Here is a 230686-nt window from a genome sequence, read left to right on the forward strand (position 1 = left end):
AGGCAGTGGCGCGTCTGGCCGTAGAGGCCTGCTACCGGCTGCCTGCGGATATGGTTGAAGCCATGCGTAAAGCCCGCGAGGCCGAGCCTTCGCCCGTGGGTCGCAACATACTGGATCAGTTACTGGAAAATGCGGACATTGCCGCTGAAGGGCAGATTCCCTTGTGTCAGGACACAGGAATCACAGTGGTTTTTGCCGAGATTGGGCAGGAAGTACACATAGTGGGCGGCGCTTTTGAAGACGCCGTCAATGAGGGGGTACGCCGGGGTTACACGGACGGCTATTTGCGCAAATCCTGTGTGTCCGAACCGTTGTTTGAGCGCAAAAACACAGGAGACAACACCCCGGCCGTCCTGCACGCCCGCATCGTACCAGGCGACGGGCTGCGCCTGCGTCTGGCTCCCAAGGGGGCGGGTTCGGAAAATAAAAGTGTACTCAAAATGCTTGTGCCCGCTGACGGCATTGAGGGGGTACGCAAGGTGGTTCTGGACGCCATTTTGGCCGCTGGCCCCAACTCATGTCCGCCGCTGGTCGTGGGCGTGGGCATTGGCGGTACTATGGAAATGGCCGCCCTGTGCGCCAAGCGAGCAGCGGCCCGCGACCTTCAGAGCCATAATGCGGATGCGCGCTATGCGGCCTTTGAGGATGAGCTGCTTGAGATGGTCAACAGAACCGGCGTCGGCCCGCAAGGACTTGGCGGCGTGACAACGGCCCTCAAGGTGCATGTGGAGTGGGCACCGACCCACATAGCCTCACTGCCGGTGGCCGTGAACATCAACTGCCACGCGGCGCGCCACGCCGAAATCGTCCTGTAGGGGGGGCCATGTCTGACCAAGTCAAAAAAATCCGCGCTCCTTTTGACGACACTACGGCCCGCTCACTGCGCGCCGGCGACAGGGTGCTTATTTCTGGCACCATTCTGGCCGCTCGCGATGCGGCCCATAAAAGGCTGGTGGAAACACTGGACAGGGGAGAGCCCTTGCCGGTGGACCTGGAAGGGGCGGTTGTCTATTACGTGGGTCCAAGTCCGGCCCGTCCTGGGTATGCCATCGGGGCGGCCGGGCCGACGACATCAGGCCGTATGGACGCCTATACGCCCCGCCTGCTCAGGCAGGGCCTCAAGGGCATGATCGGCAAGGGCTACCGCAGTCCTGACGTCATAAAGGCTATGGAAGAACTCGGCGTACCCTATCTGGCCGCCGTGGGTGGCGCGGGAGCGCTTATTGCCCGTAGCATCAAGAAGTATACGGTGCTGGCCTATGAGGACCTGGGGCCCGAGGCGGTCGCCGCAATGGAGGTGGAGGATTTTCCCGCCATTGTGGTCATCGACAGCATGGGCGGCAATTATTACGAGGCTGGCCAGGCGCCGTACCGACGGATCTGACGGGTACGTGGTGCGTCCATAGACTGTTTACGTTTCATTGCACAAGGAGTTCATATGGCTTTGAGCAGAAATTCCGCAGAGGGCAAAACCCGCCTGGACTTCTGGCAGGCCGCCACAGGTGCTTTTTTGGCGCTGTTTGTGTGCGTACACCTGCTGCTGGAGGGGACGGTGGTGCTCAGCCCCGCGCTGACCAATGGCATAGCCTGGTTTCTTGAGGCCACGTGGTTGACCCATCTGGTGGCCCCACTCATTATTCTGCTGGTTGTTTTTCATTTTTATATAGCGGCACGCAAGATGCCCTTTCGCGCGCATGAACTTGGCATCTTTGTGCGGCACAGCAAAAGCTTGAAGGATTTTGACACATGGTTGTGGCTTGTGCAGGTCTTTACGGCAATCGCCATCCTGCTCGGCGTATTTTATCACGTATACGCGATCATGACAGACCTTCCCATCAATGTGGCAGGTAGCGCCAAGCGCCTGCACAGCGGCTGGCTGGCCTTCTACGTTGTCTTTTTGCCCTGCGTCATCCTGCATACGGGCATCGGCGTGTACCGCATCGCCGTGAAGTACGGCGTCTGCGTCAAAAGCGCGAAGGACATGTGCCGCAAGTGGATTTGGATTGTCATGGGCTGTTATCTGTTGCTCGGCTCGCTGGCCTTGGCCCGCGTCTGGTTTCAGGGATAGGGGGGCGTATGCGTATTTTTGAAAGTGACGTCTTGTGCATTGGCGCTGGTCTGGCCGGTGAGCGTGTGGCGGTGGAGGCCGCACAGGCTGGCTTCAGCGTTATCTGTCTTTCCGTGGTGCCGCCCAAACGCTCGCATTCCTCTGCCGCCATGGGCGGCATGCAGGCGGCTCTGGGCAACTCGATCATGGGCGAGGGCGACTGCCCGGAAATCCATTTTAATGATACCGTGAAGGGCTCTGACTGGGGCTGCGACCAGGAGGTGGCCCGCCTGTTTGCTGAAACCGGCCCCATAGCCATGCGCGAAATGGCCTGGATGGGCGTGCCCTGGAGCCGGGTTGTGCCCGGCGAGCACACCTACTACAAGGGCGGCAAGCCTTTTCAGGCTACGGAAAAAAAGGAAAATGAAGGGCTTATCCATTCGCGCGCGTTTGGCGGCACCGCCAAGTGGCGTACCTGCTATACCTCGGACGGCACAGGCCACGCCGTGCTTTTCACCCTGGACAGCCGCCTGCTGCAACTGGGTGTGAATGTGCACGACCGCATGCAGGCCGAAGTGCTGGTGCATGATGGTCAGCGCTGCATGGGCTGCGTGGCCCGCGACCTGCGCACCGGTGAACTGGTGGGGTACTTCGCCAAGGCAACGCTTATCGCCACGGGTGGATACGGCCGTATTTACAGGGCCACCACCAATGCCATCATCTGCGACGGCGGCGGTCAGATCGCGGCCCTTGAAACGGGCGTGGTGCCTCTGGGAAATATGGAGGCCGTGCAGTTTCACCCCACGGGCACGGTGCCCACGGACATTCTGGTGACCGAAGGCTGCCGTGGCGACGGCGGCACCCTGCTGGACGTGAATGAATACCGCTTTATGCCGGATTATGAGCCGGAAAAGGCCGAACTCGCCTCGCGTGACGTGGTGTCGCGCCGCATGACCGAGCATATGCGCAAGGGCTTCGGCGTACCCAGCCCCTACGGCGAGCATCTCTGGCTGGACATCCGGCACCTGGGCGAAAAGCACATCACCACAAACCTGCGCGAAGTGTATGACATCTCGACCCATTTTCTTGGCGTGAACCCCATACATCAGCTCATTCCCGTGCGGCCCACCCATCACTACAGCATGGGCGGCGTGCGCATCAACAAGGATGGCCACGCCTACGGGCTTGAGGGGCTGTTCTCCGCCGGCGAGGCTGCCTGCTGGGATATGCACGGCTTCAACCGCCTGGGCGGCAACTCCCTGGCCGAAACCATCGTCTCCGGGCGCATTGTGGGCAAAAAGCTGGTGGAGTTCCTGCAAGGCTACGAAACCGTGTTTTCCACAGCCGAAATGAAGGCCGCCGCCATCAAGGTCAAGGATCGCGTCGCCGCGTTGCTGCGTGGCACGGGCGACGACTGCTACACGCTGCGCAACGAGATGCAGGACGTAATGATGGAACACGTCGGCATCTTCCGTAATGGCAAGGATCTGGAAGCAGGTGTGGTCAAACTGCAAAACCTGCTTGAGCGCTGCAAAAACATGCGCCTCGCCAGCGGCGACATCCCCGGCCCCAATGCGGAGCTTTCTATGGCCCTGCGGGTGCCCGGCATGCTCAAACTGGCCCTGTGCACGGCCTACGGTGCGCTTATGCGCACTGAAAGCCGGGGGGCGCACGCGCGCGAGGATCATCCGGAACGCAACGACAAGGACTGGCTTGTGCGCACCCTGGCCTACTGGAACGAGGGCGACAGCCTCCCCACGCTCCGGTATGAGCCTGCCACGCCATTCTTCATTCTGCCTCCGGGCGACCGGGGCTATGGCGGCGGCAAGATCATCCAGGGCGACATCAGGGAAGACCAGATCGTTCCCTACGACCAGAAAGGCTAAGGGAGGCAAGCTCAATGGGACGCAATCTTACGTTCGAGATATTCCGCTATAATCCACTGGATGCCAGTTCATACCCGCATATGCAGAAGTTTCAGCTTGAAGAGCATCCAAGCATGACGCTCTTTATCGCGCTGAATCTCATCCGCGAAAAGCAGGACGCCTCCTTGCAGTTTGATTTCTGCTGCCGCGCGGGCATCTGCGGCTCCTGCGGCATGGTGATCAACGGGCGGCCCGGTCTGGCATGCCATACGCAAACCTGCGACCTGCCGGACCACATAACCCTGCACCCCCTGCCGGTCTTCAAACTGCTGGGCGACCTCTCCGTGGACACGGGCACGTGGTTTCGCAATGTGGGCCAGAAGATCGAATCGTGGATACACACCAGCAAGGAGTTTGATCCGGCGGCACAGGAAGAACGCATGGACAATGAACTCGCCACCCAGATATTCGAGCTGGACAGGTGCATCGAGTGCGGCTGCTGCGTGGCGGCCTGCGGCACGGCCCGCATGCGTGAAGACTTCATCGGGGCCACGGCCATCAACCGTATGGCCCGCTTCTACATCGATCCCCGGGACAACCGCACCCCGGCCGATTACTACGACCTGATCGGCGACGACCAGGGTGTTTTCGGCTGCATGGGCCTGCTGGCCTGTGACAGCGTGTGCCCCAAGCAACTGCCCCTGCACGACCAGCTGGGCATCATGCGGCGTATGGTGAGCATGGAATCCGTGCGGGGCATCCTGCCGGAATTCCTGCGTAAAAAAATGCAGGGCTGCGGCCATTCGCATTGCAGCGGCAAGGGCTAGGGCACGTTTACCGTGAAGCTGCTCTGGCACCCGCGCGAGCGGTGTCCGCCGTGAAGGCGTAAGCACAGTCTGCGCGCTGTTACGTGCCGTAGCAGTCGTGCCGTAACCTTGGGGAATGTATCTTAAAGGTGACCCGCTCTCACTGTGCGCCAACAGGAACGAATCGGGCCTGTTGGCGCAACTACATAGAATGTCAGAATATGTTAGGAGAAATTCATGTCCCGTATAAAGAATCTGCGTGAGGATGCGCTGGCCCTGCATAAGGATTTTCAGGGCAAGATTGAAGTGCGCGTAAAGGTGCCCGTGCGTGATGCCGATGATCTCACCCTTGCGTATTCGCCCGGCGTGGCTGAGCCCTGCATGGAAATAAACCGTAATCCTGAAATGCTGGACGTGTACACCAACCACGGCAACTTTGTTTGTGTGGTGTCCAACGGTACGGCGGTGCTGGGTCTGGGCGACATAGGCCCTTGCGCCGCCATGCCTGTGATGGAGGGCAAAGGCCTGCTGTTCAAGACCTTTGGCGATGTGGATGCCTTTCCCATCTGCGTTGACACCAAGGACACAGCCAAGATCGTCGAGCTTGTGGAACTGATGGCGCCCACCTTCGGCGGCGTGAACCTTGAAGACATCAAGGCGCCGGAATGCTTTGTCATTGAGGATGCCCTCAAGAAAAACGGCGTTTTCAAGGGCCCCATCTTTCACGACGACCAGCACGGCACCGCCGTGGTGACTCTGGCCGGGCTTATCAATGCCCTCAAGGTCGTCAACAAGAAGCTGGAAGATATTACTGTGGTCACCAGCGGCGCGGGTGCGGCAGGTATTGCCATCATCAGGCTGCTCATGGCCATGGGCCTCAAGAATGTCATCATGTGCGACACGCGCGGGGCCATCTACGAAGGCCGCACCGAAGGTATGAATCCGTACAAGGAGGACATAGCCCGGCGCACCAATCCGCAGAAGGTCAAGGGCGGTCTGGCCGAGGCCATCAGGGGGGCGGACGTGTTCATCGGCGTTTCCGCACCCAACACCCTTACTGAAGACATGATCCACAGCATGGCCAAGGATCCCATAGTCTTTGCCCAGGCCAACCCCATCCCCGAAATCTGGCCCATCCAGCGCGCGCTGGACGCCGGGGCTCGGGTGGTGTCCACGGGGCGTTCAGACTGCCCCAACCAGATAAACAATGTGCTGGCTTTTCCCGGTATCTTCCGTGGCGCTCTGGACGTGGCCGCTACAGACATCAATGACGCCATGAAGATAGCCGCGTCCTACGCCATTGCCGAACTGGTCAAGCCGGAGGAACTGCGGCCCGACTATATCATACCTTCAACCCTTAATGCCGATGTGGCTCCGGCAGTGGCCGCCGCCACGGCCCGCGCCGCCATAGAAAGCGGCATTGCCCGCAACCCTGTGGACCCGGCCATTGTGGCGGAAAACCTTAAGAAAAGGCTTGCTGGTCGTAAGTAAAGTCTTTTGCCCCGGATTGTTCCGTGCAACTTCTTCAGCCGTTGCCCCTGCGGGCAGCGGCTGAAGCCGTGTTTGCCCTTCAGGGCAGATGAACTTTGAGAATATGCATTCTCAAAGTTCAAGATACGCTCGCTCCAGCGCTTAACCGCGCAAGTAAATAAGCGGTACTGTCTTCGCGGCAGCCGTTGCTTTAGCCGTTGTGACGCAGGCTTCAGCCGTTGCGATGCATGAAGCTACGGATAAAGACAGCCTGAGTAATTACACAGTTCACTCCATACAATCGCTGTCGCCATTCGTAAGGCTCGCAGACTCGCCAACGACTGCCGCGAAGCTACGGATAAAGACGGCAATGAGTTACGCAAAAATCTTACTCAAAGAGTCGCTGTCGTTATCCGTAAGCCGCTGACGCTGCAACGGCTAACGCGCCCGCAGTGCTTGCCTGAACCGTTGACGGAACCGTCTTACGGGGCAGGACAGCATCGCTACGGATGGCGACAGCGATTGTAAGGGACAAGCCGTGTCGTTACGCATGCTGTCTTCAAGCGTAGTTTGCTGCGTCACAACGCTTTAAGCCTGCGTCACAACGCTTTAAACCTGCGTCACAACGGCTAAAGCAAAGGTTGCGACTGCGTTAACGCCTTCGCGGGGGGCGTTTGCTCACGCAGCCACTGGAGTAATTTCAAAATGAAATTACTCCAGTGGCATTTCAGTTTGCAATGGGCGTGTGGCGGTGCGGCAGGCGCCGGCGCGTTGGAAGGCAATGATGCTCCTGGGGCTGTTCCGCCAGCCTGTCCACGCTCTTTATCCGCTATGCCGTCGCCAGTCTTTGGGCGACCCCGCAATCAGCTCCGGCATCTTGTCGGGGCTGATTGCGTTTTGTGGGGTGAATTCCGGGCGCTGTGGCGAAGACTGCGGGAAATTCAGCTGGCACTATTACGTTCTCTGTATAAACACTACACTCTGACAATTGCGTACTTATAAACACATAGTGAATGAATATGTTTTGTGGCGAAAAAAATCGTGTGGTCACGTTTTTAAAAATACCGATACCAAGTTGCGTCTTGAAATCCTCATCTGTAATCAAGTAAAATAAAAATTTTTATTTGACGGTGTATGTTCTGGTGAAGCGAACTGTCCACTGCCTGGGTGCTGACAGTGTTTTAGTTCTGTTATCTTAATAATTGGAGGGCATATGAGATGTAGGCGTGTGGTATTCCTGCTCGTTATACTGCTGTTGCAGACAAGTGGGGCATGGGCGCAGGAGGAGGGGGCAACAGAGGTCTTGTTGACGCCGCTTGAGATGACAGAACCAAAAAACACCATTGACCATATCACCCAGACAGATATGGAAAGAAAGACGGCCATCAATCTGTGGGAAGCCCTCAGGGGGGTGCAGGGCGTATATCTTCAGACAACCGGGGGCCGCAACGAGGGCACCATTGGCATCCGTGGATCAAACCGGTATCAGGTCGGCATGTATATTGACGATATACCCATTGCCACCGCGTATCGTAACGAGTGGGATTACAATAACACCCTGACCTATGGCCTTGAATCCATAGACGTCTCAAAGGGGTACAGTTCTCCCTTGCTTGCGAGCAACAACAACCTGGCTGGCGTGGTGAACCTGCGCACTGCCAAACCCAAAAAAGAATTTGAATTTTCCGCGAAATACCTGAATTTTTTTGACCGCAGAATGCACGATCAGGGCCGCATGGCTGCCACCAGCATAGGCACGCGACAGGAACGTTACTACCTGAAAGGCACCTTTGTGTATGACAATCAGGATTTTTTCACCCTGCCCGAAGGGTTTGACGCCGCACCCTACCAGGGAACGGGACGCCGCAAAAACTCCGACCATCAGAATCTGAGCGCCAACATCATTGGCGGCTGGACCCCCAGTGAGGATGTGGACATCATGGTCGGCTACATGCGGCAACACTTTAAAAAAGGGCAGCCTTTCGACGCCGCCGAGTATCGCCCCGGGCCGGACGGCAAGCAGGCATATCCCTTTCAGCGCTCTTGGTACTGGCCGGAATATGAAACCAGCCGCCTCTATACCAACGCCAATTTTAACCTGAGCAGGCAGGCCCACCTCAAGGCCGTGATGTACTACGACTGGCATCAGGACAAGTCTGAAAGCTACACCGACATAGCCATGACCAAAAGGGACTACCCTGATAAAAAGTACGATCAGTACACGGTCGGCGGGCAGTTGACCTTTGACTATGCCTTCAACGCGGCCAACAAGCTGGCGCTCTCTGCCGGCTACCGCATCCTTTCGCACAAAGAGTATAATGATTACGCTGTGTTTGATGATACCGGCCTGAAGCCAAACCAAAAAAAGAAAAAGGCCGACGTCGGCGAGAAGCTGGATGAGCATATTTCGGAAGGGTACTGGGACCTTGGCGCGGAATATACCCTCAAACCCATTGAGCGCCTGACGCTTGTTTTTGGCACGAGCCTCAGCACCCTGACCCCCATGACGCTTGAAAGCCGCGACCATACGACAGATGCCATGAATTCTTATAAAAAAGGGCTGGACGACACCAAGACCCTGTTCAACTACCAGGTGGGCGCGTTCTACGACCTTACCGAAAAGCATGAAATTTTTGCCACCTTTGCCAAAAAATCCCGGTTCGCCACCATGCGCGAACGGTTCCTGAGAATTGGCGACGCTCCTGCCAATCCCGATTTGAACCCCGAACACGCCTATCATTATGAGCTTGGCTACAAGGGCCTTGTCAGCGACTGGCTCAAGCTCAACACCAGCGTGTACTACAGCGACGTCAGCGACATGATCACGTCCAAGGGGGTTAAGCCGAACGTAACTTTTGAAAACCTCGGCAGGGCCACATTCTATGGCTTTGAGGCTGGGGCGGAGGCCGTTATCAGTCAGTACTTCAGCGCGGGCGCTGTGTTCAACTATATGCGCTGGAATAACTGCACCAATGATGAAAAGATTGCCCAACTGCCCGAAATAACCAGTACCCTTTATGGAGTTATCACTCCTGTGGAAGGGTTATCCATCATTCCCCAGCTCAACATCAGCAGCGGCTTTTACTGGAATACCTCCGCTGATGACGTCCCGTACAGAAAGTCTCCCAACTTTGCCACTGCGGATATCAAGGCGGTGTATGACATCAACAAGAACTTCTCGGTGGAAGCTGGCGTGAAAAACGTGTTTGACCAGGAATATGCGTACAGCGCCTATTATCCGGAACCGGGCCGGAGCTACTTTGTGGGCGTGAGCGCCAATTTCTAGGGAAACGCTGATTTATTCCGTTTGGCGGCGTTGCTTCACTTTTTTTGAAACAGTCGAGGACGGAAGAGTCCACTCCTGCTTCAAAAAAGATCGCGCCTTGCCAAACGAGATAACTGCGCGTTTCCAGGAGGCTCTTTAATCAGTGCTCCCCTAGCGCTGATTCTGATATGCTTGACTTACTGTGAAATCTGCGGCTTCAGCCGTTGCCATGCGTGTAACGGCTGAAGCGCATCCTGCGTTCATAGAGGTAGCCGTACCGTGGGGACAACGTCGACGTAACATCGGCGCAACATAGGGCGCAAAGCGCTGGTCTGGTGCTCCGCTTACCTGGAGGGCCGGGGCGACATGCCGAAAGGATGGTGACTGTGCAGATCCGATTACTTGCCTCAGGGCTGCTTGTGCTGTTTGTCATGCTTGTCATGCCGTGCCGCGTCGGCGCTGCGGCGGGCTCTTCTGCCGCGTCAGAGAGCGGAGCGGCGGTGGAGGATGCGCGCAGCGTGTATTGCGCCACCCCGCCTTCCACATTTACGCTGTACGCCTTTGCGCCGGAGCTGCTGGCTGGCTGGAATACGCCCCTTCGGGATTATGAAAAAAAATTCATCCCCGCCCGGTACCACAATCTGCCGGTTCTGGGTGGCTGGTACGGCCAGGGGTTCATCCCCGACAGGGAAATGCTGCTGGCCAGCGGCATCAAAAAAGCCTTTTACCTGTCTATGGGCCCGCACGACCGCCTGCCCATTGAACAGACCCTGACCAGCCTTGGCATGCAGGTAACCAGCGTGCCCGGCGCGAGCATGGCGGACATGTCCTCCTGTTTTCTGGCCATGGGCCGGGCTTATGGCCGTGAGGAGCGTGGGGCGGCGTTGGCTGCCTATGCAGCGCAGACGCTTGAAAAAGTGTCCCACGCCATGCGGGAGCTGCCCAGGGAAAAATGGACAAGGGTTTATGTGGCCCTTGAGGCCGATGGTCTGGCCTCCGTCTGCCGTAAGTCGCAGAGGGCAGAGGTGTTTGCCGCCGCCGGGGCCATGAGCGTGCATGACTGCCCGCCCGGAGCGGAGGAAGCCTTTTTGCGCGTGACCTTTGAGCAGTTGATGGCCTATGACCCGGAAGTCATACTGGTTTTTCATCCGGCGCTCATGCGCCGCATCCCCACAGACTCCAAATGGGCGGCCCTTTCCGCCGTGCGCCAGGGCAAGGTGTACTTTATCCCGCGCGGGCCGTTCAGCTGGCTGGAGCGTCCCGCCACCTACATGCGGCTGCTGGGCGTGCAGTGGCTTGCAAACAAACTGCATCCCGACCTCTACCCTGTGGACATCAAGGCGGAGAGCAGGCACTTTATGAAACTTTTTTTCAACCTGGAGCTTGATGATGCCCAGGTGAATGACTTTTTTGAGCCGTATGGCACATTCTAAAAAAATCCTGCTCGTACTGAGCCTGCTCCTGCTGGCGGCCATCGTGTTTGCCCTGCCCATGGGCCGTTACCCGCTGGCCCTGGGCGATCTTTGCCGCAGCCTGATGGACGCGTGGGCGGGGCGTCCCTTGAATGAAGAGCAGAGCCGGCAGCTTTTTTTGTTCTTTGACCTGCGTCTGCCGCGCATCGGTTCGGCCCTGGTGGTGGGAGCCTGTCTTTCCGCTTCGGGGACGGTGTACCAGAACATGTTTCAAAATCCCCTCGTATCGCCGGGCATACTGGGCGTGCAGCACGGGGCCGCTTTTGGCGCGGCCATTGGCATTGTGTTTTTTTCTTCCTGGCCGCTGACGCAGGCCCTTTCCTTTGCTGGCGGCGCGCTGGGCGTGGGGCTTTCGCTCTTTTTCGCGTGGCTCTATCCCAGAGCGCGGTTTTTGGCCCTTGTGGTGGGCGGCCTTGTGAGCAGTTCGTTCTTTGTGGCCCTGACCTCGCTTGTGCAGTATGTGGCCGACCCCAACCGCCAGTTGCCGGAACTTGTGTACTGGCTTATGGGCACGCTGTCCCGCGCGGAACCGCGCCATCTGGCCTGGAGCGCCCCTCTCATGCTGGCCGGGCTGGCCTATATCTGCCTCAATGGCAAGGCGGTGAACGCGCTCGCCATGGGGGACGACGAGGCCCGCGCCCTAGGCGTGCAGAGTACGGGCATGAAGCTGCGCCTCATCGGCGCGGCCACCCTGATCTGTTCGCTTACCGTGGTGCTTGCCGGGGTCGTCAACTGGGTGGGGCTGGTCATTCCGCATGTCATGCGCTTCATAAGCGGGCCGGACAACAGGGTGGGGCTGACAGCGTCAGCCCTTGGCGGGGCGCTTTTTGTGCTGCTCACAGACACGCTCATACGTTCGGTCTGGACAGTGGAACTGCCGCTGGGCATTGCCACATCACTCATCAGCATGCCGCTTTTTGCCTTCAGCCTGTGGTACGACTGGAAACGACGATGATAGAAATCCGCAATCTTACCGTCAGCTATCACAGTGCCCCTCCGGTGCTGAAAAATATTTCCCTGCACGTAGACAGGGGCGAGGTGGTCAATGTGCTTGGCCCCAACGGCTGCGGCAAAACAACGCTGCTCAGGGCGCTTCTTGGGCTTTTGCCCGCGCCGCCCGGCAGTATCCTGCTGGACGGCCGCCCTCTGGAAACAATCCCAAGGCGCAGTCTGGCCCGCAGCCTCGCCTATGTGCCGCAACAGCATGCCGGGGTTTTTGGCTTTCAGGTGCTGGATGTGGTGCTCATGGGCCGCACCGCGCGCAGCCCCTGGTTGCGGTTTTCCGCCGAAGACCGCCAACAGGCCATGGCCGCGCTGGAAAAAGTGCGCCTGACCCATCTGGCGGACAGGTCGTATCTGGAGCTTTCCGGCGGGCAACGCCAGATGGTGCTGATCGCGCGCGCTCTGGCGCAGGACTGCGGGGCGCTTGTGATGGACGAGCCCGTCACGGGCCTGGATTATGGCAATCAGTTTCATCTGCTTGACCTTATTGGCGAACTGGCCGCATCGGGTCCAGCTATTCTGCTCACCACGCACCATCCGGAACAGGCCGTCTACCTCGGCGGGCGGGCCGTGCTGTTGAAAGACGGCATACTGGTGGCGGATGGCGCTGTGGCATCGACCATTACCGAAGATCAGGTGCGCAAGCTCTATGAACTGCCGCCCAGGGCCGAAGCATGGATGCGCCTGACCGGGACCAGTGCGCCATGAGCCATTCAGATGTTGAAGAAGCCGCCCTCGGCATGCCCCAGGTTGCGCAGGCGCGCGGCAAGTCGGTAATTTTCGGCAATGTGCTGGTCTTTCTGCTTTCTTTGACGCTCCATACGGTCGCGATCGCCGCCTTGTGGTTTCTGGCTGTTCCCGCATCGGGCGCGGGGCAGGGCGGTGGCGCGGGCGGATATATCACGGTCAGCCTGCTGGGCGGACTGCCCGGCGATTCGGGCGGCGCTGGTTCCGGGGCCGTGTTGCCCGGTGACGCGAATGCCGCCGATGCCGCAGCCACCTCAGCGCTCGAATCCACATCCTCTACAGATGCCAAGGCCCATGAGCCTCCCGCCGTCACGCCTGTTCAGGAGGCTGTGCCTGCCGCTGATCACGTGACGCAGCGTGCAGAGGCCGCCCCTGCTGAGCCGTCTGTTCCTGTGCCGGACGCGGCTATCCCTGTGCGCACGGCAAAGCCCGTTCCAAAAGACAAGCCCGCCGCCTCCCAGCACACCCGTCCGCAGCCAGCCAACCAGCCCGCCACTCCCTCCGCGAAAAAGCCCTCGCGCGAGCAGGCGCGGCCAGCCAGCCATGGCCTTGGGCAGCAGGGTGAAAAAGTCTCAAGCCCCGGCCATGAAGGGGGCGGCATGGCAGCGGGTCGCGGCGGTCAGGCTGGCGGCCAGAGTGGCGGCCAGAGTGGCGGTCAGGCAGGGCAAAAGGGCGGTGAAGGCGGCGATGAAAGCGGCGCTGCCGGGCAGGGAGGTTCTGCCGGATATCTGAAGGGAAATTACGAGTACATCAAAAAACGTGTCAGGCAGTATCTGGTCTACAGTCCGCAGGCCAAACGCATGGGAATCCAGGGCATGGTGACCGTGTCGTTTACCATACAGCAGGACGGCAGGGTCAGGGATGTTGCGGTCAGTAAAAGCAGCGGTTACTCTTTGCTGGACGAATCCGCCCTTGAGGCGGTGCGCAGTGCGGCGCCCTTCGCAGCGCCGCCGGAGGCGGCGCGCGTGATCATGCCCGTGCAGTTCAGCCTGAGGTAGCGAGGTAGTTATGGTTATTGCAAGAACTCTGCTTTTTCTTTTTCTGCTTTTTTGTTCCGCCGTCCCCGTTCTGGCGGATGTAAAAATATTTGTCACCAATGATGTTCATGGCTATGTGGCCGACAATCCGGAAAAAAAGAACATCGGTTATGCCCGGCTCAAGGCATTGGCCGATGGCGCGCGGGCCGAGGGCCACACGGTGTTTATCCTGGATGCGGGAGACGCCTTCAGCGGCAGCGCCTTTGCGCAGATCGACCAGGGGCGCTCCGTGGCAAAGCTTATGGGGCAGGTGGGCTACCGCGTACTCACGCCGGGCAACCACGCCTTTGATTATACCCTGTCTGAAGGCCCTTTGTACTATGGCAATGAATTGCTGCGCCTGGTACGTGAAAACAGCCCCGGCAAGGTTGACGCCGTGGCCGAAAATCTCACGTACAAGGAGGCCGATCCTCCCGGCATGGTCACAGAGCCTGTGGTCATTTATGATGAAACAGCAAAAAATCCACAGGGTATGCGCGTCATCGTCACAGGCGTCATCACGCCATATTCCGTGAAACCCGGCTTGCGTCAGGCGCTGGCGGACTACGACTTCGACTTGAAGCCAACCCCCGCGGCCACCAAAAAAACCATTATTGACCGGCTGACGCAGTCTCTTGCGCCGTATGACAGGCCTCAGGATGTGGTCATCGTGCTGAGCCACCTTGGCTATGCCGGGCCCAAAGGCGACAAGGACGGCCGTATCACCGGGCCTGATGTGGCCGCCGTGCCCAACGTGGATTTTGTGGCAGACGGGCACAGCCACAAGGCCGTGGCCCCGAACCGCGACTACGGGGCAATGTACGGCAACGGCGGGCGCTACCTTGAGCATTTCATGGTGATCACCCTTGACGGCAAGAAGGGCGACATGGCGCTCAAGTCGTACGCTGACGTGGCGGACGTTGTGCCGGACAGGGCCATGACGGACAGCATACGGCAGATTGATGCCGCACAGGGCCTTGAGGAAGTTATTTTCACATCTCCCGACGACAGTGTTTTCAAGGACAGGCATTTACGCAAGGACAGCACGCCGCTGGGCCGCCTCATTTGCGAAAGCATGGCAAAGGCTGCCGGGGCTGCCATCGCCCTGCACACTCCTGGCGGCATACGCGCGGGTTTGCCCGGCGGGCCTGTGCATCGGCGTGACCTGCTCGATGTTCTGCCCTTTGACGACAGGCTTGTTGCCGCCGAAATGACAGGCAAGCAGATTGCCGATGTGTTCATGCGCGGTATCGGACACGGAGGACGTGGCTTGCCGCAGTTTTACGGACTTGATGTCTGGGCCTGGCGGGATGGGGACGACGCCCTGCATGTGGCCGGGCTTCGCCTCACGAGCGGGGAACCACTCCAGCCGGACAAAATGTACCGGGTGGCCCTTAACGGGTTTATGGCCAGAAATATGGAACTGCCAATAAAAAAAGATCGTGGAAACCTTGTGGATGCGTTGGAAAAACAGTTGAAAAAGGGTGTTGACGCCGAGGCCCTGAGGACGGGCAGGAATTTGTTCGTTTTTGCGGACAAGGCAGCGGCGGAGGCGGCGTTTAACTCGGGCGAGGCTCGTTAGAGCAATTTCACTTTGAAATTGCTCTGCTGACGCGAAGGCGGCAGCCGCCACAACGTGGCGTGGATTCTGGCGAAAACCACGTTTTTCGCCAGAATGATGTGTTGAAACAGGGACTGTTTCAAAAGCAAAATGCTCTAGTGGCGGTAGCCAGCGTGGGCGATATTTTGGGCGGCCACACAGTTTTATAGACCGGTAGCAAGCTTTTGGGCTATTCTTAGGCTTAGTTTGGGCCGCCTGCGCGGCGGGCGGCAGAGGGGGCCTGTTAGGGGCTGCGCCCCTCCGAGGCCCCCTCTGCACTCCCCCCGGACGACCCCCCCAGGTTTTCAATTTCCTTAATCTGGCGAGGGCTGCGCGGCTTTTGCTCCGGGAGCTTCCTCGCTTTGCTCGGTGATCTCCCTCCGCGCCGCGCAATGCCATCAAAGAATTTGGCCGCGGCCCAGTCCGGGCAGTCTGCCAACCATCCGTCGAACTGCCACCAAGATAAGATTGAGTGCTGTTCAGATTGTCGGCTGCAAATCATCCGCCAATGCCACCAAACGGGATTAGAGCAATTTCACATTGAAATTGCTCTGGCGACTGCGTAAGCAGGCGCCCGCCGCGAAGGCGTAAGCGCAGTTTATCTGCGCGGTTAAACGCCGTAGTGAGCGTGCCTTAAACTTTGAGAATGTATATTCTCAAAGTTAATCTGTTCTAGTTCTGTTCATATTGAACTGTGAGCGAGCGATTCGGTGCAATGCCGCCAATGGGATCAGCTGCTGCCTGATCGGGAGGTCAAGGCAGAATGACAACGTTGAAACGTGAAGCATTTCAACGTTGCTGTGAGCTGGTCCAGAACATGAGGGTGGCTTTTGACTGCACGCTTTCCCGCACCCGGCCGTCACGGCTCAGTTCCGTCAGTTTGCCGGTCAGACTTTTCTTTTGCCGCGGGGTGAGCGGCCCCATGCTTTCAAAATAGCGCAGATACATCTGTTCAGCCTCTTCAAGGCTGCTGTCGCTCTCCCACGCGCGGTCCATATATTCCACTTCGGGGTAGTATCCCATAAGCCAGAGAATATTGAAGGCGCAATAAAAACTGCGGCTTATGCGCTCTTTGTGCGCGTCCCAGTCTACCAGCGTTTTGAGTTGGTCACGCACCGAGTGGCGGGTATCAATCTGGCTTATTATGCAGCAGCAACCGCAGGAGGCTGCGATCATTTTTTCCAGGGCAGCCTTGTCATTGACTGCCGGAGTTCTGGAGGCAAGAACCAGTTGAAACTGGTTGCGCCAGCCCAGAGCGTCCAGATCGGCAGCGGCCCAGTCCAGCAGCTGAAAGTGCGCGTTGGCGCATCCGTCCCGCGCGGCATTTTCCCTGGCGAGTTCTATCATGGTGGGGGCAATGTCAAAGCCCTCCACGCGGCTCACCAGTGGAGCCATTTCAAGGGCGTGGCTGCCGGGGCCGCAGCCGATATCAAGTACGGACGCCGACGGATCAAGCCCCGCCTTGCGGGCGATGTGCTCCACAAGCAGACGCCGGTGTTCGCGTGAGGCATCACCCCGGATGTGTTCGTTGAACGAAGGTGCGCGTTTGTTCCAAAAGTCTGCCATGCCGGTTCGCTCCGGCTGGTAGTCTACCCAAAGATTTTCAAAAGTGCGCATGGTTAGTGGCATGATTCAGCCACCATATTCACCTTTTGACCACCGTGGCCAAAAATGGCCTCACAGTTGTCGTTCTTGAGGGCAGCGCCCATCTTTTCAGCGTCAACCACAACCAGACCCGAAAGGGAGCGCACCCCGTGCGCGAACAGCAGGGGGTTCATGGGCGTGCTGGGACCTACCATATAAACCCTGGCGTTGGCGCTCAGTTCCAGCAGCCTGGTGATGGTTTTATTGATAAAGGTAGTGCCGGTAATAAAAACAAGGTCTTGCTGTGGCAAAATATATTCCGCCGCAGTGTCCGGCAAATCCCCGGGTTGGGGCTGGCGCTCAAGGATTGAAAGTTCACAGTGCGGACGCAGCCGCGCAAGACCGGGAAAATGCCCGATAACCGTTACTTTTTTGCCCTTTGCCTCTGAAAGAAAAAAGTCAAAGGCATCCCCGTGGCGACTGTCCAGCGCCGTGCGCAGGGGACTTGTCTTTACAAGGGCCAGGGTGTTATTGGCGGCGTTAAGGGCGGCAAGGCCGATGGAGGCGGCGTTGAAGTTCCAGGACTTGATCATTTCCGCCACACGGCGCAGGGGCTGGCCCGCCATGTCATGACAGGACCGGGCAGAGTCGGACGCACCCGGAGCAGGGGGAAAATACTGCGCCATCCCTATGCCGCCGCTGTCTGTTTCTACCATGAGCCAGTGTTTGCCGCACGTGAAGGATTTGACCAGAGCCGTATCGGGCACAGAGTCAAGCAATGCATCGTACAAAAACCAGCGGTCAGTCATGGCGAACCTCAAGGGGGCGATAGTAAGCGCCATCGGCACAGGCGCGGCAGTATGTCTTGCCGTCCCGCAAGATTTCCTTGCAGTCCAGCACATCCTCGCCACAGGCGGCACAGGTGCATACGCGAACAGGCGGGCCGGGCAGTTCGCCCTCCGGCATGTCTATGTGCACTTCCTGCCACGCAAAAATGTCATCGTCGGCGTATTTTTCCCAAAAGGCTATCTGCTCGTGTTTGGGCACATCGTGGGGAGGACGGTCGGATGTGGTCACGTGTACCCTGACTGCCCGGCCGCTCTTAAGATCCAGAAAAGACATGGCGGTTTTACCATATCCGTAGACCTTGACCCGCCTGCGCCCCAGAGTCACGCCTGTGACCACATGAGCAGCATCAGCCACACATCTGTCGGTTTCCAGAAAAATAACAAGATCCCTCAGGTTGTCTTCTGGTTTCAGATCAAGCAGTCGCAAAGCCATAAGGGCCATGCGGATGCCCAAGACTTGCCCGCTGCAAATGTGACCGTGGTACTTCTCAGCCTTTTCAAGAAATGGTGTGATGTTTGTCATGGTCATACTGTAGTTGTGGTGTATGATATAGTTGCATAAACCTGTCCAGTGACACGAAGCCTGTCAGTGTGTTATTGGGGGGTAATGAATGTGTATTCAGTATTGTTATAGCATTATTTACGACGTGTCACGTCTTTGTTGCATTTTTGATGATCACGATTTTGCGGCAACCGTGACTATTGTGAATATGAAAAATGTACTCATTCCATTCTTTATTCTTAATGGAGATTGCAGGGGTATGTCGGGCTGGAGCGGATAGTCTTTGAGGCTCGTGTTGCCTGAAAAAAACTGTCTCTGGAACGCAAGATCAAGGTCAGAAGACACTTGGAGCAGAGTAATGTGGGGAATGTGCATTCTCAATATTCAAGCCACGTCCGTTACGGTGTTTAATCACGCAGATAAACTGCTTTGACGCTACCGGACGAGCGTCTGCACGCAGCGTCAGAGCATTTCAAGATTGAGACGCTCTGGTAGTATGGTAAAATACAACAGGAATTTTAGAGCATTTTCACTTTGAAATTGCTCTGGCGACTGCGTGAGCAGGCGCCCGCAGCGAAGGCGTAAGCGCAATTTATTTGCGCTGTTAAGCGCCGAAGTATGCGTGTCTTAAACTTTGAGAATGTCCATTCTCAAAGTTAATCTGGTCTAGAGGGTGGGGGCGTGGGGGAAGAGACCCTTTTGCAAAAGGGTCTCTTCCCCGCAAGGCGTTTCAGGGTATCTGCGGCGTGGCGCCATGAGGCGGCTACCGTAACCTGAAGATGAAGGGCAACTCCACCAGCGTGTTCACTGGCTGACCCTTGAGCTTGCCGGGGGCGAAGCGCATGTCTTTTGCCGCCTTGAGCGCCGCTTCCTCGAAATATCCAACCGGCGACGCACTGACGACCTCGCAGTTACAGGGCTGGCCGGAGGAGTCCACCACAAGACGCACCCTGGCGGAGCCCTGGATATTCATGCGGCGAGCCCTGGCCGGGTATTCCGGCTCAGCGCGCCGGGTAATGCTGGGGCGCTGGTCCAGCGAATCGCACTCATAGGCATTGAGCCCACCCACGGTACGCGGCTGTGGCCCTGCTGGCCCCGTTGGCCCGGTTGGAATTGCGGGGGCGGTCGGCGTTGCCGGGGCCGGGGCAGCCGGAGTAGACTGGGCAGCCGAAAGGGGCGGCTTCGCGGGCGCGACCGGCTCCCTGGGCACGGCTTTGTCGCTCTTTCTGGGGCTGATCTTTTTTGTCTCCGGCTTCGGTTGCGCGGGCTTTGCGGGCCGGGCATCCGGCGTTTGCGGCGCTGGTTCCGGCGGCGGGGGCGGCGTGGGGCTTTCCGCCGTAACTGGCACAGCTGACGAGGCAGGCGCGGGAAGCGGCGTATCGGCGGCCGGGGCAAACTCGGCAAGCGTCACGCGATACACCCTTTCCACGCTGCTCGGGGCTTCCCGTGCCAGAAACAAAAGGCCGCCCAGCAGCAGCGCGTGCATGCCCAAAGAAAAAGCCAGGGTTATGCTACGTGTGCCAAGGGGGGCCGTCTTCATGGCCGTTTGCCTTTCTTTGCGTCGGGGGCCGCATTTGTGTCCCTACCGTCGATCTGCCCATCAGCGGAGCCGTCGGGCACGGATGTGGTCACAAGCCCCACATCGCTGACGCCCGCGCCGCGTACGCGGTCCATGACCTGCATGACCGTGCCGTAGAGCACGTCCTTGTCGGCGCGCACAAAAAGTTGCCGCCCGGCATTTTTCACGCGCGTGGCCAGCACTTCGGGCAGGTCGGCCAGGCCGGTTTCATATTCGTCAAGGAACAGCGCCCCGTTGGACTTGATGGTCAGGATGCTGTGATCGTCATCCGTGGGCAAAACCTCGGATGTCTCCACCTTGGGCAGCGCCACGTCAAGCCCTTCTGTCATCATGGGAGCCGTGACCATAAAGATGATCAGCAGCACCAGCATGACGTCCACAAATGGGGTGACATTGATGTCGGCAACAAAATCGTCGTCAGCTGATGAGGCGGCCATGTCTAATGCTCCCCGGCAAAGCTGATGCCGCTGCTGTGTTCCGGCGCTTCATGTTGCAGGCGGTTAAGCAGTTGGCCAGCATAGTTGATGCATATACCTTCAATATAAACGAGTTTTGCCCTGAACACGTTGTAGCCGCACACGGCTGGTATGGCCACAAACAGGCCGACGGCCGTGGCTACGAGCGCTTCGGCAATGCCGGGGGCCACTGTTGCCAGTGAAACGCTCTTCATCTGCGCGATGGCGGTAAAGGAATGCATGATTCCCCACACAGTGCCGAACAGGCCGATGAAGGGGGCCGTATTGGCGGCTGTGGCCAGCAGCGCCAGTGAGGACTTGAGCCGCGCGACTTCCTCGGCAATGGCGAAGTGCAGGGCGCGGCGCACGTTGTCGTTAAGCAGACGTTCCGTATCGCCCGTGCGGGTAAGGCGGTTGAATTCGCGCACGGCGCGGCGGGTGATGCCGTAGAGGGGCGACTGCCTGTCGGCCTCCATCACGGGCAGGGCATGGTTCAGGCCCCCGGCATCGTCAAAGGCCACAAGTCCTTGCTGCGCGCGGCGCTGAGCGGCCCGCAGCGTCAGCCATTTACCGCCCATATAGGCCCAGCTGGCCACAGACATGAACAGCAAGAGCGCCAATACGCATTTGGATATGAGCGTGGCCTGCAACACGGCCTCAAGCATGGGGTTCATTTGGCCTCCCTGTAAAAAATGCGCGTAACTTCAGAGCCGTCTGACTAGAGCAGATTAGCTTTGAAATGCTTTACATTTCAAAGTGTTCATTGTTAGAGCATTCACACTTTTTCAAAGTGAAAATGCTCTAAAAAAGAACGTGGGGCTGACCGTCGATGGTCTGCAAACGGACTGCGATGCCATATACCCGGCTCAGGTCATGCTCGTTCAGTTCCGATGCCGGCCCCTGATATGCCGGACGCCCCTGGTGCAGCAGCATGGCGTGCTGCGCGTAGCGTAGCGCATAGCTCAGATGGTGCAGCACAATGCACACGCATATGCGGCGGCTTACACTGATGTTTGCAATTGTTTCAAGTATTTCAATCTGGTTGCGTATATCAAGGTGGTTGACGGGCTCATCCAGCAAAAGGACTGGAGCTTCCTGCGCAAGGGCGCGGGCTATAAGTGTTTTTTGCAACTCGCCGCCACTGAGGCTGGTGACGCACTGTTTTTCCAGATGAGCGAGATTCAGTTCTTCAAGGACGGCCTGCGTTTTCAGGCGGTCTTCCTTGTCGGGCCGCCAGCCCATGTGCGATCTGCGCCCCAAAAGCACCGCATCAAAAACGTTGCACGGCACGGGTTGGGCTGTCTGCGGCAGGTAGGCCACAGTTTGAGCGCGCTGGCGGCGGTTCAGGCCGGAAAGGTCGGCTCCTCCGTACAACACACGCCCGGATGTGGGGCGTTCAAGCCCGGCCACAATCCTGGCAAGGGTGCTTTTACCCGCGCCGTTGGGGCCGATGAGGGCCGTGCAGCGTCCCGGCTCAAGGCAAAAGGATATGTCGTCAAGGATGGTTTTGCCGGAGCGTGTCACAAGGGAGATGTTTTCGGCCTCAAGCATGCGCCCTGGCCCCCCTGAAAAGAATGTACAGAAAGACCGGAACCCCGGTGAAAGCGCAGACAATGCCCACCGGCAACAGGGCGGGGTATATGACGGTCTGGGCCACCAGATCGGCCGTCAGCAAAAAACACGCGCCGAACAGGGCGGAACAGCCCAGCAGAAAAAAATGTCCGGCGTGGGGAAAGAGGAGGCGCACCATGTGGGGCGCCACCAGGCCCACAAAACCGATGACCCCGTAAAAGGCGGTGGCAAAGGCCGTCATAAGAGAGGCCATGAACAGGGTCGCGCAGCGCAGTCGCAGTACCGACACGCCCAGGGCCGCCGCCTGGGCGTCGCCCCAGCGCAGGGTGTCATAGTCCAGGTTCTGCCGCAGGGAAAAGACAAGGCCCGCCAGCAGCACGAGGGCCACCAGCGCGACCTCGCGCCAACTCCCTCTGCCAAGATCGCCGAAGCTCCAGAAGACGGTGGCGGCCACCTGACTGTCCGTGGCGAAAAACTGCAAGGACATGGTGGCGGCCCCAAAAAGGGTAGACAGGGCCACCCCCGCGAGAATAAGCCCCTGCGGCCCCATGCCCCGCACCATGCTGAATGCCAGTATGAGCAGGGCCGCGCTGAGCGAGCCTGCCAGCGCGCCCATGGCCACAGTGCTCAATCCCGCCAGACCGCCTGCCACGGGCAGGATGATCATGGAAAAGCTGGCTCCAAAGGCGGCCCCCTGTGAAAGCCCGAGGGTAAAGGACGAAGCCAGAGGATTGTTAAGCACATTTTGCAGCATGGTCCCGGCGAGAGCCAGCGACGCGCCGACAGTCAGGGCGGCGCAGACCTTGGGCAGACGCAGGTGGAGGACAAAATAGCGTAACGATTCGTCCCCGGATGCGTTGAACAGGGCGGCGCAGATGTCGGCCCACGAGCGTGAAACCGCTCCAAGTTTAATGCCCGCAAGGCCCAGCAGCACGGCAACAGCCAGCAGTGCCGCCATTGAGAAGGCGCGTGCGCGGGGGCCATCCCACGGCAGGGAACAGCAGTGCCCTTTTTCGGCCGCAAAAAGCGGAGCGTGCGGGCTGCCGCGGTGGGCGTGGGGGTGCAGGGCCGCGCCGTTCTGGCCGCCGGAAGGCTCCTTACCGGGCATAGTCCAACCCCTGGGCTGTCAGTTGCAGTCTGCCCGGCCTGCCGGTGACGCGCACCATGTCTTCATACAGGGGGCGACCGTTGAAAAGAATGAATATTTCATCGGCCAGCGCTTCGGGATCAAGGCTGGAATACCTTTGGGGGTAGGCCGCCCTGGCCATGAAAAACGCGTTGATGTACAGCACCTCAGGATTGTTGAAGTAGGCGGTGTGGGGCAGCAGCAGCCAGGTGTTGCCGCTTGTCAGGGCTGTGAGGTGTTCATAATAGCCCCGCTCGCTGTCCAGCGCCTGGCGTATGAGCGGCAGACCGTTGCCGTCTATGAAAATCAGGGGCGGGTTGGCCGCCAGCAGAAATTCCCTGTTGATGAAAAAATGTCCTGACCGGCCCATGCCGTCGGCCATGTTTTTTACACCCGCCAGGGTGAAGGGCAGAAAATCGGCGGCCGTGCTTTTGATGTCCTGGTTGCCCCTGTAGGAAAGCCCGCCCACGTAGGCTTGCGCCATTGCTTCTTCAGCAGGGGCGGGCAGGCGCGTGGCCAGGGCGCGAACGCCCGTGACCAGCTCATGGGCGCGTTCTTCCCTGCCCAGAATGTTCCCGGCAAGGAGGATGGACTCAAGAAAAAGCTCGCTGTCAAAGGCGGGTTGTCCCTGGCTCAGGGCGACGACCGGCGCGCGCAGTTTGCGTTGCAGCAGGTCCGGCTCTGACGGATCAGTGGAGATGACAAAGACCACATCCGGGCTGAGCCCCACAATGCGTTCATAATTGGGCACGCGCACGGCCCCGGCCTTGCCGACCACGGGCAGGTCTTTAAAGCGCTCGCGGTTGCAGAGCACATAGGGCTTGGCAATGACGGTCTTGTCTATGTCCTCCACGCCCACGATCCTGTCCTGCGCGCCAAGGTAGGTCACAAAGGCCATGCTGCTGCCCAGGGCTATAATGCGCCTGATGGCTTGCGGCTCCGGCACTTCCACAACGCGACCCATGGCGTCGGTGACGGGGCGCGCCCCGGCAGGAGCCGCGCCCGTCAGCAGCGCCAGAGCCAGCAGAAGCAGACTCAGCGTTTTTGCCATATGATCATCTCGATGACATAGTCGGTGCGTTCCACATACTGGCCTTTTTCATCCTTGAAAGCCTCCACATGAGCTTCCACAAAGCGCGGATCCGGGTCCGCGCCGTAGTCGCGCAGGGTGGTGACGCAGGCGTCCACCAGATCGTCACGGCTTTTTGCCACTACCCACTGGCCTTTGACCGGTATGGCCGTGTACGGCACGCCCCTGTGATCAAGCCAGGCGCGCATGTCCTGGGCATTGTTAAAAATTTTTGGAACAATGCCGTAATGCTCGTGCAGGCCCTGCATGACGTTGGAAAGCATGCGGTCGGAAAAGCCCATAAAAACCACCTTGTCGGCGGCATACCGCATAAGCTTTTCCCTGCTTGCGTCGCTCTCAATGGCAGGCGTCATTGAGGCGAAAACAATGTCAAAGCGCTCATCAACAGAAAAATCATCCCAGCCGGAGCATACGGTGGTGATGTTGGCGATGTTCATTGCGGCGGCGTCTTCGCGCAGCAGGCGCAGCATCTCGTCGGACACATCCACCGCCGTGACGTGTTCGCCCATGCGCGCCAGGCGCAGGGTGTACATGCCGCTGCCGCAGCCCACATCCAGAATGCGTTTGTTGGTGAAATCCACCCCGTTTTCCGTGGCGTGCCGAAGCATCCCGGCCTCATAGGTGTGCTCGCCCTCCTCAAAGCGCGGGAAGGTACGCGAACGGGCATTCCAGAATTCACGCTGTTTTTGCTGTTTTTCGTCTACAGTTCCCATTTGATGCTGACCCCCGCGTTGATTCCCAGTGCCGGGTATCCCCAGGCTTCTTCATACTGGGTGTTGGTTATATTGTCCGCATAGGCTTCAAGAGTAAGGTGTTCATCCACCCTGTAGCTCAGGCTTGCGCCAAGGGTGGCGTAGTCGTGCAGCGTGCCTTTACGTAATTGGGCCGTGTTGACGTAGTAGTTGCGTTGGCCCACATAGGTCAGCACTGTGTCAAGGGTGAACTGTTCGTTGATTTTCCAGGTGGTTCCGAGGGTTCCCTTCCAGTCGGGGATGTATTCCAGCCTGTCCATCACGCCGTCGGGGTCGGCCGGGTCATTGGTTTTTTTGCTGTCCTGCCTGGTGACGGCGGCGTTTACCGTCACATTGTCCAGCAGGTCATAGCTGCCGCTCAGTGTGGCCCCGTATATTTCGGCGTCGATATTGTAGGCGGCCCAGGCCTGATAGCTTTGCGGGCGGTTAACGTAGACGGGTTTGTGAACGATATAGTCCTGAACGGTGTAGTAAAAGCCGGAAAGTTTGATAAACCCCTTGCCCCCGAAGCTGTATTTGTAGGCCGCGTCAATGCCGCGCGCCGTTTCGGGCTTTATGTCCTTGCCTACCAGGTAGGGTACGTTGACTGTGGCATCCCGCGACGACGCCTGTGAGTTCCAATACAGTTCCGGGATGGTGGGGGTTCTGTAATTCTGGTAGAGCGCAAGGGATGCGGACTGGTTTTCGGTGAAGTTGTAAGTGGCCATGGCCTTTGGGGAAAGTTGTGAGTTGAAAAGATGTTTGTCCTGTCCTTCAGGGCTGTAGCTGAAGCTGTCGTAGCGCAGGCCTATATCAAGACGCAGGCTGTCAGTGATGGAAAACTTGTCGGCCAGAAAGGCCCCCGTGACCGTGGCAGGTCTGCCAGCCTCAGAGGAGTCCATCTTGCCGGTCCATTTGTTGGCGCCGGCCTTGTTGTAGTTTTCATCCACATATTCAACGGTGATGGGGCCGGGAGTCAGCCTTTTGTACTCAACGCCCGTCATGAGTTCGTGGCCAAGAACGGTGACGCCCGTTTTGAACTTGAAGCCGTAGGTATTGTCCACGATGACGTTACGGTCCAGTACGAGATCGCCGTTTCTTGTTTTGGAAGGATTGAAGTCATTGGGGTTTTTCGTTTGCAACTGCATGCGGGCGTCAACGTCCGCATAGTTTTTTTCGCGGCGGCTCTCGCTGTTCTTGAAACCGGAGACTTCGAAATAGGCGGTTTCAAGAAAATCCTGCCGATAGGTGAAATCCATAAGGTGGCGGTACTTGGTCCAGTGCGCGCCGTCGCCGATAACCGTCATGGAGGGCGTGGGCGACCCGCCGGCAAAGCTTTCGCCGCTGGCAGTGGGGTAGTTGGAGTCAATGGCGGAGCTGTAACCGGGCAAATCCGGGTTGGCGTCGCTGGCGGGGTTGCCGTCGTTTCTGTTGCTGCGGATAAGCCCGCGCCTGGTCTGGCTGTAGTTGTACCCCAGGGTGAGTTCGGCCCGCCAGGGCAGGTCTATGTAGAGCTTGGGGTTGAAGTGAAAGGAGTCATAGTCGTTGTTGCGCAGGAAGGGGTCGGCGTGCTGATGGCTCAGGCCCACGCTGAAGCCGATGGCGTTGAACTTCTGGGCATAGCTGCCGCGCACGTTATGAAAATCGTAAAAGTCCTTCCAGCCGCCCATGGTGGCGTACGCACTGAAATAGGGCTGTTCTGTGGGTCTACGGGTATAGGCGTTGATGACCCCGCCCAGGGCGCTGTTGCCGTATTCAACCGAACTGCCGCCCTTGATGACCTCAATCCTTTCGATATTGTCCAGCGGGATGGTGCCAAAGTCGATATAGTTGCCGCCGGACATGCCCGTGGAACTGATGTCGCGGCCATCAAGGTTGAGCATGATTCTTTTGGACTCCATCCCCCGTATGGAAATGATGTCGCTGCTGTCTCCCATGGCGGCCTTGCGCTTGAAGGATATTTCAGGATCGCGCACCAGGTAGTCGGCCACGTTGTTGCTGCGGTTTTTTTCCACCACAATGGCGGTGGTTCTGTCCAGTTTGTCTTCTTCCATACGTCCGGTCACCTTTATGGGGTCCAGAACAAAGACATCCTGCATGAGGTTGTCGGAACCGGCTGCGATCCCCGCCCGGGGAAAGGCCACAACTGCCAGCAAGCACAGACTGAGGACAAGTTTCATGCGTACTCCGGAGCAGCGCCTGTGCTGAAGGTTGGTGTCAGTCCTGCGCATGTGATGTTTTTTTAAAAAATGCTACTGCCTGATGAAAAAAAAGGGCCGCTTTCGGCAGCCCGTCCGCTGATTTTTTAGCTACCAGCGCCGGGGATAAGTATGCTGGCAGTCCAGGCAGACCTTTTTGCCGTCCTCAAGGCGCAGCATGGGCTCCGCCACGCCCTCGCCGCAGACTTCGCAGGCCACGGTAGCAAAAATGCGGGGAGCTTCAGGGATTTCATAGTTCGGGGCTGTCGCGCTGAACAGTTTTTCAAGCGGCATGTCCAAAAGGGTTTGCTGCCATTCATCCCTGCTGGCTTGCTCACCTTTATTGACTTGCAGGCACAGGCGTAAGGACGCGCCGCTTTCGCGGTCAAAAAAGGAATAGGCGTGTTTGCCGCGCGGGCGCGCCACAAGATTGCCCTTGCCCGCCGAACAGCCGAGCAGGCTTTGAATGGCATCCACACCGCAGGCGTCGTTTTCCGTAACGCAAACAAGCTTGCCGTATGCGACCTGCCCAAGCACGGGATGGGCCATTACAGCCTCCACTGCGCGCAGGCCGATGACAAGGCCGGGGCAGAGATGCCCGTGAAAGGTTATGGCCCTGTTGAGCCTGTCTGAAGCTGATTGATCCATTTGCCCCTCCTTGCATGCAGCCTGACGCCGCATGGCTGTTTGCCTCTGCATGACAGCTTGACCACGCCTTCCCTCCCGCGCGGCAAATCCGGCCATTCCTGCTCCCGCCGCTTGGTGCTGCATGAAAGCGGCGGGCGGATTTGACCAATTCCTAGTAACACAATTTGAATTATCGTAACACCAAAAATAACATTTGGCAAGAAGCCGGGGCTTGTTTGCCACTTGTAATGTGGCTCACGCTGAGCAGCGGCAATGGCTGGAGTGGTCGGCTCCAGGCTTTCAAGCCTTAAAGACATGTACAGGAAGCTTTTTCGCCATTTCATGCGGCTTTCCAGTGTAAACCCTTTGGCCTTCGACCTCCTGACGCCGCATTCCGTGGCGGTCAGATGGGCGACCCTGGATGATTTCGGCGCTACGGATGAACAGCCCCAAAGTTTTAGAGCAGTTTACGAATGAAGAGAGTTAACTGCTCTGCAAGGATTTTCCTGAAAATCCTTGCCACGAAATGCGGGTAGGCAAGCTTTTGCTTGCCGTACGCGAGCATTTCAAAGTTAAAATGCTCTAGACACACCCGCTCTGGCCATAACAGCGCAAAGAACCGTGCCTGCGCTTTTACTGGCAGAGCCTGCTCCCGCCATACCCAGAGCAGTTTCACGACAAAACTGCTCTGGGTATGACACTGTCGCCATGCATATGCCTTGCAGTTTATTCGCCCGGAATAATCAGTGGAAAGGTCACTCTGCCCAGTGCCGCGTCTGGAAAATCGCGTGTTTCTGCGGGGGTGCGTAGAATTGTCTCATCGTGTACCAGTTTTTGTCACATGTGCAACATTGTGACCTATTGATACCAGTTGGTGGTTTTAATTTATCCCGAAATTATTGAAAAATTTTTTGGAGAAGATAATGGCATGAAGGTTGCTTAAAGGAAAAGCAACAATGTAAATTTAATGCAATTTTTATATTTTATATGGTAATATACTTATACATAATTTTTTTTGTGTTTTCTGGTAATGTGAATGATTATTTTTAATAGGTTTGTTATTTATTACAGGTAAAAAACTAATTTTTGTAGAAGTGATATAACTGTTATATATAATAAAATATTTCTTGTTGCATAATAAAATTGTCAACATGAAACCATATGGTACATCTGGAAAATTTTTGGAGGAACCGCGAAATCGCTTGGCACACCGATGCTGGCAAATGAATTTTTGCGGCGGCAGATCTGAACAGCTCTCTGCCAAACTGTGTACCTAGAACCTGCCGTTAGTTCGGCACAAACCCTATGTGGGGAATGCGGATGTTACACATCAATCGTCTATGGTGCAAAGGCTGTGGTATTTGCATTGCCTTCTGCCCCAAAAAGGCGCTCAGCCTTGACGCTGAGGGCAAGGCTGTACACGAGCCCGACAAGTGTGTGTCCTGTGGACTGTGTGAACAGTATTGCCCCGACTTGGCCATAATGCTGGAAGGCAAGCCTGGCAAGGGCAAAAAGGAGGCTGCGTCATGAGTCAGGGCAGTATTAGATTTGTTCAGGGCAACGAGGCCTGTGTTCGTGGCGCGTTATATGCCGGGGTTCGTTTTTTTGCAGGCTACCCCATCACTCCTTCTACCGAAGTTGCGGAACACCTGGCCGAAGAATTGCCTCGTGTGGGTGGAAAATTTGCGCAGATGGAGGATGAGATAGCTTCCATGTGCGCAGTCTGTGGCGCTTCTCTGGCGGGATCAAAAGCCATGACCGCCACAAGCGGTCCTGGTTTTTCCTTGAAGCAGGAAGCTCTGGGCTATGCCATTATGGCTGAAATTCCTTGTGTTGTGGTCAACGTGCAACGGGCAGGGCCTTCTACAGGGCTGGCCACCAAGGTCGCCCAGGGAGATGTGAATCAGGCTCGCTGGGGTACGCACGGTGATCATTCCATCATTGTGCTGACGGCCTCAACAATCCAGGACGTATTCCAGATCACGGTGGAAGGCTTCAACCTGGCTGAAACCTACCGTACTCCCGTTATTTTGTTGTTCGACGAAGTTGTCGGGCATATGCGTGAAAAACTGGTCATTCCTCCTGCGGGCGAACTGCCGGTTGTGGATCGTCTGCGCACGGAAGTGCAGGCCGGGGTCAACTACCACCCCTACTTGCCGCGTGAGGACGGTCGCCTGCCCATGTCCGATTTTGGCGGAGTACACCGCTACAACGTCACCGGCCTTTATCATGACATATGGGGATTCCCCACAGAAAATCCCGAACAGGTTTCCAAACTCATTCATCATCTTGTGGACAAGATTGAAAACCGCGCCCACCTGCTGGCGCGCTGGAAAGAGTTTTACCTGGAAGATGCCGAGCATGTCATTATTTCCTACGGCGCATCAGCCCGTAGTGCCCGTCACCTTGTGGAAACCCGCCGTGCCAAGGGCGATCGTATCGGCCTGTTGGAGCTGCAAACCTTGTGGCCCTTCCCGGCCCAGCTGGTGCGCGAAAAGACGGCCCATGCCCGCAATATTTTTGTTGTGGAGATGAATATGGGGCAAGTCACAACCCAGGTGAAGCAGGTGGTGCACCGCCCGGACCGCGTGTTCCTGGTGAACCGTATGGACGGCATCATGGTGACGCCCACAGACATCGGCAAGGTCATGCGTGTTATCGAAGGAAGGGGGTTCTAAGATGAACGTGCAGAATATCCGCGACCGCTTCTTCCCCCATATCTGGTGTCCCGGCTGCGGACACGGAACCATCCTTAACAATTTGCTGCGCACGGTACACGATCTGGAACTTGAGCCTTCCAACATGTGCATGGTGTCCGGTATCGGCTGCTCGGCCCGAATCTCAGGCTATGTGGATTTCCACAGCATGCACACCATGCATGGTCGTGCCCTGGCGTGCGCCACGGGCATAAAGCTGGCCCGTCCCGAACTCAATGTGGTTGTGCCCATGGGTGATGGCGATGCCATGGCCATCGGCGGCAACCACTTCATTCACGCGTGCCGCCGTAACATTGATATGGTGGCCATCATCATGAACAACCGCATCTACGGTATGACAGGCGGCCAGTTCTCTCCGCTTTCAGGAGAAGGCATCCTGGCCACAACAGCACCGTACCGCAGCATCGACCACAACTTCGACACGATGAAGCTGGCCGTGGGGGCAGGCGCTACCTTTGCGGCCCGCACGACTACCTTTCATGTGAAAGAGATTGTGTCGCTACTCAAGAAGGCATTTGCCCACAAAGGATTCTCTGTGGTCGAAATTCTTTCGCAATGTCCGACGTACTTCGGCCGCAAAAACAAGATGGGCGATGCCGTTCAGATGCTTGAATGGTACCGGGATAATACGGCCCTCCTCGGGTCCAAGAAACTTGAGGAAAACACGCATCTCATCCCCCGCGGCGTGTTCGTGGAAGAAGACCGGCCGGAGTATTGCGAAGAATACGGCAAAATTATTGAAAAGGCCCACAAGGAGTAGCGCCATGGAAAAATACCGCTTTCTCTTGTCCGGCTCCGGAGGGCAGGGCATCATTACCATGGCTATCCTGCTCGCGGAGGCCGCTGTGTTGTATGAAGGTCTGGTGGCTGTGCAGTCGCAATCCTACGGGCCTGAAGCGCGCGGCGGAGCCACACGCTCCGACGTCATCATTTCCAACAGTGAAATATACTTCCCCAAGGTAAACCAGCCCAATGTGCTGGTGGCTCTGACGGAGGAAGCTTCAAAAAAATACCTCTCCCTGATCCGTCCCGGCGGCATTTGCCTTTATGACAGCGATCTTGTGCAACCCTCGAGCAGCATTGATGCCAACCGCGTAGGTTTGCCCATGCTGCAGGCGGTCAAAGAAACCTTCAACGGCAAGGTCCAGACGTTCAATATTTGCGTGCTGGGCGCTCTGGCGACCATCACCGGTTCCATCAAGCTGGAATCGTTGGAAAAGGTTTTGGCTCACAGGTTCGCTTCCGCTTTTCATGAAAATAACAAAAAGGCCCTGCATCTTGGGGCTGAAATGGCAAAACCGTTGCAGGCATAAATGAGGCTTCGGGCCTGGGCTGTCTGTATGCTTTTCGGTTAGCGGTCAGGTGCGGCCACAAGTATGTGGCTTTTCACTGTAAACTGTAAGTCTGCCGCTTTGGCCGGCACGGCGGAAGCGGCAGGCTTACAGGAATCATCCGCATCTCTGTCCGGATATGTGGGAGCAGACGCTGGCCGTAAAGGCGTAAGCGCAATTCATTTGTGTCGTCGCGCGCCGAAACGGGCGCGTCAGGAACTTTTGAAATACGCATTCTCAGTGTTGATCTGCTCTACATCTGGAGAACAGGCAGTTCCAAAGCGGAGCTTTAATTACGTGGCAAGGTCGCCTTCACTCTGACCGGGACGCCAACGCGCCTGATTTCGTTGGCGCCGCACGAGATTTCAAACCCACTTTGAGGTTCTCAATGAATATTCATGAATACCAAGCTAAAACCCTGTTGGCCCAGTTTGGCGTGCCAGTGCCCAAGGGATTTCTGGCGGAAACTCCGGGACAGGCGCGGCAGGCCGCGAGCGATCTGCCTGGCCCTGTATGGGTGGTCAAGGCTCAGATCCATGCGGGCGGGCGTGGCAAAGGTGGCGGCGTGATTGTCTGCAAAAGCCTGGATGAAGTCGAAAGCGCAGCCCAGCGCATCATCGGCATGCAGCTTGTAACCCATCAGACCGGACCTCAGGGAAAAAAGGTTCACAAGGTCTGGGTTGAGCAGGGGACCAACATCGCGCGCGAGCTTTATCTGGCCGTGGTGCTTGACCGCAGCGCGCAATGCCTGACGGTAATGGCCTCACCTGATGGCGGCATGGACATTGAAGAGGTGGCCGCCAAAACTCCGGAGCGCATATTCACCGCCTCCCTGGACGGCGCGCATCACATCTGGCCGTACCAGGCGCGCAGGCTGCTGTTCAACTGCGGCCTGACCCCGGCTCAGGTCAACGCCGGAACATCTCTCATACAGAATCTCGTTCGGCTGGCTGCTGAAAAAGATGCCGTGCTTGTGGAAATCAATCCTCTGGCCGTCACTGGCGAAGGTGAAATCCTCGCTCTGGATGCCAAAATGGATTTTGACGAAAGCGCCCTCAAGCGTCATCCGGACATTGCCGCGCTGGACGACCCCGAGGAGTGTGATGCTCTGGAGCGCAAGGCCCGGCAACTGGGCGTCAACTATGTGCGTCTTTCTGGTTATGTGGGCACGATGGTCAATGGCGCTGGCCTTGCCATGGCGACGATGGACGCCATCAAGCAGGCCGGGGCCGAACCGGCCAACTTTCTGGATGCCGGCGGGGGAGCCAATGAAGAAATGGTGGCTTCCGGATTTGAAGTCATGCTTTCCGACCCCAATGTGTCCGGTATTCTTATCAATATATTTGGCGGTATCCTGAGATGCGACATCGTGGCTCAGGGGGTTGTGAACGCGGCCAAGAGGGTGGACCTCAAGCTGCCCCTGGTGGTGCGCCTTGAGGGAACCAATGTTGAAGAAGGACGCCGTATCCTGCGCGAGAGCGGCCTGAACTTCGAAACGGCAACTTCCATGAGCGAAGCTGCCAACAAAATCGCGGCCCTGACCCGCGCTGGAGGTCGGCATGAGCATTCTTGTTAATGCGCAATCCCGTGTACTCGTTCAGGGGCTCACGGGCCGTGAAGGCATGTTTCACACGGAGCAGATGCTGGCCTACGGAACCAAGGTTGTAGCTGGCTGCACCCCCGGCAAGGGGGGGCAAACGGTATTGGGTGTTCCGGTGTTCAATACGGTTGCGGAGGCCGTCAAACAAACCGGGGCAGACGTAAGCGTCATATTCGTTCCCTCTGGAGTGTCCGCCGATGCCATATGCGAAGCTGCCGACGCGGGCATCAATCTGGTGGTGTGCATAACCGAGCATATTCCCGTGCTGGATATGGTGCGGGTCAAGGCACGCCTGAAGGAAACCGGCACGCAGCTTGTGGGGCCAAACTGCCCCGGCATAATCACGCCCGGCGAATGCAAAATAGGCATACAGCCCGGCTACATTCATAAACCCGGCCCTGTCGGCCTCATCAGCCGTTCGGGAACCCTCACCTATGAAGCCGTGCATCAGTTGACTGCCGAAGGGGTTGGCCAAAGCACTTGTGTGGGCATCGGCGGCGATCCCGTGCCCGGTCTGTATTTCACGGATTTGTTGAAAATGTTCCGTGATGATCCCGCTACCGAAGCTGTTTGCGTTATTGGCGAAATCGGCGGCGATGGTGAAGAAAAGGCTGCGGCGTACATCAAGGAGGCCAACTATCCCAAACCGGTGTTTGGCTTCATTGCCGGGCTGACCGCGCCTGAAGGCAAGCGCATGGGGCACGCGGGGGCCATTATCAGCGGATCGAGAGGACGTGGAGAAGATAAGATTACTGCGCTTCAGGGTGCGGGAGTGACCATCATTCGAGAATTGGGGGCTCTTGGCAAGACCGTTGCCGCCAGCCTGCGTAAATAATCTGTTGGGCCGCGCGGCAGAACGTCGCGCGGCCCTTTGACCACACAGACCATGCTGGAGGTATGATGAAAACTAAGCAGCTCGTTTTTATTCTTATAGCCATCGCCGCTATGCTGGGGATCACATTTCTGACTCCGGAAATGCAGGGGCTTGACGCCAAAGGCAAGGCTGCGCTTGGGGTGGGTGTTTTCGCTATTATTGTGTGGGTAACGCAATCACTGGATGACGCCCAAAGCGGGTTTTGCATTGTCGCCTTTCTCGTGCTTCTTGGAGCTGCAAAAATCAGCCAGGCTCTTTCAGGCTACGCCAACACTGGTGTCTGGATCGTCGTTCTTGGGCTTATCATGGCGGCTGGTATGGAAAGCAGCGGCCTGTCACGCCGGATGGCGCTGAATATGGTGAAAATGGCCGGTGGATCCCCAAAAAAAATGTATTGGGCCGTTGCCCTGATCACCCTGGTCATGACCTTTTTCATTCCTTCACTGGGCGCAAAGACGTTGTTGCTCATGCCTATTATCGCTCAGATGGGGCACGCCTTCGGCGCAGAAAAAGGCAAAAGCAACATGGTCAAGGGGCTTATCTTTGTCGTAACGATCACAGGAACCATGTACTGCATTGGCATCATGACCTCGCATGCGGCCAACCCCATCACTGTCAGCCTGCTGGAAAAAGCCACCGGGCATATGGTCACATGGGGGCAATGGTTTAAAATAGGCGCACCGCCGGCCTTTGTCTGTGGTTTGTTGGCTGTGCCCATTCTTATCTGGATGTGGCCGCCGGAAATTGACGATATCAGCGCCGGCCAGGCCTACGTCAGCAAAGAACTCGAAGCACTTGGACCCATGAGTTTTATTGAAAAATATACCATGGTCGTGTTCCTTCTCACCCTCGCCTTGTGGGCAACGGATACCTTCCATCGCATCAATGCCACGCTGGTTGCCATGATGTCCGTGATGGCCATGATAGCGCCAGGGCCGCAGCAGCTCATGACGTGGAAGCAGGCGGAAAAGAAGGTCCCGTGGAATATCTTCATCGTTTATGGCGCTGGCCTTTCTATGGGGTCCGTTCTTGTCTCCTCCGGGGCGGCGGCCTGGATCGCCAATACTTTCTTTACGCCACTTGTTAATTTTGATCTGAAAATGCAAGTGGTTATTCTTATATGGATCATGGTTGTCCTGCAATGTCTGTTCACCGGAGCAGGACCAAAAACTACCGCACTGACACCAGTGGTCATAGCATATGCAGTTGCTCAGGGTATAGATCCTACTCCATTTGTTCTCTTGGTCGGCATGAATATGCTGCACCAGTACTTATTGCCAGTATCAAACTTGCCTAACATTATTGGATTGGCAACAGAAGAGATTACTCCAAAGGAACTTATAAAGACTGGTGCGGTGATGAGTATTTTTAGCGCATCATTCATGAGTATTATGGTGTATACATATTGGACCTGGATAGGAATGTTTTCCTAGAGCAGATCAACGTTGCGGGTATGCGTTCGCAAGGTTGACGGCACGCCCGCCGCTACGGCGTGCGGCAGCACAGAAAAACATCGTCCACGCCCTGACGGCGAGCGACTGCTCTCGCCGCCGCCAGGGCATATCAGGCTCCGGTATTTATTTGTGGATTACAGGCGTTGCGCGACGCTGCGGGCAGGCAACGTCGGCACGGAGGGTTTCGGAGCCCTCCGATGTTCTTGACACAATTTTACGGATGCGCGGTTTCCCGGGCAGAACTACTGCCCCATGTTCTCACCACTGGCATTTGTGACGTAATGCCATCCGTCACAATTCAAGCCATAACAATGGCGCCGTGCGTGCTGGATGCAATTCGCACGGCAATACAAAGGAGATTTCATCGTACGGGCGTGAGCCCAAAGCCCTTCCGGTGTTCGATAGGCATTCCTGTCGTGGAGGCAGGGGCTTGTTGAATCAGCAGCATATAACCAAGCTGACAAGGAGCGTTGTATGAATGAGAGAGAACGTTGGTATTCTTTTATGGAAAAGCGTCATTTGTATGCGTTGATAGGCGCCATGGGAGCATGGACCATGGATGCAATGGACGTGTTGTTGTATGTAATGTCGCTAACAACCATTATGAAAGAATTTCAAATCAGCATGGCCATGGGGGGCATGCTGGCATCTGTAACGCTTTTTTCTTCAGCGCTGGGGGGCATCGCCTTTGGCGTTCTTGCAGACAAAATCGGACGTAAGAAATCCCTGCTTATCGCCATATCAATTTATACTGTCTGTACCGGCCTGAGCGCCATGGCCCATTCTGTAGTTGAGCTTGCCATCTATCGCACCATTCTCGGACTGGGGATGGGGGGCGCCTGGGCGGCCGGGGCATTGCTTGTCAATGAAACGTGGCCTTCGGAACATCGAGGCAAGGCTTCTGGTTTCATGCAGGCGGGATGGGCTCTCGGTTATATGCTCGCCGCCGTCCTTTCCGGTCTGATCCTGTCGCAGTACAGCTGGCGCGTACTCTTCCTGGTGGGCGTGATTCCGTCTCTGGCCATCCTGATCTTTATCTTTTTCAAGTGTGAAGAGCCTGAAGTATGGCTCGAATTTCGTGAAAAGCAGCGTTTCGCGCCCAAGGGACGCGAAGTTTCAACAAGTTTTCTTGATATTTTTAAAGGCAGATTTCTCAGGTTGACCATTGTGGGTGTGTTGTTCACCTCGTTCTTGCAGCTTGCCTATTGGGGACTGTTTACCTGGCTGCCTGGTTTTCTTTCCACTCCTGTCGCCAACGGCGGGGCGGGGATGGACATAGTAAAAACTTCCGGCTGGGTCTTTGCCATGCAGATTGGCGCTCTGGCTGGCTACTCATCCTTTGGTTTCGCAGCAGATAAATGGGGACGCAAGGCTGCCTTTGTGATTTTTCTGGCTGTCGCGGCCGTGCTGGTGCCGCTTTACGGCAGTTTGCGCGATCCCTTATGGCTGTTTGTTCTCGGCCCCTGTATCGGCTTTTTCGGTTCCGGCTATTTCAGTGGTTTTGGCGTTCTGCTTTCCGAGCTGTTTCCCACCCGTTTGCGCGGGGCTGGTCTCGGTTTCGTCTACAACGGAGGCCGTGGGGTAAGCGCCCTTGCGCCGATTATTATCGGAACGCTTGCCGGAAGCTTTGGCATAGGAACATCCCTTTTTATTACGTCATTTTTTTATCTCTGTGGAATAGCTGTTATTTTTATGTTGCCTGAAACCAAAGGGCAGGAGTTGCAGGAATGATTGACGCCGCTTTTTTGCATGACGCCTGTGATATGCACCTGCATTTTGGTCCCGACCTGATGCCGCGCAAATCCACGGCGCTGGAAATCGCAACTGGGGCGGCGGCTGCGGGCATGCGCGCCGTGTTGCTCAAAAACCATAACGTGCCCACATACCTGACAGCACACTGCGCTGACGAGGCTGTTGCAGGAGTGCGCGTATTTGGCGGGCTGGCATTGAACGCAGCGGTGGGCGGCATAAACCCTATGGCTGTCAGAACAGCGTGCAAAATGGGCGCAAAGCAGATTTGGATGCCCACCTCATCCTCCGTGCAGCATTTGCGGCACTTCAAAGAAAGCCAGACATGGGCGGTGCGGGTCTTTGATGACGATGGCGCGCCTGTTCCAGGTCTTGAAGAAGTGTTGGCGCTCATTGCCGAAGCTGACGTCATCTTGGGTACAGGGCACCTTGCCCCGGATGAAATTCGTAAACTGACGGGTATGGCAAAGGCGTGCGGCGTGAAAAAAATTCTGGTGACCCATCCGGAATTTGAGTGCGTCGCTTTGTCCATTGCAGACCAGAAAAAGCTGGCTGGCATGGGGGCATGTTTTGAACGGTGTTATTACGCATCAAATTCTTCGCAGAAATTGCCTGTGCGGGTTATTGCCGAACAAATTGAAGCTGTAGGATGGGACACAACGGTTGTTTCTTCTGATATGGGACAAGCTTCGAATCCGGAACCTGTCAAGGCCTTGCTGATGTTTGTGCAAGAATTGTCACAATGCGGAATCGCTCAAGAGCATTTAACGTACATGACAAAAGAGCTTCCGGCAAAAATGCTTGGTATTTACTAAATATTACAGTCTGCATGCGCTATCTATATGACATGATATGGGAAAAATTTTTGCAGATTGTCAGAATTATAGCGCATGCAGCATTCATAATAAATGAGGCATAAATGAAAATTCATGTGCTTTACCAGGGAATTCCAGCAAAGTTTATACAGGGTTATCTGTCGTGGCCTTCCTGCGTTTACGTGGAGAGCGGTGGGATAAAAATACTGTTTGATACCGGATTTGTTACTCAGCGCAAGGAGTTGCCAGAAAAACTGCAAAACATGGCAAATGTCTCCCCTGAGGATATAGATATTCTTGTGTTAAGCCATTTGCATTATGACCATGCGTACAATTTTGATCTTTTTCCAAGGGCGCGCATTTTGGCTCACAACAATGAGATTCATTATGCCACCCACGTTGATAAGGAAGAGTTCGCCTATCAGCGTTTTTTAACTGATGCAATAATTGCTACGGGCAGGCTCGTCGGAGTGGAAGAGGGGCATGTCGTAGCGCCCGGCATAACAACGCTTTTTGTACCTGGGCACACGCCGGGCTGTATGGCTCTTCTGCTGGCCCCAAAGGACCGGCCCGCCACCGTACTTGCCGGGGATGCCGTGAAGAATATTGCTGAACTCGCCACGGGCCGTATGCCCATGGTGACTCAGGCAGAAGATGCAGCGGCATCCATACGTAAGATCAGATCCTGTGCGCAGGTGGTAATTCCCGGACATGACAGGACGCTGCATGTTTTTCCGGACCGTATCGAGGCTGTCGCCGCAAGTGAACTCACCCTGAAATACGTGCCAGGCTGTGTGCCGACAGGGCATGCGGACGAGATGGAATTGGGCATCCCGGCAGGTTGCCTGCATATCGTCTCATAGTACAACAAACTTTGCGACAAGATGAAAATTAAGGGGAGCGCGACTTTCTAGCCGCTGTATCACCATCATCAAAAAATTGGAGGATGCTATGCCCGAGGAGTATACTGCTATGCTCACTCCTGAGCATAAGAAATTTCTTTTGGACCTGTTCGGGGACGAGGTTGCTTTTGACCCGGAAGTGCTGCGGGTTTACGCCTCGGACGCCAGCCTGAAAACCGGCTCGGTACTGGCCATGGTGCGGCCTGTGAACGTTGGGCAGGTATGCGAGTTCATGCGATGGGCCGAAGCTGAGAATATTGTGGTCCATCCCCGTGGCCGGGGAACAAGTCTGTCTGGCGGGTGTGTGCCCACAGTTCCTGGTATTGTCATTTCCATGCTTGGTATGGACAGGATTCTGGACATTTCCAAGGAGGATTTTGTCGCCGTCATCGAGCCTGGCGTCAACACGGCCCTGCTCCAGACCGAATGCGAAAAGCTGGGGCTGCTTTACCCGCCGGATCCCGCCAGCGGCAAGGCCACCAGCGTGGGTGGCAATGTGGCCACCTGCGCGGGCGGCCTGCGCGCCGTGAAGTACGGCGTCACCAGGGATTACGTGATCGGCATTGAAGCCGTGGTGCCGGGGGGAAGGCTGCTCAAGTTCGGCGGGCGTTCGCACAAGGACGTTATCGGCCTTGATGTCGGCCGCCTGTTCGTGGGCAGCGAAGGAACGCTTGGCATAATCACCAAGCTCATTTTGAAGCTCATTCCCAAGCCCGAAGCCTCGGCCTCGGTGCTTGTGGGCTATCCCTCGCTGGATGCGGCCCTTGCCTCCATGAGCAAGGTGTTTGCCGCTGGCATTTTGCCCTGCGCAGTTGAATTCATGAATGAGACGGTTCTGGACATTCTGACCAAAACCGGCGAGGTGCCGTGGCCGGATACGGTCAAATCCCTGCTGCTTTTTCAGGTGGATGGAAGCAAGGATACCGTTCCCTTTGAAAACGCCCGTCTTTCTCAACAGTTGAACGATGCGCTGTGGCGTATGGAAGGCGTGGGCAAGGAAGAGGAGGATGCCATATGGGCCTACCGCCGCAGGGTATCGGCAGCATCCTACGTACTGGGGCCGGACCGCATCGGCGGCGACATGGCTGTGCCCCGCGGCTCTATCCTCAAGGCAGTGCGGCGCTTTGAAGAAATCGCGTCTTCCAATGGAAAGCGGCTCATTGCTTTTGGTCATGCCGGCGACGGCAACATTCATGCGAATCTGCACTATGACGCCTCCGACCCTGACGATGCCCGTCGTACCGAGAAAACCCATCACGAACTGGACGCGGCCGCACTGGAATTTGGCGGCAGTCTTTCCGGCGAACACGGCGCGGGATTTCTCAAGGACGTGGGCAGGCAGCTCGGCAAGGAGGAACACGCCTTGATGCTTGACGTACGGCGGATTTTTGATCCCAAGGGGATCCTTAATCCCGGCAAGGGGTATTAAGATGAAAAGAGGTTGCACCCAATGCGGCGAATGCCTGAATGTTTGTCCGGTGTATGAACTCTTCAAGCGCGAGGAATACGCGCCCAAAGCCAAACGACTGCTGATGGAACCGCTTGATGCAGAATACGGCAGCGGGGTGGAAGAGGCTCTTTCCTGGGACACCATACGGGGACTTTCCCGCCTGTGCGCGGGCTGTGGCCGCTGCCAGCGCGCCTGCGCGCGCAAGCTTTCGACCGCCGATCTTCTGGCGGACGCCCGCGCACGAAATCCCCACTGGTCGCAAGCCCTCTGGGAAGTCTGGATACGGAGGCTCGGCCCTCTCTGGCCCATGGCCGGCAAGATTGCCATGCTCGCCCCTGACGCCATCATACCCGACAGCTTGCATTCTTTGCTCGGTACCGCCCGCGCCCTGGTTGATCTGCCGCCTTGTGACCCCTGGATGCTGCTGCAACCCGAAGAGCGCGTTCAGGGAACGCGTGTGGTTCTGTTCAGTGGCTGTACGGCGAATAACGTCCGGTCACGATGGACGGAAAAAGCGGAAAAGCTGCTGCGGGCCTGGGGGTATGAGGTTCTTGACGCTTCAGGCTTCACATGCTGCGGCGGAACTCTGCATCATGCCGGACAGTACAAAGCGCAAAAGAGCGCGCGCGACCAGAATGTGGAATTCTGGCGCTCGCTTGGCAGACCACTGGTGGCCAGCTTTTGCGCCTCGTGCAAGCACAGTCTTGAGGAGTACTCCGCCACGCTGCCCGAAGATGAAGGCAAGGAATGGAAGGAAAAATGCCGGGGACTGTCCGCCTTGCTGACCAAGCCGCGAGTACGGACCACAGGGCGCGCTCCGGCGGTGGTGGCCTATCACCAACCCTGCCACTGGAATGCGGCGGACCCTGACATGCCCCTGCTCAAGCTCGGCCTGCCCGGCCTGAAGAAGGGCACGGGCCTGTGCTGCGGCATGGGGGGCATCCTGAAAATGAGCAACCCTGGCCTCTCAATGGACATGGCCCGAAAGTGTTTTGAGGGCTTCGCCCCTGAAGCGCGCGCAGTTATTACCGGATGCAGCGGCTGCGTCATGCAGCTTGCCTCCGCGGCTCCCGAAGGTACGGAAGTGCGTCACTGGCTGGATATAGCGGATGTGGAGACCGCATAAACAGGCACGGATGCTTTGAATGGCACAAACGTCGTGTGTGGCAGGCTGGAGTATGGCAAAATACGTATAATCCGCTGCTGAGAGAGTCCTGCATATCGTTTCAGCGGCCCATGAGGAGGTTCCCCGTGGCGAATAAGTTCGAGGAATACGGAAAAAAGTATGGCAATATTATTGCGCTGGTGGTGGCGCTATTGGTCTGGATTCTTCCGACGCCGGAAGGTATGAATCTTACACAGCATAAGCTTCTGACGATTTTTTCAGGAGCAGTAGTGTTATGGATCACACTGAGTGTTTCAGTTGCAACAAGCAGTTTTATTATTGTTTCATTGCTTTATTTCTGGGTGGGCAATGCTGAGGGCGCCATTAAGGACGGAGCGCTGGTGCATAATGCCGGCTTCGCCCTGTCTGGTTTTGCTTCTCCTGCCTTATGGATGCTTGTTACAGGTTTTATTATTTCCATTGCCATGACTGAAACGGGCATGGCGCGGCGTGTGGCTTTACATCTTATGCGCCTGTTCGGGAAAACGCCTGGGGGGGCCATTCTTTCTCCAATGATAGCCAACCTGCTGGTAGCCCCCCTGACCCCATCCAATACTGCGCGTACCGCAGCCATGTTGCCCATTGTTGAAGGCGTGGCGCAGGCCTATCAGGCAGAAAAGGGCAAAAGCAATTTCGCCAAGGCGCTTTTTATTTCCAACACGTTCGCCTCCAATATCACTGCTGGCGGCTTTCTTACTGGAACAATTCCCAATCCTATCGCCATTGGCATGATTATAGCCGCTGTCGGCAGCGCTTCCGCCGTGACGTCGTGGGCATTCTGGGCGCTGGCGGCCTTGCCTGCAACGCTTATTGTGCTGATTGGCAGCGCATATGTTGTACGCTGGCTGTTTCCCCCGGAAATGAAGTCCATCCCAGGCGGTCTTGATTATATCAAGCGCGAGCTGGAATCTATGGGGCCAATGAGCATCAAGGAAAAAAAGGCACTCCTTTTCTTTATCCTGGCTCTTACCCTGTGGGCCACGGATATGTGGCACCATTTCAACTCTACCATGGTGGCTTTTGCCGTGAGCACATGTATTCTCTTTCCGGGAATCGGCGTCATAACCTGGAAAGAAGCGCAAAAGCATGTGCCGTGGGAACTGTTTGTATATTTTGGCGGCGTCATAACGTTAAGCAGCGTGCTTATGAAGACCAAGGCCTTTGAGTGGCTCATAAAGGCCGGGTTAAGTTCTCTGGGTTTGACTCATGTGGAAATGCTGCCCCTGGTTATAGGCCTTATGGGCTTCACCATATTCAGTCACGTCATCTGGTCCACAACAACGGCCATGGCCGGGGTCATGATTCCCATTTACATCGGGCTTGCCCAGTCCTTTGGCTTCCCGATCGCAGGCTTTGTGCTGCCTCAGGCGATTCTTATGGGATACGCCCTGTTTTTGCCCTTCAACACCATGGGCAACATCATCATGTTCGGGGCTGGATACTATACAGTGAGCGAACAACTTAAAGCGGCTTTTGCGGTGGGGCTTTTCTCGTGGGCGGTATGGGCCATTGCGGCAGTCGTGTGGTTCCCCCTGATCGGACTTTACTAGAGCATTTTAACTTTGAAAAAGTGTAGATGCTCCAACGCTGCACCAAAGTGCAGCGCGCCACAACGTGGTGTGGATTCAGCCGCAAATCGCATTTTTCGGCTGAATGAAAACTTTGAAATGTGAAGCAGTTCAAAGTTAATCTGCTCCAGTTTGGCGAACTGCGCACAGAAGACAGGCTTGACGCATACGGCGGTCCGCCAGGAGCGGACCAACTTTGAGAATGTGCATTTTCAAAGTGTCAGGCCGCCGCATCGACGCTGCACAGTGAAGGCAGATTGCACTTTCGCCCGCACGGCGAGCGCCGGCGCACGCGGCCGCCAGAGCAGTTTTACAATTAACTTGTTAAAAAAAACAGAACTCAGTTCAGCGCGGGTATGGCAAGGCAGCATGCGCCATGCCCGCGCCGGAAAGCCATCGCTTTGAAGATGCTCGCAATAAGGAGAAAACATGACCATAACCCGTAAGCCGTTGCCGCCAATGGCACGTATACGTCAAAGTTTCATTCGGCCAAAGGTGGATGATCCCGTTGCCGAAATGGTCGCACAGATGGATTTGCTGACCCCGCGCATCAAGCCTGGAACAACAGTCGGCATTACCGTTGGAAGCAGGGGCATCCAGAATATTTGCGCGATGCTTGAAGCCGCGATTGGCGTGGTGCGCCGTTGCGGCGCGCAACCTGTGCTTCTGTCCGCCATGGGCAGCCACGGAGGTGGAACCGAAGAAGGGCAGAAAGAGGTGCTGGACAGTCTTGGCATCACTGAAGAGCGTCTTGGAGCCAAGGTCATCACGTGCTCAAGCTGCCGCAGCATCGGGCAAACACCGGATGGCCTGACAGCTCATATGCTCGATTCCGCTTTTACTGTGGATGCCATTATTCCCATCAACCGGGTGAAAACACATACGTCATTCAAGGGTTGCGTAGAGAGCGGCATGTGTAAAAAACTTGTGGTCGGCCTTGGCGGCCCCGGTGGAGCGGGGCAGTTTCACAGCCTTGGTCAGGCGCAGCTCCCACGCTTGCTTGTGGATGTCAGCCGCATTATCCTTGAAAAAATGCCGGTTATTGGCGGCGTGGCCATTGTTGAAAACGCCTATGAAGAGACAGCCCGCATTCAGGCTTTGCTCGCGGAAGATATGATAGATAAGGAAATTGAATTGCTGGTATGGTCCAAAACCCTCATGCCCGCATTGCCTGTGGACTCTCTTCACGGTCTTGTTGTGGAGGAAATGGGCAAAAATTTCAGTGGAACAGGGGTTGATACCAATATTATTGGCCGGCTTCGTATTACTGGCGAACAGGAACCGGAAACTCCACGCATCCGCTATGTTTCTGTACTGGATCTTTCCGAAGAATCGCACGGCAACGCCACCGGCATCGGCCTTGTGGACTTTACGACCCAGCGTCTGGTGGACAAGGTGAACCGTAAGGCTACATACTTGAACAATCTGACGACCACTTTTGTTACCAGGGCTTTTTTGCCAACCTGGTATGATACGGAACAGGAAGCACTGGAAACAATGATGTTCTGTCTTCGTAGCGTCCCCCTTGAGGATGTGCGCCTGGTTCGTGTTCCCAATACTCTTTACCTTACGGAATGTTATGTGACGGAAGCGGTTTTGCGTGATCTGACGGACTCGTCCCGCTTTACAGTGATTCATGAGCCGCGTCCTGTGGTTTTCGATGCGGAAGGGCGTCTTGCCGATCGTATAGGCAGGCCCTGCGACCATTAGCACCCCTTCAGTGCCAGGGGCAGAGTCAGGACGCATATGCAGCGGCCCTGCCCGAAATCAGCCGGATTGCATACCGGTGCGGTGTGTTTTATTCGCCACACCGGTATGCACACAAACAAGTTTGCTCTAAGGTGTTTTCAGGCCTGCGAGGCACGCTCGAGCTGTTTCACGTTTGAATTGCTCCGGCGGCTGCGTGACCAGGCACTCGCCGTGGAGGCACAAGCACTGTTTGCCCGCGCTGTTCAGCGTTAAGCGGGCATGTCACAACAGTTGAGAATGTATGCTCTCAAAAGTGATCCGCTCTGGTAAGGAATGTTACTTGCTCCACACTGAAAACCAGCGATATAACATCATATATTGTGGTGGAAAGGCAGGAGATTCATGAGGCCAATTGTTGTTATCGCTCCTGAAAGCGACAGTTATCAGATGGTGCAGAGGATAGCTGCAGAGCTTGGCATCCAAAAAAACATTCGCCTGCATCTGACGGGGTTAAGCCGCTCGTTGAGCGCGGCTCGTCAGGCTGAGGCGGAGGGGGCGCACGTTATTGTCGTGCGGGGATGGTCTGCAAACCAGATTGTTGAAGCGGGAATTAAAACTCCTGTGGTCTTTTTGCCTATAAGTATGCAGGATATTGTTCATGTTTTGACGCAGGCCCAGAGTAAGGCCCAATCCGACAATCCCCGTATTGGTTTTATCGTGTATCCGCAGCTTCAGACTGAGCTGGCGGCCATAAGCAGCCTGTTGCAGGTCGATCTGCGCATTTACCCCAGCGGAAGCAACCCCGAGGATATGCGGCGCACAGTTGAGCAGGCAGCCAATGATGGAGTGGACATTATTATTGGCGGCGAAACATCGCTGGGTTTTGCCGAAACTATGGGAATCCGCGGTCAATTACTTATATGTGGCGAAACATCCATCCGTCAGGCCTTGCTTGAGGCAAACCGTATCGTCTATTCGCGCGAGCTTGAGCAGACGCAGAGCCTCAAATTCAAAACGGTTGTTGAGCATTCGCGTGACGGTATCGTCTCGCTTGACGCATCGGGGCGTGTAATGCTCATCAATCCGGTCGCGCGCAGGATGCTTCGCCTCAAAAATGATATAACGCACCACTTATTCAAAAATATTGTTGATCTGCCACATATGAGCTGCTGTCTTCTTTTGGGAAAAAGCATCGTTGATGAAATGGCTGAAGTGGAAGGACGCAAGCTGTTGTTTTCGGCCATACCTATTCATATGGGATCCGTGGTGCATGGCGCTGTCATTACGTTTCAGGAGCCACGCGCCATTGCCGCCAAAGAAAGTAAAATCCGTGATGATGCCGTTCATGCTGAAATGGTCGCGCAACACGTCTTTAGTGACATTCTGGGTGATTCGCAAAGTATAAAAAATGTCATTATGCGAGCTCAAAAGTTTGCCCAGTCACATCAACCTGTACTTATTCAAGGAGAAACCGGGACAGGCAAGGAATTGTTCGCGCAGGCGATTCATAACGCAAGCCCGCGCCGGGGGGAGCCTTTTGTTGCCATCAACTGTGGAGCATTGCCGCAATCGCTGCTGGAATCAGAGCTTTTCGGTTATGAAGAAGGGGCTTTCACCGGTGCAAGCCGTAAAGGCAAACCCGGTCTTTTTGAGTTGGCGCACAAGGGCACGCTTTTTCTGGATGAGGTGGCGGAACTTGATTTACGCGCGCAAAGGCGGTTGCTGCGCGTACTTGAAACACAAAAAGTGCTGCGTATCAGCGGCACGCGCAATATCTGCATTGATGTGCGCATTATTGCGGCAACGAACGCGAACCTTTGGGACAAGGTGCAGAGAAATCTTTTTCGATCAGATCTCTTTTACAGATTGTCTGTGCTGCTTCTGACGCTTCCTGCTTTACGGGATCGTTGTGATGATGTCATGATATTGGCTCGCTATTTTCTTGAACACGCAGATGAAAACGCTCTTTCATCCAACGAGTTCACGCCGGATGCCGTTGATATGCTGCGCAATTACACTTGGCCGGGGAATGTGCGTGAGCTTCGCTATTTTATTCATAGGCTTTGCGTGACGGCGCCGCCGGTACTCAATGCCGAAACCGTCCAGGCAGAGCTGTTGCCATTTCAGAGCTCACCGGCGAAGCGGCGTCCTGTTATTTCATCACCCCCTTCTCTGGAACACCAGGGACGGCGGGATGAAAAGGAGACCATCCTCAAGGCCCTGGAATCGTGCAATGGGCACCAGGGCAACGCGGCGAAATTGTTGCAGATAAGTCGAAGTACATTTTACAGAAAAATGCGTAAGCATGGTTTTTAATGCCAGGGCGGTTTACCTTTCCCCGAGTAATCGCCTTATGTAAAAACGAGAGAACTAACAAAACTGGCATGATGTCAATATGTTATAGAATTTTCGCATTGAGAATATCCATTCCCAATGCTTTCAGGACGCCCGCTTCGGCGCGTAACCGCGCAAATAAACAGCGCTTACGCCTCTGCGGGCAGACGAATGCCGTGTTTTCAGAGGTCGTTTCCAGCATGGTTTTGCGGTCTTCAATTCCTGCCCTGTACCCGGCAAAGAGTTGGCCGCGCCCCGGAGCGATGCAGTGGAGTGGCGGAAGTTGTTTGACGGCCCCCATGTGCGAACCTTGGCCAGCAGCCGGGATTACGCCCCGCACTTTCACGACCAGACTTCCTGCACACACGGGGGGTGGTCGGCCGCGCCCAAGACGGCGCGGTGAGGCAGGCTGCCCTCCTCGCACAACAGCCGCAATATTTCCCGGCCGCGTTCAAACGCTCCGGGCACATCGGCTTGGTTCAGCCATAGCAGGCGTACGGCTTCGGCTGGCGCGCACTTGAACATTCCTTTGGGGTGCGCACAGAGGCGAACCACTGAGGCCGACGTGACAGGATCGTCCAGCGCCAGTCCGCTCAGTTTCGCATAACGCTCGCTCCGGCAGACGTGCTGCTCGTCCAGGGGCGCGCCGATCGCCGTCAGCCCGGCCACGGCCAGTACGTGGGTGCTGCATGCGGGTATGACCGGCTCGTGGTCGGCGGGAGCCTTGATGGGCAGGCGGCGCGCCCCATCGGCCTCCACCAGAATCCAGTCGAAAATCCTCATTCTATACAAATCGTGGATGAAGCCCGTGGTGAGGCCCCGGAGCTTGGCACCCTCCTCAGCCCAGGCCAGGCAAGCGGGCCGACTCTGGTTGGCGGTCTCCCTGCATTCTTCCAGAAACCGGGAGTTGTCCTCCCCAAGTATCAGGCGAACCTGATCCGGAGCGGGCGGAAATATCCGGGTCGTCGTGGTGCAGGCCACCCTGGCTCCTCCGGCTGTCAGTTCCGTGGCCAGACGGAACATGAGGGAGGTCTTGCCACCCGCGCCGACAATGGCCAGCAGGCCCGTGCCGGGCAAGTCAAGCGCGCGGGACATGACGCTGGACGAAACACCCCCGATGTCAAAGGGCATGATTCCGTGCTTCGGACATGGCCTGGGGCCGGGGCCGCGTTCCGGCACGCTCAATTGTAGGTCCTCATGATGCATTCCAGCACGGCCCCTCCGATGGCGCGGCCCTTGTCCGAAATGGTATTCAGGTATGAGGTGTCGCCCCGGGGGTCGATGTCCCCAAGCTTGAGGCCCTGGGACACATGGTCGTTTGTTCGAATCTGACCGCGCAGCAGGCCGGAGATCTCGGCCGTGACCGGTTGGCCGTCGACCCTGCCCAGAACCTGCCCCTTGTCCACCATGTCGCCGAGGGCGCAGTTCCATACCAGCTTGCCTGCCACGGGCGCGCGCAGAACCCGCTCCTTGGCGAAGCCGCCGATGGCGCCGGGGATGCCCGTGTTGGGAACCGCCGGCCCCTGGGTGATGATGCGTCCCAGGTCGTGGCCGCGATTGGTTTCGATGACGAGGTGCACGTCCTTGCTGGCCTCGAATCCCGGTCCCAGGCCGATGACCAGGGGGGCGTCCGTCAGGCGGGTGCCGAGGTTGCGTTTGGCAAGAATGGCGTCCACGAGCACATCGGGCCTGACGACCTTCAGGCTGCCCCAGGCCGGATCCACCAGCACCGGCAGTTCACCGGCTTCCCAGACCCTCTGGATCTGCGCCGCGTCTTCCACGCGCACGCCCCGCACGCCCTCGATCTGGCAGAAGCTGTCGTGGACGGCCTCGCAGAAGCTGACCGTGCGCCGGACCGCGAGGGGACGGGGCGTTTCCAGGATGACGATGTGCCGCAACCTGGCCTGGTACAGGCACCAAGCGACGGCGGAAGCCATTTCCCCGCCGCTCTTGATGGCGATGATCCGTTCGCTCAAACGCATGTGACCTCCTCAATGCTTGGCAAGCGGGGGAGAGGGCCTCTCCCCCGCGGTGTATGGCTGGTGAAAAAGGGGCGCCCTCTTCCGTTCTACCGGCCCCAAGTCAGGTATTCATGGATGGAATCGGCGGCTTTCCGGCCAGCGCCCATGGCCAGAATGACCGTGGCTGCGCCGGTTACGATATCGCCCCCGGCCCAAACCCCCTTTTTGCCGGTTTTCCCTGTCTCGGGGTTGGTCATTACATAGCCCCGTTTGTTGAGCGGCGGATCCGGCGTGGAGCGGGTCAGCAGCGGGTTGGCGCCGGAGCCTATGGCCACGATGGCCAGGTCGCACTTGACCACGAACTCCGAACCGGAAATTTCGATCGGCCGCCTGCGGCCCGACGCGTCCGGTTCGCCCAGTTCCATGCGTACGCACTCAATGCCTGTCAGCTGCCCCTTGTCGCTGCCAAGGTAGCGCACAGATTTGGCCAGTATCTCGAAATGCAGGCCTTCTTCAAAATTGCAGCATGAACATGAGGGATGTCAGGTTGCCTTGGGAGCTCGCTCTGGTCCTGAATTCCCGAAGGTGACTCAGGGAGGCGCCCAGACCCCACTTGGGGTAAAAGAAACTCACTTGCGGACCTATGGCATGTTTCTCTTCGCGGTCGTTCGTGGCGCCAGGCCCGCTGTCGTTGGCAACCTGCCAGTGGCTGTAGCCGGCCACGCCGACGTCCCAGTAGTCAAACAGGGTTTTGCCCAGGCCCCACTCGAAATGAAAGCTGTCGCCGGAGGTTCTGTTGGTGTCCTGCTGCCGGGTGTTGATCTCGTAACGGGGCAGGATGGAGGCGGACCAGGTCCTTTCCGCGTCGAGGTAGACAGTGCCGCCGGCAGTGAACATGAAGCTCCAGAACCCCTTGCCGGGGCTGGCCGGCTGGCGGTAGTCAAACTGGCCCGATGGCAAGTACACGCCCGCGCCAAGAGCCGCATCGTAGCGGGGACCGTGCCAGGCCAGAAGGAACGGCTCGACGAGGATGTCGCCCAGGCCGAATCCATTGTCGCTGAAAGAAGCCGGGCCTGCGTTTTTCATTGAAATATCGGTACTGATCAAGGGGATGCAGATGTCGGCAATAAGGTTGCCGCCGAGAATCTCGATGTTCGACGAATAGATAGCGCGGTTGACCAGGGCGTAGACGTTCACTTTGAAATCCGCGTTGACCTTATGCCCATTATTGTCCAGCATCTTGTCGGCAGAATAGAAGACATTGTAAACTCTCCAGTAAACCCCTGGAGGTGGAAGGGTTGCGGCTTTAATGCCCTCCACGCCGCTCAGGTAGTGGCTTGGGCCGGCCAGTACCGTGGACCCCGATAGCAGCAAGACCGCCGTTATAATGGCCGAGAACAGGTTTTTCATAATTCTCTCTCTTGGCTGTAACGGCGCAGGGGGAAACCCCTGCGCCGTTACCATTTAGGGATTCAAGGCGCTGAAAACACGCTCCGGAGTCATTGGCAGTTTTTTGAAGCGGTAGCCCGTGGCGTTGGCTACGGCGTTGGCGATGGCCGACGCGGGGCAGACAAGGCTGCACTCGCCAGCCCCCTTGGCCCCGAAGGGACCTGTCGGATCGCTGGACTCAACGATGATGGCGTGGATTTCAGGCATGTCCTCGGCTGTGGGCAGCATGTAATTGTGCATGCTGTACTGCTGCTGACGCCCCTTGTCGCTGTAGGTGATCTCTTCGCTCAGGGCATAGCCGATGCCCTGCGACACGCCGCCCTCAATCTGGCCTTCGACGATCATCGGGTTGATGGCCTGGCCGACGTCGTGGGCCGCGGCCAGCTTGATGATCTGCACCTGTCCGGTGCGGGTATCAACTTCTACCTCGGCGAAGCAGGCGTGCCACGGAGGGGCGTTGTCGGGCACGATGCGGCCCACGCCGATGAACTGCTTGTTGCGGACATGGGCGTGGTAGGCCAGATCCGCCATCGTCACGGAGTTGCCTTTGCGTTCCTTGATTCCCTCGAGCTGGCAGAGCCCCGAGCCCGAGCACTCGTCCAGGCTTTCAGCTATGGGAGCGACAATGCTGTTTTTGATCTCCAGGCGTTCGGGTGCGATGTTGAAGTACCCGGCCGCGTACTCCAGAATCTGCCGACGGGCGTCGGCCGCGGCGGCCTTGATGGCCGTGCCCGCCGCGTAGCAGGTGCGGCTGGCGTGGCTGCCGATGTCAAAGGGCGTGCTCAGTGTGTCGCCGTAAGTCAGGCCGACGTTGTCCATATTCATGCCCAGGGCCTCGGCCGCGATCTGCACCAGACTCGTGCTGGTGCCCGTGCCGATGTCCGGCACGCCCGAGGCCACGATGACGGACCCGTCGATCTGAACGGTCACGTAGGCGTTGTCGTAGTCCACACAGAAGGGCCAGGCGTTGCTCACATGGGTGCCCACGGCCATGCCCAGACCGCGCACCTTGGCGGAGCCCGGAGCATTCAACGTGCCGCGGCGGCTCCAGCCGATGCTCTCGGCACCCTGGCGTATGCACTCGGCCAGGGCCGTGCTGCTGCAGGGGAAGGGCAGGCACCACGGATCGCCGACCCGCATGATATTTTTCAGTCGCAGTTCCATCGGGTCCATTCCCAGCTTCTCGGCCATCATGTCCACCACCTGCTCCAGGGCCAGGTTGCCCTGGGGATTGCCGAAGCCGCGCATGGCGCCGGCACTGGTGCGGTTGGTGTAAACACTGTGTCCGAAATAGCGCTGGTGCGGGATGCGGTAGATGGCCAGGCTCGTGCCCCCGCAGACGGCGGGCATTTCCGCCCCGAACGTACAGAAGGCGCCCGTGTTGAAGATTCCCTTCATGTCCAGGGCCTGGAAGGTCCCGTCCTTCTTGGCCCCGAGTTTTACAGTGACGTGCCCGGCGTGCCGGGTGTCGGAGGCGATGAAGTCTTCCTTGCGCGTGTAGACCAGCTTGACGGGCTGCCTGGTCATCAGGGCCAGTCCCATAGCGATGGGTTCCGCCTTGCCGCTCAAGCCGATGCGCACGCCGAAGCCGCCGCCCACATAGGGGGGAGCCAGAACGCGGATCTTGCTCATGGGGATGTCGAAGATACAGGACAGAATAGCTCGGGACGGGTGCGGGGTCTGGGTGGTGGACCAGACGGTCACGTCGCCGTTGCCGTCGACCTGGGCCACGGCTGCCTGGGTCTCCATCTGAACCTGCTTCTGCACGGGCAGTTCAAAGGATTCTTCGATGACGACGTCCGACTCGGCAAGGCCCTTCTCCACATCGTTAAAGGGGATCTTCACGATTTCAGCCGGGATGTTCTTTCCTTCGGGCGTGCAGCCCTTTCCCGCGTGCAGTTCGGGCGCTTCGGGCTTCATGGCCTCAAAGGCGTCGAAGACGGCGGGCAGAAGTTCATACTCTACCTTGATCAGGGACAGGGCCTGTTCGGCAACATTTTCACTGGTAGCGGCCACGGCGGCCACCTCGTCGCCCACATGCCGGACCACTTCGTCAAAGAGGTACTGGTCAAGCACCCGTTCCAGCTTCGGGATGGTCAGGAACATGGGGGCGGCGGCGTTGAACAGGTTCCTGGGTCCGTTCTTGTGGGTCATGACCGCCTTGACGCCCGGCAGCTTTTCGGCTTCGGAGGTGTCGATATTGACGATGCGGGCGTGGGGGTGCGGGCTGCGCAGGACCTTGGCGTGGAGCATCCCCGGCAGGAAGACGTCCGAGGTGAAGAGGCCCCGGCCCGTGGTCTTGTCCACGCCGTCGCGTCTGTTGATGCTTTTTCCTACGTATTCGAAAGGACTCATTGGTCACCTCCCTTGACGGCAGCCGTCCGGAGTTTGAATGCGGCGTCCTCCACGGCTTCTTCGATTTTAATGTAGCCGGTGCAGCGACAGATGTTTCCGCCCACGGCTTCCCGGATCTGGTCCTTTGAAGGAGACTTGTTTTTGTCCAAAAGGGCCTTGCCGGACATGATCATGCCCGGCGTGCAGAAACCGCACTGCACGGCACCCTTGTCGATGAAGCTTTGTTGCAGCGGATGCAGGCCATCGAGCCCGCCCACGCCTTCGATGGTCTGAATGTCAGCGCCCTTGGCGCGCATGGCCGGGACGAGACAGGCGTTTACGGCCTTGCCATTAAAGATGACGGTGCATGCGCCGCATTCGCCTTTGCCGCAGCCGCGTTTGGTGCCCGTGAGGTGCAATTTTTCGCGCAGCACATCAAGGAGCGTCTCTGAGGGAGAGACGGCGACCTCGATGATTTCCATGTTAAGTCGAAATGAAATGATCTGGTTTGGCATGGTTTTCTCCGTTACGCCCCGCGGGCATCCTCGACTGCTGCTTGAAGTACCCGTTCGACGAAAACGGGCAGGACCCCCATCCGGTATTCTTTGGAACCGCGGATGGCGCTACTGCGGAATACGGCATGGTTGCGCGCCAATTGACCAGCTTTGGCCATGTTCTCCGCGTTCACGAGCGAACCCTTCAAGAATTCCTCGGCGTCCAGAGCGCGCTGCGGCCCCGCGCCCACAGGGGCGATGACCAGCCGGACCCAGTCGAACGTGTCGCCATCAAGGGCGACCATGGCGGAGACGGCGAGCATGGGTAGAGACAGGGCCTTGCGCTGTTCCATGCGCAGGTAGGCCGAGCCCTGATTCTTCTGCTTCACAGGGAAGTGGACGTGGGTCACGACCTGACAGCAACTGTCGATGCAGGAGAGGCACACCCCGGCGTACGTGTCTGCCAGGGGCATGGTCTGCATGCCGTCGAGGTTGGTCACTTCGACCGTGGTGTCGAGGCAGGCCAGAGCCACGGCGGCGTCGGCGGCGGGGTTGCCCGTGACGATGTTGCCGACGATGGTGGCCGTGTTGCGGATCTGCAGCGAACCAATCTTGCTGCAGGCCTGGGCCAGAGCCGGAGCGTGTTTCAGGATGTGTTCAGACTTGGCAGCCTGGGCGTGGGTGACGCTGGCGCCGATACGGATGAACCCGTTTTCTTCGGTAATGTTCTTGAGTTCGGCAATCGTGGTCAGGTCTACCAGCACATCGCAGAGGTTCTTGCTGTCCTGGTGCTCCAGAAGCAGGTCAGTACCTCCGGCGATGATGCGGGCCCGCCCCCTGTTGGTACTGAGAGCCGTGACCGCTGCGGAGACGGTCGCCGGAAAAACGTAGTTTTCAACCATAGCTGCACTCCTTGGTGTATTCGAACACGGCCGGGATGCCGATGCCGAACGTTGTTTCCTCCTGTTGGAAGAAATATGCCAAGCTGCAACGCATTGTAACATAATGAAATTAAATGACATGACAACAAAATAAAAACAGAGGCCATAACGTTTGTTATGGCCTCTGCTTCATGCCCAGGGGGCTTTGTTCCAGCTACAAAATAATTGCAGCTTGTTACATCAATGTGTTGCGATTATTCGTTTCTTAACAAGCCATGCAAAAGGTTATAATCCGCTTTTTTTCAGGCGTTTGCTAAGGGCTGGCTGCGATATGCCCAGCCACCTTGCAGCCACTGTTTGCACGCCGCCCGAGCGGCTCATGGCCTCGCGCACCAGGCTTTGCACCGCCTTCTCGATGGTCGGCAGGGTGGCGGGAAAGCCAAGCCCCTCTTCCGTGCCGCAGGCGGCCATGGTGTCGTTGTCCGGCCCGCAGGAGAAGTCTCCGCCGTCCCAGCGCCCTATGGCGTCGAAGGCGAAGGAGCGCAGTTCGCGGACATTGCCGGGAAATGGGTAATCACTCAGCCTGTCCACAAGGTAGTGGCTTGGTTTGGGAGCCTCCTTGCCGAAGCTTTCCGCCCCCTGCCTCAAAAACAGTTCAAGCAGGACCGGGATGTCTTCGGTGCGTTCGCGCAAAGGCGGAATGCGAACCATGTGCGTGCACAGGCGGTAGTAAAGATCCTTGCGAAAGCTCTTCTCGCGGGTCATGGCTTCCAGATCGCGGTTGGTGGCCACCACCACCCGCGCCTCGGACGGATGGGGAACGTCGGCGCCCAAGGGCAGGTATTCGCGTTCCTGCATGAGGCGCAGCAGTTTGACCTGGGAGGATTCTTTCAACTCGCCGATCTCGTCGAGAAACAGGACGCCGCCGGCGGCCTGCTCAACCAGGCCCTTGCGAGCCGTGACCGCGCCGGTGAAGGCTCCCTTGCGGTGGCCGAAAAGCGTGTCGCTGAAGACCATGTCGTCAAGACCCGCCACGTTGACGGCCACAAAAGGCTTCTGAGGGCAGGTCAGCTTGTGTACGGCCCGAGCGGTCAGTTCCTTGCCCGTGCCTGTCTCGCCCATTATGAGGATGGGTTCGGCGGAGGCGCAGATGGCCTCGAGGTACTGGAATATCTGGCGCATCTTGGGGCTGACCGTGGTGAAGTGGGCGAAGGCCTCAGGTTTGGACAGACGGTCCAGCACAAGGCACTGGCGCAAGGACGTGTTCTCGCGGCGCAGGCGGCTCACTTCCAGAGCCGTGCGCACCGACGCCGTCAGACGTTCCTTTTCCACTGGTTTGGCCAGATAATCCTGGGCGCCGAGCTTCATGCAGGCCACAGCCGATTCGATGGACTCCACGCCTGTGGCCACGATGACGGGCAACTCGGGCCGCGTCTCCCGCACATGGGCCAAGACCTCCTCACCGCTGACGCCCGGCATGCTCAGATCAAGGATCATGGCCCCCAGAGGCTGGCTGTCAATGATGCCCAGAGCCCTGGCCGGGTTTTCGCAACAGATGACATTGTCAATGCCATTGGAGCGCAGGCACATATCAAAACTGGTCAGGATGTCTGTCTCGTCATCGACAATCAGGACAGGAAGGGATTGCATTTTCGCACCTCTCCTTGACGGCGGATGGGGAAGGCCAGTCGAACCTGCGTTCCTTTGCCCAGGCGGGACTGGATTGTCATTTCGCCGCCGTGCTCCTGCATAATTCTATTTGAAATGGAAAGCCCCAGCCCCGTCCCTCCGCAAGCGCGTTTTGTGGTGTAGAAGGGATCAGTCACGTGAGGCAAATCTTCACTGCTGATGCCTTGCCCCTCGTCGTTCACTTCCAGCCAGATTTGCCCGCCTTCCTGATCGAAACCGGTGCGGACGCTGATTGCTTTTGATTTGTCGGGCAGGGCCTCGCAGGCATTCTGAAGAATATTGATGACGATCTGCTCGATCTTCTGAAAATTTCCCTGAAGGTGCGGGATGCCGAAACCGTGAACGATCGTCAGTCTGTTTGTGGCCTTATGCAACTGGTTGCCGAGGAGCAGCACGGCCGCCTTAAGGACGCCGTTGATGTCGATGACCTCGTTCATGACCATGGACCCTTGGCGGGCGTACTCCTTGAGATCGCTCACGATGTGCTTGATGCGTTTGGACGAGGCTATAATGCCGGAGAAAAGCTCGGGGACGCGCTCACGGGCGTAGGAGTAGCGCAGATTGCCGAGCATGAAGTCGCCATTCTCCTCCATGTATGAGTCAAGAATGGGGAGCGCGTCGTTCCACATGTGCTGCAGGAGCGGGATGTTCAGGATGATGGAGTTGTTGGGGTTGTTGACCTCGTGGGCCACGCCCGAGACCAGAATCCCCAGCGACACCATTTTGCCGGCCTGCACGAGTTGCTCGTACTCGATCTTGGCCCTGTCCTCGGCGTTCTTGTGCTCGCTGATGTCACGAAAGGCAATGAGCGTTGTGCTCGAACGCAGGCACACGCGCTTGACGTTGGCCAGAAGCACGCGTCTGTTGCCGTGCTTGTCTGTGATCTCGACTTCCAGGTTGCTGATCTCACGGGCCATCCGCAATTCACCAGGCGAGTAGAACTGGTAGCCGACAAGGTCGAAGATGGTTTTGAAGGCGGAAATCTCGTCCGCACCGTAGCCAAAAATGCTCCTCACGTTGCAACTTACGAAAACCACCTTGCCTTCGTCAGTGGCAAGAAAGATGACGTCCCAGATGCTTTCCAGGGTAATACGGTGAAATTCCTCAGATTCTTGCAGCATTTCGACCCAGCGTTTATATTGGGTCAAATTTCTGTAGTTTTTGACAATGCCGAGCACTTCTCCGGCGGCGTTGCGAAGGGCCGCGGCCTTGACCATGCAGGACTTGCGCTCGCCCGACTCGGACACGAACTCCTTTTCAAAATCCGTCTTGGACTGGCCGACCACAAGTTCCTGGATGATGCAGTGATCCCTGCATTTGTGGTGGCAAGGAAAAATATCGAAGCATTTTCTGCCTATCACGCCTTCAATGGGGCTTTCCACCAGCTTAAGAAAGGCGTGGTTGGCGCGAACGATGTTGCGATCCGAATCGAGAACGAGGATGCCGTCGCCGGAAGTGTCGAATATTTGCTCCAGTTCAAGATAGGCATGTTCGAGATTGTACTCCGTTTTTTTGCGGCGTGCGATTTCTTCGTTAAGAGAGTCGTTGTACTCCTGCAGGGTCCGTGTCCTGTCTTCAATGATTTTCTCCATCATATGCAGCAAGGCCTGCCGTTCTTTCTCCTTTTCCTTGATATCCGTGATGTCTTTGAAGGTGGCCAGTACATAACCTTTTCCGTCCACCTCGATACGGTTCAGGATGACCTGCGTATCGATGAGGATTCCATCGCGGCGAAGGTCCTTCCACTCGAACTTCTGTATGTTGCCTCTATATGCCTCGTTTATTTTCCTGCAGGCCATCTCGTATGAATTTTCACCGCCTGGCTGTACGGGGGGGGCGAAGTCGCTGGGGAAGAAACCAATGATGTGCTCCTGATCGCAACGCCAGATTTGGCAGGCCTCCCGGTTGCATTCGGACAGCTTCTCATCGAGGAGCAGCACTCCGTCCGACAAGCCCTGAAAGATGGCCTCGTACTTAACCAGCTTTTTCCTCATGGCCGCGATTTCTGACTCCCTCTCATCCAGGAGCCGGGCCATCTCTTCATGATCCGCAGACAGAGGCTCCTCGAAACATTGAATATCCACGATTCCCGCACTGCGGGATGAGAGCGAGCACATAAGCAAACCTCCCTTTTGGGAGGAACGTAACAAAATTCTGGCGCATATTCCACAGGATTCAATCCGGGCTTGATTGTACGTTGAAGCAAAGACCACGAGAGACAGGGGGGCGCAATACCGCCTCACCCCGCAGGCCCATATTCGCCGCATTCAGCGTAATGTCGCTGCCCATGCCGCCCATTGCCACGCCCGCATCGGCGGTTTGCGGAGCCGGAGCGTTCGTTCGCGCCGTAGCCAATCATGCGGACCGTGCGGCCTGAGCCTGTAATCCTTGGTGCACGCCACCTTATGCGCGAGCAGAAGTTCAGAATACAGGGTATTTACGCCCGTCAGGCATGCGAAGTCATTCACCGTCTGAGGGCAGCATTATGCGGCCCCCTGGGGGGAAGAAGAAAAAGGGGAGAAAAGGTAGCAGACTGGTAGCTGCAGCAAAAAAGACGTACCTTCATTGGGTGAAAATGGGCCAGAAAGCTCACATGGTGCAGATTTGGTGTAATTTGGTGCAAAAAAGGCATGAAAAAAGGGCTTACGGTGTACGTAAGCCCTTGTTTTCTTCTGGCTCCCCGAGACGGACTTGAACCGCCAACCTAGTGATTAACAGTCACCCGCTCTGCCGATTGAGCTATCGGGGATCGTTCAGGCAAGGAAGTGTTTACGGAAAATACGGGGTAAGGTCAAGCAAAAAATGCAAAAAATTTTGATCAGGCTGAAATCAGGCGCGTCAGTTTTTTTTCATAGCGCTCGGCTTCGCTATAAATACAGCCACAATATGGCTGGCGGTACAGCTCCATCGTCTTTGATCTGTCGATGCCTTCCTGCCAGTCTTCACGAAAATCCCTGTATACGAAGCAGGGGCCCGCGCCGTCTGAGCTGGACAGGCGTTCTCCAGTCTGTCTGATGACATCGTGGGGTTGATAGCGTGAATACAGAAGGCTGCTGCTCACAAAGGCGAAGTCAAGCTGTCTGGCGGCGGCAAAGGCTGCCTCAATGCGACTTGAACAGCAGTATGCGCAGCGTTGGGGTGCGACATCGCGGTCCGCGACGGCACGCAACCATGCGGTGATGTTCCAGCCGGCGTCATCATAAAGAATGGGAATGCCCAGCCGTTCGGCGCATTCGCCCGCAGCGTCCCTTCTGCGCAGATACTCGGAGAGCGGGTGTATGTTGGGGTTCATATACCAGGCTGTAACGGCAAACCCCTCATCCAGCAGCCGCGTGATCGGCATGACGGCGCAAGGGCCGCAACAGACGTGCAACAGCAGGCTGCGCCCATTGGACGCAGCGGCGGGGGAAGATTGCGGGCCGGAGGAGTCGGCAGCCACTGGCGTTGCGGATATGGCTGCGGCGGCCTCCGGGAAGCCGGACTTCCCGGAGGCCGAGCCTTGTCCGCCCTTTATGGACGAACGGATATTTCCAGACATTTGCTGTAGCTTTGTTCCATTTCACGCAGACTGTCGCGCTTGTGGTTGAGCAGATACAGAGCCAGTTCGGGCGAGGCGCTATAGACGCATTTTTCTTTGTTTTCAGCGCGCAGCATGCGGTGCATTTCCCGAAGGGCCTGGAGGGCCTGCCACTCGATGTTGCGGCGCTGACCCGTGCCCCCGCAGGCGGGACAGGGTTCCATAGTGATGGCCAGGGCTGATGAACCGGTGCGCTGACGCACGAGTTCAAGAAGGCCAAAGGAACTCATGCGGCCCACATCGTGGCGCGCCCGGTCATTTTTCATGATGGTGCGCAGGGTTTTTTCCACTTCAATGACGTGCTTTTTGTCGCGCATTTCAATGAAGTCGATAACCACCTGTCCGCCGATGTCGCGCAGCTTGAGGTGGCGGGCAATGGCCTCGGCGGCTTCCATATTGGTTTTATGGGCCATGGCCTCAAAGTTGCCCTTGCCGGATATTTTGCCAGAGTTGATATCAATGGCCATGAGGGCTTCGGTCTGGTCAAAGACCAGCCGTCCGCCCGAGGGCAGCAGCACTTCACGGGTATAAATCTGGTCAAGCTGGCGGCGCAGGTTGAACCGTTCCCACATGGAGGTGCGCACATCATTGTGCAGGCGCACAAGATCACTCTTGCGGGGGAAGAGCAGGTTGACGGTTTCGCGGATGCTCTGGGCCACATCCTCGTTGTCCACCCATATTTCGCCCACGTCTTCCGTCAGATAGTCACGCACAGCGCGTTCCGACAGGCCGGGCTCCTGATAGATAAGGGCAGGGGCCGTGACCTCGGTGGCTTTTTTGCGGATGTCGCGCCAGACGCGTTTCAGGTATTGCAGGTCTGTCTTGAGGGTCGTCTTGGTGGTTCCCGCACTGACCGTTCGCACGATGACGCCCAGCCCCTGACCGGGGTCAATGCCGTTCATCATTTCGCGCAGGCGGCTCCGTTCCTCATCGTCGTCCACCTTGCGCGAAACGCCGATCTGCTCCTGTCCGGGAGTGAGCACAAGAAAACGTCCGGCCAGGGAGAGCCACGTGGTCAAAAACGCGCCCTTGCTGCCCGTAGGTTCCTTCACGACCTGAACAAGCACTTCCTGTCCGGCCTTGAGCACTTTCTGGATTGGCGGAAATTTTTTGCCCTTGACCGGTTCATGATGGGTCAGCCAGTACTCGGGGTGAATTTCGTCAATCTGCAGGAAGCCGTTTTTGCCTGCGCCGTAGCTCACGAAAGCGGCCTGAAGATTGGTGTCGATGTTGTGGATGACGCCCTTGTAGATATTGCCCTTGATTTTGCGCTGATGCAGCATGTCCAGGTAATACTCAAGCAACTGGCCGTCTTCGGTCAGGGCCACCTCAACCTGCTCGCCTGGCAGAACGCTGATGAACATGCGGCGTCTGCCGGAGCTCGCTTCGGCTTTTGCCTTTCCTTTGGACGTCGGCGTTGCCGGAGCAGATTTCTGGTTGCTGGCAGCCTTGGCCGGTTCGGGGGTCTCCTTGCTCGGGCTGGCGGCAGGCGCGGCGGCGCCGGGCTGATCCGCCTCGGCAACGGGTTGGCTCTGGCCGTTCTGCGGCGCGCCATTCTTTACCTCGTCGGCAGCGACCCCATTGCTCGTCTGCATCTCGCCATTATCGCCATTCTGCTCTTTTTTGCGGTTGCGACCACGCCCCCCGCGTCGTCCACGCCTGTTTTTGCGGCGCGGCGCATCGCCGGAGCCTTCAGCGCGTCCTTCGGCATCCTGGGTGTCGGTTGCCGCCTCCAGCGCCAAGGTTTCAGAAGCAGTAATGGCAAGAGATTCGCGGCTGGCGATGGCCAGCTTTTCACCGGAAGCCAGTGCCAGCACTTCAGTGGATGCGATCGCCGCAGTGACGGAAACGGTGGCGTCCTTGACCTCGGCAGCGGGTTTGGCCGCCTGCGCGGTTTGTGCCTGGGGCTGGCCGGCTTCGGTTTTGGCCGGGGCAGGTTTGGCCTGGGCGGCATCGGCGGAGGACGGAAGATTTTTCTTTTCAGGCTGCGCGGCGGCCTTTTCGGCAGGCCTCTGGACCGACGTTTTTTTGCGGGGCGCGGCTGCGCGCGCTCTGCCGGAAGGACGGGATCCGGCCGTGGAAGCCGGTTTTGCGCCAGTTTTGGCGTCAGTTCCGGCATCGGGTGCCGCAGCCTTCTCTGGTGCAGCGTCAGCAGGCTTTCCTGCGGCGCTTGTGGCGGCATCCGGCTTGGCGGTCGTGCTTTTGCCAGCATGAGCCCGGGCCGTAGCTTTGGCTGTTCCGGTTTTTACCGCCCTGCTTTTAACAGAGCTTTTTTCGTTGGCAGACACGTCCTCAGCAGTGGCTGCCATCGTAGCGGTTTTGCCCTCTGCTTTGGCGGCGGTCACGCCGTCCTTGCCAGTATTGGAGGTTGCCTGCCTGCTTCTGGCAGTTCTGGGTTTTGCGGCGGGCTTTTTGTCACCGCGGGCAGTGGAGGGGGCGGCGGCAGCACTGGCGGCTGGCGCTTTTTCCACGCGTTTTTCTTTTTCCGCAGGCGTCCGCGCCGCGGGCGCGGCAGGCCGGGCGGTTTTTTCAGATGCGGCCTTTACCGCAGACGCAGTGCCAGATGCCGCAGGCGCGTTGTCTGACTTGCCAGCCTTGACGGCATCTGCCGTGCCGGAGCTCTTTTTGTCGGAGGCGGATTTGCCCGTCGTGTTTCTGGCGGTCTTGGGCCTGGCGGATTTTGTTGCGGAATCCGCGCTGGCGGACGAAGAGGAAGCCTTGGGAGAAGTCTTGGAAGCGGGGGAAGGAGGCGCTGTTTTTTCTGCCTTTTTAGCCGCTGTTTCAGAGACAGTGGCCGTCTTTCCGCGGGCAGAGGCGCGGGTCTTGGGTTTGGAAGGCTTCGGGCTCGGTTCGCCTGAATTTTGGGTCTCTGTCACTGGTGTTTCTTGGTCTTTGGTCATGAAAATCCTTTGGCTGCGGGGGCGGGTTCACCACCGCGAAAAATTTCAGCAGCATGCCGGAATCCCAGGAGGAATTTTCCGCAGCAGCACCGTGTGGCGCGCTTTTGCGGCAGGCATACTAGTCTGCTTGTTGGAGAGTACGTTTTTTTGAAAAATATGCAAGCGTTCCTGTGCCGTGAAGAAGATTGATGCGTGTATACCGCTGGTTGGGGTATTTTGTTGTGAAAGCGCCCTGATGACCATCCGGGCAGGCTTGCCGCAAAGGCACAGCCTGCGCCGGTGCCCGCAGAGCTTGCCTGAACTGTTTTGGAGGACCACCCGGCGGGTGAGGCAAGGCAGCGGCGCACAGTGCGGAAGACAGCGCGCAGCTTTACGCGCTGACAAGCGGTTGCGTGGAGCGCCGTAAAGCTTTTGGCAACATACACGGTCCATGCTGATATCGCAACCAGGTATCCTTACTGTTGCAGCCTGAAAAAAGCCCTTGGCCCGATCACGGCATCAGCCAGCGTGCGCAAAATCCTTCTATGAGTGGGAGGGGCGCTTTCAAGCGTCACCGCGTACACCCCCTCCCACCCTTTAAATCTTGTCCATACATGAACGCCAGACAAAAAATGACGCTAACGTGCCCGGTATGGCAAAGAATGGCCGTCCCTGCGGTTGGCCGCTCCCCTTATGACAACCATACACTATCCGGCATGCGGCTCTTCCAGGCTTTCGTGGGAATTGCTTGTCACGCGGGATTCCCTGGTGTTTTCACCCGCGAACACAAGCCAGTGGAACAGGCCCACGAGCACGCCGCCGCCAAGGATGTTGCCCAGTGTTACCGGGATGAGGTTTTTCAGTACAAAGTTTTCCCAGGTGAGCAGCGAGAGGGTGTGGACTGGGTCAGTCAGCTTGGCCGCCACTTCGGGAGGCATCATGCCGCTGCACAGTATGCCGATGGGAATCATGAACATGTTGGCGATGCTGTGTTCGAATCCGCAGGCAATGAACAGGCCCACAGGAAAAAGGCAGGCTGCCATCTTGTCGAAAAGCGAGCGGCCGGAATACCCCATCCACACGCCAAGGCAGACCATAAGGTTGCACATGACGCCCAAAAACAGGGCTTCAATAAAGGTGTGGGTCAGTTTGTATTCAGTTGTCTTGATATAATAAAGGGCAATGCCGCCGCCGTCATTCCAGGGGTGCCCGCTAAGAAGGATGAGGGCCACCAGCGCGATGGCGCCGACGAAATTTCCGGCATAAACAATGCCCCAGTTTGCGAGCATCTGCCTCCAGCTGATCTTGCTGCTTGCGCGGGGCACAAGCGTCATGGTGGTCGAGGTGAACAGGTCGCCGCCCAGCACCACGACAAGCATGAGGCCAAGGCTGAACACAAGCCCGCCTACGATCTTGCCTGCCCCTGTCACATTCGCCACAGCGCAGTAAACAAAGCCCAGCCCTATAAACAGACCCGCCATCACGGACAGCAAAAATGCCTGGCGGGGTGGCCTTGTAGCCTTGATTATCATGGTTTCCACAACCTTGCCGTACATCTGGCGAGGATTCAGCGCTTCAAAAGACGCTCCGGTCATGAACACTCTCCTTGAGGAGGAATCAGGGTGGATGGACTCTGAGCAGTGCTGCGCAGGCAGAACCTGAGACAAAAAGTCCGCCACCATAAACCAGTCATGAAAAAATATCCATAAGGACTGTTGCTACTGTATATAGAATGATGAAATGTGTTTTTTTACGCAGTTCTGGATGGTTGTTGCGCGTCTGAACGGGTTTTGCGTATAACTATATTGTAGTTGTCATGTATTGTTATATCTGTAGAAAATGTATATTTTTTTTATTTGCAATGAAATTTATTGCAAACTGTATATATTGTTTTATGTATATATTTAACATGGTTATATTGTATTATTAAATATATTCGCATGTAAGGGGTTGTTGGAAAAAATTATCTCTGAATTTCATCTGTTTACAGGAATGAATTTGTCGTGTGTTTGTGAGCAATCCGAAAAATATTTTTTGCTGTTGCAGGGCAGAGACGTGCCAAATGGTTAAATGCATATGGCTCTGTCTCACACTGTACCAATATTGCGATATTCGCTACGCAGCGGCTGAATTTGCGTATTGTCATTGCGTATTGCATACGTGCGGTTCCCGGCTGTACAGGCGAGAGCAGAGCAGCAAATCATGAAATGAAAGGAGGAGTACGCGGCAGCCACAGGTGCTTCTGTAGCGCGGAAGATTTCCATACATTCCAGTGGCAGGATGCGCATCAAGGGCAAAAGCGTCCCGCGCGTATAAGGTGGTTGCAGCAACAGCAAGGCCCCGACATCCGTCGGGGCCTTGTCAGTAAAAAATTCCAGATGCCCAGTGGCGCCACGGCCACGCGGATTACTGGTCCACCCGGATATCCAGCGAGAGTTTGTCCTTGGACAGGACATAACGGACGTTGGCCGGCTTGCCGGAAAGGTCAATGACAACTCTGGTCTTGCCGTCCATTTTACCCAGCCGCACATTGGTAACCACGGGGTTTTTGGGCACGCCCGGCGCTTTGACCTGCCACTTGCCGTCCAGATCAAGCACAAGCCTTTCAGGACTGTTGAGGGTCATGTTCTTGTAGTTGAGGGGCGCCGTACCCACGAGGCGGATGGTTGCTCCCTTGTCGCGGGCAAAAACCACAAAACGTGTGATTTCCAGTTTTTGAGGCGCGGCCTTTGCGGCCTTTTCCGTATTGCCGGAAGCGGGTTTCTCCGCAGGGGCGGCTTTTTCCGGCGTTTTGGCTTTTTCCGGAGCGGTGGATGCGCCGGGCGCAGCAGGAGCTACGGTGCTGGCCGTTTCGGGCTTGGCGGCGTCGGGTGCCTTTTCAGGCGCGGCGGAAAGATCGGGTTTGTGCTTCACCGGCTCAGGCAGCGGCGGGTGCACGGGAACGGCTTCAGCCGTGCGCGGACCTTTGTCGCCCAGGTGGGGCGCGGTGTCGACCGGGGCCGAAGCATGCCCGGACTCTACTGGCAGGGGCGGAAGATATGGTTGTGCGCCTCCGCTGGTTCTGGGGGGCTGCGCGACATCGCCGAGCGACGGCAATGCCGCCTCCGGCCCTGTCTGACGGTCGACGCCGGGATCTGCGGCCTGCTGACTCATGTTCGCCTGAGCACTGGGGGTCTGCTCCGGCTTGCGCATCTTTTCGTTGAGCATAATGAGGGCCATGCCCAGCACGCAGACTGCCAGAAGAAGACTTAAAATCACTTTATTCATGCCAAAAGGCTCCTGCCGAAACGAGGTTGTCCTGAATATGTTCAGCTGTCACCGGAGGCGGATTGTCCCCGTTTTTGCAGCATCTCTTTGCGAATATGCACCAGCATCCGAAAGTACAAAGGTTCTTCGCCATCCATATTCATGGCTGTTCGTACATGGGCTGCGGCTTCATCAAATTGTCCCAGCAAACAGAGAATGCGGGCCAGGTTGAAGTGTGCATGGTCATCGTCCGGGGCCAGATCCACCACTCTGCGGCTGAACAAAAGAGCCAGCGCGAGTTGCGAATTCTGGCGCAGACTGACGCCGAAATCTCTGAACATGTGCTTGTGCGCGGTGCAGATGTCTTCAGTTGTTTGCGCAAGCTGTTCCAGGGCGCTCAGCGCGGCCTTGCGTTCGCGCGGACGCCGGAGGCGCAGCAAGGTCTGACGAAAGGTTTCGCGCAGGCGCGTCTCTGTCATCTTGGCCTTGCGCATGGCCTCCAGATCCATAGGACGGCTCATGGGCGTCGGGCTTACGCCCGGCTGGAGCAGACGCACTGGCGTGTCCGTTGCAGTCGTCAAAAGGTCTTTTTCCACAGGTTGCAGGCGCAACTGGGGAGTCCGCGCCGGAGCGGCGGCGGTTTCTTTTTTCGACGCGGCGGGTTTACGCTTCAGACCTTCTGGCTCATCGGCGGCCACGGGGTGCAGCGACTCTGGAGAAGGCTTGCGCGCCTGCTGAGGCCGTTGCGCGCCAGGCGTTGCGGCTGAAGCGCCAGCCTGGCCCGCCGCGCCAGCGGGAGCCGCAAATGGCGTGGCGCTTTGTCGCACGCTGGCAGCAATGCTTTCAGACTCGTTGGCAAAAAGTTGCGAATCGCGTGATTGAGGCGCAGCCTGCGGGGCGGGCTTGGTTCCGCCTTGCGCGCGGCCTTTCTGGGCAGTTGATGCACCGTCAGTCGCGCCGCCTGCGGTGCCTCCAGAAGCGCCGTCCGGCGTGATGGCGCCAGGGGCGGCAGTCGCGGCCGGAGTTTTCGGGAGGGGGCTGGCTTCGCCAGACGGCTCAGAGGCTGCCGCGCCCGCCTGTCCGGTCTGCTGTGCGGAATCGGAACCGCCAGCGGACTTTTCTTTGGCTTCAAGATGTGAAAGATCCGGGGTCATGACGGGCATTGCCAGAATTTCTGGCTCTGCCCTGAAGTTTTTGGCAAATGAACTGGCGCTGATTCTTTCTGGTTCGGCTAACGGCTGGAACGCTTTGTTGAGTTCCTGCACCGCAAAGGCTCCGTCAGGAAGCTCCCAGACGAAGTAGTGGTTCTTGCGGTTATTTCCCGTCCAGTCGGTGGAAAAAGAGTACACGCCTGAAAATTTTGAGCGACGCATGGCAGAAATGTACATTATTTACGCCGAATGGCAAGAATGCCTTCCAGCCTTTACCTTGCCGGGGGTTTGCGTTACTGTGGCCGTATGCACGAAATGGCAATTGCACAAAGTCTGCTGAAGATGTCGGAAGAGGAAATCTCCCGGCAGGGTTGCACACGTATTGAGGCCGTGAACGTCAAGTACGGGGCCCTCGCTGGTATTGTGCCCGAGTCGCTTCAGTTCTGTTTTGAGACTATGATTCAGGGCACGCCTCATGAAGGCGCGCGCCTTGAACTTGAAGAACTTCCCCTGCAACTGCACTGCCCCTTCTGCGGCGCGGATTTTGGCGGCGAGGGGCAGGACGCCCTTGTGCAGCCTTGCCCGGGGTGCGGCGAGCAGTTCGGCCATGTGGTCAAGCAGGGCAGGGAACTGTACTTGAACCGTCTTGAGGCCAGTTAGAGCATTTTACCTTTGAAAAAAAGTACATGTTCCAGCGCTGCACGAGAGTGCAGCGCGCCGCAATGTGGCGTGGATGCAGCCGCAAATCGCATTTTTCGGCAGAATGACAAATTGAAATGTAAGCATTTCATAGGCAATCTGGCCTGGTCAGGTTGGCCCATTGGCATTCGTCAACGCCAGCCAGTTCGCGGCCAGCAACGGCGGCAGGCCACAACGCGGGTTTTTGTTCCGGCTGCGGGCGCTGCTTTGCTGTCGGACTTTTTTTCGTTTTTTTCTTGATAGAGCCCGTTCACGTTGAAATTGCCCGGGCGGCAGTGTGAGCAGGCGCTCGCCGAGAAGGCGCGTGCGGTCTGCCCGTGCTGGCCAACTCTGCCCTGGTGTTCCCATATCGCTCCATACTTCAGACCAAGGACTCCGCGAGGAGTCTGTTTAGGAGACAGGCATGCAAATTCCCGTGGTTCGCAATGTACTGGAAGCCAATGAAAAAATGGCGGCCCATGTGCGCAAGCGTTTGTCTGACAGTGGGATTCTGACGCTGAATCTCATCAGTTCGCCAGGGGCAGGCAAGACGACGCTGCTCGAACGCACGCTGACCGACCTGGCGGGAGAGTTTCGCATGGCCGTGGTCGAAGGCGACCTGCAAACGGATAACGACGCCCGCCGTGTGGCCGCCACAGGCGCTCAGGCTGTGCAGATCAATACGGACGGCGGCTGTCACCTCGACAGCAACATGATTCTGACCGCTCTGGACAGCCTTGATCTGACAGGCGTGGACATTCTTTTTATCGAAAACGTGGGCAACCTCGTGTGCCCGGTGGAGTTCGACTGCGGCGAAGACGCCAAGGTCGCCCTGCTGAGCGTGGCCGAGGGCGACGACAAGCCCGAAAAGTATCCCCTTCTTTTCAATCTGGCGCGCGCCCTTGTGCTCAACAAGGTTGATCTTTTGCCCTATGTGGACTTTGACATGACGCGGGCCCGCAACTTTGCCACCAAGCTGAACAAAGACCTGGATATTTTTGAAGTTTCCTGCCGCCAGGGACAGGGGCTTCAGCAGTGGTACGACTGGCTTCGCGACAAGCGTGCGGCCAAAAAGGAAGGGCGGCCTGTTTAGGGCAGGCCAGGCTCACTTTGAAATGCTTTGTGGGGGAGGGACCCTTTTGCAAAAGGGTCTCTCCCCCACGCCCCCACCCCCTAGAGCAGATTAACTTTGAAATGCTTCACATTTCAAAGTCTTCATTCAGCCGAAAATCGCATTTTCGGCTGCATCCACGCCACGTTGTGGCGCGCTGCACTTTCGTGCAGCGTTAGAGCATTTACAGGTTTTCAAAGTTAAAATGCTCTAAAACTCTTATTGTATTTTGGTATGGTACAAAATGTTTTTTGGTTTGAAGGGGGAGATTACATTTAATGACGCAGGCGCAGTAACGCGCCGGAGCGGGCGGCGCCGTAAGCGCTTAAAATGTATGCTCTCACAGGCAGTCAGCTTGAGATAAAAAACCCGGCCCGGATGTCATCCGGGCCGGGTTTTTGGGTGAGCATCTTTATTTTGAAATGCCTGGTGACCGATTGAAAGCCCGATGGCTGACGAGCGGCTGGCGGTAATCAACAGTGGGAGTAGCCGCCAGGGGGAGCCATGCGCGCTTGCTCTAAAAACTGGCCGTCCGTGGCATAACCGCGTAAAAACGCTTGGCGAAAACGCGGCGGCACGGCCGTGGCCGCCCCTTGCCGCAAAAGAGCCGGATCAGCGGCCGCCTTCGCTGGCCTGATACGCGGCCACATCCACCACAAGATTTTTTGAGCTGTGGCGCAGGGTCAGCGTAAACAGCTGCACATCGCTTTGCGGCTTGTCGGCGTCGGCCAGCTTGGGCAGCATGGACGCGGGGGCCAGCATGACTGTGGCTTCGCCCTGCCCGGCAGACATAAAGTAGTCCAGTACTTGCTGCAGAATTTCCTTGTGTCTGGCCGTATCTGTCTTGGGCATTTCAACAAAGTCCATATCCAGGCCGGGCAGTTCGGCCTGCCACGGGGCGTAGCCCTGAGCATACAGGGTTGTCAGCAGTTTGTTCAGCGTTGCGGCGTCCAGCTTGCGGCGCAGTTCCATATGTTCAAGGCGGTCGGGCCCGCTTGTGCGGACTATGCCGGGCTTGCCGTTTTCGACCTGGCCCGGCAGCAGGCGCGCCGCCCACACCATGCCCGCGAAACCAAGGCTGGTGAGCACGGCGTCATTGTCGTCGTGCGGGGGGCTTTGGTCCAGCAGGGCGCACACGTCCTTCATGCGCATGCCGGGGCGGAACTGGTCCAGAGCGCAGACCGGCCCGCTGTTTTCATCCGGCAACAGGCTGCGCATGCGGGCGCGGAACTGGAGGCTCTCGCCCTTGCCCGTGGCCACGGTCAGGGTGTCGGGCTGCGGGCCGAAGGTCAGGCTTCTTGCCTGCCCCAGGGGAACGCGGCTGAACGTCCACAGGGCCAGCCCCGTGTCAAGGCGCAACTCGACCATGCCGCCGGGGTTTTCAATTTCTTCGCTGCCGCCGGGGGGCATGTCCAGACGCATGAATTGCGTGACCTTGCCTCTTTGCAGGTGAATATTGAGCAAATCTTCGCCTGTCCCGTTGACGATGGACAGGTTTTGCGGCGTTGCCGCCATGGGGGCGGCCTTCCACAAAAAGAGCATGAGGCAGGCGAGAATCAGAGACAGATTGTACCGTGAGCTATTGCTGATGGTCATGAGCGTACTCCCAATGTCTTTGTAAGACACGGAATATATACCAGAGCGCAGGGCGTGCCCGCAAGTCGGGACGCGAGCGCGTTGCCGGCGCCCTTTACGCTTGAAGCCGCGCCTGTTATGTTACGGCAGGTTTGAAGACTCGTATGAAAAAGATAAAGAATTCATCAGACTAAAAGGAAAACTCATGCCTCCAGCGTCACGTAACTCTCCGTCAGACCAGCAAGATTCACCTAAAAGCCTGTGTCTGCGGCCTTCTTCACTGCTGGCGGCCTGTTTTCTCGTTGTGGCGGCCATAGCGCTCGCCTATGTGGGCGGCGTCATGAGCGGCAGAGCGTACTGGCGGGGGCATCCGGCGCAGGCCGGTGTAGCCGGTGGCGCGCTGAAAAAGGGTGTTGTCGTGGAACCGGCGGAAGAGGCCGCTCCCAAGCAAAAAATCCTTGCCGCCGAAGAGCTGCGTTTCGCCCGCGTGCTGCGTGGCGAAAGCCTGCCGCCAGGCATGACTGACGTGCCTCAGGCGCGCACTCCTGCCGCCGCAGCCACTCAGGCTGCCGGGCAGGCCCCGGCGGGGCAGGCGGCCGCGCAGCGTCAGCAGGCTGGCGCGCCCGCAAACACGCCCGCAGGCGCGCCCGCAAACACGCCCGCAGGCGCATCCGCATCAGCCGCACAGGCGGGGCAAGCGGCACAGCCTGTCCCGGAAAATCACCCCGTGGTGCTGAACAGCCTGCAGCCCGTGGGTAATATGTTTGATTACGTGTTTCAGGTTGGAGCCTTTAAGGATGAAGAGAGCGTTGACAGCCTGCGCCAGCGCCTTGAGGGGCGCGGACTGAGAACGCGCTTGCAGCGGTCGGGCAAGCTGCTGGTTATCTTGGTACTTTTGAGAGGGAATGAAGGCAGAGCGGCGGAAGTGGTGCATGCCTGCGAGAGCTTGAATCTTGGCAAGCCCATCTTGCGCAGCAAGACTCCGGTAAAACAATAGTTTATCCATAAAGTTCAGGGAGTTTGAGGAGGATTTCAGGATTGTTGGTAAATAGTAATAATTATTATTTACATCAGGGCCTTTTCATGCCATCGTCTGGGCAGGGCAGGCAGTAGCGCCCCTTGGCCCGCACAGACAAACCAAGGAGAAGACCACAATGCCGAACGATCAAAACAAACTCACCAACAATGCCGGTGCGCCGGTGGCCGACAACAACAGGGTTCTCACCGCCGGGCCGCGTGGTCCCATGCTTTTGCAGGATGTATGGTTTCTTGAAAAGCTGGCCCATTTCGACCGCGAGGTCATCCCGGAAAGGCGCATGCACGCCAAAGGATCGGGAGCCTACGGCACGTTTACAGTCACTCACGACATAACGCGTTTTACCAAAGCTTCGCTCTTTTCTCAGGTAGGCAAAAAAACTGATCTCTTTGTTCGCTTCTCCACCGTGGCTGGCGAACGCGGCGCGGCCGACGCCGAACGCGATATTCGCGGCTTTGCCGTCAAATTCTATACTGATGAAGGCAACTTTGACCTTGTAGGCAACAATACTCCTGTCTTTTTCCTGCGTGATCCCCTCAAATTTCCCGACCTCAACCATGTGGTGAAGCGCAATCCGCACACCAACATGCACAGCGCCCAAGATAACTGGGATTTCTGGTCTCTCCTGCCCGAAGCCCTGCATCAGGTCACCGTGGTCATGAGCGACCGCGGCATCCCCGCTTCTTACCGGCACATGCACGGCTTCAGCAGCCACACCATGAGCTTTATCAATGCCAAGAACGAGCGCTACTGGGTCAAGTTCCACTTCAAAACCCAGCAGGGCATCAAAAACCTTACCGACGCCGAAGCCCAGGAACTTATCGGACGTGACCGCGACAGCCATCAGCGCGACCTGTTCGAGCATATCGAAAAAGGCGATTTCCCGCGCTGGACGCTCTTTGTGCAGGTCATGCCCGAGCTTGACGCCGAAAAGCTGCCCTACCATCCCTTTGACCTCACCAAGGTCTGGTACCACAAGGATGTGCCCATGTACGAAGTGGGCGTGATGGAACTGAACCGCAATCCCGACAACTACTTCGCCGAAGTGGAACAGGCAGCCTTCAACCCTGCCAACATAGTGCCCGGCATAGGTTTTTCGCCGGACAAGATGCTTCAGGGGCGGCTCTTCTCCTACGGGGATGCGCAGCGCTACCGTCTGGGCGTGAACCATCATCTCATTCCGGTCAACAAGGCCCGCTGCCCCTTCCACAGCTACCACCGCGACGGCCAGATGCGGGTAGACGGCAACTATGGCGGCCACACCAATTATGAACCCAACAGTTACGGCGCGTGGCAGGAGCAGCCGAACGCGGCCGAACCGCCGCTCAAGATCAACGGCGATGCCGATCACTGGTCGTATCCCTGCGATGACGCCGATTATTACGAACAGCCCGGCAAACTCTTCCGCCTTATGACGCCCGAACAGCAGGAAGCCCTTTTCGGCAATACTGCCCGTCAGTTGGGCGATGCGCCCATGATGATCAAGCTGCGGCACATCCGTAACTGCGCCAAGGCCGACCCGGCGTATGGAGCGGGTGTTGCCCGCGCCTGCGGCATCGATCCTTCTGAAATATGATAACTGAGGGCCAAGCGCCCTCTGCCAGCCCTTCAGCTTCACAGGTTCTGTACCACGCCCCAATTCCGCCCCCGGCAGCAATGCCGGGGGCGGTGCGTTATTGCGCGGAACGCCATCTGCCATTTGCCCGCGGACCTGCGATTCTGTCAGTGCCTTTATAAAGCAGATAACTCCTGAGGTGTGTGATGCGCGGAAGACGCCGTCTCTCGCCCCCCTCTCTCATATCAGAAAATGCATTGCAATATAATGAAATACGATAAGAATTTTAGGGGGTGGGGGTGTGGGGGAGGCGACCCTTTTGCAAAAGGGTCCCTCCCCCACAAGGCATTTCAACGTGCCATTGCTCCAGAATGTCGTGGCCTTATGCCGTCGTTTACGCGCATGGCTGTGGACAAGGCGCGCGGCACTGGGTATGTTTTGTACAGGTCGCTTTACGTGGTATATGGCGGCCGGTCATAGAGCAGACTAACTTTGAAATGCTTCACATTTCAAAGTGTTCATTCAGCCGAAAATCGCATTTTTCGGCTGAATCCACGCCACGTTGTGGCGCGCTGCACTTTCGTGCAGCGTTAGAGCATTTCACTTTTTCAAAGCTAAAATGCTCTGAAGAGACGGGCAGACAGTGGCGTTTCAAGTCCGGAGGCTGCCCGCCAACTACCGCAGACGCTCTCTAAAGGCGTCTTGAAATATCGGGAGACTCATGCAAACTTCTCGCAGGGTTGTAAGTGTGGCTGCCGTGGCGGTTCTGGTGCTGGCAGCCTTTTTTTTATGGCGCTGGCTGGACGGCCGACACACAGGCAACCTCACGCTGTATGGCAATGTTGATATCCGCCAGGTGGACCTGGCCTTTCGCGTTGGCGGGCGTATAGCCGCCGTGCTGGTGGATGAGGGCGACAGCGTGGCCGAAGGGCAGGCCCTGGCCAGACTGGACGCTGACCTGCTGACCCAGCAGCGTGACGAGGCCGCTGCCCGCCTTGAAGGTGAAAAGGCTTCTCTGGCCCGCCTTGAGCGCGGTTATCGGGTTGAAGAAATTGCCCAGGCCAGGGCTGCGGTAAACGCGGCCACGGCCCTGTCTGAAAATGCCGCCATCAATCTGCGCCGCGTCGCAGCCATGCGTTCTTCCAACGCCGTTTCCCAGAAAGAGCTGGACAATGCCCGCGCCCAGTCGCGCGAAACGGCGGCAAAGCTCCGTTCTGCCCAGGATCAGCTGGATATGCTGCTTTCCGGTTATCGGGAAGAAGACGTGCTGGCGCAGCGCGCCGCCGTGGCTGGCGCGGAAGCCGCCCTGAAGCGGGTGGAAATACAACTGCACGACAGTGTGCTTGCCGCTCCGCAAAAGGGCATTGTGCTCACCCGTGCCCGCGAGGCCGGGGCCATTGTGCAGGAGGGGCAGACCGTGTACACGCTGACCCTCACCGATCCGGTCTGGCTGCGTGCCTATGTGGACGAGCCAAACCTTGGGCGCATCAAGCCGGGCATGGCTGTGCGCGTCATGGTGGATGCGGCTCCGGGCAAAAGTTTTCCCGGCAAGGTGGGGTTCATTTCTCCCACGGCGGAGTTCACGCCCAAAACCGTGGAAACCCGCGAGGTGCGCACCGCGCTGGTGTACCGCCTGCGGGTGCAGGTAGCTGACCCTGAAAACCTCATGCGTCAGGGCATGCCTGTCACCATTGTTGTTGACGAGGCCGCCGGGTCATGAGCGTGGCGACAGCGGTTCAGACCCCATCCTCTGCGGGTGAAGCGGCCGTGCAACTGCGTGATCTGGGTATGACTTTCGGTAAGGGCGCCCACCTCGTAACTGCGCTGAGCGGCGTTTCGGCCACTGTGCCCGCCGGGCGCATAACCGGGCTTGTGGGGCCGGACGCGGCGGGCAAAACCACCCTTATGCGCATCCTGGCCGGGCTCATGCGCCCAACGAGTGGCGAGGCGCTGGTTTTTGGCAAGGCCCCGGACAAACTTGTGAGCGAAAGCGCCAACAGTATTGGATATATGCCGCAACGCTTCGGCCTGTATGAAGACATCAGCGTCATGGGCAATTTGTGTTTGCACGCCAGTTTGCGCGGCCTGGAAGGGCAGGCCCGTCAGGAGCTTTTTGACCGCCTGCTTCAGTTCACGTCCCTGGCTCCCTTTACGGACAGGCTGGCCGGGCGTCTTTCTGGCGGCATGAAGCAAAAGCTTGGCATCGCCTGCGCGCTTTTGGGGTCGCCCCGCCTGTTGCTGCTGGACGAGCCGGGCGTGGGCGTGGACCCGCAGTCGCGCCGCGAACTGTGGCGGATGGTGCAGGATCTGAGCCGCGACGGCATGACCGTGATCTGGGCCACAGCCTATCTGGATGAAGCCGAACACTGCCCGCAGGTGGTTGTTCTGGACAAGGGCGGCGTTCTTTACTCCGGGGCTCCGCAGGAATTCACGGACAGGGTGCGGGACAGGGTTTTTCTGCTTAAAACGCCCGTCGGAGCCCACAGACATGAACTGGCCACCTGGAGTATGCGCCCCGGCATTGAGGACGCGCTTGTACAGGGCAGCCGTATCCGTCTTGTGCTGGCAAAGGACGCTCCCCCGGAGTTACGGCGCGAAGTTCGGGAAAAAGGCGGCGAACCCGTGTCACCGCGCTTTGAAGACGCCTATATGAGCGCTGTGGGCGGCATCAACCAGAAACCTTCGCCGTATGGCAAGCTGTATGCGATAAACGGCTCTGGTCCGTCAGGCGCGTCCGCCCCGGCCAGCGCGTCAGGCGCAGGGGCTGGCCTGTCCGATGCAGAGCCCGGCGCGGTCAGTCCGTCCGGCGCACCATCCGGCTCCGCGCCCGGCACAGGGGGGGACGCCCCGGCGGAGTCCCAGCCCTTCCCAAGCATTGAAGCCAGCAATCTTACCAAGAAATTCGGCGATTTCACCGCCGCGCACGACATCAGTTTTTCCGTGCGCCCCGGCGAGATTTTCGGTCTGCTTGGCCCCAACGGGGCGGGCAAGTCCACCACCTTTCGCATGCTTTGCGGTCTTTCGCGGCCCACTTCGGGCCAGTGCGCGGTTGACGGCATGGATCTGCTCACGGCGGGCAGCAATGCCCGCGCCCGCCTGGGCTACATGGCGCAGAAGTTTTCTTTGTACCCCGACATTCCGGTGACGGAAAACATAAAAATATTTGCGGAACTGTACGGGCTGAGCCGTAAGCGGCGCGATGAACTTCTGCCCGTACTGGCCGGAGCCCTTGAGTTGCAGGATTTTTTGCACAGCCGCACCGCCGACCTGCCCCTGGGCCAGAAGCAGCGTCTGGCCCTGTTATGCGCCACGCTGCACGAGCCGCCCGTGCTTTTCCTGGACGAGCCCACCTCCGGCGTGGACGCCCGCACCCGCCGTGACTTCTGGAAGCATATTTCGGCCATGACCACAGCCGGGGCGGCCGTTCTGGTCACCACACATTTTATGGAAGAAGCCGAATACTGCGACCGCATAGCCCTCATCTACCGTGGGGCCATGATCCACATGGGCACGCCCGACGAACTCAAGGCCTCCTGTAAAACAGTGGAAGACCCCACCCTGGAGGAAGCCTTTATCGCCAGTATTGAAGAGTATGACAGGCAGCATCCCCAGTAGGGCGTGCGCGACAATGGAAAAATAGCGCTGCCCTCAAGGCGCAGTGACGCCCTTTGTTCTTTTGGTGGAAGGCATATGAAGCAAAACCTCTGGCTCCGGCAGTTGCTTGCCCTTGTTCAAAAGGAGTTTCTGCAGATCGTGCGCGACCCGTCCTCCTATCTGGTGGCCGGGGTTCTGCCCTTGGTCTTTCTGCTGCTGTTCGGGTACGGCATCACGCTGGATGCGGGAATACTGCGCCTTGCGGTGCTCAATGAAAGCGGCGGCAGGCATTCCCTTGATCTCGCGGCGGATTTTGCGCATTCCCCCTGGTTTTCCACACGCGGCGTCAGCGGTATGGACGAGGCCGCCCGCCTCATGCGCGATTCTGAAGTGCAGGGAATTCTGGTGTTCAGGCAGGATTTCGACGCGGCGCTGGACCGCGGCGGGGTAGGGGAGCTGCAGGTGCTGGTGGACGGCTCGGAACCCAATACCGCCCAGTATATCCAGAGTTACAGCCAGGGCCTTGTGACCGGATGGCAGACCACGGCCCTGCCCGGCGGCGTGGCGGCCGAACCTCCCATAATCGTACAACCCCGCTTCTGGTTCAACCCGGCGGCCAAGAGCGTGCAGTTTCTGGTGCCCGGGGCCATTACGGTCATCATGACGCTCATCGGAACCCTGCTGACGTCCCTGGTTTTTGCCCGTGAGTGGGAGAGGGGCACCATGGAGGCCATGTTCGCCACGCCTGTAAGCCGCATGCAGCTTTTGCTGGGCAAGCTCATTCCCTATTTCTGCATGGGCATGTTCAGCATGGCCCTGTGCGCGACAGCGGCGGTGCTGCTCTTTGCCGTGCCGTTTCGCGGCTCGTTGTGGATTCTGCTGCTGTTGTCGTCGGTTTTTATGCTCAGCGCACTCGGGCAGGGGCTGCTTATTTCCGTCAGTTTGCGCGGGCAGCTTGTGGCCGCGGAGGCCGGGCTGTTTTCCGGTTTTCTGCCCGCCCTGCTGCTGTCGGGCTTTGTTTTTGACATCAACAGCATGCCTCCTGTGCTTCAGGCCATTACGCGGCTGCTGCCCGCCAGCTACTTCAACACCTGTCTGCGCACCATCTTTCTTACGGGCGACGTATGGGCGATCTTCGGCCCCAGCCTGGCCTTTATGGGACTGCTGGCCGCGGTTTTGCTGGGGCTGGTGTATAAAAATCTCGTCAAAAGGCTGGATGTGTGATGGCGCAGCGTTTCGGGGCTTCCTCCACTCCGGGCAAGGGGCTGGCCGCAAGAGGGGCGGCCCGTCTGAGCCGGTTTTTCCCCCGCCTGAACCTGCGGCGCATGGCCGTCATCGTGCGCAAGGAACTGCTGGTTCTCCTGTGCAACAAGGTTTCGCGCCTTCTTATCATCGTTCCCCCGCTTATGCAGATCGTCATCTTTGGCTGGGCGGCCACCATGGAGGTGCGCAATGTGGATGTGGCCGTGCTGAATCACGACAGCGGGCGCTGGAGCAGGGACATCATACACGCCCTCGAGGGGTCGCCCACCTTTCGCAGCGTGATGCATTTGCAGGGGGAGGGGCAGATACGCCCTGTTGTGGACCGGCAGCAGGCGCTTTTTGTGCTGGTTTTTGACGAGGAATTTTCGCGGCATATCGAAAAGGGCGAACCGGCGCAGGTCCAGGTTATTCTGGACGGACGGCGCTCCAATGCCGCGCAGATAGCGGCCTATTATTTCGAGCGCATCGTGGCCCAGACGGCGGCTGCCACGCCACGCGGGCAGGCCATGCAAAGCGCCGCCGCAGAAGTGCCCCGGCTGGACATACGCATGCGCTGCTGGTTCAATCCCAATCTGGAATTTCAGTGGTTTTTTCTGCCCAACCTGATCGGCATGTTGAGCTTCATGCTGGGACTGGTGGTCACGGGGCTTTCAGTGGCGCGCGAGCGCGAGGTGGGTACGTTTGACCAGTTGCTGGTGTCGCCCGCCATACCCACAGAAATTGCCCTGGCCAAACTGGTGCCGGGCTGTCTTGTGGGCATGGTGCACGGGACCATATTTCTGGTCATATCGGTACTGGGTTTCGGCGTGCCCTTCACAGGCTCGGTGGTGCTGCTCTATCTGGCCATGCTGGTGTTCGCGGCGGCTTCGGGCGGGGTGGGGCTTATGGTGTCCTCCCTGTCAGCCACGCAGCAGCAGGCTTTTCTGGGCGCGTTTACCGTGGGGGTACCCTGCATTCTCATTTCGGGAGGCGTGACGCCCATCATGAACATGCCGCTTTTTTTACAGCACGCCAGTCAGTTGAACCCGTTGCGGCACTTTACGGCCATCATCCAGGGCGTTTTTCTTAAAGACATAACCGTGGCCGCCGCGGCTGTCAGCCTGGGCAAGATCACCTGCATCAGCATCGTGACAGTGAGCGTGGCCGTATGGATGTTCAGGCGCAAAGCCTGAAGGATCGCGCCTTGCCATCCGCTGGCGGCTGCGTGAAAAGGCGCATGCCATAAAATGCGCGGCGCGGCGTATCCGCACGGTTTAAGCCCTGCGGGCGCGTTAGCCGTTGCAGCGTCAGCGGCTTACGGATAACGACAGCGACTCTTTGGGTAAGATTTTGCGTAACTCATTGCCGTCTTTATCCGTAGCTTCGCGGCAGTCGTTGGCGAGTCTGCGAGCCTTACGAATGGCGACAGCGATTGTATGGAGTGAACTGTGTAATTACTCAGGCTGTCTTTATCCGTAGCTTCCTGCGTCGCAACGGCTGAAGCCTGCGTCACAACGGCTAAAGCAACGGCTGCCGCAAAGACAGCATTGGTTAATTGAGCGGACAGCCTACTGATGGCTGTCGCTATCCATCCGTAAGCGGTAAAGACCCGCTAACGGCTGCCGCAAATCGCATTTTTCGGCTGAATGAACACTTTGAAATGTGAAGCATTTCAAAGGTAGTCTGCTCTAGGCCCGGCCGCGCATGGGGGCAGAGTCCTGGGAGGCGTGCTGGGTTGCCTGCGGCGTCTGCTGGTCCGCCTGCGGATCAACTTGAGGGTTGGTCAGAGGGTTCTGGCCAGAGGGGTTGGCCTGTGCTTCCTGATGCGAAGCCGCCGGGCGCGCCGTCGGATGTGGCGAGGGGTGGGGCGTAGCGGCAGGCATGCCGGTTGCGTGCCCGGCGGGTGAGGGGTGCGGCGCACGTTGCACCCTGCCCACAATGGTGGCTATCACCACAATGGAATAGACGTAGGCGATAAAGCCCACCAGCACGACCGCGTTTTTTGCGATCCAGGTATTCGGCGTGATGTCGCCGTAGCCAATGGTCAAAATGGTGATGTAGCTGAAATAGAAAAGATTGTTGATGGCGTTTTCGCCTTCGCCGAGGCCGTTGAAAGAGCCTGGGTGGGCAAATTCAATGGCCAGAAAGAGATAGAATCCGCAATAGGCGATGAGCATGAGGCCGCATATGGCCGCGTATATCATACGCGTGCTGACCATTTGCGCGCGGGCGATCTGACGAAAAACCTCCAGGGTAACGCTGCCGAAAAAGCAGATGTACAGCAACAGCACTTCGGCCAGCAGGCTGCTGGCGAAAAAGAGGTTCAATGACCGGCAGATCATCAGCAGCACGCCAAAAAGCACCACAAGCCAGATGACGCGCTTCTTGAATTCAAAAAGCACCAGGCCAGCCAGCAACTGAAAGGGCAGGTAGATGGACTGGGCCATGCCGCCATAGATATTGTCGGGAAAAAAGATGTTGAAGATAAAGACGCACAAAAGGGACGCCATCAGCAGCTCAAAACGGTAAACGTAGAGCCTTGAACGAAAAGAATTCAGTTTTTGCAGCATGGTACCCCTCACTGGAACGCGATACTACAAACATTGTCCGCGCCGGGCAAGGGGTGGCAAAACCCTTTTTATAGACATGAATGCCTGCGGGCCGTACACTGATCCATGTGAGATTTTTTGTAAAAATTTCCTTTGAAAATGTGCGGCCACAAGAGGTGAAGACGCTCACCGCGCCGCGGGCGGACGCAAATAAAGGGTGATCTGCTTTTTCAGTGCTATGCGGTCTTGCGCCGGGCGGCCTGTCCGCGCGGTCTGCGGCCCTCAAGGCCTGGGCTGAAATCGCGTTTGCACCCGTGCGTCATGCCTGCCCATGCATCCATCGGGCATTTTCATCATGAAATTACTTTGGAAAATACTGGAGAAAGCCATGCAGTCTTTTTGCCGCTTCAAAATGTTATGGGCAGTGTTCTGCCTGCTGGCCGTGACGGTTCTGCCCCCCCTGGCGGGCAGCGCCCAGGCCGTGCCTGTGACGACAAAGTACTACAGCATCGAGTTGCCTGCCGACTGGGTCGTTGTTAACGGGCCAAGCAAGGTCAAGGATGCCATTCAGGTTCTGCTTGGGCAAAAGGAGCATAAATCCTCGATACTCATTATCGTGGGACCAGCCAAAGCCGGAGAAGCTGAAACCGCCGCCAGGGCCAATGCGAAGCGGCTGGGAGGAAGCACCCCTGTACTGCGTCAGGGGCAGTGGGAGTTCACCTTTGAGCAGCAGGGCGTCAAGGGCTATGGAATCGTGCGCGAGGACAAATCCTCTGGAGTGCTGCTTATGATGCTGGCCAGCGGCGACCTGAAAATGGCAGACTTTATCTACAAGATGCGCGGCCCCTATAAGGCCCTTATGCCTTTGAAGCCGTAACAGCCATCAAGCGGATATATTTTTGCAAACAAGCCCGGAGGCACGTAAGGCCTCCGGGCTTGTTTGCGTTCTGGTCGCCGCCTTGGCATCGCTCTGCTCGATGTGCCGGGATTTTGCCTGGAATCTTTTCACCGAGACTCCTTGGCCTGCCTCCGAAAATTCGTTTCAGAACAGAAAGCGCCTTGTACTGCGCCATGATACGATAAGAGTTTCAGGGGGTGGGGGTGTGGGGGAGGAGACCCTTTTGCAAAAGGGTTTCCTCCCCCACAAAGCATTTCAACGCAACACTTACAGTCAGCGGATGAAGTTGGTGGGTTCCCAGGCTTCAACGGCGGGCGGGTTGATTCCGGCGGCCTTGCCGGCGGCGATGCATTTGATGAGCCAGGCCATGTTGTTGCCGAGCGTGCGCATGATCTGCATGCCTTCCTTATCCTGCACCACTTCCTCGGCATTATTGCCATGCACGGAGTTCCAGTACTGGGAGGAAACCACGGGCATGCGGGCAATGGTGAAGTATTTGTTCAGTCTGTCAAAGGACGCGCTGGCCCCGCCCCGGCGACAGCTGACGACAGCAGCCGCTGGTTTGAAGGCGTAGGGCGCGGACTTCATGAAAAACACGCGGTCCAGCAGGGCGCAGAGGGTGGCATTGGGGCCGGCGTAGTACACGGGGGAGCCCACGACCACTCCGTCGGCGGCGCGCAAAAGATCAATGACTTCATTGACGGGATCGTCCTTGAAAACACAGTAGCCCGTATCCTTGCATTTTCCACAGGCAATACAGCCACGTATGGCCTTGGAGCCGATCTGGATCAGCTCGCTTTCAACACCGTTTTTTTCCAGTTGCGCCGCCACGGTGGACAGCGCCGTAAAAGTACAGCCCTTGGGATGGGGGCTGCCGTTGACAAGAAGCACCTTCATGAAGAACTCCTTCTGTTCTCCGCTCAGGCGGTAGGCCCGGGCGGCAGGTTTTTTAAAAAGGTTATCAGATCCGGCGTATCGTGACTTCTGCATGCCAGATAACAACTCGTGTACCGCGCGTGGGTCAGGCTGGTCTGGTAGGCGGGGTAACGCCGTGCGGCACTGGCAAAGGGCAGGCCCAGCAGCGCGCCCACCCCGGGATGGATGGGCAGCCAGAAGTCCTCAAGCGGATGCGCATAGGCGCGGCGGACGGCTTGCGGCAGGGCGCCCAGCCCGAGCAGGCGCAACAGGCTGTCTGCCATATGGAACATCAGTGTGCGGCCCGGATGGTTGACGGTAATGAAAAGCTGTTCCTCTTGCCACAGTTCGCGCAGCAGGGGCGCGCAAACAATGGGACTTTCGGCCTGTTTTTCTTCCTCGCGGCGCAGGCTTTCTTCCGCCACGGCGGCCACGTCGCCCATCATGTCCGGCGTGGCGCGCAGGTAGACATGCAACGCTTCCTCCGGGCTCAGCCCCCGTTCGAGCAGACTTTCCAGCAGGCTGTCGCCAAAATTGATGGCGGTTTTGCTGGTCCAGAACGGCCAGTAGCCCTTGAAGAAAAGATTTGGAATTTCAATGGCCTGACAGCTTTTTGGCAGCCGGGGAAGAATCTGCTCCGTGGAGATGTCGCCCCATTTGGGGGCCAGCCTTTGATACAGAAAGAGCGCGCACTGGCTCAAATCCTGGCTGTCGATATGTTCACGCGTGTAATTGACGTAGTGGCGGATGGCAAAGCGCCGCGCAAAGGCCGGAGCATTCTGCAGCAGCGGCAGCAGGGCTTCGCCCTGGCAATTGGCGTGCAGGAGACAGAGGGCCTGTGACATGGGAGCGCTCCGCGAGGGCGATGCCGCTAGTCCGTTTCCAGATAGGTGGCGCTTTGGGCGCCTTTTTCTGAAACCGTGACGCTGTGCAGGCGCACCAGTCGGGCCTGGGGATCGTCGTGGGCGGCCAGATGCGCCTCCATGCCCTGCCAGATGTGGCGTGCCAGATTTTCGGACGAGGGATTGATGCGGTCAAAGGGCGGTGTTTCGTTGAGCAGGCGGTGGTCCAGGGCGTCAAGCACGGCCTTGAGGCCTTTTTTCAGCACCTTGAAGTCCAGCAGCATTTCCGTGCCAGCGGCAAGCTGGCTGCCCTCAACGGTAAGCTCCACGGCAAAGTTGTGGCCGTGCATGCGTTCGCATTTGCCTTCGTAGTGGCGCAGGGCATGCCCGGCGGAAAAATCATCACGCACAGTGAGACGCCAGAGTTTTTTTGACATCAGGACAGTATCCTGTAGACCACGAAGGCCGAGAGTATGACGATGATAATGGCCAGCACGATACGGACGTTCTGGTTCCACTGAAGACCCTGGCCTCCGTTATCCAGGTCCGGGTCGCCAGTGGAGGGCGGTGTGAAGATGCGTTGCAGCCATGAAAGAAAAGACATGCAATACCAATGTGTTTAAAGTTTTATCCGCATGGGACTCTGTTGGGACAATAGCAACTGCGTGAAATTTGTCAAAACAAGCTTACGGGGCATCCGGCGTGCGCAGAGCAGGGGCATGGTATGGCTTCTTACGGGGAGGGTACCACGCCACCCCGCGCGGTCGGGTATGGTGTGACCCCGCCCAGGTGGCGCGGCATGCCGCGGCGGCAGGGCATACGTGATCCGGCGTCACCCCGCGTGCACGTATTGACGGCCGCCCGCGCCCTTGACACACTGCGCGCATGAAATGGCCCATTGTCACCATCAATGCCGCGTCCGGCCCCGTACGGGCAGTTGCGCCCACCCTGCTGGCGGTGAGCCGCGCCACGGACATTCCCGCCTTCTACATGCCCTGGTTCATGAAAAGGCTTGAGGCTGGTCATGCGTGTTGGGTCAATCCCTTCAGCGGCAAGCCGCAGTATGTCTCGTTGGAGCGGGCGCGAGCCGTGGTTTTTTGGAGCAAAAATCCGCAGCCCCTCATAGCGTATCTGCCTGCCGTGGAGGCTCGCGGCCTTGCGTCCTACGTGCAATACACGCTCAACGACTATGAGGCCGAAGGGTGGGAACCGGGAGTGCCGCCGCTGGCGCGCCGGGTGGAGACATTTTGGCGTCTGGCGGAAGCGGTGGGGCCGGATCGTGTGGTGTGGCGTTTCGACCCCCTTATGCTGGCCGCCAATCCCGGCTGCCGCATGCTCTCGTGCGAGGATTTGCTGGAACGGGTGGAGAGGCTGGCGCGAGCTCTGGCGGGCTGCACCACCAAGCTTGTCTTCAGTTTTGCCGACATCGCCCCCTACCGTAAGGTTGCGGAAAATCTGCGGCGCAAGGGCATGACCTGGCGCGATTTTACGCCCGACGAAATGCGCCGTATGGCGAGGGCCATAGCGGAAATCTGCGCGCGGCACGGCATGCGGGCAGCCACCTGCGGCGAAATGGCCGATCTTTCCGCTCAGGGGGTCGAGCATAACCGCTGCACTGATCCCGAGCTCATACTTCGGCTGACTCGCCGCCATCCGGACGTGCTGGAGCTTTTCGGCATCAATGCCTGTGAGCAGATGCTGTTGCCCGGCGCGTCGGGCGTTCTCGGCGCTGCTTCGGGGACGGAGTATCCCCGTGACCCCGGCCAGCGCCCCACCTGTTTGTGCGTGCCCTGCAAGGACATCGGGCAGTACAACACCTGCCCCCACGGCTGTGTCTACTGCTACGCCAATACCTCGGAAGCGGCGGCGCGCAGGAGCTATCAGACCCACTGTGTGGACGGGGAATCCATAGCGGAACTGCCGGGCGGCACGGGAACAACAGCCCGGTAGCTTTACCGTGCTAAGGAAACGCTGATTTATCCCGGTTGGCGGCGTTGCTTTACTTTTTTTGAAACAGTCGAGGACGGAAGAGTTCACTCCTGCTTCAAAAAAAGATCGCGCCTTGCCAAAGGAAATACCAGCGCGTTTCCAGGAGGCTCTTTAGAGCATTTTGCTTTTGAAACAGTCCCTGTTTCAACGCATCATTCTGGCGAAAAACGTGGTTTTCGCCAGAATCCACGCCACGTTGTGGCGGCTGCCGCCTTCGCGTCAGCAGAGCAATTTCAAAGTGAAATTGCTCTAATCAGAGCTTCCCTAAAATAAGCCGGCCAGCGCGCTGCCCTCTCGTGCCTTTTGGCCCCTCTTGCCTTTTTCAAAGGTTATGGCTCCAAAAGGCAATAAAAGTTTTAGGGGGAGGGGGTGTGGGGGAGGAGACCCTTTTACAAAAGGGTCCCTCCCCCACAAGGCATTTCAAAATGAAGCCGCTCAAAAAAGCTCTTAAAAAAAGTGAGCGCGGCGTTCATAATGAACGCCGCGCCATATTTTTGCCCAGACAGCTGATTATTGCTGTGTGCTACATGCCCAGATAGGCCGTGCGCACTTCTTCGCTTTTTAAAAGATTGGCGGCGCTGTCGCTCATGACAATACGGCCGTTTTCCATCACATAGCCGCGCGTGGCGATGCGCAGGGCCTGATTGGCGTTCTGCTCAACCAGAAAGACCGTGGTGCCGTTGGCATTGACCTTCTGGATGATGGAAAAAATCTGCTGAATGATAATGGGCGCAAGTCCCAGCGAGGGTTCGTCCAGCAGGAGCAGCTTGGGCCGCCCCATGAGGGCGCGGCTGATGGCCAGCATCTGCTGTTCGCCGCCAGAGAGGGTGCCTCCGGCCTGCTTGCGGCGTTCCGCAAGGATGGGAAAAAGACTGAACACGTAGTCCAGGTCGTCCTTCACCGCTTCCTTGTCCTTGCGCAGAAAGGCGCCAAGATCCAGGTTTTCACGCACGCTCAGGTCGGGAAAAATCAGGCGGCCTTCGGGAACCTGCGAGATGCCGAGCGCCACGATTTCGTGGGGGGGCAGGGTATGTATGGGGTTGCCGTACCAGAAAATCTCGCCCTGGCGGGGGCGGTTGATGCCGCACACGGTCATGAGGGTGGTGGATTTTCCCGCACCATTGGCCCCGATGAGGGTTACGATGTCGCCTTCTTCCACCTTGAGCGAGATGTCCCGCAGGGCCTGGATATTGCCGTAAAAAGTATCAACGTTGCGCAGCTCAAGCATCGCTTTCTCCCAGGTATGCCTTGATGACGCGCGGGTTGGCGCGTATTTCTTCGGGTTTGCCGGTGGCGATGCACGAACCGTATTCCATAACGTAGATGCGGTCCGAGAGGGACATGACCATGCCCATATCGTGTTCAATCAGCAGGATGGAAAGCTGCTGGTCGTCACGGATGGAGCAGACCAGCTCCTTGAGTTCGTTGGTTTCCTGCGGGTTCATGCCTGCGGCGGGTTCGTCCAGCAGCAGCATGTGCGGCTCGGTGGCCAGCGCGCGGGCAATTTCAAGGCGGCGCTGCGCCCCGTAGGGCAGGTTGCGGGCCGCTTCATTCCAGAAGTCCTGCAAGCGCACCAGTTCCAGCAAGGCGTAGCTTGCGTCGATGCTTTCCTGTTCTTCACGGCGGGTCTGCCCGTCCCGCAGAATGGCACCCATAATGCCAGACCTGGTGCGGCAGTGGCGGCCTATCATGACGTTTTCAAGCACAGTCATGTCGCCGAAAAGGCGAATGTTCTGAAAGGTACGAGCCATGCCCATGGCGGTGATGGCGTGGGGCTTCTTGCCGTTGAGCAGTTGCGGCTCGCCCTGGCTGTCGTGAAGAAACATCTTGCCCTCTGTGGGGGTGTAGATGCCCGTCACGCAGTTGAAAAACGTGGTCTTGCCCGCTCCGTTGGGGCCGATAAGAGCCACAATCTCACCGCTGTTGACCGAGAGCGACAGCTCGTTGAGCGCGCGCAGACCGCCAAAATCCTGAGAAAGCTCCTGCACTTCAAGCACGGGTTTCACTGGCGGCCTCCTTCGGCGTCGCGGAGGCCGCTGATGCGGTATCTGCGACGTTCGCCGCTGATAAGACCCTGAGGCCGGAAAATCATCATAATAACCATAATGGCCCCGAAAATAAGCATGCGGTACTCAGAAAAGGCCCGCAGATATTCCGGCGCAAGAATGAGAATGAACGCGGCTATGGCAACGCCGGTGATGGACCCCATACCGCCAAGCACCACCATGGACAGGATCATGGCCGATTCCATAAAGGTGAAGCTTGACGGGTTGATATAGGTGGTCTTTGCCGCAAAAATCACTCCGGCAAAACCAGCCCAGCACGAGCCGAGGGCAAAGGCGGAAAGTTTGACCCGCATGATATCGATGCCCATGGCCTCGCAGGCAATTTCGTCTTCACGCAGCGCTTGCAGGGCAAGGCCGACACGCGAATTCTTGAGCCTGCTGATGACCACAATGGTAATGGCCACGGCCACAAGCACCAGATAATACACGTAGGTGGTGCTGGTGTTGATGTCCATCTGCATGCCGAAAAGGCCGGGACGGGGGATGTCGCTAACGCCGCGCGGACCGCCTGTGAGGCTGGTCCAGTTTTGCAGGGCCAGACGCACTATTTCGCCAAAACCAAGCGTGACAATGGCGAGGTAGTCGCCACGCAGGCGAAGTACGGGAAAGCCCAGCGCCAGACCAAAGATAACGGCCACAAAACCGCCGATGGGCAGGCACATCCAGAAGCCGAAGCCGAAGAACTGGTGCAGCAGGCCGTAGGCATACGCGCCCACTGCGTAAAAGGCCACGTAGCCCAGCACAAGCTGACCGGCCAGACCCACGACGATGTTCAGACCAAGAGCCAGCATCACGTAAAGCAGGGCCGAGATCATGATGTTGGTCTGGTAGAAGGAGCTCACCAGCGGCATGATAATCAGGGCGGCGGCCAGAACGGCCAGACTGGCCGCCATAAGCTTGGGTTTCTGCGAAAGCGCGGCCATGGCGGGGCCAAGGCCGAAACCGGCAGGCAGCTTGATGATGGCCTGTCCTCTTGCCTTGCGTGAGAAGCACCAGTCCCACAGCATGGCGAGGCCGAAGATGGCAACGCCCAGAAGCGCGATACGGTCCAGACGCCAGGTGACAGTGCGTTCAATGGTGTTCAGCTTGAGGCCAAGAACGGGCAAGGTGAGCAGCATGAACCAGAGTGCCGCTACGGCGGCCTTGATGACTCTTTGCATGGCTACACCTTCTGCACTTTGGCTTTGCCGAGGATACCATCGGGCCGGAAAATAAGGATGAGGATAAGGATGGCAAAGGCCAGCATGTCCTCATAGTTGCCTGAAAAATAGCCGGTGGTGAAGCTTTCGGCCAGGCCCAGCACAAGGCCGCCGAGCATGGCGCCAGGGATGGAGCCGATGCCGCCAAGCACTGCGGCCGTAAAGGCCTTGAGCCCCGCCAGAAAGCCTATGCCAAAGTTGACCTGCCCCATGTGCGAGGCAATGAGCACGCCGCCCAGGGCCGCCAGTGACGAGCCGATGATAAAGGTCAGCGAAATGATGCGGTCGGCGTTGATGCCCAGCAGAAGCGCCATCTTGCGGTTCTGCGCCGTGGCGCGCATGGCTTTGCCCATGCGGGTGTACCGGATAAAGAGCGTAAGGGCCAGCATGGCCAGGGTGCTGACCAGCAGAATGAGAAAGTCGCTGGGCCCCATAACATTGTCGATATGGTCAAGAAAGCTCATTTCGGGAAGCAGATTGGGAAAGGGCACAAAGTCCGCTGTCTGGGCCAGCAGCACATAGTTCTGCAAAAAAATGGACATGCCGATGGCCGAAATAAGCGGCGAAAGGCGCGGCGCGCCGCGCAGGGGCTTGTAGGCAACCTTTTCAAGGGTGAAGCCATAGGCCGCACACCAGACGATGGCCGCAAGGGCGGCAACTACCAGTATGCCCCCGGCAGGAAAGCCGTAAACGCCCAGGGCTCCGGCCACCAGAAGGGCCGTGAAAGCGCCAAGCATATAAATTTCACCATGCGCAAAGTTGATAAGCTCAATGATGCCATAAACAAGAGTATAGCCCAGAGCTATAAGCGCATAGATACTGCCTCTGGTGAGTCCACCAAAGAAAAGTTCTATAAAAAATTGGATGTCCATGCCGTCCCACGCGCCAGAGCCAAGTGTGCCTTCTGGCGTAAGTTCCGTTATTGCCGTCGACCGGGGCCGAAAATGCGTGTGAAAACGGGGGCGCGACCTTGGCCGCGCCCCCTTGATCATTTATTCAAGGACAATGCTGTGGTCGAGTTCCACAAACTTGCCGTCTTTGACCTGGTATATGGAAAGTCCCATACCGGCGGCGTCGCCCTTGGCGTTGAAGCTGATCTTGCCAAGCGGGGTGTCCACCTTGTTGTCGCGCAGAATGTCCTTGACCTTGGCGGTGTCGGTGCTGCCGGCCTTTTCAATGGCGGCCAGCAGGCACTGGGCGGCAGCGTAGGCATTGTAGTAGCCGAAGCCGGGCTCGCTGCCGAAAGCCTTGATGTGGGCATCACGCGCAACTTTGTATTCGGGCAGCGTGCTGGTGTCCTTGGGATAGGAGGCATAGGTGCCTTCGCTGTCCTTGCCGGTCATCTTGAGGAAGGTTTCATCCTTCACGCCGTCGGGGCCGATGAGGGGGGTCTTCAGGTTGTCGCGGCGCATCTGCTGCAACAGCTTGGAGGCCACGGGCTGATAGCCGCCGAAGACGATGATGTCGGGCTTGGCGCGGCGCAGTTTGCGCACCACGGCGGAAAAGTCCACGGCATCAGGGGTAACGGCTTCAAAAAGCACGGTTTCCGTGCCGCCTTTTTCCATAATTTCGCGGTTCTTGTCGGCAAAACCCTTGCCGTAGTCGCCGTTGTCATGCAGGTAGGCGACCTTTTTGACCTTGAGTTTTTTGAGCATGAAATCGCTGGTCAGCGTGGCCTGGGCATTGTCATTGGCCACGGTGCGGAAGAAGAGCGGGTTCTTGCCGTCTTCGGTCAGACCGGGCGTGGTGGCCGTGGGGGACACCGCGATAAGGGCGGCTTCCTGGAACAGGGGCAGCGAAGCCTTGGTGGGGCCGGAACAAATGGGGCCGACAACAGCGTTGACTTTTTCGGAAATCAGTTTGGTGGCCGCGTTGGTGGCCATTTCGGGTTTGCACTGGTCGTCCTGCGCCACAACTTCAATGGTGCGGCCAAGCAGACCGCCCTTGGCGTTGACTTGATCCACAACGATTTTTACCGCGTTCAAGCTGGGAACGCCGTAAGAGGCCAAGTCGCCGGACTGGGCCCCCTGCACGCCGATCTTGATGGGATCAGCAGCCTGAGCAGGCGCGGCCAACGTCACGCAGACAGCCATTGCGGCAAGCCATGTCATACCTTTTTTCATCTGCCCCTCCTACGAGAAAATTGTGCGCGCAGACTTTGCACGTCATATTAGATGAAGGATTTTCTATTGCCTTATTGCGGTCATTCTGTCAATGCGAGCCCCCGGCGTTTGTCAAGTGCCGCATGGGGGATGGGGAGGGGATGGGGCGCGGCAGGACTCGATCAGGTCAGCGCTGCGATGCTGCACATCTCAAAGCTGTCATCCTGCCGGAAAATACGATTTTCAGCAGAATCCACGCCGCGCTGCGGCGCGCGGCACTCTTGCGCAGCGTCAGAGCCTGCCAGTCTATTTCGGGGGTGACATGTTCTAGAGCAGATTAACTTTGAAAATATACATTTTCAAAGTTTGAGGCACGCTCACTTCGGCGTTTAACAGCTCAAATAAATAGCGGTGCTGTCTTCGCGGCAGCCGTTGCCCGCAGGGCTTACGGATGGCGACAGCGATTGTAAGGGACAAACCGTGTCATTACGCATGCTGTCTTCAAGCGTAGTTTCCTGCGTCACAACGCTTTAAGCATCCGTAAGCCCTGCGGGCAACGGCTGAAGCTGCGCTTACGCCTCCGTGGCGGGCGTCTGCTCCCGCATCCGCCAGAGCAATTTCATTATGAAATTGCTCTAAAAACAGAAGTCCGAATGCTGACTTTTCACATTCGGACTTCTTATATGTGTGCAGTGGGGCGCCATTGAAGGCGAACTGCCCGCGCGGGCTTACGACGTTTTCTTTTTGTGGCTTGAGCGCAGGTGTAAGCGCATGGGCGCGTGCGTAATTTCAAAGATTTTTCGCAATGCCCGTTCAAGATAGCGGGTGTAGCTTTCAGGCACACGTTCCGCGTCGCTCACAAAAAAGACAAAGGTCGGCGGTTCGGATTCGGCCTGGGTAAGATAGAAAAACTTGGCCCGCGCGCGTTTGACCACCGGGGGCTGATGGCGCGTAAGCACTTCTTCCATGGCGCGGTTGAGCTTGCCCGTGGAGATGCGGACGCTGCATTCGTCATGAATCTTCTGCGCCAGAGGCAATATCTTGCCAATGTCCTTGCCCGTGAGGGCCGAAACCAGCAGGACGGGCACATGGGGGCAGAACGACAGCAGTTCGCTGACGTTCTTTCTCAACTGGTCAAGCGCGTTGCGGGGGGCAAGGTCGCACTTGTTGATGAGAACCATGAAGGGGATCTTGCGCGTGTTGAGCATGTCCATGAGGCGCTTGTCCTGCTGGCTCACGCCCTCGGCCGCATCCAGGGTCAGAAGGGTCACGTCCGCCTTGGTGGTCGACTTGATGGCCGAGTTGACCGAATACTTTTCCACGCTGTCTGTGATCTTCGTGCGGCGGCGAACGCCCGCCGTATCCACGAAAACATAGTCCTTGCCGTTTTTGGTAAAGCGCACGTCCACGCTGTCGCGGGTAGTGCCCGCCACGTCCGAGACAATCATGCGGTCTTCACCCGACAGGGCGTTGATAAGCGAGGATTTTCCCGCATTGGGGCGGCCCAGCATGGCGAGGCGCAGCGTGGGAGGGGCCGGGGGCTCCTCCGAGCTTTCTTCGGGCAGCAGGGCAATAAGGTCTTCGACCAGAGCGTTTATGTTGTGCCCGTGCTCGGCGGAGACAGGCAGCAGGGGAAAGCCCAGGGCGTGAAATTCCGCCATGCGCTCGTCTTCATGTTCCGCGCCGTCCACCTTGTTGACAACACAGAGGGTGGGCAGCCCCTTGCGCCGCACATGGGCGGCCAGATGCTCGTCCAGCGGCAGCAGGCCGTCGCGGCCATCCACAACAAAGGCCACGGCTGCGGCGTCTTTGAGCGCGGCCTCTGTCTGGTTCAGGATATCCTGCTCAAAGCCGCGGATGCCCTCCGGGCCTTCCACCACCATGGCGTGCGCGTCAAGGGTGATGCCGCCTGTATCGACAATGCCGAATACGGGCATGCCCTTGCGGCGCACCACGCCGTCCATGCGGTCGCGGGTGATGCCCGGCCTGTCATGGGTGATGGCGCGATTGCTGCGGATGAGGCGGTTGAACAGAGTGGACTTGCCCACATTGGGGCGGCCCACAAGAATGATGCGCGGCGGATTTTCAGCCATGTCTATAACCTTGTGGCGGCCTGAAGACAGGCCGCGTGCAGTGCGCGGGGCGCTTTTTGAAAGGCCCGCCAGTGCGAGCTCTAATGTAAAGGAAGAATTATAGCACCTTCGCCGCCCAATGGGAATACCCCGCACAGGAGGGGAGGCGGCGAGGGCATGCCGTCGCCGCAGGCAATGGGATCGGGCAGGGCTGCGACGGCACGCGCGCCCGCCCAGGGGGGCAGGCTGGCAAAAGACGCGCCTTCGGGCAGGATCATACGCAGGGCGTGCAGGTACAGCGGGCTTCCAGGACGGGCCTGCCCGTATTTGGCGTCGCCAAGCACCGGGTGCCCAAGGCTGGCAAGCTGGGCGCGAATCTGGTGGGTGCGCCCCGTGAGCAGGCGCACCTGCACAAGGCTTGCCCCGTCTTCCACTACCAGGGGCCGCACAAGACAAAGGGCTTCTTTGCCGTCGGCCGCATCCGCGCTGACGGTGCACATTTTTTCAAAGCCGCGTACCGCGTCCTTGCGCAAAAAATGCCGCACAAGGCTGGTTTCGTCGTGGGGCCAGCGCCCGGCGATCCATGCCACATATTCCTTGACCATGCGCTGACCGCGAAGGGCTCGCTGGGCTTCGTCCAAAGCCGCATAGGATGCGGCCACAAGCAGGATGCCCGAGGTTTCCCTGTCCAGCCGGTGCACGGGTGTGGGCATAAAACTTGCGTTAGCAAAATGCCGGGCCAGGCGTGTTGTCAGGCTGTCTTCATGCCCTGTGCCGGGATGGGTGGGCAGGCCGGCGGGCTTGTCAAAAGCCCACAGGTAGCCGCTGGAGCCGACAAGAGGAGGCAGCGGGAGCCCGCTTGCAGCGTCTTCATGGTTACTGAGTTTGCGTGCGGGCGCTGGCAAAGGATCGTCGCACTGCGCGGCCATTTTTATGGCAAAGGGCGGCAGACGAACGAGATCACCGGCTTGTACGCGCGAAAAAGGTTTGCATCGGCAACCGTTTATTCTCACCTGTCCCGTGCGCACCCAACGGTGCAGCATGGCTTGGGGGAGGTTCAGACGGCGCTGCAAAAACTGTAGTAACTTCTGGCCGCTCTCGGTCTCTTGCACAACAGGGCATTCCGTTGCGGAAGAGTCGAGGGCCATTGTAGGGGGAGGGTTATCATCCGACATGGGCACACTTTGTCTCAAAGCACGGGCCGCGTCAAGTGGCATGCGTCAGGGACTACGTATAGCGGCTGTCTTCTATCTGCACAATCTTGTTTGTATTTTTTTCTATCCAGCTTTTTATGTGCTTGCGCCACCGGATGCGTTCCTTGTGTTTGCCACGCAGCATGTTGCGATCCGCCGTTACCAGAAGCTGGGCCAGCGAGGTGCCCATATCGTCAGCGCAGGCGCCGCCGATGGACATGCGGATGGGGATGTTGCCCGGGTCGGCATTGTGCGTTTCAAAGGCCTTGTTGATACGCGCAATGGCTTTTTCAAGCTGCTCCTGCGTACAGCCGGGCAATATGGCGACGAATTCGTCCCCTCCCATACGGGCGATGCAGTCGGGAGCGTAAAGGCTGCTGCTCAGCATAAGAGCTGCCTGGCAAAGCATCCTGCTGCCTTCGGGGTGACCGAGGTAATCGTTTACAAGCTTGAGCCCGTCCATATCACAGGCGATAATGCCCACAGGGCGTATTTTTTGCTGCTCCAGCCTCTCAACAGTCATGCCATAGTAGGTGCGGCTGCGCAGACCGGTGAGCGGGTCGTTGCGCACAAGGTTTTCAAGTTGCGCCCGGTCGCCCTGACCCGCACTTACATCGGTGTGCAGCCCCACTATGCGGGTGGCCCTGCCGCAGGCGTTTCGTTGGGTCACATAGCCGCGGCCCAGTATCCAGGCCCAGGTGCCATCAGCCCGTAAAAAGCGGTACGTGCATTCAAAGCTGTCCCCGTGGGCGGGGCTTTCAACAATGCGCAGCTGCATGGGCACAATGTTCTCAAAGTCATCGGGATGCACTCTGCTGATCCACGATTCCACCACCTGGGGGAAGGCGTCGTTGGTGTACCCCAGCATGGAAAGATAGCGCGGGCTGAAATACACGGTGCCGTCAATGGGGTTCCAATCCCAGAGGCCGTCGCTGGCGGCGTTGAGGGCCAGCAGCAGACGGCTTGCATCGGAGCTTGGGGCCGGGGGATTGATCAGGGAGCGGCTGTTCAGAACCGGGGTAAGGGACGGTTCTATTTTTTGTCTGTCAATGGCGGCCAGGGCCCCCACCACAATGGTGCCACGGCCAAAGACATCGCGTTGTAAAACCGTCATCTGGGCGCGCACCATAAATTTGCCCAGCATGTAAATAAGCTCAAGAAAAGGGCCTTGCGAGCCATTAAGGATCTTTTCCATCGATTCGAGGTAGGGCACCAGGCCTTCCAGAGGGCAATGGTTCAGGAATTCCTTCATGCTGCGGGGCGCATGTTCCTCAAACTGCAGGAGTTTGACTGCCCCGGCGCTCAGATAGAGGCTGTCGGAGGGAATATGCCATTCCCATATGGGGTCACGTGTTTCAGTTTGAATAAACTGAGGACCAATGTTTGGAAGTTTTGACATAAAAAGCCTTTACCGTCGTCTTTTCGCCAAAAGCGAATGCAATGGGGCGAGTTTTCAGTGGCAGGCCGGCCAGAGCTGACACTGCTTGGAAAGTGCGCGCAGTATATCAAACAAGAATCGTGCTTTTGAAAAATTATCTTATACCTGCACGGAAATCTAGTACCGACGGGCAACAGGCCTTACAGGGCCAGAGCAAAACACCCGCTGTGCGGGTGGTGTTGATTCAGCCGAAAAGTGCGTTCTTCGGCTGAATCCACGCCACGTTGTGGCGCGTTGCACTCTCGTGCAGCTTTAGAGCATTTACACTTTTTCAAAGTTAAAATGCTCTAAAGCACGATAAGATTTTTAGGGGGTAGGGGCGTGGGGGAGGGACCCTTTTGCAAAAGGGTCCCTCCCCCACAAAGCATTTCAATTTCAAAATGACGTCGCCCTAGTGGGCGTGGGGTTCGTCGCCCAAAGGATGGGCATGGGCGTGCGTATGGCTGAAGCTGGGGGCGCAGCCGTCAAGACGGCCGTGAGCGAGCGTCAGATAGGTGGTGGATACGCGGGCGAGAAAGTCCCAGTCATGCGAGATGGTGATGCGGGCTGTGGGGAGTTTTTGCAAAATATCGATGATGCGTTCACGGGCCTCGTTATCAAGGCCGTTGGTGGGTTCATCCAGCAGCAGTGCTTCAGGCCGCATGGCCAGCACTGCCGCGAGAGACACCAGTTTTTTTTCTCCGCCCGAAAGCCGGTGGGTAAGGCGGTTTTCAAAGCCGTCCAGTCCGAGGTTGCGCAGCGTTTCATACGCCCGTTCGCGCGCGGCTTCCGGCGACAGGCCCAGGTTCAGCGGCCCAAAGGCCACATCTTCGAGCACTGAAGGAAAGAACAGCTGATCCTCGGCATGTTGCAGGACAAAACCCACGGCGCAGCGCAGGCTGTGAAAATCTTTTTCGGTGCGCATTTCACGGCCATGAAAGCGCACACAGCCCTGCTGTGGGGTTATCAGGCCTGTAATACAGCGGAAAAGCGTTGTTTTTCCGCTGCCGTTGGGGCCATAAAAGCCGATATGCTGCTCCGGCAGGAGGGCCAGATCAACCCCCTGAAGAACCTTGCGGATATTGCCGTCCCGTTCATAATGGAAATGAATGTTTTCGAGGCTGAAGATGCAGGTTATTTCTGTATTACAGTCCATACATTTGATCCCGGTACTCCATAAGCACAAGTCCAGCAAGGCAGAGCAGCATCAACAGGGCAAACAGGCCGTCCAGGGGACGCGCCTTGAATACCGTCACCGAGCGGAACTGGCCTGAAAATCCACGCAGCAGCATGGCTTCGCGCACTCTCTGTGAACGTTCGTAGCTGCGTACCAGTAAAAGTCCCAACAAAGAAGCCACGGTGCGGTAGGTATGCATGCCGGTGCGCGGGCGAAAGCCGCGCAGCCGCGCGGCGACGCTCAGGCACTGCCATTGCTGCGCGATATCGTGCACCTGCCGGGCGGTAAACAGAAAAAGAAATACCAGTTTGCGCGGGCAGTGCAGGCGTTCAAGGGCATGCCCTGCCGTTGGCGTGTCCATTGTGGCCACAAGGGCCAGAAAAACGCAGACAATGGCATTGGACTTGATGGTGACCAGCAGGGCCAGGTGCAGGCCCTCGGCGCTCAAGCTAATGAAGCCCCACCGCGCCACCTCCTGTCCGGGCATGGTCAGTGGGGTAACACACCACAAAAAAGCCGCAAACATGTTGACCACCGCCAGGCGACGCAACAGCGGCAGCAGGGGCGGACGGGCCAGGGTCAGCAGCGCCATGCCCAGGCCAAGCCCCGCGCAGCTGGCCGTTACGCCCTGCAGCATCGAAAGGCACAACGCGGTCAGCGCTGCAAGGGCCATACGCACACGCGGGTCGATGCGCTGTATGGCCGAAGGGCGTACAAAGGGTTGGTCAAACATGCCGACAGTTACCGCCGTCGGGAACGGAAGTAAAGGGCCAGTCCGGCCAGTCCCACAAACCAGCCCATGCCGCCCACGATTTCGCGTATGCCCGGTTCGTCTGTACGCATTTCCGCCAGCTGCCGCCGCACAGGGGACAGGCGGGAGTCCAGCAGGGCGGAGAATCTTGCCTCCTGCGCCTCAAGGGCGGCATTCACAATGGCCTGTACCTCTACAGCGCTCGCAGGGCCGGAATCCGAAGTTTTTGCGGCGGCGGGCAGTCCGGTGCTTGCGGGCAGCGGTCCGCCGACCTGGCCGCCGGTGTTTTTTGCCGCTGGAGTGGCCGTGGTTTCGGCATTGCGGGGCGCTGCCGGAGCCGCGGCGGGAGCAGAGGCCAGCTCGGCCGCTTCCATCAGCCATTCGTTCTGATGCCCTTCACCGGCGTTGATGCGTATGCGCAGGCCGTGCTCCCGTCCCTTGGGCGGAATGTCAAAGCGAAAAAGTCCTTCCGCGTCTGTCCGGCCTGTGAGCAATATCTGGCCGTCGGCCGCATCGAATATCGTGATCTCTCCGTTCCTGACGCTGTTGCCGCCGCTGAAGCCGCATTTGACGGCAACCTGCGGGCCTTCAGTCCAGGCGAAGATATTTACCCGGTGCGCCAGGGCGGGAGTCTGAAGCGCAAGCAGAAGCGCTGCGGCAAGCAGCAGGACGGCCAGAGTCGCGGCCAATGGCAGCGATCGGGCAGAGGGGCGCTGCAACGGCATGCAACCGGGGGCGGTACAGCCAGCCCCTTTTGTGCGGATTATCCGAAAAGAAACGGCTTTGCGAAGGAACATGAAAACTCCTTTCCGGCTGCTCAGGCCCGGCCCGGCTGGATTGCAGCGCTGGAAACGTGCAGCATTTCCGGGCGGACACGGGCAATAAAGCCCACGGTAAACATTGTGATGAGGCCTTCGACCAGCATGACCGGCAGGTGAGCCAGAAAAATGAGCCGGGCGGCGGTGAGGAAGCCTTCATTGCTCCACGCCAGGGCCAGGGCGGTGAGCAGTCCCGCGCCCAGTACGCCGACGGCTCCTCCGCAAAAGGCCGCGACCCGTAAACCCTTCGCGCCTGGCCAGAGACGGACGAGGCTGCGGAAAACGTACCAGGCCACGAGCCCTGAAAAGCCCATGGTGAACGTGTTGACGCCCAGAACAACGAGGCCACCGTACTGAAAAAGCAGCGCCTGCAGGGCAAGGGCGGCCAGAATGGCGGGAAACACAGCCCACCCCAGCAGCACGCCCAGAAGACCGTTGAGGATAAGGTGCGCACTGGAAGGGCCGATGGGAACATGTATGAGCGAACCCACAAAAAAGGTCGCGGCCAGAATGGCCACAGTCATGAGTTTGTCATAGTCCAGGCGGCGCAGGCCAAGGGCCGTGCCCACGGCCGTCAGGGCATAGCCTGCGGCCAGAACGGGGGGGGACAGAACACCTTCGGCAATATGCATGGGTCATCCTTATGCGGGAGCGTCGACTATGGGGCGCGTTCCTGAAGTTTCACAGTAAGCTTTCACAGTCCGGCCCCATGCCGTGGCGTACGGTATGGGGCCGGAATATGTGTTTCACACGAGTTCCCTGTTGTACCCTGCGGCATGGGCAATGAGCCTTTAAAATTGCCCGGCGGCAGCGTGGCCGGATGCCCGCAAGTACTGACGCGAGTGCGGGCGCAATGGAAATTTTGCCACTCGGTCAGGCGTACTGCCCGGCGCGCCCTGAGTGTCGAGAATACATATTCTCAACGGGGCGCTGCCCGGGAAGGCGCACACGTCCGCCGCAATGTACAGCCGTCTTTTATTTTGTGCGGGGAGCCGCGAAGTTGACCCAGATAACAGCGCCAAGCTCGACGGATTTGGCTTCGCCCTCATAGTTCATTTTTTCTTCAGCCGTGTTCAGGGCTGCAAAACCCCACCAGCCAGCCCAGGGCACGCCGTACGTGAACACGCCGTTCTGGTCGGCCTTGACGACCTGGGTGACGTAATATTCGTTGGGGGCGGTATGGCCCTTGCCCTTGTTGTAGCTTTCAACCTCAACTTCCGCACCGGGAACGGGCTTGCCGTCAAGCAGCACCTGCCCCTGAAAAACATTGCCAGCATAGTTGGCAAAGGGCCGCGCAAGAGGAACGATCTCGGTCTTGAGGCCCAGCGCCTGCCCCCAGTTTTCCTCTTCGCCAAAAGCGGCAACCACGGTCTTGGTATAGTGGATGATGAAGCAGTCCTCGGCAGGTTCAAAATAGGGCTGCGGCTCAACGGCGAACTGATAGACGCCGGGCTTTTTGATGGCGTAAGAGGCTGTCCAGGCTTTGTTGCCCATGATGGTGGCAGGCTTGAGCAGACTTTTGATATCCTCGGTCGTGCCGTCATGCGTGACGGTGAAGGCCTTGGGTTCCGCCATGGGCATGCCTTGCAGTTCCATAGGGTGGGCAAAGGCTATATCCAGCTTGAGGGGGGATTCTTTTTTGTCCGTGACTGTGGGGGTGGAAGGAATGACCATACCGAAATGGGCCTGAGCCTGGGTTCCCCAAAAAAGTGCAAGGGCCATGCACGCGCAGCAGAACTTCCACATAATCGTATCCTTCCGTTGAGTTTTTTGACCGTGGACAATGTTTGACGGCCTTATGTCGCTTGGGCCGTATGTAGCACAAAAAAATAAAAAGTAGCAAGAGCATTGTGGGCGTCAACCTGAAAGCAGGTGTCCCTATCTTGCTGCCATCACAGGTGCTGGCACATGCCTTGAAGGGTCGCTTGCGCTTTTGGAGTAAGGTGGCTATGGGAATAAAGAAGATTATTGGCTTTTTTTCTCCTGCCATGGCAGGTTCCGGCCGCCCATGCATTCTTGCTGTGAAGGCAATGGCGCCACATGCCGTTCGAGGGGGTCTGGTTCCGTCTGTTTGCAGGTGACCGCGACCCCGGCCTTATTCCAGGGTACGGAAGCCTGGCGGGGTTTGTCCGTTCTGACAGGATAGCCGCCGAAAAATACCGTTGCCCCCGCCAGGTAGGCATATGACGGTTTTTGCAGGGTATGACGCGGATGGCAGTCAAAAAGGAGGGAGTATAGGTGCCTTCTCCTCTTGTAAATATAACAATTCCCGTATTTCACAGGCCTCTTTTGACGCAGAAGACCATTCTTGCCCTGCGTAAGACAAGCTCTGTCATCCCGTTTTCAGTGACCGTTGTGGACAACCGCAGCTCGCCGGAGTTGCGCGAACGCCTGCGCCAGTTTAAATCCGATGGAATTATCGACAATCTCTTTCTTCTGCCACAGAATATGGGGATAGCGTGCGCCTGTAATATAGGCTGGGACGCTGTGGACGCCCCCTATTACCTGAAGCTGGACAATGACATCTGCGTCAGTGGTCCTGACTGGCTGGAAAGGCTTTTTGCCTTGTGGCGGCACGGCAAACCTCTCTCTACTCTTGGCCCCAGCCATAGTATGGAACAGATGCGCATGAACGCCGGAGGGCTGGAGACCCCTGACGGGCGATTGGGTATTTGCCTGACCAACCTGCAAGGCCAGTGCATGCTGGTTCCCAAGGTTCTTTCGGACGTTCTGGGCACCTGGAATGAGGATTACGGACTTTATGGCGCGGAAGATGGCGACTATGGCGTACGTATGAACTGCGCCGAGCTCCCGCAGTATTACTATTACTCCGCATCCTATTTTACTGATTTTGGCTCCGATGATGCTACCGATTATGGCAAGACCGACCTTGATAAACGGAAGGAGCACTCCGAGCTTTTTGTGGCCGGTGATGGCGGCCTGGGGCTTTTCAACATAAACTGCTTTCTGTTCAATCTGTGCTTGCGCCACTGGAAAGTGCCCAGACGGTACCGTGTTGTTGATGTGAACCAGAATCATGAAGTAACGGTTGAGGAAGATCCGGCGTATAGTCCGGTGCGTGATGCTCTTGTGCGCAGCAAGCGGCTGCTGGACAGCAAAATAGCGAGGCATGGAAAATCCAGTGCGTTCGATGCAAAACTTGTCATGTATCTTAAAAAAATCTGGCAGGATTGCGGTCACGGTTAGAGAAACGCTGATTTATTCCTTTTGGCGGCGTTGCTTCACTTTTTTTGAAACAGTCGAGGACGGAAGAGTCCACTCCTGCTTCAAAAAAAGATCGCGCCTTGCCAAACGAAACAACTGCGCGTTTCCAGGAGGCTCTTTAATCAGTGTTTTCTTAATAATTGATTTTTTAACAGTTAACATACTCTAATAATTGACGTTTGTGTCGTAAAAAAATGAAAAACGGCCATGTCACCGATGACATGGCCGTTTTTTCGTCAAAACAGACGAAAACTGCTTATTTGGGCAGCAATGCAGGAAAATCGGCACTTTTAATATGTTTTTTTACAAAAGCCGCGGCAGATTTGCGGTCGCCGGCCATGACCGTGAGCATGAACACGTCACCCTGCGAGGCGACCCATGCCTGGTTTGTGACGTTCTGCTGCGCAAAGGTAAAGGTGTACTGACCGCCCTTTTCAACAGGGGGCTTGGCGGCCTTGAACTGTTTGGCAAACGTGTCTGTAATGGTCTTGGTATCCGCGCCGCCGGTGGGGCCGATCACGAACGTCACGGAGGCATCCCCGGCTGAATTGGCGAAGATGGCGCTGGTGGTGCCCTGCTTTTCAGTGGGCGGCATGATGACCTTCCAGCCTTCGGGAACCGTGACAGTAAAATATTTGGCGTTCAGCTCTTCCGCCAGAGCCGGCATGGCCAGAAGCATGACAAACACAAAGGCCACAAGCTTTTTCAACATGAAAGTTCTCCTCAGAGGGGTGCGCAGTATACGCTGCGGTGCGCCGCGTCTATGGGCAAAACATTTTGCTCGCGCGGGCATGACGCCGCCTCAGGCACTTTATGCAATGCCCTTGTAAAAGACAATGGATTTCGGCCTGGCCCGCACGATGTGACGGCCTTTTTACGTAAGCCCATATATCGCCCAAAAATATCCGCTTGGGGCAAGGCGACATCAAAAGCTCCCATGCCACGCGCATGGGAGCTTTTGTGAAAAGGCTTTGTTTAATGATTACAAAGATGCCAATGCCTGATCCAGGTCAGCCAGGATGTCGTCAATGTGTTCGATGCCTATGGAGAGGCGCACGGTATTGGGCCAGATTCCCGTAAGTGCAAGTTCTTCTTCAGTCATTTGTGAATGCGTTGTGGACGCGGGGTGGATCACAAGCGACTTGGCGTCGGCCACGTTGGCCAGCAGCGAGAAGATGCGCAGCCTGTCAATGAAGGTTCTGGCCTCGGCCGCTCCGCCCTTGACTTCAATGGTGAAGATGCTGCCGCCCCCGTTGGGGAAGTAGCGCTTGTACAAGGCGTGGCTGGGGCTGTGGGGCAGGCTCGGATGATTGACGGTCTGCACCTTGGGGTGATTGTGCAGATGGCGCACAACGGCCAGGGCGTTCTGCACGTGGCGTTCCACGCGCAGCGACAGTGTTTCAAGCCCTTGAAGGATAAGAAAAGCGTGCAGGGGAGCCATCGTTGCGCCAAGATCGCGCAACAGGATGGCCCGTGCCCGCACTATATAGGCCGCCGCCCCGACGGCCTTGGTGAAGCTCAGGCCGTGATAACTCGGGTCTGGCTCACTCAGGTGGGAAAACTTGCCGGACGCGGCCCAGTCAAAGCGGCCGCTGTCCACGATGACGCCGCCAAGGGCGGCGCCGTGTCCGCCCATGAATTTTGTGGCGGAATGCACAACGATATCCGCGCCGTATTCAATGGGGCGCATAAGCCAGGGGGTGGCAAAGGTGTTGTCCACCACCAGGGGGATGCCGTGGTGGTGGGCCAGGGCCGCAAGCTCTTCCATATCCACAATGTTGCTGTGGGGATTGCCCATGCTCTCCACAAAGATGGCGCGGGTCTTCGGCGTGATGGCTTCTTCAAAGGAATCCATCCGGGCGGGATCCACAAAGGTTGTCTCGATGCCCCAGGTCTTGAGCGTATGGGCAAGCAGATTGTAGGTGCCGCCGTACAGCGTTTTGGCAGCAACGATGTGATCCCCGGCGCTGGCGAGATTTTGCAGGGCGTAGCTGACGGCGGCGGCGCCACTGGCCGTGGCAAGAGCCCCCATGCCGCCCTCCAGGGCCGCCACCCTTTGTTCCAGAGCGTCCTGCGTGGGATTGGTCAAACGGCTGTAAATGTTGCCGGGGTCGGTCAGGTTGAACCGGGCCTCGGCGTGGGCACAGTCGTCAAACACGTAGGAGGTCGTCTGGTAAATGGGCACGGCCCTTGATCCGCTGGCCGCGTCCGGCTTCTCCTGTCCGGCGTGCACTTGCAGGGTTTCAAACCGAAGGCCTTTTTCATGATTCATTGTGGTTCCCCTTTGCGGCGGGCCGCTCTATTCCTTGTATCATACCGGCTTTCTGTGCCGATGGGTATTTCTTATCGATTTGGTATGTAATACCATGTCGCAAGCGGTCACCTTTGTCAATACCTGGGCATGGGCAGCACAGGCCCTCCGGCCCTTTAGCAAAATCGGCATGCCCGTCAGCGACGGCGCGGTCCGGATAGGGCCCCATCTGCGTGGCATGCGGCAAATCATAAGACGCCAGCACCGTCCACCAAAGCGTGAACACCAGTTGCATGGCATGCGGGCAAGCGCTAACATGCTCGACCTGCCTCCCCTGTCAGGGCGGCAAGGCTCTAGAGCGTTTTAACTCTGAAAAAGTTTAAATGCTCTGACGCTGTACAAGAGCGCAGCGCGCCACAACGTGGCGTGGATTCAGCCGAGCTTTATCCGTAGCTTTCTTCGTCGCAACGGATAAAGCTCGGCTGAATGAAAACTTTGAAATATTAAACATTTCAAAGCTAATCTGGTCCAAGGACGCAAGGAGGCCGCATGAGGGCGGAAATCATTTCAGTGGGTACGGAACTTCTGCTGGGGCATACTGTCAACACCGACGCCGCCCACGTGGCCAGAGCGCTTTCAGCGCTGGGACTGGACCTTTTGCAGGTGCATACGGTGGGAGATAATGGCGGACGGCTTGAATCCGCGCTGCGCGAGGCCCTCGGTCGAGCGCAGGTCATCATAACCACCGGCGGCCTTGGCCCCACGGATGACGATATGACCAAGGAAACCGTGGCGCGGGTCACAGGATGCCCCCTTGAAGAAGATGCGGACAGCCTGCGCCGTCTGCGTGACTATTTTGGCGAGCGGCCCATATCGGCCAATCAGCTCAAACAGGCATACCTGCCGCGCGGTTCGGTGGCCTTTCCCAATGACGCCGGCACTGCCCCCGGCTGCGCCGTTCCTGCGGGCCGCGGGCAGTGGGTCATCCTGCTGCCGGGGCCTCCGTCCGAACTTCTGCCCATGCTCGAAAACAGCGTCGTGCCCTTTTTGCAGGACATGGCGGATTCGGTCATAGCGTCCTTCATGGTGCGCACCTTTGGTATTGGCGAGGGGACGGCGGCGTTGCGCATCGCTGACCTGACGGAAGGCGTCAACCCCACGGCCGCCCCCTATGCCGGTGACGCGGAAATGTTCGTGCGGGTGACGGCCAAGGCGGAGAGCGCCGAGGCTGCTGAAGCTCTGGCCATGCCGGTGGTCAACGAGGTGCGCGCACGTCTGGGCGACGTCGTCTATGGCGTCAATGTGACGGGCCTGGAAGCCGTGGTGGTGGAGGGGCTGCGTCTGCGCGGGCAAAGTGTGGCCACGGCGGAATCCTGCACCGGCGGGCTGCTGGCCAAGCGTATCACAGACCAGCCCGGCTCTTCGGAAGTCTTCGGCTACGGCCTGATCACCTATGCCAATGAAGCCAAGACCCGGCTTTTGGGGGTTCCTGAAGAACTGCTGGCGCGGCACGGGGCCGTAAGTCCGGAAGTGGCCCGCAGCATGGCCGCAGGGGTGCGTGAGCGCTACGGGGCGGATTACGGCCTTGGCATTACCGGCGTGGCCGGGCCAGGAGGCGGCACTGAAAGCAAACCCGTGGGGCTGGTGTATGTGGCGTTGAGTCATGGCCGGGAGGTATGGCTGCGTGAACTGCGGCCGCAGGGGCGCTACCTTGGGCGGGAATGGACGCGGCGTCTGGCTTCAAGTCACGCGCTGGACATGCTGCGCAGACATCTGACGGGCCTGCCCGTGGAAGCCCTTTGGACCGTTGCGGCCCTTTAGACCAGATTAACTTTGAGAATGTCCATTCTCAAAGTTTAAGACACGCATGCTTCGGCGCTTAACAGCGCAAATAAATTGCGCTTACGCCTTCGCTGCGGGCGCCTGCTCACGCAGTCGCCAGAGCAATTTCAAAGTGAAAATGCTCTAGATGTAGAGTGTCAACACGTTGTTCACCCCCCCTAGCTTCGAAGCTGGAGGTTTTTTGCCAAGGGCCGAATGTGGTCGCAGAAAGTTATAACGATGCGTCCATATCGGCAGATAAGCTGTTCTTTTCCATGAGTGGGTATACGTTTCGGCGTATGCCCACTCATTCAATGCTGTTCGAATAAAGCGTTCTGCCTTGCCGTTGGTTTGTGGCCGGTAAGGCCGGGTTCGCTTGTGCTTTATCCCAAATTCACGACAGGCATCACGAAACTTCCACGACCTGTAGCACGATCCGTTATCCGTCAAAATTCGTTCTACCTTGATGCCGTGCACGGCATACCAGGCAACGGCAAACCACAAAAACTCTACCGCGGATTCCGCTGTTTCATCCGGGAGAATGGCGGTGTACGCGGCCCTTGAGGCATCATCAACGCAAACGTGCAGGTATTCCCAGCCTGGCCGTCTACGGTGGGCATTGCCCAAACCGACTTTGCGATGCCCAACGCCATCAATCTTGCCCAACTTCTTAATATCCAAATGCAGCATTTGCCCAGGATTTTCCCACTGGTAGCGCTGGACAGGATCCTTTTTCTCCAGGGAAGCCAGCCGGGAACAACTGAGCTTGCGTAAGGCTCGGAACACGCTGCTGCGACAGATATCCAGGCGGAGGGCGATTTCATCTCCGGTTTTCCGCGCTTTCCGCAATGCAAATATTCGGCAGAAATCCTCTTCTGACAGCTTGTTACGACAACGTCTGGGCCGTGAACCGCGATCTGCAAGCGCCTCCTGCCCGCCATGAGCATGGCGACTTTTCCATTTTCTTGCGGTACGCAGGCTCACGCCATATCCAGCTGCCACTCTGGCAGCCGGTTCATATTGCATTCGCCGCACCATTTCTTCTCGACTACGAATCGTCAGTTTGGCATTCTTATGGCTGTTCACCCTTTCCCTCACTCGGTTTGCTGTTGTCTGGTAACTCCAGCTTTACCGATTTTGGGAGGGTGAACAACCTATTGGAACATTACATCTAGAGCAGTTTACGAATGAAATGAGTTAACTGCTCTGCAAGGATTTTAAGGGAAATCCTTGCCCGAAATGCGGGCAGGCAGGCTTTTTCCTGCCGTGCGCGAACATTTCAAAGTTAATCTGCTCCAGAGCAGAGCCGCGTTGTGGACACGCCCGTTTGAGCGCGTAGCAGCGCAGATAATCAGCCTTGATGATCAGAGTCGCCACTCAGGACAGGCCTCGGGGAAGACACTCGGGGCCAATGCACTGGGGCAATACTGAGGGCAGGCAAACAGGGTTTACGCCTTTACGGCAAGTTCCTCTCACGCAGTCGCAAGAGCATATTCAACGTGGAATTGCTCTGGCAGGATGCGGAATCGGTTTTTCAGAGGCGGGAGCGGCTAAAGCCGCTCCCGCCTCTGTGTTTTCTTATAATACAATGGGTTCACTAAACTTTTACGCCAAGATGCGGCGGCCAATGGCACAAGTAGAAGCGCTCGCGTTTCGGCGGCACAGATCCGTTGGCGCACACCAGGGCCTTTTCAGGATACAGCGGCGCAAAAGGCATTGTCGCAACGCAGCCGCTGGCGGTTTACGCCTGCCGTCACGCGCCCGCTTCAGGCCGAACCGGGCGCGGATGGCATCAGGCATTGAGGGATATGTAGCGCTCAATGCTGGCGGTAAAGACAATGCCGCCCCCCGGCTCGCTGAAGACCGGCTGGCTGCCCAACGCCTGTAAAATGGCGTCTGTTGTGGCGTTCTCGCTTATGATGAGAAGAAATTCCTTTTCGGGCGTCAGGCTGATGCCGAAGAACTTTACGTCCTCTTCAGTGCCCGTTCCTCTGGCGCCCAATATGGTGCCGCCGCGCGCTCCGGCCTGCCGGGCTACCACCATGAGCTCTTCAGCCTGTCCGTGATTGATGATGCTGCATATCATGGTGTAGCCGGATTTCATGTCTTCTCCCTCGATAGTATGTAATAAAGGCTCGTTGCTGGCTGTCTGGCTGGCACGCAGCATGGCCTTGGGCACATCCAGCACTATGGCCGCGCTCGCACGGCATTTGGGATTTTTCAAAGCCCCTTCCACAACGGCAGTGATAACGCTTTCAGCCTCATCCCGCATGAGGATGAGAATAATATCCTGATCAACACAATCCGGGCACGAGCCGCAGCTGCAACCTTCTTCGGCCAGACAGCGGCCATGAAGCCTTGTGCCGCCGCGCGCGCCTCCTTCTTTGGAGGCGTCAACGATGGCCATGCCGCAGCCGCATTCGCCAAAGACCACAAGCAGCTTGGCGGGCGTAAACTGTATATTCATCGGTATGTTCTCCACATGTATTGGCCAGGATCGGGCGGCTACAGGAAAAAGTAGATGCAAATGGCTCCGGTGGCAGTCATGGTCACAGTATAGGGAAAGGCCAGTTTGACCATCCGCATATACGAGAGCTTGATGAGCGGCGCCAGCGAAGACGTGAGCAGAAAGAGAAAAGCCGCCTGCCCGTTGGGCGTCGCCACAGCGGGAATGTTGGTGCCCATATTCACCACCACGGCGATTTTTTCGTACCAGTCGCTGGAGAACAGGCCTGCCGTATGGGCCTTGTCCATTTCAGTAATGAAGACTGAGGCGATGAAGACGTTGTCGCTCACAAACGACAGCGTGCCGTTGACCACATACAGCGCCAGCAGCTGGGGTTTGCCCTGGAACTGGAACACCCATTCCACAAGCGGCGTCACCAGATGCTGGTCGTGCACCACCGAAAGAATGGCAAAAAAGATGATGATAAGGCAGACAAAGGGCATGGCGTTGTTGAAGGCCTCGGAAAAGTCGTGTTCCTTGGTTTTGCCCGTCATGGCCGAAAGCAGGATGATCAGCGTAAGGCCGAGCAGGCCGATTTCGGCCACGTGCAGGGCCAGGGCCAGAATCAGCAGTATGCCCACCACGCACTGGGTGATGTAGAGAAAGCGCGTCTGGTCTGAAAGCTGGCGCGCTTTTTTGGCGGCGTCCTTGACAATAAGCTCGCGGATGGCTTCCGGCAGCTGATACCCGAAACCGGGGAAGCGGAAGATTTCAAGCAGGGGACAGAGGATAAAGCCCACAATGGCTACCGGCACCGCAATGATGGCGTTGTGCATAAAAAATTCTGCGAATGACCAGCCCATCATGGTGCCGATCATGAGGTTCTGCGGTTCGCCCACAATGGTCATGGTGCCGCCAAGGGCTGTTCCCAGAGCGCCGTGCATGATAATGTTGCGCAAAAAACCGCAGAATTCTTCAACTTCCGGGGCTTCTTTGCCGTTGGTGGGAGCAAATGCCCCGGCCACTTTGCGAAAAATGGCGTAAAAATTAAAGCAGACGGCAATAATGATGGCCATGAGGGTCAGGGCGTCCAGAAAGGCGGAAAGCGTGGCGCTGACGATGCAGAATGCCAGCGACAGCCAGTGTTTTTTTCGGATGGCGATAAACAGCCGGGTAAAAACGACAAAGACCACGTCTTTCAGATAGTAGATGCCCGCCACCATAAAGATGAGCAAAAGCAATGTGGGCAGGTTGGTGGCCACTTCCTGGTACACGGCGTCGGGTGTGGTCATGCCGATGATGATGGCCTCCAGGGCCAGCAGACCGCCTGCGGGAATGGGGTAGCACTTCAGCGCCAGAGAAAGAATAAAGATAAACTGGAGCAGCAGCAGCCAGCCCGTTATAAAGGGGCCGACCATAATATTGAGAACAGGGTTGGCCACCAGAAAGGCCAGCACCGTATATTTGTACCAGAGTGGCGATTTGCCTAGAAAGCTGCTGAAAAAAACATGCTGCATAGTCGTCTCCCTGCACCGCTCAGAATTAAATGGAAAGAAAATCGCGAGATACTGGCTGTGTAGCAGGAAATGCAGCCATGGCGCAACCTCTGGCAGTGCTGTTTGCTGATTTTGTACCGTGGAGTTAACCACGCAGATAAACTGTGGTGACGACCGCACGGCGGGCGTTAGCACGCAGGCGTCAGAGCATTTCAGTTTTGCCATGCTCTTGCACGGCGTCAACCGGCGATAAAAGTTTTAGGGGGTGGGGGCGTGGGGGAGGGACCCTTTTACAAAAGGGTCCCTCCCCCACAAAGCAGCTCAACAATATTTGGCGTTCCCACCACAAAGCAGCTCAACGTAAAACGGCTCTACCCGGGTTTTTTCGCGGTCACCACAGCGGACATGCTGGGTACGTCGACGGCGTGGACAACCTGGGTAAAGCCAGCCAGTTCGAGGTCTTCCCTGATTTCTTCATAGGTGTAGACCATGCCGTTTTGGGTGTTCACAAGCATGTTTATGCCAAAAAGCGCGCCGTCGACCGGGCAGGTGCGGTCCTCACGCATCACGTAGTCCCGAACGCCCACAATGCCGCCAGGTTTCAGCGCATCCAGGGCCTTGGCGTAGAGCAAGCGGCTTTTTTCGCGGTTCATCTGATGGATTATGGCGCTTACCCAGGCAAAATCGAAGCCTGAGGGCAGGGTGTCCTTGGTAAAGTCGCACTCGACCAGGCTGACGCGCGACTCAAGGCTCGTGCCCATAAAGCGGTTTTTGGCCTGCGCAATGGCGACAGGCAGGTCGATGATGGTGGCGGTGCTTTCCGGCAAATTATTGAGAAAGGCTTCAGTATAGGTGCCCGATGCGCCGCCGATGTCCAAAATCCGCAGTCCCTTGCTTGCAGCAGACAGAACCCCGGCATTGAACAGCGAAGCTACGGCGCTATCCACCAGCCTGACGGCGATGGAATTCATGGCCATGATGAATGATACCCTGTCCTGTTCCGCGCCGAGAATACTGGGGATTTTGTCCTGCGGTTTGCCGTCCCGCACGGCCCACGCAAGACGTGCCCACGAGCGCTGCAGGCCAGCCATGTGCCGCATCATTGGAATAAATGTTGATGGGTGGCGGCTGTCCAGATAGTTTTTGTATTCTTCTGCCACGGAATACCGGGCCGCGGCCCCTGTTCCGGTTTTGGCGAAATAGCCCAGGGCGGCAAGCGCGTCCAGCAGGGCCTCGGTGCCCCGTTCATCGCACGCGCACAGCCGGGCAAGCTCGGCAGCGCCGAGGCTGTTGCCGTTCTGGAGGATCACTGTGCCAAGATCAAGTTCGGCCAGGGCAGCAAGAACGCTGGAACGCATGAAGGATGTCATTTCTCGGCTGAGATGGTCAAAAGGCGCTGAGCCCATAACGGTTCTCCTGAAAAGTGTTGAGATTGCCGTCATGCCGCCTGGGGCGACACCTGGAGCGATTTCATTGTGAAACGGCTCTGGCCACGGAGCGGGATGCGCAGGCTCCGGCAAACAGAGCAGACATTTCAGGGCATCATATCCGTACCAGACCAAGGTGCCAACCATGCTTTTGCCATATGCGCAGAGGTCGGCGGCGGAAGTGCCTGTTGTTATTGTAACAGCCGTCCGTCTGATTTTTTTGTACGAGTATTCATATGTGATGGTCCAAGAATAGCATTAAGAAAACACTGATTAAAGAGCCTCTTGGAAACGCGCAGTTGTTTCGTTTGGCAAGGCGCGATCTTTTTTTGAAGCAGGAGTGGACTCTTCCGTCCTCGACTGTTTCAAAAAAAGTGAAGCAACGCCGCCAAACGGAATAAACCAGCGTTTCCTTAACAGACAGCTGGTCATTGGCATATCCGCTTCTGGCGGGCCGTCAGCAGCGGAGGCAGCAGGGCTGTGATGCTCCATTGGCGAAAAATGTGGCGGAATGGACATAAGAAAAATCATGAATATTCTCTGACTTCGATAACATTGTGTCCATCTGCCCGGCGCGCTGCTGCTTTGTCCGCTGCCTGGCGGAAAAATGAACGTCATACTGCGTTGTAACCGGCAAACCGGCACAAACCATGCTGGCCCGAAAAAGAAAAACATTTCAGGCAAAAGGTCTCCACTGCCGGGTTGAAGTTGTGTAAAACCGGCCAGGCAAGAGCCTTGTGCGGCGTTTTGCCCGCGTGCAGTTGGCTGTTCGACCTGAAAGTGGCTGCTCCACCTGAAACTCCTGCTTTTACAAAAGCATTTTTATTGACCGTACAGGAAATCAAGCATGTTCATACATTTGATGGGCGGGGTCGTCTTTATATATCTGGCGGTCCGGCTTTTGCTGCCCCTGCGGGCAGGCTGGAAAACCAAAGTCGCGCTGGCCGTTCTGCTGCTTTTCATCACGCAGCAACACTTTATCAACCGCGTGGTCTTCGGGGGGCTGGCTTCTCCTGAAATTCCGGCCGTTCTGCTGTTGGCGCAGGGCTGGTGCTTTCTCTTGCTGGTGCTGTTGCTGGTGTTCACGCTTCTGCGTGATCTTGTTTTTGTCATTGGGTGGCTTGCGCGAAAAATTCGCGGCCGCTCGAAGCCGGCCGTTTCGCAGTCAGCTTTTTCCTCTGGCAGACGGCAGGCCATAATGGTGGTTCTGGCCTCGGGCACGGCGTTCTGGGGCCTGCGTGAAGCCGTTGGCGTGCCGGACGTGCGGAATGTTGAAATGGTCGTCCCGAGGCTCCCCAAGGCTCTGGACGGACTGAGCATTGTGCAGATCAGCGATATGCACGCAAGTCCGCTTTTGCAGAGCAGCTGGGTGAACGCCCTGGTGGACCGCGTCAATACGCTGAAGCCGGACCTGATTCTGTTCACGGGCGATATGGTTGACGGCAACCCCACAGTCAGGGCTGCGGATGTGGCTCCCTTGCGGCGACTGCGGGCGAACTACGGCATTTGGGGCTCTGTGGGCAATCATGAGTATTACAGCGACTTTTCCGGCTGGATGAAGGCCTTTCCCGCCCTGGGCATGCGTATGCTGCTGAACGGGCACGCGGTACTGCACATCCAGGAGAATCCACTGGTTCTTGCCGGTGTTACGGATGTGGTCGCGGAGCGGTTTGGCCTGCCTGGGCCGGATTTGCCTGCAGCGCTTCAGGGCGCGCCACAGGACGCGGTGCGCATCCTCATGGAACACAGGCCCGCCAATGCGGCCGCAAACGCCCGTCACGGCATTGATTTGCAGCTTTCAGGCCATACCCACGGCGGGCAGATACTGGGTATGAACGCAGTGGTGGCGCAGTTCAACGGCGGCTACCTGTACGGGCGGTATACGGTTGATGCGCTGAACATGTACGTCACCTCCGGGGCGGGAGTGTGGAACGGATTTCCCGTGCGCCTTGGCGTACCATCGGAGATTCCCAGGATAATTTTGCGCAGCGCCTGATGCCTGGCCGTGATGTAAAATAGTGGTGCAACGCAGGCGGCACGGCGTGCACGGTACAGGCCTTGCTTTTTGGGCATACGGTATGGTGGTGAAAAAGACTGTAAAAATTTATAGTTAGGTGATCAAAATTCCAGGCATTGCAGGGGCGGCGTCAAAAAATGGCGCTGCCCTATTCTTTTTTTCATAAAACAAAAAATACGTTATAGATTATTAGTTGCAATAGGGGGAGTTTTTGATAATTAGAAGTTAAGGATAACGGCCACACCGCAGCACCAGCCTTACCTCTTGGCCCTGCTTTCTTGTCCGCACGCGACGCAAGAGGCAACAGGGCAAGCGTAATTCCTGCCAAAGTCGGGCCTAAAGCAGGCGATCATCCACGTATATGCGCATGCCTTTTATAGATTAGTAAATATAGATGGTGTGACTAAAATCTCATTGACGACCGGTGTTGCGGAAAAAAGGCACGATTGTCGCCAGCCAAGGTTATGTGTCAGTCCCGCAGGCGAATGCATCTTCAACCTCCCCATGGATGCCAGCATGACAACCAAGTACAGAATAATTATCGGATTCGCTTTCATGGTGTTGCTGCTTGTTTCTATGGCATTTTTTGGTCATAGAAACATTGAAATGTCTTCAGCAAACTTTGAAGCATACCAAAAAATTGCGCAGTTGAATGCGATATGCAGCGAATCCTCCAGCGCGATCAATGCAATAACGTCCGATATTTTTCGGTTCCAGCGCGATACAAGAAATAAAAACGCCATCAAGGTGGCTCATGATTCCGTGAGCGCTCTGATCTCGCAGATCAAGCGTTCTGACGGGCTGGTTGAGAGCGCCGAGCGCACTGGATTTCTCAAAAAAATGCTCGCGGCTGCGCAGAAACTTGATGAGCAGATTGACGTGGTTACAAATAGCCTGACCCTGGCCAGAGATCTGTTCGACAAAGATGTGCAGCCCGCCATGAGCACTATGGTCGAAGACATGCGCGGGTTGGGGCAAAGGCTGCATGACGCCGGCACGGTTGAAGCCCTTGCGGGCCTTGCCCGTGTCTGGCCCCATCTGGCGTCCGCCCAGGCCAGCCTTGAACGTTTTGCAGACTCGCGTGATATGGAAGAGGGCAAAAAAGCCCGCGGCTATCTGGAAGCTATGAAAGAGAGCATGGAAAAGACAGCGCCGTACATTTTCACACAGGAAGGGCGCGACCTGTATGCACGCCTTGTGAAAAGCAGGGACTCCATAAATGCAAGTCTTGCCAAACTGGAAAAACAGCTTGAGCAGGGCAATACCGGCATGTCGAGCCTGTTGGCAGAAATAGCCAAGGTGCGCGAGGCGCTTGTGGCGCTGAATGACAGCGTGACAGCAGAACTGACCACGCTGGGGCCGCAGATACTGAATGAAAACCGGAGCGCCCAGCAGTACATGCTGGTCACAAGCCTTGCCGGCATCTTTTTTGGCGCAGTGCTTGCCGCAGGCGTGGTTGTTGGCTTTATTCGCCTGCTTACCGACCTTTCGGGTTACGCAAGCGCAATGGCGCGAGGCGATTTCTCCCACCAATTGCGAACACGCGAAAAGGGTGAAATCGGAAGAATGGTTGAGGCCATGAAAATGATTCCTCTGGTCCTCAACAGAATTCTTGAAGAATACAAGTGGCTGGAACGGAAGATTGAAGGGGGCTACCTGAATTCGGAAGGCGACGCGGAAAAATTTGAAGGCGAATTTGCGGTGCTTGTTCACGGCACAAACAATATTCTTGATCGCTTCCGCATGGTTCTGGAAAATATCCCTTCGCCTGTCATTGTGCTGAACAAGGATCTCAAGGCCGCGTATATCAATATAATCGCCCGCAAACTGGTTGGAGACGACTGGCACGGCATGACCTGCTATGAAATGTTTCACCGTGACGACTACGGCAGTGACCGCTGCGGTCTGACCACATCCGTGAATACCAAGGCTCCGGCCAGCGGCGAAACCAAGGCCCATCCGCAGGGCAAGACCATGGACGTGGCGTACACCGCCATTCCCATGCTTGACGAGCAGGGCAACATTACTTCTGTGATGCAGCTTTTGACCGATCTTACCGAGATAAAAACCCAGCAGAGGACCATGCTGGAGGTCGCCAATCATGCCTCAAACATCGCCGACCGGCTCGCGGCGGCCTCTGAAGAGCTTTCAACCCAGGTGGGTGAAATTTCCCGCGGAGCCGAAATTCAGCGTACCCGTGTGGAGTCCACGGCCAGCGCCATGGCGGAAATGAATTCCACAGTTCTGGAGGTTGCGCGAAACGCGGCTCAGGCCGCCGACCAGAGCCAGAATTCGCGACACAAGGCCGAGGACGGTTCCGGCCTGGTCAACAGGGTTGTCCAGTCCATCAATGCCGTGAACAACGTGGCGCACAACCTGCAAGGCAATATGAGCGAACTGGGAAACCAGGCGGAAAATATCGGCAGCATTATGGGCGTTATTTCCGATATTGCCGATCAGACCAACCTGCTTGCGCTCAACGCGGCCATTGAGGCCGCCCGCGCTGGCGATGCGGGCAGGGGATTTGCGGTGGTTGCCGACGAGGTGCGCAAGCTGGCGGAAAAAACCATGAGCGCCACACTGGAAGTAAGCACCGCCATCACCGCTATTCAGGCTTCGGCCCGCACCAATATAGACGAGGTGCACAGCGCCGTTGAAAGTGTGACAGAGGCCACTGGGCTGGCCAACGCCTCTGGCGCCGCCCTGGATGAAATAGTGACGCTCGCGTCGGACAACTCCACTGTCGTCAGTTCCATTGCCGCAGCGGCGGAAGAGCAAAGCGCCGCATCAGAGGAAATCAGCCGGGCCATTGAAGAAATCAATCGCATCGTCGGCGAAACCTCCGAAGGCATAGTGCAGTCTTCCGTGGCCTTGCAGGACCTTTCGCAAATGGCCCAGGAACTGCGAACCACTATGGAAGAACTGCGGTAACGGCTGGACGGGCAGGGCAGTTATTTTGAAATTGATATGCGTTGCGGGAGAGGAAATGTTTTGTGGGGGAGGGACCCTTTTGCAAAAGGGTCCCTCCCCCACGCCCACACCCCCCAAAACTCTTATTGTGTTCTGTGATATTACACAGGGTTTTTTGATCTGAAGCGGGGTTTCAGAGACAGGGGCTTCAAGGCAGCACATTGTCTCAAAGTCCATCTGCTCTGACAACTCCAAGACGAGAGACCGGGGGCCTTGCAGCGCTATAACGTCTGCAAGGCCCCCGGTCTCTCGTCTGTCCACACGTGGAAAATCTGGTCGCTAGAGCATTTAACACTTGAAATGTTCGCTTACGGCAGGCAAAAGCCTGCCTATTCGCATTTCGCGGCAAGGATTTTCAGGAAAATCTTTGCAGAGCAGTTAACTCATTTCATTCGTAATCTACTCTACCGAAAGCAGAAATACCCGGTGCTGTTGCTCAAAAAACGCCTGTGCAAAACCGCGTGAAAACCCAGATCCACGTTTTTGAAACGCCTGTAGCGCGTGCCGCGATCTTACCAGGCGGCCTGCATGGCCCTGAACGCCATGTCCACCACGGTTTCAGGCATAATGCCCAGCGCGAGCGTTATGGCCACAAGACAGACGCCGGCAACGCGGGTTCCGGCCGTTGTCACAGGGGCGTCCGCCGTATTGGCTTCGTCCTCGGCATACACGGCACGAACCACCTGCAGGTAATAATAGATGCCAATGGCTGTATTGATGGCCGCGATGACCACCAGCAGCACATAACCGGACTTGTACGCGCTTGTGAGCAGCATGAACTTGCCCATAAAGCCCGCAAAAGGAGGAATGCCCGCCAGAGCGAACATGCTCACGGTCATGATGAAGGCCAGCAGGGGTGAACGGCGTGACAAGCCGTTGAGATTTTTTACGTTTACATTGGCGCCGTTGGGGGCCACGGTGTACAGCACCAGAAATGCCGCCAGCATCATGAAGAGATAACCGATGCCGTAGTACAGGGAGGTGGCGAAGCCCCAGGTTTTGAGGGTGACCATGCCCAGCAGGATGTAGCCAGCATGCGCTATGCCCGAAAAGCCGAGCATGCGTTTGACGTCTTTTTGCACAAGAGCCGTCAGGTTGCCATAAAACATCGAACACACGGAAAGCACGGTGAGCAGGCTTGGCAAGGCTATGGAATCCGGAGCAGCCAAAGCGCAGAACCGCGCCAGAACAGCCACGGCCGCCACCTTGGGCAGTGCGGAAATAAAGGCGGTGGTTTCGTTGGACGCGCCCTGGTAAACATCGGGCGTCCAGAAGTGGAAGGGAAATACCGCCAGCTTGAAGAACATGCCGCACAGCAGCATGACCAGCGCCATGACGCCCACGGGCTGGGATGAAACCGTATGCAGCACTGGCAGTACGCCGGACATGTAGGTTGTTCCGGTAAGGCCGAATATCCAGCTGAGGCCAAACAGCATGATGCCCGAACTGGCAACGCCGAAGAACAGGTACTTGACGGCCGCCTCCACATGCCATGTCTGCCCGTCACGCGCGGAGCGCATGGGCACGAGAAGATAGAGGGAGTAGGACGACAGTTCCAGCGCGATAAACAGGGTCACAAGCTCGACGCTGCTGACAAGCAGGGTCAGCCCCAGCAGGGACGTCAGCAAAAAGAAGTAGTATTCGGCCTTCACGTCGCCTTCAATGCCCTTGATCTCACCCCCGAAAAACAGCATGAGGCAAAAGCCCACGCCCATGGCGCATTTGACCATCTGGGAGAAAAGATCCACACGGTACGCGTCGTAAAAAAGGTTGCCCTTGAGCGGCAACGCCCATATGGCGGCCAGGGTGTAGGCCAGGGCGGCGCAGAGTATTGAAACGCGCATGGCGTTTTTTCCAGCCTTGCCGATGGTCATGCAGAAAGCCACAAGGCAGCCTGCCAGAAGGGCCAACTCAGGAAGAAAAAGGTGTATGTTCATGCGTGCGCCTTGTCTCGAAGTTTCGTGTCAGCGGGCGAAAAATTCCGCCAGAGCCTGCGTTTGTGGGGCGTGGTAGCCCGTCTGTACCAGAAGGTGGGTAAGGCTCGGGCGCATGACGCGCAGAAAAGGCTCGGGAGCCAGGCCAATCCAGAAAACAAAGACCATCAGGGGGGCCAGGGTTACGGTTTCACGCCAACCCAGATCCCAGAGTTTTGACTGGTCGGGATTATGGGTGCCCCCCCATATGACCCTTTGCAGCATGCGCAGCATGTAGGCTGCGGCAAGCACCGCGCCGGGTATGGCGCAGGCGGCCACAATCTTGTTGTTGAAGAATGCCCCGGCCAGAATCATGAACTCGCCCACAAAGCTGTTGGTGCCGGGGAAGGCCAGTGACGAAAGAGAGAAAATCGTCAGATAGGTCACATAGATGGGCATAAACCGGCCAAGCCCGGCCGCCGCTGAAAGCTCGCGGCTGTGGTTGCGCTCATAGATCATGCCCACGCACAAAAACAGCGCCCCAGTGGTGATGCCGTGATTGATCATCTGCAATAACGCGCCTTCCAGCCCACGCTGGTCAAGGGCGAATATTCCCAGCGTCACAAAGCCCATATGGCCCACGCTGGAATAGGCAATGAGCTTTTTCATGTCCTGCTGCGCCAGGGCGGTAAAGCCGCCGTAGAGAATACCCGCGATGGAAAGCCATTGCAGGGCGGGCATCAGGCTTACCGTGGCGTCGGGCGTAATGGGCAGGCAAAAGCGCATAAAGCCGTAGGTGCCCATTTTAAGCAGGACAGAGGCCAGAATGACGGAGCCTGCCGTGGGCGCTTCCACGTGGGCTGCCGGCAGCCATGTGTGAAAGGGGAACATGGGCACCTTGATGGCAAAGGCCACAAAGAATGCCAGAAAAATCAGCAACTGGAAGTTGGCAGCGTATTGCTGCCCCATGAGGGTGGGAATGCTGAAGGTTCCCTCGTGTATGTACAGGGCCACAATGGCCACCAGCAGAAAAACCGAACCCGCAAGGGTGTAGAGAAAGAACTTGATGGAGGCGTAGGTCTTGCGCGGCCCTCCCCATACGGCGATGAGCAGAAACATGGGGATGAGCATGGCTTCCCAGAAAATGTAGAAGAGCACAAGGTCAAGGGCCATGAACACGCCCAGCATTGACGTCTCCATAATCAGAAGGCAGATCATGAACTCCTTGACCCGGCTCTGGATGTACTTCCACGATCCCAGAACGCACAGGGGCATGATGAGCGTGGTCATGAGCACCAGCAGCAGGGATATGCCGTCCACCCCCAGCGTGTAGTTGATGTTGAAAGACGCGATCCACGAATGGTGTTCGGCGAACTGGTACTGTGGCGATGCCAGGGAAAAATCGCAGAACAGCGGGAGCGACAGCGCGCCGTTGACCAGGGTTATCAGCAAGGTCCATATTTTCGCCTGTTTTTCACTGCCAAGCAAAGGCACGATGGCGGCCCCTGCCAAAGGCAGGAATATCAGCACGGAAAGAATGGGAAAACCTGAAGTGTTCATGCTCAGAAATTGCATGGCTGCCATCTCCTCTGGTGGGCTCAGGCCAAGGCCAGGAACGCGAGTGCAAAGGCCATCAGGACGGCCATATAGGTGATGCTGATCTGCAACCTGCCGCGCTGCACGAGCCGCAGTTTGCCGCCCAGCGCCCGCACGCCGCGGGCAGTGCCGTCAACCACGGTATCAATGACGTGCCAGTCAAACCATGACCAGAAGCGGGCCGTACGCATGAGCGGCACAATGCCTTCCTTGTTCCAGGCTTCGCCCACCGCCGTGTCGGCCGTTTGTACGGGCTTGCGCGCAAGCCAGTAAAAAAGCCTCCCGCCCTTGCGGTAAAACCAGTCCAGGTCCAGGCTGATGGTGGGTTCCGGCGAAAGCTTTTTGAGCAGCAAAAAGAAGCCCAGAGCCGTAAACAGCAGGATCTGAAGGGTTTCCGCCACATGGTAGGCAGTGTAGGGGTGATATGCGGCCGCAGCCTGCGGGAAGGGCAGCATGTCATAGAGATAGGGGGTGTAGCAGCCCACAAAGATACACAGGGCAGCGGCCATGAACATGGCCAGCTGCATGTTCTTGGGCGGATCGCCCGCGCGCTGCCACGTCTTTTTGGAGCAGTTGTTTTTGCCGAACCAGATAAAGTAGGGAACCTTGAGTCCGGTGTGCAAAAAAGTACCCGCGGAGGCGAGCGTGAGCAGGAACGCGGCCCAGTAATTATGCACCTCGTACCCGGCGGCCACTATCATGGCCTTGCTCACAAACCCGCTGAACAGGGGGAAGGCGGAGATGGAAAGGCCGCCAATAAGGGTATAGAGGAAGGTTTTGGGCATTTTTTTATACAGCCCGCCAAGCTCCGTGAACTTGCTGGTTCCGGTCATCTGCAGCACCGCGCCGCAGCCCATGAAGAGCAGCCCCTTGTAGAGAATATGGGCAAAGGCGTGGGCGCACGCGCCGTTGATGGCCAGTTGCGTGCCTATGCCCACCCCGGCCACCATATAGCCGACCTGGCTGATGATGTGGTAGGCCAGCAGCCGCCGCGCATCGTTTTCAAGCACGGCGTAGACCACACCATACAAAGCCATGATGACGCCGAGCGGCACGAGAATTTCCATGCCCGCAAAGCCTCTTGCCAGGGCGTACACGGCTGTTTTGGTGGTAAAGGCGCACATGAACACCGCCCCGGCCACTGTGGCTTCGCCATAGGCGTCAGGCAGCCATGCGTGCAGCGGCGGCACGGCCGCGTTGAGCAGAAATCCGGCCAGGATGAGCCAGGTGTAAAGCTGCGGTGAATCCACTCCAATGGGGCCAAAGGACATGTCGCCGCCGGTGGCCTTGTAGCGCAGCACAATGCCCGCCAGCAGCATGAGGCCGCCAGCCGTATGCACCAGCAGGTATCTGTAGCCTGTGGCCAGGGATTCCTTGCGGCGGCGGAACCAGACCAGAAACACCGACGAAAAGGCCATGAGCTCCCAGAAAAGAAAGAGCGTCAGGTAGTCGCCGCAGAAGATGACCCCCAGTGATCCCGCCACGTAAACCCAGGCGGCGGACTGCTCCACCGGATTTTCCACATGCAGCCCGTAGACCGTGCCGATGATGCACATGAGCGACATGATGTAGGCAAAGACCATGCTCAGGGCGTCCACTCTGCCGAAAATCATTGTGGCGTCCAAAAAGCGCAGGCTTCCGAACACGCCGTTGTGACCCTGCATGCTCACCACGTCCGCAAAGGCCAGCAGGGGCACCATGACCATGAAGATCTTGCGCCACGCCTTGGGCAGACAGGGCAGAATGAGGGCTCCGACCAGCAGGATGGCCGAGGGATGAATCCAGGTATCAATCATCATAGTAGTCCTCGCGGGTCATGATGCCCAGATGGCCGAACCATTTGGAGACAATGATGATGAGCACGCAGGCCAGAAAGCCGAATCCGGCCCAGAATCCGGGTATGCGCTCCACCAGCGTGTGCGCGTCACCCTTGTCGACCAGCAGGGCGTCCCACAGCACCAACAGCACCAGCACGGCAAGGCATACCCTGATAGTGGCAGCGAGCCTGTCACGAAAGAAATCAATGAGTTTTACGATCATCCTGTCACCGCCTTCACAAAAACCATGATGATGTCGGGGTAGATGCCCAGAATAACGGAAATAGCCGCCGCGACGAGGATGGGGATGACCATGGCCAGCGGGGCTTCGCGCATGCCGGTTTCAGGCTCTCCCTCCGGGCGCTTGCCGAAAAAGGCCTTGAAGGTCACGGGCGCAAAGTAGGCCACGTTGAGCAGGGTGCTGGCCAGCAGCACAAGCAGAATGCCCATGGCGTGCGTGGGCATTTCCATTGCCCCGGTCAGCAGCTTCCACTTGGTGACAAAGCCCGCCACCGGCGGCGCGCCGATCATTGAAAGCGAGGCCACGGCAAACGCGGCGAAAGTTATGGGCATGCTGCGGCCAAGGCCGCTCATCTCGGAAATGCACTTCTTGTGGGTGGCCACGTAAACGGCGCCGGCACAGAAGAAGAGCGTGATCTTGGCAAAGGCGTGGTTGGCCATGTGCACCACGCCGCCCTGTATGCCGTCCACGGTGAGCAGGGCCACACCCAGAATGATGTAGGAAAGCTGGCTCACTGTGGAATAGGCCAGGCGGGCTTTAAGGTTGTCCTTGCTCAGGGCAATGACCGAGGCCATCAGAATGGTGAAGGAAACAAAGTAGGCCGTGGGCACGCCCAGGTTGAGCCTTGTCATGAGGTCGGTGCCAAAGACATAGAGCATGACGCGTGTTGTGCAGAACACGCCCACAGTGACCACTGCCACGGCGTGCAGCAGGGCGGAAACCGGCGTGGGGGCCACCATTGCGCCCGGCAGCCAGTTGTGGAAGGGCATGATGCCGTTTTTGGCAAAGCCCAGCAGGCAGCAGGCATAAAGAATGGTGACGAGCGTTGTGTTTATTTCAGGGCTAAGAACGCTCAGGTGGCTGTTGTGGGTGAAGTCCAGCGTGCCGGTGAGCACGTAGATGAGTATCATGGCCGGAAGCACCAGACCTTTGGCCGTGGTGGTCAGGTAGACGATGTACTTGCGCCCGCCGCTGTAGCTTTCTTCATCCTGATGGTGGGCCACCAGGGGGTAGGTGCAGATGCTCACCACCTCGTAGAACAGGTAGAGGGTAAAAAGGTTGTCCGCAAAGGCCACGCCCATGGCCCCGAAAAGGGTCAGGGCAAAGCAGGCGTTAAAGCGCGTCTGGGCGTGTTCCTCCAGGCTGCGCATGTAACCTGCCGAATAGAAGATGGTGATGACCCACAGGAATGAACCCACCAGGGCAAAAACCATTGAAAAGGCGTCGGCGCGAAAACTTACCGACAGGCCGGGGAGTATGGGAAAGAGCGTCTGGTGCAGCGTAAGGCCGCGCCCCATGGGCTGCGGGGCCACATCCGGCACCATTGAAAGGATAATGCCGAACATGACCAGCGCCGCAACCAGCGACCAGGACTCACGCACGTTGGGGGACCGTCTGGAAAGCATGACCATGCAGGCCCCGATAAGGGCCGAAAGCACGGCTGCCAGCGGTTTTACGGATGCAACAATCTCCATCTGTTCCTCTCCTGTTCGTCGGAGCGCGGGATTGCGGTACGGAACTGAAAATTCCGTTCAGCCTTACCCTTTGAGTTCCTTCGGGGCGTCAGCGTCCACCGTGCGGTAATTGCGGTAAACAGCCATGATGATGGAAAGCGCCACCACAGCCTCCGCCGCGGCAATGGCCATGACGAAAAGGGTGGCTATCTGCCCGGTGGTCTGGTCTTGGGCCACAAAGCGGCCAAAAGCCATGAAGTTCACGGAGGCCCCGCAAAGGATAAGCTCGGAGGCAATGAGCATGCCGATGAAGGTGCGCCTGAAAGCCATGCCCATAAGCCCCATGCAGAACAGCAGAGCGCCGATGAACAGGTATGTTTCAAGGTACTGACTCAGATTGAGGATATTCATTGTCTGTCCCTCCCTTCGCGGGCCAGCACAAGAGCGCCGACCATGGCCACCAGCAGCACCACGGAAATGAGTTCAAAACTCATGGAATAGGTGGAAAGCAGGGATTGACCGATGCGTTCAAGCGAACCGTCAGCCTGTTTCAGCGGAATGTCGCTCCAGCGGGCGGTCATGGACGTGGCCAGCAGGGTGGCCGTAAACACGCTGCCGCCCAGAGTGCCCAGGGCCATGACCAGCGGCCCTTTTTTCACCTCTTGCGCCCGGTATGACCTTTCAGCCAGCATGATGGCGAAAACAAGGGTTACGCAGACGGCCCCGACATAGATGAGTATCTGCATGAAAGCCAGAAAGGGGCTGGACAGGTAGTAGTAGAGGCCCGCCACACCCATAAGGCACAGGGCCAGTCCCGCCACGCTGCGTATGAGCCGGCGCGTGGTCACGGCTACCGCAGCCCCGAAAAAGGTCGCCGCCACAAAGACCAGAAAGATGATCCCGGCGATGGTCTGCAACAAATCGGATGTGGGCATCACGGGCGCTCCTTGAGTCTTTTGACAAGATCGAAGCGGTATTCGTCAGCGTCAAAGCCAGCCAGGTTGTAATCCCTCGAAAAAGTCAGGGCATCCGTGGGGCAGGATTCAACGCACAGTCCGCAAAGGCTGCACTTGGTGAAATCCAGTTGATAGGTGGTGAGCTTTTTCTGTTTGGCGCCCTCGGGTTTTTCGCCGGTAAGGGAAATGCAGCCCGAGGGGCAGGCCTTTTGGCAGGAACCGCAGACAATGCATTTGTCCGAGCCGGTTTTTTCGTCATACACAAGGTCGATGTGCCCGCGATAGCGTGGTGGAATGGGCAGTACCTCATAGGGGTACTGTTTGGTCACCACGGGCTTGAAGAAATAGCGCAGGGTGATGCCCAGCCCCACCGCCAGGCTCCATGCGCCGCCCAGAATGTCTTTGAAGTAGGCAGTCATGATTACAGCACCTTGAGCAGCGCGCTCGTAAGGATGAGGTTTGCAAGGGCCAAGGGAATAAGCACCTTCCATGAAAGGTTGAGCAGACCGTAAAATGTGGTGCGCGGAAAGGTCCAGCGTATCCAGATCACCGTGAAGATGACGGCGTAAAGCTTGATGAGAAACCAGTGGACGCCGGGCCACAGACCCAGGGGGCAGCCCCAGCCGCCAAGGAAAAGAATGGTGAGAACGCTGCTGCCCACCACCATGTTGGCGTATTCGCCCATAAAGAACACGCCAAATCCCATGCCGCCGTATTCGGTAAAGGCTCCGGCAATAAGTTCGCTTTCGGCTTCGGCCATGTCGAAGGGCGCGCGGTTGGTTTCGGCCAGCATGCAGATAAAGAAGATGACAAAGGCCACGGGCATGAGCGGGCTGGCCGAAAGCCGCAGGATGTTCCAGTTCCAGAAGCCGCCCGCCTGGGTGGTGACGATTTCGTGCAGGTTCAGGGAGCCGGTCACCATCACGAGGCTCACCACCACCAGCAGCATGGGTATCTCATAGGCCACGTTTTGCGACACGACGCGGGCGGCCGATATGATGGCGTATTTATTGCGCGAACCCCACGCGCCCAGCAGCAGGCCCAGCACATTTATGGAAGCAAAGGCGAATATGGCCAGAAGGCCCACGTTCAGGTTGCGCGCGCCGAGGTTCTCCGCGTAGGGAATGGTGACAAAGCTCATGAACGCCGGGGTCATGACCAGCACCGGCCCCACAAGGTACAGCACCCGGTCAGCCCCCTGGGGGATGAACACCTGCTTGCTCATGAGCTTGAGCGCGTCGGCCAGGGGCTGTAACAGGCCGAACGGGCCTACTTCTTTGGGACCTATGCGCCGCTGTATGTGCCCGGCTTCTTTTCGTTCAAGCCAGACAAGATAGGCGGCGTTAAGGCCCACAAAGGCGAAAAAACCCACCAGATAGGCAATAAGGCGCAATATTTCGGGATCAGGCAGCAGCATGATGTCCTCACCTGTCGATGTCGGGAATAACCAGGTCCAAACTGCCAAGCATGGCAAGGGCGTCAGGCAGCAGCATCCCCCGGCTGGCCTCGCCGAAAACCAGCAGATTGGCAAAGCAGGGGGTGCGCAGCTTGAGCCGCCAGGGTGTCGTGCTTCCATCACTTACCGCGCGCATGCCAAGAAGGCCCCGCGCCGTTTCAACAGCATGATAGTAGTCGCCCTTGGGCGGCTTGATGTTTTTGGGAACCTTGGGAGCCATGACGGGGCCGCCGGGCAGCTGGTCCAGCGCCTGCTCGATGATGCGCAGGCTCTGCTCGATCTCGTCCATCCGTACCATATAGCGGGCCATGGAGTCCGCCTCGGGGTAGACCGGCACGTCAAAGGTAAAGCGGTCATAGACGGAATAGGGCTCATGGCGGCGCACGTCGTAATCAATGCCCGCGCCTCTGGCCACCGGACCTGTGGCGCCGTACTTGCGGCACAGCTCCGCCGGAACAAAGCCGATGTCCTTCAGGCGCTTCATGATAATGATGTTCTTGGTGACAAGATCATGGTATTTGATGAGCCGCCTGCGCATGCGCTTGATGAAGGCGCGCGTGCCCGTGATGAAATCGTCGTCGATGTCGTTGGCGACGCCGCCGAAGCGGAAGTAGCAGTAGGTCAGGCGTGAACCTGTGACGGATTCAAGAAGGTCAAGAATGTGCTCGCGGTCATCAAAGGCGTACAGCAGGGGTGAAAATCCCCCGAGATCCAGCACAAAGGCTCCGAACCAGAGCAAATGGCTGGATACGCGGTTCAACTCCGCCGTGATGACGCGGATATATTCGGCGCGTTCCGGCACCTCGATGGAGGCGGCGCGTTCCACAACACAGGCGTAGCCGTGGTTGTAGGCCAGGGCGTGCAGGTAGTCCATGCGGCCTGTATTGGGGAAAAACTGCGGCCATGTACGGTTTTCAGCCATTTTTTCGTGCATGCGGTGAATGTAGCCCAGCACCGGCTCCGCTTCGAAAACGTATTCGCCGTCCATGACCAGCTTGATGCGCAGCACTCCGTGGGTGGCGGGATGCTGCGGCCCAAGGTTCAGCACGAAATATTCGTCAATGGGGCATTGTGGCAGAACGTTCATGCGCCGTAATCCTTGAGCAGAGGGTGAAAGTCCGCATCTTCGGGCAACAGCAGGGGGACAAGATAGGAGTGTCCGGTAAAGACGATGCCGAAGAAGTCGTGGGCCTCGCGCTCGTGCCAATGGGCAATGGGATAGATGGTCTGGATTGTGGGAACCTGCGGCTGGCTGCGCGGCGTGCGCACACGCAGGACGACCCTGTGGCGCGACTGGAAGCGGTTGAAGTCATACACCACTTCGATTTCGTCTTCGGGCAGGGGGGGCTTGCGCGCGGGCTCCGTTTGCTCGACAGGCTTCGCGGCAGGTTGTGCGGCTGGCTCGGCAGCGGGGGCGTCGGCAGGCGCGGTTTCTGCGCCCGCGGCTTCCGCTGCTGCCGCTTCGGCCTGTTTTGCCAGCGCTTCTTCACGCTTCTTGGCCTCAGCCGCTTCGGCCGCCTTGCGCAGCGCGGCCTGTTCGCCAAGCCAGTCAACGCCGGTGATGGTTTCAAGAAAATATCCGGCCTCGTCCAGAATATTGACGGCGGGCACAAGCGCTTCCGGGGGCAGGCTCACATCCAGGTCATAACCTTTGGCCGCATACTCAGTGGGGTGCGCAACGGCTCCCGGCAGGGAGGCAAGACTTGTGGCGAGGGTTTCAGGCCGCGTGTTTTGCTGGCTCATGGCTTGACCTCCGCAGCAGGGGCTGTCTCGGGGGAGGGGGCGGCGGGAGCCGCGTCAGACGGCGCGTCCGGCGTGTGCAAAGCTTGCGGCTCGCTGGATGCGGAGGCCTCCGCCCTGGCTCTGGCCGCAGCGGGGCCAGGCAGAGGGATCGGATCCACGCGGGGCCAGCGGCGTTTTCCGGTGAGCTTTTCTTCAAGCTTGAGAATGCCCTCGATGAGGGCTTCAGGGCGCGGCGGACAGCCGGGAACGAAAACATCCACGGGAAAGAGTTTGTCCACACCCTCAACAACGCCGTACTGCCCTTTGTATACAAAAGGCCCGCCTGAAATGGCGCAGTTGCCCATGGCGATAACCCACTTGGGTTCAGGCATCTGGTCGTACAGCGTCTGCACGGCGGGAGCTATTTTTTTATTGATGGTGCCCGAAACGATCATTACGTCGCTCTGACGCGGAGACGGGCGAAAAACCTCAGCCCCGAAGCGCGCCAGATCAAAGCGCGAAGCGCCGGTGGCCATCATTTCAATGGCACAGCAGGCCAGGCCAAAGGTCATGGGCCAGAGCGAATTGGCCCGGCACAGGTTCAGAAGCTGATCCAGCTTTGAGAACTGGACTATTGATCCGAGTACGTCTTGCGTTGCCACTGGAACACTCCCTTTTTCCATGCGTAGACAATGACCAGGGACAGAATGCCCACAAATATGAGTATCTCCAGAAATGCCTGCAAATCGCCCACAGGTCCGGGGCTGTTGTATACGAGCGCGACAGGCATAAGAAAGAGAATGTCGACGGCAAAGGCCACAAACATCAGTGCATAGAGATAGTAGACAGCGCTGAATTTGATCCAGGCGTCGCCGATGGGAGGCATGCCGCATTCCACCACCTGAAGCGTTTTGCCAACGGTGTTTCTGGTGGATCGCGGCTGGAGGAAGTACACTAGAATGAAGGGGCCGACGGCAAAAGCAATGCCGCCCATGCAGAAAACAATAATATAAATGAGGTCAATCAACTCTTGAGAGGTCACGTTTGACGCCTCCTGGCATAAAAAGACCAGTACATGTACCCGGAAGAACGTAAATGGCTTTGCCGGACAGTCCGGGTTCAATCCAATGTATATTGTGCAGCAGAACTAAAAGCTATGTCAGAATATTTTCTTTATGGCTATGCCATTGGAACTATTATGTCAATACCCTATTGAAAAAAGGATCAGATGTATGTGCATATGCTCACAACATAGGAATAGGTGTGAATTTTTTTTCTTATAAAGATTACATGTTGATATATGTAATATAACGTAATGAAGACAAAAAGTCGGAGCAGAGGCCTCCAAAAAACCTGCTGAAAAAGATTTATTTCACATTTTTTCAATGATTCGTAGTGGATCTGTATTGTTTCATTTAAAGTGGTCGCGGTGCTGTCCGGCGCAGACAGCCAGAGCCCAACGGGGGGCAAAGAGCCGGGTGTTTGTGTGCATGCCGTTTGTCGGCGCACGGTTTTCCTCCGTACATGGGGCGGGCTGCGATGCCCTCCGGCAGGCTCGCGGGTGGGTATCACCCAGCTTGCTATGGGCCGCAGTCCGTTATGAAATGCATGTTACATTCATATAATAGATTTGATTGATTGATATATTTTAAAAAATGAAATTATTCACAATTATTTGATATGGTTAAATCACCACGATTGAAAACAGACATACGCGCTGTTCACAGGTATATCTTCCAGGATTGGCCTCACTTTTTGCGCACAGTGTTGACAGCATTTAAATGATATATATTTGGTAATTGCTTCGTTGTACCTCTCACCCGTAAAGTGAGATCAGAAGAAGCAGCCCATCCTTGCCCCAAACGGAGGATGGGCTTTTATCAGCCTGTGCCCCTGCGCCGCCTCTTCGAACGACAGATCCCAAAACAGTCAGTTGGGCGCACCCGTGCGCCAAGCGCCCGCACCTTCGTGTGACTGGCTCTTGCCCGGGGATTGCGAAAAATCTGGAGAAGTACGCAGCCGGGTCACGTTGAAGATGTCAGAGGGCAGTGCGCGCGCCTTCGGAAGGATGTTGGCTGAGGCATGCAATGTGGGTATGGAATTGGGCAATGCTGTGCCGAACGGTTGTTTTTGCGGAAAAACAGATGTGACGGTATTGCCGGCGTTTGTATGTTGCAATGGGCGCACTCGTGCAGGTGGCCGGGTGGCGTGAGAAATCAGACGCGCCACACAGGCAAGGGAGGCTGCGCCTGGAAGAAAAGGTCGCAGGCTTTTACAGGGATGCCATTGGATTCAGGCGGAAAAATTCGTGTCAGTATCCTTGAGTTTTTTCCAGACCGTCACGCGGCTGATTCCCAGGGCATCGGCGAGAGCCTTCTTGTTGCCGCTGTGGTGTTTCAGCTCCTCATCAAGAATAAAACGTTCCATTTCGGCCATGGTGCCACGGGGAATACTGAGGCAGTCCGGAGCAGCCTCTCCGTTGGAGGCCCTTTTCTGGCGCTGGCGGTGGCGGCGCATGACGTCTGCCAGCAGGGCGGTAAAATTTTGGCGGCCATTATACAGGGTGAAGGCGCGCTCGAGGATATGCTCAAGTTCCCGCACATTGCCAGGCCAGTCGTGAGCGTAGAGGTCAGCCAGGGCGTCTTCATCCAGGTGAAAATCCTTGGGCAGAAAACCGCCGTGATTTTTTTTGATAAAATGGGTGACAAGCGCGGGTAAATCTTCCTTGCGTTCACGCAGGGGTGGGATTTGCAGCGGGAGAATGTTGAGGCGGAAAAAGAGGTCGTGGCGAAACGTTCCTGCCTGCACCATGGCAAACAGGTCTCGGTTGGATGCGGCTATAACGCGCACATCAATATTGACCACCCGGTCGCCACCAATACGGAAAATTTCTTTTTCCTGTAGTGTGCGCAGCAGGCGCACCTGGGTTGCAAGGCTCATTTCGCTGATTTCATCCAGAAACAGCGTTCCCCTGTGCGCCATTTCAAACATTCCGGGTTTGCCGCCCTTGCGCGCCCCGGTAAAAGCCCCTTCATCATAGCCGAAAAGTTCGCTTTCAAGCAGGTGTTCCGGCAGGGCCGCGCAGTTCAGCGCCACAAATGGCCCCTTTTTTCTGTCGCTGTAATTGTGGATGCCCTGTGCCAGAAGCTCTTTGCCGGATCCTGTTTCTGCTTCAATGAGTATGGACGCCGAGCCCTTTGCGTAGCTCTTGGCTTCGGCTATTACCGGGCCGAGCGTGGTCTTTGACCCGACAATGTCTGAAAAAGTGTATTTGGCTATCAAGCCCTTATGGGCCAGTTGAACACGGGCTTCAGCTTCAATGCGCTGGATTTTGGACAATTCCTGAAACGTAATGATGGTTCCCCGGTCATGCTCACGCACCCGGATGGGAACCCGGTTTACGATGAACGTTTTGCCCTTGAGGGTTATCATGCTGTCCACCGCGTAATCGCCGTTGCCCAACATCTGGCTCAGCTCCGGTGAAGCGCCGTTGCTGCCCAGTTCCATGCCAACCACCTTTTTTCCGTGCAAATCAAGCATGGCCTTGGCGGGGCGGTTGCAGATCTCCACCGTCTTGTTCTTGCTGACAGAAATGATGCCGTTGATGGAATAGTTGATAATATTGTTCAAGCGTCGTGAACGGGTGCGTTCCTTAATGTGCTGATCCACAATATTACGGGCGGAAAGTACCGCCTGGTGCACGCTGGCGGAACTGGATCGTATGAGGTAGTACGGCAGCCCCAGTTCAGCCGCCTTGTCAATAACGCAACCGCCGAATCCCACCACTGCAATGGGCCCGAATGAGGGCATCTGTTTGACGATTGCGTCGAACTCTCCGTCATTACGATAAATGACCTGCTTGAAGTTCTTGATTTTGGCAAAAGAAGCCAATGCCTCAATATCCGTGCTCAGACGGCTGTCATACGTAATGCAGAGCAGGTTCTGGTGCTTGTCCAGGGCTGCGCGAAAGGGCTTGATAATATCATTGGTCATTATCTGTATGGGCACCACGGGGATATTCACCATCTGCTGGATGGCCGTTGCGGTGCCTGCCTGACTGATAATGACGTCATACTGGTTTTGCGTCTGAAAAGCATAGATATGCCCGTCATTGGATATGCCGCCTTCATGAACATCCACCTCGACCCCAAACTGTCCGGCATAATGACGCACCAGTTCTGCCATCTCTTCATAGATGGAAACGCAGAGGATTCTGGGCTTGAAGTTGACAGGCAGCATAAAATTTCTCCCTTCAAGAACGGCATGCCCTGATGGCCCTGCGCGTCGGCTCTAAAGGTGTGACGGGCGCATCCTGTAACGCTCGCAAGCAGCTGCGCAGTGTTCAATGGCGCAACCTGTCCTGCGGTGAAAAATAATTTAAAAAAATAATTAAATTAGTATGTTAAATCAGTTTTTCACGGGTTCCAGCAGCGTTCTAGGATTGTTCATATAATTATCACACAAATTAACGAATGGCGATAGCACCGAAATTTTCAAGCGTGGAGGGGGGTTGTCTTCATAAAAAAAAGCAGGGCGGGGAATGATGGGGGTCATTCACGGCGCCTTTTGCCTCTCTTTTTGAAGAGAAGGTGTGTATGTATAGAGCATTTTAACTTCGAAAAAGTGTAAATGCCCTAAGAAAACTTTCAGGAGCACCACCGCCGTGGCCAGCGGTCATCATCCGCCGGAATTTTCATCAGGCATGTTGCCATGAAAATCCCGGCACTCCTTTTTCACAGCCGCGCGCATTCCTCATTCCCCCCTCATTCCCCGCATTCTTTTTTCTCTCTTCCTTCTTCGGCTTTGTTCTGAGGCGGGCGCTGTGCGTTTTGTTCTGCCGGTTAACAAAATTAACATGCCTATGAAAAAAATAAACATTTCTGGCTGGAAATTTCGCGCAGGAAATGTGGAAATTTATATAACAGACTTAATTCATTAAATTTATACATGTTGGTACAGTTACTGCTCATACATGCATACAATATACATAGGCAGATTGTCTGATGGGCATGCGCCAACATCATTCAGGCCGGGATCATCCAATTTTGCCACAAGGCCATACGCGGGTCTGTTTAAGCCAAATGCCCAAAACTGCGCCAGTGCCTTTTCGCAGTCCTTTTACCGCCATGTGCCAACTAGGAGAAAAAATGCTGAACAAAGAAGAAGTTCGTGCACGCATCGGCTCATTCGTAGGGCAGGAAAACATTCTGATAAAGCAGGAAGACCTCATCTGCTACACCTATAATGCAGGCGGAGCGGCTCCTTCGTCCTATCTACCCATTCTGGTGGCGCTGCCTGGCACCGCCGAAGAGGTTTCGAAGGTTGTGGCCTTCTGCAACCAGAACAAGATCAGCATCGTTCCCCGCTCGCAGGGCAGCGGCCTCAGCGTCAACGCCATTCCTGAAAGTGACTGTTCCATCATCATATCCATGCAGCGCATGAATACCATTAACGTTGATCCTGAAACGCTCACAGCGGTGGTGGGGCCAGGCGCCATTACTTCAGAAATCAAAAAGGCCGCCGCTGTTCACGGTTTGATGTACCCCCCTGATCCGGCCAGTTTCACGTTTTCCTCAATCGGCGGCAATGTGGCCACCGATGCCGGCGGCCTGCAGTGCGTAAAGTACGGAACCACAAAAAACTATGTTTCCGGCATGCAGGTGGTGCTCGCCTCCGGGGAGATCATCCGCGCGGGCGGGAAGTGCATCAAGGATGTTACCGGCTACAATCTCACCCAGCTCTTTACCGGCTCCGAGGGAACGCTGGGCGTCATTACCGAAATCACGCTCAAGCTGATTCCCTTGCCGCAGGCCAAGCGGGCTATCCGCGTGGCCTTCAGCGAAATTGAAAACGCCGCCAAGGCTGTTTCCGCCATCATGACCAGCGGCGTGGTGCCGTCCATTATGGAATTTCAGGAGCAGACCCTGATCCGCGCTGTTGAGGACTACACCCATGCCGGTTTGCCAGTGGATGCTGGCGCCATGCTGCTTATTGAAGTGGATGGAGACGTCTCCACCCTGAAGCCTCAGGCCGACGTCATACAGCGTGTTTGCGAGCAGCTTGGCATGATAGATTTTCATGTGGCTGAAACGGCGGAAGAAGCGGAACAACTGTGGGTAGCCCGCCGTTCCGGCCTGCCGGCCCTTGCCCGTGTTGCCAAGGGCCGCCTTGGTGGTGACCCCGCGGTGCCCATCAACAAGCTTGCTCAAGCCGTGCATATGCTTTTTGAAGTGGGCAAAAAATACGGCATAAAAGTGAGCTGCCAGGGCCATGCAGGCGACGGCAACATTCACCCGCATTTTTTCTTCAATTCTGACGAGGAAAAAAAGACAGCCGCCAAGGCCCGGTCCGAATTCCACTACGAAATCATCAAGATGGGCGGCACCGTTTCCGCCGAACATGGTGTGGGCAGAGAAAAGTCACCCTATATCGTCAAGCAGCTGGGTGAAGCCCAGGTAAATGCCATGCTGGCCATCAAGAAAGCTCTTGATCCCAATAACATCCTGAATCCGGGCTGTATTTTCGGAGGCCAGGCATGAGCGCCACCCTGGACGAACTGAAGGCTGCCGCCCTCAAGTGCACGCGCTGCGGGCAATGCCTCACCATCTGCCCTGTTTACGGAAAAACTTACGAAGAAGCGACCTCTTCACGAGGAAAAATCTTTCTCCTGCGTTCGCTGGCTGACGGCACGGTTGTTCCCACCGCGGATCTGATGGATCTGGCGGCGCGCTGTACCCTGTGCATGCGCTGCAAATCCATCTGTCCCTCGGGCGTAAACACTACAGACCTTATCATGGCCCTGAGGCATCAGCTCAAACAGGAAGGAAAGCTGCCTCTTGCCAAAAAAATCGCCTTCAAAGTTCTGATCAAGGGCCGGCTGTTCGACATAGCCATGTCGCACGGCAAGCCGTTCCAGTCCATGCTGTTCAAACGCAGCCCCAACGGGCGCGGCAAGATATCCCGTTTGCCTTTGCCGATGGCCGGCCTCAACAAACGCCGCATCATACCAGAATTCTCTGACGCGCCCTTACGAAAGCTGGTGCCTGCCGTCAGCAAGCCCATTGGCGCCGTGCGGGCTCGTGTCGCTTTTTTCCCCGGCTGCATGCTCAACTACGTTTATGCCGGGACGGGCAGGGATCTTATCAAGGTTCTGACAGCCAACGGCGTTGAAGTGCATTTGCTGGACAAGCTTCAGTGCTGTGGCACGCCCCTGTTCTCATCTGGCGATTTCGAGGGGGCGGCCCTGCTGGCTGAAAACAATGTCCGCGCCCTGAGCAACGGCAGTTTTGACGCGGTCATTACCGGCTGCGCCACCTGCGGCTCGGCTCTGAAAAAAGAATACGGAGCTGTCCTGCAGAACAGCAGCGCAGGCGCAACATGGGAAGGCCTGAAAGACAGGGTGTTCGACGTTTCTGACTTTCTCCTCAAGCTGGGGCCTGTCGAATACAAGCGCGAGCTGCCGTTGAAGGTTACCTATCATGACGCCTGTCATCTGGTGCGGGGCATGGGAGTTTCCAGGCAGCCTCGCGATCTTATCCGCGCCATACCCGGCGTCAAGTTTGTGGAAATGAAGCGTCCGGATGTTTGCTGCGGCTGCGCTGGAACATTCAGCGCCACGCACTACGACCTGTCACAGCGAATCCTCGGCGATAAAATCGACGACATTCTGTCCACAGGAGCGGACGTGGTGGCCACCGGCTGCTCCGCCTGCAAGATGCAACTTATCGACGGCCTTACGCAAAAAGGTTCATTGATTACGGTGATGCATACGGCCGAACTGCTTGGGAAAGCCTATGACATATAGGGTCGAATCTTTTGAGGGACGCCTGACGTGCGGATGGTAGCGCAGGCTGTGCGTCAGGCGTTTCAATACGGGTCCTCCGGACAGGCGGTTTGCCCGGCGGCAGTGCAACAGGGCAGTCGCGCGACGGCATGATCTTTCCGCAACAGTCGGCGGGCTGGCGGCAGGGCCATCGTACCACAAAGAAAACGAGGAACAGAAAATCAATGAAGAAACAGAGCAGACTCATCCAGGGGAACGCCGCCATCGCACAGGGGGCATTCTATGCCGGAGCGCGGTATTACGCCGGCTACCCCATCACCCCATCTTCGGAAATAGCGGAAATCGCCTCGCGTGAACTGCCCGGTCTCGGCGGGGTTTTCATGCAGATGGAGGACGAAATAGCCAGTATGGGCGCCATTGTGGGAGCATCGCTGGTTGGCGTCAAATCCTTCACCGCAACCAGCGGCCCCGGCTTTTCTCTCATGCAGGAAAATCTGGGCATGGCCACCATGGGCGAGGTGCCCCTTGTGGTTGTCAACGTGCAGCGTTCCGGTCCTTCCACAGGGCTGGCCACCAAACCTGCGCAGTCCGACATCATGCAACTGCGTTGGGGGCGTCACGGCGATCAGGAAATCATCGCGCTTACGCCAAGCTCGGTGCAGGAATGTTTTGATCTGACGGTAAAGGCTTTCAACCTTTCTGAAAAATACCGTGTGCCCGTCATCATGGCTCCCGAAGAAGTGGCCGCCCACATGCGCGAAAACATTGTCATCCCCGAAGCGGGAGAGATTGAGGTTGTAGAGCGCGCCACCCCCACGTGCGCCCCGGATTCATACAAGCCTTTCTGCTTTGACGAAGGAGCTGTGGCCCCTCTGGCCCGCTACGGCAGCGAATACACGTTCCACATCACAAGCTCCATGCATGGCGAAGACGGCTATAGTTGCAACAGCCCCGAAAATGCCGCCCGCCGTGTGGCTCAACTGCATACCAAGATAGCCGCGGGACGCGATGAAATAGTCATGACGCGTTACTTCGGCGTTGAGGACTGTCATACGCTCATCATCACCTCTGGCGTGGTTACACGAGCCGCGCGCAGCGTAGCCCGGGAGGCCAATGCTGCCGGGAGCAGTGTGGGCGTGCTGCAACTGCAAACCCTGTGGCCTTTTGCTGATGCTGAGGTTCGTGAAGCCGCGCGTAAGGCAAAACGGATTATTGTGGCTGAAATGAACTACTCCGGACAGCTTGCGGGAGAAGTGAAAAAATATGTGTCGGATCCTTCACTGGTGACGGGAGTAACGACCTACAACGGCAGCATAATGACACCCGCCCATATTGCGAAGGCATTGCAGTAAAGGAGAATCAGGCATGTCACAGGCACTTTCACGCTCCCTGCTCAACAGATCCGCACTGCCACTCATGTGGTGCGCTGGTTGCGGCAACGGCATCGTCCTGAACGCGCTGCTTTGCGCCATGGACGAGCTTGATATGAAAAAAGAAAACGTTCTGATCGTCACGGGCATCGGCTGCTGGGGCAAGGCTGACGACTACATCTCGGCCAACGCCCTGCACGTCACGCACGGACGCGCCCTGGCCTTCGCCACCGGCGCCAAGGCGGCCAATCCCGAACTCAACGTCGTTGTGCTCATGGGCGACGGCGACGGCACCACCATCGGCGGCAACCACCTCATCCATACAGCGCGCCGCAACATGGACCTCACCGCCATCATCGTCAACAACCTGAACTACGGCATGACGGGCGGGCAGTATTCGGCCACCACACCCAGCGGGTCCATCACCAGCACATCCATCGGCGGCAACCCGGAGCGTGGGTTTGACGTGTGCGGTCTGGTGAGCGCGGCGGGCGCAAACTATGTGGCGCGCGAATCCGTTTCCAGCGGGATGCGCCTCAAAAACAGGATTGTCAGTGGGATCAGAAAAAAAGGGTTTTCCCTCATTGAAGCCATGAGCCCCTGTTCAACCCTGTTCGGCCCGCGCAACAAAATGCGCCAGCCGGTGGAAATGCTGCGCAACCTCAAAGAAAAAGCTGTGTCGCAGGCCAAGTTCGATTCCATCGAAAATGCCGAAGACCAGGGATATTTTGTCGCAGGCGTCATCGCAGACCGGAATATTCATGATTTCAGCACGCGCTACGAGGCCGAGCGTGAAGTGATTATGTCCGCCAGAGGGAGGAAATAGCATGGCTCATTACGAAGTTCTCATGGCGGGTTCCGGCGGTCAGGGCCTTGTGTTCTGCGCGTCATTTCTGGCCGAGGCCGTCATTGCCCACGGCATGAACGTCGTGCAGACGCAGTCCTACGGTATTTCACAGCGTGGCGGTTTTATCAGCGCCGAGGTGCTGATGGATGAGGAGGAAATTCTCTTTCAGCAGGTCAGCAAACCCGACGTCATCATCGCCCTGAACGAGGTGGTGGGCGCGCGTTACGACCATATGGCCGTGCCCGTTGTTTATGACACGTCACTCATGAAGCCCCGTTCCATGTCTAACTGGTTGGGCGTGCCCATGACCGAGATTGCCCGCGAACTGGGCGCGCCCAAGTCCGCCAACCTGGCCGGTCTTGCCGCCGCCATGACCGTGAGCGGCGCAATGCCCGTGGAAGCCCTGCTGCGCATAGCCGAACACAAGGGCAAACCCGATGTAGCCAGATTGAACATGGAAGTGATCAGGCGGGGCGCGGCCGCAGCCGAATCCGCGCGGGGAGGCAACTAATGGCTGCTGAAAAGAAAAGTTTCAATGTCCAGGTGGACGCCGTGCTGTGCAAGGGCTGCGGCTACTGCAAGGAACTCTGCCCCAAGGGTGTGTACGCTTTCGGCAGCGAATATAACGAGTCCGGCTACACCTTCATGACTGTGGCTGACATGGATGCCTGCATAGGCTGTCGCACTTGCATGATGGCGTGTCCCGATTTCGCCATTGAAGTTGTTGAACAGTAAGCGCCGCGCTGGAGAAGCTGCCATGGTATACGCCAGTTTTGATGAACTTGAGGCCGCTGTGATGAAAAAAGCCCGCAAAAGCAGGGTGGCGGTGGTGGAAGCCGCTGACGGGCACGTGCTTGAAGCCGTACGGCATGCCACAGATGCCGGCCTTGTGGAGCCTCTGCTTTTCGGCAACAGAAAAAATATCGTGGACAACCTGGAGCGTCTCGGCCTGGCGGCCGACGCCTATGAGGTTGTGGAAACCACGGAGCCCATCGAATCCGCCGTGCAGGCGGGCATTGCCGTCAAGGAAGGCCGGGCGGATTTTCTGCTCAAGGGGCTTATCCAGACCGGCGTGCTGCTCAAGGGCCTGTTCAGGGAAGAAACCGGCTTTCGCACAGGGCGGCTCATCTCACACATGAACATCGTTCAGGTTGCCAGCTATCCCAAACTGCTGGCCCTTTGCGATGCCGCCATCAACATTGCCCCGGACCTGGAGCAGAAGCGCGTCATTATCCAGAACTCGGTGGACGCCCTGAACCGCATGGGCATCGACATGCCCAAGGTCGCCGTGCTCGCCTCCTCCGAAAACGTCAGTGAAAAGATGCCCGAAACGCTTGATGCGGCAAAACTGAAGGAAATGAACGAAAACGGCCTCATTACCAACTGCGTGGTGGACGGGCCCCTGTCTTTCGACCTTGCGGTAAGCCCCGAGGCCGCGGAAACCAAGGGTTATTGCAGCCCGGTGGCGGGCGATGCCGATTTGCTGGTGTGCCCCAACATCGTCAGCGCCAACGTGCTCATCAAGTGCCTGCGCCACATGGCCCATGCCCTGACCGCCGGCATAGCAGTGGGTGGACGGGTGCCGGTGGTGCTCAACTCGCGGGCCGCCAGCGCTGAAGACAAGTTCAGAACCATGGTCCTTGCGGCTTCGGCCGCAGGTTAGGCACCACCGCTCCCGGACACCTCCATCCCCACCGTGTATTTGCCATGCACGGACTCCCTGCGGGCCGCGGCAATATGCGTTTTTTCCCGCATTATGCCGCGGCTCGCAAAACAGGGGACATGCAACACGTTTTGATCGTTACACAAGGAAATGTCATGCCGGACAGATATACCATACTAGCCATCAATCCCGGTTCCACCTCCACCCGGATCGCGGTTTATGAAAACCAGGACATGCTGTTTCAGAAAAAGGTGGACCACCCGGCCGAATCATTGCGTGGCTTTGAAAGCAATGTGGCCCAGTTTCCCATTCGCCTGAAAGCCATTCTCAATGCTCTGCAAGAAGAAAATTTTGACCTGACGCGGCTTTCGGCCGTGGCCGGGCGCGGCGGAAAGCTGCCGCCGCTCGAGCAGGGGGCCTATGTTGTCGACAGCGGAATGCTCGACTTTTTGCGCCACAGGCCCATTGACGACCATGCCTCCAACCTCGGCGCGCTGCTGGCCTATGAGATAGCCAATCCTCTGGGCATCCCCTCCTATATCTACGACGCCGTGGTCATGGATCAGATGGAGAACATCGCCAAGCTGTCCGGCCTGCCCGAAATCCGCCGCAAGGCTTCATGCCACGCTCTGAACATGCGCGCCATGGCCATCAAGGGCGCGCACAACAACGGCTGGCATCTGGCGGACAAGAACATCATTGTTTGCCATATGGGCGCGGGCATCAGTGCCACGGTCATTCACAAGGGCCGCATGATCGACGTCATCACCGACGAGGAAGGCCCGTACTCGCCCGAGCGCTCTGGCGGACTGCCCAACAGGCAGCTTGTGGACCTTTGTTTTTCCGGCAAGCACGACCGCCTTTCGGCCACCAGAAGAACCCGTGGGCAGGGCGGGCTCATGGCCTATCTTGGCACCAACGACGCCCTTGAAGTGGAACGGCGCATCAAGGCCGGGGACGACGAGGCCCGGCTGGTCTATGAGGGCATGATCTATCAGGTGGCGAAAAACATCTCCTCGCTGGCCGCGGTGATCAACGGCGAGGTTGATCTGGTCGTGCTTACCGGCGCGTTGGCCAATTCCGGTTTCATCATTGAAAGGCTCATGCCCCGCGTCAAGTTTCTTGGCAACGTAGTGGTGCTGCCGGGCGAAAACGAACTGGAAGCTCTTGCCTACGGCATTCTGCGCGTGCTGCGCGGCGAAGAGGGTTCCCATACGTTTTGTGAACCCGGAAAGTAAGTTGGGGCTGTTTGTTGCTGGGCCTTTTTACACCAGGAGAACCATATGGATGCGATTGAACGACTGCTTTTTTCTGTGGAACTTCCCAAGATGGCCCGCATCAGGCAGACCTTTGACGATACCAGGCTTGACGATGTGCCAGCCGCGGTGCGGCAGGCCCTGGCAGGATGCCCCGCTTACCAGAGGATACAGCCTGGTGCCAGGCTTGCCGTCACTGTGGGCAGCCGCGGCATAGCCTCCCTGGGAGCCATAGTCAGGGCTATTGTGGATGCCCTCAAGGAACGCGGGGCCGAACCCTTCATCGTGCCGGCCATGGGCAGCCACGGCGGCGCGACCGCCGAGGGGCAGTTGTCCCTGGTCAACGAACTGGGCGTGACGGAAGAAAGCGCGGGCTGCCCCATCCTCTCCAGCATGGAAGTGGTGCAGGTGGGGCAACTGGCGGACGGCTTTCCCGTGTATATGGACAAATACGCCTACGAGTCCGACGGGGTGGTCATTTTCAACCGTATCAAGCCCCACAACGCTTTCCGCTCCCGTCACGAAAGCGGGTTGCTGAAAATGCTGGCCATAGGGCTCGGCAAGCACCATGGCGCCGAAAGCACGCATACTCTGGGCTTTGGCCATATGGGGAGGCTTATTGAGGAGGTAGGCGGCGAACTGCTCAACACTAACAAGATTGTGCTTGGCGTGGCCACCATTGAAAACGCCTATGACAAGGCAAAGGAAATTGTGGCCTGTGGGCCGGAAGACATGGCGGAGGTCGATCGTGAAGGCCTGAAACGGGCCTTTGGCAACATGCCGCGCCTGCTGTTCGACAAGCTGGATCTGCTGATCTGCGACGAAATAGGCAAGGAGTTTTCCGGCGGCGGCATGGACGGCAACATTATCGGCCGGTATTCCACACCCTTTATAAACGGTGGGCCAGACATCACCCGCATCGTGGCCCTGGGCCTTTCCAAAAGGTCTCACGGCAATGCCAATGGCATGGGCCTGGCCGATGTGGTGCCCGAATCCTTTGTCAAGGATGTTGACCTGTTCCAGGTCTATACCAACTCCATCACGTCGGGCGCCACACCCTCGGCCCGCACGCCCATGCACCTGGCCACAGAGGAACTGGCGATCAAGGCGGGGCTCAAAACCGGGTATGCGTCCGACACCACAAAGGCTTTGGTCATGCGCATTCCCAATACCCTGCACCTTGGCGAATGTTTCATTTCTGAAGCCCTGCTGCCTCTGGCGGAAAAGACAGAGGGCGTGACCGTGCTTGGCGAAGCCAGACCCATGAACTTTGATGCGGCGGGGAAGTTGCTAGACCAGTATTGATTACAAATTGTGTCGGGTGCAGGCAGGGGACGGACTTCTGCCAGTGTGTGTTGGTATGATCGGAATTGTTAACGTGTATATCGAAAAGGAGATGGCAAATGGTACAAGATGTGTCAAATCCCAGCTATATCCGAATGCACCCGGACGACAACGTTGTGGTTGTGGCCAATGACGGAGGGCTGAAAGCTGGAACCGTCTTTGCGGACGGTCTGACCATGCGCGAGGATACGCCTCAGTCGCATAAGGTGGCCACCTGTGACATTGATGGGGGTGCTCCCGTGATCCGTTACGGGGTGGTGGTGGGCATTGCTAAGGATCGGATACACCGGGGAAGCTGGGTGCAGGAAAAAATGCTGCATATCCCGCCCGCGCCCGACCTGGACGCCATCGCCGCCATGCAGCCCCAACAGTATGCGCCCCTGGAACCTCTGAAAGGATACACCTTTGAAGGTTTCCGTAATGAAGACGGCTCCGTCGGGACCATGAATGTCCTGGGCATTACCACCACCGTCAACTGTGTTGAAGGCGTGGTGAACTATGCGGCCAAACGCATCAGAGAAGAACTCCTTCCAAAGTATCCCAATGTGGACGGTGTGGTGGCCCTGAACCATGCCTTTGGCTGCGGTGTGGCCATTGACGCGCCAGATACGGCGATTCCCATCCGTACCGTCCGCAACCTGGCCCTGAACCCCAACTTCGGCGGCACCGTACTGGTGGTGAGTCTCGGCTGCGAGAAGCTGCAGGTGAACCGCCTGCTTGAGCCGGATCCGGCCCCGTTTGAAAAGCACGCTCCCTTTGTGGTCACTTTGCAGGACGAAAAGCATGTGGGCTTTGAATCCATGGTTGCGGACATCATGGTCCTGGCTGAAGAGCGTTTGCAGTTATTGAACAAGCGCAGGCGCGAAACTTGTCCGGTCTCGGACCTGGTCGTGGGCATGCAGTGCGGCGGGTCCGACGCCTTTTCGGGAATGACGGCCAATCCGGCCTTGGGTTTTGCCGCAGACCTGTTGGCCAGGGCTGGCGCGACGGTCCTGTTTTCGGAGATGAGCGAAGTGCGCGACCGTGTGGACCTGATGGCGGAGCGTGCCGTTGAGCGCAAAACCATTGAGGATCTGGTGACCATCATGAAGTGGAACGACGGCTACCTCGGTCGGGGCGGGGCCGACCGCACTGCCAATACCACTCCGGGCAACAAGATGGGGGGATTAAACAATATAGCTGAAAAGTCCATGGGCACGTTAGTCAAATCCGGAACAACGCCTCTCATGGGCGTTATCAATCCGGGCGACAAGCTTCCCAAGGACCACAAACCTGGCATCTATTTCAACGCCACTCCCTCCAACGACTTTCTTTGCGGCACCTTACAGATGGCGGCGGGCATGAACCTGCATGTCTTCACCACTGGCCGGGGGACGCCCTACGGTCTGGCTGCGATTCCCGTAATCAAGGTATCGACACGGACCGAACTTTACAATCGCTGGCCGGATCTGATTGACGTCGATGCTGGCCCCATTGCTACAGGCGAATCCACCATAGAAGAAAAGGGTTGGGAATTATTCAAGCTGTATATCGAAGTGGCCAGTGGTCGAAAGAAAACCTGGGCGCAGCATTGGGGGCTAAACAACAGTATTGCCATTTTCAACCCCGGGCCGGTGACTTAATTAATACACAATATTATAAAAAACGTTAGGTTCAGCATCCTTATAGATTCCAGCACTGTGGTTTTTAGTCACATGGTGTCCTGGGAGCAGCCGGGGAAATTATCTTTTAAACCTAAGGGGAAGCTATGGCTGAGACCACATTTGACATTAAAACAATGATAAAGTGGGGATTGGCGCTGGCCTCTGTGGCACTGGGCGCCTGGGTGGGCATGATGCAGCCCCCCGAGGGTCTGTCGCCCCAGGCCATGCGCGCCATGGGCATTCTGATATGGGCCGTGGGCTGGTGGGTTACCAGAGTTGTGCCGGAATATATGACGGCCCTCATGATGTGTACCCTGTGGGTGGCCTTCAAAACCGCAAAATTCACCACGGCCTTTTCCGTCTTTTCCACAGGAGCGTGGTGGATCATGCTGGCCGCCTTCGGCATGGGAGCCGTGGCAACCAAGGTGGGCCTGGTCAAAAGGATAGCCCTTTGGGTGCTGACCCTATTTCCTTCCAGCTTCAATGGTCAGATAGTGGGGCTTATCTGCGCTGGAACGGCCGTCAGCCCGTTTATTCCCAGCCAGACGGCCAAGGGCGCCATGTCCACGCCGCTGGCCATGGCCATCAGTGACACTCTTGGCATTGAGCGCAAAACGCCTCCGGCCGCCGCCTTGATGGTGGCCAACTTCATCGGTTTCAACATTATGGGGCACATCTTCCTGTCGGGCAGCTTCTCACACTATACGCTGCTCAACGTACTACCGCCGGAATACCAGAACATCTCCTGGGGCAACTGGCTGCTCTGGGCGCTCCCCTGGGGCCTGACCATGGCCATAGGCATGGCGGTCGCGCTCATGTTCTTCTACAAACCCAAAGAAAAACTTGCGCTGCCCGCCGGCTTTGCCAAACAGGAACTGAAAAAGCTTGGAACCATGGGCAAGACAGAACGTTCTGTCATGATCATCATCAGCCTCTGTCTGCTGTTCTGGGTCTTCGAGTGGCTGCACGGCATTTCATCCAGCGTGGTGGCCCTCACCGGACTGAGCGCGCTCATTGGCTTCAACTTTTTGACCACACAGGATTTTCGCAACGGCATTGACTGGCCCAGCATGGTGCTGGTGGGCTGTGTGCTGAACATGGCCGCCGTTCTCAAAGAACTCAAGGTCGACCTGTATCTGTCGAATGTGCTCCAGGGCAATGTGGCTCTGCTGGGCGGTGCCGCCGTGGTTCTTCTGGTGACAGTCGTGGCGCTGGTTTACCTGATCCGCTTTGTCTTCATCAACATGACCTCGCTGACTTCGATCATGTGTCTGGTTCTGGTGCCCCTGATCCTGCCCATGGGCTACCATCCCTGGATTGTCCTGTTCGTTGTCTATTCTTCGGCCAACGTTTTTCTCATCCCCTACATGAGCACGCAGTACATGGCCGCTCAAGGCGGCGTGCGCTGGGAACTGGCCAAACACTCGGACGTGTTCAAGGGTGCCGTTCTTTTCCAGGTGGTGGCTCTTGCGGGCGTTGTCATCAGCGTTCCCTGGTGGAAGATGCTCGGCCTGCTGCCCTGACAGAAACCATCCATGCCCGGGGAATGCGCTTGTCTTCCCCGGGTGGGTATCCCATAACTAGGAGGGCGTGATGGAAGATGACCGCAAGAAAAAAGAATACTTTTCCATAAACAAACCCTGGCGCAGCAACGAAATGGTGTCCGGTCTGGCCAAGGCCACGGGGCGCTCGCTGATGTGGGCTCTGGGATTGACCAGAGACGATTTTTCCAAACCTTTCATCGGCATTGTCAATTCGCACACCGACATTCACCCTGGCCACATGCATTTGCGACAGCTGGGCGAACAGGTACGGCTCGGCATTCACGAGGCTGGCGGCCGTGCTTTTGAATTCCAGACTATCGCCCTGTGCGACGGCATGACCATGGGCCATGAGGGCATGTATTACGTGCTCCCCAGTCGTGACTGGATTTGTGATACCATTGAACTCATGGTACAGGGCAATCGCCTGGACGGTCTTGTTTTCATCGCATCCTGCGACAAGATCGAACCCGCCATGATGATGGCCATGGCGCGTCTGGATATCCCCTCCATCATGCTCACCGGCGGGCCCATGATGCCCGGCTACTTTGACGGCAAGCCCCTGGCCTGTTCATCTGTGCGTGAAAGCGCGGGCAAGTGGGCCATGGGCAAGTACACTGACGAGGAAATCCTGCACATCGAACAGACTGCCTGCCCCGGTCCCGGCTCGTGCTCCATGTCCGGCACCGCCAACACCATGGCCTGTGTGGCGGAATCCCTCGGTTGGACTCTGCCGGGCTGCGCCACCAGCCACGCCCAAAGCACGGAAAAACAGCGCCTGGCCCGCGCCACCGGCAGGGAGGTCGTGCGCCTGGTGAAGGAAGATATCCGCCCCTCCAAGATCACGACCATGGCCAACTTCAAAAACGCCATGTCCGTCAGCAGCGCCTTTGGCGGATCGACCAACGCCACACTGCACATTCCCGCCATTGCAAAGCAGATGGGCATACACATCAGGATGGACGACTTTGAGGCGGTGAGCCAGAAGGTGCCGTATATGGTCAGCCTTATCATGGCTGGCAAGCACACCATGCTTGAGTTTCACGAAGCCGGGGGCGTGCCCGCGCTCATGAAGGAACTGTCGCCACATCTGGATGAAAACACGCTTACGGTAACGGGCAAGACTTTGGGCGAGATCAGCAGGCTTGCCGAAAACAAGAACCCCGAGGTGGTGCGTCCTCTCTCCAATCCCTACCAGCCCCACGGCAGCTATGCCATTATGCGCGGCTCCATCTGCCCTGACGGCGGTATTGTCAAGCAAACTGGGGTGGCTCCGGAAATGCTGGTGCACGAAGGCCCCGCGCGCGTCTTTGACACCGAGGAAGAAGCCTACGCCGAAATATTCGGCGGCAACATCACTCCCGGCGATGTTATCGTCATCCGTTACCAGGGACCCCGTGGCGGCCCTGGCATGCGCGAAATGCAGGCCGCCACGAGCGCCCTCATGGGCGTCGGCCGGGGCAAGGATTCGGCCATCATCACCGACGGACGTTTTTCGGGCGGCACGCACGGTCCCTGCATAGGCCATATCGCGCCGGAAGCTTCGGAAGGCGGGCTTATAGCCTATATCAATAACGGTGACCGCATCCGCATTGACATTCCCGGTCGCGCGCTCGATCTTCTGGTCCCTCAGGAAGAAATCGACCGCCGCAAGCGTGAACAGCCTTTGCTCAAGAAGGAGATCAAAAGCCACGTGCTGCGTCGCTACGCCATGCTGGTAGGCAGCGCGGCTGAAGGCGCCACTCTGAGTCCCGACTAGACGGCTTTTGATGGAGGGCCCGTGGGGGCGGGCCCTCCCAGCTGATTTTTACTGCGGCAAGCGGCTACAGGTTTGGCGTGATACTCTGCCATTCCGTCAGGTCAACATAGAGGTTCTGTTCATAAAAGCGCCGAGTGGTGTTGGCGTTTTCATTGTCGGCAGGAATGTGTGTTTCCCATTTCTGGGGGCAGAAGGGGACATCAGGCACATGCCCGGGCGTCAGTGGCCGGGCTGTGGGCGCAACCGCCTTTGGAGCCCGCAATCTGCCTGGAGCATTTTTACGTGTGAAGGTTTCGGGAGGCGAGCGTTTGGGCATCAACCTTCAATAAGGAGGGGGGAAATGCAGTCTGTAGTGGGTAAGAGCCAAATACTGGCAGAAAAACCAACACGCCAGAGGCATCTTCTCGCAGCCATCTTGCTGATAGTTGTATTTTTTTCCTATCTCGACCGCGTCAATGTATCCATACTTGTGGTTGACCCCGGTTTTCTTGACGCCATGGGCATCAGCCAAAGTTCTGTACAAAAAGGCCTGTTGATGAGCCTTTTTCTGGCTGCTTACGGAATCGGCAATGTTCTGCTGAGCCCGGTGGGAGACATGATTGGTCCGCGTAAGGCCATGTCCATCTCGATTGTTATCTGGAGCATTTCTTTGGCTATAGGCGGTATCGCAGGCACATTCGGCATAATGCTGGCGTCGCGCGTGTTGCTGGGCCTGGGCGAAGGCATGCATTTTCCCATGCAGAGCAAATTTATCAAGGAATGGTTTCCTCCCAATGAGCGTGGCAAGGCCAACGCCGTCTGGCAGACGGGCATGGCCCTCGCCCCGGCCATAGCCATGCCGTTTTTTGCCTGGCTCATTCATGCGGCCGGATGGCGTGAAAGTTTTTTTATTCTTCTTTCCCTGGGGCTTATACCCCTGTATCTGGTTTTAAACTACACTGCGGATACGCCGCAGGAAAGTAAGAAGATCAATGATCTCGAACTGCGGTACATCCAGGCAGGTCTTGCTGCCGAAAAATCCCGACAGTCTCTGGTGAAGCCCACATTTGCCGAAGGAATAAAGTCTTTCGCAAGCAACTATCAGTTCTGGCTCATCGTTGTGTATTACATGGTGCATACGTCCATTCTTTGGGGAGCCATGACATGGCTGCCCTCGTACCTGAAGGAAGCGCGCGGCTTTTCCTGGGAAGCCATGGGGGCGCTCGCCTCGCTGCCCTGGTTTCTCGGCCTTGTCACCAAGATCCTTTCCGGTGTGCTGGCGGACAGATTCAAGCGCCGGGCCCCCATCATACTTGTGGCCATGATCGGCGTTGGCGTGGGCATATACTGTGGCGCCACCGCAGAAAGCAATATGGGGGCCGCGATTTTTCTGGCTGTTGGCGTGGGCTTTATTGGCCTGGGCGGCCCAACGGCCTGGACGCTCATGCAGGATATTGTGCCCGGTAAAGGCATATCTACAGCCGCTGGAGTCATGAACGGCGTGGGTAACGGTTTTTCCTCCCTTGCGCCGCTGGTCATAGGCTTTCTCATTTCCATCACGGGCAGCTATATGGGCGGGCTTCTGTATCTTGTGGGCTGCGCTGCTATCGGAGCCATCGCAATGTTAATACTGATAGCCAACGGTCGTTAACCCGCGGCAACAGCAGGGTTATGCAATCGGAAGCATATGGCACGAAAGATTTGGATGATCCGCAGAGGAGGGCATGGTCTGTACAGGGCATGCCGGATTACCGGGTGGCTGTGGTGCTTTCTATCGGGGCGGAACAGGCCGGAGAAGCCCGATCATGGAAGGCAGGTTAGAACATTTCAACTTTGAAAAAGTGTAAATGCTCTAACGCTGCACGAAAGTGCAGTGCGCCATAACGTGGCGTGGATTCAGCCGAAAATCGCATTTTTCGGCTGAATGAACACCTTGAAATGTGAAACATTTCAAAGCTAATCTGCTCTAGAAAAGGGGGCAACGCTGAAGAAGCAGGGCGCCCGGTAATGGGGGAGGCTCCATCAGCACGTTATGGGGCCCCAGTGTAACGCGCGCTCTATTTTTTGGCAAAACGCCGTTTAGTTTTGTACAAATGCGGGATCGGCTTCCGTGCCAAAAACGGCAGGTAAGAATAAAAAAGGCGGGGATTTTTCCCCGCCTTTTTTGTAAATAGAAAAGGATCGCCTGGCACTGTGAAGGCGGGATCGCCTGTCAGCAACGCACACGCTTGAGCGGGAGTACAGCCAGCCGCCTCGAACGGTACTACTGCTTGCCGCTCAAAGACTCGAGCGTCGTCTGGTTTTCTTATTTAAGTTTCGCCCGGCGGTCGATATCCAGCTTGTGGAAGATCGTGCGCAGGTGCGCGCGCACCGTGTTTTCCGTTACCAAAAGCCGTTCCGCGATTTCACCGTTGCGAAGGCCCTCGGCAGCCAGCAGCGCGACCTCGCATTCCCGCGCGGTCAAATCGGCGGGCAGCGCCCCCTTGGCAACGGCGTGGCGCAAAGCCTCCCAGCCGATGCCGTATCGCGCTCTGGCCGTGGTAAAAGCCTCAAGAAGGGTGGGGTACTTTTTCCTGATCAGGTCTTCCGTCAGGCCTTGGAGAGTCTGTATGGAGCATACGGCCAGGGACAGCACAAAACCGTCAGGCAGGGCCTTTGCGGCGGCGTGTTCCAGAAAGTCCGCGGCCTGCCCGCGCTTCCCCAGCAAGGAATATCCCAGAGCCATGAAAAGCAGGAACAGAAACTCCGAAAAAGCGGTTTTTTTGATCACCTCTTCCGGGATGGCCTCCAGCGTCCCGATGAAGCGCGTGACTTCCCCCTGGTTGAGCAGATAGACCACATGCGCATACAGCGCGTTATTGCGCATGGCAGGAAAAAGCGGTCGTGAAGAAAAATCGCCGTCTTTCAGCCAGCCAGCGATGCGGTTCTGCTGTTGCAACTCGGCCAAAATTGCGCCGCGCACCGTATCCAGCGCCACCCGGGGCACCCAGGCAGTTTGTCCAGGGCAGGATGCGGCGCGGTCCATGGCCTTGACGGCGCGCCGCCAGCCTTCCGCATCGGCCTTGAGCAGCGCGATGTCGGCCAGCACTTTCGCGGTTCCTAGCAGAATGACGCTCTGCCGGCCGCATTCTGCCAGAAAGGCTGCCTTGTAGGCGTAAATCTCCGCCGTGGCCATATCGCCCCTGTGGTAGGCGACCTCGGCGCGAAAGAGCGCGTCCGCGCCGCTGCCGTGGCCGCCGGTCAGCCGGGAATAGAGAGGAATGAACTCCTCCAGGGCCTCGGCCTCCCGGTCAGCCTCGCCCGGCCGGAGGTGGAACTCGGCAAGCTGGCAGTAATCGCCGGAGCACCACGGAGCTTCAGGCAGGATCACCTGGGAGCATGCGCCATTAAACAGCGCCGCGGCTTCGCGAACGTTCGGGAGCATTTCGGCCGTACGGGGAAAATGGCGGTAGGCGGACACAAGCAGCCACTCCGCCCGCAGGGGGCCGCTTTCATCAAGCCGCTCGCCCAGGTCATCCAGCACCTTGCCAAAGGCGGCGTCCAGACCCGCAACCTTGAGTGCCCAGGCGACGCACAGCATGGCGCGAGGATGTCCGCGCCTGATTTCTTTGGGGCAATGCTCCGCGATATCCAGGGCAATCCTGAAAAAAGGCGTGCCGCCAATCTTTTCAAAAAGGATAGGGGAAAGGTCCAGGGCAAACATGCGTTCATACGCACGTATTCCGGCATACAGTCCCAGAGCTTCAGCGAACCTGCCCGCGTCGCGGCAGAGGTCGCCCGCGCGCAGAGAATCCTCGCCGCTCTCGGGCCGACCGGAAGAATGGCGCATCCGGGTTGACGCCGTTTTTTTGGATGAACCCTTCGCCCCAGGGTTACCAGCCATTCCTTGTGCTCCTTTTCTTTGCCGTGGAGGACTTTCAGCAAGCAGCATCCATTATTTTGCAGTAAAAATCCATAGAGATGCCGGTTAGAAGGCGTTTTTACCCTGATCGCGTCGGGGCCACGGCACGGCTGAAAAACATATTTGTGTGCGCTATAGTCCATTTGGACGATGCGCCCGGACTGATATTTTTGTATTGCTATATAATACGTAAGCAGTTCGCGGTCAGACAGAAGCATCTGCACACTCTGTCCGTATGGGGCGAAACATGACGCAATCGGTGGAAAGCTTCATTCGCAAGTCCGGCCTCATCGCGGGCGGCTGCAACATTGTGCTGAATTCCCTCTTTTCCTGGCTGGGGAACATGGCCATGACGGAGGTACCGCAGGGCTCGGCCGCTGTGGATACTGTTATTACCAGCATGGTCATGTCGCTGCTGATGTCCCTTTTCATTTCCGCCGACACCAAGCGTGCCCTCAAGGCCGGAACCGTCGCAATGGCCGCACCGGCTCATAGCGCCGGACGTCTGCTGCGCCGCCTGCCCGCCCGGCCCTGGAAACTCGGTCTTGTGCTGGGATTGGTCGTTGCAGTTGTTCTTACGTCCTGTATGATGGGGCTTTTTTCCCTGCTTGACGTGACGGCGCTTCCATTTTTCGCATTCCTTTCGATTAAAGTCGTGTACTCGATGCTTCTCGGCTATGTCGTGGCCCGTTGGGTGATTTTGCGGCAGTTGATCGCCGCCTGAGAATAAATGCCAGCGTGCGGCGCGGAACGCGAAAGATATTCCCGCCCCGCAACGGCTGCTGGACGGCATCCACAAATACGGCACAAAACTCTTTATCTGGTGACTGGCGCGAACGCCGTCGCGCCGTCCGCTTTCCCGGATGCGCCGGATATGCGGCCACGAAAGGATGTCGCGGAGGAGTTTCAGGCGGCTTTTTAAAGATGCATATCGTTGGCGACGCAGCCAGGGGCGGGCGCATTCCGGGGGGCCACACAGGATGCCTGCGTCAGAGCATCTGTGTTCCGGAAGCTGCAAGAACAGGAGAACCGCTCATGAACAGCAGCTATTTCATCCCAGTGGAAAAACTGACGAAATTTATGGAAAATGGCGCGATGAACGCCATGGAAGGAGCGTATGTCTACGGTCTCACCGACCCGAGCGTGAAACGGCTGCTGCCTCCGCCTCTTGAACCCGCCGATCCTGCCTGTCCTCTGTTTATGCTGTATGTCGTCAATATCCGCGAACCAACCTTCGCGCCCTGGTACATGGAGGCAGGCCTCGGCGTAGTGGCGAAATGCGGAAATACGGTCGGCCTCTACTTCTTCAATCTCCAGCTGAGTGGCCCTGGAGCTCTGATGGGAGCCTTCACCGGACGCGAAATTTCGGGATTGCCAAAAAAAGTCTGTGATCGGATACGGGTTGAACGGACCGATGAATACGCGCACTGTTTCGTGGAACGCGGTGGCGTCAAGCTGGTTGAGGTCGAAATGGAAATGGGGCGGTATAACCATTCAGCTTTTCAGATGGAACAGGAAAACTGTCAGGCGGTGCCGGGCGGCAAGCTGGTGGAAGGGGGAGGATGCCTTCTGCACAGATATGGAATCAACGACGAGGGCGGGTTCCGTGACATGGAAGTCATCTACTACGACAGCCCGATGCGGTTTCACTTCTGGGAGCCGGCGACCGCGACGGTAAGGCTCGCTTCCAGCATTGATGACCCGTGGGGCGATATCCCCCTGACAACCGTTCTGGGCGCAGGCTGGGCCAGGGTCGACAACAGCGTCCGAAGCCAGACCGTCATACACCGTTATCGCCCGGAAGCGGGGCCGGAGGTGATGCAGTACCTCTACTCCGGCAGATACGACCGAAGCCTTCTGTGCCGTGAGCACCAGCGCTACGAGTAGACAAAAAGGAGTCTGAAGCATGGAATATAACCGCGAATATTTCGCCGGAAAAACCGCCGTTGTGACAGGGGCGGCGTCCGGCATCGGGCTGGCGCTCGTGGAGGAGCTGCTTCAATGCAACGCGGCCAAAGTGGTGATGGCGGACATAAACCCGAACAATCTGGAACAGCATGAAAAAAGGCTGCGAGAACAGTACGGCGACCGGGTGAAGGGGATTCTGTGCAATGTCACAGGGGAAGAGGCGGTACAGAGCCTGATTTCCGATGCCGTGTCTTTTTTCAAAGGTCGGCTCGATCTTCTGATCAACAACGCGGGTGCCGGTTTTGCGGGATACTTCGCCGATATGACAAATGCGGACTGGAAGGCCGCATTTGACTTGAATTTTTACAGTGCCCTGTACGGCATGCGGGCCGCATTGCCCATCATGGGTAAACAGGGTGGCGGCCAGATCATCAACATCATCTCCGGGATAGCCTTTATGCCCATGGCGCAGCAGTCGCGCTACGCCGCCACCAAGGCGGCGCTCAACGCGCTCTCCATCGCCTTGCGTGCCGAATACTGGGACGCCAACATCAGGATTTCCTCCGCTACGCCGGGCACGACGGTGACCGCCATATGGGGCGGTCTTGAACCGCCGAAAAGCGCGCAGACGCCGCAACAGTCCGCGAGCCGCATCCTGAACGGCGTTGCCAACAACGACAGGGTAATCTTCGGCGATGACAATGACGTTAGAGGCGCCACAGAGTCCTATGACATTCAGAAGCAGGAGGTAATAGACGCATATCTGCTGCACGTCGCGCGCGAACGCCGTAAAGGCGTTACCGCCATCTGACGGCGAGTATCTAAACTGCGGGGCATAGAATCAGCGCCATCCGCTTGGCGGATGGTTTGCTATGGCCTGTAGCGGTCTGTTGCCGATTGCGCCTGACGATGCAGGATTTCATAGTATTCAAGCCTGTGCCGTGTAATGCCCGCCCTCAAAACGGTAACGCTGAGGTTACCACTCTCTGTAGCATTGCCATATTCCGAAAAATCCATCCAGTACCCCTTGCCGGAAAAGAAGAAAAGCGGCGAAAAGCTGCTTTTCACCGCTTTTGCGGAGCATTCGGGTTCAGTTCAACTTATTTTTCATGCTTTTTATGAGGGCTCATGGAGCAGGAGCCGGTATTTGTGCTGCCGCACCAGACGCACTTATTTGCGCCAGAACCGTGTTTGTGCTTGCCCATTGGGCTGATAGAGCAAGAACCATAGTTTGACGAACCACAAAAAACACATTTTTTTTCATCATCAATGTGTTCATGTTTTTTATGCGGGCTGCTTGAGCAGGAACCATAATTTGATGAGCCACAGTATTTACATTTTCCCATGATAGCCTCCAAAAAGTTACAGATTGGTACACATCTCATTGCAACGACAGGAAAATAGTATGCTTTTGGCATGGATGACAGAACAGGATTCCAGAAACTGGAATTTTATCCTCTCAGTGAGCCATTGCGCTATGAATATAGCGCTTGTCATCAAAGATGTTCATCTAGCGGAATTTGCTGTGCTATTTGTAAAAGAGCGCATCAGAATGCCATTTTGACGTCACAGATCGACAGGCTCACGCCAGCCTCGGCTTGCCATAAGATTTCAATAAACCGCTCTCCGGTGATCCTGCAACGTTTCATTCTTGCGCTCCTGTAGCATTTTTATAGGCAATCCGCGCTAAAAACTGGGGAGTCCATACTGCATTCGTGATTTTGAAGACCTGGAAAAAATGGCTTCATCCATCAGTTTTTTGACATCTCTACGGGGCGAGTCTCCAAACAGCCGCTTATATTCCCTATTGAATTGACTGAGGTTGTCATAGCCGACAGCGCTGCCCGCATTGCCGACATCCATGCCCTGAACCAGCATCAGGCGTTGCGCTTCGTGGAGGCGCAGACGTTTTTGATACTGTATGGGGCTGAATGCCGTTATTTCCTTGAAGTGACGATGAAATGTGGATGGGGCCATATGCGCTTTTTCTGCCAGTTCCTCAATTTGGACGGCGGCTGTGATATTTTGCTTCAACCAGTTGATTGCCTGGAAAATCTGGTTGCTCTGCGAGCCTGGGGTGCATAAAGAGATCAGGCTGTGTCCGTTGGGGCCTATTAGCAGAAGATAATGGATTTCTTTGATAATCATTGGCGCGAGCACAGGGGCGCGCTCCGGCATGACAAATAGCTCTGAAAGTCGTGCAAAGGCATCGAGCATGGCCGCTCCAAGCGGCTGGACCAGAATTCCCCTGACCGTGGGAGCCGCATCTGGCAAGCCACGGGGAATTTCCAGAGCCAGCTTGGCGATAAGGCTTTTATCAAGGTCAACGGATATCGCTGTGCATGGCGCATCGGGCGAGGCCTCGCATTCTACAATAACGCCCGGCACATCCACCCCGGTGACCAGAATGTCATTATCTCCATAATGATATTCCTCACCCCCAGTTACAACTCTTTTGCGCCCCTGAATCATTTTAACAATCATCGGCTTATAAAGATGCGCGCACCCTCTGACAGGTTGTTCAACCCTGTGCAGCGTAACGCCCGGTATGCCCACGTCATGCTCGCCCGGCCCGGACATTTGCCCGTGAACAAGTTTTTGAAGAAGACTCCTGGTTTTTTCTCTGTCTATACGGTTTGTGTCCGCCATTTTTTCCCTCCTGTGGTCCGTGCATATCATAATTTGTAAAAAAAGCACATGAAGAGAGTTTTATGCAAAAAAACGACAGAATTATGTCTATTAATTTTTTTGCAATTCTCTATTGTGCAAATAGAAAATTGCCAGGGGCGCAGCAACCCGTTGGGCGTTTGCCATGCGGTACGGAATACCTTTCATCAGCATGCGGAATAGTTTTACTGCCAAAAAGGAGTACGCAATGAAAACCATCAGCTTCAAAAACAACGGCGCGGGTGTGGCCGCAAATATTCATTTGCCTGAAAGATTTAACGAAAAAAACAAATACCCTGCTGTAGTTTGCGCACATCCGATCAGCAGCTGCAAGGAGCAGACCTCGGGGATATACGCCGCAAAACTCGCGGAAAAGGGTTTTGTGGCCCTTGCCTTTGACGCGTCTACCCAGGGCGCGAGCGGCGGGGAGCCGCGTTTTATGGAAGTTCCGGCCGCACGTATAGAGGATTTCCGGTGCGCCGTGGATTATCTTGTGACCCTTGACTATATCGACGAAAACCGCATCGGCGTCTTGGGGATATGCGGTGGGGGCGGGTACGCGGTCAGCGCGGCCATGACGGAACGCCGGTTCAAGGCGGTGGCTACCGTTTCCGGAGCCAATTACGGCAGGCTGATGCGGGAGGGCGACTTCACCCCTGATGCCGCGATTCGAACCCTGGAAGCCATAGCCAAACAGCGCACGGCCGAGGCCAGGGGCGCGGAGCCGCTGATCGTTGGATATACCCCCAATTCTCACGAGGAGCGGGAGAAGGCCGGGCTTAACGACATCGATATGGTGGAGGCCGTTGATTACTACAGAACCCCCAGAGGGGAGCGGCCGGGTTCTCCCAACAAACTGCGCTTTACCAGTACCGCTGCTGCCGTGGGCTATGACGCCTTTCATCTGGCCGACCATCTGTTGACACAGCCGTTGCAGATCATCATCGGCAGCAGGCCAGGGGCTTTCGGCTCCTACCGGGATGGCTTCGACCTCTTAAGCCGGGCGTGCTCACGGGACAAAAATCTGTTCGTGGTCAACGGCGCGAGTCATTATGACCTTTACGATGTCCCGCAATACGTTGATCAGGCGTCTGCGAACCTAACGGAATTCTTCGGCAGATGCCTGTAGTGAGACAGTCCCCATCTCACTTCGGAAAAAGAACTCGTAGTTTTTACCCGGCCCTCGAAAACAGAAAAGGATAAAAAATGGCAAAAATAGAAGATATCCAAGTGGACGACAAGCTTATTGAGGCATTCCATCTCATGTATGACTACTTTCCAGAAGGCGTGCAACTGGTGCACAAGTCAAAACGGATCATTGCCCTTAATTCAGCCTGCGCGTCCTTTGGACGGCACGTGGGCATGGTTTGCAGCAAGCACGGCCCGCCGGAACATCACAAGGGCTGCCTGGCCAACAAGACCCTTAAAGGACATAAGGCCACCTGGTTGAAAGGCCCCAGAATGACCCCCGACGCGCCGGAAGCCACGATTTTTTGGCTGCCCGTTGACGGATACCCCGACTTTTACATCCATTTTGGCGTGCATTGCATGAAGCACTACAGCGCTCCGTCTTCAGAAGATGAATAATTTATTGAATTTTAAACGAAAACCGTAATCTGAACCAACGATAATCAGGAGATTCTTTATGAAAACGGCATTGATCACCGGCGCAAGCACGGGAATAGGCAAAGCCCTGGCCTATACGTTCGCTTCACGAGGTTTTAATCTTATCCTCGTTGCACGAAGAAAAGCCCTGCTTGATGAAATAGCGGAAGACATCCGTGCGCAACACAAGACAGGAGTGCTCGTGCATGAAGCGGACCTGACACAGAAAGAGGCTGTTGTCGCCTTATATGAAGAAAGCAAAAAGCACACCATTGATGTGTTGATCAACAATGCCGGCTTCGGGGACTTCAGTTATCCGTGGAATGTTGATCTGGACAAGGCGGAAAGGATGCTCGACCTGAACGTCAAGGCGCTGACCGAACTTTCCTTGCGTTATGTGGCGGATTATCGTGACAAAGAAGCAACCCTGATCAATGTTGCATCAATCGGCGGGTACAGTATTTTCAGTTCCGCCGTTCTCTACTGCGCAACAAAATTCTTTGTGGCTTCCTTTACCGAAGGGATTTCCAACGCCTTGCATGAGCAGGATAAAAAGATGCGCGCCAAGGTTCTTGCCCCTTCTTCCACCTCTAGTGAGTTTGTGGCCCGCGCCAGCGATGATGCCGCTTTGAACGGCGAGGAAATTGTTTCCTCAATGGAGTTCATCAGCGCCGAACAATTGGCCGAATATGCCTATGCTCTGTATGAGAGCGATAAGTGCGTCGGCATAGTCAACGCGGCAAATAAACTTGAGCTTAAAGATCCAATGTATCCGGCAGTATAAAATGGCCTGTAGTGAATCCGGGCATTTTCCCAATGACCGCATTTGAGTGACAAGCATATTGTAGGCAGAGGTTTTTCCGCCAGCCATATCCTCTCTCCGGTGATGGCCGCAAAGGCCTGTTCAGGCTCCGGGCAAGGCGGATATGGTTTATGGCTTTCCGTAGACGTTTTTTTTGCCTGGTCGTGGAGCAGCCCACGCATTTCATTCGTGGGCTGCTCTGCAAGGATTTGTCTGTAACTCCTTGCCAGGAAATAGCTTCGGCGAATTTTTCCCGCCGTCAAGCGACTACTTTCAGTGGTAATTGTTCCGGAATGGAGAGCCAATGAACAGGCGGTTGCGTAACATGTTTCTAATACTGTTGTTGATAATCGGCAGCATTATAGTGGCCATATATGCCATGGTTACTCAGGCCCAATTCGGCAGGCACCCTGATGGCGAACGGCTGGAACGGATATTGATCTCTCCAAATTATAAAAACGGAGAATTTCAGAATACAGTTCCAACACCCCTCCTGATAGAGGGTGAAAGCTTTATGACGACGATGTGGAAGAACCTTTTCAGTAAAAAAGTCCGCCCAAGGCCGGAGGAATCTCTGCCCACAGTCAGGCTGGATTTGAAAGCTCTGGACGCGGCACGGGACATGGTGATCTGGCTTGGGCACTCGTCCTACTATATTCACCTGGGCGGCAAAAGAATTTTGGTTGATCCGGTTTTCAGCGGTTACGGCGCGCCTTTTTCCTTCTTCAATAAAACATTTCCCGGAACGGATGTGTATTCCGCGCCCGACATGCCGGAAATCGACTACCTTATCATATCGCACGACCACTGGGATCACCTCGATTACCAGACGGTGACGGACATGATGACCAAGGTCAAAACAGTAATCATGCCCTTGGGCGTTGGCGCGCATTTCGAGCATTGGGGATATCCAAAAAACAAGCTGCAAGAAGCTGATTGGAACACGGCGTTACCGTTTGAAGGGGGATTTGTCGTCCATGCGGTTCCAGCAAGACATTTTTCCGGGAGAACGCTCACCAGAAACAAGGCCCTGTGGGCTGGTTTTGTGCTGGAAACCCCCAAAAAACGCATCTTCCTGAGCGGTGATACCGGATACGGCCCCCATTTTGCGGACATTGCCCGTACATTCGGTGGATTTGATCTGGTTGCCCTGGACGGTGGGCAGTATGACCCACGCTGGCCGCTCGTCCACATGAACCCTGAAGAAGTCGCGCAGGCGGCGGAAGAGCTTGAAGCCGGCACCTTGATGCTCGCCCATGCAGGCAGGTTCACTATTGCCGAGCACCCCTGGGATGAGCCGTTCGTTCGTGTTTCCAAAGCGAGCAAGGGCAGGAGTTTCCAGCTGCTCACCCCAAAGATAGGAGAACCCGTGTGGCTCGATGGTACGGAACAGGTTTTCACCAACTGGTGGGAAGGCATACAATAATGCACATGGACAGACAGCGTGAGCAGATACTGAAACCGCCCTGTTGATTTGGTGAAAGATGAAAGGCGTCTGGAATTTTAGGGATTGTTTTTTAGCAGGCGTGTTGAAAATGGTGTTTGGGAAAAGAAAGAGGGGTTGCAGCAGTAACCGTAACCCCTCTGTATCATTGGTGGGCAGTACAGGACTTGAACCTGTGGCCCCCGCCTTGTAAGGGCGGTGCTCAACCAACTGAGCTAACTGCCCGAAATTCTCAACCAAGAAAAGCCTTATAGGCTATTTTTGTGCTGTTGTCACCCTCAAATTGCACGCCACATTTGTTGTAAAACTGGCTGGTTGTAGCGCTTTGGCGAAAACGCGGCTGCGTTGTGCGGGGCCGTGCAGCAAATTCAAGATGAACCCGTTCCAGCGCCCCCATGTTGAGGGTATGTATGGGGCCTGCACTGCCACCTGGCGGAGTCAAAGACCACGGCAGCCACGGGATCAGGTGGTTGAATGCGTCCGGCAGAATCTTCAGGGCTGCGTGGCTTCGGGATTTTGGCTCCGGCGTGTATTGTGTGCCCCTGCTCGAGCAGAAATTCCGGGGCCCCGGGGGATTCCCAGGGGCCCCGCGTGGTCATTTATGGCTTAAGCTGATTGAGGTAAACGGCGATGTCGTTTATCTGCTCCGCGTTCAAGGTTTTCAGGTTTTCTTGCATTTTCAGCAGCGGGCCTGAGGGCGATCCCATATTCTTGACTTTATCCATACCAGCCGTCAGCGCTTCCACAGGTTTGCCCATCAGTTTGGCAGGGGTAGGGGTGTGACATGACTCGCACAGGCTGGCGTACAGTTCCGCGCCTTTTTTCTGCGCGGCGTCCTGGGCCACAACCGTTTGCACGCCAGCCACAAGCAGGATAGCGGCCAGCATGAGAATTCCGTGTCGCAAATATCTTGTCATGGTTTTCTCCTTGTTTATATGTTGTCCGCCCGTGTGGGCGAAACAGGGGCAGAAGCCGCCTGTGACTCCATGCTAGCACAGAGAAGAAAGACATACAGCAGATTTGTGCTGGAACAAAAACGCGATCAGCATGCACAAAAAAGAAAAGGCCCCGGTTTTTGCCAGGGCCTGTAATCGGCGCGCGTGCGGTAGCACATGATGAACGCGGCGGCTATTTGCCCATGGCGTTCATGAAATCCTTGTTGGATTTGGTGCCGCGCATCTTGTCCAGCAAGAACTCCATGCTGTCGATGGACGACATGGGAGCCAGAATCTTGCGCAATATCCAGACGCGGTTGAGTACATCCTCGGGCAGGAGGAGATCTTCCTTGCGTGTGCCGGTGCGGTTGATGTCGATGGCGGGGAACACGCGCTTTTCCGAAAGGTGACGGTCCAGATAAATTTCCATATTGCCGGTGCCTTTGAATTCTTCAAAGATCACTTCGTCCATGCGGGAACCGGTGTCGATGAGGGCCGTCGCAATGATGGTGAGGCTGCCGCCTTCTTCAATATTGCGGGCCGCGCCAAAGAAACGCTTGGGCCGTTGCAGGGCGTTGGCGTCCAGACCGCCGGAAAGCACACGGCCGGAAGAGGGGGTCACGGCGTTGTACGCGCGGCCCAGGCGGGTGATGGAGTCCAGCAGAATGACCACATCACGCTTGCGCTCCACAAGACGCTTCGCCTTTTCAAGCACCATTTCGCAGACCTGCACATGGCGCTGCGGCGGTTCGTCAAAGGTGGAGCTGATGACCTCGGCCATCTTGACCGTGCGCTCCATATCGGTAACTTCTTCGGGCCGTTCGTCTATGAGCAGCACGATAAGGTATACTTCGGGATTATTGGCGTTGATGGCGTTGGCCAGCGATTGCAGCAGAATGGTTTTACCTGTGCGCGGCGGAGCCACGATGAGGCCGCGTTGCCCGCGCCCGATGGGGGCCATGATGTCGATAACGCGGTTGGAGAGATTTTTTTCGCCATTTTCCATGACGAGCTGATGGTCAGGGTAAATGGGAGTGAGGTTGTCGAAGAGAACGAGATTTTTTGCGTGTTCCGGGGGTTCAAAACCTATTTCCGTTACCTTGAGCAGCGCGAAATACCGTTCACCCTCCTTGGGGGGGCGTATCTGCCCTGAAACGATATCGCCCTTGCGCAGAGAAAAACGGCGAATCTGCGAGGGGGACACATAAATATCGTCAGGTCCCGGCATATAGCTGCACAAGGGGGAGCGCAGAAAGCCAAATCCGTCCGGCAGAATTTCCAGTACGCCATCGCCGTAAATGGCCCCGTTCTGGGAGGCACAGGTGGAAAGCAGAGCGAAGATAAGCTCTTGCTTGCGCATGGAACTGGCATTTTCAATTTCATACTGCTCGGCCAGATCCATGAGTTCCTGCATGCTGCGGGTCTTCAGATCCGTGAGACTCAAGGCGCTGTCTGTCAACAGTGTGGGAGTAGCTTTCTTTTTACGCATAACTGTCCGATCTTTTGAAGAAGACAAACCAAAACTATACAGTATCAATGAACACTGTATTGCAGATGGGCGGATGTAAGGAGACAAAATAGGTGTGCGAGATTGCGATTAGCTTATCTTTTGCAATATGGCAAGGGAAAAATGACGTTCACACCATAAAAAAATACGTCATCCGGCGGTTAGAGCCATGGCCGGGGCTGGCTGGTGAATGCCTCACGGCACAGCCCATACTATATACGCGGAGGTTGTAAAAGACATTCGGTAGTTATTTAAGTAGGTTGCAGCTAGTGTGCTTCTGCCGGGCAACAAAGGGGCAATCTCGCGCCAGCAAAAAACTATTCTTTGGCGTCTTCCGGTTGCGGCGGGGGTGCGTACAGTTCAAGCAGTTCGTCCCGCAGGCTGTCTTCCTCGACTTGCAGAACTTCAGCCAGTTCGCCGGTCACAAGGCCCATGGCCTGTTCCTGTAGGCGGCGTTCGCCGAAAGAAAGATCCTTGGTGCGGCTGATCAGCAGCAGTTCGCGCAGAACTTCTGTAACCACGGCCAGATCCGGGCTCTTGAGCCGCTCGGAATATTCACGGAAACGCCGGTTCCAGTTCTGTCCCGTGTGTACGATTTTGCCGGTGCTGTTGCGCAGGCCTTCAAGAATGCGCCCGGCTTTTTCATGAGGGGTGAGCGTGCGCAGCCCGACGTGGGCCGCATTGTTGACGGGAACCATCAGCGTGACATTGTTGGCCTGAATGCGGACAATATAGAAATCGCATGCGATACCGCCAATGGTCTGGCTGTCAATGCGTTCTATCTTACCCACCCCCTGGGCCGGATATACCACAAGATCGTTCGGCGTGAACATGCTGTCACCACACGCCCCAAAGGAGCGCCACTGTACGAGACCTGGAGCGAAATTAGCTGGAAGTCACGAATTTTTTTTGAAAAATAGATGAGTGGGAAACTTACTCTTCAAACATAGTAGTCCAAATGTGTTGAAGAGTCCAGCCGAAAAAGTAAAAACGCATGGTGCCCCGAAGGGGACCAGGCCCTTTTGCGCGCACTCCCTCACCCGTCACAGTCGCTACGGCATACACCGTACTCTGAACCGCCCCCGGTTCATTTTTGTTCACGCCTGCCTGTTCTACCTGCCGCAGAGCAAAACTGTCAATGGACCCGATCAGGAGCCTGCGCGCCTTCGGGGTCGGGGTTTTTGCGAGGCTGCGCCGTTTTTCGGGCAGCGCGCAACGCGCCTTCCAGGCCCTTGTCGGCAAAGGCAAACAGGGTATCCAGCGCTGCGGGCACGGTTTGCAGCATACGTTCGGCATCGTCGCTCTGGGCGCGGCCCAGCACCCAGTTGGTCACGTCACCCTTGTGCGGGGGACGGCCTATGCCCAAACGCAAACGGTAAAAATCCGGTGTGCCCAGAAGCTCGGTAATGGATTTCAGCCCGTTGTGCCCGGCGTTGCCCCCGCCAAGCTTGAAGCGCAGTTCACCCGCCGGGATATCCAGTTCATCGTGGGCCACCACAAGATCGGAGGGACGCAGTTTGTGCCAGGCCAGAAGGGGCTGCACACTTTGCCCGCTGAGGTTCATGAATGTTTGCGGTTTGGCGGCCAGCCAGACCCCGCCCAGCTCTTTAAGGCGTATGCGCCACAGCTCGCAGGAGAACTTGCCGCCATTGAGCGATTCCGCAACGCCATGGCGCTGTGCAAAATCCACCAGCGCGTCAACAACAGCAAAACCGTAATTGTGCCTGGTGCCCTCATACCGCGAACCGGGATTGCCCAGGCCCACCAGAACGCCGTTATAGTCCATAGTGTGCGCCTCCTCGCGCCTCATTGGCTTCCATCCGCAAGGGCAAACCCTGCCCCGCGCAAACGGCCGCCGCATAATGAGCGATAAACCGGCAGAGCGGGGGATTCATGGCAGCCAGATGCCCGCCCCCGGGCAGCCAGAGAAGTTTTTTGACGGGCGCGCGCAGCTTTTCAAAGGTGGCCTGTGTGTTGGCCGGTGTAAACAGGGCGTCGTTGACGGCGCTGAAAAAATAGAGCGGGCAGTGCATTTCTTCTGACACGTTGGCTGAAAACAGGCTGGCCAGAAAAGCCAGAGGATAGGTCAGCCGGGAACCTTTTCTGTCATAGACTATGCGCCGCGCACCGGACGTTATACGCCGCACGGACAGGTAGGCCAGCAGGGGCAGGGGAAGCCGAGGCAGCCAGCGCGCAGCCGCGTTGATGTTTGCAAGAAATTCGTGCCGCCTGTTTTTCCAGTGCCTGAAGCGCGTAAGGTCCACCGCATCGTTGTTTTGCGGCAGCGCGCCCGTAATGGGGAACGCCGCCGTGAGCCCCCGCGACGCGGCAGCGTGGGCCATGGTCAAAATGCCCCCCTGGCTGTGTCCGCATACGGCGATGGCGTTGAACCCCTCTCGCCGCAGCCATTGTTCCGCAGCAAGGCCGTCCCGCAACAGATCCGCAAAAGTAAAGCCCGTCCAGTGGCAGTTGCGGCCATGCCCTGTGAGGTGCAGGGCGGCGACGGCAAAGCCCGCCTCGTGCAGCGCCGCAAGAAGGGGGCGGTACTGCCAGGGGGAGAGCATGGTTCCCGGATAAAACAGCATGACCCCGGCATTCCGCTTGGGCCAGAATTCCAGGCTTGCCCTGCTGCCCAGAGAGCGCAAGGAATGGTAGGTCACGGTTGGCTGCGACATGGCCGGTACGGGTTGCGTTGAGAGGTTTTCGGGCTGGCGTTTTCAGCCACGCCAGATCAGGCGTTTACCATTTCAGTGACCGCGCCTGCGCCGCAAGTCATTGGCGTGCGGCCGGGAAATACGCGCTGTGCAACAGTTCTGGAGCAGACTCACGTTGAGAATATCTCTCTCAGCGGCTGAAGACGCCGTTTCGGAGCCTGAACCAGATTAGAGCAGCTTACGAATGAAATGAGCTAGCTGCTCTGCAAGGATTTTCCTGAAAATCCTTGCCACGGAATGCGGGTCGGCAGGCTTTTGCCTGCCGGACGCGGGCATTTCAAGTGTAAATGCTCTCGTGTTGAAATGCTTCGCATTTAAAAGTTTTCATTCAGCCGAAAAGTACGATTTTCGGCTGAATCCACGCCACGTTGTGGCGCGCTGCACTTTCGTGCAGCGTTAGAGCATTTACACTTTTTCAAAGTTAAAATGCTCTAAAAAGGAGGCCGGTTCCCTGCGGAACCGGCCATATATAAGGCGGAATGGCCGTAACCGGGCTCGCCCGGTCATGCAGGCCGCAGACAGTCTTAGGCGTCTTCGCCTTCGGCCGCTTCATCCTTGCTCTTGGAGATAATGCTGACCAGGGCGTAGTTCTGATCAAACACGGCACGAACGTTTTCGGGCAGCTTGAGATCGGACACGGTGACGGTGTCGTTGATGCCCATGTCGGTCACGTCAACGGTGATCTTCTGGGGCATGTTCAGCGGCTTGCTGCACAGGCGCACCATTTCGCGGTAGGTTTCAAGGCGGCCGCCAAGCTTCACGCCGCGCGAGGTGCCCACGAATTCCACGGGCACGTCAACGGTGACTTCCTTGTCCAGATCGACGCCGTAGAAGTCGATGTGGGTGAAGGCGCGCTTGTAGGGGTGGAACTGCACCTGCCAGATGAGCACGGGATACAGGGTCTTTTTGCCGTTGTCTTCAATTTCAAGATTGAACACAGTGGTGTGGCCCATTTCACCGTAGATCTTTTCAAGGGGCAGCACGGGGGCCTGCACGGAAATGTTTTCACCGCTGGCGGTGTAGAACACGCCGGGAATCAGTTTCTCGGCACGCAGGCGACCGCTGGGGCCCTTGCCGCAACCTTCGCGCTTCTGCACGCTCAAAGTCTTTTCAATATTCATGGTCCACTCCTTGGCTTACCGCCGCCTGATACGTGCGGAAAAGTTCTTTACTGTAAACTTGCCATTCCCTTGCGGGAGTAATGCCGTACGGTCATGCGCGAAGGCTTTGAGCCGACGGTTTTTGCTAAACAAACAACACGCTGACCGACGAGCCGGTATGGATGTTGTGAATGGTTTTGCCCAAGATGGCGGCCACAGAAATGACCTCAAGCTTGGGGCAGCGTTCCAGCTTGTCGCCCAGCGGGATAGTGTCGGTAACAAAGACCTGCGAAAGCGCCTCGGTGGCATTGATGCGGTCAATGGCCGGGCCGGACAGCACGGGGTGCGTGGCGCAGGCCACAATTTTTCTGGCCCCGTTTTTCAGCAGAACTTCAGCTCCGGCGCACAGGGTGCCCGCAGTGTCTATCATGTCGTCAACCACAATGGCCAACCGGTCTTCCACGTCGCCGATGACGTGCATGGCTTGGGCCTGATTGGGTTTGTCGCGCCTTTTGTCCACAATGGCCAGCGGGGCGTTGAGGCGCTTGGCGTAGGCCCTGGCTCTTTCCACGCCGCCGGCATCAGGTGAAACAATGACCATTTTTTCGTCGCCGAGCTTGCGCAGGGCGTCCAGCATGACGGGCACAGCAAAAAGATTGTCCACAGGGCAGTCAAAATAGCCCTGAATCTGGCCCGCGTGCAAATCTATGGTAACCACGCGCTCCGCCCCGGCCACGCTGATGAAGTCGGCCACCATCTTGGCGCTTATGGGCGCGCGGGGGCTGACCTTGCGGTCCTGACGGGCATAGCCGTAGTAGGGAATCACGGCTGTGATGCGCCCGGCGCTGGCCCTCTTGAGGGCGTCCAGCATAAGGCAGAGTTGCACCAGGTTACGGTTGACGTTTGGCGGACACGTGGGCTGCACCACAAAAACATCGTCGCCACGGACGTTGTCACCGATTTCAATACGCAACTCCCCGTCGCTGAACGTCGTCGACAGCGTCGGGGTGAGCTGACAGCCCAGATGGTTGCAGATGGCCTTGGCCAATTCCGGATTGGAAGAACCGGTGACGATCTTCAGATCGCTGAACATGAACCGCCCTGCCTTGTGCGCATCAAAGAGCAATTTGGGTTATAAACCTTTGCCTGCCGCCAGCCCAGCGGTGCTGACACTCAGACAGCCGCCGTTGCGGCGCCGGATGCGGACGTTTGCCCGCACGGCAATGGGAGCGCCCGGATATCTTCCGGCCGCGTCCGCCCGGCAATCAAGGCGCGGCCCGGCAGTATGCTGTGGCTGGGATGGAAGGGTTCGAACCTTCGAATGACGGAGCCAAAACCCGTTGCCTTACCACTTGGCTACATCCCAGTGCTGTTACAGCACATGCGCGTAGACGCGCCTGTTCTCTCCCTGAAGCGTGGCCGTGGCCGCCTGTGTTTCCACAAGCGCCTCGCGCCCAAAAATCCCCAGTATGCTGGAACCGCTGCCGCTCATTGAGGCCGCTGTGGCGCCGCAGCGCAGCAGGGTGGCCTTGATGTCGGCAAGTTCGGGGTGACGTGCAAAGACAACAGTTTCGAGATCGTTGTCCAGGTCAGCATCAAACCGCCCTCGGGAGAGAAAAGTTCCATTAGCCTTGCTTTGGTCTCTTGTCAAGTTGTTTTGGCTTTCGCTGCCGCCCGTGGAAACCAAATGGGCATCGTAATCGGCAAAGGCGCGAGCCGTACTTACATGGATGCCGGGGCATACCAGCACAAGGCGCATGCCGGACAAACCGGGCTCCACAGGCTCAACGATTTCACCTATGCCGCGAACCCGGCAGGGGCCTTCATGCAGAAAAAAGGGCACGTCGGCTCCCACGGTCAGCGCCACCGCCGCAAGCGCCCGCGCGTCCAGCGGAGAGGTCGCCCTGCTGTTGAGCCAGCGCAAAAGGGCTGCCGCGTCGCTGCTGCCGCCGCCAAGCCCTGCTCCGGAAGGAATGCCCTTGCGCAGCTTTACTTCAAGACCGGGAGTGGGGCAGCCAACAGCCGCGGCAAAGGCCGCATAGGCCCTGGTAAGGGTGTTGTCGCTTTCATCCAGTGTTGCGCGGGCCGGCCCTTCGCAGCGCACCACAATGCCGGGGGCTTCCGTGATACGCAGTTTGAGCTGGTCGCAGGGGCGCGTCAGAGGATAAAAGAGTGAATCTATCTCGTGATAGCCGTCCGGGCGCACGCCGGTGATGCGCAGCCCGAGATTTACCTTGCAGCCTGCAATGACGACACTCATGGCCTATCCTTGTTTTTCAGCCGATGGGGCCTACAGGGTTTCAAGCGTCACGTGGTCGTTGGTGTACACGCATATCTCGGCGGCAATGCGCATGGATTCGCGCGCTATGGTTTCAGCGTCAAGCTCGCTGTGGCGCGACAGCGCCCGCGCAGCCGCAAGAGCGTAGGGCCCCCCGCTGCCGATGGCGGCCACGTTGTCGTCCGGTTCAATGACGTCGCCCGTGCCCGAAAGCACGAGTATGTGCTCGGTGTCGGCCAGAAGCAGCATGGCTTCAAGCTTGCGCAGGTACTTGTCCTTGCGCCAGTCCTTGGTCATTTCCACGGCGGCGCGCACCATATGGCCGCGCACCTCCTTGAGCTTGGCCTCAAAAAGTTCGAACAGGGTAAAGGCGTCGGCCGTGGCCCCGGCGAAGCCCGCCAGAATTTTGCCGTCATGCAGGCGGCGCACTTTTTGCGCGGCATGCTTCATGATCATGGTCTGTCCCATGGTCACCTGGCCGTCGCCGGCCAGGGCCACCAGACCGTTCTTGCGAACGGCGAGAATAGTAGTGGCATGCGTTTCCATCAATTTTTATCCCAGATTTCCTTGCGTTCTTTATAGGCGGTTTCAAGGCGCTTGAAGGCGGTTTTGTCCGTGGTGCGGGCCGACATGCTCTTGGCCTCGTTAAAATAACGCTCGGCAAGTTTTTTGTTGTTGGAGTAGATGGCGCTGTAGGCCATGTGGATATAGGCTTCGGGCGTATTGCCCGTCTTGCCCAGCGAGCGGGCGTAGGCTTCGTGCACCTCGGCATCCTCGGGCACATAGCGCAGCACCTGTTTGTAGTAACTGGCCGCTTGCGCCTGCCTGCCTGTTTCGTCCAGCATGCGGGCATAGAAAAAGGCGGCCATGTAGTCCTTGGGATCAATGCGCATGGCCTTGGACAACAGGCCGTCAGCCCGGCCCATGTCGCCTTTGCGGTAGTGGAAGGCACCTGCCTCGCGCAGCACCAGAGGATCGTCCGGAGCGGCCTTGAGGGCCTGGTCAAAGGCCGTGCTGGCCTCGTTTATGCGGTTTTGTCTGGCCAGCACAATGCCCCGGCCCATGCTTGAAAGGCCGTCGCTGCCCGAAAAGCGTTGCAGGGCCGCCTGATCATCGCCGTATCTGGCCCAAAGCAGGGTCTTCACACGGGTGAAGCGCTTGTTGTCCTGGCTGCGGTTCTGGACGGACTTGCCCATGGTCTGGATGCGGGCCTGGAGCCCGTTGATGCGGTCGCCTAAGGCGGGGTGGGTGGAGAGGTAGGTGGGCACGCTGATGCCGCTCATCCAGCTTTTCTGGCGCAGCACCTTGAAGCCCGCCACCATGCCTTCGGGCGGATAGCCAGCGGCAATGAGGTATTGCAGGCCGATTTGGTCAGCCTCATTTTCATCCAGGCGGCTGTAGTTGAGCATGGCCGATTGCCCGGCGCCCAGAGCGCCCATGGCCAGAGCCCCGCCGCCCGCGCCGCCCGCCGCCACGCCCGCCACGGCCAGCAGCAGTGAACCGAGGGTGACGAACTGGGCCTTTTGCAGGCGCGAGGCCACGTGGCGCTGGGTGACGTGGGCCAGTTCGTGGGCCAGCACGCCCGCCAGTTCCTCTTCCTTGTCCAGATTCATGATAAGCCCGGTGAATACGTAAACGTACCCGCCGGGAACGGCAAAGGCGTTGAGAGAATTGTGCAGTATGGTGGTGGCCTTGAAGGTGAACGGCTGGGGCGGAATGGCCTTAACCAGCCGGGCCAGCATATAGTCCACATACTGTTTGACTTCAGGGTCTTCGATGATGGGCAGGTTGGAGCGCACCATGACATCGAATTTTTCTCCCATCTCCTTTTCGTCTTTAATGGTCACACCGCCGAAAAAGAAGGCATGAGCGGGCGCGGGACATATCTGCGGCAGCAGAAAGGCCAGCAGCACAATCAGGGCCGTCCATCGGCGGGGGGCACAGTAATGCAGCATAGGTTCTCCTGAGTGCCCGCGCTGGGTCTACTCGAGGTCCCAGTCCTGCCCGTCAGGGGTGTCGCGCACGCTTACGCCGAGCTCAAGCAAAGACTGGCGCAGGGCGTCGGAGGTGGCAAAATCCTTGTTGGCGCGGGCAGCCTGCCGCTCTTGCAGCAGGGCTTCCACACGGGGCATGTCAATGTTTTTGCGGCTGGCGCGCATGCCCCGCAAGGCGGTCAAAAACGCGTCGGGTTGCTGGCCAAAAAGGCCCAACCGCGCGTTCCACTGCTCCGCACGGGCGAGAAACTCCCGCAGGATGTCCCGCCCGGCTTCGCTGGCACGCATGTTTTTGTCTTCAAGCAGGCGGTTCACAATACGTACCTGAGTGAAGATGTGCCCCAGAGCCTGCGCGGTATTAAGGTCATCATCCATGGCCTCGTCCAGCGCCTTGGGCTGCGCGGCCCATTCGTCGGCTGTCTCCTGGGGCAGGGGGATTTTTTTCCACTTCTCGCGCTGAAGGGCTTTTTCCGCTTCGCGCAGGGCGGTATACACCCGGTGCTGGGCTTTTTCGGCCTCATCCATGCTGTCGGCGGTAAAATCAATGGGGCTGCGGTAGTGCTTGCCCAGCAAAAAGAAGCGCAGGGTTTCCGGCAGGTAGCTTTCAAGAATGTCGCGGATGGTCTTGAAGTTGCCAAGCGACTTGGACATCTTTTCCGCGTTGACCTGCACAAAGCCGTTATGCACCCAGTAGCGGGCCAGATGGCAATGGCAGACGGCCTCGGTCTGGGCGATTTCGTTTTCGTGGTGCGGGAACACAAGGTCCTGCCCGCCGCCGTGAATATCCAGGGGCAGATAGGATTCGCTCATGGCAGAGCATTCGATGTGCCAGCCGGGTCTGCCCTGGCCCCAGGGACTTTCCCACGAGGGTTCGCCGGGTTTGGCGGCCTTCCACAGGGCGAAGTCCAGCGGATCTTCCTTTTCTTCGCCGGGGGCCACGCGCGCGCCGGAAAGCAGTTCGTCCAGGCTGCGGCCGGAGAGTTTGCCGTAAGGCGCGTACGAGCGCACCCTGAAGTACACGTCGCCCGAAGGGGTCACATAGGCCTTGCCGCCAGCGATCAGCTTTGCGCAGAGATCCTGAATTTCCTTGATATAGTCTGTGGCGCGCGGCTCTACATCCGCGCGCAGCACGCCCAGCCTGTCCATGTCTTCGTGAAAGGCGTCAATATAGGTCTGGGCCACTTCACGCCAGTCGCGGTTTTCCTTGTTGGCGCGGTTGATGATCTTGTCGTCCACGTCCGTAAAGTTGCGCACAAAGGTCACGTCCAGCCCCAGATGGCGCAGCTGGCGCACGAGCACGTCGAACACGAGCGCCGAGCGGGCGTGCCCTATGTGGCAGTAGTCATAGGCAGTGATGCCGCAGACATACATGTTCACCTTGCCGGGATGTACCGGCACAAAGGTTTCCTTCTGGCGGCCAAGGGTATTGTAGAGCTGCATGATCTTCCTTTTATGCTGGGAGGTTGAGCATATCCAGGCGACGCTGGTGGCGGCCACCCTCAAAGGTGTTTTCCATAAAAGCGTCCACAATGGCTTTGGCCAGCTCCACGCCGGTTATGCGCGCGCCAAGGCAGAGAACGTTGGCGTTGTTGTGCTGGCGTGCCATGCGCGCGTGCAGCTCTGTGGTGCAGAGGGCGGCGCGGATGCCGGAGTGACGGTTGGCGGCAATGGAAACGCCGAGCCCCGTGCCGCAGATGAGAATGCCCGGCTCGCCGGAAGCTTCCACGGCGGCGCAAAGCTTGTGCGCCAGCACGGGGTAGTCGCAGCTGTCAGAAGAGTCCGTGCCGTGATTGATGACAGTGAAACCCTTTTTACCCAAATGCTCGGCCAGGGTGGTTTTAAGGTCAACGCCGGTGTGGTCCGAAGCAATATGGATGGACTGCATAACAACTCCTTCAAGGGTGAGGGCAGGCTGATCGGTTGCGCCGGTCAGCCTGCCAGAACTTCTTCGCATCGGGAATGCGCGTTTTTCGTAAACTGTGGGGCCTCCGGCCCCGTCCGCACTGGCTTCGGCCTGACCGCGCATTAGCCGTGCGCCCGCTCACAGGCTTTGCCGGGGGCGGGCATGGCAACAGCTGGCCAAAGGAATGACCTTAACCCGCAAGGGCGGCTGGCCGCCAAGCCGGAAAAGCGTTCGGGCGGCCTGAGCCAGCGGACGCGGACGCCGACGCGGCCTAGCGCTGCTGGTATTTGGACAGCGGCAGCAAAGGAACGCCCTCTGGTATGGATAAGGTCATCTGCTCGTCTGTAAAGGGCGTAGCGGGCTTTTCCCTTTCCTTGACAAGCACGATGGCGCGCTTGCCGTTGCCATGAGTCAGGTTAAGGCGCTGGGGCAGGGGAGATGCCGCATCGTCAAAGGCCACTTCCATCTTCCAGCCCTTGCCGTTGTCGCCTTTTTCAACCCAGGCCACGGGCAGGCCAGCGGCGTCGAGCGTCAGCTCGCCACCGAGTTTACCCGACAGCGTGTACTGGGCAAGGTCGCCGGACAAGAACTTGCCGGAGGCGAAACTTTTGCCGAAAACCTGGCTGTAACGCCCGTTGAGCAGGTCAGCCAGATGTTCCAGATTGAAAGGCACGGGCACGCCCACCTGGAGCAGGGGTTTGGAAGCGCCCTGGTAGAAATACGCCTTGTTGTCTGTGGGGCTGTAGACGAGGAAATGCTGGCCGTCTTCAAGGATTTTAGCCACGGTGGCTCCGACACCGGCCATGACGTCCAGACGCAGCCTGCGCTGGCTGTTGCCCCAGAAAAGCGCGGTAACACGGCGGGTATCGCCTTCTGTGCCGAAGCGAAGGCTCATTTGCAGCCGGTAGGGAACCATGGCGGCGTCCTGCCCTCTTGCCTCGAATTTTTGCCAGCGTTCTTCGAGCCTGGCCTGGGCTTCAGGCGTCATTTCCAGGGAGGGCTGCTTGGCGCAGGCGGTCAGCAGCGCAAGGCTGCAAAGGCAGCAAAGAGCAAGAAATTTTTTCATAACTGTGAAAGCCTCTGCCGCAATGCGTCCGCATTGGCGGGTTTGAGATCCAGCGCCTTCTGGTAGGCGGTGCGGGCCTCGTCTTTGAGCCCCATTTTAAGGGCTATGTCGCCATAGTGTTCCCAGATGGAAGCGTCAACATGCTCGTCGAGTTTGACGGCACGGCGTATGGCTGTGAGGGCCTCTTCATTTCTGCCGAGCTTGTAAAGGGCCCAGGCCAGGGAATCCACAATGTAGGACTGGTTGGGTGAAAGCTCGTCAGCCTTGGTGAGCAGACTCAGGGCTTTTTCGAGATCGCGGTTTTCTTCGGCCAGCGTATAGCCCACGTAGTTGAGGGCCTGATAATTTTCCGGATGCAGGGTGATTATGTGTTCCATAACCTTGAAGGCTTCCTTCTTGTCGCCGGACTCGTCCAGCAACGATCCCAGAAGAAAGGCCATCTCCGCATTGTCGGGCCATTTTTTGGCGGCCTTGCGCGCCACCTCAAGGGCCTGCGGCAGTTGCTTCTGGCGTGCCAGCAGGCGGATTTCCAGTTCCCAGAACTGGGGCGCGTCCGCAAACTGTTTCTGGGCCTGCCGCGTCGCGGTCAGGGCCTCCTGTTCCTTGCCCGCTTCGCCAAGCAGCTGTATCCGCAGCAGCGCCGCTCTGGGCGCGGCCTTGCTGTTCGGCGGAATTTTGTCCAGCCATGAAAGGGCCATGGGCAGGTCGCGGCGCTGCTCATAGTTCAGATCAGCCAGCAGCAGGTATACGTCAACGGGGGCGTCGTCCCTGGCGGCGATCTGCTTGAGCAGCGTTTCCCCCTGAAGGTAGTGGCGCGAGTCGATGAACAGGCCCGCCACGGTAAGCTTGAAAGGTATGGTGTCCGGCCCCTGGCGCATGTACTTGAGGGCTTTTTCGGGCTGGTTCATGCGCAGTGAAAGGCTGATGAGGCGCAGCAGCACGTCCTGGGGCGAAAAATTGAGCTTGAGCAGTCTTTCGTACAGGGCGCGCGCGGGCTTGAATTCCGAGCGCTGTTCGTGGATGAAGGCCAGTTCGGCCATGGCCTCCACAAAGTCCGGCATTTCCTTGATGGCCTTCTGGAGAAAGGATATGGCGTCAGCCTGACGGCCCATGCCGATGAGGGCGCGGGCGTGGTAGTAGTCCACCAGCGGCGTGCGCTCTTTGGCGCTCACCCCGTTGAGCAGGGTTTCTGCTTCGGGATATTCCTTGCTTTTCACCAGCAGAAGGGCCAGTTCCAGGCGCGCGTCCAGAGACTCCGGATGCTTTTTCAGATAGGCGCGCATGAGTTCCACGCCGCGTTCCGGCGTGCCCTGTTCCATAAGCGCTTCGGCGTGAAGCAGGTTGAGGGACATGTCGTCGGGCGCGACGGAAAGCCCCTGCTCCAGATAGGGGATGGACCCTTCGGATTTGCGGCTTACCAGCCAGACGCCGCCCTCGAGCCAGATGTTGGGAGGCAGTTTTGCGGCGGCCATGAGGGGCGCGGCCTGCAAAAGGGCGGCCTCGTCCTCGGCGTTGAGCGCCTGGGAATAGAGCAGAAAAGCATAGGTGCTTCTGGCTTCAGGCGTAAGGCGCTCTTCTGGCTGACGCACTTCGACATTGCGCAGCGCGGTTGGGCAGGCATCGCCTACGGTTGCGTTTTTTTCGCCGGCGGCCTTGGTGCCGGCACAGCCCCCACAGCCAAGAAGGGAAAAGGAGGTGACGGCGGCCAGTGTCAGGGCGCAAAAGAGCGCTATGTGCTTACGTTTCATTGCGGACTGTATCCGTGCTGCTTAGGATTGAATCCAGTGGTCGGAGAAGTCTTCTATATCATTCTTCATGTGCTGGCCGATTTTTTCCACCAGTCGCGCCTCAAGCTGGCGCACTCTCTCTCTTGTTATATTATACCGTTCGCCTATCTCGCGCAAGGTGATCGGCTCGTCTGTCAGCAGCCTGTTGTGCAGGATGTACAGTTCTTTTTCATTGAGTTTGGGTATGATGGTTTTGAGTTTTGACCGCACAAGTCCCGCGATTTCATCAGAGGCCAGGCTGTCTTCAATGCCGGGGCCGAGAGCGGGCAGAAAGTCCATACGGGTGGCCCCGCCCGACTCCTCGCCCACCTGGGCGTTCAGCGACATGTCGGATGAAGCCAGGCGCTGATCCATTTCGTTGATCTGGTCTTCGGTCACGCCGAGGCGCTCCGACAGCATGGCCGCGTCAGGGTCAAAGCCCTGCATGATGAGCTTCTGGCGTTCGCGGTTCAGATTGTAGAACAGCTTGCGCTGCACCTGGGTGGTGCCGATTTTGACCATGCGCCAGTTGTCCATGATGAACTTGAGAATGTAGGCCTTGATCCAGAACGAGGCATAGTAGGAAAACTTGATGCCCTTGTCGGGGTCAAACTTGTTGACCGCGCGCATGAGTCCCACGTTGCCTTCCTGCACAAGGTCCAGCACGTTCTGCATCCAGCGGCGCTGAAAATCCATGGCGATGCGCACCACCAGCCGCAAATGTGACGACACAAGGCGAAAAGCCGCGTCCGCATCATTATGGTCGCGCACACGTACCGCCAGCTCGTGTTCTTCTTCGGGTTTGAGCATGGGAAACTTGCTCATTTCCCGCAGGTACAGGTGCAGGCTGTCGCGGGTGCCTACCGCAGGCAGACGGGTAGACGCGGGCGCGGGCACGCCGCCTTCCCGGCCTTCTTCAAGAGACAGGGGGGGCTCGTCCATGTCCACGTCCAGAGCGGTATCAAGGATATCGTCCTGATCGTCGTGGGGCTCAAGCTCAAGCTCGTCCTCGTCGCTCTCGGCGGCGGGCTCCAGTTCGTCTACATCAAGCACCGGGCCGTCGCGGAGGTTTTCGTCATCAGGCGCAACGGGTGCGGGCTTTTTTCCCCTGTTGCCTTGACGGGGCGAGGCTTCCGGGTTGGAAGCCACCTTACCCGAAGCCTTGGTGCCGGACCGGGCGCTGGAACCGCCCCGGGCCGAACCCGTGGAAGCTTTGGTTTTTGGGGGTCCATCAAGAATTTCCACAACCCCGATCGGAGGCGTATTTTTTTCGCCTTTCACCGTCTTGGGGTTGGCCTTGGCCGTGCTGCAGGCTATCTTGCTATTTTTTTTCATTTTATCCATACTCAGTCACTGGCGCTGTAAAAAGGCGCTGCAATGTCTGTATGCTATAGTTTTGGTTTGTTCTTTTCAATATTATTCAGTACTGAAAGGCCAACCACGTTCCCTCTGCCGTATGCGACCATGACAAGGATCTGTCCGGCACGCCGTCTCGGATCCTTCTGGATGCTATGCGGTTTCTGGAGGGTACGGCAAGGCGCTTACCTGTCCGGAACGGCCTGGGGCCTTGGGGACGTTTTTGCAGCATACAGGCATTATGTCCGGAAAGCAAAGACGGGCTTTGCACGGAAGCGGGGGCTGACGCCCCTCAAGTTTTTACATATGACGGCCAAGGTGGCGGCATTCATGACATTCAGACAAGCGCTCTGCGCGAAACGTCCTCTTTTTCTGGACGGGGCCATGGGCACCATGCTTCAGGCCTCGGGCCTTCCCGCGGGCACAAGCCCCGAAGAATTCTGTATGGAAAACCCCGACATCCTGCGGGGAATTCATGCTTCCTACCTCAAGGCCGGGGTCGACATTCTGACCTCCTGCACCTTTGGCGGGAATTCCTACAAGCTTCCGAAAGGAATGGATGTTTTTGCTTTCAACAAGCGCATGGCCTCCGTTGCGCGGGCTGCCGCCTCGGACGTGGCCCGGCCGGAGGATCGCCCCGTTTTTGTGGCGGGTAATGTGGGCCCCACCGGACACTTCGTAAAACCCCTCGGCCCTGTGGAACCCCGTGAGCTTATCGAGGCCTTTGCCCAGCAGATCCGGGGGCTTGTGGCGGGCGGGGTGGACCTTGTCTTTATTGAAACCCAGTTCGATCTGGCCGAGGCCAGGGCGGCGGTGGTCGCCGCCCGGCAGGAATGCGACCTGCCGGTGATGGTTTCGATGACTTTTGAGCAGGGCGTCAGCCTCACAGGCTCCACGCCCACCATCTTCGCCGAGACCATGCAGAATATGGGCGTGGATGTGGTGGGAACCAACTGCAGCCTCGGGCCGGAACAGATGGAACCCGTGGTGGCGGAACTTCTGGGCGTCTGCGCCTGCCCCGTCATGGCCGAACCCAATGCCGGGCTGCCCGAACTGCACGGCACGCAAACGGTATTTCCCCTGGGACCGGAAGGCTTTGCCCAAAAAACCGCTCCCTTTGCCCACATGGGCGCGCAGGTGCTTGGCGGCTGCTGCGGCACCACGCCCGACCACCTGGCGGCGCTGACGCAGGCCTTGCACAGCCTGGGCGAAATTTGCGCGCCCAAGATCGAGCGCAGGGGCATCTGCCTTACGAGCCGCTCGCAACTGGTGCGTATCGGTACGGGGCAGCCACTGGCCATCATCGGCGAGCGCATCAATCCCACTGGCAAAAAGCAGCTTACACTGGAATTGCAGGAAGGCCGCTTTGACACGGCCATGCAGTTTGCCGACGCCCAGCTTGAGGCCGGGGCAACCGTGCTGGACGTCAACGTGGGCGCGCCCCTGGTGGATGAAACGACCCTGCTGCCCGAACTGGTTCAAAGGCTTGTGGGACGGCTCACTGTGCCGCTTTCTGTGGATTCGTCCAATGCGCAGGCCATTGCCAATGCCCTTCCGTACTGCCCTGGCTCTTTTTTGGTGAACTCCATCAGCGGCGAGGCCGGACGTATGGAACTGCTGGGGCCGCTGTGCCGCGATTATGGCGCGCCCTTCATCCTGCTGCCCCTTGAAGGAGCGACCCTGCCCGAAAAGGCCGCCGACCGCATTCGCACGGTGGAAAGCCTGATCCGCCGCGCCGAACAGCTGGGCATACCGCGCCGCCTCATGATGGTGGACATTCTTGCCCTGGCGGTTTCATCCAGCCCGGATGGCGCGCGCCAGTGCCTTGAGATGACGCGCTGGTGCTCCAGCGAGGGGCTGCCCACCACCCTTGGCCTTTCCAATCTTTCTTTCGGCCTGCCCGCGCGCGACCTGCTCAACGCCACATTTCTGGCCTACGCGGCCGGGGCCGGGCTTTCCTCCTGCATTGCCAACCCTTCGGCACAGCGCCTGCGTGAGGCGGCTGACGCGCTCAAGGTTCTGGGCGAGCATGACCCGCACGCGGCTTCCTTTATTTCAGGATATGCCGGTTGGAAGCCGGGCGAGGGCAGCGTGCTGCAACGCCAGGGCGGCGGAGGAGCGGCCAAAAGCCTGGGGGAGGCCGTACTTAACGGCGACAGGGAAAATGTGCTGCCCCTGCTTGAAGCCGAACTCAAGAGCGGGGCGGAACCTTTCAGCCTTGTGCAGAACGTGCTTATCCCGGCCATCACCGAAGTCGGGGCGCGCTATGAGAGGCGCGAATATTTTTTGCCCCAGCTCATCCGCGCAGCGGAAACCATGCAGACGGCCTTCGCCCACCTGAAACCCCTGCTCGAAGCCGGGCGCGGGCCGGAAGCAAGGCCTGTCGTCGTCATGGCCACGGTGGAGGGCGACATTCATGATATTGGCAAAAATATTGTGTCTCTGCTGCTGGGCAACCACGGGTTTGATGTTGTGGACGCGGGCAAGGACGTGCCTGCCGAGGCCATCGTTGCTTGCGCCCTTGAGCATAAAGCGAGTATTATCGGGTTGTCGGCCCTGATGACCACCACGATGGTACGTATGGAAGACACCATACAGCTCGTGAAGGAAAAAGGGCTGCCGATCAAGGTCATGGTGGGCGGCGCGGCCGTCACCCAGGCTTTTGCCGATTCCATCGGGGCGGACGCGTACTGCGCCGACGCGGTAGGGGCTGTGCGGGCTGCCAAGAATTTTATGTAGACTGACTTGATACGCGGGCGTAGTCATGCCGGACGCCCGTGAGCAGTCGTGGGCGGCATGTAACTGTTCACGGTTATGTATGGGTTCAAAACTCATTTAAGGTACCATATGAAAAAAATCATCCTTCCCCTTTTGCTTTGTCTGATGTTGCCCTGCGCCGCTTTTGCGGCCTCATCCTCCTCGCCCGCCTCGACCTCCTCATCAGTGCCTTCCCTCAATCTTGCCGGATTGATGGACCTTCTGGCCAAGAACAAGGGCAAAGTCATCATGCTCAACTTTTTTGCCACATGGTGCCCCCCCTGCCAGGTGGAAGTGCCCGATCTTGTGGCCGTGAGCAAAAAATACGCGGGCAAGGATGTACTCATCGTCAGTCTTTCAGTGGACGAAGACTCCAAGGTCGTTGTTCCCTTCATGAAAAAGATGAATATGGATTATCCTGTGTACATGGCCGGGCGTGACATCACCAAAGCCTTTCAGGTCAGCAGCATTCCGCACAATGTTTTTTACGCCAAGGACGGCCAGAGGGTCATATCAGAACCCGGCATAGCCGATACCGAGATGATTGAAATGGTGTTCAAAAAACTGCTTGAACAAAAATAGGCAGATACGGGGAACGGTTTTCATGTTCAAGATTGTGAAGGGCCGCGCCTTCAGCGCTGCCCGTTTGGGGGCCAGGGCGTAATGGCACTGTCAGAAGGAATGGTGGAGGCGGATTGCGTCTGCTGTTCCGGCCGCGCACAACGGCGCGGATATTTTGTACTGGAGCCGGCGAACGCCACGGCCCCTGAAAACGGGGCCGCCCGCGCGGCCCGTGCCGGAGGATCAGATGTCGAAGGTTGGGCATGAGCTCAAAGTCAAAGAATTGAAAACCGTTTACAGCGCGGAGCTGATTGCCCAAAGGGTAAAAGAGCTGGCGGCTGAAATTGACGCCCATTATGGCCAGGAACCCTTGGTGGCCGTATGCGTTCTCAAGGGCGGCTTTGTCTTCTTCAGCGATCTGGTACGCGCTTTGCACAATAAAAATCTGGAGCTGGATTTCGTGCGCCTGTCCAGCTACGGCAAAGCAGCGTCCTCCTCCAAGCATGTCATTTTCAACAAGGATGTTGAGATTGACATTTGCGACAAGCATGTGCTGATAGTGGAAGACATAGTGGACAGCGGGTACAGCATGCGTTTTCTGCTCGGGCAGTTTGCCGCCCGCAAGGCCCGCAGTCTGCGCCTGGCCGCCCTGGTGGACAAGAATGAAAGGCGCGAAATTGACGTACACGTTGACTTTGCCGGCTTCAAGCTGACAGAGGGTTTTATTGTTGGTTATGGTCTTGATTATGCAGAACACTATCGTAATCTGCCCGGTATTTTTGAGATCATACCTGAATAAAATCCTGCTGGTTATGACTGCCGGATACGGTTTTGGGGAGTAACGGCATGGAAGTAAGATGTCCCAATTGCTCAAGCCGCTTTAACCTGCCGGAGCAGTTTGCCAAGGCAGGCACGAAGTTGCGCTGCACGGTGTGCAAAACGGTTTTTGCTTTTGACCCGGCGGAACAACTTGCGACTCAGGGCCCGTTGCCGGACATGCCGGTCAAGGGTCGGGGCCGGCTTGGAAAAATACTGGGAGTGCTGCTGCTGGTTCTTGTCTGCGCTGGCGGCGGCTATGGGTATTTCAAGTACTTTGCCTCCACCCCGGCGAGCCCGCCCACAGAACAGGAACTGGCCAAAAAGGTGGAATTGCTCACCATGCGCAATGTGCGCCAGTACTATGTGGACAATGAAAAAGTCGGCAAGGTCTTTGTCATTGAAGGCAAGGTCGTCAACGAATTTCCTGATCCCAAGGAACTGGTGTCTGTTGAGGCAGCCATTTACGACAAGGATAAAAAAGCCCTGGCCACCAAAAAGCAGCTGGGCGGCGTGCAGCTTTCGCTTTTCCAGTTGCAGGTGTTGAGCGAAAAGGAAATGGAATCCTTCCTCAATAACAAGGTGGAGATTCTGACCAACAATACCAATGTGCCGCGCGGTGGCGAGGTTCCCTTCATGGTGCTGTTTTATGCGCCGCCCGAGGGCATCGCCGAGTTTGGCGTGCGGATTGTTGACGTCAAGGATGTGCCGGCGCCAGGTAGTAAGGACGTGGAAAAAGCCAAGTAGGCGCCTGACGAACCCGGCAGCCTGATGGCTGCGGCGGGTTTGCGGACCGCATTCTTTGCGCGGCCCGGATGTATGCATCCGGGCCGCGCTTCTTTACTCAGAACAGCAGTGTGTGGTGCGATGCCCAAAAGACGCCGTCTCTGGCCACGCTCCAGATCAGAAACCCCTTAGAGCAGTTAATAATGAAATGCTCGCGTACGGCAGGCAAAAGCCTGCCTGCGCTTACGCCTCCGTAGCGAACGTCTGCTCACGCAGCCGTCAGAGCAATTTAAAAGTTAAATTGCTCTAATACTCTGCTAAAATACGACAAAGGTTTTAGGGGGGGTGGGGGAGGGGACCCTTTCGCAAAAGGGTCCCCTCCCCCACAAAGCGTTTCTTGCCCACAAAATATTTCAATACGGCAGTGCACTCGTGCAGCCCCACAATTCATACCTTGTTACGTATGAACCCCGCATCCGGCCCTGTGGTAGTGGACAGGCAGGATGCGGGGTTTGCATGGGATGGACGCGGCAGTTGCACCGGCTGGCTTGGTGGACCGGCGCCAGCGGGCGGGGATGCGGCAACATCTCCCGCCCTTTTGGAGGAAAATCAGAGTGCGTGCGTTATTCCGGTACAACATTGCCGTCGACGACAACATCGTCGTCAGCGGGCAGCGCGCGGGGCTCGGCCTTGGCCGATTTCAGGCTGCTTATCCAGGCGGTCGCCAGAGCGCTGATGACGCCTGCCACAAGCAGGTAACCGCAGAGATACCAGGGCTGTGAATCGTTGGCCTGCACCAGCATGGTGGCGATCATCGGCGTCAGGCCCGAAGCGAAGATGCCAGAGAACTGGTACACGAACGAGATGCTTGAGTAGCGCACCGTGGGGTCGAAACTTTCGGAGAACAGGCTGGCCATGCTGGCGTATGCGGCGGCGTAGATGATGCCGAAGGGCACGATAATGGCCATGTAGACAAAGAAGAGGTTGGTGGTCGCATAGTTGTGCAATACCCAGAAAACGGGGTAGGCGGTCACGCCAAGCAGCAGGGCGGCGGTTCCGAAAATGCGGGCCTTGCCGATGCGGTCAGCCATGGCCCCCCACATGGGAATAAAGCAGGCCATGACGCCGGATGCCACCACCACGGCCATCAGGGCCACGGTGCGGCTGACCCCGCAGGTCTGTGTAAGATAGGTCAGCGAAAACACGCCGAAGACGTTGAAGGCGATGCCTTCCACAAAGCGCGCGCCCACGCAGGCCGTAAGGGTTTTGGGATAGCGCTTGAAGGCTTCCAGCATGGGGTAGCGGATTTTCGCCACTTCCTTCTTGGCGGAGGAGAAGTCCTGCGTTTCCTGAACAGAGGTGCGGATATACGCGCCCACCAGCACCAGGACGGCGCTCAGGATAAAGGCTATGCGCCAGCCCCAGGAAATAAAGGCTTCTTCGGGCAGTAAAAAGGAGAGCAGACCAATGACGCCGGAAGCCAGCATGAGGCCCAGTGAAAGGCCGATCTGGGGCAGGCTGCCGTAAAAGGCGCGCTTGTGCGCCGGCGCGGACTCATACGCCATAAGCACAGCGCCGCCCCATTCGCCGCCAAGGCCGATGCCCTGGGCCAGACGGCAGACGACCAGCAGAATGGGCGCCCAGATGCCGATGCTGTCATAGGAGGGGATGCAGCCGATAAGCACAGTGGCCACGCCCATGATCTCAAGCGTGAGAATGAGCATTTTCTTGCGGCCTATCTTGTCGCCAAAATGGCCGAAAATGAAGCCGCCCAGGGGTCTGGCCACAAAGCCCACGGCAAAGGTGGCAAAAGCCAGAATGGTGCCCACGCCCGGCGAAAATGAGGGGAAGTAGAGCTTGTTGAACACAAGCCCGGCCACGACGCCGTAGAGGAAGAAGTCGTACCATTCGATAACAGCGCCCATCAGGGAGGATATCACCACGCGGCGCAGGTTTTTCTGTGCTTGTACATCGGTAGCGGCAACGCTCATTTCATTCTCCTTATGCCAGGCCCAGCACGCGGCGGGCGTTTTCATGCATTACCTTGCGGCGGGCCTCTTCAGTCAGTTCAAAAGCTTCATATGCGTCCAGAGCGTCGGCCAGTTCCACAAAGGGATGAGCGCTGGCAAAAAGCACCTTGTCGGTAATAAGTTCGTTCATGGCCTGTACGTACACATCGACCATGGGCGCGCGTTCGTATTCAGAAATATCCATATACACATTGGCGTTGCGCAGGCAGGTATAAATGGCTTCATTCACAAAGGGATAGCCGCCGTGGCTCATGATGAGCGTGAGTTCGGGGAAGTCGCGGGCTACCTTGTCAACGTCGCGCGGGTCCGCATACTCCAGAATGGCGCCGGGAACCTGCGGGGGAGGGGCCATGGTGATGAACACCGGCAGCCCGAGTTCGCAGCATTTGGCGTAGATCGGGTAAAAACGGGCTTCAGAGGCCGGAATGTGGGCAAGATAGGGGTCAATGGCTATGCCTTTCATGCCGTATTCGGAAGCAACGTGTGCGATTTCGCGCAGGGCGGCCATCTTTTTGTGCGGGTCAATGCCCCAGAACCCAACAAATTTTTTCGGATAGGCCCGGCAGAATTCCAAAACGCTCTGGTTGTTGGCCGGAAAACCGTAAGTTGTTTCGCAGTCGCGGCCGGTGATGACACCGAGCTCGACGTTGAGCCGGTCGAGGTCAGCCACGATGTCTTCCAGAGGCTGCGGCTTGCGCTTGTCAAAACCGATAGCCTTGCAGGCGGCCTTGAACATGGCGCTGTTTTTGATGCCATTGATGATTTCCGGTGTGTTGGGACGGAAGCGAAAATCTATGACCTTCATGCTCAGATCTCCTGAACTGTCTGAAGTGTTGAAAGGCGCGCCCTTTGGTTTACGCGTCCACGAGGTCCGGTCTGCCCCGCGGGCATGCCTGGGGCGCCTGCCGCAGGTGTGGAATGTGATGTTTTTCTCATCTTCTCCTCTCTGCCTGACGATTATGAAAAGTTGGACAGTATCCACGAATCTGCCCTGCTTTGTGATTTTTTTCGTTTTGCAGGATGCGTGCCAGAATGTACAGAGGGACTGTGCGTGGTATGAAAATAAAAACTTAATATTATAAGTATGTTATATTTAAAGCGTGGCTGTGGCCGATTTTTGCAAAAAGGGCTGTCGCAGATTTGCAACTAGCAGGAATCGTTGTTTATGGCCAAATGCGCTGCTTGTGAAAAGAGAATCATACTTGGTGGGCATCGGCTTGAGACCTATCAGAAAGCTTGTAAATCAGCGTGCGGTGCAAATTTGCGTCGCACATTTAGGGCTTTTTATCAAAAAAGCTTACTGAATGATGCAAATTTGCGGCTCTTGTGAAGACAGGCGCAGGGGTATTGGAGAGGGAATAGAGTTTTTTTTAAAAAATTGTTTAATATCTGCATGTTATAAATTATGGCATACCCCATGCAACGAGGGGCCAAACAACGAGGATTGCCAAACCCACAAGGCGTTCTCCGCGCGGCGGCATATGCGCAAGCCCGCGCGCTTTATATTCATACTATTTCAGGAGTAGCGTGATGAGCATGACCACTTGCGAATGCCGGTCCCCTCAGGAGCAGCGTCTGTATGACAAGATTGAGGGCAAGGAAGACAGATTCCGCAAAACCCATCCCCGCGTATTCAATCTGCTTGAGCGGTTTGAAGGGCAGAAGCCCCGTATTGATATCGAGCGCGCCCTGTATTTCACCCAGTCCATGGAGCAGACAGAAGGTCAGCCTCTGGTCCTGCGCTGGGCCAAGGCTCTCATGCACATTGCCCAGAACATCACCGTCTACGTGCAGGACGGGCAGCTGCTGCTGGGCCGCGCCGGGTGCGACGGCCGTTACGGCATCCTCTACCCTGAACTGGACGGCGACTTTCTGGATATAGCCGTGCGCGATCTGCCCACCCGCAAAACTTCGCCGGCCACCATTACGCCCGAAGACGCCAAGCGCGTTGTGGAAGAGATCGCTCCCTACTGGAAAGGCAAGACCTATCACGAAGCCCTGAACGCGGCCCTTCCCGCCGAAGTGCACAAGCTTACCTATGACGATCCTGAAGGGCTCATCTCGCGCTTCATCGTCAATGAGACCTCTTCGTTCCGCTCGTCCATCCAATGGGTGCATGACTTTGAAAAAATCCTCAAGCGCGGCTTCAACAGCATCAAAAAAGAAGCCGAAGAAAAGCTGGCCGCCCTTGATCCAATGAGCGCCAAGGACGACCGCGAAAAGCGCCCCTTCCTTGAGGCCGTGGTCATCGTGAGCGACGCCATTGTGCTGTGGGCCAAGCGTCACGCCGTGCTGGCCCGTGAAATGGCTGAAAAAGAGACCGATCCCACGCGCAAGGCCGAGTTGCTGCGCATGGCTGAAAATGCCGAGCGCGTGCCCGGCGAACCCGCCCGCGACTTCTGGGAGGCCTGCCAGAGCCAGTGGTTCACCCAGATGTTCTCGCGCATTGAGCAAAAGACCGGCACCACCATTTCCAATGGCCGCATGGACCAGTACTTCTACCCCTACTACAAGCAGGACCGCGCCGCGGGCAAGATCACCGAGGCCCAGGCCATGGAACTGCTGGAATGCATGTGGGTCGGCATGGCCGAGTTCATCGACATGTACATTTCGCCCACCGGCGGTGCTTTCAACGAAGGCTACGCCCACTGGGAAGCCGTGACCGTCGGCGGACAGACCCCGGACGGCCGTGACGCCAGCAATGACCTCACCTACCTGATCCTCAAGTCCAAGCGTGAATTTCCGCTGCACTACCCGGATCTCGCGGCCCGCATCCATTCCCGCGCTCCTGAGCGTTACCTCTGGGACGTGGCGGAAACCATCAAGTACGGTTCCGGTTTTCCCAAGCTTATCAACGATGAAGAAATCGTGCCTCTGTACGTTTCCAAGGGCGCGACCTTTGAAGAGGCGCTGGACTATGCCGTTTCGGGCTGCACAGAGGCCCGCATGCCCAACCGCGATACCTACACCTCCGGCGGCGCGTACATCAACTTCGCCGCTGCTGTGGAAATGGTGCTGCGCAACGGCCGCATGAAGAAGTACGGCGATCAGAAGCTGGGCGTTGAAACGGGCGACCCGCGCAACTTCAAAACCTGGGACGAATTCTGGAATGCCTATGTGGAACAGCACATGCTTTTCCTCAAGACGGCTTTCACTCAGCAGTACATCATCAACAAGCTGCGCGCGCAGCACTTTGCGCAGCCCATGGGCTCGGCCATGCACGATCTGTGCATGAAGCACTGCATCGACCTGCATCAGGAGCAGGTCCCCGAAGGCATCAACCTGGGCTACTTTGAATACATGGGCCTGGGCACCGTGGTGGACTCTCTGGCTGCCGTGAAAAAGCTGGTCTTTGAAGAAAAGAAGCTGACCATGGGCAAGCTCATTGACGCCATTGACGCCAACTTCGAAGGATATGACGACGTGCGCGCCCTGCTGCGCTCGGCCCCCTGCTACGGCAACAATGACGAGTACGCGGACGCCATCGGCCGTGAAATCGACAAGATTTCCGTGGAATACGGCAACAAGTATTCCATGAAGGACCTGGGCATCCACAACGACGTGCGCTACGTGCCCTTCACCTCGCACGTGCCCTTTGGCAAGGTGGTTTCCGCCACGCCCAACGGCCGCACCGACAGCTTCCCCCTGTCCGACGGTTCCTCGGCCTCGCACGGCGCGGACGTCAACGGCCCCACGGCGGTGCTGCTTTCCAACTACAACACCAAGAACATGGGCCTGCGCGACCGCGCCGCCCGTATGCTGAACATCAAGTTCACGCCCAAGTGCGTGGAAGGCGAGCAGGGCACGGAAAAGCTGGTGTCCTTCATCCGCACTTTCTGCGACCTCAAGCTCTGGCACGTGCAGTTCAACGTGGTCAACAAGGGAACCCTTGTGGCCGCCCAGAAGGACCCGCAGAAATACCGCAACCTTATCGTGCGCATCGCCGGTTACAGCGCCTACTTTGTGGACCTGTCGCCCGATCTGCAGAATGACCTTATCGCCCGTACCGAACACGACGCGATGTAGGCACAGACACCCTCACGGCGGGGAAGGGTCACGGCCCTTCCCCGCATTACTGTGTTGAGGGCTGCGCGCGCAGAGGCTTTTTTTGCGCGGGCAGCCCTTGAACCGCACCGATCAACCGACTTCGCAAAGGAAGGGAATATGTGCCTGGATGACAGCCAGCAGCAAGGCATGGTGTTCAACGTTCAAAAATATTCCGTACACGACGGGCCGGGCATACGGACCATTGTATTCCTCAAGGGATGTTCCCTTTCGTGCGAGTGGTGCAGCAATCCCGAGTCGCAGAAGCCCTATCCGGAACTTGCCTGCAATCATGGCCGCTGCATTGACATTTCCAAATGCGGACACTGCGTTCCCGCCTGTCCCCACGGTTCCATCACCTGCGGCGACGATGACAAGCCGGTCATCGAACGCAGTCACTGCGCGGGGTGCGACATGCCCTGCGCCGCGGTTTGTCCTGCCCAGGGTTTGCTGGTATATGGAAAGAAGCGCACGGTTGACGATGTGCTGCGCGTTGTGGAGCAGGACATGCCCTTTTACGCCCGCTCCGGCGGCGGTCTGACCCTTTCGGGCGGCGAACCCCTGTTGCAGGGCGGTTTTGCCCTGGCCATGCTGCGTGAAGCCCGCACCCGCCGCATAAAAACAGCCGTTGAGACCTGCGGCATGGTGCCCGCTGAAACAGTACGCGAGGCCGCGCCCTATCTGAATTACGTTCTTTATGACATCAAGCATATGGACAGCGCTGTGCACGAGGCGCATACAGGCCTGCCCAATGCCCGCATCCTTGAAAATTTCCGTATTCTGGCCGAGGAATTTCCCGATGTGCCCATACTGGTCCGCACGCCCGTCATTCCCGGATTCAATGACAGCGAGGACGCCATCAGGGCCATAGCGGAATTCATCAGGCCCTATGGGCGCGTCAGCTACGAAATGCTGGCCTATCACCGTTTGGGTACCCAGAAGTACCACTTTCTTGGCAGAGATGTTCCCATGGGCGAAGTGAGTCTTGATAAAACCCATATGGACAGGCTGCAAAAGGTCGCTCTGGACATTTTGGGCGAGCGGGTGCAGATTTCACACTGATTTCTCAGCATGTACCGGGTTGAAATATGGCCGACCGTTCTCAGGAACTGCTTTCAAAACATGTGGAGCGCATACTTGACGCCCTGCCCGAGGGCGTTTTCATCAGTGACGCCTCGGGCACGAGCCTGCGCGTCAACCGTATGTACGAGCAGTTGACGGGCCTTACGCAGGCGCAGTTGCAGGGCAAGAACGTACGATGTCTGGTGGAGGAGGGGGTTTTTGACCACATTCTGAACCCGGAAATCGTGCGTACCGGCCGGCCCGCCACACATGTGCAGCAGCTCAAGGACGGCAAAAAGCTGGTGCTGACGGGTTTTCCCGTTTTTGATTCGCGGGGTGACCTTTGCCTTGTGGTCACCTTTGCGCGCGACATTACCCTGCTGGTGCAGTTGCAGGACCAGGTGACGGGGCAGTGCAAACTCATTGATCAGATCAACGACCAGTTGGCCTACATTACCAATGAGGGCAACAAGGTGCGTGAACCTGTCTGCGCCAGTCCGGTCATGCGCGAGGTGGTCTCGCTTTTGCGCCGTTTTGCCGCTACGGACGCCACCGTGCTTATTCTGGGCGAAACGGGCGCTGGCAAGGATGTTTTTGCCCGTTTTACCCACGGCCTTTCGGAACGGCGCGACAAGATACTGCTCAAGGTGGACTGCGGCGGCATCTCTGAAACCCTTACGGAATCGGAGCTGTTCGGTTATATGCCCGGCGCGTTTACCGGGGCCTCCAGCAAGGGCAAGGCCGGATATTTTGAAATTGCCGACGGCAGCACCATTTTTCTGGATGAAGTGGGCGAGTTGCCCCTGTCCATGCAGACAAGGCTTCTGCGGGTGCTTCAGGACGGGGAAATCATGCGCGTGGGCGCGTCAAGCCCGCGCAAGGTGGACGTGCGCATCATTGCGGCCACCAACCGCAACCTGGCCGAAAGCGTGGAGGCGGGCACCTTCAGGCGCGACCTCTATTACCGCCTCAATGTGGCCACGGTGCGCATTCCGCCCCTGCGCGAACGCTGTGAAGACGTGCGCCTGCTGGCCGAACACTTTCTGGAACACTATATGGCCAAATACCACAAGGTCATGGCCTTTATGGACGTGACCCTGGACATGATGGCCGCCTATGCCTGGCCCGGAAACGTGCGTGAACTCCAGAACCTCGTGCACAGTCTTGTCATCACCCTCACGGGGCCGCTTATTTCTCCGCGTGATCTGCCCGCGCAGATTTCCGGCGTGAGCAACGACGCTTCGCGCTACTCGGAAGAAGTCCTCAGCGCGCGCCGCCCTCTGCGTGAGATCATGGCGGAGATGGAGCGCGATTTTCTGCTCAAGGCCATTGAGGTGCATGGTTCGGTGCAGCGCGTGGCCGAGCTTTTTCAGGTCAACCGCAGTACCATTTTCCGCAAGCTGCAAGGTTCACGGGACCCTCAATGACTTCGGGCGGCAGCCGTTCCAATGGCGCGCGCCAAAACGGCATGGCTCTCACGGCGGTCATCACGCTGGTCTGCATGACTTTTTTCGCGGCAAACTCCTTGTTGTGCCGTATGGCCCTTGCCGGGGCGGGTATGGACGCCGTGAGCTATACCGTCCTGCGTTCCCTGTCCGCCGCCTTTGTCTTGTGGCTGTTTCTGCGGCTGCGCGGTGAGCGGGTGTTGCGGTTCGGCAGTTGGGGCGCGGCTCTGGCCCTTTTTGCCTATATGGCCTGTTTTTCCTGGGCCTATGTCAATCTGCCCGCCGCCGCCGGGGCCCTCATTATTGCCGTGGCCGTTCAGACAACCATGGTGGGCGCGGGAGTGGCCCTTGGCCAGCGCCCCAGCCGCGCTCAGACGCTGGGCATAGCCCTGGCCATGGCGGGCCTTGTGTACCTGCTGCTGCCGGGTCTGGACGCGCCCCCCCTGTGGCCGTCGGCCATCATCTTTCTTTCCGGCGTGTCGTGGGCCGTCTATACGCTGCTGGGCCGCCGCAACAGCGCGCCCGTGGCCGCCACCGCGGGCAATTTTGTGCGTTGCCTGCCGCTGGCGCTGCTGTTTCTGCCCCTGGCCTGGTTGGGACATACCGGAGGAGGGGCCGGAGTCGTGGCCGGAGTCGGGGCAGGTGGCGTGGCATGGGGAGGCGGCCCGGCGCTGCCCCTTGCGGGCGTGTTCTGCGCCCTCGCCGCCGGGGGCATTGCCTCGGCGCTTGGCTATGTGCTGTGGTATTCCGTTTTACCCAGGCTCAGCGTGCCCACGGCCGCCGTGGTGCAGTTGAGCGTGCCGCTTATTACGGCCCTTGGGGGCGCGCTGTTTATGGGGGAGGCCTTCACCCTGCGCCTTGGCATAAGTACGGCGGCCATTCTTGGCGGCATTTTTTGCGCCACGGTTCTGGCCGCGGTGCGCAGGCCATAAGCGCCGCCGCGGCCCGCAGCCTCTCAGCTGTGCCGCGCGCGAGCAGGATAGTACCGCTTCTCTTTGAATTTTTTACCATTTACGCGGAAGCATGCCCGCCAGCTTGCGCCACACGGACTTTTTCCGTAATCTTGAATCATGGCGAAACTACGTGAAATATATGTATGCTCCTCTTGCGGGGCACAGACCATGCAATGGCGGGGGCAGTGTCCCGGCTGCCATGAGTGGAACACTCTGGAAGCGTCCGTACAGGCGCGCTCTGCAGGCAAGGCGCGCACGTCTGTGGGTGGCGAGACTCCTGCCGGGCGTCCTGTATCCCTGTGCGACGTGGAGGACTCCGGCTACGAACCCTACGGCAGCGGCCTGCAGGCGCTGGACAGGGTGCTGGGCAACGGGCTTGTGCCCGGAGCGGCCATTCTTGTGGGCGGCGAACCCGGCATAGGAAAATCCACACTGTTATTGCAGGTGGCGGGGCTTGTGGCCGCAGAGATGGCCGCCAGAGGCCGCCCCGTGCTCTACGCCAGCGGCGAGGAATCATTGCCGCAGATCAAGGGCCGGGCGGAGCGCCTTGGCATGCTTGACGCAAATCTGCTGGCGCTCGCCACTTCCCGTGTGGAAGACGTGGTGGAGGCCGCCAACGCGCAGAATCCGGCCCTGCTTGTGGTGGACTCTGTACAGACCCTCACCAGCCTTGAGGCCGAGGGCCTGCCGGGCAACGTCAGTCAGGTGCGGGCTGTGGCCACGTCCCTGCTGGAAGCCTGCCGACGCCTCGGCTGCACGCTCATTCTGGTGGGCCATGTGACCAAGGACGGCGTGCTCGCCGGGCCACGCCTGCTGGAGCATATGGTGGATACGGTCATTTCGCTTGAAGGCGACCGCCGCCAGATGTTCCGCCTGCTGCGTGTGTTCAAGAACCGCTTTGGCCCCAACGAGGAACTGCTGGTTTTCCGCATGGGGCAGCAGGGCATGCAGATCGTTGACGACCCTTCCACCTTCTTTCTGGGCCAGCGCGACGCTTCGCTGTCCGGCACAGCCGTGGTCATGGCCGTGGATGGCCAGCGCCCGCTTGCCGTCGAAGTGCAGGCGCTTGTGTCCCGCACCTTTTTGAGCATTCCGCGCCGGGCTGCCCTTGGTTTTGACGTCGGTCGGCTGCACCTGTTGCTGGCCGTTCTGGAAAAACGTCTTAAACTCAATTTCGGGCAGGTGGATATTTACGCCAAGGTGGGCGGCGGCATGAAGCTGAACGAGCCGGGGCTGGATCTTGCGCTGGTGGCCGCCGTGCTTTCATCGTATTATGATGTGCCGCTGCCGGAAAAATGCGTGCTCTGGGGCGAGGTGGACCTCAACGGGCAGATACGGCCTGTGGCCGCGCAGGAATTGCGCCTCACCCAGGCCCGGCGGCTGGGTTTTGACCCCATTGTGCATCCTGGCGACGACAAGGGCGGCATTGCCACCATCGCGGCCCTGCAACAGCGTCTTTTTCACCGACGCCAGAGGCCGGAGGAATAGCCATGGCGCTGGAAGTGGAACGTAAATTCCCGGATGTTGATCTTGACGATCTGCGCGAACGCCTGCGTGAGCACGGCGCGCGCTGCCTTGGCGCCCACTTTGAGAGCAATACGGTTTTTGACACGCCGGAGGGCGACCTTTTTTCCAGTGGGCGGCTGCTGCGCCTGCGCAACCAGGAGTGGCCCCACAAGGCCCGCTGCGTACTGACCCTGAAGCTGCCCGCTGCGCCCCCGGCCGGGGCGGAACACTGCAAGGTGCGGGATGAGCGCGAGGTCGGGGTGGCTGATGCCGCCGCCATGCGCCTTATACTTGAAGGCCTTGGCTACAGCCCTGCCGCGCGTTATGAGAAGGTCCGCGAGCCCTGGCGTCTGAACGGCGTGGAAGTGGAGCTGGACACTCTGTCCTTCATGCAGGGCGCGGAACTGGAAGGCCCGGCAGAGGCCATCAATGCCGTGCAGAAAAGCCTGGGCCTTGACAATGTGACAATCAGTACCAAGAATTATCATCAGCTGCATCAGGATTGGCTGCACCGCAACAACCTGCCCCCCCGCCGATCCTTTGTGTTTGACGAAACGCAGAGGCGGGCATGGCGACGGCAGCTGGGGCTGCCGGATGAAGACTGCCAAGTTTTCCCTGAACAGCGCTGAATACTTGTGCCGTGGAGCAATTGCATGCCCGTTTGTAACGAGAACCAGAATGGCGGCGAAAGCCAGATCATTGTGGAAAAAAAATTGAAGGAGCCCGACCGTTATCGGGTGCTCCTGCACAACGATGATTACACCAGTATGGATTTTGTGGTGGCTGTATTATGCAGCATCTTTCACAAATCCACGGAAGAGGCCACCGTCATCATGCTGAAAATACACCAGCATGGCGTGGGACAGTGCGGTGTATACACCCATGAAGTAGCAGAGACCAAGGTGAAAAGGGTTCATCAGGCGGCCAAGGCTGCGGGATTCCCCCTCAAATGCACCATGGAAAAAATTTATTGAGATGCCTATGTTGAGCAAGAGTGTTCAAAGCGTCATTCGTGACGCCCTTATGGAAGCGCACCGGCGTCGCCACGACCTGCTGACTGTGGAGCATGTCCTTTTTGCTCTTACCAACAGCATGCGCGGGCGTATTCTGCTTGAGGGCAGCGGGGCCAGTGTGGCCGTGCTGCGCGAGCAGCTTGAAGAATTTTTTAACCGCGAAATGGAAGTCGTGCCTCTGGCGGGCAGCCATGAAGTGGCCCAGACAGAAGGCGTACAGCGCGTGCTTGAACGCGCCTTGAGCCATATCCGTTCCGCCGGGCGCGACACCGTGGAACTGGGCGATCTGCTCATTTCCATCATGGACGAAGAAGAAAGCTATGCCCATTACTATCTGCGCAAGCAGGGCGTGGAGCGTCTGGATGTCCTGACCTTCGTGTCGCACGGCATGGACGAGGGCGGCGGCTCCAAGGGCGCTGGCCAGGGCGGCGACGCTGACGACAAGGAAGGCAAGACCGATCCTCTGGCCCAGTACGCCGTAGACCTTACGGCTCGCGCCCGCGAGGGCAAGATAGACCCCCTGGTGGGGCGCGTGACCGAGCTTGACCGCGCGGTGGAAGTGCTGTGCCGTCGCCGCAAAAACAATCCGCTTTTTGTGGGCGACCCCGGCGTGGGCAAGACAGCCCTGGCCGAAGGTCTGGCTTTGCGTATTGTTGAGGGCAACGTGCCGGAGATGTTCGCCAAGGCCCAGTTGTTCGCCCTGGATATGGGGCTGCTGCTGGCGGGCACCCGCTACAGGGGCGACTTTGAAAGCCGCCTCAAGGCTGTGGTGCAGCGCTTGATGGAAATTCCGGACGCAATTTTGTTTATTGACGAAATTCATACAATTGTGGGCGCGGGCTCCACTTCCGGCGGCTCTATGGACGCCTCCAACCTGCTCAAGCCCATGCTGGCCAACGGCGACCTGCGCTGCATCGGCTCCACGACCTATGAAGAGTTTCGCAACCACTTTGAAAAGGACCGTGCTCTGGCCCGGCGGTTTCAGCGCATAGACCTTGCTGAGCCGAATACCGAGGAATGCCTTGCCATCCTTCAGGGGCTTGAAAAGCGCTATGCCGACTTCCATAAGGTCAGGTACAGCCCGGCCGCCGTCAAGGCCATGGTTGATCTGACGGCCCGGCATGTACGTGACCGCCTGCTGCCCGACAAGGCCATCGACGTGCTGGACGAATCCGGCGCTGCCGTCCATCTGGGACGTGGCGTTCAGAATGGCGCTCGCAAACAGCCTGCTGGCGGCTCTGCCGGCAAGATCGCTGCGGGCGGCAGGATGGCGCGCCCCATGGTGGGCGTGGCCGATGTGGAACGCATTGTGGCGCGCATGGCGGGCATTCCCGTGCGTACCGTGTCCGGCACGGAACGCAACCGTCTTGCCTCGCTTGAAAAAGACCTCAAGGAGCTTGTGTTCGGCCAGGATCCGGCCATCGAGCTTACGGTGCGGGCCATTTTGCGCGCCCGTGCGGGTCTTGGGCAGGAGCAGCGCCCGGCAGGAGCCTTTCTGTTCTATGGCCCCACTGGCGTGGGCAAGACAGAAGTGGCCCGCAGCCTTGCCAAGCTCATGGGCGTGGAGTTTCTGCGCTATGACATGAGCGAGTATATGGAAAAGCACTCGGTGTCGCGTCTTATCGGCGCGCCTCCAGGCTATGTGGGCTTTGATCAGGGCGGCCTGCTCACGGAAGCCGTGCGCAAGGCCCCGTATTCCGTAGTACTGCTGGACGAAGTGGAAAAGGCCCATCCCGATATCTTCAACGTGCTGCTTCAGGTGATGGACTACGCCACCTTGACCGACAATACGGGCAGGAAAACGGACTTCTCGCACGTGATCCTGATTATGACCTCCAATGCCGGGGCCTTCGACATGTCGCGTCCGGCCATGGGGTTCGGCGGCGCGTCGCGGCAGGATGCGGCCCACAAGGGCCTCAAGGCTGTGGAAAATACCTTCAGCCCCGAATTCCGCAACAGGCTCGACGCTCTTGTGCCTTTTGGCAGCCTGACCGAAGACATGATGCTGCGCATCGTGGACAAGTTTGTTGGTGAAATCACCCACAGCCTTGAGCAGCGGCACGTGCAGCTTGATCTGAGTCTGAACGCCAGGCAATGGCTGGCCCGCAAGGGCTTTGACCCCGCCATGGGCGCAAGACCGCTGCGGCGTCTGCTGCGTACGGAACTGGAAGACAAGTTGGCCCACGAATTGCTGTTCGGCTCCCTCTCCAAGGGGGGCAGCGCGCGGCTTGACGTTGTTGATGACGCGCTTGTGCTCAACGCGACCGGTGTCGAGGCAAGAACGCCCACCAGGGCGGCCACGACCAAGAAGGCGAAAGGCGCCAAATCCGCCGCTGGCAGCAAAGCTGAAAAGTCCGGTGGCGCAAAGGCCAAATCCGGCACTTCGGGTAAATCCGGCAATCCTGGTCAGTCCGGTAAATCCGGCGCGCTCGGCAAGTCGGGAACGTCCGGCAAGCCAGGCACGTCGGAAAAACCCGGCGGCAAGCCTCGCGCCAGGAGTAAGGCGGACTCTTCCAGCAAGACGGAAAGCCAGGGCAAGGCTGGCACTGCAAAAAGCGAAAAAGCAGCCAAAAAGCCGCCCAAGAGCAAGGTTTGACAACGGGGCGGCAGGCTGTGGAGACGATCTTCGCGGCACTGGCCGCCCAGTTTCCCCCGCTTGAAGCGGCCCGTGAAGACGGCCTGCTCTGCTTTGGGGGCGACCTGCGGCCGGAGCGCTTGCTGGCGGCCTACAGCCGGGGGATTTTTCCCTGGTACGAGGCCGGGCAGCCCATACTCTGGTGGTCGCCGGACCCGCGATGCGTGCTGCCGCTGGAGGAGTTTCGCCTTCCTGCCCGCAGTGCCCGCGCCTTACGACAAAAGCCCTTTGAACTTACCCTTGACGCGGCCTTCGGCAGGGTCATACGGGCCTGCGCCCAGGCACGCACGCCCCATGGCGGCACATGGCTCACGCCTGCGATGATCGAGGCGTATGACCGCCTGCACGCCATGGGTTTTGCCCACAGCGTGGAGGCCTGGCGCGATGGAGAACTGGCCGGGGGGCTGTATGGCGTGGGATTTGGCAGGGTGTTTTTTGGCGAGTCGATGTTTCATGTTGTTTCCGAGGCGTCGCGCGCGGCCCTGGCCGGTCTTGTGGCCCTGCTGCGCCTGCGCGGCGTGACCTTGCTGGATTGCCAACAGGAAACCCCGCACATCATGAAGATGGGCGGGGTTCTTCTGCCTCGAGAGGCCTTTGTGCAAAGGCTGCGGGAAGCTCTGGCGCCCCCTGCGGATGTGGAGCCCGGCGTCGGACTGCCCTCAACGGAGCATGTCATCTGCGGGGATACAATCCACAAGGTGTCTGACGAGCAGGTCTGGCAGCCCTGGCGTGAAGGCTATGACTATTCGCTGTCCAGCGGAGCGTGGGCTTCCAGATCGTAATACCCGTGAGCCACGAAGGGCAGGGGGTAGTCGCGCACGGTTTCAAAACGGATGAAGCCCGTGCTCTTGCCCTCGGTAATGCCCGCCAGGGGCGCTACGCCCATGGGAACGGGTATGTCCATCGGACAGACGGTGATTTTTTCGATATGATCGGCATAGCGCTGCTCAAGGTAGTCCGCCAGAGCGCGACTTTCTTCGGCAGTGAAGGCTTCAAGAATACAGCGCAGGGCGGCTTCTTCCGTAGCGCCCTGAAGCACTTCGGCCGGAATGGACGGGTCGGGGGGAGCCACCAGGCCAAGGCCGCGCAGGGCTTCCAGTTCTTCATCACCGCCGTTGGGCCGAAAAACCTGCACGTCCACATGGCGGCGGCCCTTGAAGGTCTTGAGCGTTGCGGCCACAATGTAAATTCTGTCCAGCGGCAGGTCGAACTGCGTGGGCACGATGATCTTTTCCATAGCACATCCCGTGGTTAGCGTATTATTTCACACCCTCTTACCCCAAAACAGAACATGATGGAAGACAAGTCCGCTACCCCTTTCAGCCTGGAAACAGCGTATGTTCCCACAGGCGACCAGCCCACGGCCATTGACGAACTGGTGAGCAACATTCAGGCAGGGGTGCCCGCCCAGGTGCTTTTGGGCGTCACGGGTTCCGGCAAGACCTTTACCATGGCCAACGTGATTGCCCGCTGCAACCGTCCGGCCCTGGTGCTTGCGCCCAACAAGACCCTGGCCGCACAGCTGTACGGCGAATTCCGCGCGCTTTTTCCGCGCAACGCCGTGGAATATTTTGTCAGTTATTACGACTATTACCAGCCAGAGGCCTATGTGCCCGCCTCTGACACCTATATCGAAAAAGACTCCTCCATCAACGACAACATCGACAAGCTGCGCCACGCCGCCACCCACGCCCTGCTCACGCGGCGCGACGTCATAATCGTGGCCTCTGTCTCGTGCATCTACGGCCTCGGCTCGCCGGAATACTACGCCAAGATGGTCATTCCCGTCGAGGTGGGCCAGCATTTTCCCATGGACAAAATCATCACGCGCCTTGTGGAAGTGCATTACGAACGCAATGACTACGATTTTCACCGAGGCACCTTCCGCGTGCGTGGCGACGCCCTTGAAATCATACCGGCCTACCATCACGAGCGCGCCCTGCGGCTGGAATTTTTTGGCGACGATATCGACGCCATGCGCGAAATTGACCCCCTCACAGGCGAAGTGCTGGCGGATGTGTCCAAGACTGTGCTGTACCCGGCCAGCCACTTCGTGTCCGCGCAGGACAACCTCAAGCGCGCCGCCAGCGACATACGCGACGAACTGGCGGAGCGGCTTATTCTGTTCAAAGAGCAGGGCAAGCTTGTGGAGGCCCAGCGCCTTGAACAGCGCACACAGCTTGATCTTGAAATGATTGAAGAGCTCGGCTACTGCAACGGCATCGAAAACTATACCCGCCACCTTGATGGCCGCGTGGCGGGCGAACCGCCCTCATGCCTGCTCAACTACTTTCCCAAGGATTTTCTTCTTTTTGTGGACGAGTCGCATATTACCGTTCCGCAGGTGGGAGCCATGTACAAGGGCGACCGCTCGCGCAAGACCACCCTTGTGGACTACGGCTTTCGCCTGCCGTCGGCCCTGGACAACAGACCTTTGCAGTTCAACGAATTCACGGCCCTGCTCAATCAGGTGGTCTATGTGTCGGCCACGCCGGGCAAGTACGAACGCGATCAGGCGCAGGGCATTGTGGCCGAGCAGATCATCCGGCCCACAGGTCTAGTGGACCCCGTGGTGGAGGTTCGCCCCACCAGGGGGCAGATGGAAAACCTGCTGGGCGAGTGCCGCGGCTGCGTCAGCCGGGGCGAGAGGGTGCTTGTGACCACCCTGACCAAACGCATGGCCGAAGACCTGACGGAATACTGTTGCAACATGGGGGTGCGTGCGCGCTATCTCCACTCTGACATCGACACCCTTGAGCGCATGCAGATCATCCGCGCGCTGCGCATGGGCGAGTTTGACGTGCTGGTGGGCATCAACCTGCTGCGCGAGGGTCTGGACATCCCCGAAGTGTCCCTTGTCTGCATTCTGGACGCCGACAAGGAAGGCTTTTTGCGATCCACAGGTTCGCTTATTCAGACATTTGGCCGCGCCGCGCGTAATGCGCAGGGTCGGGTCATCCTGTACGCCGACAAGATGACGGATTCGATGAAGGCCGCCATGGACGAAACAGCGCGCCGCCGCGCCAGACAGACGGCGCATAACGAAGAACACGGCATCACGCCCACCAGCACACGGAAAAGCCTTGAATCTCCGCTGGATAGTTTGTATGTGGAAGATGGCGCTTCACGCGGGCGCGGCAAGGGCCGTGGCAAGGGCAAGGGGCAGGAACCGGACGCCGTTCCGCTTACTGCCGAGGATACGGCTCTGCTGGTGGCCAAGCTTGAAAAGGAAATGCGCCAGGCCGCCCGTGATCTTGAGTTCGAGCAGGCCGCCCAGTTGCGCGACCGCATCCGGGTGTTGCGGGCGCGCTTGATTGCCTTGCCCGACTAGAGCATTTAAGAAAGCACTGATTAAAGAGCCTGTTGGAAACGCGCAGTTGTTTCGGTTGGCAAGGCGCGATCTTTTTTTGAAGCAGGAGTGGACTCTTCCGTCCTTGACTGTTTCAAAAAAAGTGAAGCAACGCCGCCAAACGGAATAAATCAGCGTTTACTTTGAAATGTGTTTTGTGGGGGAGGGACCCTTTTGGAAAAGGGTCTCCTCCCCCACGCCCCCACCCCCTAAAACTTTTACTGGTTTTGGGTTATATAGCAGTTGGGCAGGTCATAAGAGTCAGCAGGCCGTAAATCGCCTGTAATAACGGCGGTGCACGATGCCCGCCGCTTTTCCACCCGTTTTTTATGGAACCGCGCGGGCGTTTACGGCGCGGACAAAAAGGCTCTCGCGTAGCGTCAGGCTTGCCAGCAGCCGCACAGGGTTTTTCATGTCGCAGCATACCAATGATCAGGGCGGGCAGTCCCAGCACAGCCTCTTTTCCACCGGCCCCACAGCCGAAGAGCGCCGCCGCGTCCAATGGCTCACGGCGGAGCTTGAACGGCACAACTATCTTTATCATACTCTGGACAAACCCGAAATCAGCGACGATCAGTTCGACGTCCTGTTTCGCGAACTGCAGGCCCTTGAAGACCGCTGGCCCGAACTGCGCTCGCCCCATTCGCCCACATTGCGCGTGGGCGGCAAGCTCATCGACGGGCTTGTCAAAAAGGCGCACAGCCGCCAGATGTACGGTCTGGACAATGTTTTTTCTATGGAGCAGTGGCAGGATTTTGCCGAGCGCATGCGCCGCGCCTGGGATGCCAGCCTTAACGGCCCCCTGCCGGAAAGTTTCTGGTGCGACCCCAAGCTTGACGGGCTGGCGCTGGAAATCATCTACGTTGACGGCATCATGCATGAGGCCCTCACGCGTGGCGACGGCGAAACAGGCGAAGTGGTCACCGAGGCCGTGCGCACCATCCGCACCGTGCCCCTGCACCTTGCGGGGCCTGGGCCTTTCCCTTCCCGACTGGAGGTGCGCGGCGAAGTTGTCATGTACAAAAAGGATTTCGCCGCCCTCAACGAAAAACAGGAAGCCCTGGGGCTGAAGAGCTTTGCCAACCCCCGCAATGCCGCCGCCGGAACCCTGCGCCAGCTTGATATCTCCATCACCGCGTCACGGCCCCTGCGTTTTCTGGCGTACAGCCTGGGCGAGGCCCAATGGCAGCCCGCCCCGGCCTGTACGCTGCAGTCTGAAGCCATGTCACGGCTCAGGGAATACGGCTTTCTCACTCCGCCAGACGGCAAATTGTGCGAGAGCGTCCAGGCTGTTGAAAACTACGCCCAATGGGTCAGGGAGCACAGGCCGCAGTTCAGGATGGAGATTGACGGCGCAGTGGCAAAGCTGGACAACCTCGAGGCCCAGCAGGCCCTTGGCTTCACGGCGCGTGCGCCGCGCTTCGCCGTTGCCTTCAAGTTTCCCGCCGAGCAGGCGCAGACTCTTTTGAAGGATATTGAAATCCAGGTGGGCCGCACAGGCGTGCTGACGCCAGTGGCTGTGCTTGAGCCCATAGCCGTGGGCGGCGTTATGGTCTCCCGGGCGACCCTGCACAATGAGGACGAGATACGCAGCCGCGATGTGCGCGTGGGCGATACGGTCATGGTGCGCCGCGCTGGCGACGTGATCCCCGAAGTGGTGGGGCCTGTGCTTGATAAACGCCCGGCTGGCGCGAAAGGATATGCTTTCCCGCACAATTGCCCTGCCTGCGGGCAGCCCGCGTACCGTGAGGAAGGCGAAGCCGCCTGGCGTTGCGAAAATATGGCCTGTCCCGCCATCCGGCTGCGGGCCATCAGTCATTTTGTCTCCAAGGCGGGGCTCGACATATCGGGTGTTGGGCAAAAGTGGATAGAACAGCTGGTCAACAGCGGCCGCGTAGAATCCCCGGCGGATCTTTTCACCCTGACGGTTGAGGAACTGCTGGGTTTTGAGCGTATGGGCGAGGTGCTGGCGCAGAAATTTGTGGGCGCGCTTGACGAGGCCAGGCATACCGCTACCTTGCCGCGCCTTATCAGCGCCCTGGGCATCCGCCATGTGGGGGAACAGACCGCCCGCACGCTGGCTGTGCATTTTCACAGTCTGGAAGAACTGGAAAAGGCCGATGCCGAAGCCTTGCAGGGCCTGCCTGACGTGGGGCCGGAGGTGGCGTCCTCCATCCGCAATTTCTTTGACAGTCCCGCCAACAGGGAACAGCTTGCCCGCTTCAAGGCCCTTGGCCTGTGGCCGCAAGGCGGCCGCTCCGGAAAAATCGGCGGGCACGAAGCAGAGGGCGGCGCAGCCGGAGGGGGCGCACCTGCATCCGGCCCGCTGGCTGGAAAAACCATACTTTTTACCGGCAGCCTGAGCATGCCGCGCGGCCAGGCCGAAAAGCTCGCCGAGGCCGCGGGGGCCACGCCTTTGGGTGGGGTCAGCAAAAAGCTCAACTATCTTGTGGCGGGCGAAAAAGCTGGCAGCAAACTTGAAAAGGCGCAAGCCCTTGGCGTACCTGTTCTCAATGAGAGGGCATTTCTGGACATGTTGCGTGAAGCCGGTGTGGTTTTTGAATAATTTGAATGCAAAGTGAGTGAAGCATGAGCACATCCATCATCGTGGTAGGGGCTAACGGACGCATGGGCAGAACCATCAGCCAACTCGTAGCCGCAGAACCGGCGTTCAGCCTTGCCGGTCTGGTGGACAGCAAAGAGCACGTGGGAAAGCTGGCAGGATCGCCGTGCCCCGTGGGGGACAGCCTGACAGCCGTGCTGCCCCAGGCTCCGGGAGCGGTAGCCATCGATTTTACCGCGCCGGCCGTGAGCCTGCAGTCGGCCCGCACCGTGGCTGAAAGCGGCCGTGCGCTCGTTATCGGCACCACTGGCTTCACGGATGCAGAAAAGGAAGAACTGCGGGAACTGGCAAAGCGCGCCCCCATTTTCTGGTCGTCCAACATGAGCATTGGCATTAATGTGCTCTGCAAGATTCTGCCGGAACTGACGCGCGCTCTGGGCGATACGTACGACATCGAAATGGTGGAGCTGCACCACAACCGCAAAAAGGACAGCCCCAGCGGCACTGCCCTGACCCTGGGCGAATGCCTGGCCGAAGCGCGGGGCTGGAACCTCAACGACGTGCGCTGCTCTTCGCGCGACGGCATCATCGGCGAGAGGCCCAAGGCGCAGATCGGCATTCAGGCCATACGCGGCGGCGATGTGGTGGGCGTGCATACCGTGTACTTTATGGGGCCTGGCGAACGCATTGAAGTTACCCATCAGGCCCATTCGCGTGAAAATTTCGCGCAGGGCGCGCTGCGGGCCGCCGCATGGCTGGCCGGGCAGAAGCCGGGAAAACTGTATGGCATGCAGGACACGTTTTAGGGCCGTCTTGCGGTAGAACTGCTCTGGGCTGTCTGGCGGCCATTGGCGGTTTTTGCAATACGGTTTTGCCATATTGAAAGCCCGGCGGGAATCCCCGCCGGGCTTTAGAGCATTTTAACTTTGAAAAAGTGTAAATGCTCTAACGCTGCACGAAAGTGCAGCGCGCCACAACGTGGCGTGGATTCAGCCGAAAATTATATTTTTCGACTGAATGAACACTTTGAAATGTGAAGCATTTCAAAGTTAATCTGCTCTAACCGTTCCATACTGCTGCATTCTGGCTGTCAGCGCCTGTTCAGCAAAAGAACCGAGCCGAGAATAAGCACGCCGCCAACGACGACGCGCGGGCCGGGCACGTCGCCAAGCACAATCCATGCTGCCACAATGGCGTACACAGGTTCCAGGGTAATGATGAGCGCAGCCTGCCGCGCCTTGAGCACCGTGAGGCTGCCGATAAAAAGAACATAAGCCAATGCGGAACACAAAAGGCCCAGGCAGGCAATCCACAACCAGTCCAGGGCCCGCACCTCGGCGAACTGCCACCACGTGAAAGGCAAAAGAAAAACAACAGTGACCACATTTTGCCACCATGTGGTTTGCAGACTTGGCAAATGCGCGGCAAAGCGGCGGTTGGCAATGGTCACAAGCGCGTAGGCAAGCCCGGACATCACCCCCAGCAAGAGGCCCGCCGTGCCGTCATGGGCCAGGGAAAAAGAGGGCGCGGTACACACGAGCCCCAGTGTAACAAGGGCCAGGCATTGCAGTTCTCTTCTGCTCGGGCGTTCCCTGAACGCCATTGACTCAAAAAGCATGGTAAATGCGGGAAAGCAGGCGAAGCCCAAGGTGCCAACCGCGACTCCGCCGACCTGTATGCCCATAAAAAAGGTCACATAGTGAGCGGCAAGCAGAACCCCGGTTATCATGAGGCCCATCAGTTCGCTTGTTTTAAGACCTTGCCAGGGTATCTGGTTTTTTTTCATGCCCAGCAGGGCAAGGGCCACCACGGCAAAGCCAGCTCTGCCGCACACAAGCACTGATGCCGAACATTGGCACAACCTGCCAAACAGGCCGGATACGCCAAAGAGCAGTGTGGCCGCATGCGCGCGGATCAGCGCGCGGCGCATTTCGCCGCCAGGCAGTATTGGTGGTCGTGAACCCGCTGGTGCTGCTTCGAGTGCGGCAGCCTTTTGCGACGCGTGCTCTTTGCCGGGGGGAGGTGCCATGATTTGTCCTTGCGGATGGTTGTACACAGGCTGGCTTTACGCCAGTGCGGGCATATGCGCAAGTTGACTGCCAGTGGTGGGAATAGCCTGCCAGAGAATGCGTGCCCGTGGATCTCGTTGAACTGCTTGAAAATATTTTTGAAAAATAAGTCTAGATTTTATCTTGAAACTTTGCTGTAACTAGTGTAGCGCAGTATAGAAGATGGCGTAACACGATGTCCGGCAGCCTATAGCCGGGCGCACTGCAACAGCACAGCTATTTTCCCGGGGGCATCATGCCGCAGGTCGCAGCACGAATTAATGATGAACAAGAACGTTGGCTCAAAGACTATTTTCGCACCAAAAGCGCCGGAGCGGAGTTTATCCTGCCCTGGGCTGTAGATACGTTTTTTCGGGCTATCACAAGCATAAAGCACATGTTCAGCGGTCCGGAACTCAAGACCATTGTTGAAGCCCACAAGGACATGAAACTCATGCCCGACCACACGCGGCTTTCCTATCTTATACTGCGTGTTTCTGACGCCTGCGACGTGGGCGGCGTGCATCTGCGCCACGGGGCCAGCAAGTCGAGCCTTGAATCCAAAATAAAAAGTCTGGACGATACGCAGGCGACGGCCCTTATGGTATGGGCCTCGGCCTTTTGGGTCAGCCGCAACTGTTCAGCGGAAAACCTGGATGAGTACATCAAGGCATATTGATCTTTTGGTGTGAAGCCCGTAATTTCCAGGCCGCTTGTGCGGCCTTTTTTTATTGGAGTAATTCTGGCCGCCGACATGGCGTCCGTAAACAGCCTTGCCTGTTTGCCGCTACGCCTCTTGTGGGGTACACGAGCATTTCAAGTGTTAAATGCTCCAGTCGCCGTCGTTGAACGGGGGAAAGAAACATGCTGAAGATTCTACGCGCCAAACTGCACGGCATTCGGGTTACCCAATGCGCGCTCGACTATCACGGCTCCATTACCCTTGACCCCGAGGTGTGCAGGCTGGCGGGCATTTTGCCGCTGGAATTTGTGTACATATGGAACAAAAACAGCGGGCAGCGCATATCCACGTATGTTATTTACGGCGAGGCCGGATCGCGCTGCTGCATTCTCAACGGCGCGGCCGCCCGAACCTGCCAGATAGGGGATGAGGTCATCATCGGCGCATTCGAGTATGTGTCCGGCCCTCAGGACATCTGCCGGCGCGAACCCATAGTGCTGACCTTTGATGCCCGGAACAGGATTGAAGAGCGGTTGCGGTATGTGGTTGCGCAGGATGGCGAGGACATGACCTTCAGCATTGAGTCTGACCCCCTGTAACGGGTTTGGGGCAGTTTCACTTCCAGTGCTTTGTGGGGGAGGGATCCCTTTGTAAAAGGGTCTCCTTCCCCACGCCGCACCACCTGAAATTCTTGATGTGGCATCGTACCATCGCAGCATGTAACCCTTTTCAGGGGTAAAATGTTGCAGCCAGCGCTAAACAAAAGACCCGGCAATGCCGGGTCTTTTGTTTATGGTCGTGCAACAAGGGTTACTTCAAGTCGTTCAACGCTTGCTGACATGGTTCTTGTGGCTCATGAAGTAGCCAATGCCAAGAATGATGAACCATATGGGCGTGGTGAACATGGCCATGCGGGTGTCAGCCTCAAACGTCAGCAGCACGAGCACCACTGCAAAGAATATCCAGCAGATCCAGCAGGAAAAGACCCCGCCGGGGAGCTTGAACTTTGAGGTTTCATGGCGTTCGGGGTGACGCTTGCGGTACACCACGTAGGAATACAGAATCATGGACCACACGAAGATGAAGCAGACCGACGAGATGGTCGTCATGACGGTAAAGGCCGCCATGATGGTGGGCATGATAATGAGCATGGACGCGCCGATCAGCAGGCAGAGGCAGGAGAACAGCAGGCCGTTGGCCGGCACCCTGCTTGAAGAGAGCCGCCCGAAGGCCTTGGGAGCGACGCCCACCAGCGAGAGGCCGTAGAGCATGCGGCTTGTGGAGTAGATACCGCTGTTGGCGGAGGACGCCGCCGATGTCAGCACCACAAAGTTGACTATGCTCGCCGCAGCCGGAATGCCCACTGCCACAAAGGTATGCACAAAGGGGCTGGTTTCGGGGTCAATGTCCGACCACGGCGTAATGCACATGATGGCCACCAGGGCGAACACGTAAAAGAATATAATACGGAAGGGGATGGTGTTGATGGCCTTGGGCAGGTTGACTTCGGGGTCTTTGGCCTCGGCGGCAGTGGTGCCGATAAGCTCAATGCCCACAAAGGCGAACATTGCTATCTGGAAGCCCGCAAAGAAGCCGAAAGCCCCCTTGGGGAACCATCCTCCATATTCCCACAGGTTGGACACAGAAGCCGCGTGCCCCGACACCGAGGACGTAAAGCCCGTCATCACCATTGCGATTCCGGCAAGAATGATGGCCATGATGGCCACAATCTTGATGGAAGCGAACCAGAACTCCATTTCGCCGAACAGGTTTACCGAAACAAGGTTAAGAACCATGATCAGTAATACAAAGAGGATGGATGGAATCCATACGGATAGGGACGGAAACCAGAAATGGAAGTACGAGGCAATGGCGATAACGTCCGCTGTGCCTGTGACGATCCAGCAGAACCAGTAGGTCCAGCCGACAAAAAATCCTGCCCAGGGGCCTACGATATCCTCCGCCATATCCGTGAAGGATTTGTACTTAAGATTGGAGAGAAGCAGTTCACCCATGGCCCGCATTACCAGGAACAAAAATGCCCCGATAATGGCATAGACGAAAATGATTGATGGGCCGGCAAGGTTGATGGTTTTGCCGGAGCCCATGAAAAGACCCGTACCAATGGCGCCGCCAATGGCTATGAGCTGAATGTGCCTTTGACTTAGTCCACGCTTGAGAGTGTGCGATTCTTCTTGTCCCACGGGGGGGGTGGGGGTTTCGCTCATGATACGTCTCCCTGTTTTGGTGTTAGAGCAATTTAACTTTTAAATTGCTCTGACGTCTGCGTGAGCAGACGTTCGCTACGAAGGCGTACGCGCAGTTTATCTGCGCGGTTAAATGCCGTAGTGAGCGTGCCTTAAACTTTGAGAATGTATATTCTCAAAGTTAATCTGCTCTAGTGCGCCGATTCTTGTGACATCAGGCAAGTTTGCTGTCACAGGCAGAAGCTTGCCGCATCAGGCAGAGGTTTCTGCATTGTCATTGCAAGAATTCTCCTTCTTGTGCTTAAACATGTTGGTACACGGCGCCGACAGCCTCCTTACGGCCAGTACTGACACAGTAAAGAACAGACTACCGCCTGTCCGCCCTGGGTGGGGCAGGCAGAAAGCCTGTTGAGGCAGGCGAATTGCAAAAGATTTTCAATGCGTGACCCACCCGGGCAAAGGGTGGGATGCGCACCAGGGTCATTTCTCGTTGAAATGCCGGCGCAAGGGTGAAGCAGGTTCGCCTTGCGGGTATTTCGCGGCGCATATTTTTAGAAAAAGACGCGCGAAGCGGATAACCATTGGTAATGGCAATCCGCGCCAGCAGACGGCGCCCAAGGGCATAAAGCCAGTGGCTGAAGCAGGCAGAGCAAGACGGCAGGGAGGGCCAAGAAGGATCGGTACGGCTGGCCGCCCGCAGAACCTGCGGGCGCGATCCGACTTGTGGTCAGTGCTGGGTATGCACCTTAGAAGGGCCGCGCACCAGGGCGGAGCCATAGAAATAGAACAACGCCATGACAAGTCATTCCGCTCAAGAGGTTCAACTTCTGTCATTAGCGTTTGCCAACTTCAGAGTGCGTCCGACCATGATCCTTTTGCCTGAGAGTTTCGATTGCTCTTGCCCCTTCGGCGCGCTGTCAAGCAGCAAGCTCTCTCATGATCGTCATTCGCGCTGGGCTGGATATTTGCAACACTGTTGAGAATTCTTGTGAATATAATTTCATGCCATCACAAATATGTCAAACAGTTTTCATGATTGATAATGGTTATAGCCTGCCTGTTTTGGGCAAAAGAACGGCGCACTGCATGCCTGATGCGGAACGCCGCCATGTGGCGGAAGTTGCCTTGCGGCAAGGGCGGAATAAAAGCAAAAAAAGCCGGACAGTGTGCATCCGTCCGGCCTGACTGCGTATGACGCTATTCTGTATACAGTGTCAGATAGAGGTCGCCTTGCCACGGCCCCACGCGTTTGCCCAGGCCGCGCAGGCGAATGGGCCTGCCCACCGCAAAATCCGGAGGCAGAGTTATTTCAACGGTTTTGAGTTCTGCCTGAAGACCCTGGCGGATCTGAAGGCGCACGCGGCAGCCCGGCGCCAGGTTGCTTGCGGGCAGGGTAAGGCTTTGTTCTTCGTCAATCTGGCGGCGCAGCCAGTCCTTGACCATGCCGGTGACGCCACGGGCCATTTCAGAAGACCATGTGGCTGTGGCCCCGGCCAGATTCTCTTTATGCAGTGCGGCGTTTTTCTTTACTTTTGCCGCCTTGGGTTTTGCGCGGTTCTGCGGGGCGGATTCCGCCTCTTGCTGTCGCGGTCCTTCCTGCTGCGCTTTCTCTGCCTGCTGCTTGTTCAACTCGCTGTAAATATCTTCAAAAACGCGGCGGGCAAAAGGATCATTAAGCAGGTCGCGCAGCACGTCCTGCTCGGCATATGCCGCTCCCGCGGCGTCGGCGCGGGAGCTTCCGGCCTTCTCTCCGGCGGCGGCTTTATCCTCCGCGCCGTTTTGTCCGCCTTGCGCCGTGTCGGCCTGCCCGGCGCTTTGCTCCTTCCCCTGGCTTCCTGGGGTTTTTGCCTCTTCTTCGCCGGAGGGCGGGGGCTGGGACGCGCCTTTGTCTTCCTGTTTTGCCTTGGCCGGGCCAGGGTTTTTATCGCTCGCGCTTTCCTTTTTGCTTTTGCGTGCTTCCTGCCGCGCTTCTTTCTGCGCTTCCTGGCGGGCTTCGCTCTTTTTTCTCACCTCATCCTCATGGGTGAGAATGCCGGAAAGAGCGACATATGCCTCGTTAAGCAACTGAAAATCCCGGCTGGCCTCGGCGTTTCCGGGGTTCAGGTCGGGGTGAAGTTCAAAGGCGCGCCTGCGGTAAGCCCTTTTTACTGCTGCAAGGTCGGCGTCCTTCTCAAGTTTGAGAATGGCGTAGCATTCCTTGAGCGATATCTGGCGGGTGCGGCGTCGCATAACTTACTTGAGGATAAGGGCGTTGGCTTCGCAACTGCTGTCATTGGCCAGCAGGCCGTTTTGCAGCAGGTAGTCGCGTCCGGCCTGGGCAAAGTCGGCGTGCCGGGTTTCCGGGTGGATGCCGGGGCAGAACTCCTTGGCCATAGAAAGACTGGCGGAATCTTCGATATTGCCGCGAAAAAAGGGCCACGCACGGCATATGGCGGGTTTGCCCCCGTGTACGCCGCAGCCCCGGCCCTGTTTGAAAAAAACGCAGTAGCCGTCGGAACCGCTGCGTATCTTCAGTTTGCCGCCAGCGTGGTAGCAGTAACGATCAACAACGGTTTCCGGGCTCTGCCCCATGTGGGCAGCGAGGCGCGCAAGGTCAGTGGGGCTGACCACAATGCCGCCGCTGCCTTCGCAGCAGTGGCCGCACATGCGGCAATCGAAAACCGTATCCGGTGCAACAGGCATGAGTTTATCCTTGAGTCTTGGCAGCGTTGGGCAGCAGTTGGGCGTGTTCCACCATGATGCAGGCGTCTTCAACCACGGTGATGCCTGTGGAGGTCAACAGCGCGCGCGCTTCGGGCGACCGTATGCCCAGTTGCATCCAGAAAAGCGAAGGCCGCCAGGGTAAGGCCAGTACTTCGCGGGCGTGGTCCGGGCAACACTGGGGAGCGCGAAAAAGATTGATGATATCCACGGGGCAGGGCAGGGCCGCCAGATCGGGGTAGGCCGTGAGGCCCCATACCATCGCGCGCGCGGGGTGCACAGGGTAGACCTCGTAGCCCACGTCCATAAGGTAGCGGCCCACGCGATCAACGGCCTGGCCGGGCTTGTCCTTGGCTCCCACAATGGCAATGCGCCGCGTCTGCTCCAGCAGCCTGCGCAATTCATTAAGCTCCTGCATATGGTCCTCAAAATAAAGATGTCAGACCGCCTGCCGCTGTTGCAAAAGGTGGTCTGACATCCTAGACGGCTACGCAAAAATGCGCAAGCTTTCCTGATAAAAGGGATTGGGCCGCTCAGCGCGCCGGTTGGAGCTGTTCTTTGCCACTGTCCTTGCTTTTTGCCGATGCGCGCACCGGGCCGGAAAAAAGCGGCGTGATGGCGATGATCTTGTCCGTTTTGCCAAAAAGGTACACGACATCGCCAGGTTCGAACACGTCATCCGCGCCGGGGGAGGCATGGGTGATTCCTTCGCGCAGAATGGCGATGACCGTGACCGCATGGCGGCGGCGCAGTTCGCTCTGTGCAAGGCTTTGTCCGCACAGGGGCGAGGCCGCCCCAAGGCGCACGGCTTGCACGCCCATGTCCGGCAGGCGGTTTATTGTACTGCTCAGCGAGTCTTCGGGTGTACTCATGCGGCGGATCATGCGGTAGTTTTCCTGCCGGATGCGGGCCGCAAACGTATCAATATCCTGCCGGGGGACAAGATACTGGGTGAGAACGCGGGTGAAAATCTCTATGGAGGTTTCAAATTCCTCGGCAATGACTTCGTCCGCGCCCAGTTGCCGCAACGCCGCCACTTCGGTCACAAACCGCGTGCGGGCAATGATGTGCAGGTTGGGATTGAAACGGCGGGCCTCAATGGTAATGGCCCTCACGGCCGAAGGGTCGGAAATGACGATAACAAGCACCCGCGCCCTGGTGACGCCAAGATGCTCCAGCACCACGGGCTGCGAGGCGTCGCCGTGGGCAATGGGTTCTTTGTGGCGGTATCGGCTGACGGTTTCGGGGTTCATTTCAAGAATGGTGTATTCAATGCCCGATTCCTTGGCCACGTGGGCCAGATGCTTGCCGCTGATGCCGAAGCCCACGATGATAAGGTGATCTTTCAGATGGCTTTCACCTTCGTCGGATTCTTGCACCGCCTGCGCGGACGCGCTCTGCTGACCGGCCAGCATGTCAGCCAGGCGCGGGGCAATGAGCATGAGACCGGGGGTAAGCATCATGGTCAGCACGCTGACATCCAGAAAGTTCTGATAGGCTTCCATGTCGAAAAGCCCGGCGCTCAGGCCCGATGCAGCCAGAACAAAGCCAAATTCGCCCACCTGCGCCAGTGAAAGGGAGGTGATGATGGCCGCGCGCAGGGGATAGCCCTGCACCAGAACGGCGGGCAGGGTGAGCAGGCTTTTGACCACGATGAACAGGGCCGTGAGCCCGATGATGGAAAAGAAGTGCTGGCCGAAAAAATCCACGTTGAGCATCATGCCCACGGAGATGAAAAAAAGGCTCATGAAAACGTCGCGGTAGGGTAGAATACCCGAAATGACGCTCATGCTGTATTCGGAGCGGGCCAGCAGAAGGCCTGCCATAAACGCGCCCAGCGACAGCGAAAGGCCCAGAGTGTTTGTCAGCAGGGCCATGCCGAGGCACAGACCCAGGGTGGTGAGCAGGAGAATTTCTCTGGTGCGGGTTCGCACCACCGCCTCCATGAGGCGGTCAAGGCCGAAGCGCGCGAAAAGCAGTACCCCCCCCAACGCCAGAACCACCCACAGGGTGGAAAAAAGGGCGTCTTTCAGCGAGAGGTCGAGGGTGCCGGAAAGCAGGGGCACGCACAGCAGCATGGGGGCCACCATGATGTCCTGAAAAACCAGAATGGCAAGAGACAGACGGCCCGTCGGCGTATTGGTCGAACCGCGCTCCTGCATGATGCGCAGCACAACGGCCGAGGACGAAAGCGCGACCAGACATCCCATAAAGATGCCCTGCTGATAGGTGTAGCCGCCAAAAAGGGCAAGGCCCATGACGGCCAGAACCGTAAGCCCGATTTGCAGGCTGCCGCCCAGAAAAACCGGCCGTTTCAGCCGGTTGAGGGCCTCACCCGAAAGCTCCATGCCTATGGTGAACAGCAGCATGGCCACGCCGATTTCGGCCACATGGTCAATGGCGTCACGGTCGCTGACTATGCCGAGCAACGAAGGGCCGCACAAAACGCCCGTAAGCAGAAAACCCACCGTGGCGGGCAGCTTGATTTTGTTGCAGGTAACGGTGACGAAGATGGAAAGCAGAAAAATGGTGACTATTTCATAAAGTAAGGGCACGTCCATGAGGCCTCCGTGGCCGAAAAATAGCATTGCACCCACTGCCACGCAAGTCTCTTCAATAAATACAGCTAAGTAGCTTATTTTTAAAAGGGCAGAGCCTGAGAGGGATGGCGGTTTCAGATGCGAAAAGCAGAAATTATGGCCCGTGGTGCAGGTCTTGCCACACCTGTCGTGCGCGGGGGAATCGGAAATAGAAACTCGGTAGCCTAGACCAGGAATTCAGAGCTCGGCAATCAGTAATTGGGAGTGTCCTTGAGCGGGCACGCGGGGAGATGCCCTAGCGCGGGTTGAAGCATAATAACTTTGGGGTGGTGTGCTGGAAGGGCCGTCTCTGGCCTCTCGCTTCGGTACAGAAAACACCTTGCGAGACAAAAAAGTGCGATAAGAGTTTTAGGGGGTGGGGGTGTGGGGGAGGGACCCTTTTGCAAAAGGGTCCCTCCCCCACAAAGCTTTTCAACGTTAATCTGCTCTGGCGCGCTAAATTTTTACAAGATCGTATTTGCGGCTGCCGAGGCCGATTTCTTCACCGTACTTCAGCTGCACCGGGCCAAGGGTATGGGGCCAGCGCGCCGTGAATTTGTCCTGGCTGCCTTTTTTATCACAGCATTCACCGCTCAGGCTGGGGGCCTTGTTTACAAGGTCAAAGCACGCCTGGTCCAGGGCGACGGGGTCGGTGGAGGCCAGTATGCCAATGTTGGGCACCATCGGCATGTCGCTCCAACCCACGCAGTCACAGTCCGGCGTGACGTTGAGTACAAAGTTGATATAGCAGATGCGTTTTTTTCTGCCCTTGACCACGCCATAGGCGTACTCGGTCATGCGCTCCATGAAGGGTTCCACTTCCGTTTCCCAGTCAACGCTGATGGCTGCTGCGGGACAGACGGTCATGCATTCAAAGCAGCCCACACAGAGGGATATGTCCACCTTGCTTTTTTTCTTGTGCATGCTCAGGGCATCCTGAGGACAGGCGCGCACACATTTGCCGCAGCCGATACAGGTATCTTCGCTCACGCTCACATGGGTGGCGTGCTGCTCCCTCTTGCCGCGTACCGAAGCGCCGCCCATGGCGAGATTCTTGATGGCGCCGCCGAACCCGGCCATCTGATGTCCCTTGAAATGGCTCAGCACCACCAAGGCCGGAGCCTTGCTGATTTCTGTAGCGATATGGACTTGTTTGAAATGTTTGCAGTTGACGCGCACCGGCACGTCATTATCGCCGAACAGCCCGTCGGCGATAACCACGGGCGCGGCCACCACTGAAGGTGAAAATCCTTGCAAATAGGCTGTTTGCAGATGGTCAACCGCATTGTGCCTGCTGCCGGAATACAGCGTTGTGCTATCCGTAAGAAAAGGCTTGCCGCCAGCGGCGGTGATTTTGTTGATAACCTGACGCACCAGAGTGGGGTTCAGGTGCGTATCGTTGCCGTATTCGCCAAAATGCAATTTGACTGCGGTCAACTCACCTTTTTTGATGAATTTTTTGAAGTTAAGGGCATCGCACAGACGAGCCACTTTAGCGAGATTGCTTTCTTCATGGGAACGGGATTGGCTGTCTGTATAATAAACTTTGGCGGGCATGGGGTTCCTCCGAATTATTTGCGTTTAAAATATTTTGTCACCATCTGCCGCGACGCGCAAGAGGAAGCGGACGGCAATAGAAACATGGCACGTAGGTCAGGTATATTACTTGACAAGCGCCTGCCTCAAGAATAACCTTATTCAGATTTATGTCCCATTAAAACAGCACGTTAGCCAGTGCCTACAAGGAGGCTCCATGGCAGTTTATGTTGTAGATCATCCTCTTGTTCGCCACAAGATTGGTATTTTGCGTATGGAGTCCACCTCCACCAGTGAATTTCGCAGCGTATCCAATGAAGTGGCAGGTCTGCTTATTTATGAAGCCACCAAGAGTTTTCGCACCGAGAGGCACACGGTGCAAGGGTGGGCCGGGCCTGTTGAAATTGAGGCCATTTCCGGCAAGAAGGTCACTGTTGTGCCCATCCTGCGCGCGGGCATCGGCCTTATGGACGGCGTGCTGGACATGATACCCGGCGCCAAGATCAGCGTTGTGGGCCTGTACCGCAATGAAGAAACCCTGCAGCCGGTGGAATACTACGTCAAGCTCGCCAGCGACATGGACCAGCGGCTCGCCATTATTCTTGACCCCATGCTGGCCACGGGCGGCTCGCTCATCGCCACCATAGAACTTTTGAAGCGCCATGGCTGCCGCAACATATGCAGCCTCAACCTGGTCTGCGCGCCGGAAGGCATCGCCAGAGTACAGGCGGCGCACCCTGATGTGGATATATATACCGCCGCCATTGACGACCACCTCAATGAAAACGGCTATATCATCCCTGGTCTCGGCGATGCCGGGGACCGTATTTTCGGCACCAAGTAACTCCGCATCCACCCTGTAAAACCATCGAGGCCGCATATGAGCTCAGCCAGCCCACGGCGGGAATATCTGCCCACCGACTATAACCTGCGCTTCAGGGACTGCCTGATCGGCGCGCAGATGCTTTTTGTGGCCTTTGGCGCATTGGTGCTGGTGCCCATTCTTACCGGCCTTGACAGTAATGTCGCCCTGTTTACCGCTGGCGTCGGCACGTTGCTGTTTCAGGTATGCACCAGGGGCAAGGTGCCCATCTTTCTTGCGTCGTCCTTTGCCTTTATTGCGCCCATCATCTACGGGGTGCAGACCTGGGGCATGGCCCAGACCCTCGGCGGTCTGGTCTTTTCGGGTTTTGTTTACTTTATCCTGAGCGCCCTCATCCGCTGGCGCGGCATTGATGTGGTGCTGCGCGTGCTGCCGCCTGTGGTTACCGGGCCTGTCATCATGGTTATCGGGCTGATTCTGGCCCCGGTAGCGGTGCACATGGCCCTGGGCAAGACCGGCGACGGCGCGGTGCAGCTTGTGCCGGAAGAAACGGCTTTGTGGGTTTCAATGACATCCTTGCTGGTCACGGTTTTGGTGTCATTGCTGGGCAAGGGCTTTTTGCGGCTTATGCCCATATTGTGCGGTATTGCGGCCGGTTTTGCGGTATCACTGTATCTTGGCCTCGGCGACTGGGCAAAGGTGGCCGCCACCCCGTGGATGAGCCTGCCGCATTTTACCTTTCCCGAATTTGCCTGGGAACCCATCCTTTTCATCATGCCCATAACCCTGGCCCCGGCCATTGAGCATTTTGGCGACGTTGTGGCCATCAGCTCCATTACCGGCAAGGACTACCTCAAAGACCCCGGCGTGCACACCACCATGTTTGGCGACGGCGTCGCCACTATGGTTGCGGGCATGGTGGGCGGGCCGCCCTGTACAACCTACGCTGAAGTTATCGGCGCGGTGAGCCTGACCAGGGTATTCAACCCTGCCGTCATGACCTGGGCGGCGCTGACGGCCATTCTGCTCTCCTTTGTGTCCAAGATCGGCGCGTTTTTGTCGTCCATACCCGTACCGGTTATGGGGGGCATCATGATTCTGCTCTTCGGGGCCATCATGGTGGTGGGCCTGAACACCCTCGTGCGCGCCGGAAAAGACCTGATGGAGCCAAGAAACATGATCATCGTGGCCCTCATCATTATCTTTGGCGTTGGCGGCATGCAGTTCAGCATCGGCAGTTTCAAGCTGGGCGGCATAGGCCTTGCGGCTGTGACGGGTGTGGCGCTCAACCTCTTTTTGCCGCGCAGCCGCACGTAGCCAGTACTAGACCATTTTCGGCCGCGTCTGTTTGTCAGCCCGCCTGACGGCCAAAAGCCATCGGGCGGGCTGTATCTTTTGCGGCAAGTGTGATAGGGTGAATTACAAATTAGCCGAAAAAGGAGGATTCCTATGGCTGAGAAAAAAATGGACGACGATTACACCACCTGTCCCGCCTGCTCCGGCACGGGAAAAAATCAGGATAATACCACCTGCTTTGAATGCAACGGAACCGGCAAACGTCAGGAAGCATGCACCGTGCCCGCGGGGGCGGAGCATGATGGCGTGTGCGATTAGACCTGGGTAACTTTGAAATGCTTCACATTGCAATTTGTCATTCTGCCCCCGAATACGATTTCAGGCAGAATCCACGCCATGTTATGGCGGCGCATTGCACCTCGTGCAGCTTCAGGGCATGTAACTTTTCCCAAAGGTAAAATGCTCCAGAGCGGACTCAGTTCTGTTGAGGCTCTGAAAGTGTGTTTTCAGGCAGGGCAGCCTTTGCACTGCCCGGCGGCGTGAACGCCACACGCGGCATCGCAGGCATCTCCCTGTCCGGCCGTCCAGATCTGAGTTTCCCTTTCACTGATGAAAAACCCCGGCCATGGCCGGGGTTTTTCAGTTGTGTTGCATTGCGAGCGCGCCCTACAGATTGCGCTCTTCAAGGCCGCCCTTTGCGGGGCCCTTTTTGGGCGGCTCGGTGACGGGCTGCAAGCCGGGCACCACATCATGCACCTCGGTGGGCGGCACAAGCGGGTTGGACGCGGTGCGTTCAATGATCTTGCTGTCGCGGATATAGACCGTGCAGGACAGGCCAAAGCATTCATTGATGGCGGCCACAGTGCCCTTGAGTATTTCACCGCTGTTCTGCGGCGGAGGTACGAGCAGATAGTAGGTGCGCGTCTTCCCGCCCATGCGCGGCTCCACCATGCAGGAAACTATCCATTCATCCTGTCCGTCATTATTCCAGTCGGCAATGGCCACCATGTTGACGGTTATGGTCTGCGTGGCGTGGCTGATGCGAAAACCGTTATCCCATTGCTTGACGCGGCTGTCAGGAAGTATGGTCGCGGCAAAGGTGGCGCCCAGGTACACGTCGTGCGTGGTTTCGCCAAACATGAACGACGGCGAAAGCCGCCGGAAAAGCTCATCACCATAGTTTTTATAGCCTGCAAACGACATGGGGGCCACGTAGGAACCCTGGTCGTCGAGCAGGTTGCGAGCCTGAAGCTCCTTGGGCATGGCCCTGGCCATGCGGATAAACTGATCTTTTTCTACCACAACAACGGGGCGGGTGGAGCAGCCAAAAAGCAGGCCGCCCAGACAAAGCAGGACGCAAAAACGCGCGATGGACATGACGGTGTGTTCTCCTGGCGGAGTTTTGACATTGAAGCCGGGAAATGCGGCGTTGCAGCCTTTGTATGCGTCCGCACCGTCCTTGTAAAGCGTGTTTTACATAAACATGCGTAAAATCTGGTACGGTATCTGCATACCATTTTCAGGGTCAAATGCCACGCTCCAAGCCAAGGAATTGCCATGTCCGAAGCCCTTTATATCGAAATGCCCGCCCGTAAAAAAGGCAGCCTCCGGCCGCTGTGGCTACGCCTCATTCCTTTGTGGGCGCTTTTATTGCTGCTTGCGGGTGGCCTGCTCTGGTGGCTGGCCCAGGGGCGTGTTACCAGTGAGCGGGCCATGCTGGACGCCATGGTGCATGTGGTCGCCCCCGAATTTTCCGCCCCGGTCGAGGCTTTTTACGTTAAGGAAGGGGACAGGGTGCGGCGTGGGCAGCCCTTGCTGCGCATGAACGCCAGGGCCTATCAGGGCAGGCTTGGCGAGGCGGGGCGGGAAGCCGCGGCCTTGCGCGGCATGGCTGGGCCGCCCACTATGGAAGAGGCCGCCGCCAGACTGAAAGCCGCGCAGGATGCGGAACAGGATATGGTGCGCCGTCTGGCTTTGGCCAGAAATGAAGAAGACGTCAAGCAGCAATTGCGTCAGGAGCGCGTGGCCACGCACGTGCGGCTGCAATTGCATCTGCGCACCATTGACAGTCAGGGCGGTGAACGATCCGTCGGCAAAAGCAGGTATGCCGAGGCCAGTCAGGCCGAGGCGCAGGCCCGCAGACATATGGAACAGGCCAAGGTGGAGTTTGAAGAAGCCAGCCGCATGCGCGCTGCCCTGGAACAGGAGCTTGGCCGCGTCCGGCAGGAGATGCTGCGCTTCAAGCAGATGGCGTCACAGCAGCGGTACGCGCCTGTGCCTCCCCGCGCCCAGGGGACACCGCCTGTACTGGCGGACGCCGATCTGTATGCGCCCGTTGACAGCCGTGTGCTGCGGGTTTTGGGCGTTGCCGGGCAGCCGGCGCAGCGAGGCGAGGCCTTGATTCTGCTTCTGCCCGAAGGGGCTTCGGTAAAGGAAAACTACTGGATTCAGGCCTATTTTATGGGAGAAGGTGCGGATTTCATCCAGCCCGGCCAGCCCTGCCGCATTGAGCTTGAAGATGGGCAGAGCCTGCGCGGCACGGTGCAGGATGTTCTTGCGCCGCAGGCGCTCCCCACCGGGCAGCAAGGTGCGCAGAACGGCAAGCGCGCGGAAGCTGCGGCCAATCCCGCGATGTATGTTCCTGTGCGCGTCAGCGTTGACCCCGGGGCCAACCCCTTGCCCGCGCCAGGCACGTCGGCCCGCTGCGTGGTGCTGACGCGCAGCGTGCTGGGATTTTACGGTTTTTAAGGCAGGTTGTTGTGAATATGGCGTTGTGTGAAATGCTTTGTGGGGGAGGAGACCCTTTTACAAAAGGGTCCCTCCCCCACAAAGCATTTCAAGGTGAAATAGCTCCTGCTGGCGTCAGCCGGGTTATCCCTCCAACTGGGCCAGATGCTGACGGGCAAAATCCAGACCGGGGTCAAGCTCAAGCGCTGCGGTCAGATGCCGCCGTGCTTTTTCATTCTCGCCCATGAATTTTTCACACAGGCCAAGATTTGCCAGATCCATTGCAGAGCCCTTGTCCACGCGCAGCACGGCGGCAAAAGCGTCGGCAGCCATAGCGTAGTTGCCGGTCTTGAAATGGGCCACGCCCAGAAGGTTTCCGTACTCTTTCATTTCCGGGCACAGTTCCACAGCCTTGGCCAGCGCGGATATGGCTTCGGCCCACTGGCCCTGAAGGGTGTCGGTATACCCCTGGTAAAAGGCCGCCAGAGCCTGGGCGTCCGCGTCGGGTTGCAGGGGGATGGCCTCGGCAAACAGGTCGCGGGCACTGGCCCAATCTTCGGCGCGCAGGGCCAGCATTCCCCTGAAAAAGGGCAGAAAATGCGCCGTAGGATAGCACTCCTCAAGAACCTTGAGGCCGTCCAGGGCGGTTGCGGCGTCGGCCTCTTCCACCAGCTTGCGGCCCACGAAAAGTCCCAGGCTCTGATTGCGGTCACGCTCCCTGAACGCCATACCGGGCACTATGGTATAATGCGTGGGAATGCCCAGACGTTGATGGGTCGTTTCCACAGCGTACATGGTCATTGGACGCAGGCCCTTGAGAGCCGTGAGCAGTTCCTGTCGGATGTCGCTGTCTTCCACCGTGGGCAGGCTGTCCAGACTGACGGAGGGGCCTTCGAACAGCCACGCAGCCTCTTCAAGGGTGTTGAATTTGGACAGACCGGACGCCTCGTAGCAGGCATTGGTGCAAAAATCTCCCGCAAGCTGGGCGATTTCGGTTACGGCGCGGATGGCCGCCTTGGCCGGAGAGGCCGCCGTGCCCGCCGTGAACACGATTTCCGAACTCTGGCCCAGCGTGGACGGGTCCCAGGCAATGGCCGCCACCGTTGGCAGGGGCATGTTCAGGGAAAAATCCTTGAGCATGATGTGCACGCCTTCCCTGGCAAAGGCTTCAAGCAGCTGGCAGAGCACGGGGTCCTGGCAGGTGGCGGGATCAATGGTGGGCGTGGCGAGGCGTTCGCGGTCCACCAGGCAGCAGACGTGGCGCTCGATCAGTTCGCTGAGACCCTGAAGCAGGGATTCCTCTGCACTGTTGCCCGCTGAAGTGCCGTTGAATTCGCCAAGCAGTTTGAACCAGTCAAGGGGCAGCCACACCGTGCTTTCATCAGGCAGGCGCGTGGCCGGGTAGAAATTCCAGCTGATAAGGTCCAGCACCCTGCGCGCTTTTGTCGCGTCCAGCTGCTCGTTGACAGAGCGCAGCATTTCGTCCAGCGGCAGCAGGGCTTCGCCGAAGCGGGCTTCAGCCTCGCTCCACGTGGCGCGCACCATGTGCGGGCGATCCTGCCAGAAGCTGAAAAAGGCAAAGCGTTCCATCAGTTCCATAAGGGCAGATGCTTCGGCCTGTTCCGGCGAGGAGCCCTTGCCCATCTGTTTGCGCGTGGGCATGACGCGCCGGGCATCTGCGCCGCACACGCTCAAAAATACGGGAATGCCCAGCCGGTTTACATCAACCCTTTTGGTGCGGGCCAGAATGTCCAGGTCGGCCTCAGCCAGACGTTGCTTGACGCGCGCAATGGTCTGCGGCGGGCTCATGGTCTTGTCGAGGTCGCGGGTGTAGCCCTTGGGGCATGGGGCAAGATGGATGCAAGGCAGGTGGCTGTTCATGGGCGCTCCAAAATCAGGATGCTGTAAATGCGGCGCTGTTCCTCGCCGTTATCATCGTGGGTTTTGACGCCTATGCGGCCTTCGGTCACCTTGAAGGTCTTGGCGGCCAGCTTGGCGAAATGGGGTTTGGCCCGGGCCATGTCGGTGCAGAACAGGGCCTTGCCGCCGGGGGCCAGATGGCGGTCAACAAACTTTACCAGCGGTCTGTGCAGTTCTTCAAGATAAAGAATTTCCGAAGCGGCCATGATGTCAAATCCCTGGCTGAAACGTGGGTCGCGGCCGGGGGCGGTCACATCCACGCGGGCGACTTCCACGATGTCCTGGAGGTCGTTGCGCAACACGTTGGCGCGGGCAAAGCGCAGGGCCTCCTCAACCACGTCGCTGAGCACGATGCGGCTGAAGCCGTAACGGGCCGCCACAAGGCTGAGCACGCCGCAGCCAGCGCCAAGTTCCAGCAGGCTTTTGCCCTGCGGTTCATATTTGCGCAGCAGGCGACCCAGCACAAAGGAGCCGGGCCATACCTTGGCCCAGAGGGGCAGGTCTTTCAGCGGATCGCGGATGGCGCGTTTTTTCAGCAGTTTGTCCAGGTGGGACTGCATGTTATGGATGGACAGGATTTGCAGGGGATTTTCATCAACCTGCATGGGCTCGAAATCCACATCAAAATCGGCGCGGATCACGGCGAGAAGTTTTTCCAGTTCTTCCGTGCTTGTAGGCATTTACTTTCCTTAAGAGCAGAGTACCTTTGAGAATGTGCATTCCCAAAGTTTTTGACACGCCGGCTTGGGCGCGTAACAGCGCAGACAGATAGCGGTGCTGTCTTCGCGGCAGCCGTTGCTTTAGCCGTTGTGACGCGGGCTTCAGCCGTTGCGACGCAGGAAGCTACGGATAAAGACGGCAATGAGTTACGCAAAAATCTTACTCAAAGAGTCGCTGTCGTTATCCGTAAGCCGCTGACGCTGCAACGGCTAACGCGCCCGCAGGGCTTACGGATAACGACAGCGACTGTATGGGACAAGCCGTGCGTTACGCATGCTGTCTTCAAGCGTAGTTTCCTGCGTCACAACACTTGAAGCATCCGTAGCGATGCTGTCTTGCCCCGTAAGACGGTTCCGTCAACGGTTCAGGCAAGCCTGCGGCAACGGCTGAAGCTGCGCTTGCGCCTTTGCGGGGGGCACCGATTCCCGCAGTCGCAGAGCCGTTTCAGGGTGAAATAGCACCAGAAAAAAGCGGATTACAGCGGGATTGCAATCCACTTTTTTTACCCGGAATCTCCCTGCATGGCAATACGCCATATGGTTCCGCGACAGCTGGCGGGGCGCGGCCAGGATTGGAGCAGGCGTATCGCCCGGATTCCGGGCCGCTGGGGTATGACGCACTCGACCGCAAAGGCAAAATCTGGCATGCTGGAAAGGAATTTCGACCTGTCACAGCAAAACAGAGATGGATAATGAACACTATTTTTCAGCTTGAGATACTTGTGGGCGAAGATGCCTATGACCTTGCCCTGGGCCTTCTGACCCTTGAAGTTTCTTTCGGGTGGGAAGAAGAAAGCCTGCCCACGGGCGAAAGCCGCTTTCGCGTGCATTGCGAGAACGCCGACTTTATTGAGGGTTTGCGCAATGTCATTGAAGGGCGCATTCCCGGCGCAAAATGCACGGTACACACGCTTGAAGCGCAGGACTGGCTGGCAGCGTGGCGGCAGTTTTTCACGCCCGTGCCCTGCGGCAGGCGCTTTGTGGTCTTGCCCCCCTGGCTGGCCGACAGTGAGGACTTTCCTGGCCGCACCAAGGTACTCATTGAACCTAAAAGCGCGTTTGGTACGGGCCACCACGCGACCACAGCCCTGTGCCTCATGGTGCTGAGCGATCTGATCGACGCCGGGCGCGTGTCGCCGGGCGAAACCTTCCTGGATCTGGGCACAGGCTCCGGCGTGCTTGGCATTGCCTGCTGCAAAAGCGGACTCAAGGGCGAAGGACTCGACATTGACGCTCTCGCGGTGGAAAACGCTCTGGAAAACCGCGTGCTCAACCATGTGGAAGGCTTTGAAGTGCGGCAGGGCAGCATAGATGCCGTGCCGGGCAAGACCTATGATCTCGTGCTGGCCAATATTCTGGCCCGTCCGCTGATTGAGCTTGCGCCGCTGATCGTGCGCGCCTGCAAACCCGGCGCATGCCTTATCCTTTCGGGGCTGCTGGAGATTCAGGCCGACAGAGTGGAAGAAGCCTATACGGCCCAATGCCTGCCCAAGCCCCGCCGCGTTCTGGACGGAGAATGGTGCGCACTGGTGTGGGAATAGCCTGTGTCGGGCAGCCCTGCCATGGCCAACGCCGCTGAAAAACTGCTTCACGGCAGTGGCCGGGGCGTATCTGCCGCAGGGCTGCTGTTGGCGGATCAGCCGCAGGTTTACTGGCTGTCGTCCGATACTGCTTTTTTATGGGCCTGGGGTCTGATGCTGGTTTTGGGAGTCGGCGTTCAGGCTCTGGGCCTGTATTTTCGGCGCAGACTTCTTATGGCGGCGGGGGCGGCGCTTGTCTGCGGGGCCGCCGTTATGGACCGTGATCCCACGTTGTTTGCCGGGCAGATTTTGCTCACGCTCGGCCTGACAATGCTGATCACCCGCGGGCAAAACCCGCGACGCCCCGGCGCAGCCCGAAAGCGGGGCAGAAAAAACGCCCGGGCGTAACGCGCCAGACAGAATTGCGCCGCGCCGTAATGTGTCGGGCCGTAATGTGTCGGGCCGTAATTTGACAGGCCGAAGAGTTTTTACACGAAGGGCTGTCAGCGTCTTTCTTTCCAGAGGGGAATGGGCGGCGGAGCAAAATTTTCAAGCTCCTTAAGCTCCTTGAGGCTGCGCCCCGTCCGCGCCGGGCGGCCGTCAGGCCCCCGCGTCACTGGGCCGCAGGTCTGCGGCGTGAGTTGCTCCGGTATGTCTTCCGGCGCCGGACGCAAAAGGTCTTCGCCCCTGCTCAGAAATGGCAGGGGGTCCACAAGTTTGCCCGACGCGTCCCGCAGGCCGAAGTGCAGGTGGGCGCCGGTTGTGCGGCCTGTGCAGCCCACCAGTCCCACGGGCGTTCCCTGCGTTACCTCCTGACCCTTGCTCACCAGCGTTTTCCCCAAATGGGCGTAACGCGCCGTCATGCCGTCATCCTGACGTATGTCCACCACAATGCCCGACATTCCGTCCTTGCCCGCATGGATGACCGTGCCGCTCCGAAAGGCCACTACCGGCCAGTTCTGGTGGGCGCGCAGGTCGATGCCGGTGTGATCCCGCACCACCATGCCCCGGCGGCTTAGCCATGTGGGCATACGGCGCGGGCCAAAGCCAGATGTTATCATTTCTTTGAGCGGCGGCAATTCTCGTGAACGCAGAGTGGGTGGCAGGGCATCAGCAGGGGGGTCTGACTGCGTGTCGCTGTTTGTATCGGGGGCGTTGCCGCTGTCGCCCGCCTGATCCTGAAGCGCGTTTTCGGGTTGTTTTTCGGCTTCTTTTTTATCGGGAGCCGGTTCAGAGCCGGGCGGCGGGGCAGCGGATTTTGCGTCTGTTTCGGAAGGCGCGTCATTCTTTTGTTGTTCAGACGCGGAGCGGTTGCTTGCGGCATCATTCGCTGATCCAGTCATGGGCCACAGGATGGCGAACATGAGCAGCAGGGCCGGGATTGAAAAAGGGGTATGCATGTTTTCGGGCGGGCGGTTAACGCCGGGTAGATATTTCAGGGTCAGGGCACGTTCGTGGCGAAAGCGCGCCGCGTCTGCGTGAGCGGGCGTTGCCGTGGAAGCGCAAGCGCGAACTGTCCCGGCTGTTACGCGCCATAACGGGCCGTATGCTTTGAAGATATGTTTCTCAAAGGCTGATCTGCTCAAGACGCCTGTGAAGACGGTTTGTGACAAACGGCACTGTGGGCGGTTGCTCCCGGCGCTGTTTTCTGCTTTGCTGAAAAAGGGAAACAGGACTTGCAGGCCGTAAAGGCGGAAGCATGCCTTTTCAGGTACAGCATTCCACCAGTATCGGCAAGCTTTTCACATCCGCGCAAGCCTGCCCAAAGGAGTTGTCATGAAGAAGCGTGCCATTGCCGAGCTGGTCACGGGCCGAAAGGCCATTGACGGAGCTGGCGTGCATCTGGTGCGCGTACTTGGTTCACCCACAGTACGCAGTTTTGATCCTTTTCTTATGCTGGACGCCTTTGATTCTGAAAATCCTGAAGATTACACCAAGGGCTTCCCCACCCATCCGCACCGGGGTATTGAAACCTTTACCTATCTTATGCGGGGCCGCATAGACCACGAAGACAGCCTCGGCAATGCCGGAAGCATTGTGGACGGCGGTTGCCAGTGGATGACGGCGGGCAGCGGCATTCTGCACCAGGAAATGCCCCAGGCCTCACGCCGCATGCTGGGTCTGCAGCTCTGGATAAACCTGCCGCGCGCCCGCAAGATGGTTGATCCCGAATACAGGGACATCCGCTCTGAAATGGTTCCCCGAGTGGAAGACGGCGGGGCGCTGGTGGCGGTAGTGGCCGGAGACTATAATGGCGTTGCCGGAGCCACCAGGGGCGATTACGTTGACGTGGTTTTTCTGGACGTGACATTGAGGCCCGGCGCGCTCTGGACCATAGCCACCAGGCCGCAGGACACGGTCTTTGCCTATATGGTTGAAGGGGAGTGCGAGCTTGCCGGTGGCGGTGAAATTCCCCATCGCAATGCCTGCCTGTTTACGCCGGGCGACAGCCTGAGCCTTGCAGGCGGGCCCGAAGGCGCGCGTTTTGTCCTGGTTTCCGGTGCTCCCCTGCGGGAGCCGGTGGCCTGGGGCGGGCCCATTGTCATGAACACGGATGAAGAATTGAGACAGGCGTTCTTTGAACTGGAGGACGGCACGTTCATTCGCCACGCCCCCCGGGGAAAAGCAGGGTAGAGCGATTAAAGGATTTTACCTTTTTCATGGGTAAGATGCCCTGAAATAATCTGCCCGCGACAATGATCCAGATCGGATATGCCGGGGGCCTCCCGGCATGCCTTCCTTTGTCGTCCTGCCTGATCTGGCAGCCTTGACAGGCCCATAGTGGAAGCATAACCAAGAACGCGGACTTGGTGAAATGGAGTAATGCCATGAAAAAAAAGATATTTATGCTTTTTCGGTTCAGCGCCGCCGCAATTGTGATCGCAGCTTGCCTCGCCAGTGCCGGCGTGCTCATGCCCCAGGCTGCTTCGGCTGCGTCCGGCCAGGGCAAACTGCGCATTCTTGCAACAACATACCCCGTATACCTTCTCGCGCGTAATGTGGTTCAGTCGAGCCCCGGCGCGCAGGTGGATCTTCTTGTTCCGGCCCAGACAGGTTGCCCGCACGACTACGCCCTGACCCCCAAGGACATGCAGAAGCTGGCCCAGGCCGACGTGCTGCTGCTCAACGGTCTCGGTCTGGACGATTTTATGCTCAAGGCATTGCCCAAAGCCAAGCCGGGTCTGGTTGTGGTGGACAGCAGCGCGGGCGTCACCCCCCTGAAGGAAGGCGACGCCCACGAAGACGGAGATGAGGATCACGAAGGGCACGAGGGCGGGCATGCGGATCATGACGGGCACGAGCATGCCGCACGCCACGGGCAAGAAGAAAGCGCCCACGGCCATGACGGCCATGAACACGGCCACGATCATGGCCATGATCACGACCACGGGCACCACCACGACCACGGCGGCATCAATCCGCATGCCTTTGCAAGCCCCAGTCAGGCGGCCATTATGGTGAAGAACATGGCTCAGGGGCTGGCCAAGGCCGATCCGCAGAACGCCGCGTCGTATGAATCCAGCGCCCGCGCGTATGAAAAGGTTCTGTCGGGCCTGAGCGAGCGCCTCGCCGCTCTGGGCAATAAGGCCCCCAACAAGGGCATAGCGCTTATGCACGACGCCCTGTCCTATATGGCGCGTGACGCCGGCCTTGAAGTTGTTGCCGTTATTCAGGAGAACGAGGAAGCACAGCCTTCGGCGGGGCGTCTTATCAAGGTGGCGGCGATACTGCGGGAACACAGGCCCGCCCTCATTGCCGGCGAACCGCAATATTCGGACAAGGCCGTGCAGACGCTCGCCCGTGAAGTGGGCATACCCGCGGCCCAGCTGGATTCTCTGGCTTCGGGCCCGGCCAGCCCCTCGCTGGACCATTATGAAAAGACCATGAACAGCAACATCAACATTCTTGAGAAGTATTTTGAGCCGCGCTGACCGTACCGCTCCTGCCCTTGTTTTTGACCATGTGAGCGTGTGCCGTGGCGGAAGGCTCATCCTTGAGGATGTGTGCGCCACCGTGCCCGCCGGCAGCAGCACCGTGCTTGTGGGGCCCAACGGCGCGGGCAAGACCTCGCTGCTGCTCTGTCTTATAGGTGAAATGAGCTACTCGGGCCGTATTGAGGCGGCAGGCCAGTCCGGCCTGCCGCGCACGGCCTATGTGCCGCAGTATCTCCATATGGACGCCAGCCTGCCCCTGCGCGTGGAAGAGTTTTTGGCGCTCAACCGCCAACGCCGTCCGCTGTGGTTCGGCCTCAGCCATTCTGTGCGCGCGGAGACGCGCAGGCTGTTGCGTATGGTGCAGGCCGAACGGCTTGAAGACAGGCGGTTGAGCGATCTTTCGGGCGGCGAAATGCGCCGGGTGCTGCTGGCTGCGGCCCTGGGTCGCGAACCCCGGCTGCTGGTGCTCGACGAGCCTGCCGCAGGAGTCGATGTGCAGGGTGAACGGCTGTTCTGGGAAGTGCTGGACAAAGTCCGCATGGAGCAGGGCTTTACCCAGATAATTGTCAGCCATAACCTGTCGCTGGCGGCCCACTATGCGACCCACGTCATATGCCTCAACAGGAAGGTCTGCGCCGAGGGCGCGCCCCACGAGGCCCTTGGCGCGTCTGTGCTCATGCAGCTTTTTGGCGTGCCCATCCATCTGTATCCTGACCAGTGCGACCCTGCTGACCCGGCCTGCCCCCAGTGCGGGGCCGTGTGCGCGCCGGAACGGCTGCTGCCAGCCTATGCCAGCATACAGCGCCGTGGCGGCGCGAAGGCGACAAAGGAAGGTTTGTTGACGCAGGATGGCAGCCCGGACGGGCGCTCAGGCAAAGGCACGGACGACGGTGCAGCCGCCGGGGAGGCCGGACATGCCTGATCTGACCTTTATATACGATCTTTTGGGCCGCCTGCCGCTGGACTGCCTGCACATGCGCTTCATGCAGCAGGCCATGTTTGGCCTGCTTTTGCTGGCCCCTATGGCTTCGGTGCTTGGGGTGGAGGTCATCAGCTTTCGCATGGCCTTTTTCTCCGACGCCATCGGGCATTCTGCCTTCGCCGGAGTGGCCCTGGGCCTTATTCTGGCTATAAACCCGCGTATTTCCATGCCGATTTTCGGCGTGCTGGTGGGGCTCGGCATCATGGCCGTGCGGCGGCGCAGCAATCTTTCCGGCGACACGGTCATAGGCATAGTGTTTTCTGCGGTTGTGGCCTTTGGCCTGGCCGTGGTCAGCCGTGCCCCAGGGGTGGGGCGCGACATGCAACGCTTTTTGTACGGCGACATTCTCACCATTACGGAAGCCGAAACGGGTTTTCTGCTGCTGCTTTTTTTCGCCATGCTGCTTTTTCAGATAGCGGGCTACAACAGGCTGCTGTATATCGCCCTTAACCCCGTCATGGCCCGCGTGCACGGCGTGCGCGTTGCCTTGTGGCAGTACGCTTTTGCGGCGCTGCTGGCCCTTGTCGTCATGTTTTCCGTATGGGCGGTGGGGGTGCTGCTTGTGACGGCCCTGCTTATCGTGCCTGCGGCCACGGCCAGAAATCTGGCCGCCACGGCTGGAGGCATGTTTTGGTGGGCGCTGGTTGTGGGGCTGAGTTCGGCCTTTATCGGCCTTGTGCTTTCTGCGCAGGAATGGATGTCCACGGCCAGCGGAGCCACCGTGATTCTTGTATCGTGCTGCTGGTTTGGCGTGAGCGCCCTGGTGCCCGGCCTGCGCGGAGGCCGAAAAAGCGCCTGACGCGTCGGATGATGCGCGTGCGGGCCAAGAGTGCTGTTTACAAGAAAGCCTCCCTGTCACGACAGGGAGGCTTTCGGTATACGCTGGCAAGGAAGGGCAGGGTGCCCGCGCAGTTATGCAAGTTTTTTCACAGCGGCCAGGGCCGCGTCATAATCCGGCTCGTTGGCAACTTCAGGAACAAGCTGGGTATAGGCAACCGTGCCGTCAGGGGCCACAACCACGATGGCACGGGCCAGCAGGCGCAGTTCATCAATAAGCAGACCGTAGTCCTTGCCGAAACTTCTTTCTTTGTAGTCAGAGAGGGTTTCGACAGACTGGACGCCCGCAGCGCCGCACCAGCGGGCCTGGGCAAAAGGCAGGTCGCAGCTTACGGCCACGATGCGCACCTTGTCGGAAAGGGCGGCGGCTTCCTTGTTGAAACGGCGCACTTCCATATCGCATGTAGGAGTATCAAGAGAGGGCACGCTTACCAGCACAAGTACCTTGCCCGCGTAGTCCTTGAGGCTGCGGGGGCTGAGGTTGTTGGCGGCCAGGGTGAAGTCGGGGGCTTTTTGCCCGACTGCAGGCCGGTTGCCGATGAGATGGAGAGGTGTGCCCTTGAAAGTGACTGTATTCATACGGAACTCCTTGTGCCTTTGTTTATGAAACCATTGTGCTACAAGTGCTCTGGATAGTCAATAATTGTTATCAACAAGCACGGGCCAAGCCATGCTTCACTCAAGAGACGCCGCCCTTCAGAACTGCATCATGGCAAATGCGAAGCATGCCGTCGAGTGAATAATGGCGACATTTTTATGTCGTGCTGGCAGACCCGTTAGCGCGTCAAATTTGTACCGCGCCATTGCCAGATCGGTTGCAGTGCCTATATTGACAGACAGAGCAAACTTATCAGGAGCAATTGATGAGCACCTTGACACCCCGTGAGATCGTGGCCGAACTGAATAAATTTGTTGTGGGTCAGGAACAGGCCAAGCGCATGGTTGCCGTTGCCGTGCGCAATCGCTGGCGCAGGCAGCATCTGCCGCTTGATCTGCGCGACGAGGTTTCGCCCAAGAACATCATCATGATGGGGCCGACCGGCGTGGGCAAGACCGAAATAGCGCGCCGTCTGGCCAAACTTTCGGGCGCGCCCTTTATCAAGGTGGAGGCCACCAAGTTCACCGAAGTGGGCTACGTTGGGCGGGATGTGGAATCTATGGTGCGCGATCTGATGGAGATCGGCATAAACCTTGTGCGCGACGAGGAAAACTCCCGCGTGCGCAAAGCCGCCGAAGCCGCTGCGGAATCGCGCCTGATGGATCTTTTGCTGCCCAGCTCCTTCGGGTTGGAAGACCGCTCTTCAACGCGCGAAAAACTGTTGCAGCAGTTCCGCCTCGGTTTTCTGGACACCCGCGAAGTTGAAATGGAAGTGACGGAAATGGGCGGCGGCGGGGTGGACATTTTTGCCATACCCGGCATGGAGCAGATGGGCGGCCAGGTCAAGGACATGTTCAGCAAGGCCTTTCCGCCCAAGCGCAGCCGCCGCAAGATGAAGATTCGTGACGCTTTCAATGTGCTGGTGCAGGAAGAGTCAGGCAAGCTGGTTGATCAGGACGCCCTGGTGGAGCGCGCCAAGGAAAGGGTGGAGCAGACCGGCATCATCTTTATTGACGAAATAGACAAGATCGCCAGTTCATCGCAGAACCGCACTTCGGATATTTCGCGCGAAGGCGTGCAACGCGACCTGTTGCCCATTGTGGAGGGCAGTTCCGTGAATACCAAGTACGGCATGATCCGCACGGACCATGTGCTGTTTATCGCGGCGGGCGCGTTCCATTTCAGCAAACCCTCGGACATGATTCCTGAATTGCAGGGGCGTTTTCCCTTGCGTGTGGAGCTTCAGGCCCTGGGTCGCGAAGAGTTTTTACGCATTCTTACCGAACCGGACAACGCCCTTACCAAGCAGTATGAAGCCCTGCTGGGCACAGAGCAGATACGGTTGCGCTTTACCGAAGACGGCCTGGAAGAAATTGCCGCCTTTGCTGAAGACATCAATTCCCGTTCGGAAAACATCGGCGCGCGCCGTCTGTATACCATTATGGAAAAGATACTGTCTGACATTTCATTTGACGCCCCGGACATGCCGGGCGCGCAAATCGTGGTCAACAAGGCCTATGTGGCCGAACATCTCCAGGACGTGCGCAAGGACCAGGATCTGACGCTGTACATCCTTTAGGGAAACGTGACGCTTTAATGGCCCTGGCGGCTGCGGAAGCGGGCGCAGGCAAAGAAACCCGCGATTCGTAACTGCTCAAAAAAACGAGCCTCTCCGTTAAGGGAGAGGCTCGTTTTTTTGTACCATCGCTTTTTTGTAACAACTCTGGCATAACGGGCGGTTGTAATTTGCGTTATGGTAGTCTGCCTGGCGGCCACCCGCCTGAAACGAAAGGTTCCGGTTGCCCGCACTGGCGCCGGCAGGCATGAAATTGGGGGGATCAGCCGCCCGCATACGCGGCAGGCATGAAAATGCGTTTTTTCCCGATGACGTTGCGGCGCCGTATGGCGCGGGCATAAAGGAAAGATGGACTTGCTCTTCCAGTAGGGATAAAATCTTTCCAATGCTGAGATGCTTAACGTCTTCCCCTTGGGGTCACATGCTGTCTGTTGTTTGTCGAACCGCTCGTGTAATTGCGAGGGTCAGTATGCTTGTGTCCTGTCATTACCGTCTGCTTGCCAGAACTAAAAAAACAGCTTCGGCACAGCCCGCGGCCACGCAACAGTACTGCGGCAGCGCTGTTGCGTATGTGATTTCTGACGCAGGCGTGTCGTATATGGTCTCAGTATGCGCCCGCGCGTTGCGTTGCTTCCTTGCATGTGTTGGCGCGCAGTATCGCAAATATCAAAAAAGGTTCGTGGCTTGTAACCACGAACCTTTGATTTTTCTGGTGGGCCATCAGGGACTCGAACCCCGAACCAACTGATTAAGAGTCAGCTGCTCTACCAATTGAGCTAATGACCCGCATTGCGTGAAAAGGGGTTTACGCTGATGGGTACCAACTGTCAAGCGTGTTTGAATAAAAAAATGGAAAGAAAGAGTTAACATAGTGAAATTTAAAAACGTTTTTTTAAAAAAGCTTTTTAACCCAAAAAACGTCCCCCTGGTCCTGTGGCTGATGCCCCTGTGTATGGCCTTGTCCCTCTTTGTTTTTTCAGGCCAAGCACGCGCCAACACGTTGGGAATCCGGCTTGAAACGGCTCTGGACGGCGATGCCGTTGTCGGCGCCCTGCGCCTCACGTTGCCCAAGGATGTACACGCTTACGCTCATGACCCCGGCGATGCGGGGCGTCCCACTACCCTGCGCTTCAGTGTCGCCGGTGGGCCGCCGCAGGCCGTGTGGTATCCGGAAGGGGCGGTGCAGCGGGACTTTTATGATCCTTCGGCCACCATTTTCGTTTATGAAGGCGAGGTGACCCTCTATGTGCTTTTGTCCCGAGAGGACGAAGGCAAGCCCTATACGGCGGACATAAGCATGCTTTTGTGTTCCACGCGCAACTGCATGCCCGTCAACCAGCAGGTGAAGGAGGTGGTGCCCCAGGCAACGCAGCCTCTTGAGGCTATGCCCTGGGCTGCCCAATGGCGCAGCCTGAAAAAGCAGCCGCCCAGATCTGTTGCCGATGATGCGGCCGAGGGTGTGCAGCTTTTTGGAGAGGCTCCGGCCGTAACTGATCGACAAGGTTCATCAGCGAGCGCTCCGGGGGCAGGGAAGTCTGAAGGCATAGCCCGTTGGCTTGAATCGCAGGGAGAGACTGTGGGAGCTGGTAACGGCCCGACCGCAGCGGAAGACGGGCAGATGCAAAAGCCCTTGCCCCCCATGGATGATTTTGTGAACCTGACGCCACGGTATGTAAATGAATCCATGGAGATAACCAGTCTTGGAAAGGCGCTGCTCTTTGGCATACTGGCCGGGTTGCTGCTCAATGCCATGCCCTGCGTGCTGCCTGTATTGACTTTCAAGGTCAGTGGTCTGCTTATGGTGGGCGGCTGCGGCAAGGAGGGCCTCAGGCATTTCAGGCGGCACAACATCTGCTTTGCGGCGGGCGTTATGACCCTTTTCAGCGCTCTTGCCCTTGTTCTCGGTCTCGCG

197 protein-coding genes, 4 tRNA genes, 1 pseudogene and 1 riboswitch (2 of these 203 running past the window's edge) are annotated in these 230686 nt (G+C 57.7%); of the genes and pseudogenes, 94 read left to right on the plus strand and 108 right to left on the minus strand.

Annotated features, from left to right (window positions below):
• From ACZ5DH_RS02520 to ACZ5DH_RS02575, 12 genes are all read left to right on the plus strand, one after another.
• A protein-coding gene (locus tag ACZ5DH_RS02520) for a fumarate hydratase (protein ID WP_464255583.1) crosses the window boundary here: on the plus strand, window positions 1–815 show its 3' portion. It extends 31 nt beyond the left edge of the window; only the last 815 of its 846 coding nucleotides appear in the window; the start codon falls outside the window, past its left edge; the stop codon is at window positions 813–815.
• Window positions 816–823: 8 nt separating this feature from the next.
• Window positions 824–1384 carry a Fe-S-containing hydro-lyase gene (locus ACZ5DH_RS02525; protein WP_464255584.1) on the plus strand — a complete coding sequence of 187 codons (561 nt, stop codon included), beginning with the start codon at window positions 824–826 and terminating at the stop codon, window positions 1382–1384.
• Window positions 1385–1438: 54 nt separating this feature from the next.
• Window positions 1439–2068: a succinate dehydrogenase/fumarate reductase transmembrane subunit gene (locus ACZ5DH_RS02530; protein ID WP_464255585.1), complete on the plus strand. Its 630-nt coding sequence runs from the start codon at window positions 1439–1441 to the stop codon at window positions 2066–2068.
• Window positions 2069–2076: 8 nt separating this feature from the next.
• Window positions 2077–3933, plus strand: a complete 1857-nt coding sequence (locus tag ACZ5DH_RS02535) for a fumarate reductase flavoprotein subunit (protein ID WP_464255586.1) — start codon at window positions 2077–2079, stop codon at window positions 3931–3933.
• A 14-nt stretch (window positions 3934–3947) separates the two neighbouring features.
• Window positions 3948–4739, plus strand: a complete 792-nt coding sequence (locus ACZ5DH_RS02540) for a fumarate reductase iron-sulfur subunit (protein ID WP_464255587.1) — start codon at window positions 3948–3950, stop codon at window positions 4737–4739.
• 216 nt (window positions 4740–4955) lie between these two features.
• Window positions 4956–6209: an NAD(P)-dependent malic enzyme gene (locus tag ACZ5DH_RS02545; RefSeq protein WP_464255588.1), complete on the plus strand. Its 1254-nt coding sequence runs from the start codon at window positions 4956–4958 to the stop codon at window positions 6207–6209.
• 1192 nt (window positions 6210–7401) lie between these two features.
• Window positions 7402–9474 carry a TonB-dependent receptor gene (locus tag ACZ5DH_RS02550; RefSeq protein WP_464255589.1) on the plus strand — a complete coding sequence of 691 codons (2073 nt, stop codon included), beginning with the start codon at window positions 7402–7404 and terminating at the stop codon, window positions 9472–9474.
• A 365-nt stretch (window positions 9475–9839) separates the two neighbouring features.
• Window positions 9840–10886 carry an ABC transporter substrate-binding protein gene (locus ACZ5DH_RS02555; protein ID WP_464255590.1) on the plus strand — a complete coding sequence of 349 codons (1047 nt, stop codon included), beginning with the start codon at window positions 9840–9842 and terminating at the stop codon, window positions 10884–10886.
• Complete coding sequence (locus tag ACZ5DH_RS02560; RefSeq protein ID WP_464255591.1) at window positions 10873–11880, plus strand: FecCD family ABC transporter permease; 1008 nt, start codon at window positions 10873–10875, stop codon at window positions 11878–11880. Before ACZ5DH_RS02555 ends, ACZ5DH_RS02560 begins: the two co-directional genes overlap by 14 nt.
• Window positions 11877–12635 carry an ABC transporter ATP-binding protein gene (locus ACZ5DH_RS02565; protein ID WP_464255592.1) on the plus strand — a complete coding sequence of 253 codons (759 nt, stop codon included), beginning with the start codon at window positions 11877–11879 and terminating at the stop codon, window positions 12633–12635. The genes ACZ5DH_RS02560 and ACZ5DH_RS02565 overlap by 4 nt, the downstream gene beginning before the upstream one ends.
• Window positions 12632–13672: an energy transducer TonB gene (locus ACZ5DH_RS02570; protein WP_464255593.1), complete on the plus strand. Its 1041-nt coding sequence runs from the start codon at window positions 12632–12634 to the stop codon at window positions 13670–13672. The genes ACZ5DH_RS02565 and ACZ5DH_RS02570 overlap by 4 nt, the downstream gene beginning before the upstream one ends.
• 10 nt (window positions 13673–13682) lie before the next feature.
• The gene (locus tag ACZ5DH_RS02575) at window positions 13683–15272 is read left to right on the plus strand and encodes a bifunctional metallophosphatase/5'-nucleotidase (protein WP_464255594.1); all 1590 of its coding nucleotides are present in this window, start codon (window positions 13683–13685) and stop codon (window positions 15270–15272) included.
• 807 nt (window positions 15273–16079) lie between these two features.
• Here ACZ5DH_RS02575 and ACZ5DH_RS02580 read toward each other — a convergent pair.
• The 14 genes from ACZ5DH_RS02580 to ACZ5DH_RS02645 all read right to left on the minus strand — a co-directional run bounded on the left by ACZ5DH_RS02580 (window position 16080) and on the right by ACZ5DH_RS02645 (window position 28278).
• A complete protein-coding gene (locus tag ACZ5DH_RS02580; RefSeq protein WP_464255595.1) occupies window positions 16080–16919 on the minus strand; it encodes a class I SAM-dependent DNA methyltransferase in 840 nt (279 codons plus the stop codon).
• Entirely contained in the window at window positions 16910–17683 is a 774-nt protein-coding gene (locus tag ACZ5DH_RS02585; RefSeq protein ID WP_464255596.1) for a Rossmann-like domain-containing protein, read from the minus strand. The genes ACZ5DH_RS02580 and ACZ5DH_RS02585 overlap by 10 nt, the downstream gene beginning before the upstream one ends.
• Window positions 17676–18245 carry an FmdE family protein gene (locus ACZ5DH_RS02590; protein ID WP_464255597.1) on the minus strand — a complete coding sequence of 190 codons (570 nt, stop codon included), beginning with the start codon at window positions 18243–18245 and terminating at the stop codon, window positions 17676–17678. Before ACZ5DH_RS02590 ends, ACZ5DH_RS02585 begins: the two co-directional genes overlap by 8 nt.
• Window positions 18246–18987: 742 nt before the next feature.
• Window positions 18988–19764, minus strand: a complete 777-nt coding sequence (locus tag ACZ5DH_RS02595) for an energy transducer TonB (protein WP_464255598.1) — start codon at window positions 19762–19764, stop codon at window positions 18988–18990.
• Complete coding sequence (locus ACZ5DH_RS02600) at window positions 19761–20240, minus strand: ExbD/TolR family protein (RefSeq protein ID WP_464255599.1); 480 nt, start codon at window positions 20238–20240, stop codon at window positions 19761–19763. Before ACZ5DH_RS02600 ends, ACZ5DH_RS02595 begins: the two co-directional genes overlap by 4 nt.
• A gap of 2 nt (window positions 20241–20242) precedes the next feature.
• Entirely contained in the window at window positions 20243–20932 is a 690-nt protein-coding gene (locus ACZ5DH_RS02605) for a MotA/TolQ/ExbB proton channel family protein (RefSeq protein ID WP_464255600.1), read from the minus strand.
• A 127-nt stretch (window positions 20933–21059) separates the two neighbouring features.
• The gene (locus ACZ5DH_RS02610) at window positions 21060–21809 is read right to left on the minus strand and encodes an ABC transporter ATP-binding protein (RefSeq protein WP_464255601.1); all 750 of its coding nucleotides are present in this window, start codon (window positions 21807–21809) and stop codon (window positions 21060–21062) included.
• Window positions 21802–22938, minus strand: coding sequence for a FecCD family ABC transporter permease (locus ACZ5DH_RS02615; RefSeq protein ID WP_464255602.1), 1137 nt, complete (start codon window positions 22936–22938; stop codon window positions 21802–21804). Before ACZ5DH_RS02615 ends, ACZ5DH_RS02610 begins: the two co-directional genes overlap by 8 nt.
• Window positions 22928–24007 (minus strand): ABC transporter substrate-binding protein, encoded by a 1080-nt coding sequence (locus ACZ5DH_RS02620; RefSeq protein ID WP_464255603.1) that lies wholly within the window; start codon window positions 24005–24007, stop codon window positions 22928–22930. Before ACZ5DH_RS02620 ends, ACZ5DH_RS02615 begins: the two co-directional genes overlap by 11 nt.
• Window positions 23992–24759, minus strand: coding sequence for a class I SAM-dependent methyltransferase (locus ACZ5DH_RS02625; RefSeq protein ID WP_464255604.1), 768 nt, complete (start codon window positions 24757–24759; stop codon window positions 23992–23994). Before ACZ5DH_RS02625 ends, ACZ5DH_RS02620 begins: the two co-directional genes overlap by 16 nt.
• Window positions 24747–26957, minus strand: a complete 2211-nt coding sequence (locus ACZ5DH_RS02630) for a TonB-dependent receptor plug domain-containing protein (protein ID WP_464255605.1) — start codon at window positions 26955–26957, stop codon at window positions 24747–24749. The genes ACZ5DH_RS02625 and ACZ5DH_RS02630 overlap by 13 nt, the downstream gene beginning before the upstream one ends.
• 129 nt (window positions 26958–27086) lie before the next feature.
• Complete coding sequence (locus ACZ5DH_RS02635; RefSeq protein WP_464255606.1) at window positions 27087–27623, minus strand: FmdE family protein; 537 nt, start codon at window positions 27621–27623, stop codon at window positions 27087–27089.
• The gene (locus ACZ5DH_RS02640; RefSeq protein WP_464255607.1) at window positions 27584–27946 is read right to left on the minus strand and encodes a hypothetical protein; all 363 of its coding nucleotides are present in this window, start codon (window positions 27944–27946) and stop codon (window positions 27584–27586) included. The genes ACZ5DH_RS02635 and ACZ5DH_RS02640 overlap by 40 nt, the downstream gene beginning before the upstream one ends.
• Before the next feature lie 113 nt (window positions 27947–28059).
• Window positions 28060–28278: a hypothetical protein gene (locus ACZ5DH_RS02645; protein ID WP_464255608.1), complete on the minus strand. Its 219-nt coding sequence runs from the start codon at window positions 28276–28278 to the stop codon at window positions 28060–28062.
• Between the two features lie 644 nt (window positions 28279–28922).
• Between ACZ5DH_RS02645 and ACZ5DH_RS02650 the strand changes: the two genes are divergently transcribed.
• From ACZ5DH_RS02650 to ACZ5DH_RS02710, 13 genes are all read left to right on the plus strand, one after another.
• A complete protein-coding gene (locus ACZ5DH_RS02650) occupies window positions 28923–29132 on the plus strand; it encodes a 4Fe-4S dicluster domain-containing protein (RefSeq protein WP_464255609.1) in 210 nt (69 codons plus the stop codon).
• Complete coding sequence (locus ACZ5DH_RS02655; RefSeq protein WP_464255610.1) at window positions 29129–30280, plus strand: 2-oxoacid:acceptor oxidoreductase subunit alpha; 1152 nt, start codon at window positions 29129–29131, stop codon at window positions 30278–30280. Before ACZ5DH_RS02650 ends, ACZ5DH_RS02655 begins: the two co-directional genes overlap by 4 nt.
• A gap of 1 nt (window position 30281) precedes the next feature.
• Window positions 30282–31079 (plus strand): 2-oxoacid:ferredoxin oxidoreductase subunit beta, encoded by a 798-nt coding sequence (locus tag ACZ5DH_RS02660; protein WP_464255611.1) that lies wholly within the window; start codon window positions 30282–30284, stop codon window positions 31077–31079.
• Between the two features lie 4 nt (window positions 31080–31083).
• Window positions 31084–31632, plus strand: coding sequence for a 2-oxoacid:acceptor oxidoreductase family protein (locus ACZ5DH_RS02665; protein ID WP_464255612.1), 549 nt, complete (start codon window positions 31084–31086; stop codon window positions 31630–31632).
• Between the two features lie 406 nt (window positions 31633–32038).
• Window positions 32039–33226, plus strand: a complete 1188-nt coding sequence (gene sucC, locus ACZ5DH_RS02670; RefSeq protein ID WP_464255613.1) for an ADP-forming succinate--CoA ligase subunit beta — start codon at window positions 32039–32041, stop codon at window positions 33224–33226.
• On the plus strand, window positions 33210–34085 hold the full coding sequence (sucD, locus tag ACZ5DH_RS02675) for a succinate--CoA ligase subunit alpha (protein WP_464255614.1): 876 nt from the start codon (window positions 33210–33212) through the stop codon (window positions 34083–34085). Before sucC ends, sucD begins: the two co-directional genes overlap by 17 nt.
• Before the next feature lie 62 nt (window positions 34086–34147).
• Entirely contained in the window at window positions 34148–35557 is a 1410-nt protein-coding gene (locus ACZ5DH_RS02680; protein ID WP_464255615.1) for an SLC13 family permease, read from the plus strand.
• A 495-nt stretch (window positions 35558–36052) separates the two neighbouring features.
• A complete protein-coding gene (locus ACZ5DH_RS02685; protein ID WP_464255616.1) occupies window positions 36053–37309 on the plus strand; it encodes an MFS transporter in 1257 nt (418 codons plus the stop codon).
• A complete protein-coding gene (locus ACZ5DH_RS02690) occupies window positions 37306–38142 on the plus strand; it encodes a DUF6282 family protein (RefSeq protein ID WP_464255617.1) in 837 nt (278 codons plus the stop codon). Before ACZ5DH_RS02685 ends, ACZ5DH_RS02690 begins: the two co-directional genes overlap by 4 nt.
• A gap of 104 nt (window positions 38143–38246) precedes the next feature.
• Window positions 38247–39005: an MBL fold metallo-hydrolase gene (locus tag ACZ5DH_RS02695; RefSeq protein ID WP_464255618.1), complete on the plus strand. Its 759-nt coding sequence runs from the start codon at window positions 38247–38249 to the stop codon at window positions 39003–39005.
• An 88-nt stretch (window positions 39006–39093) separates the two neighbouring features.
• Window positions 39094–40473, plus strand: coding sequence for an FAD-binding oxidoreductase (locus ACZ5DH_RS02700; RefSeq protein WP_464255619.1), 1380 nt, complete (start codon window positions 39094–39096; stop codon window positions 40471–40473).
• A gap of 1 nt (window position 40474) precedes the next feature.
• Window positions 40475–41620, plus strand: a complete 1146-nt coding sequence (locus ACZ5DH_RS02705) for a (Fe-S)-binding protein (protein WP_464255620.1) — start codon at window positions 40475–40477, stop codon at window positions 41618–41620.
• 125 nt (window positions 41621–41745) lie between these two features.
• On the plus strand, window positions 41746–43209 hold the full coding sequence (locus ACZ5DH_RS02710) for an SLC13 family permease (RefSeq protein ID WP_464255621.1): 1464 nt from the start codon (window positions 41746–41748) through the stop codon (window positions 43207–43209).
• Window positions 43210–43439: 230 nt separating this feature from the next.
• Here ACZ5DH_RS02710 and ACZ5DH_RS02715 read toward each other — a convergent pair whose 3' ends face one another.
• Window positions 43440–43658 carry a hypothetical protein gene (locus ACZ5DH_RS02715; protein WP_464255622.1) on the minus strand — a complete coding sequence of 73 codons (219 nt, stop codon included), beginning with the start codon at window positions 43656–43658 and terminating at the stop codon, window positions 43440–43442.
• Between ACZ5DH_RS02715 and ACZ5DH_RS02720 the strand changes: the two genes are divergently transcribed.
• Both ACZ5DH_RS02720 and ACZ5DH_RS02725 read left to right on the plus strand, forming a co-directional pair.
• Window positions 43657–44937 carry a nickel pincer cofactor-dependent isomerase, group 22 gene (locus ACZ5DH_RS02720; protein WP_464255623.1) on the plus strand — a complete coding sequence of 427 codons (1281 nt, stop codon included), beginning with the start codon at window positions 43657–43659 and terminating at the stop codon, window positions 44935–44937. The genes ACZ5DH_RS02715 and ACZ5DH_RS02720 overlap by 2 nt on opposite strands.
• A 381-nt stretch (window positions 44938–45318) precedes the next feature.
• Window positions 45319–47232 (plus strand): sigma 54-interacting transcriptional regulator, encoded by a 1914-nt coding sequence (locus ACZ5DH_RS02725; RefSeq protein WP_464255624.1) that lies wholly within the window; start codon window positions 45319–45321, stop codon window positions 47230–47232.
• An 82-nt stretch (window positions 47233–47314) separates the two neighbouring features.
• Here ACZ5DH_RS02725 and ACZ5DH_RS02730 read toward each other — a convergent pair whose 3' ends face one another.
• From ACZ5DH_RS02730 to ACZ5DH_RS02790, 13 genes are all read right to left on the minus strand, one after another.
• Window positions 47315–47596 (minus strand): hypothetical protein, encoded by a 282-nt coding sequence (locus ACZ5DH_RS02730; protein WP_464255625.1) that lies wholly within the window; start codon window positions 47594–47596, stop codon window positions 47315–47317.
• Window positions 47593–48381 carry a selenium cofactor biosynthesis protein YqeC gene (gene yqeC, locus ACZ5DH_RS02735; protein ID WP_464255626.1) on the minus strand — a complete coding sequence of 263 codons (789 nt, stop codon included), beginning with the start codon at window positions 48379–48381 and terminating at the stop codon, window positions 47593–47595. The genes ACZ5DH_RS02730 and yqeC overlap by 4 nt, the downstream gene beginning before the upstream one ends.
• Before the next feature lie 50 nt (window positions 48382–48431).
• Window positions 48432–49232 carry a selenium-dependent molybdenum cofactor biosynthesis protein YqeB gene (gene yqeB, locus ACZ5DH_RS02740; protein WP_464255627.1) on the minus strand — a complete coding sequence of 267 codons (801 nt, stop codon included), beginning with the start codon at window positions 49230–49232 and terminating at the stop codon, window positions 48432–48434.
• Between the two features lie 86 nt (window positions 49233–49318).
• Window positions 49319–49690, minus strand: a complete 372-nt coding sequence (locus tag ACZ5DH_RS02745) for an FAD-dependent oxidoreductase (protein WP_464255628.1) — start codon at window positions 49688–49690, stop codon at window positions 49319–49321.
• A 34-nt stretch (window positions 49691–49724) separates the two neighbouring features.
• Window positions 49725–50621: a SphA family protein gene (locus ACZ5DH_RS02750; protein WP_464255629.1), complete on the minus strand. Its 897-nt coding sequence runs from the start codon at window positions 50619–50621 to the stop codon at window positions 49725–49727.
• Window positions 50622–50675: 54 nt separating this feature from the next.
• The gene (locus ACZ5DH_RS02755) at window positions 50676–53015 is read right to left on the minus strand and encodes a xanthine dehydrogenase family protein molybdopterin-binding subunit (RefSeq protein WP_464255630.1); all 2340 of its coding nucleotides are present in this window, start codon (window positions 53013–53015) and stop codon (window positions 50676–50678) included.
• Window positions 53012–53509, minus strand: a complete 498-nt coding sequence (locus ACZ5DH_RS02760) for a (2Fe-2S)-binding protein (protein WP_464255631.1) — start codon at window positions 53507–53509, stop codon at window positions 53012–53014. The genes ACZ5DH_RS02755 and ACZ5DH_RS02760 overlap by 4 nt, the downstream gene beginning before the upstream one ends.
• An 11-nt stretch (window positions 53510–53520) precedes the next feature.
• The gene (locus tag ACZ5DH_RS02765; RefSeq protein WP_464255632.1) at window positions 53521–54390 is read right to left on the minus strand and encodes an FAD binding domain-containing protein; all 870 of its coding nucleotides are present in this window, start codon (window positions 54388–54390) and stop codon (window positions 53521–53523) included.
• A 264-nt stretch (window positions 54391–54654) separates the two neighbouring features.
• Window positions 54655–56019 (minus strand): sigma-54-dependent transcriptional regulator, encoded by a 1365-nt coding sequence (locus ACZ5DH_RS02770; protein ID WP_464255633.1) that lies wholly within the window; start codon window positions 56017–56019, stop codon window positions 54655–54657.
• Window positions 55998–58142: a PAS domain-containing sensor histidine kinase gene (locus tag ACZ5DH_RS02775; RefSeq protein ID WP_464255634.1), complete on the minus strand. Its 2145-nt coding sequence runs from the start codon at window positions 58140–58142 to the stop codon at window positions 55998–56000. Before ACZ5DH_RS02775 ends, ACZ5DH_RS02770 begins: the two co-directional genes overlap by 22 nt.
• 589 nt (window positions 58143–58731) lie before the next feature.
• Window positions 58732–58807: transfer RNA gene (locus ACZ5DH_RS02780), tRNA-Asn, on the minus strand.
• A gap of 69 nt (window positions 58808–58876) precedes the next feature.
• Entirely contained in the window at window positions 58877–59596 is a 720-nt protein-coding gene (locus tag ACZ5DH_RS02785; protein WP_464255635.1) for an epoxyqueuosine reductase QueH, read from the minus strand.
• Window positions 59569–62106: an Rne/Rng family ribonuclease gene (locus ACZ5DH_RS02790; protein WP_464255636.1), complete on the minus strand. Its 2538-nt coding sequence runs from the start codon at window positions 62104–62106 to the stop codon at window positions 59569–59571. Before ACZ5DH_RS02790 ends, ACZ5DH_RS02785 begins: the two co-directional genes overlap by 28 nt.
• 154 nt (window positions 62107–62260) lie before the next feature.
• Here ACZ5DH_RS02790 and ACZ5DH_RS02795 point away from each other — a divergent pair, with 154 nt between their 5' ends.
• On the plus strand, window positions 62261–62686 hold the full coding sequence (locus ACZ5DH_RS02795; protein WP_464255637.1) for a hypothetical protein: 426 nt from the start codon (window positions 62261–62263) through the stop codon (window positions 62684–62686).
• A gap of 535 nt (window positions 62687–63221) precedes the next feature.
• Here the strand turns inward: ACZ5DH_RS02795 and focA are convergent.
• The 3 genes from focA to ACZ5DH_RS02810 form a co-directional block, all read right to left on the minus strand.
• Complete coding sequence (gene focA, locus ACZ5DH_RS02800; protein WP_464255638.1) at window positions 63222–64109, minus strand: formate transporter FocA; 888 nt, start codon at window positions 64107–64109, stop codon at window positions 63222–63224.
• 811 nt (window positions 64110–64920) lie between these two features.
• Complete coding sequence (locus ACZ5DH_RS02805; RefSeq protein WP_464255639.1) at window positions 64921–65781, minus strand: AMIN domain-containing protein; 861 nt, start codon at window positions 65779–65781, stop codon at window positions 64921–64923.
• A 41-nt stretch (window positions 65782–65822) separates the two neighbouring features.
• The gene (locus tag ACZ5DH_RS02810) at window positions 65823–67148 is read right to left on the minus strand and encodes a tetratricopeptide repeat protein (RefSeq protein WP_464255640.1); all 1326 of its coding nucleotides are present in this window, start codon (window positions 67146–67148) and stop codon (window positions 65823–65825) included.
• Window positions 67149–67217: 69 nt separating this feature from the next.
• On the opposite strand from ACZ5DH_RS02810, the gene ACZ5DH_RS02815 reads away from it, so the two are divergent.
• Complete coding sequence (locus ACZ5DH_RS02815; protein WP_464255641.1) at window positions 67218–67571, plus strand: hydrogenase maturation nickel metallochaperone HypA/HybF; 354 nt, start codon at window positions 67218–67220, stop codon at window positions 67569–67571.
• 442 nt (window positions 67572–68013) lie between these two features.
• Window positions 68014–68682 carry a hydrogenase nickel incorporation protein HypB gene (gene hypB, locus ACZ5DH_RS02820; RefSeq protein WP_464255642.1) on the plus strand — a complete coding sequence of 223 codons (669 nt, stop codon included), beginning with the start codon at window positions 68014–68016 and terminating at the stop codon, window positions 68680–68682.
• 630 nt (window positions 68683–69312) lie between these two features.
• Here hypB and ACZ5DH_RS02825 read toward each other — a convergent pair.
• Window positions 69313–70296, minus strand: a complete 984-nt coding sequence (locus tag ACZ5DH_RS02825) for a peptidoglycan glycosyltransferase (protein WP_464255643.1) — start codon at window positions 70294–70296, stop codon at window positions 69313–69315.
• Between the two features lie 184 nt (window positions 70297–70480).
• Here ACZ5DH_RS02825 and ACZ5DH_RS02830 point away from each other — a divergent pair, with 184 nt between their 5' ends.
• The 6 genes from ACZ5DH_RS02830 to ACZ5DH_RS02855 all read left to right on the plus strand — a co-directional run bounded on the left by ACZ5DH_RS02830 (window position 70481) and on the right by ACZ5DH_RS02855 (window position 78895).
• Window positions 70481–71272: an SPOR domain-containing protein gene (locus tag ACZ5DH_RS02830; RefSeq protein WP_464255644.1), complete on the plus strand. Its 792-nt coding sequence runs from the start codon at window positions 70481–70483 to the stop codon at window positions 71270–71272.
• A 157-nt stretch (window positions 71273–71429) separates the two neighbouring features.
• Entirely contained in the window at window positions 71430–72887 is a 1458-nt protein-coding gene (locus tag ACZ5DH_RS02835) for a catalase (protein ID WP_464255645.1), read from the plus strand.
• A 700-nt stretch (window positions 72888–73587) separates the two neighbouring features.
• The gene (gene hlyD / locus ACZ5DH_RS02840; protein ID WP_464255646.1) at window positions 73588–74586 is read left to right on the plus strand and encodes a secretion protein HlyD; all 999 of its coding nucleotides are present in this window, start codon (window positions 73588–73590) and stop codon (window positions 74584–74586) included.
• Window positions 74583–76481: an ATP-binding cassette domain-containing protein gene (locus tag ACZ5DH_RS02845; protein WP_464255647.1), complete on the plus strand. Its 1899-nt coding sequence runs from the start codon at window positions 74583–74585 to the stop codon at window positions 76479–76481. The genes hlyD and ACZ5DH_RS02845 overlap by 4 nt, the downstream gene beginning before the upstream one ends.
• Window positions 76482–76556: 75 nt before the next feature.
• On the plus strand, window positions 76557–77684 hold the full coding sequence (locus ACZ5DH_RS02850) for an ABC transporter permease (protein WP_464255648.1): 1128 nt from the start codon (window positions 76557–76559) through the stop codon (window positions 77682–77684).
• Window positions 77684–78895, plus strand: coding sequence for an ABC transporter permease (locus tag ACZ5DH_RS02855; RefSeq protein WP_464255649.1), 1212 nt, complete (start codon window positions 77684–77686; stop codon window positions 78893–78895). The genes ACZ5DH_RS02850 and ACZ5DH_RS02855 overlap by 1 nt, the downstream gene beginning before the upstream one ends.
• Window positions 78896–79390: 495 nt before the next feature.
• Here the strand turns inward: ACZ5DH_RS02855 and ACZ5DH_RS02860 are convergent, their stop codons facing one another.
• Window positions 79391–80272, minus strand: coding sequence for an ion channel (locus ACZ5DH_RS02860; RefSeq protein WP_464255650.1), 882 nt, complete (start codon window positions 80270–80272; stop codon window positions 79391–79393).
• A 367-nt stretch (window positions 80273–80639) separates the two neighbouring features.
• Here ACZ5DH_RS02860 and ACZ5DH_RS02865 point away from each other — a divergent pair, with 367 nt between their 5' ends.
• Window positions 80640–81128, plus strand: a complete 489-nt coding sequence (locus ACZ5DH_RS02865) for a hypothetical protein (RefSeq protein ID WP_464255651.1) — start codon at window positions 80640–80642, stop codon at window positions 81126–81128.
• A gap of 294 nt (window positions 81129–81422) precedes the next feature.
• Here the strand turns inward: ACZ5DH_RS02865 and ACZ5DH_RS02870 are convergent, their stop codons facing one another.
• The 4 genes from ACZ5DH_RS02870 to ACZ5DH_RS02885 are packed head-to-tail and all read right to left on the minus strand — an operon-like array spanning window position 81423 to window position 83510.
• Window positions 81423–82046, minus strand: a complete 624-nt coding sequence (locus ACZ5DH_RS02870) for a flavodoxin family protein (protein WP_464255652.1) — start codon at window positions 82044–82046, stop codon at window positions 81423–81425.
• Window positions 82047–82069: 23 nt separating this feature from the next.
• Window positions 82070–82909, minus strand: coding sequence for a WcbI family polysaccharide biosynthesis putative acetyltransferase (locus ACZ5DH_RS02875; RefSeq protein ID WP_464255653.1), 840 nt, complete (start codon window positions 82907–82909; stop codon window positions 82070–82072).
• A 26-nt stretch (window positions 82910–82935) separates the two neighbouring features.
• Entirely contained in the window at window positions 82936–83343 is a 408-nt protein-coding gene (gene queD, locus ACZ5DH_RS02880; protein ID WP_464255654.1) for a 6-carboxytetrahydropterin synthase QueD, read from the minus strand.
• Entirely contained in the window at window positions 83343–83510 is a 168-nt protein-coding gene (locus tag ACZ5DH_RS02885) for a hypothetical protein (RefSeq protein ID WP_464255655.1), read from the minus strand. Before ACZ5DH_RS02885 ends, queD begins: the two co-directional genes overlap by 1 nt.
• A gap of 281 nt (window positions 83511–83791) precedes the next feature.
• On the opposite strand from ACZ5DH_RS02885, the gene ACZ5DH_RS02890 reads away from it, so the two are divergent.
• Window positions 83792–84856 carry a DUF1848 domain-containing protein gene (locus ACZ5DH_RS02890; RefSeq protein WP_464255656.1) on the plus strand — a complete coding sequence of 355 codons (1065 nt, stop codon included), beginning with the start codon at window positions 83792–83794 and terminating at the stop codon, window positions 84854–84856.
• Between the two features lie 562 nt (window positions 84857–85418).
• Here the strand turns inward: ACZ5DH_RS02890 and ACZ5DH_RS02895 are convergent.
• From ACZ5DH_RS02895 to ACZ5DH_RS02960, 14 genes are all read right to left on the minus strand, one after another.
• Complete coding sequence (locus tag ACZ5DH_RS02895) at window positions 85419–86123, minus strand: ABC transporter ATP-binding protein (protein ID WP_464255657.1); 705 nt, start codon at window positions 86121–86123, stop codon at window positions 85419–85421.
• Window positions 86116–86901, minus strand: coding sequence for an ABC transporter ATP-binding protein (locus tag ACZ5DH_RS02900; RefSeq protein WP_464255658.1), 786 nt, complete (start codon window positions 86899–86901; stop codon window positions 86116–86118). The genes ACZ5DH_RS02895 and ACZ5DH_RS02900 overlap by 8 nt, the downstream gene beginning before the upstream one ends.
• A complete protein-coding gene (locus ACZ5DH_RS02905) occupies window positions 86898–88121 on the minus strand; it encodes an ABC transporter permease subunit (RefSeq protein ID WP_464255659.1) in 1224 nt (407 codons plus the stop codon). Before ACZ5DH_RS02905 ends, ACZ5DH_RS02900 begins: the two co-directional genes overlap by 4 nt.
• A 2-nt stretch (window positions 88122–88123) precedes the next feature.
• Window positions 88124–89032, minus strand: coding sequence for an ABC transporter permease subunit (locus ACZ5DH_RS02910; RefSeq protein WP_464255660.1), 909 nt, complete (start codon window positions 89030–89032; stop codon window positions 88124–88126).
• Window positions 89033–89152: 120 nt separating this feature from the next.
• Window positions 89153–90283: a branched-chain amino acid ABC transporter substrate-binding protein gene (locus tag ACZ5DH_RS02915; protein WP_464255661.1), complete on the minus strand. Its 1131-nt coding sequence runs from the start codon at window positions 90281–90283 to the stop codon at window positions 89153–89155.
• A 368-nt stretch (window positions 90284–90651) separates the two neighbouring features.
• Window positions 90652–90786 (minus strand): hypothetical protein, encoded by a 135-nt coding sequence (locus ACZ5DH_RS02920; protein WP_464255662.1) that lies wholly within the window; start codon window positions 90784–90786, stop codon window positions 90652–90654.
• 204 nt (window positions 90787–90990) lie between these two features.
• Window positions 90991–92355 carry a ribosome biogenesis GTPase Der gene (gene der, locus ACZ5DH_RS02925; RefSeq protein WP_464255663.1) on the minus strand — a complete coding sequence of 455 codons (1365 nt, stop codon included), beginning with the start codon at window positions 92353–92355 and terminating at the stop codon, window positions 90991–90993.
• A gap of 80 nt (window positions 92356–92435) precedes the next feature.
• A complete protein-coding gene (locus ACZ5DH_RS02930; RefSeq protein ID WP_464255664.1) occupies window positions 92436–93509 on the minus strand; it encodes a pseudouridine synthase family protein in 1074 nt (357 codons plus the stop codon).
• A gap of 52 nt (window positions 93510–93561) precedes the next feature.
• Complete coding sequence (locus tag ACZ5DH_RS02935; protein WP_464255665.1) at window positions 93562–94926, minus strand: sensor domain-containing diguanylate cyclase; 1365 nt, start codon at window positions 94924–94926, stop codon at window positions 93562–93564.
• A 430-nt stretch (window positions 94927–95356) separates the two neighbouring features.
• A complete protein-coding gene (locus ACZ5DH_RS02940; RefSeq protein WP_464255666.1) occupies window positions 95357–96100 on the minus strand; it encodes an energy-coupling factor ABC transporter ATP-binding protein in 744 nt (247 codons plus the stop codon).
• Window positions 96090–96854 (minus strand): cobalt ECF transporter T component CbiQ, encoded by a 765-nt coding sequence (gene cbiQ / locus ACZ5DH_RS02945; RefSeq protein WP_464255667.1) that lies wholly within the window; start codon window positions 96852–96854, stop codon window positions 96090–96092. Before cbiQ ends, ACZ5DH_RS02940 begins: the two co-directional genes overlap by 11 nt.
• A gap of 8 nt (window positions 96855–96862) precedes the next feature.
• Window positions 96863–97669: a cobalamin biosynthesis protein CbiL gene (locus tag ACZ5DH_RS02950; RefSeq protein ID WP_464255668.1), complete on the minus strand. Its 807-nt coding sequence runs from the start codon at window positions 97667–97669 to the stop codon at window positions 96863–96865.
• Between the two features lie 20 nt (window positions 97670–97689).
• Window positions 97690–98322, minus strand: a complete 633-nt coding sequence (gene cbiM / locus ACZ5DH_RS02955; protein ID WP_464255669.1) for a cobalt transporter CbiM — start codon at window positions 98320–98322, stop codon at window positions 97690–97692.
• A 343-nt stretch (window positions 98323–98665) separates the two neighbouring features.
• Window positions 98666–99436 (minus strand): DUF4198 domain-containing protein, encoded by a 771-nt coding sequence (locus ACZ5DH_RS02960; protein ID WP_464255670.1) that lies wholly within the window; start codon window positions 99434–99436, stop codon window positions 98666–98668.
• Window positions 99437–99928: 492 nt separating this feature from the next.
• Between ACZ5DH_RS02960 and ACZ5DH_RS02965 the strand changes: the two genes are divergently transcribed.
• A complete protein-coding gene (locus ACZ5DH_RS02965; protein ID WP_464255671.1) occupies window positions 99929–100897 on the plus strand; it encodes a glycosyltransferase family 2 protein in 969 nt (322 codons plus the stop codon).
• A 274-nt stretch (window positions 100898–101171) separates the two neighbouring features.
• Here ACZ5DH_RS02965 and ACZ5DH_RS02970 read toward each other — a convergent pair whose 3' ends face one another.
• A complete protein-coding gene (locus ACZ5DH_RS02970; RefSeq protein ID WP_464255672.1) occupies window positions 101172–101627 on the minus strand; it encodes a hypothetical protein in 456 nt (151 codons plus the stop codon).
• Window positions 101628–101897: 270 nt separating this feature from the next.
• Window positions 101898–103187 carry an O-acetylhomoserine aminocarboxypropyltransferase/cysteine synthase family protein gene (locus ACZ5DH_RS02975; protein ID WP_464255673.1) on the minus strand — a complete coding sequence of 430 codons (1290 nt, stop codon included), beginning with the start codon at window positions 103185–103187 and terminating at the stop codon, window positions 101898–101900.
• A gap of 528 nt (window positions 103188–103715) precedes the next feature.
• Here ACZ5DH_RS02975 and ACZ5DH_RS02980 point away from each other — a divergent pair.
• On the plus strand, window positions 103716–104987 hold the full coding sequence (locus ACZ5DH_RS02980) for a competence/damage-inducible protein A (protein ID WP_464255674.1): 1272 nt from the start codon (window positions 103716–103718) through the stop codon (window positions 104985–104987).
• Between the two features lie 144 nt (window positions 104988–105131).
• Here ACZ5DH_RS02980 and ACZ5DH_RS02985 read toward each other — a convergent pair whose 3' ends face one another.
• The 5 genes from ACZ5DH_RS02985 to ACZ5DH_RS03005 all read right to left on the minus strand — a co-directional run bounded on the left by ACZ5DH_RS02985 (window position 105132) and on the right by ACZ5DH_RS03005 (window position 111040).
• The gene (locus ACZ5DH_RS02985; RefSeq protein ID WP_464255346.1) at window positions 105132–106073 is read right to left on the minus strand and encodes an IS481 family transposase; all 942 of its coding nucleotides are present in this window, start codon (window positions 106071–106073) and stop codon (window positions 105132–105134) included.
• A gap of 706 nt (window positions 106074–106779) precedes the next feature.
• Window positions 106780–107454 carry a hypothetical protein gene (locus ACZ5DH_RS02990; protein WP_464255675.1) on the minus strand — a complete coding sequence of 225 codons (675 nt, stop codon included), beginning with the start codon at window positions 107452–107454 and terminating at the stop codon, window positions 106780–106782.
• Window positions 107455–107492: 38 nt separating this feature from the next.
• Window positions 107493–108950: an SLC13 family permease gene (locus tag ACZ5DH_RS02995; protein ID WP_464255676.1), complete on the minus strand. Its 1458-nt coding sequence runs from the start codon at window positions 108948–108950 to the stop codon at window positions 107493–107495.
• A gap of 350 nt (window positions 108951–109300) precedes the next feature.
• The gene (locus tag ACZ5DH_RS03000) at window positions 109301–110335 is read right to left on the minus strand and encodes a methyltransferase (RefSeq protein ID WP_464255677.1); all 1035 of its coding nucleotides are present in this window, start codon (window positions 110333–110335) and stop codon (window positions 109301–109303) included.
• A gap of 294 nt (window positions 110336–110629) precedes the next feature.
• Entirely contained in the window at window positions 110630–111040 is a 411-nt protein-coding gene (locus ACZ5DH_RS03005) for a hypothetical protein (RefSeq protein ID WP_464255678.1), read from the minus strand.
• Window positions 111041–111203: 163 nt separating this feature from the next.
• Between ACZ5DH_RS03005 and ACZ5DH_RS03010 the strand changes: the two genes are divergently transcribed.
• Together ACZ5DH_RS03010 and ACZ5DH_RS03015 are read left to right on the plus strand one after the other, a co-directional pair.
• Entirely contained in the window at window positions 111204–112352 is a 1149-nt protein-coding gene (locus tag ACZ5DH_RS03010) for a metallophosphoesterase (protein WP_464255679.1), read from the plus strand.
• Between the two features lie 537 nt (window positions 112353–112889).
• Window positions 112890–115304 carry a methyl-accepting chemotaxis protein gene (locus ACZ5DH_RS03015; RefSeq protein ID WP_464255680.1) on the plus strand — a complete coding sequence of 805 codons (2415 nt, stop codon included), beginning with the start codon at window positions 112890–112892 and terminating at the stop codon, window positions 115302–115304.
• Between the two features lie 551 nt (window positions 115305–115855).
• On the opposite strand, the gene ACZ5DH_RS03020 is transcribed toward ACZ5DH_RS03015, so the two are convergent.
• The 14 genes and pseudogenes from ACZ5DH_RS03020 to ACZ5DH_RS03085 all read right to left on the minus strand — a co-directional run bounded on the left by ACZ5DH_RS03020 (window position 115856) and on the right by ACZ5DH_RS03085 (window position 130737).
• Window positions 115856–117280, minus strand: a complete 1425-nt coding sequence (locus ACZ5DH_RS03020) for an NADH-quinone oxidoreductase subunit N (protein ID WP_464255681.1) — start codon at window positions 117278–117280, stop codon at window positions 115856–115858.
• A 27-nt stretch (window positions 117281–117307) separates the two neighbouring features.
• Complete coding sequence (locus ACZ5DH_RS03025; protein WP_464255682.1) at window positions 117308–118831, minus strand: NADH-quinone oxidoreductase subunit M; 1524 nt, start codon at window positions 118829–118831, stop codon at window positions 117308–117310.
• Between the two features lie 23 nt (window positions 118832–118854).
• Entirely contained in the window at window positions 118855–120651 is a 1797-nt protein-coding gene (locus tag ACZ5DH_RS03030; protein ID WP_464255683.1) for a Na(+)/H(+) antiporter subunit D, read from the minus strand.
• Complete coding sequence (locus tag ACZ5DH_RS03035; protein WP_464255684.1) at window positions 120641–120892, minus strand: hypothetical protein; 252 nt, start codon at window positions 120890–120892, stop codon at window positions 120641–120643. The genes ACZ5DH_RS03030 and ACZ5DH_RS03035 overlap by 11 nt, the downstream gene beginning before the upstream one ends.
• Window positions 120889–122385, minus strand: a complete 1497-nt coding sequence (locus ACZ5DH_RS03040; protein WP_464255685.1) for a monovalent cation/H+ antiporter subunit D family protein — start codon at window positions 122383–122385, stop codon at window positions 120889–120891. Before ACZ5DH_RS03040 ends, ACZ5DH_RS03035 begins: the two co-directional genes overlap by 4 nt.
• Window positions 122386–122448: 63 nt before the next feature.
• The gene (gene nuoK, locus ACZ5DH_RS03045; protein WP_464255686.1) at window positions 122449–122775 is read right to left on the minus strand and encodes an NADH-quinone oxidoreductase subunit NuoK; all 327 of its coding nucleotides are present in this window, start codon (window positions 122773–122775) and stop codon (window positions 122449–122451) included.
• On the minus strand, window positions 122772–123299 hold the full coding sequence (locus ACZ5DH_RS03050; protein WP_464255687.1) for an NADH-quinone oxidoreductase subunit J family protein: 528 nt from the start codon (window positions 123297–123299) through the stop codon (window positions 122772–122774). Before ACZ5DH_RS03050 ends, nuoK begins: the two co-directional genes overlap by 4 nt.
• A complete protein-coding gene (locus tag ACZ5DH_RS03055; RefSeq protein WP_464255688.1) occupies window positions 123299–123739 on the minus strand; it encodes a NuoI/complex I 23 kDa subunit family protein in 441 nt (146 codons plus the stop codon). Before ACZ5DH_RS03055 ends, ACZ5DH_RS03050 begins: the two co-directional genes overlap by 1 nt.
• A 2-nt stretch (window positions 123740–123741) precedes the next feature.
• Window positions 123742–124737, minus strand: a complete 996-nt coding sequence (gene nuoH / locus ACZ5DH_RS03060) for an NADH-quinone oxidoreductase subunit NuoH (RefSeq protein WP_464255689.1) — start codon at window positions 124735–124737, stop codon at window positions 123742–123744.
• Between the two features lie 7 nt (window positions 124738–124744).
• Window positions 124745–125863 carry an NADH-quinone oxidoreductase subunit D gene (locus ACZ5DH_RS03065; RefSeq protein ID WP_464255690.1) on the minus strand — a complete coding sequence of 373 codons (1119 nt, stop codon included), beginning with the start codon at window positions 125861–125863 and terminating at the stop codon, window positions 124745–124747.
• Window positions 125860–126519 carry an NADH-quinone oxidoreductase subunit C gene (locus ACZ5DH_RS03070; RefSeq protein ID WP_464255691.1) on the minus strand — a complete coding sequence of 220 codons (660 nt, stop codon included), beginning with the start codon at window positions 126517–126519 and terminating at the stop codon, window positions 125860–125862. The genes ACZ5DH_RS03065 and ACZ5DH_RS03070 overlap by 4 nt, the downstream gene beginning before the upstream one ends.
• A gap of 161 nt (window positions 126520–126680) precedes the next feature.
• A pseudogene (locus ACZ5DH_RS03075) lies at window positions 126681–127181 on the minus strand (NADH-quinone oxidoreductase subunit B); the annotation flags it as partial.
• The gene (locus ACZ5DH_RS03080) at window positions 127130–127540 is read right to left on the minus strand and encodes an NADH-quinone oxidoreductase subunit A (protein ID WP_464255692.1); all 411 of its coding nucleotides are present in this window, start codon (window positions 127538–127540) and stop codon (window positions 127130–127132) included. The gene ACZ5DH_RS03080 and the pseudogene ACZ5DH_RS03075, both read right to left, overlap by 52 nt.
• Window positions 127541–128790: 1250 nt before the next feature.
• A complete protein-coding gene (locus tag ACZ5DH_RS03085) occupies window positions 128791–130737 on the minus strand; it encodes a sigma 54-interacting transcriptional regulator (protein ID WP_464255693.1) in 1947 nt (648 codons plus the stop codon).
• Between the two features lie 908 nt (window positions 130738–131645).
• On the opposite strand from ACZ5DH_RS03085, the gene ACZ5DH_RS03090 reads away from it, so the two are divergent.
• From ACZ5DH_RS03090 to ACZ5DH_RS03155, 14 genes are all read left to right on the plus strand, one after another.
• On the plus strand, window positions 131646–133037 hold the full coding sequence (locus ACZ5DH_RS03090; RefSeq protein WP_464255694.1) for an FAD-binding oxidoreductase: 1392 nt from the start codon (window positions 131646–131648) through the stop codon (window positions 133035–133037).
• Window positions 133034–134302, plus strand: a complete 1269-nt coding sequence (locus ACZ5DH_RS03095) for a (Fe-S)-binding protein (RefSeq protein ID WP_464255695.1) — start codon at window positions 133034–133036, stop codon at window positions 134300–134302. Before ACZ5DH_RS03090 ends, ACZ5DH_RS03095 begins: the two co-directional genes overlap by 4 nt.
• A 203-nt stretch (window positions 134303–134505) precedes the next feature.
• Complete coding sequence (locus ACZ5DH_RS03100; protein ID WP_464255696.1) at window positions 134506–135633, plus strand: 2-oxoacid:acceptor oxidoreductase subunit alpha; 1128 nt, start codon at window positions 134506–134508, stop codon at window positions 135631–135633.
• 13 nt (window positions 135634–135646) lie between these two features.
• On the plus strand, window positions 135647–136477 hold the full coding sequence (locus tag ACZ5DH_RS03105) for a thiamine pyrophosphate-dependent enzyme (protein ID WP_464255697.1): 831 nt from the start codon (window positions 135647–135649) through the stop codon (window positions 136475–136477).
• Between the two features lies 1 nt (window position 136478).
• On the plus strand, window positions 136479–137009 hold the full coding sequence (locus tag ACZ5DH_RS03110; protein WP_464255698.1) for a 2-oxoacid:acceptor oxidoreductase family protein: 531 nt from the start codon (window positions 136479–136481) through the stop codon (window positions 137007–137009).
• Entirely contained in the window at window positions 137009–137233 is a 225-nt protein-coding gene (locus ACZ5DH_RS03115) for a 4Fe-4S dicluster domain-containing protein (RefSeq protein WP_464255699.1), read from the plus strand. Before ACZ5DH_RS03110 ends, ACZ5DH_RS03115 begins: the two co-directional genes overlap by 1 nt.
• A gap of 22 nt (window positions 137234–137255) precedes the next feature.
• The gene (locus tag ACZ5DH_RS03120; protein ID WP_464255700.1) at window positions 137256–138161 is read left to right on the plus strand and encodes a phosphate acyltransferase; all 906 of its coding nucleotides are present in this window, start codon (window positions 137256–137258) and stop codon (window positions 138159–138161) included.
• 155 nt (window positions 138162–138316) lie between these two features.
• Window positions 138317–139399, plus strand: coding sequence for a butyrate kinase (gene buk, locus ACZ5DH_RS03125; protein WP_464255701.1), 1083 nt, complete (start codon window positions 138317–138319; stop codon window positions 139397–139399).
• Between the two features lie 45 nt (window positions 139400–139444).
• A complete protein-coding gene (locus ACZ5DH_RS03130) occupies window positions 139445–140722 on the plus strand; it encodes a nickel pincer cofactor-dependent isomerase, group 22 (protein ID WP_464255702.1) in 1278 nt (425 codons plus the stop codon).
• A gap of 98 nt (window positions 140723–140820) precedes the next feature.
• Complete coding sequence (gene garD / locus ACZ5DH_RS03135; protein WP_464255703.1) at window positions 140821–142383, plus strand: galactarate dehydratase; 1563 nt, start codon at window positions 140821–140823, stop codon at window positions 142381–142383.
• Between the two features lie 125 nt (window positions 142384–142508).
• Window positions 142509–143927, plus strand: coding sequence for an SLC13 family permease (locus ACZ5DH_RS03140; protein ID WP_464255704.1), 1419 nt, complete (start codon window positions 142509–142511; stop codon window positions 143925–143927).
• Window positions 143928–143997: 70 nt separating this feature from the next.
• Complete coding sequence (gene ilvD, locus ACZ5DH_RS03145) at window positions 143998–145704, plus strand: dihydroxy-acid dehydratase (RefSeq protein ID WP_464255705.1); 1707 nt, start codon at window positions 143998–144000, stop codon at window positions 145702–145704.
• Between the two features lie 415 nt (window positions 145705–146119).
• Window positions 146120–147334, plus strand: coding sequence for an MFS transporter (locus tag ACZ5DH_RS03150; protein ID WP_464255706.1), 1215 nt, complete (start codon window positions 146120–146122; stop codon window positions 147332–147334).
• 20 nt (window positions 147335–147354) lie between these two features.
• A complete protein-coding gene (locus tag ACZ5DH_RS03155; RefSeq protein ID WP_464255707.1) occupies window positions 147355–147504 on the plus strand; it encodes a hypothetical protein in 150 nt (49 codons plus the stop codon).
• A gap of 484 nt (window positions 147505–147988) precedes the next feature.
• Here the strand turns inward: ACZ5DH_RS03155 and ACZ5DH_RS03160 are convergent, their stop codons facing one another.
• A complete protein-coding gene (locus ACZ5DH_RS03160; RefSeq protein ID WP_464255708.1) occupies window positions 147989–149566 on the minus strand; it encodes a LuxR C-terminal-related transcriptional regulator in 1578 nt (525 codons plus the stop codon).
• A gap of 265 nt (window positions 149567–149831) precedes the next feature.
• Here ACZ5DH_RS03160 and ACZ5DH_RS03165 point away from each other — a divergent pair, with 265 nt between their 5' ends.
• From ACZ5DH_RS03165 to ACZ5DH_RS03175, 3 genes are all read left to right on the plus strand, one after another.
• A complete protein-coding gene (locus tag ACZ5DH_RS03165) occupies window positions 149832–150308 on the plus strand; it encodes a hypothetical protein (RefSeq protein ID WP_464255709.1) in 477 nt (158 codons plus the stop codon).
• 311 nt (window positions 150309–150619) lie between these two features.
• Window positions 150620–151471: an acetoacetate decarboxylase family protein gene (locus ACZ5DH_RS03170; protein ID WP_464255710.1), complete on the plus strand. Its 852-nt coding sequence runs from the start codon at window positions 150620–150622 to the stop codon at window positions 151469–151471.
• A gap of 19 nt (window positions 151472–151490) precedes the next feature.
• Entirely contained in the window at window positions 151491–152303 is an 813-nt protein-coding gene (locus tag ACZ5DH_RS03175) for an SDR family NAD(P)-dependent oxidoreductase (RefSeq protein WP_464255711.1), read from the plus strand.
• A gap of 289 nt (window positions 152304–152592) precedes the next feature.
• Here ACZ5DH_RS03175 and ACZ5DH_RS03180 read toward each other — a convergent pair whose 3' ends face one another.
• Together ACZ5DH_RS03180 and ACZ5DH_RS03185 are read right to left on the minus strand one after the other, a co-directional pair.
• Window positions 152593–152838: a hypothetical protein gene (locus ACZ5DH_RS03180; RefSeq protein ID WP_464255712.1), complete on the minus strand. Its 246-nt coding sequence runs from the start codon at window positions 152836–152838 to the stop codon at window positions 152593–152595.
• A 340-nt stretch (window positions 152839–153178) separates the two neighbouring features.
• Window positions 153179–154048 carry an AraC family transcriptional regulator gene (locus ACZ5DH_RS03185; protein WP_464255713.1) on the minus strand — a complete coding sequence of 290 codons (870 nt, stop codon included), beginning with the start codon at window positions 154046–154048 and terminating at the stop codon, window positions 153179–153181.
• A gap of 319 nt (window positions 154049–154367) precedes the next feature.
• Here ACZ5DH_RS03185 and ACZ5DH_RS03190 point away from each other — a divergent pair, with 319 nt between their 5' ends.
• The 4 genes from ACZ5DH_RS03190 (at window position 154368) to ACZ5DH_RS03205 (ending at window position 157992) form a co-directional block, all read left to right on the plus strand.
• On the plus strand, window positions 154368–155288 hold the full coding sequence (locus ACZ5DH_RS03190; RefSeq protein ID WP_464255714.1) for an alpha/beta hydrolase: 921 nt from the start codon (window positions 154368–154370) through the stop codon (window positions 155286–155288).
• A gap of 77 nt (window positions 155289–155365) precedes the next feature.
• Entirely contained in the window at window positions 155366–155746 is a 381-nt protein-coding gene (locus tag ACZ5DH_RS03195) for a hypothetical protein (RefSeq protein ID WP_464255715.1), read from the plus strand.
• Between the two features lie 58 nt (window positions 155747–155804).
• Entirely contained in the window at window positions 155805–156548 is a 744-nt protein-coding gene (locus tag ACZ5DH_RS03200) for an SDR family NAD(P)-dependent oxidoreductase (RefSeq protein WP_464255716.1), read from the plus strand.
• A 322-nt stretch (window positions 156549–156870) separates the two neighbouring features.
• Window positions 156871–157992 (plus strand): MBL fold metallo-hydrolase, encoded by a 1122-nt coding sequence (locus ACZ5DH_RS03205; RefSeq protein ID WP_464255717.1) that lies wholly within the window; start codon window positions 156871–156873, stop codon window positions 157990–157992.
• A gap of 167 nt (window positions 157993–158159) precedes the next feature.
• On the opposite strand, the gene ACZ5DH_RS03210 is transcribed toward ACZ5DH_RS03205, so the two are convergent.
• From ACZ5DH_RS03210 to ACZ5DH_RS03290, 17 genes are all read right to left on the minus strand, one after another.
• Window positions 158160–158235 (minus strand) — tRNA-Val (locus tag ACZ5DH_RS03210).
• Between the two features lie 374 nt (window positions 158236–158609).
• Window positions 158610–158927 carry a c-type cytochrome gene (locus tag ACZ5DH_RS03215; protein WP_464255718.1) on the minus strand — a complete coding sequence of 106 codons (318 nt, stop codon included), beginning with the start codon at window positions 158925–158927 and terminating at the stop codon, window positions 158610–158612.
• A gap of 211 nt (window positions 158928–159138) precedes the next feature.
• Window positions 159139–160434, minus strand: coding sequence for a transcription termination factor Rho (gene rho / locus ACZ5DH_RS03220; RefSeq protein WP_291303157.1), 1296 nt, complete (start codon window positions 160432–160434; stop codon window positions 159139–159141).
• A gap of 335 nt (window positions 160435–160769) precedes the next feature.
• Window positions 160770–161285 (minus strand): CarD family transcriptional regulator, encoded by a 516-nt coding sequence (locus ACZ5DH_RS03225; RefSeq protein WP_464255719.1) that lies wholly within the window; start codon window positions 161283–161285, stop codon window positions 160770–160772.
• Between the two features lie 302 nt (window positions 161286–161587).
• On the minus strand, window positions 161588–162238 hold the full coding sequence (gene pth / locus ACZ5DH_RS03230; protein WP_464255720.1) for an aminoacyl-tRNA hydrolase: 651 nt from the start codon (window positions 162236–162238) through the stop codon (window positions 161588–161590).
• Complete coding sequence (locus ACZ5DH_RS03235; protein ID WP_464255721.1) at window positions 162228–163112, minus strand: alpha/beta hydrolase; 885 nt, start codon at window positions 163110–163112, stop codon at window positions 162228–162230. Before ACZ5DH_RS03235 ends, pth begins: the two co-directional genes overlap by 11 nt.
• Window positions 163113–163690: 578 nt before the next feature.
• Entirely contained in the window at window positions 163691–164287 is a 597-nt protein-coding gene (locus tag ACZ5DH_RS03240) for a 50S ribosomal protein L25/general stress protein Ctc (protein WP_464255722.1), read from the minus strand.
• A gap of 124 nt (window positions 164288–164411) precedes the next feature.
• Window positions 164412–165359: a ribose-phosphate diphosphokinase gene (locus ACZ5DH_RS03245; protein WP_464255723.1), complete on the minus strand. Its 948-nt coding sequence runs from the start codon at window positions 165357–165359 to the stop codon at window positions 164412–164414.
• A gap of 198 nt (window positions 165360–165557) precedes the next feature.
• A tRNA-Gln gene (locus ACZ5DH_RS03250) sits at window positions 165558–165632 on the minus strand.
• 6 nt (window positions 165633–165638) lie between these two features.
• Window positions 165639–166526: a 4-(cytidine 5'-diphospho)-2-C-methyl-D-erythritol kinase gene (gene ispE, locus ACZ5DH_RS03255; RefSeq protein ID WP_464255724.1), complete on the minus strand. Its 888-nt coding sequence runs from the start codon at window positions 166524–166526 to the stop codon at window positions 165639–165641.
• 30 nt (window positions 166527–166556) lie between these two features.
• On the minus strand, window positions 166557–167090 hold the full coding sequence (gene hslV / locus ACZ5DH_RS03260; RefSeq protein ID WP_464256494.1) for an ATP-dependent protease subunit HslV: 534 nt from the start codon (window positions 167088–167090) through the stop codon (window positions 166557–166559).
• The gene (locus ACZ5DH_RS03265) at window positions 167090–168499 is read right to left on the minus strand and encodes a M48 family metalloprotease (RefSeq protein ID WP_464255725.1); all 1410 of its coding nucleotides are present in this window, start codon (window positions 168497–168499) and stop codon (window positions 167090–167092) included. Before ACZ5DH_RS03265 ends, hslV begins: the two co-directional genes overlap by 1 nt.
• Window positions 168500–168526: 27 nt before the next feature.
• Window positions 168527–169978 carry a cysteine--tRNA ligase gene (cysS, locus tag ACZ5DH_RS03270; protein WP_464255726.1) on the minus strand — a complete coding sequence of 484 codons (1452 nt, stop codon included), beginning with the start codon at window positions 169976–169978 and terminating at the stop codon, window positions 168527–168529.
• Window positions 169979–169988: 10 nt separating this feature from the next.
• Window positions 169989–170423: a ribose 5-phosphate isomerase B gene (gene rpiB, locus ACZ5DH_RS03275; RefSeq protein ID WP_464255727.1), complete on the minus strand. Its 435-nt coding sequence runs from the start codon at window positions 170421–170423 to the stop codon at window positions 169989–169991.
• Window positions 170424–170712: 289 nt separating this feature from the next.
• Window positions 170713–171507 (minus strand): hypothetical protein, encoded by a 795-nt coding sequence (locus ACZ5DH_RS03280; protein WP_464255728.1) that lies wholly within the window; start codon window positions 171505–171507, stop codon window positions 170713–170715.
• Entirely contained in the window at window positions 171504–173255 is a 1752-nt protein-coding gene (locus ACZ5DH_RS03285; protein ID WP_464255729.1) for a tetratricopeptide repeat protein, read from the minus strand. The genes ACZ5DH_RS03280 and ACZ5DH_RS03285 overlap by 4 nt, the downstream gene beginning before the upstream one ends.
• Before the next feature lie 21 nt (window positions 173256–173276).
• Window positions 173277–174608: an RNA polymerase factor sigma-32 gene (locus ACZ5DH_RS03290; RefSeq protein WP_464255730.1), complete on the minus strand. Its 1332-nt coding sequence runs from the start codon at window positions 174606–174608 to the stop codon at window positions 173277–173279.
• A 351-nt stretch (window positions 174609–174959) separates the two neighbouring features.
• Between ACZ5DH_RS03290 and ACZ5DH_RS03295 the strand changes: the two genes are divergently transcribed.
• The 4 genes from ACZ5DH_RS03295 (at window position 174960) to ACZ5DH_RS03310 (ending at window position 179510) form a co-directional block, all read left to right on the plus strand.
• Window positions 174960–177368, plus strand: coding sequence for a homocysteine S-methyltransferase family protein (locus tag ACZ5DH_RS03295; RefSeq protein WP_464255731.1), 2409 nt, complete (start codon window positions 174960–174962; stop codon window positions 177366–177368).
• A gap of 108 nt (window positions 177369–177476) precedes the next feature.
• Window positions 177477–177968 carry a TlpA family protein disulfide reductase gene (locus ACZ5DH_RS03300; protein ID WP_464255732.1) on the plus strand — a complete coding sequence of 164 codons (492 nt, stop codon included), beginning with the start codon at window positions 177477–177479 and terminating at the stop codon, window positions 177966–177968.
• A gap of 226 nt (window positions 177969–178194) precedes the next feature.
• The gene (hpt, locus tag ACZ5DH_RS03305; RefSeq protein ID WP_464255733.1) at window positions 178195–178746 is read left to right on the plus strand and encodes a hypoxanthine phosphoribosyltransferase; all 552 of its coding nucleotides are present in this window, start codon (window positions 178195–178197) and stop codon (window positions 178744–178746) included.
• 47 nt (window positions 178747–178793) lie between these two features.
• Window positions 178794–179510 carry a DUF3426 domain-containing protein gene (locus tag ACZ5DH_RS03310; protein ID WP_464255734.1) on the plus strand — a complete coding sequence of 239 codons (717 nt, stop codon included), beginning with the start codon at window positions 178794–178796 and terminating at the stop codon, window positions 179508–179510.
• Window positions 179511–180112: 602 nt separating this feature from the next.
• Here the strand turns inward: ACZ5DH_RS03310 and ACZ5DH_RS03315 are convergent.
• Both ACZ5DH_RS03315 and ACZ5DH_RS03320 read right to left on the minus strand, forming a co-directional pair.
• The gene (locus ACZ5DH_RS03315) at window positions 180113–181480 is read right to left on the minus strand and encodes an MFS transporter (protein WP_464255735.1); all 1368 of its coding nucleotides are present in this window, start codon (window positions 181478–181480) and stop codon (window positions 180113–180115) included.
• Window positions 181481–181490: 10 nt separating this feature from the next.
• Window positions 181491–182324 (minus strand): amidohydrolase family protein, encoded by an 834-nt coding sequence (locus ACZ5DH_RS03320; RefSeq protein WP_464255736.1) that lies wholly within the window; start codon window positions 182322–182324, stop codon window positions 181491–181493.
• A gap of 725 nt (window positions 182325–183049) precedes the next feature.
• Here ACZ5DH_RS03320 and hpsG point away from each other — a divergent pair.
• The 9 genes from hpsG (at window position 183050) to aat (ending at window position 194959) form a co-directional block, all read left to right on the plus strand.
• Window positions 183050–185545 carry a (2S)-3-sulfopropanediol dehydratase gene (hpsG, locus tag ACZ5DH_RS03325; protein WP_464255737.1) on the plus strand — a complete coding sequence of 832 codons (2496 nt, stop codon included), beginning with the start codon at window positions 183050–183052 and terminating at the stop codon, window positions 185543–185545.
• 138 nt (window positions 185546–185683) lie between these two features.
• On the plus strand, window positions 185684–186625 hold the full coding sequence (gene hpsH, locus ACZ5DH_RS03330) for a (2S)-3-sulfopropanediol dehydratase activating enzyme (protein ID WP_464255738.1): 942 nt from the start codon (window positions 185684–185686) through the stop codon (window positions 186623–186625).
• A gap of 26 nt (window positions 186626–186651) precedes the next feature.
• Window positions 186652–188052 (plus strand): sigma-54 interaction domain-containing protein, encoded by a 1401-nt coding sequence (locus ACZ5DH_RS03335; protein WP_464255739.1) that lies wholly within the window; start codon window positions 186652–186654, stop codon window positions 188050–188052.
• On the plus strand, window positions 188049–189002 hold the full coding sequence (locus tag ACZ5DH_RS03340; protein ID WP_464255740.1) for a DMT family transporter: 954 nt from the start codon (window positions 188049–188051) through the stop codon (window positions 189000–189002). The genes ACZ5DH_RS03335 and ACZ5DH_RS03340 overlap by 4 nt, the downstream gene beginning before the upstream one ends.
• A gap of 138 nt (window positions 189003–189140) precedes the next feature.
• Window positions 189141–190511 carry a DNA repair protein RadA gene (gene radA / locus ACZ5DH_RS03345; RefSeq protein ID WP_464255741.1) on the plus strand — a complete coding sequence of 457 codons (1371 nt, stop codon included), beginning with the start codon at window positions 189141–189143 and terminating at the stop codon, window positions 190509–190511.
• Window positions 190512–190513: 2 nt separating this feature from the next.
• Window positions 190514–191158 carry a class IV adenylate cyclase gene (locus ACZ5DH_RS03350; protein WP_464255742.1) on the plus strand — a complete coding sequence of 215 codons (645 nt, stop codon included), beginning with the start codon at window positions 190514–190516 and terminating at the stop codon, window positions 191156–191158.
• A 24-nt stretch (window positions 191159–191182) separates the two neighbouring features.
• Entirely contained in the window at window positions 191183–191503 is a 321-nt protein-coding gene (gene clpS / locus ACZ5DH_RS03355) for an ATP-dependent Clp protease adapter ClpS (protein WP_464255743.1), read from the plus strand.
• Window positions 191504–191510: 7 nt separating this feature from the next.
• The gene (gene clpA, locus ACZ5DH_RS03360) at window positions 191511–194138 is read left to right on the plus strand and encodes an ATP-dependent Clp protease ATP-binding subunit ClpA (protein ID WP_464255744.1); all 2628 of its coding nucleotides are present in this window, start codon (window positions 191511–191513) and stop codon (window positions 194136–194138) included.
• Between the two features lie 17 nt (window positions 194139–194155).
• Window positions 194156–194959, plus strand: a complete 804-nt coding sequence (gene aat / locus ACZ5DH_RS03365; RefSeq protein WP_464255745.1) for a leucyl/phenylalanyl-tRNA--protein transferase — start codon at window positions 194156–194158, stop codon at window positions 194957–194959.
• Here the strand turns inward: aat and ACZ5DH_RS03370 are convergent.
• Window positions 194920–195414: a hypothetical protein gene (locus ACZ5DH_RS03370; RefSeq protein WP_464255746.1), complete on the minus strand. Its 495-nt coding sequence runs from the start codon at window positions 195412–195414 to the stop codon at window positions 194920–194922. The genes aat and ACZ5DH_RS03370 overlap by 40 nt on opposite strands.
• A 57-nt stretch (window positions 195415–195471) precedes the next feature.
• On the opposite strand from ACZ5DH_RS03370, the gene uvrB reads away from it, so the two are divergent.
• The 3 genes from uvrB to dapB all read left to right on the plus strand — a co-directional run bounded on the left by uvrB (window position 195472) and on the right by dapB (window position 200895).
• Window positions 195472–197508, plus strand: coding sequence for an excinuclease ABC subunit UvrB (uvrB, locus tag ACZ5DH_RS03375; RefSeq protein ID WP_464256495.1), 2037 nt, complete (start codon window positions 195472–195474; stop codon window positions 197506–197508).
• Window positions 197509–197938: 430 nt separating this feature from the next.
• Complete coding sequence (gene ligA, locus ACZ5DH_RS03380; protein WP_464255747.1) at window positions 197939–200092, plus strand: NAD-dependent DNA ligase LigA; 2154 nt, start codon at window positions 197939–197941, stop codon at window positions 200090–200092.
• A gap of 23 nt (window positions 200093–200115) precedes the next feature.
• A complete protein-coding gene (dapB, locus tag ACZ5DH_RS03385) occupies window positions 200116–200895 on the plus strand; it encodes a 4-hydroxy-tetrahydrodipicolinate reductase (RefSeq protein WP_464255748.1) in 780 nt (259 codons plus the stop codon).
• Between the two features lie 284 nt (window positions 200896–201179).
• Here dapB and ACZ5DH_RS03390 read toward each other — a convergent pair whose 3' ends face one another.
• Window positions 201180–202118 (minus strand): DMT family transporter, encoded by a 939-nt coding sequence (locus ACZ5DH_RS03390; RefSeq protein ID WP_464255749.1) that lies wholly within the window; start codon window positions 202116–202118, stop codon window positions 201180–201182.
• Between the two features lie 275 nt (window positions 202119–202393).
• On the opposite strand from ACZ5DH_RS03390, the gene ACZ5DH_RS03395 reads away from it, so the two are divergent.
• Window positions 202394–202816, plus strand: a complete 423-nt coding sequence (locus ACZ5DH_RS03395) for a hypothetical protein (RefSeq protein ID WP_464255750.1) — start codon at window positions 202394–202396, stop codon at window positions 202814–202816.
• 185 nt (window positions 202817–203001) lie between these two features.
• The gene (gene panD, locus ACZ5DH_RS03400; RefSeq protein WP_464255751.1) at window positions 203002–203418 is read left to right on the plus strand and encodes an aspartate 1-decarboxylase; all 417 of its coding nucleotides are present in this window, start codon (window positions 203002–203004) and stop codon (window positions 203416–203418) included.
• Window positions 203419–203643: 225 nt separating this feature from the next.
• Here panD and cycA read toward each other — a convergent pair whose 3' ends face one another.
• Window positions 203644–205047, minus strand: coding sequence for a D-serine/D-alanine/glycine transporter (cycA, locus tag ACZ5DH_RS03405; protein WP_464255752.1), 1404 nt, complete (start codon window positions 205045–205047; stop codon window positions 203644–203646).
• A gap of 836 nt (window positions 205048–205883) precedes the next feature.
• Window positions 205884–205973: riboswitch (glycine riboswitch) on the minus strand.
• On the opposite strand from cycA, the gene ACZ5DH_RS03410 reads away from it, so the two are divergent.
• Window positions 205963–206211 carry a hypothetical protein gene (locus tag ACZ5DH_RS03410; RefSeq protein ID WP_464255753.1) on the plus strand — a complete coding sequence of 83 codons (249 nt, stop codon included), beginning with the start codon at window positions 205963–205965 and terminating at the stop codon, window positions 206209–206211. It overlaps the preceding riboswitch by 11 nt.
• Before the next feature lie 12 nt (window positions 206212–206223).
• Here ACZ5DH_RS03410 and ACZ5DH_RS03415 read toward each other — a convergent pair whose 3' ends face one another.
• The 5 genes from ACZ5DH_RS03415 to ACZ5DH_RS03435 all read right to left on the minus strand — a co-directional run bounded on the left by ACZ5DH_RS03415 (window position 206224) and on the right by ACZ5DH_RS03435 (window position 211862).
• A complete protein-coding gene (locus ACZ5DH_RS03415) occupies window positions 206224–207255 on the minus strand; it encodes a J domain-containing protein (protein ID WP_464255754.1) in 1032 nt (343 codons plus the stop codon).
• 3 nt (window positions 207256–207258) lie between these two features.
• Window positions 207259–207708, minus strand: coding sequence for a YkgJ family cysteine cluster protein (locus ACZ5DH_RS03420; RefSeq protein WP_464255755.1), 450 nt, complete (start codon window positions 207706–207708; stop codon window positions 207259–207261).
• A 4-nt stretch (window positions 207709–207712) separates the two neighbouring features.
• Complete coding sequence (locus ACZ5DH_RS03425; protein WP_464255756.1) at window positions 207713–208144, minus strand: CoA-binding protein; 432 nt, start codon at window positions 208142–208144, stop codon at window positions 207713–207715.
• Window positions 208145–208259: 115 nt separating this feature from the next.
• Entirely contained in the window at window positions 208260–210287 is a 2028-nt protein-coding gene (locus ACZ5DH_RS03430; RefSeq protein WP_464255757.1) for a monovalent cation:proton antiporter family protein, read from the minus strand.
• 474 nt (window positions 210288–210761) lie between these two features.
• Window positions 210762–211862, minus strand: coding sequence for a DUF362 domain-containing protein (locus ACZ5DH_RS03435; protein WP_464255758.1), 1101 nt, complete (start codon window positions 211860–211862; stop codon window positions 210762–210764).
• Window positions 211863–212058: 196 nt separating this feature from the next.
• On the opposite strand from ACZ5DH_RS03435, the gene upp reads away from it, so the two are divergent.
• From upp to ACZ5DH_RS03450, 3 genes are all read left to right on the plus strand, one after another.
• On the plus strand, window positions 212059–212685 hold the full coding sequence (gene upp / locus ACZ5DH_RS03440) for a uracil phosphoribosyltransferase (protein WP_464255759.1): 627 nt from the start codon (window positions 212059–212061) through the stop codon (window positions 212683–212685).
• A gap of 36 nt (window positions 212686–212721) precedes the next feature.
• On the plus strand, window positions 212722–213981 hold the full coding sequence (locus ACZ5DH_RS03445; protein WP_464255760.1) for a uracil-xanthine permease family protein: 1260 nt from the start codon (window positions 212722–212724) through the stop codon (window positions 213979–213981).
• A gap of 132 nt (window positions 213982–214113) precedes the next feature.
• A complete protein-coding gene (locus tag ACZ5DH_RS03450) occupies window positions 214114–214278 on the plus strand; it encodes a chaperone protein (RefSeq protein ID WP_464255761.1) in 165 nt (54 codons plus the stop codon).
• Window positions 214279–214626: 348 nt separating this feature from the next.
• On the opposite strand, the gene ACZ5DH_RS03455 is transcribed toward ACZ5DH_RS03450, so the two are convergent.
• Window positions 214627–215337: a hypothetical protein gene (locus ACZ5DH_RS03455; RefSeq protein WP_464255762.1), complete on the minus strand. Its 711-nt coding sequence runs from the start codon at window positions 215335–215337 to the stop codon at window positions 214627–214629.
• A 180-nt stretch (window positions 215338–215517) separates the two neighbouring features.
• On the opposite strand from ACZ5DH_RS03455, the gene ACZ5DH_RS03460 reads away from it, so the two are divergent.
• Window positions 215518–216708 (plus strand): HlyD family secretion protein, encoded by a 1191-nt coding sequence (locus ACZ5DH_RS03460; protein WP_464255763.1) that lies wholly within the window; start codon window positions 215518–215520, stop codon window positions 216706–216708.
• Between the two features lie 123 nt (window positions 216709–216831).
• Here ACZ5DH_RS03460 and ACZ5DH_RS03465 read toward each other — a convergent pair whose 3' ends face one another.
• Both ACZ5DH_RS03465 and ACZ5DH_RS03470 read right to left on the minus strand, forming a co-directional pair.
• Entirely contained in the window at window positions 216832–218568 is a 1737-nt protein-coding gene (locus ACZ5DH_RS03465; RefSeq protein ID WP_464255764.1) for a YcaO-like family protein, read from the minus strand.
• Window positions 218565–219287, minus strand: a complete 723-nt coding sequence (locus ACZ5DH_RS03470; RefSeq protein WP_464255765.1) for a class I SAM-dependent methyltransferase — start codon at window positions 219285–219287, stop codon at window positions 218565–218567. Before ACZ5DH_RS03470 ends, ACZ5DH_RS03465 begins: the two co-directional genes overlap by 4 nt.
• Window positions 219288–220018: 731 nt before the next feature.
• On the opposite strand from ACZ5DH_RS03470, the gene ACZ5DH_RS03475 reads away from it, so the two are divergent.
• Together ACZ5DH_RS03475 and ACZ5DH_RS03480 are read left to right on the plus strand one after the other, a co-directional pair.
• A complete protein-coding gene (locus ACZ5DH_RS03475) occupies window positions 220019–220867 on the plus strand; it encodes a 50S ribosomal protein L11 methyltransferase (protein WP_464255766.1) in 849 nt (282 codons plus the stop codon).
• 3 nt (window positions 220868–220870) lie between these two features.
• Window positions 220871–221254, plus strand: coding sequence for a hypothetical protein (locus ACZ5DH_RS03480; protein ID WP_464255767.1), 384 nt, complete (start codon window positions 220871–220873; stop codon window positions 221252–221254).
• Between the two features lie 95 nt (window positions 221255–221349).
• Here the strand turns inward: ACZ5DH_RS03480 and ACZ5DH_RS03485 are convergent, their stop codons facing one another.
• Window positions 221350–222246, minus strand: a complete 897-nt coding sequence (locus ACZ5DH_RS03485) for a M23 family metallopeptidase (RefSeq protein ID WP_464255768.1) — start codon at window positions 222244–222246, stop codon at window positions 221350–221352.
• Between the two features lie 376 nt (window positions 222247–222622).
• Between ACZ5DH_RS03485 and ACZ5DH_RS03490 the strand changes: the two genes are divergently transcribed.
• From ACZ5DH_RS03490 to ACZ5DH_RS03505, 4 genes are all read left to right on the plus strand, one after another.
• A complete protein-coding gene (locus ACZ5DH_RS03490) occupies window positions 222623–223480 on the plus strand; it encodes a pirin family protein (RefSeq protein WP_464255769.1) in 858 nt (285 codons plus the stop codon).
• Between the two features lie 194 nt (window positions 223481–223674).
• Window positions 223675–224778 (plus strand): metal ABC transporter substrate-binding protein, encoded by a 1104-nt coding sequence (locus ACZ5DH_RS03495; protein WP_464255770.1) that lies wholly within the window; start codon window positions 223675–223677, stop codon window positions 224776–224778.
• Window positions 224765–225703, plus strand: a complete 939-nt coding sequence (locus ACZ5DH_RS03500) for a metal ABC transporter ATP-binding protein (protein WP_464255771.1) — start codon at window positions 224765–224767, stop codon at window positions 225701–225703. Before ACZ5DH_RS03495 ends, ACZ5DH_RS03500 begins: the two co-directional genes overlap by 14 nt.
• Entirely contained in the window at window positions 225696–226562 is an 867-nt protein-coding gene (locus tag ACZ5DH_RS03505; RefSeq protein ID WP_464255772.1) for a metal ABC transporter permease, read from the plus strand. Before ACZ5DH_RS03500 ends, ACZ5DH_RS03505 begins: the two co-directional genes overlap by 8 nt.
• 113 nt (window positions 226563–226675) lie before the next feature.
• Here ACZ5DH_RS03505 and tpx read toward each other — a convergent pair whose 3' ends face one another.
• Complete coding sequence (gene tpx / locus ACZ5DH_RS03510; protein ID WP_464255773.1) at window positions 226676–227179, minus strand: thiol peroxidase; 504 nt, start codon at window positions 227177–227179, stop codon at window positions 226676–226678.
• Window positions 227180–227463: 284 nt separating this feature from the next.
• Between tpx and hslU the strand changes: the two genes are divergently transcribed.
• A complete protein-coding gene (gene hslU / locus ACZ5DH_RS03515; protein WP_464255774.1) occupies window positions 227464–228777 on the plus strand; it encodes an ATP-dependent protease ATPase subunit HslU in 1314 nt (437 codons plus the stop codon).
• 707 nt (window positions 228778–229484) lie between these two features.
• On the opposite strand, the gene ACZ5DH_RS03520 is transcribed toward hslU, so the two are convergent.
• Window positions 229485–229560: transfer RNA gene (locus tag ACZ5DH_RS03520), tRNA-Lys, on the minus strand.
• Between the two features lie 166 nt (window positions 229561–229726).
• Between ACZ5DH_RS03520 and ACZ5DH_RS03525 the strand changes: the two genes are divergently transcribed.
• A protein-coding gene (locus ACZ5DH_RS03525; RefSeq protein WP_464255775.1) for a protein-disulfide reductase DsbD family protein crosses the window boundary here: on the plus strand, window positions 229727–230686 show its start. Its footprint extends 963 nt past the window's final position; the window shows 960 of its 1923 coding nt (coding positions 1–960); it begins with the start codon at window positions 229727–229729; its stop codon lies off the right edge, out of view.

It is taken from the genome of Desulfovibrio simplex (genome assembly GCF_055387835.1).

What these genes read in the sequence shown, in the direction of transcription:
- ACZ5DH_RS03140 (WP_464255704.1), top strand. Translation starts at nt 142,509, where the DNA reads ATGGCTGAGACCACATTTGACATTAAAACAATGATAAAGTGGGGATTG.
- ACZ5DH_RS03225 (WP_464255719.1), bottom strand. Translation starts at nt 161,285, where the DNA reads ATGTTCACGCCGAACGATCTTGTGGTATATCCGGCCCAGGGGGTGGGT.
- ACZ5DH_RS02575 (WP_464255594.1), top strand. Translation starts at nt 13,683, where the DNA reads ATGGTTATTGCAAGAACTCTGCTTTTTCTTTTTCTGCTTTTTTGTTCC.
- panD (WP_464255751.1), top strand. Translation starts at nt 203,002, where the DNA reads ATGCTGAAGATTCTACGCGCCAAACTGCACGGCATTCGGGTTACCCAA.
- cysS (WP_464255726.1), bottom strand. Translation starts at nt 169,978, where the DNA reads ATGCAGCTCTACAATACCCTTGGCCGCCAGAAGGAAACCTTTGTGCCG.
- ACZ5DH_RS02620 (WP_464255603.1), bottom strand. Translation starts at nt 24,007, where the DNA reads ATGGCAAAAACGCTGAGTCTGCTTCTGCTGGCTCTGGCGCTGCTGACG.
- sucD (WP_464255614.1), top strand. Translation starts at nt 33,210, where the DNA reads ATGAGCATTCTTGTTAATGCGCAATCCCGTGTACTCGTTCAGGGGCTC.
- ACZ5DH_RS03090 (WP_464255694.1), top strand. Translation starts at nt 131,646, where the DNA reads ATGCTGAACAAAGAAGAAGTTCGTGCACGCATCGGCTCATTCGTAGGG.
- ACZ5DH_RS03485 (WP_464255768.1), bottom strand. Translation starts at nt 222,246, where the DNA reads ATGCATACCCCTTTTTCAATCCCGGCCCTGCTGCTCATGTTCGCCATC.
- ACZ5DH_RS03320 (WP_464255736.1), bottom strand. Translation starts at nt 182,324, where the DNA reads ATGAAGGTCATAGATTTTCGCTTCCGTCCCAACACACCGGAAATCATC.
- ACZ5DH_RS03180 (WP_464255712.1), bottom strand. Translation starts at nt 152,838, where the DNA reads ATGGGAAAATGTAAATACTGTGGCTCATCAAATTATGGTTCCTGCTCA.
- ACZ5DH_RS02665 (WP_464255612.1), top strand. Translation starts at nt 31,084, where the DNA reads ATGGAAAAATACCGCTTTCTCTTGTCCGGCTCCGGAGGGCAGGGCATC.
- nuoK (WP_464255686.1), bottom strand. Translation starts at nt 122,775, where the DNA reads ATGAATATCCTCAATCTGAGTCAGTACCTTGAAACATACCTGTTCATC.
- ACZ5DH_RS03055 (WP_464255688.1), bottom strand. Translation starts at nt 123,739, where the DNA reads ATGACTGCCTACTTCAAAGACATTCTGGGCGGCGCATGGAGCCTGGCG.
- ACZ5DH_RS03190 (WP_464255714.1), top strand. Translation starts at nt 154,368, where the DNA reads ATGAAAACCATCAGCTTCAAAAACAACGGCGCGGGTGTGGCCGCAAAT.
- ACZ5DH_RS03105 (WP_464255697.1), top strand. Translation starts at nt 135,647, where the DNA reads ATGTCACAGGCACTTTCACGCTCCCTGCTCAACAGATCCGCACTGCCA.
- ACZ5DH_RS02825 (WP_464255643.1), bottom strand. Translation starts at nt 70,296, where the DNA reads ATGACCATCAGCAATAGCTCACGGTACAATCTGTCTCTGATTCTCGCC.
- ACZ5DH_RS02990 (WP_464255675.1), bottom strand. Translation starts at nt 107,454, where the DNA reads ATGAATATACAGTTTACGCCCGCCAAGCTGCTTGTGGTCTTTGGCGAA.
- ACZ5DH_RS02855 (WP_464255649.1), top strand. Translation starts at nt 77,684, where the DNA reads ATGGCGCAGCGTTTCGGGGCTTCCTCCACTCCGGGCAAGGGGCTGGCC.
- ACZ5DH_RS02690 (WP_464255617.1), top strand. Translation starts at nt 37,306, where the DNA reads ATGATTGACGCCGCTTTTTTGCATGACGCCTGTGATATGCACCTGCAT.
- ACZ5DH_RS03420 (WP_464255755.1), bottom strand. Translation starts at nt 207,708, where the DNA reads ATGCCTGTTGCACCGGATACGGTTTTCGATTGCCGCATGTGCGGCCAC.
- pth (WP_464255720.1), bottom strand. Translation starts at nt 162,238, where the DNA reads ATGGACTATAACGGCGTTCTGGTGGGCCTGGGCAATCCCGGTTCGCGG.
- ACZ5DH_RS03395 (WP_464255750.1), top strand. Translation starts at nt 202,394, where the DNA reads ATGCCGCAGGTCGCAGCACGAATTAATGATGAACAAGAACGTTGGCTC.
- ACZ5DH_RS03165 (WP_464255709.1), top strand. Translation starts at nt 149,832, where the DNA reads ATGACGCAATCGGTGGAAAGCTTCATTCGCAAGTCCGGCCTCATCGCG.
- garD (WP_464255703.1), top strand. Translation starts at nt 140,821, where the DNA reads ATGGTACAAGATGTGTCAAATCCCAGCTATATCCGAATGCACCCGGAC.
- ACZ5DH_RS02550 (WP_464255589.1), top strand. Translation starts at nt 7,402, where the DNA reads ATGAGATGTAGGCGTGTGGTATTCCTGCTCGTTATACTGCTGTTGCAG.
- cbiM (WP_464255669.1), bottom strand. Translation starts at nt 98,322, where the DNA reads ATGCATATTGCCGAAGGTGTTCTGTCCCCCCCCGTTCTGGCCGCAGGC.
- ACZ5DH_RS03025 (WP_464255682.1), bottom strand. Translation starts at nt 118,831, where the DNA reads ATGCAATTTCTGAGCATGAACACTTCAGGTTTTCCCATTCTTTCCGTG.
- ACZ5DH_RS02540 (WP_464255587.1), top strand. Translation starts at nt 3,948, where the DNA reads ATGGGACGCAATCTTACGTTCGAGATATTCCGCTATAATCCACTGGAT.
- ACZ5DH_RS03200 (WP_464255716.1), top strand. Translation starts at nt 155,805, where the DNA reads ATGAAAACGGCATTGATCACCGGCGCAAGCACGGGAATAGGCAAAGCC.
- ACZ5DH_RS03160 (WP_464255708.1), bottom strand. Translation starts at nt 149,566, where the DNA reads ATGGCTGGTAACCCTGGGGCGAAGGGTTCATCCAAAAAAACGGCGTCA.
- ACZ5DH_RS02845 (WP_464255647.1), top strand. Translation starts at nt 74,583, where the DNA reads ATGAGCGTGGCGACAGCGGTTCAGACCCCATCCTCTGCGGGTGAAGCG.
- ACZ5DH_RS03070 (WP_464255691.1), bottom strand. Translation starts at nt 126,519, where the DNA reads ATGAGCCAGCAAAACACGCGGCCTGAAACCCTCGCCACAAGTCTTGCC.
- ACZ5DH_RS02760 (WP_464255631.1), bottom strand. Translation starts at nt 53,509, where the DNA reads ATGCCAAACCAGATCATTTCATTTCGACTTAACATGGAAATCATCGAG.
- ACZ5DH_RS02930 (WP_464255664.1), bottom strand. Translation starts at nt 93,509, where the DNA reads ATGTCGGATGATAACCCTCCCCCTACAATGGCCCTCGACTCTTCCGCA.
- ACZ5DH_RS03430 (WP_464255757.1), bottom strand. Translation starts at nt 210,287, where the DNA reads ATGGACGTGCCCTTACTTTATGAAATAGTCACCATTTTTCTGCTTTCC.
- ACZ5DH_RS02885 (WP_464255655.1), bottom strand. Translation starts at nt 83,510, where the DNA reads ATGTCTTTTCTTTCATGGCTGCAACGCATCTTCACACCGCCCTCCACT.
- queD (WP_464255654.1), bottom strand. Translation starts at nt 83,343, where the DNA reads ATGTCAAAAAAACTCTGGCGTCTCACTGTGCGTGATGATTTTTCCGCC.
- ACZ5DH_RS03340 (WP_464255740.1), top strand. Translation starts at nt 188,049, where the DNA reads ATGACTTCGGGCGGCAGCCGTTCCAATGGCGCGCGCCAAAACGGCATG.
- ACZ5DH_RS02535 (WP_464255586.1), top strand. Translation starts at nt 2,077, where the DNA reads ATGCGTATTTTTGAAAGTGACGTCTTGTGCATTGGCGCTGGTCTGGCC.
- radA (WP_464255741.1), top strand. Translation starts at nt 189,141, where the DNA reads ATGGCGAAACTACGTGAAATATATGTATGCTCCTCTTGCGGGGCACAG.
- ACZ5DH_RS03020 (WP_464255681.1), bottom strand. Translation starts at nt 117,280, where the DNA reads ATGAACATACACCTTTTTCTTCCTGAGTTGGCCCTTCTGGCAGGCTGC.
- ACZ5DH_RS03455 (WP_464255762.1), bottom strand. Translation starts at nt 215,337, where the DNA reads ATGTCCATCGCGCGTTTTTGCGTCCTGCTTTGTCTGGGCGGCCTGCTT.
- ACZ5DH_RS03065 (WP_464255690.1), bottom strand. Translation starts at nt 125,863, where the DNA reads ATGAACGTTCTGCCACAATGCCCCATTGACGAATATTTCGTGCTGAAC.
- ACZ5DH_RS03285 (WP_464255729.1), bottom strand. Translation starts at nt 173,255, where the DNA reads ATGAAACGTAAGCACATAGCGCTCTTTTGCGCCCTGACACTGGCCGCC.
- ACZ5DH_RS02860 (WP_464255650.1), bottom strand. Translation starts at nt 80,272, where the DNA reads ATGCTGCAAAAACTGAATTCTTTTCGTTCAAGGCTCTACGTTTACCGT.
- ACZ5DH_RS02680 (WP_464255615.1), top strand. Translation starts at nt 34,148, where the DNA reads ATGATGAAAACTAAGCAGCTCGTTTTTATTCTTATAGCCATCGCCGCT.
- hslU (WP_464255774.1), top strand. Translation starts at nt 227,464, where the DNA reads ATGAGCACCTTGACACCCCGTGAGATCGTGGCCGAACTGAATAAATTT.
- ligA (WP_464255747.1), top strand. Translation starts at nt 197,939, where the DNA reads ATGTCGCAGCATACCAATGATCAGGGCGGGCAGTCCCAGCACAGCCTC.
- ACZ5DH_RS02875 (WP_464255653.1), bottom strand. Translation starts at nt 82,909, where the DNA reads ATGTCACAGGCCCTCTGTCTCCTGCACGCCAATTGCCAGGGCGAAGCC.
- ACZ5DH_RS03000 (WP_464255677.1), bottom strand. Translation starts at nt 110,335, where the DNA reads ATGGGCTCAGCGCCTTTTGACCATCTCAGCCGAGAAATGACATCCTTC.
- ACZ5DH_RS03425 (WP_464255756.1), bottom strand. Translation starts at nt 208,144, where the DNA reads ATGCAGGAGCTTAATGAATTGCGCAGGCTGCTGGAGCAGACGCGGCGC.
- ACZ5DH_RS02785 (WP_464255635.1), bottom strand. Translation starts at nt 59,596, where the DNA reads ATGTCTGGAAATATCCGTTCGTCCATAAAGGGCGGACAAGGCTCGGCC.
- ACZ5DH_RS02975 (WP_464255673.1), bottom strand. Translation starts at nt 103,187, where the DNA reads ATGAATCATGAAAAAGGCCTTCGGTTTGAAACCCTGCAAGTGCACGCC.
- ACZ5DH_RS03505 (WP_464255772.1), top strand. Translation starts at nt 225,696, where the DNA reads ATGCCTGATCTGACCTTTATATACGATCTTTTGGGCCGCCTGCCGCTG.
- ACZ5DH_RS03195 (WP_464255715.1), top strand. Translation starts at nt 155,366, where the DNA reads ATGGCAAAAATAGAAGATATCCAAGTGGACGACAAGCTTATTGAGGCA.
- ACZ5DH_RS03010 (WP_464255679.1), top strand. Translation starts at nt 111,204, where the DNA reads ATGTTCATACATTTGATGGGCGGGGTCGTCTTTATATATCTGGCGGTC.
- ispE (WP_464255724.1), bottom strand. Translation starts at nt 166,526, where the DNA reads ATGAGTGTCGTCATTGCAGGCTGCAAGGTAAATCTCGGGCTGCGCATC.
- ACZ5DH_RS02640 (WP_464255607.1), bottom strand. Translation starts at nt 27,946, where the DNA reads ATGAAATGGCGAAAAAGCTTCCTGTACATGTCTTTAAGGCTTGAAAGC.
- ACZ5DH_RS02970 (WP_464255672.1), bottom strand. Translation starts at nt 101,627, where the DNA reads ATGTTGAAAAAGCTTGTGGCCTTTGTGTTTGTCATGCTTCTGGCCATG.
- ACZ5DH_RS02980 (WP_464255674.1), top strand. Translation starts at nt 103,716, where the DNA reads ATGAGGGCGGAAATCATTTCAGTGGGTACGGAACTTCTGCTGGGGCAT.
- hlyD (WP_464255646.1), top strand. Translation starts at nt 73,588, where the DNA reads ATGCAAACTTCTCGCAGGGTTGTAAGTGTGGCTGCCGTGGCGGTTCTG.
- ACZ5DH_RS02830 (WP_464255644.1), top strand. Translation starts at nt 70,481, where the DNA reads ATGCCTCCAGCGTCACGTAACTCTCCGTCAGACCAGCAAGATTCACCT.
- ACZ5DH_RS03300 (WP_464255732.1), top strand. Translation starts at nt 177,477, where the DNA reads ATGAAAAAAATCATCCTTCCCCTTTTGCTTTGTCTGATGTTGCCCTGC.
- dapB (WP_464255748.1), top strand. Translation starts at nt 200,116, where the DNA reads ATGAGCACATCCATCATCGTGGTAGGGGCTAACGGACGCATGGGCAGA.
- ACZ5DH_RS02565 (WP_464255592.1), top strand. Translation starts at nt 11,877, where the DNA reads ATGATAGAAATCCGCAATCTTACCGTCAGCTATCACAGTGCCCCTCCG.
- ACZ5DH_RS02545 (WP_464255588.1), top strand. Translation starts at nt 4,956, where the DNA reads ATGTCCCGTATAAAGAATCTGCGTGAGGATGCGCTGGCCCTGCATAAG.
- ACZ5DH_RS03410 (WP_464255753.1), top strand. Translation starts at nt 205,963, where the DNA reads ATGATCGTCATTCGCGCTGGGCTGGATATTTGCAACACTGTTGAGAAT.
- ACZ5DH_RS02625 (WP_464255604.1), bottom strand. Translation starts at nt 24,759, where the DNA reads ATGGGAACTGTAGACGAAAAACAGCAAAAACAGCGTGAATTCTGGAAT.
- ACZ5DH_RS02750 (WP_464255629.1), bottom strand. Translation starts at nt 50,621, where the DNA reads ATGAAAAACCTGTTCTCGGCCATTATAACGGCGGTCTTGCTGCTATCG.
- clpS (WP_464255743.1), top strand. Translation starts at nt 191,183, where the DNA reads ATGCCCGTTTGTAACGAGAACCAGAATGGCGGCGAAAGCCAGATCATT.
- ACZ5DH_RS02585 (WP_464255596.1), bottom strand. Translation starts at nt 17,683, where the DNA reads ATGACTGACCGCTGGTTTTTGTACGATGCATTGCTTGACTCTGTGCCC.
- ACZ5DH_RS02865 (WP_464255651.1), top strand. Translation starts at nt 80,640, where the DNA reads ATGCAGTCTTTTTGCCGCTTCAAAATGTTATGGGCAGTGTTCTGCCTG.
- ACZ5DH_RS03290 (WP_464255730.1), bottom strand. Translation starts at nt 174,608, where the DNA reads ATGAAAAAAAATAGCAAGATAGCCTGCAGCACGGCCAAGGCCAACCCC.
- ACZ5DH_RS02590 (WP_464255597.1), bottom strand. Translation starts at nt 18,245, where the DNA reads ATGACAAACATCACACCATTTCTTGAAAAGGCTGAGAAGTACCACGGT.
- ACZ5DH_RS03475 (WP_464255766.1), top strand. Translation starts at nt 220,019, where the DNA reads ATGAACACTATTTTTCAGCTTGAGATACTTGTGGGCGAAGATGCCTAT.
- ACZ5DH_RS03280 (WP_464255728.1), bottom strand. Translation starts at nt 171,507, where the DNA reads ATGAAAAAATTTCTTGCTCTTTGCTGCCTTTGCAGCCTTGCGCTGCTG.
- ACZ5DH_RS02705 (WP_464255620.1), top strand. Translation starts at nt 40,475, where the DNA reads ATGAAAAGAGGTTGCACCCAATGCGGCGAATGCCTGAATGTTTGTCCG.
- ACZ5DH_RS02950 (WP_464255668.1), bottom strand. Translation starts at nt 97,669, where the DNA reads ATGTTCCTTCGCAAAGCCGTTTCTTTTCGGATAATCCGCACAAAAGGG.
- ACZ5DH_RS03335 (WP_464255739.1), top strand. Translation starts at nt 186,652, where the DNA reads ATGGCCGACCGTTCTCAGGAACTGCTTTCAAAACATGTGGAGCGCATA.
- cycA (WP_464255752.1), bottom strand. Translation starts at nt 205,047, where the DNA reads ATGAGCGAAACCCCCACCCCCCCCGTGGGACAAGAAGAATCGCACACT.
- yqeC (WP_464255626.1), bottom strand. Translation starts at nt 48,381, where the DNA reads ATGCCCTTTGACATCGGGGGTGTTTCGTCCAGCGTCATGTCCCGCGCG.
- ilvD (WP_464255705.1), top strand. Translation starts at nt 143,998, where the DNA reads ATGGAAGATGACCGCAAGAAAAAAGAATACTTTTCCATAAACAAACCC.
- ACZ5DH_RS03030 (WP_464255683.1), bottom strand. Translation starts at nt 120,651, where the DNA reads ATGATGATTGATACCTGGATTCATCCCTCGGCCATCCTGCTGGTCGGA.
- ACZ5DH_RS03050 (WP_464255687.1), bottom strand. Translation starts at nt 123,299, where the DNA reads ATGCCCACATCCGATTTGTTGCAGACCATCGCCGGGATCATCTTTCTG.
- ACZ5DH_RS02720 (WP_464255623.1), top strand. Translation starts at nt 43,657, where the DNA reads ATGACCATAACCCGTAAGCCGTTGCCGCCAATGGCACGTATACGTCAA.
- ACZ5DH_RS02580 (WP_464255595.1), bottom strand. Translation starts at nt 16,919, where the DNA reads ATGCCACTAACCATGCGCACTTTTGAAAATCTTTGGGTAGACTACCAG.
- ACZ5DH_RS03040 (WP_464255685.1), bottom strand. Translation starts at nt 122,385, where the DNA reads ATGGAGATTGTTGCATCCGTAAAACCGCTGGCAGCCGTGCTTTCGGCC.
- ACZ5DH_RS02890 (WP_464255656.1), top strand. Translation starts at nt 83,792, where the DNA reads ATGAAATGGCCCATTGTCACCATCAATGCCGCGTCCGGCCCCGTACGG.
- ACZ5DH_RS03100 (WP_464255696.1), top strand. Translation starts at nt 134,506, where the DNA reads ATGAAGAAACAGAGCAGACTCATCCAGGGGAACGCCGCCATCGCACAG.
- ACZ5DH_RS03295 (WP_464255731.1), top strand. Translation starts at nt 174,960, where the DNA reads ATGACATTCAGACAAGCGCTCTGCGCGAAACGTCCTCTTTTTCTGGAC.
- sucC (WP_464255613.1), top strand. Translation starts at nt 32,039, where the DNA reads ATGAATATTCATGAATACCAAGCTAAAACCCTGTTGGCCCAGTTTGGC.
- ACZ5DH_RS03015 (WP_464255680.1), top strand. Translation starts at nt 112,890, where the DNA reads ATGACAACCAAGTACAGAATAATTATCGGATTCGCTTTCATGGTGTTG.
- ACZ5DH_RS02715 (WP_464255622.1), bottom strand. Translation starts at nt 43,658, where the DNA reads ATGTTTTCTCCTTATTGCGAGCATCTTCAAAGCGATGGCTTTCCGGCG.
- ACZ5DH_RS03495 (WP_464255770.1), top strand. Translation starts at nt 223,675, where the DNA reads ATGAAAAAAAAGATATTTATGCTTTTTCGGTTCAGCGCCGCCGCAATT.
- ACZ5DH_RS03170 (WP_464255710.1), top strand. Translation starts at nt 150,620, where the DNA reads ATGAACAGCAGCTATTTCATCCCAGTGGAAAAACTGACGAAATTTATG.
- ACZ5DH_RS03415 (WP_464255754.1), bottom strand. Translation starts at nt 207,255, where the DNA reads ATGCGACGCCGCACCCGCCAGATATCGCTCAAGGAATGCTACGCCATT.
- focA (WP_464255638.1), bottom strand. Translation starts at nt 64,109, where the DNA reads ATGACCGGAGCGTCTTTTGAAGCGCTGAATCCTCGCCAGATGTACGGC.
- ACZ5DH_RS03490 (WP_464255769.1), top strand. Translation starts at nt 222,623, where the DNA reads ATGAAGAAGCGTGCCATTGCCGAGCTGGTCACGGGCCGAAAGGCCATT.
- rpiB (WP_464255727.1), bottom strand. Translation starts at nt 170,423, where the DNA reads ATGCAGTCCATCCATATTGCTTCGGACCACACCGGCGTTGACCTTAAA.
- cbiQ (WP_464255667.1), bottom strand. Translation starts at nt 96,854, where the DNA reads ATGTTTGACCAACCCTTTGTACGCCCTTCGGCCATACAGCGCATCGAC.
- ACZ5DH_RS02915 (WP_464255661.1), bottom strand. Translation starts at nt 90,283, where the DNA reads ATGAAAAAAGGTATGACATGGCTTGCCGCAATGGCTGTCTGCGTGACG.
- ACZ5DH_RS02700 (WP_464255619.1), top strand. Translation starts at nt 39,094, where the DNA reads ATGCCCGAGGAGTATACTGCTATGCTCACTCCTGAGCATAAGAAATTT.
- ACZ5DH_RS02725 (WP_464255624.1), top strand. Translation starts at nt 45,319, where the DNA reads ATGAGGCCAATTGTTGTTATCGCTCCTGAAAGCGACAGTTATCAGATG.
- ACZ5DH_RS03265 (WP_464255725.1), bottom strand. Translation starts at nt 168,499, where the DNA reads ATGCTGCATTACTGTGCCCCCCGCCGATGGACGGCCCTGATTGTGCTG.
- der (WP_464255663.1), bottom strand. Translation starts at nt 92,355, where the DNA reads ATGGCTGAAAATCCGCCGCGCATCATTCTTGTGGGCCGCCCCAATGTG.
- ACZ5DH_RS02805 (WP_464255639.1), bottom strand. Translation starts at nt 65,781, where the DNA reads ATGAATAAAGTGATTTTAAGTCTTCTTCTGGCAGTCTGCGTGCTGGGC.
- buk (WP_464255701.1), top strand. Translation starts at nt 138,317, where the DNA reads ATGCCGGACAGATATACCATACTAGCCATCAATCCCGGTTCCACCTCC.
- ACZ5DH_RS02570 (WP_464255593.1), top strand. Translation starts at nt 12,632, where the DNA reads ATGAGCCATTCAGATGTTGAAGAAGCCGCCCTCGGCATGCCCCAGGTT.
- ACZ5DH_RS02765 (WP_464255632.1), bottom strand. Translation starts at nt 54,390, where the DNA reads ATGGTTGAAAACTACGTTTTTCCGGCGACCGTCTCCGCAGCGGTCACG.
- ACZ5DH_RS02770 (WP_464255633.1), bottom strand. Translation starts at nt 56,019, where the DNA reads ATGCAATCCCTTCCTGTCCTGATTGTCGATGACGAGACAGACATCCTG.
- ACZ5DH_RS02600 (WP_464255599.1), bottom strand. Translation starts at nt 20,240, where the DNA reads ATGGCCGCCTCATCAGCTGACGACGATTTTGTTGCCGACATCAATGTC.
- ACZ5DH_RS03460 (WP_464255763.1), top strand. Translation starts at nt 215,518, where the DNA reads ATGTCCGAAGCCCTTTATATCGAAATGCCCGCCCGTAAAAAAGGCAGC.
- ACZ5DH_RS02595 (WP_464255598.1), bottom strand. Translation starts at nt 19,764, where the DNA reads ATGAAGACGGCCCCCCTTGGCACACGTAGCATAACCCTGGCTTTTTCT.
- ACZ5DH_RS02895 (WP_464255657.1), bottom strand. Translation starts at nt 86,123, where the DNA reads ATGCTTGAGCTGCGCAACGTTGATACTTTTTACGGCAATATCCAGGCC.
- ACZ5DH_RS03245 (WP_464255723.1), bottom strand. Translation starts at nt 165,359, where the DNA reads ATGTTCAGCGATCTGAAGATCGTCACCGGTTCTTCCAATCCGGAATTG.
- ACZ5DH_RS02850 (WP_464255648.1), top strand. Translation starts at nt 76,557, where the DNA reads ATGAAGCAAAACCTCTGGCTCCGGCAGTTGCTTGCCCTTGTTCAAAAG.
- ACZ5DH_RS02910 (WP_464255660.1), bottom strand. Translation starts at nt 89,032, where the DNA reads ATGGACATCCAATTTTTTATAGAACTTTTCTTTGGTGGACTCACCAGA.
- yqeB (WP_464255627.1), bottom strand. Translation starts at nt 49,232, where the DNA reads ATGCGTTTGAGCGAACGGATCATCGCCATCAAGAGCGGCGGGGAAATG.
- ACZ5DH_RS02905 (WP_464255659.1), bottom strand. Translation starts at nt 88,121, where the DNA reads ATGCAAAGAGTCATCAAGGCCGCCGTAGCGGCACTCTGGTTCATGCTG.
- ACZ5DH_RS02615 (WP_464255602.1), bottom strand. Translation starts at nt 22,938, where the DNA reads ATGCCCGGTAAGGAGCCTTCCGGCGGCCAGAACGGCGCGGCCCTGCAC.
- ACZ5DH_RS02655 (WP_464255610.1), top strand. Translation starts at nt 29,129, where the DNA reads ATGAGTCAGGGCAGTATTAGATTTGTTCAGGGCAACGAGGCCTGTGTT.
- ACZ5DH_RS03435 (WP_464255758.1), bottom strand. Translation starts at nt 211,862, where the DNA reads ATGCCCGCCAAAGTTTATTATACAGACAGCCAATCCCGTTCCCATGAA.
- ACZ5DH_RS03120 (WP_464255700.1), top strand. Translation starts at nt 137,256, where the DNA reads ATGGTATACGCCAGTTTTGATGAACTTGAGGCCGCTGTGATGAAAAAA.
- hpt (WP_464255733.1), top strand. Translation starts at nt 178,195, where the DNA reads ATGTCGAAGGTTGGGCATGAGCTCAAAGTCAAAGAATTGAAAACCGTT.
- ACZ5DH_RS02635 (WP_464255606.1), bottom strand. Translation starts at nt 27,623, where the DNA reads ATGGATCAATCAGCTTCAGACAGGCTCAACAGGGCCATAACCTTTCAC.
- uvrB (WP_464256495.1), top strand. Translation starts at nt 195,472, where the DNA reads ATGGAAGACAAGTCCGCTACCCCTTTCAGCCTGGAAACAGCGTATGTT.
- ACZ5DH_RS03110 (WP_464255698.1), top strand. Translation starts at nt 136,479, where the DNA reads ATGGCTCATTACGAAGTTCTCATGGCGGGTTCCGGCGGTCAGGGCCTT.
- ACZ5DH_RS02815 (WP_464255641.1), top strand. Translation starts at nt 67,218, where the DNA reads ATGCACGAAATGGCAATTGCACAAAGTCTGCTGAAGATGTCGGAAGAG.
- ACZ5DH_RS02660 (WP_464255611.1), top strand. Translation starts at nt 30,282, where the DNA reads ATGAACGTGCAGAATATCCGCGACCGCTTCTTCCCCCATATCTGGTGT.
- ACZ5DH_RS02835 (WP_464255645.1), top strand. Translation starts at nt 71,430, where the DNA reads ATGCCGAACGATCAAAACAAACTCACCAACAATGCCGGTGCGCCGGTG.
- ACZ5DH_RS02960 (WP_464255670.1), bottom strand. Translation starts at nt 99,436, where the DNA reads ATGTGGAAGTTCTGCTGCGCGTGCATGGCCCTTGCACTTTTTTGGGGA.
- ACZ5DH_RS02870 (WP_464255652.1), bottom strand. Translation starts at nt 82,046, where the DNA reads ATGAAGGTGCTTCTTGTCAACGGCAGCCCCCATCCCAAGGGCTGTACT.
- ACZ5DH_RS03445 (WP_464255760.1), top strand. Translation starts at nt 212,722, where the DNA reads ATGAGCTCAGCCAGCCCACGGCGGGAATATCTGCCCACCGACTATAAC.
- ACZ5DH_RS03035 (WP_464255684.1), bottom strand. Translation starts at nt 120,892, where the DNA reads ATGATCGTAAAACTCATTGATTTCTTTCGTGACAGGCTCGCTGCCACT.
- ACZ5DH_RS03350 (WP_464255742.1), top strand. Translation starts at nt 190,514, where the DNA reads ATGGCGCTGGAAGTGGAACGTAAATTCCCGGATGTTGATCTTGACGAT.
- ACZ5DH_RS02630 (WP_464255605.1), bottom strand. Translation starts at nt 26,957, where the DNA reads ATGAAACTTGTCCTCAGTCTGTGCTTGCTGGCAGTTGTGGCCTTTCCC.
- ACZ5DH_RS02525 (WP_464255584.1), top strand. Translation starts at nt 824, where the DNA reads ATGTCTGACCAAGTCAAAAAAATCCGCGCTCCTTTTGACGACACTACG.
- ACZ5DH_RS03470 (WP_464255765.1), bottom strand. Translation starts at nt 219,287, where the DNA reads ATGCCTACAAGCACGGAAGAACTGGAAAAACTTCTCGCCGTGATCCGC.
- ACZ5DH_RS03240 (WP_464255722.1), bottom strand. Translation starts at nt 164,287, where the DNA reads ATGAATATTGAAAAGACTTTGAGCGTGCAGAAGCGCGAAGGTTGCGGC.
- ACZ5DH_RS03315 (WP_464255735.1), bottom strand. Translation starts at nt 181,480, where the DNA reads ATGAGCGTTGCCGCTACCGATGTACAAGCACAGAAAAACCTGCGCCGC.
- ACZ5DH_RS03085 (WP_464255693.1), bottom strand. Translation starts at nt 130,737, where the DNA reads ATGCTGCCTGTCAACTTCAAGCCCAGAATCCTCTGCGTTTCCATCTAT.
- hypB (WP_464255642.1), top strand. Translation starts at nt 68,014, where the DNA reads ATGCAAATTCCCGTGGTTCGCAATGTACTGGAAGCCAATGAAAAAATG.
- ACZ5DH_RS03370 (WP_464255746.1), bottom strand. Translation starts at nt 195,414, where the DNA reads ATGGAAAAGATCATCGTGCCCACGCAGTTCGACCTGCCGCTGGACAGA.
- ACZ5DH_RS03175 (WP_464255711.1), top strand. Translation starts at nt 151,491, where the DNA reads ATGGAATATAACCGCGAATATTTCGCCGGAAAAACCGCCGTTGTGACA.
- clpA (WP_464255744.1), top strand. Translation starts at nt 191,511, where the DNA reads ATGTTGAGCAAGAGTGTTCAAAGCGTCATTCGTGACGCCCTTATGGAA.
- ACZ5DH_RS03095 (WP_464255695.1), top strand. Translation starts at nt 133,034, where the DNA reads ATGAGCGCCACCCTGGACGAACTGAAGGCTGCCGCCCTCAAGTGCACG.
- ACZ5DH_RS03205 (WP_464255717.1), top strand. Translation starts at nt 156,871, where the DNA reads ATGAACAGGCGGTTGCGTAACATGTTTCTAATACTGTTGTTGATAATC.
- ACZ5DH_RS02605 (WP_464255600.1), bottom strand. Translation starts at nt 20,932, where the DNA reads ATGAACCCCATGCTTGAGGCCGTGTTGCAGGCCACGCTCATATCCAAA.
- ACZ5DH_RS03465 (WP_464255764.1), bottom strand. Translation starts at nt 218,568, where the DNA reads ATGAACAGCCACCTGCCTTGCATCCATCTTGCCCCATGCCCCAAGGGC.
- rho (WP_291303157.1), bottom strand. Translation starts at nt 160,434, where the DNA reads ATGCGTAAAAAGAAAGCTACTCCCACACTGTTGACAGACAGCGCCTTG.
- ACZ5DH_RS03130 (WP_464255702.1), top strand. Translation starts at nt 139,445, where the DNA reads ATGGATGCGATTGAACGACTGCTTTTTTCTGTGGAACTTCCCAAGATG.
- upp (WP_464255759.1), top strand. Translation starts at nt 212,059, where the DNA reads ATGGCAGTTTATGTTGTAGATCATCCTCTTGTTCGCCACAAGATTGGT.
- ACZ5DH_RS02650 (WP_464255609.1), top strand. Translation starts at nt 28,923, where the DNA reads ATGTTACACATCAATCGTCTATGGTGCAAAGGCTGTGGTATTTGCATT.
- ACZ5DH_RS03390 (WP_464255749.1), bottom strand. Translation starts at nt 202,118, where the DNA reads ATGGCACCTCCCCCCGGCAAAGAGCACGCGTCGCAAAAGGCTGCCGCA.
- ACZ5DH_RS03450 (WP_464255761.1), top strand. Translation starts at nt 214,114, where the DNA reads ATGGCTGAGAAAAAAATGGACGACGATTACACCACCTGTCCCGCCTGC.
- ACZ5DH_RS03215 (WP_464255718.1), bottom strand. Translation starts at nt 158,927, where the DNA reads ATGACAAGATATTTGCGACACGGAATTCTCATGCTGGCCGCTATCCTG.
- ACZ5DH_RS02685 (WP_464255616.1), top strand. Translation starts at nt 36,053, where the DNA reads ATGAATGAGAGAGAACGTTGGTATTCTTTTATGGAAAAGCGTCATTTG.
- hslV (WP_464256494.1), bottom strand. Translation starts at nt 167,090, where the DNA reads ATGGAAACGCATGCCACTACTATTCTCGCCGTTCGCAAGAACGGTCTG.
- nuoH (WP_464255689.1), bottom strand. Translation starts at nt 124,737, where the DNA reads ATGCTGCTGCCTGATCCCGAAATATTGCGCCTTATTGCCTATCTGGTG.
- ACZ5DH_RS02940 (WP_464255666.1), bottom strand. Translation starts at nt 96,100, where the DNA reads ATGGACTGTAATACAGAAATAACCTGCATCTTCAGCCTCGAAAACATT.
- ACZ5DH_RS03155 (WP_464255707.1), top strand. Translation starts at nt 147,355, where the DNA reads ATGCAATCGGAAGCATATGGCACGAAAGATTTGGATGATCCGCAGAGG.
- ACZ5DH_RS02610 (WP_464255601.1), bottom strand. Translation starts at nt 21,809, where the DNA reads ATGCTTGAGGCCGAAAACATCTCCCTTGTGACACGCTCCGGCAAAACC.
- ACZ5DH_RS02560 (WP_464255591.1), top strand. Translation starts at nt 10,873, where the DNA reads ATGGCACATTCTAAAAAAATCCTGCTCGTACTGAGCCTGCTCCTGCTG.
- ACZ5DH_RS03115 (WP_464255699.1), top strand. Translation starts at nt 137,009, where the DNA reads ATGGCTGCTGAAAAGAAAAGTTTCAATGTCCAGGTGGACGCCGTGCTG.
- tpx (WP_464255773.1), bottom strand. Translation starts at nt 227,179, where the DNA reads ATGAATACAGTCACTTTCAAGGGCACACCTCTCCATCTCATCGGCAAC.
- ACZ5DH_RS02695 (WP_464255618.1), top strand. Translation starts at nt 38,247, where the DNA reads ATGAAAATTCATGTGCTTTACCAGGGAATTCCAGCAAAGTTTATACAG.
- ACZ5DH_RS03310 (WP_464255734.1), top strand. Translation starts at nt 178,794, where the DNA reads ATGGAAGTAAGATGTCCCAATTGCTCAAGCCGCTTTAACCTGCCGGAG.
- hpsG (WP_464255737.1), top strand. Translation starts at nt 183,050, where the DNA reads ATGAGCATGACCACTTGCGAATGCCGGTCCCCTCAGGAGCAGCGTCTG.
- ACZ5DH_RS02530 (WP_464255585.1), top strand. Translation starts at nt 1,439, where the DNA reads ATGGCTTTGAGCAGAAATTCCGCAGAGGGCAAAACCCGCCTGGACTTC.
- hpsH (WP_464255738.1), top strand. Translation starts at nt 185,684, where the DNA reads ATGTGCCTGGATGACAGCCAGCAGCAAGGCATGGTGTTCAACGTTCAA.
- ACZ5DH_RS02810 (WP_464255640.1), bottom strand. Translation starts at nt 67,148, where the DNA reads ATGTACATTTCTGCCATGCGTCGCTCAAAATTTTCAGGCGTGTACTCT.
- ACZ5DH_RS02935 (WP_464255665.1), bottom strand. Translation starts at nt 94,926, where the DNA reads ATGTCAAAACTTCCAAACATTGGTCCTCAGTTTATTCAAACTGAAACA.
- ACZ5DH_RS02755 (WP_464255630.1), bottom strand. Translation starts at nt 53,015, where the DNA reads ATGAGTCCTTTCGAATACGTAGGAAAAAGCATCAACAGACGCGACGGC.
- ACZ5DH_RS02995 (WP_464255676.1), bottom strand. Translation starts at nt 108,950, where the DNA reads ATGCAGCATGTTTTTTTCAGCAGCTTTCTAGGCAAATCGCCACTCTGG.